At 60.6% G+C, this 217,536-nt stretch carries 164 protein-coding genes, 7 tRNA genes, 1 other RNA gene, 3 pseudogenes and 1 riboswitch (1 of these 176 cut by a window edge); of the genes and pseudogenes, 54 read left to right on the top strand and 121 right to left on the bottom strand.

From position 1 onward, the window contains the following. Window positions 1–213: 213 nt before the first annotated feature. Complete coding sequence (locus AB5287_RS06920) at window positions 214–1,248, top strand: glycosyltransferase (protein ID WP_318603269.1); 1,035 nt, start codon at window positions 214–216, stop codon at window positions 1,246–1,248. A 73-nt stretch (window positions 1,249–1,321) separates the two neighbouring features. Here the strand turns inward: AB5287_RS06920 and AB5287_RS06915 are convergent, their stop codons facing one another. Together AB5287_RS06915 and AB5287_RS06910 are read right to left on the bottom strand one after the other, a co-directional pair. Continuing rightward, complete coding sequence (locus AB5287_RS06915) at window positions 1,322–2,956, bottom strand: C69 family dipeptidase (RefSeq protein WP_013140135.1); 1,635 nt, start codon at window positions 2,954–2,956, stop codon at window positions 1,322–1,324. Between the two features lie 75 nt (window positions 2,957–3,031). Next, window positions 3,032–3,104, bottom strand: a tRNA-Lys gene (locus AB5287_RS06910). A 175-nt stretch (window positions 3,105–3,279) separates the two neighbouring features. Here AB5287_RS06910 and zwf point away from each other — a divergent pair. The 3 genes from zwf to AB5287_RS06895 all read left to right on the top strand — a co-directional run bounded on the left by zwf (window position 3,280) and on the right by AB5287_RS06895 (window position 6,934). Beyond that, on the top strand, window positions 3,280–4,818 hold the full coding sequence (gene zwf / locus AB5287_RS06905; protein WP_007056319.1) for a glucose-6-phosphate dehydrogenase: 1,539 nt from the start codon (window positions 3,280–3,282) through the stop codon (window positions 4,816–4,818). Further along, window positions 4,815–5,840 (top strand): glucose-6-phosphate dehydrogenase assembly protein OpcA, encoded by a 1,026-nt coding sequence (locus AB5287_RS06900; RefSeq protein WP_007054721.1) that lies wholly within the window; start codon window positions 4,815–4,817, stop codon window positions 5,838–5,840. Before zwf ends, AB5287_RS06900 begins: the two co-directional genes overlap by 4 nt. Before the next feature lie 251 nt (window positions 5,841–6,091). Beyond that, a complete protein-coding gene (locus AB5287_RS06895; protein ID WP_014485919.1) occupies window positions 6,092–6,934 on the top strand; it encodes a 6-phosphogluconolactonase in 843 nt (280 codons plus the stop codon). A gap of 200 nt (window positions 6,935–7,134) precedes the next feature. Here the strand turns inward: AB5287_RS06895 and gndA are convergent, their stop codons facing one another. The 3 genes from gndA to AB5287_RS06880 all read right to left on the bottom strand — a co-directional run bounded on the left by gndA (window position 7,135) and on the right by AB5287_RS06880 (window position 10,395). Next, the gene (gene gndA, locus AB5287_RS06890) at window positions 7,135–8,589 is read right to left on the bottom strand and encodes an NADP-dependent phosphogluconate dehydrogenase (protein WP_032738738.1); all 1,455 of its coding nucleotides are present in this window, start codon (window positions 8,587–8,589) and stop codon (window positions 7,135–7,137) included. Window positions 8,590–8,767: 178 nt separating this feature from the next. Beyond that, window positions 8,768–10,054, bottom strand: coding sequence for a putative ABC transporter permease (locus AB5287_RS06885; RefSeq protein ID WP_015512497.1), 1,287 nt, complete (start codon window positions 10,052–10,054; stop codon window positions 8,768–8,770). A 182-nt stretch (window positions 10,055–10,236) separates the two neighbouring features. Next, window positions 10,237–10,395, bottom strand: a complete 159-nt coding sequence (locus AB5287_RS06880; protein WP_165499848.1) for a hypothetical protein — start codon at window positions 10,393–10,395, stop codon at window positions 10,237–10,239. 403 nt (window positions 10,396–10,798) lie between these two features. On the opposite strand from AB5287_RS06880, the gene AB5287_RS06875 reads away from it, so the two are divergent. From AB5287_RS06875 to AB5287_RS06865, 3 genes are all read left to right on the top strand, one after another. Continuing rightward, window positions 10,799–13,429 (top strand): YhgE/Pip family protein, encoded by a 2,631-nt coding sequence (locus AB5287_RS06875; protein ID WP_368220972.1) that lies wholly within the window; start codon window positions 10,799–10,801, stop codon window positions 13,427–13,429. Further along, complete coding sequence (locus AB5287_RS06870) at window positions 13,426–15,588, top strand: YhgE/Pip family protein (protein WP_368220971.1); 2,163 nt, start codon at window positions 13,426–13,428, stop codon at window positions 15,586–15,588. The genes AB5287_RS06875 and AB5287_RS06870 overlap by 4 nt, the downstream gene beginning before the upstream one ends. A 114-nt stretch (window positions 15,589–15,702) precedes the next feature. Beyond that, the gene (locus AB5287_RS06865) at window positions 15,703–16,302 is read left to right on the top strand and encodes a TetR/AcrR family transcriptional regulator (protein ID WP_007051578.1); all 600 of its coding nucleotides are present in this window, start codon (window positions 15,703–15,705) and stop codon (window positions 16,300–16,302) included. Window positions 16,303–16,307: 5 nt separating this feature from the next. Here the strand turns inward: AB5287_RS06865 and AB5287_RS06860 are convergent, their stop codons facing one another. The 7 genes from AB5287_RS06860 to AB5287_RS06830 form a co-directional block, all read right to left on the bottom strand. Then, window positions 16,308–16,871, bottom strand: a complete 564-nt coding sequence (locus AB5287_RS06860; protein WP_007056748.1) for an FMN-binding protein — start codon at window positions 16,869–16,871, stop codon at window positions 16,308–16,310. 114 nt (window positions 16,872–16,985) lie between these two features. Beyond that, window positions 16,986–17,783, bottom strand: coding sequence for an ABC transporter ATP-binding protein (locus AB5287_RS06855; protein WP_007051580.1), 798 nt, complete (start codon window positions 17,781–17,783; stop codon window positions 16,986–16,988). Window positions 17,784–17,798: 15 nt separating this feature from the next. Beyond that, complete coding sequence (locus AB5287_RS06850) at window positions 17,799–19,022, bottom strand: ABC transporter permease (RefSeq protein ID WP_007056761.1); 1,224 nt, start codon at window positions 19,020–19,022, stop codon at window positions 17,799–17,801. Between the two features lie 33 nt (window positions 19,023–19,055). Beyond that, window positions 19,056–20,360: an ABC transporter permease gene (locus tag AB5287_RS06845; RefSeq protein ID WP_007051582.1), complete on the bottom strand. Its 1,305-nt coding sequence runs from the start codon at window positions 20,358–20,360 to the stop codon at window positions 19,056–19,058. Between the two features lie 21 nt (window positions 20,361–20,381). Next, window positions 20,382–21,659, bottom strand: a complete 1,278-nt coding sequence (locus tag AB5287_RS06840) for a Fe-S-containing protein (RefSeq protein ID WP_007054710.1) — start codon at window positions 21,657–21,659, stop codon at window positions 20,382–20,384. A gap of 149 nt (window positions 21,660–21,808) precedes the next feature. Beyond that, window positions 21,809–22,492 carry an iron transporter gene (locus AB5287_RS06835; protein WP_007051584.1) on the bottom strand — a complete coding sequence of 228 codons (684 nt, stop codon included), beginning with the start codon at window positions 22,490–22,492 and terminating at the stop codon, window positions 21,809–21,811. Window positions 22,493–22,665: 173 nt separating this feature from the next. Further along, window positions 22,666–24,477 (bottom strand): FTR1 family protein, encoded by a 1,812-nt coding sequence (locus tag AB5287_RS06830; protein WP_008783244.1) that lies wholly within the window; start codon window positions 24,475–24,477, stop codon window positions 22,666–22,668. A gap of 578 nt (window positions 24,478–25,055) precedes the next feature. On the opposite strand from AB5287_RS06830, the gene AB5287_RS06825 reads away from it, so the two are divergent. The 3 genes from AB5287_RS06825 (at window position 25,056) to AB5287_RS06815 (ending at window position 26,742) form a co-directional block, all read left to right on the top strand. After that, window positions 25,056–25,143 (top strand) — tRNA-Ser (locus tag AB5287_RS06825). Window positions 25,144–25,503: 360 nt separating this feature from the next. Continuing rightward, window positions 25,504–25,575: transfer RNA gene (locus tag AB5287_RS06820), tRNA-Thr, on the top strand. Between the two features lie 345 nt (window positions 25,576–25,920). Then, window positions 25,921–26,742 (top strand): YoaK family protein, encoded by an 822-nt coding sequence (locus tag AB5287_RS06815; RefSeq protein ID WP_012472036.1) that lies wholly within the window; start codon window positions 25,921–25,923, stop codon window positions 26,740–26,742. A 98-nt stretch (window positions 26,743–26,840) separates the two neighbouring features. Here AB5287_RS06815 and AB5287_RS06810 read toward each other — a convergent pair whose 3' ends face one another. The 6 genes from AB5287_RS06810 to AB5287_RS06785 form a co-directional block, all read right to left on the bottom strand. Further along, complete coding sequence (locus AB5287_RS06810) at window positions 26,841–32,741, bottom strand: endo-alpha-N-acetylgalactosaminidase family protein (protein WP_368220970.1); 5,901 nt, start codon at window positions 32,739–32,741, stop codon at window positions 26,841–26,843. 396 nt (window positions 32,742–33,137) lie between these two features. After that, the gene (locus AB5287_RS06805; RefSeq protein WP_049137576.1) at window positions 33,138–33,626 is read right to left on the bottom strand and encodes a hypothetical protein; all 489 of its coding nucleotides are present in this window, start codon (window positions 33,624–33,626) and stop codon (window positions 33,138–33,140) included. 132 nt (window positions 33,627–33,758) lie between these two features. Then, window positions 33,759–33,833, bottom strand: a tRNA-Gln gene (locus AB5287_RS06800). Between the two features lie 39 nt (window positions 33,834–33,872). After that, a tRNA-Glu gene (locus AB5287_RS06795) sits at window positions 33,873–33,945 on the bottom strand. A 601-nt stretch (window positions 33,946–34,546) separates the two neighbouring features. Continuing rightward, window positions 34,547–36,067, bottom strand: coding sequence for a glutamate--tRNA ligase (gltX, locus tag AB5287_RS06790; RefSeq protein ID WP_007051591.1), 1,521 nt, complete (start codon window positions 36,065–36,067; stop codon window positions 34,547–34,549). 62 nt (window positions 36,068–36,129) lie between these two features. Then, window positions 36,130–36,303 carry a hypothetical protein gene (locus tag AB5287_RS06785; RefSeq protein ID WP_157822848.1) on the bottom strand — a complete coding sequence of 58 codons (174 nt, stop codon included), beginning with the start codon at window positions 36,301–36,303 and terminating at the stop codon, window positions 36,130–36,132. A gap of 320 nt (window positions 36,304–36,623) precedes the next feature. Here AB5287_RS06785 and AB5287_RS06780 point away from each other — a divergent pair, with 320 nt between their 5' ends. Continuing rightward, window positions 36,624–37,805 carry a DUF805 domain-containing protein gene (locus AB5287_RS06780; RefSeq protein ID WP_007055560.1) on the top strand — a complete coding sequence of 394 codons (1,182 nt, stop codon included), beginning with the start codon at window positions 36,624–36,626 and terminating at the stop codon, window positions 37,803–37,805. 117 nt (window positions 37,806–37,922) lie between these two features. On the opposite strand, the gene AB5287_RS06775 is transcribed toward AB5287_RS06780, so the two are convergent. The 3 genes from AB5287_RS06775 to AB5287_RS06765 form a co-directional block, all read right to left on the bottom strand. Continuing rightward, window positions 37,923–38,840, bottom strand: a complete 918-nt coding sequence (locus tag AB5287_RS06775) for a D-hexose-6-phosphate mutarotase (RefSeq protein WP_007055536.1) — start codon at window positions 38,838–38,840, stop codon at window positions 37,923–37,925. A 78-nt stretch (window positions 38,841–38,918) separates the two neighbouring features. Continuing rightward, window positions 38,919–39,872 carry a hypothetical protein gene (locus tag AB5287_RS06770; RefSeq protein WP_007054699.1) on the bottom strand — a complete coding sequence of 318 codons (954 nt, stop codon included), beginning with the start codon at window positions 39,870–39,872 and terminating at the stop codon, window positions 38,919–38,921. A gap of 97 nt (window positions 39,873–39,969) precedes the next feature. Then, a complete protein-coding gene (locus AB5287_RS06765) occupies window positions 39,970–40,629 on the bottom strand; it encodes a histidine phosphatase family protein (protein ID WP_007051596.1) in 660 nt (219 codons plus the stop codon). 261 nt (window positions 40,630–40,890) lie between these two features. On the opposite strand from AB5287_RS06765, the gene AB5287_RS06760 reads away from it, so the two are divergent. Then, the gene (locus AB5287_RS06760) at window positions 40,891–42,336 is read left to right on the top strand and encodes an MFS transporter (protein ID WP_007054697.1); all 1,446 of its coding nucleotides are present in this window, start codon (window positions 40,891–40,893) and stop codon (window positions 42,334–42,336) included. Between the two features lie 47 nt (window positions 42,337–42,383). Here AB5287_RS06760 and AB5287_RS06755 read toward each other — a convergent pair whose 3' ends face one another. Continuing rightward, window positions 42,384–42,920, bottom strand: a complete 537-nt coding sequence (locus AB5287_RS06755; protein WP_007051598.1) for a GtrA family protein — start codon at window positions 42,918–42,920, stop codon at window positions 42,384–42,386. Between the two features lie 201 nt (window positions 42,921–43,121). On the opposite strand from AB5287_RS06755, the gene AB5287_RS06750 reads away from it, so the two are divergent. Next, window positions 43,122–43,469 (top strand): phenylpyruvate tautomerase MIF-related protein, encoded by a 348-nt coding sequence (locus tag AB5287_RS06750; protein ID WP_013582339.1) that lies wholly within the window; start codon window positions 43,122–43,124, stop codon window positions 43,467–43,469. A 303-nt stretch (window positions 43,470–43,772) separates the two neighbouring features. Here AB5287_RS06750 and AB5287_RS06745 read toward each other — a convergent pair whose 3' ends face one another. From AB5287_RS06745 to ffs, 8 genes are all read right to left on the bottom strand, one after another. Further along, the gene (locus AB5287_RS06745) at window positions 43,773–45,290 is read right to left on the bottom strand and encodes a formate--tetrahydrofolate ligase (protein ID WP_007051600.1); all 1,518 of its coding nucleotides are present in this window, start codon (window positions 45,288–45,290) and stop codon (window positions 43,773–43,775) included. Window positions 45,291–45,448: 158 nt separating this feature from the next. Then, window positions 45,449–47,050 (bottom strand): C69 family dipeptidase, encoded by a 1,602-nt coding sequence (locus tag AB5287_RS06740; protein WP_007051601.1) that lies wholly within the window; start codon window positions 47,048–47,050, stop codon window positions 45,449–45,451. A gap of 142 nt (window positions 47,051–47,192) precedes the next feature. After that, window positions 47,193–47,747, bottom strand: coding sequence for a YbhB/YbcL family Raf kinase inhibitor-like protein (locus AB5287_RS06735; protein WP_115784629.1), 555 nt, complete (start codon window positions 47,745–47,747; stop codon window positions 47,193–47,195). Window positions 47,748–47,863: 116 nt separating this feature from the next. After that, a complete protein-coding gene (locus AB5287_RS06730; RefSeq protein WP_007051603.1) occupies window positions 47,864–49,015 on the bottom strand; it encodes a DNA polymerase III subunit delta' in 1,152 nt (383 codons plus the stop codon). Then, window positions 49,012–49,632, bottom strand: a complete 621-nt coding sequence (gene tmk / locus AB5287_RS06725) for a dTMP kinase (RefSeq protein WP_007055528.1) — start codon at window positions 49,630–49,632, stop codon at window positions 49,012–49,014. The genes AB5287_RS06730 and tmk overlap by 4 nt, the downstream gene beginning before the upstream one ends. Window positions 49,633–49,909: 277 nt before the next feature. Further along, window positions 49,910–52,996: a type I DNA topoisomerase gene (gene topA / locus AB5287_RS06720; protein WP_058062466.1), complete on the bottom strand. Its 3,087-nt coding sequence runs from the start codon at window positions 52,994–52,996 to the stop codon at window positions 49,910–49,912. Between the two features lie 123 nt (window positions 52,997–53,119). Continuing rightward, window positions 53,120–54,271 carry a phosphatase PAP2 family protein gene (locus AB5287_RS06715; protein ID WP_007055559.1) on the bottom strand — a complete coding sequence of 384 codons (1,152 nt, stop codon included), beginning with the start codon at window positions 54,269–54,271 and terminating at the stop codon, window positions 53,120–53,122. Between the two features lie 71 nt (window positions 54,272–54,342). After that, window positions 54,343–54,437: signal recognition particle sRNA small type (gene ffs, locus AB5287_RS06710), an RNA gene on the bottom strand. A 211-nt stretch (window positions 54,438–54,648) separates the two neighbouring features. Between ffs and AB5287_RS06705 the strand changes: the two genes are divergently transcribed. After that, window positions 54,649–57,060 (top strand): transglycosylase domain-containing protein, encoded by a 2,412-nt coding sequence (locus AB5287_RS06705; protein WP_347013326.1) that lies wholly within the window; start codon window positions 54,649–54,651, stop codon window positions 57,058–57,060. A 64-nt stretch (window positions 57,061–57,124) separates the two neighbouring features. Here AB5287_RS06705 and leuA read toward each other — a convergent pair whose 3' ends face one another. After that, window positions 57,125–59,041, bottom strand: coding sequence for a 2-isopropylmalate synthase (gene leuA / locus AB5287_RS06700; protein WP_368220969.1), 1,917 nt, complete (start codon window positions 59,039–59,041; stop codon window positions 57,125–57,127). A 231-nt stretch (window positions 59,042–59,272) separates the two neighbouring features. On the opposite strand from leuA, the gene AB5287_RS06695 reads away from it, so the two are divergent. Continuing rightward, window positions 59,273–60,733 (top strand): metallophosphoesterase family protein, encoded by a 1,461-nt coding sequence (locus tag AB5287_RS06695; protein ID WP_106630838.1) that lies wholly within the window; start codon window positions 59,273–59,275, stop codon window positions 60,731–60,733. Between the two features lie 862 nt (window positions 60,734–61,595). Beyond that, window positions 61,596–62,447, top strand: a complete 852-nt coding sequence (locus AB5287_RS06690) for a FadR/GntR family transcriptional regulator (RefSeq protein ID WP_003831288.1) — start codon at window positions 61,596–61,598, stop codon at window positions 62,445–62,447. A 48-nt stretch (window positions 62,448–62,495) separates the two neighbouring features. On the opposite strand, the gene AB5287_RS06685 is transcribed toward AB5287_RS06690, so the two are convergent. From AB5287_RS06685 to AB5287_RS06620, 14 genes and pseudogenes are all read right to left on the bottom strand, one after another. Further along, entirely contained in the window at window positions 62,496–63,764 is a 1,269-nt protein-coding gene (locus AB5287_RS06685) for an ATP-binding protein (protein ID WP_025300967.1), read from the bottom strand. A 133-nt stretch (window positions 63,765–63,897) separates the two neighbouring features. After that, a complete protein-coding gene (locus AB5287_RS06680; RefSeq protein ID WP_003828032.1) occupies window positions 63,898–66,189 on the bottom strand; it encodes a sialidase family protein in 2,292 nt (763 codons plus the stop codon). A 100-nt stretch (window positions 66,190–66,289) separates the two neighbouring features. After that, window positions 66,290–66,434: pseudogene (locus tag AB5287_RS06675) on the bottom strand (N-acetylglucosamine-6-phosphate deacetylase); the annotation flags it as partial. A 132-nt stretch (window positions 66,435–66,566) separates the two neighbouring features. Next, window positions 66,567–67,379, bottom strand: coding sequence for a glucosamine-6-phosphate deaminase (nagB, locus tag AB5287_RS06670; protein WP_368220968.1), 813 nt, complete (start codon window positions 67,377–67,379; stop codon window positions 66,567–66,569). 25 nt (window positions 67,380–67,404) lie between these two features. Continuing rightward, on the bottom strand, window positions 67,405–68,367 hold the full coding sequence (locus AB5287_RS06665; RefSeq protein WP_025300966.1) for a dihydrodipicolinate synthase family protein: 963 nt from the start codon (window positions 68,365–68,367) through the stop codon (window positions 67,405–67,407). Between the two features lie 108 nt (window positions 68,368–68,475). Further along, window positions 68,476–69,300, bottom strand: coding sequence for an ABC transporter ATP-binding protein (locus tag AB5287_RS06660; RefSeq protein WP_003828028.1), 825 nt, complete (start codon window positions 69,298–69,300; stop codon window positions 68,476–68,478). Then, on the bottom strand, window positions 69,297–71,327 hold the full coding sequence (locus AB5287_RS06655) for a dipeptide/oligopeptide/nickel ABC transporter permease/ATP-binding protein (RefSeq protein WP_016462099.1): 2,031 nt from the start codon (window positions 71,325–71,327) through the stop codon (window positions 69,297–69,299). The genes AB5287_RS06660 and AB5287_RS06655 overlap by 4 nt, the downstream gene beginning before the upstream one ends. Before the next feature lies 1 nt (window position 71,328). Beyond that, the gene (locus AB5287_RS06650; RefSeq protein ID WP_014483328.1) at window positions 71,329–72,285 is read right to left on the bottom strand and encodes an ABC transporter permease; all 957 of its coding nucleotides are present in this window, start codon (window positions 72,283–72,285) and stop codon (window positions 71,329–71,331) included. Between the two features lie 110 nt (window positions 72,286–72,395). Next, window positions 72,396–73,958 (bottom strand): ABC transporter substrate-binding protein, encoded by a 1,563-nt coding sequence (locus AB5287_RS06645; protein WP_019727706.1) that lies wholly within the window; start codon window positions 73,956–73,958, stop codon window positions 72,396–72,398. A gap of 195 nt (window positions 73,959–74,153) precedes the next feature. Continuing rightward, window positions 74,154–74,972, bottom strand: coding sequence for an alpha/beta fold hydrolase (locus tag AB5287_RS06640; RefSeq protein ID WP_019727705.1), 819 nt, complete (start codon window positions 74,970–74,972; stop codon window positions 74,154–74,156). Between the two features lie 14 nt (window positions 74,973–74,986). Next, the gene (locus tag AB5287_RS06635; RefSeq protein ID WP_014483327.1) at window positions 74,987–75,655 is read right to left on the bottom strand and encodes an N-acetylmannosamine-6-phosphate 2-epimerase; all 669 of its coding nucleotides are present in this window, start codon (window positions 75,653–75,655) and stop codon (window positions 74,987–74,989) included. 29 nt (window positions 75,656–75,684) lie between these two features. Next, the gene (locus AB5287_RS06630) at window positions 75,685–76,692 is read right to left on the bottom strand and encodes an ROK family protein (protein WP_016462096.1); all 1,008 of its coding nucleotides are present in this window, start codon (window positions 76,690–76,692) and stop codon (window positions 75,685–75,687) included. Beyond that, window positions 76,689–77,597 (bottom strand): DUF4862 family protein, encoded by a 909-nt coding sequence (locus AB5287_RS06625; RefSeq protein ID WP_025300965.1) that lies wholly within the window; start codon window positions 77,595–77,597, stop codon window positions 76,689–76,691. The genes AB5287_RS06630 and AB5287_RS06625 overlap by 4 nt, the downstream gene beginning before the upstream one ends. Before the next feature lie 348 nt (window positions 77,598–77,945). Continuing rightward, on the bottom strand, window positions 77,946–78,566 hold the full coding sequence (locus tag AB5287_RS06620; RefSeq protein ID WP_003828018.1) for a DUF5701 family protein: 621 nt from the start codon (window positions 78,564–78,566) through the stop codon (window positions 77,946–77,948). A 233-nt stretch (window positions 78,567–78,799) separates the two neighbouring features. On the opposite strand from AB5287_RS06620, the gene asd reads away from it, so the two are divergent. Next, window positions 78,800–79,894 carry an aspartate-semialdehyde dehydrogenase gene (gene asd, locus AB5287_RS06615; RefSeq protein ID WP_025300964.1) on the top strand — a complete coding sequence of 365 codons (1,095 nt, stop codon included), beginning with the start codon at window positions 78,800–78,802 and terminating at the stop codon, window positions 79,892–79,894. Window positions 79,895–80,285: 391 nt separating this feature from the next. Here asd and AB5287_RS06610 read toward each other — a convergent pair whose 3' ends face one another. From AB5287_RS06610 to AB5287_RS06595, 4 genes are all read right to left on the bottom strand, one after another. Then, on the bottom strand, window positions 80,286–80,852 hold the full coding sequence (locus AB5287_RS06610; protein ID WP_025221042.1) for an ACT domain-containing protein: 567 nt from the start codon (window positions 80,850–80,852) through the stop codon (window positions 80,286–80,288). Window positions 80,853–80,919: 67 nt separating this feature from the next. Further along, a complete protein-coding gene (locus tag AB5287_RS06605) occupies window positions 80,920–81,684 on the bottom strand; it encodes an aspartate kinase (RefSeq protein ID WP_368220967.1) in 765 nt (254 codons plus the stop codon). Between the two features lie 360 nt (window positions 81,685–82,044). Then, window positions 82,045–83,328, bottom strand: coding sequence for an ATP-binding protein (locus AB5287_RS06600; protein WP_007055547.1), 1,284 nt, complete (start codon window positions 83,326–83,328; stop codon window positions 82,045–82,047). Window positions 83,329–83,523: 195 nt separating this feature from the next. Next, the gene (locus AB5287_RS06595) at window positions 83,524–83,910 is read right to left on the bottom strand and encodes a hypothetical protein (protein WP_229025404.1); all 387 of its coding nucleotides are present in this window, start codon (window positions 83,908–83,910) and stop codon (window positions 83,524–83,526) included. Between the two features lie 308 nt (window positions 83,911–84,218). Between AB5287_RS06595 and AB5287_RS06590 the strand changes: the two genes are divergently transcribed. Then, entirely contained in the window at window positions 84,219–85,352 is a 1,134-nt protein-coding gene (locus tag AB5287_RS06590) for a class C sortase (RefSeq protein ID WP_131204963.1), read from the top strand. Here the strand turns inward: AB5287_RS06590 and recR are convergent. Both recR and AB5287_RS06580 read right to left on the bottom strand, forming a co-directional pair. Then, the gene (gene recR, locus AB5287_RS06585) at window positions 85,349–85,951 is read right to left on the bottom strand and encodes a recombination mediator RecR (RefSeq protein ID WP_131276472.1); all 603 of its coding nucleotides are present in this window, start codon (window positions 85,949–85,951) and stop codon (window positions 85,349–85,351) included. The two genes, AB5287_RS06590 and recR, sit on opposite strands and share 4 nt — an antisense overlap. 25 nt (window positions 85,952–85,976) lie before the next feature. Continuing rightward, the gene (locus tag AB5287_RS06580) at window positions 85,977–88,856 is read right to left on the bottom strand and encodes a DNA polymerase III subunit gamma and tau (RefSeq protein ID WP_368220966.1); all 2,880 of its coding nucleotides are present in this window, start codon (window positions 88,854–88,856) and stop codon (window positions 85,977–85,979) included. 195 nt (window positions 88,857–89,051) lie between these two features. On the opposite strand from AB5287_RS06580, the gene AB5287_RS06575 reads away from it, so the two are divergent. Next, complete coding sequence (locus AB5287_RS06575; protein ID WP_007054684.1) at window positions 89,052–89,651, top strand: TetR/AcrR family transcriptional regulator; 600 nt, start codon at window positions 89,052–89,054, stop codon at window positions 89,649–89,651. Window positions 89,652–89,848: 197 nt separating this feature from the next. Here the strand turns inward: AB5287_RS06575 and AB5287_RS06570 are convergent, their stop codons facing one another. The 25 genes from AB5287_RS06570 to AB5287_RS06450 form a co-directional block, all read right to left on the bottom strand. After that, window positions 89,849–90,979, bottom strand: coding sequence for a diacylglycerol kinase family protein (locus AB5287_RS06570; protein ID WP_007051624.1), 1,131 nt, complete (start codon window positions 90,977–90,979; stop codon window positions 89,849–89,851). A gap of 48 nt (window positions 90,980–91,027) precedes the next feature. After that, complete coding sequence (locus tag AB5287_RS06565; RefSeq protein ID WP_013410434.1) at window positions 91,028–91,405, bottom strand: Rv3654c family TadE-like protein; 378 nt, start codon at window positions 91,403–91,405, stop codon at window positions 91,028–91,030. Between the two features lie 49 nt (window positions 91,406–91,454). Beyond that, window positions 91,455–91,832, bottom strand: coding sequence for a TadE family protein (locus AB5287_RS06560; protein WP_347013876.1), 378 nt, complete (start codon window positions 91,830–91,832; stop codon window positions 91,455–91,457). Window positions 91,833–91,837: 5 nt separating this feature from the next. Next, window positions 91,838–92,125, bottom strand: coding sequence for a DUF4244 domain-containing protein (locus AB5287_RS06555; RefSeq protein ID WP_007051627.1), 288 nt, complete (start codon window positions 92,123–92,125; stop codon window positions 91,838–91,840). 284 nt (window positions 92,126–92,409) lie between these two features. Continuing rightward, window positions 92,410–93,012 carry a Flp pilus assembly protein TadC gene (tadC, locus tag AB5287_RS06550; RefSeq protein WP_008783736.1) on the bottom strand — a complete coding sequence of 201 codons (603 nt, stop codon included), beginning with the start codon at window positions 93,010–93,012 and terminating at the stop codon, window positions 92,410–92,412. Beyond that, a complete protein-coding gene (gene tadB, locus AB5287_RS06545; protein WP_368220974.1) occupies window positions 93,009–93,665 on the bottom strand; it encodes a Flp pilus assembly protein TadB in 657 nt (218 codons plus the stop codon). Before tadB ends, tadC begins: the two co-directional genes overlap by 4 nt. Continuing rightward, window positions 93,665–94,732 (bottom strand): CpaF family protein, encoded by a 1,068-nt coding sequence (locus AB5287_RS06540; protein WP_007051629.1) that lies wholly within the window; start codon window positions 94,730–94,732, stop codon window positions 93,665–93,667. The genes tadB and AB5287_RS06540 overlap by 1 nt, the downstream gene beginning before the upstream one ends. A gap of 6 nt (window positions 94,733–94,738) precedes the next feature. Continuing rightward, window positions 94,739–95,689 (bottom strand): P-loop NTPase, encoded by a 951-nt coding sequence (locus AB5287_RS06535; RefSeq protein WP_131233232.1) that lies wholly within the window; start codon window positions 95,687–95,689, stop codon window positions 94,739–94,741. 222 nt (window positions 95,690–95,911) lie between these two features. After that, window positions 95,912–96,637, bottom strand: coding sequence for a DedA family protein (locus AB5287_RS06530; RefSeq protein WP_032735655.1), 726 nt, complete (start codon window positions 96,635–96,637; stop codon window positions 95,912–95,914). 103 nt (window positions 96,638–96,740) lie between these two features. Beyond that, a complete protein-coding gene (locus tag AB5287_RS06525) occupies window positions 96,741–97,769 on the bottom strand; it encodes a LacI family DNA-binding transcriptional regulator (protein ID WP_032735653.1) in 1,029 nt (342 codons plus the stop codon). 351 nt (window positions 97,770–98,120) lie between these two features. After that, the gene (locus AB5287_RS06520; protein WP_050491739.1) at window positions 98,121–99,446 is read right to left on the bottom strand and encodes an ABC transporter substrate-binding protein; all 1,326 of its coding nucleotides are present in this window, start codon (window positions 99,444–99,446) and stop codon (window positions 98,121–98,123) included. A gap of 111 nt (window positions 99,447–99,557) precedes the next feature. Further along, on the bottom strand, window positions 99,558–101,699 hold the full coding sequence (locus AB5287_RS06515; protein ID WP_131212262.1) for a glycoside hydrolase family 43 protein: 2,142 nt from the start codon (window positions 101,697–101,699) through the stop codon (window positions 99,558–99,560). 11 nt (window positions 101,700–101,710) lie between these two features. Continuing rightward, on the bottom strand, window positions 101,711–102,511 hold the full coding sequence (locus tag AB5287_RS06510) for a carbohydrate ABC transporter permease (protein WP_032735651.1): 801 nt from the start codon (window positions 102,509–102,511) through the stop codon (window positions 101,711–101,713). 15 nt (window positions 102,512–102,526) lie between these two features. Then, a complete protein-coding gene (locus AB5287_RS06505) occupies window positions 102,527–103,531 on the bottom strand; it encodes a carbohydrate ABC transporter permease (RefSeq protein ID WP_080713866.1) in 1,005 nt (334 codons plus the stop codon). Between the two features lie 267 nt (window positions 103,532–103,798). Continuing rightward, window positions 103,799–104,470, bottom strand: a complete 672-nt coding sequence (locus tag AB5287_RS06500; RefSeq protein WP_131212261.1) for an HAD family phosphatase — start codon at window positions 104,468–104,470, stop codon at window positions 103,799–103,801. A 112-nt stretch (window positions 104,471–104,582) separates the two neighbouring features. Then, on the bottom strand, window positions 104,583–105,353 hold the full coding sequence (locus AB5287_RS06495) for an SDR family oxidoreductase (RefSeq protein ID WP_007051633.1): 771 nt from the start codon (window positions 105,351–105,353) through the stop codon (window positions 104,583–104,585). Window positions 105,354–105,439: 86 nt separating this feature from the next. After that, complete coding sequence (locus AB5287_RS06490) at window positions 105,440–106,939, bottom strand: acyl-CoA reductase (protein WP_131237056.1); 1,500 nt, start codon at window positions 106,937–106,939, stop codon at window positions 105,440–105,442. After that, entirely contained in the window at window positions 106,926–108,047 is a 1,122-nt protein-coding gene (locus AB5287_RS06485) for a coenzyme F390 synthetase (protein ID WP_013410438.1), read from the bottom strand. Before AB5287_RS06485 ends, AB5287_RS06490 begins: the two co-directional genes overlap by 14 nt. 36 nt (window positions 108,048–108,083) lie before the next feature. Continuing rightward, window positions 108,084–109,436, bottom strand: coding sequence for a nucleobase:cation symporter-2 family protein (locus AB5287_RS06480; RefSeq protein WP_013410440.1), 1,353 nt, complete (start codon window positions 109,434–109,436; stop codon window positions 108,084–108,086). Between the two features lie 47 nt (window positions 109,437–109,483). Next, a riboswitch (TPP riboswitch) is annotated at window positions 109,484–109,580 on the bottom strand. A gap of 131 nt (window positions 109,581–109,711) precedes the next feature. Continuing rightward, window positions 109,712–110,299 (bottom strand): heat shock protein transcriptional repressor HspR, encoded by a 588-nt coding sequence (locus AB5287_RS06475; protein ID WP_007051637.1) that lies wholly within the window; start codon window positions 110,297–110,299, stop codon window positions 109,712–109,714. Between the two features lie 14 nt (window positions 110,300–110,313). Next, complete coding sequence (locus AB5287_RS06470; protein ID WP_021975221.1) at window positions 110,314–111,339, bottom strand: DnaJ C-terminal domain-containing protein; 1,026 nt, start codon at window positions 111,337–111,339, stop codon at window positions 110,314–110,316. A 231-nt stretch (window positions 111,340–111,570) separates the two neighbouring features. Beyond that, complete coding sequence (gene grpE, locus AB5287_RS06465) at window positions 111,571–112,227, bottom strand: nucleotide exchange factor GrpE (RefSeq protein WP_007055523.1); 657 nt, start codon at window positions 112,225–112,227, stop codon at window positions 111,571–111,573. Further along, complete coding sequence (gene dnaK / locus AB5287_RS06460; protein WP_007051640.1) at window positions 112,227–114,107, bottom strand: molecular chaperone DnaK; 1,881 nt, start codon at window positions 114,105–114,107, stop codon at window positions 112,227–112,229. Before dnaK ends, grpE begins: the two co-directional genes overlap by 1 nt. A 981-nt stretch (window positions 114,108–115,088) precedes the next feature. After that, window positions 115,089–117,626: a TIM-barrel domain-containing protein gene (locus AB5287_RS06455; RefSeq protein ID WP_368220961.1), complete on the bottom strand. Its 2,538-nt coding sequence runs from the start codon at window positions 117,624–117,626 to the stop codon at window positions 115,089–115,091. Window positions 117,627–117,737: 111 nt separating this feature from the next. Next, the gene (locus AB5287_RS06450; RefSeq protein ID WP_007051643.1) at window positions 117,738–118,454 is read right to left on the bottom strand and encodes a carbohydrate ABC transporter permease; all 717 of its coding nucleotides are present in this window, start codon (window positions 118,452–118,454) and stop codon (window positions 117,738–117,740) included. Between the two features lie 269 nt (window positions 118,455–118,723). Between AB5287_RS06450 and AB5287_RS06445 the strand changes: the two genes are divergently transcribed. Next, window positions 118,724–119,734 (top strand): LacI family DNA-binding transcriptional regulator, encoded by a 1,011-nt coding sequence (locus tag AB5287_RS06445; RefSeq protein WP_007051644.1) that lies wholly within the window; start codon window positions 118,724–118,726, stop codon window positions 119,732–119,734. Window positions 119,735–119,745: 11 nt separating this feature from the next. On the opposite strand, the gene AB5287_RS06440 is transcribed toward AB5287_RS06445, so the two are convergent. Next, window positions 119,746–120,402 carry a hypothetical protein gene (locus tag AB5287_RS06440; protein WP_007051645.1) on the bottom strand — a complete coding sequence of 219 codons (657 nt, stop codon included), beginning with the start codon at window positions 120,400–120,402 and terminating at the stop codon, window positions 119,746–119,748. Window positions 120,403–120,446: 44 nt separating this feature from the next. On the opposite strand from AB5287_RS06440, the gene AB5287_RS06435 reads away from it, so the two are divergent. The 4 genes from AB5287_RS06435 (at window position 120,447) to AB5287_RS06420 (ending at window position 126,544) form a co-directional block, all read left to right on the top strand. Further along, on the top strand, window positions 120,447–120,728 hold the full coding sequence (locus AB5287_RS06435) for a hypothetical protein (RefSeq protein WP_007055544.1): 282 nt from the start codon (window positions 120,447–120,449) through the stop codon (window positions 120,726–120,728). A gap of 260 nt (window positions 120,729–120,988) precedes the next feature. Next, the gene (gene malQ / locus AB5287_RS06430; RefSeq protein ID WP_368220957.1) at window positions 120,989–123,226 is read left to right on the top strand and encodes a 4-alpha-glucanotransferase; all 2,238 of its coding nucleotides are present in this window, start codon (window positions 120,989–120,991) and stop codon (window positions 123,224–123,226) included. Window positions 123,227–123,535: 309 nt separating this feature from the next. Further along, entirely contained in the window at window positions 123,536–124,570 is a 1,035-nt protein-coding gene (locus AB5287_RS06425) for a LacI family DNA-binding transcriptional regulator (RefSeq protein ID WP_007051648.1), read from the top strand. Window positions 124,571–124,729: 159 nt separating this feature from the next. Further along, window positions 124,730–126,544 (top strand): alpha-amylase family glycosyl hydrolase, encoded by a 1,815-nt coding sequence (locus AB5287_RS06420; protein ID WP_368220954.1) that lies wholly within the window; start codon window positions 124,730–124,732, stop codon window positions 126,542–126,544. Between the two features lie 181 nt (window positions 126,545–126,725). On the opposite strand, the gene ilvC (AB5287_RS06415) is transcribed toward AB5287_RS06420, so the two are convergent. The 12 genes and pseudogenes from ilvC (AB5287_RS06415) to AB5287_RS06360 all read right to left on the bottom strand — a co-directional run bounded on the left by ilvC (AB5287_RS06415) (window position 126,726) and on the right by AB5287_RS06360 (window position 142,265). Further along, window positions 126,726–127,778 (bottom strand): ketol-acid reductoisomerase, encoded by a 1,053-nt coding sequence (ilvC, locus tag AB5287_RS06415; RefSeq protein ID WP_007051650.1) that lies wholly within the window; start codon window positions 127,776–127,778, stop codon window positions 126,726–126,728. A gap of 428 nt (window positions 127,779–128,206) precedes the next feature. Then, window positions 128,207–129,259 carry a ketol-acid reductoisomerase gene (gene ilvC / locus AB5287_RS06410; protein WP_007054663.1) on the bottom strand — a complete coding sequence of 351 codons (1,053 nt, stop codon included), beginning with the start codon at window positions 129,257–129,259 and terminating at the stop codon, window positions 128,207–128,209. 196 nt (window positions 129,260–129,455) lie between these two features. Then, window positions 129,456–130,823 (bottom strand): MFS transporter, encoded by a 1,368-nt coding sequence (locus tag AB5287_RS06405; protein WP_013582327.1) that lies wholly within the window; start codon window positions 130,821–130,823, stop codon window positions 129,456–129,458. Between the two features lie 627 nt (window positions 130,824–131,450). Further along, complete coding sequence (locus AB5287_RS06400; protein ID WP_347047152.1) at window positions 131,451–132,494, bottom strand: LacI family DNA-binding transcriptional regulator; 1,044 nt, start codon at window positions 132,492–132,494, stop codon at window positions 131,451–131,453. 63 nt (window positions 132,495–132,557) lie between these two features. Further along, complete coding sequence (locus AB5287_RS06395; RefSeq protein WP_349046513.1) at window positions 132,558–134,195, bottom strand: MFS transporter; 1,638 nt, start codon at window positions 134,193–134,195, stop codon at window positions 132,558–132,560. Window positions 134,196–134,412: 217 nt separating this feature from the next. After that, entirely contained in the window at window positions 134,413–135,939 is a 1,527-nt protein-coding gene (gtfA, locus tag AB5287_RS06390) for a sucrose phosphorylase (RefSeq protein WP_368220950.1), read from the bottom strand. A 426-nt stretch (window positions 135,940–136,365) separates the two neighbouring features. After that, window positions 136,366–137,451, bottom strand: coding sequence for a LacI family DNA-binding transcriptional regulator (locus AB5287_RS06385; protein ID WP_038426243.1), 1,086 nt, complete (start codon window positions 137,449–137,451; stop codon window positions 136,366–136,368). Window positions 137,452–137,550: 99 nt separating this feature from the next. Beyond that, window positions 137,551–137,676, bottom strand: a pseudogene (locus AB5287_RS06380) (amino acid ABC transporter substrate-binding protein); the annotation flags it as partial. A 49-nt stretch (window positions 137,677–137,725) separates the two neighbouring features. Then, the gene (locus AB5287_RS06375; protein WP_008783483.1) at window positions 137,726–138,121 is read right to left on the bottom strand and encodes a CrcB family protein; all 396 of its coding nucleotides are present in this window, start codon (window positions 138,119–138,121) and stop codon (window positions 137,726–137,728) included. After that, a complete protein-coding gene (locus tag AB5287_RS06370) occupies window positions 138,121–139,185 on the bottom strand; it encodes a CrcB family protein (protein ID WP_347047161.1) in 1,065 nt (354 codons plus the stop codon). The genes AB5287_RS06375 and AB5287_RS06370 overlap by 1 nt, the downstream gene beginning before the upstream one ends. 186 nt (window positions 139,186–139,371) lie before the next feature. Beyond that, window positions 139,372–140,955 (bottom strand): ClC family H(+)/Cl(-) exchange transporter, encoded by a 1,584-nt coding sequence (locus tag AB5287_RS06365; RefSeq protein WP_007051667.1) that lies wholly within the window; start codon window positions 140,953–140,955, stop codon window positions 139,372–139,374. A 23-nt stretch (window positions 140,956–140,978) separates the two neighbouring features. Then, complete coding sequence (locus AB5287_RS06360; RefSeq protein WP_007051668.1) at window positions 140,979–142,265, bottom strand: adenylosuccinate synthase; 1,287 nt, start codon at window positions 142,263–142,265, stop codon at window positions 140,979–140,981. A gap of 215 nt (window positions 142,266–142,480) precedes the next feature. Here AB5287_RS06360 and fbaA point away from each other — a divergent pair, with 215 nt between their 5' ends. Then, window positions 142,481–143,548, top strand: coding sequence for a class II fructose-bisphosphate aldolase (gene fbaA / locus AB5287_RS06355; RefSeq protein ID WP_007051670.1), 1,068 nt, complete (start codon window positions 142,481–142,483; stop codon window positions 143,546–143,548). A 62-nt stretch (window positions 143,549–143,610) separates the two neighbouring features. On the opposite strand, the gene AB5287_RS06350 is transcribed toward fbaA, so the two are convergent. From AB5287_RS06350 to AB5287_RS06340, 3 genes are all read right to left on the bottom strand, one after another. After that, window positions 143,611–143,684, bottom strand: a tRNA-Gly gene (locus tag AB5287_RS06350). A 74-nt stretch (window positions 143,685–143,758) separates the two neighbouring features. After that, a complete protein-coding gene (gene htpX, locus AB5287_RS06345) occupies window positions 143,759–144,697 on the bottom strand; it encodes a zinc metalloprotease HtpX (RefSeq protein WP_007055925.1) in 939 nt (312 codons plus the stop codon). Between the two features lie 151 nt (window positions 144,698–144,848). Beyond that, on the bottom strand, window positions 144,849–146,300 hold the full coding sequence (locus AB5287_RS06340; RefSeq protein ID WP_007054510.1) for an FAD-dependent oxidoreductase: 1,452 nt from the start codon (window positions 146,298–146,300) through the stop codon (window positions 144,849–144,851). 203 nt (window positions 146,301–146,503) lie between these two features. On the opposite strand from AB5287_RS06340, the gene AB5287_RS06335 reads away from it, so the two are divergent. Then, window positions 146,504–147,667, top strand: coding sequence for an ATP-binding protein (locus tag AB5287_RS06335; RefSeq protein WP_368220945.1), 1,164 nt, complete (start codon window positions 146,504–146,506; stop codon window positions 147,665–147,667). Window positions 147,668–148,056: 389 nt separating this feature from the next. Here the strand turns inward: AB5287_RS06335 and AB5287_RS06330 are convergent, their stop codons facing one another. Further along, window positions 148,057–150,537, bottom strand: coding sequence for an Ig domain-containing protein (locus tag AB5287_RS06330; RefSeq protein ID WP_368220943.1), 2,481 nt, complete (start codon window positions 150,535–150,537; stop codon window positions 148,057–148,059). A gap of 89 nt (window positions 150,538–150,626) precedes the next feature. Then, window positions 150,627–153,029 (bottom strand): beta-L-arabinofuranosidase domain-containing protein, encoded by a 2,403-nt coding sequence (locus AB5287_RS06325; RefSeq protein WP_013410459.1) that lies wholly within the window; start codon window positions 153,027–153,029, stop codon window positions 150,627–150,629. Window positions 153,030–153,708: 679 nt separating this feature from the next. Between AB5287_RS06325 and AB5287_RS06320 the strand changes: the two genes are divergently transcribed. From AB5287_RS06320 to AB5287_RS06310, 3 genes are read left to right on the top strand one after another with little or no spacing between them, the layout of a single operon-like run. Then, window positions 153,709–153,999, top strand: coding sequence for a twin-arginine translocase TatA/TatE family subunit (locus AB5287_RS06320; protein ID WP_013410461.1), 291 nt, complete (start codon window positions 153,709–153,711; stop codon window positions 153,997–153,999). Further along, window positions 153,996–155,078, top strand: a complete 1,083-nt coding sequence (gene tatC / locus AB5287_RS06315) for a twin-arginine translocase subunit TatC (protein ID WP_013410462.1) — start codon at window positions 153,996–153,998, stop codon at window positions 155,076–155,078. Before AB5287_RS06320 ends, tatC begins: the two co-directional genes overlap by 4 nt. A 1-nt stretch (window position 155,079) precedes the next feature. Continuing rightward, entirely contained in the window at window positions 155,080–155,340 is a 261-nt protein-coding gene (locus AB5287_RS06310) for a twin-arginine translocase TatA/TatE family subunit (protein ID WP_013410463.1), read from the top strand. A gap of 5 nt (window positions 155,341–155,345) precedes the next feature. Here the strand turns inward: AB5287_RS06310 and AB5287_RS06305 are convergent, their stop codons facing one another. The 3 genes from AB5287_RS06305 to AB5287_RS06295 form a co-directional block, all read right to left on the bottom strand. Then, complete coding sequence (locus tag AB5287_RS06305) at window positions 155,346–156,395, bottom strand: LacI family DNA-binding transcriptional regulator (RefSeq protein WP_131211040.1); 1,050 nt, start codon at window positions 156,393–156,395, stop codon at window positions 155,346–155,348. A gap of 176 nt (window positions 156,396–156,571) precedes the next feature. Beyond that, window positions 156,572–158,692, bottom strand: coding sequence for a heavy metal translocating P-type ATPase (locus AB5287_RS06300; protein ID WP_065444198.1), 2,121 nt, complete (start codon window positions 158,690–158,692; stop codon window positions 156,572–156,574). A 411-nt stretch (window positions 158,693–159,103) separates the two neighbouring features. Beyond that, window positions 159,104–161,137 (bottom strand): trypsin-like peptidase domain-containing protein, encoded by a 2,034-nt coding sequence (locus AB5287_RS06295; protein WP_368220939.1) that lies wholly within the window; start codon window positions 161,135–161,137, stop codon window positions 159,104–159,106. Window positions 161,138–161,553: 416 nt separating this feature from the next. Here AB5287_RS06295 and tgt point away from each other — a divergent pair, with 416 nt between their 5' ends. The 4 genes from tgt to AB5287_RS06275 all read left to right on the top strand — a co-directional run bounded on the left by tgt (window position 161,554) and on the right by AB5287_RS06275 (window position 164,853). Further along, window positions 161,554–162,867 (top strand): tRNA guanosine(34) transglycosylase Tgt, encoded by a 1,314-nt coding sequence (gene tgt, locus AB5287_RS06290; RefSeq protein WP_007051676.1) that lies wholly within the window; start codon window positions 161,554–161,556, stop codon window positions 162,865–162,867. A gap of 172 nt (window positions 162,868–163,039) precedes the next feature. Next, window positions 163,040–163,125: transfer RNA gene (locus AB5287_RS06285), tRNA-Leu, on the top strand. Between the two features lie 530 nt (window positions 163,126–163,655). Further along, a complete protein-coding gene (locus tag AB5287_RS06280; protein WP_007054515.1) occupies window positions 163,656–163,892 on the top strand; it encodes a hypothetical protein in 237 nt (78 codons plus the stop codon). A 103-nt stretch (window positions 163,893–163,995) separates the two neighbouring features. Next, on the top strand, window positions 163,996–164,853 hold the full coding sequence (locus tag AB5287_RS06275; protein ID WP_012472051.1) for a hemolysin III family protein: 858 nt from the start codon (window positions 163,996–163,998) through the stop codon (window positions 164,851–164,853). A gap of 80 nt (window positions 164,854–164,933) precedes the next feature. Here the strand turns inward: AB5287_RS06275 and AB5287_RS06270 are convergent, their stop codons facing one another. Both AB5287_RS06270 and AB5287_RS06265 read right to left on the bottom strand, forming a co-directional pair. Continuing rightward, on the bottom strand, window positions 164,934–165,455 hold the full coding sequence (locus tag AB5287_RS06270; protein WP_077385899.1) for a GNAT family N-acetyltransferase: 522 nt from the start codon (window positions 165,453–165,455) through the stop codon (window positions 164,934–164,936). Between the two features lie 80 nt (window positions 165,456–165,535). Next, a complete protein-coding gene (locus tag AB5287_RS06265) occupies window positions 165,536–165,868 on the bottom strand; it encodes a putative heavy metal-binding protein (RefSeq protein ID WP_007051681.1) in 333 nt (110 codons plus the stop codon). Window positions 165,869–165,983: 115 nt separating this feature from the next. Between AB5287_RS06265 and AB5287_RS06260 the strand changes: the two genes are divergently transcribed. Continuing rightward, window positions 165,984–166,355, top strand: a complete 372-nt coding sequence (locus AB5287_RS06260; RefSeq protein ID WP_368220935.1) for a MutH/Sau3AI family endonuclease — start codon at window positions 165,984–165,986, stop codon at window positions 166,353–166,355. Beyond that, window positions 166,345–167,466, top strand: a complete 1,122-nt coding sequence (locus tag AB5287_RS06255) for a Sau3AI family type II restriction endonuclease (protein ID WP_368220933.1) — start codon at window positions 166,345–166,347, stop codon at window positions 167,464–167,466. Before AB5287_RS06260 ends, AB5287_RS06255 begins: the two co-directional genes overlap by 11 nt. Before the next feature lie 6 nt (window positions 167,467–167,472). Here the strand turns inward: AB5287_RS06255 and dcm are convergent, their stop codons facing one another. Beyond that, entirely contained in the window at window positions 167,473–168,744 is a 1,272-nt protein-coding gene (dcm, locus tag AB5287_RS06250) for a DNA (cytosine-5-)-methyltransferase (protein ID WP_011068549.1), read from the bottom strand. 275 nt (window positions 168,745–169,019) lie between these two features. On the opposite strand from dcm, the gene AB5287_RS06245 reads away from it, so the two are divergent. Next, window positions 169,020–169,916 (top strand): HNH endonuclease, encoded by an 897-nt coding sequence (locus tag AB5287_RS06245; protein ID WP_011068550.1) that lies wholly within the window; start codon window positions 169,020–169,022, stop codon window positions 169,914–169,916. Between the two features lie 171 nt (window positions 169,917–170,087). On the opposite strand, the gene AB5287_RS06240 is transcribed toward AB5287_RS06245, so the two are convergent. The 5 genes from AB5287_RS06240 to AB5287_RS06220 form a co-directional block, all read right to left on the bottom strand. Further along, window positions 170,088–170,960 (bottom strand): glycosyltransferase family A protein, encoded by an 873-nt coding sequence (locus tag AB5287_RS06240; RefSeq protein ID WP_010081531.1) that lies wholly within the window; start codon window positions 170,958–170,960, stop codon window positions 170,088–170,090. 198 nt (window positions 170,961–171,158) lie between these two features. Next, complete coding sequence (locus AB5287_RS06235) at window positions 171,159–171,758, bottom strand: pyridoxamine 5'-phosphate oxidase family protein (protein ID WP_007051691.1); 600 nt, start codon at window positions 171,756–171,758, stop codon at window positions 171,159–171,161. Next, window positions 171,755–172,729 carry a peptide-methionine (R)-S-oxide reductase MsrB gene (gene msrB / locus AB5287_RS06230; RefSeq protein ID WP_014485965.1) on the bottom strand — a complete coding sequence of 325 codons (975 nt, stop codon included), beginning with the start codon at window positions 172,727–172,729 and terminating at the stop codon, window positions 171,755–171,757. Before msrB ends, AB5287_RS06235 begins: the two co-directional genes overlap by 4 nt. 536 nt (window positions 172,730–173,265) lie before the next feature. Further along, window positions 173,266–175,839 carry a bifunctional lysylphosphatidylglycerol flippase/synthetase MprF gene (locus AB5287_RS06225; protein WP_368220929.1) on the bottom strand — a complete coding sequence of 858 codons (2,574 nt, stop codon included), beginning with the start codon at window positions 175,837–175,839 and terminating at the stop codon, window positions 173,266–173,268. After that, window positions 175,836–177,218, bottom strand: coding sequence for an esterase family protein (locus AB5287_RS06220; RefSeq protein WP_007051694.1), 1,383 nt, complete (start codon window positions 177,216–177,218; stop codon window positions 175,836–175,838). Before AB5287_RS06220 ends, AB5287_RS06225 begins: the two co-directional genes overlap by 4 nt. Window positions 177,219–177,459: 241 nt before the next feature. Here AB5287_RS06220 and AB5287_RS06215 point away from each other — a divergent pair, with 241 nt between their 5' ends. Further along, a complete protein-coding gene (locus tag AB5287_RS06215) occupies window positions 177,460–177,906 on the top strand; it encodes a hypothetical protein (protein ID WP_223616655.1) in 447 nt (148 codons plus the stop codon). A gap of 167 nt (window positions 177,907–178,073) precedes the next feature. Here AB5287_RS06215 and yddG read toward each other — a convergent pair whose 3' ends face one another. The 3 genes from yddG to AB5287_RS06200 all read right to left on the bottom strand — a co-directional run bounded on the left by yddG (window position 178,074) and on the right by AB5287_RS06200 (window position 181,111). Continuing rightward, window positions 178,074–179,030: an aromatic amino acid DMT transporter YddG gene (gene yddG / locus AB5287_RS06210; RefSeq protein ID WP_007051697.1), complete on the bottom strand. Its 957-nt coding sequence runs from the start codon at window positions 179,028–179,030 to the stop codon at window positions 178,074–178,076. A 326-nt stretch (window positions 179,031–179,356) separates the two neighbouring features. Next, window positions 179,357–179,860 (bottom strand): Hsp20/alpha crystallin family protein, encoded by a 504-nt coding sequence (locus tag AB5287_RS06205; RefSeq protein WP_234146932.1) that lies wholly within the window; start codon window positions 179,858–179,860, stop codon window positions 179,357–179,359. Between the two features lie 381 nt (window positions 179,861–180,241). Then, complete coding sequence (locus AB5287_RS06200; protein ID WP_368220926.1) at window positions 180,242–181,111, bottom strand: toxic anion resistance protein; 870 nt, start codon at window positions 181,109–181,111, stop codon at window positions 180,242–180,244. A gap of 200 nt (window positions 181,112–181,311) precedes the next feature. On the opposite strand from AB5287_RS06200, the gene AB5287_RS06195 reads away from it, so the two are divergent. After that, window positions 181,312–181,506, top strand: a complete 195-nt coding sequence (locus AB5287_RS06195) for a hypothetical protein (RefSeq protein WP_012472055.1) — start codon at window positions 181,312–181,314, stop codon at window positions 181,504–181,506. Window positions 181,507–181,667: 161 nt separating this feature from the next. Then, entirely contained in the window at window positions 181,668–182,006 is a 339-nt protein-coding gene (locus tag AB5287_RS06190) for a hypothetical protein (RefSeq protein ID WP_155115244.1), read from the top strand. A gap of 11 nt (window positions 182,007–182,017) precedes the next feature. On the opposite strand, the gene AB5287_RS06185 is transcribed toward AB5287_RS06190, so the two are convergent. The 4 genes from AB5287_RS06185 to AB5287_RS06170 all read right to left on the bottom strand — a co-directional run bounded on the left by AB5287_RS06185 (window position 182,018) and on the right by AB5287_RS06170 (window position 185,051). Then, a complete protein-coding gene (locus tag AB5287_RS06185; protein ID WP_032682819.1) occupies window positions 182,018–182,416 on the bottom strand; it encodes a hypothetical protein in 399 nt (132 codons plus the stop codon). Continuing rightward, on the bottom strand, window positions 182,417–182,737 hold the full coding sequence (locus tag AB5287_RS06180; protein ID WP_007054532.1) for a hypothetical protein: 321 nt from the start codon (window positions 182,735–182,737) through the stop codon (window positions 182,417–182,419). Further along, window positions 182,737–183,825 carry a VWA domain-containing protein gene (locus tag AB5287_RS06175; protein ID WP_007054533.1) on the bottom strand — a complete coding sequence of 363 codons (1,089 nt, stop codon included), beginning with the start codon at window positions 183,823–183,825 and terminating at the stop codon, window positions 182,737–182,739. The genes AB5287_RS06180 and AB5287_RS06175 overlap by 1 nt, the downstream gene beginning before the upstream one ends. 134 nt (window positions 183,826–183,959) lie before the next feature. After that, entirely contained in the window at window positions 183,960–185,051 is a 1,092-nt protein-coding gene (locus tag AB5287_RS06170; protein WP_011068564.1) for an alpha/beta fold hydrolase, read from the bottom strand. 118 nt (window positions 185,052–185,169) lie between these two features. Here AB5287_RS06170 and AB5287_RS06165 point away from each other — a divergent pair, with 118 nt between their 5' ends. The 8 genes from AB5287_RS06165 to pknB all read left to right on the top strand — a co-directional run bounded on the left by AB5287_RS06165 (window position 185,170) and on the right by pknB (window position 196,791). Next, window positions 185,170–187,614, top strand: coding sequence for a prolyl oligopeptidase family serine peptidase (locus tag AB5287_RS06165; protein WP_007051706.1), 2,445 nt, complete (start codon window positions 185,170–185,172; stop codon window positions 187,612–187,614). A 184-nt stretch (window positions 187,615–187,798) separates the two neighbouring features. Next, window positions 187,799–188,500, top strand: coding sequence for a DUF3662 and FHA domain-containing protein (locus tag AB5287_RS06160; protein ID WP_007051707.1), 702 nt, complete (start codon window positions 187,799–187,801; stop codon window positions 188,498–188,500). A 29-nt stretch (window positions 188,501–188,529) separates the two neighbouring features. After that, window positions 188,530–189,060, top strand: a complete 531-nt coding sequence (locus AB5287_RS06155) for an FHA domain-containing protein (protein ID WP_007055932.1) — start codon at window positions 188,530–188,532, stop codon at window positions 189,058–189,060. A gap of 4 nt (window positions 189,061–189,064) precedes the next feature. Continuing rightward, a complete protein-coding gene (locus AB5287_RS06150; RefSeq protein ID WP_065453197.1) occupies window positions 189,065–190,759 on the top strand; it encodes a protein phosphatase 2C domain-containing protein in 1,695 nt (564 codons plus the stop codon). After that, entirely contained in the window at window positions 190,756–192,315 is a 1,560-nt protein-coding gene (locus tag AB5287_RS06145) for an FtsW/RodA/SpoVE family cell cycle protein (RefSeq protein WP_007055923.1), read from the top strand. Before AB5287_RS06150 ends, AB5287_RS06145 begins: the two co-directional genes overlap by 4 nt. Then, window positions 192,312–193,775, top strand: a complete 1,464-nt coding sequence (locus AB5287_RS06140) for a penicillin-binding protein 2 (protein ID WP_117726749.1) — start codon at window positions 192,312–192,314, stop codon at window positions 193,773–193,775. Before AB5287_RS06145 ends, AB5287_RS06140 begins: the two co-directional genes overlap by 4 nt. Beyond that, on the top strand, window positions 193,772–194,722 hold the full coding sequence (locus tag AB5287_RS06135) for a serine/threonine-protein kinase (RefSeq protein WP_368220919.1): 951 nt from the start codon (window positions 193,772–193,774) through the stop codon (window positions 194,720–194,722). Before AB5287_RS06140 ends, AB5287_RS06135 begins: the two co-directional genes overlap by 4 nt. After that, a complete protein-coding gene (pknB, locus tag AB5287_RS06130) occupies window positions 194,719–196,791 on the top strand; it encodes a Stk1 family PASTA domain-containing Ser/Thr kinase (RefSeq protein WP_008783610.1) in 2,073 nt (690 codons plus the stop codon). Before AB5287_RS06135 ends, pknB begins: the two co-directional genes overlap by 4 nt. A 223-nt stretch (window positions 196,792–197,014) precedes the next feature. Here the strand turns inward: pknB and AB5287_RS06125 are convergent, their stop codons facing one another. From AB5287_RS06125 to AB5287_RS06115, 3 genes are read right to left on the bottom strand one after another with little or no spacing between them, the layout of a single operon-like run. Then, the gene (locus AB5287_RS06125) at window positions 197,015–197,659 is read right to left on the bottom strand and encodes an aminodeoxychorismate/anthranilate synthase component II (RefSeq protein WP_007055904.1); all 645 of its coding nucleotides are present in this window, start codon (window positions 197,657–197,659) and stop codon (window positions 197,015–197,017) included. 50 nt (window positions 197,660–197,709) lie between these two features. Beyond that, window positions 197,710–198,948: a class E sortase gene (locus AB5287_RS06120; RefSeq protein ID WP_012472056.1), complete on the bottom strand. Its 1,239-nt coding sequence runs from the start codon at window positions 198,946–198,948 to the stop codon at window positions 197,710–197,712. Further along, window positions 198,945–199,745 carry a DUF881 domain-containing protein gene (locus AB5287_RS06115; protein ID WP_007056838.1) on the bottom strand — a complete coding sequence of 267 codons (801 nt, stop codon included), beginning with the start codon at window positions 199,743–199,745 and terminating at the stop codon, window positions 198,945–198,947. The genes AB5287_RS06120 and AB5287_RS06115 overlap by 4 nt, the downstream gene beginning before the upstream one ends. An 83-nt stretch (window positions 199,746–199,828) precedes the next feature. Between AB5287_RS06115 and crgA the strand changes: the two genes are divergently transcribed. Further along, entirely contained in the window at window positions 199,829–200,305 is a 477-nt protein-coding gene (gene crgA / locus AB5287_RS06110) for a cell division protein CrgA (RefSeq protein WP_032742150.1), read from the top strand. Window positions 200,306–200,951: 646 nt separating this feature from the next. Here crgA and AB5287_RS06105 read toward each other — a convergent pair. Continuing rightward, window positions 200,952–201,704, bottom strand: a complete 753-nt coding sequence (locus tag AB5287_RS06105; protein WP_007051719.1) for a rhomboid family intramembrane serine protease — start codon at window positions 201,702–201,704, stop codon at window positions 200,952–200,954. Between the two features lie 197 nt (window positions 201,705–201,901). On the opposite strand from AB5287_RS06105, the gene AB5287_RS06100 reads away from it, so the two are divergent. Then, window positions 201,902–202,120 (top strand): hypothetical protein, encoded by a 219-nt coding sequence (locus tag AB5287_RS06100; RefSeq protein WP_007054546.1) that lies wholly within the window; start codon window positions 201,902–201,904, stop codon window positions 202,118–202,120. A 213-nt stretch (window positions 202,121–202,333) separates the two neighbouring features. Here AB5287_RS06100 and AB5287_RS06095 read toward each other — a convergent pair whose 3' ends face one another. Next, window positions 202,334–204,781 (bottom strand): glycogen/starch/alpha-glucan phosphorylase, encoded by a 2,448-nt coding sequence (locus AB5287_RS06095; protein WP_007051721.1) that lies wholly within the window; start codon window positions 204,779–204,781, stop codon window positions 202,334–202,336. Between the two features lie 219 nt (window positions 204,782–205,000). Here AB5287_RS06095 and AB5287_RS06090 point away from each other — a divergent pair, with 219 nt between their 5' ends. Continuing rightward, window positions 205,001–205,408 (top strand): sterol carrier family protein, encoded by a 408-nt coding sequence (locus AB5287_RS06090; protein WP_022527180.1) that lies wholly within the window; start codon window positions 205,001–205,003, stop codon window positions 205,406–205,408. A 105-nt stretch (window positions 205,409–205,513) separates the two neighbouring features. Here AB5287_RS06090 and AB5287_RS06085 read toward each other — a convergent pair whose 3' ends face one another. Continuing rightward, a complete protein-coding gene (locus AB5287_RS06085; protein ID WP_007054547.1) occupies window positions 205,514–205,903 on the bottom strand; it encodes a DUF3073 domain-containing protein in 390 nt (129 codons plus the stop codon). 133 nt (window positions 205,904–206,036) lie between these two features. Here AB5287_RS06085 and trpS point away from each other — a divergent pair, with 133 nt between their 5' ends. Continuing rightward, window positions 206,037–207,128, top strand: a complete 1,092-nt coding sequence (gene trpS, locus AB5287_RS06080; protein WP_003827911.1) for a tryptophan--tRNA ligase — start codon at window positions 206,037–206,039, stop codon at window positions 207,126–207,128. A 177-nt stretch (window positions 207,129–207,305) separates the two neighbouring features. Here trpS and AB5287_RS06075 read toward each other — a convergent pair whose 3' ends face one another. Next, the gene (locus AB5287_RS06075; RefSeq protein WP_049135237.1) at window positions 207,306–208,925 is read right to left on the bottom strand and encodes an amidohydrolase; all 1,620 of its coding nucleotides are present in this window, start codon (window positions 208,923–208,925) and stop codon (window positions 207,306–207,308) included. Between the two features lie 253 nt (window positions 208,926–209,178). Between AB5287_RS06075 and AB5287_RS06070 the strand changes: the two genes are divergently transcribed. Beyond that, window positions 209,179–210,165, top strand: a complete 987-nt coding sequence (locus tag AB5287_RS06070; protein ID WP_007058012.1) for a hypothetical protein — start codon at window positions 209,179–209,181, stop codon at window positions 210,163–210,165. A gap of 329 nt (window positions 210,166–210,494) precedes the next feature. Here the strand turns inward: AB5287_RS06070 and AB5287_RS06065 are convergent, their stop codons facing one another. Continuing rightward, on the bottom strand, window positions 210,495–212,135 hold the full coding sequence (locus AB5287_RS06065) for a sodium/proline symporter (protein WP_007054550.1): 1,641 nt from the start codon (window positions 212,133–212,135) through the stop codon (window positions 210,495–210,497). A 230-nt stretch (window positions 212,136–212,365) separates the two neighbouring features. Then, window positions 212,366–214,279, bottom strand: coding sequence for a threonine/serine exporter ThrE family protein (locus AB5287_RS06060; protein ID WP_198049982.1), 1,914 nt, complete (start codon window positions 214,277–214,279; stop codon window positions 212,366–212,368). A gap of 285 nt (window positions 214,280–214,564) precedes the next feature. Here AB5287_RS06060 and AB5287_RS06055 point away from each other — a divergent pair, with 285 nt between their 5' ends. Then, window positions 214,565–217,318 (top strand): phosphoenolpyruvate carboxylase, encoded by a 2,754-nt coding sequence (locus AB5287_RS06055; RefSeq protein ID WP_013410488.1) that lies wholly within the window; start codon window positions 214,565–214,567, stop codon window positions 217,316–217,318. Between the two features lie 90 nt (window positions 217,319–217,408). Beyond that, a pseudogene (locus AB5287_RS06050) lies at window positions 217,409–217,536 on the top strand (hypothetical protein); it runs 573 nt beyond the window's last position.

Raw genomic sequence — 217,536 nt, 5'->3', positions numbered from 1 at the left:
GATCAGGATCCTTTCATCGGACGACAGGTGCGAATATCGTTGGCCCATGAGTGCAACACCTTCTTAAGTTAGAAACTGAACACTTCCAACCCTAGACAAGGTGTTGCACTTCTATTTAGAACTCAGGCACTCTGCCGAGTCGGGAGGCGAAGTGCTACGGTTTGAACAGGAAACTGAACATAACGACTAAATATGTGAGGACGTAAGACTTTCATGGCCAGCACGGCAAAGACGCTCACCTTTGTGATCCCCGCATACAATATGGAGTCCTACCTTGACCGTTGCGTGAACTCGCTGCTTTCGGCAAGCGACATCAGCGACCTCGAGGTGCTGATTGTGGACGACGGTTCGAAAGACGGCACGCTGGAGTACGCGCGCAAGCTGGAACGCACCAATCCGGGCGCCGTGCGCGCGATTCATCAGGAGAACAAGGGCCACGGCGGCGCGGTGAACACCGGTATCGCGGCGGCGACCGGCATGTACGTCAAAGTGGTGGATGCGGATGATTGGGTCGACCCGCAGGCCATCGACACGGTTCTGGCCACGTTGCGTGCACAGCATGACACCGACGAACCGATTGACATGCTGGTGACCAATTACGTGTATGACAAGGTGGCCAAGCGTCACAAGACCGTAGTGAACTTCCGCCGTGTAATGGAGGCCGGCCGCGTGCTCGGCTGGGATGACCTGGGCAAGTTCGGTCTGGCGCAGTACATCATCATGCATGCGCTCACCTTCCGCACGCAGGTGGTGCGCGATTCCGGGCTGAAGCTGCCGGAGCATACGTTCTACGTCGATTTCTATTACTCGTACCAGCCGTTCCCGTGGGTGAAGCGCATCCAGTATCTCGACGTGCCGTTCTACCACTACTTCATCGGGCGCGAGGGTCAGAGCGTGCAGACCGACGTGATGATTAAGCGTGTGGATCAGCTGCGGCTCGTCAATCGGCTGATGACCGAGGCCACGCCCGAACGTGGTACGGTGCCGGAGGGGCTGTACCGGTACATGATTCACTTCCTGACGATCGAATCATGCGTTACCTCGGCGTTCCTGATTCTCTCGCGCGATCCGGCCAACTACGTTAAGAAAACCGAGCTGTGGGATGCGATTGACGCCTATTCTCCGGCCATCGGCAAGGATGTGCGCTCGAAGCTGATGTCCCGCGCGCTCAATCTGCCTGGTAAAACCGGCCGCTGGATCGTGCGCAACGGCTATCTCATCGCCGAACGCATCGTCGGCTTCAACTGATTCGGATTGTGGCTTTGCCCTGCTGACGCGTTATCAGCAGGGCATCCCTATTACCTCCCCAGCCGAGGTTTTGCTACTCGGCCCAACGGTCGGACATTGCGAAGCTGTTGTGCATCAGGTTGCTGGAGGTGTATAGCACGTCGTTCAGCAGCTTGGTTGTATGCTCGCGCAGGTAGTCGGCCATCTCGTCGTTGGCCGCTTCGAGCACATCCGCCACGCCCTGCACATCCTTCTCATCGCCGTGGCCGCCATCGAGCGGCCATGCATTCGTACCCGTCGATTCGGCATCGCTTCGAGCAAGCAACTGCTCATCCGTGCGCTCGATGAGCCGGTGCCCGAACGCGCGCACGCCTTCCGCATAGCCCTCGATGAACCGGTTCGTCTCATACCAATGCGCGTCGGCCACGACGGCGATCAGGCGGTTCGTCCAATACAGGTTGCCGGTGGAGACTTCGGGCGTGGTGTCGCGCAGGTAGGCAGGCGTGTCGTTGACGTTCGCGTAGAACGGCGCGGCGGCGGTGAACGGACCGGAGCCGAACGATACCCACATCACCGTGCGATTGGCCGCCGGCACATACGGGCGGACCTGAATCGCCACCATATGGCCGGTGCGGTTCACGCCGATCGGACGGTAACGGTGGCGCGATTCCGCCGTGCCGGTCGTGCCGTACGGGTCGTACGGCGTGCCTTCGAAGTGCGAGGACAGCAGGAAATCAACGTCTTCGAGGCTCACCTTGTCTTCCGGCACGCGGCACCACGGGATGTCGTCGGATTCGGGCGTGTAGCGGGCGGCCGGCGAATCCCAGTCCTCGCTGGGGTTGAGGCGGCGTTGCATGTACCAGGCACGCGGCGTGTTGTAGATATGGTCCTTCGGCGTCGCGGTGCCGAAGGCCTTGCGCGGGTTGAAGCGGGTGGGAAGGGCAACGGTTGTTCCGAATCCGGCGCTATGCACGTGACGGCCGTTGGAAGAGACCGACGTTCCCATTGTGCGGTCAAGGTGATGCGTGGCCATGAACTCGCGCAGGTCGGCGCTGCATAGGTATTCGCGCTGCTCGCCGAACGCATCGGCGAGGTCGAAGTCGTCGATGCCGAGCTGGTTGGGGATCGTGGCATAGCAGTCATCGGGCACTCGGCGGGCGATCCAATGGTGGCCGCCGATGGTCTCGACGTACCAGATCTCGTCCGCATCCGAAATAATCACGCCGTTCGATTCGTAGGTGCCGTAGGTTTCGAGCAGTTCGCCCAACCGCGCGACGCCCTCGCGCGCGGTGGTGACGTACGGCAGCACAAGGGTGATGATGTCTTCCTCACCGATACCGCCGGGCTGCTCGGCCTGATAATCGGTGCTGTCCGGCCCGCCGACAGCCGGCCGCAACTCGACCATCGGGTCCGCACCGAGCACGCGCTCGTTGACAGCGATGGTTTCGGTGGCGCTCATCGCCACGTTGTGTTCGTTGGCACCGGCTTCGGCCAGAATGCCACGATTATTCAGCACGTTCGGTGCGATGGTGTACCGGCAAGGATTGTCCGGTAGTTCGATTTCGACATGGCTCAGCACGCTGCGGTAGTGGCGCGGCTGGTCGTCGGGGGCGACGGCGACGAAGCGCTTGGGATCGTAACGGCCCGAGCCCGAATCGTCATCGCGGGCGATGATGGTGGAACCGTCGTAACTGGCATTTTTGCCGACAAGAATCGTGGTGCATGACATGGGACACCACTCTAGGAGCCAGGCTGGTCGAAACAAAAAAATCCTTGGAACCATTGCGATTCCGAGGATTTGTTGTGCCCCCTGTGGGATTCGAACCCACAACCCACGACTTAAAAGGACGCTGCTCTAACCGTTGAGCTAAAGGGGCAACTCTTCTAAAATACACACCGTTTTGGGATATTTCAACTACGGCGTTGCGTACACGTTTGCGTACGCGATTGGCCCAACGCACGGCACAGCACACGCAATGTGGCCCAAATCGCAGCCCAAATCGCATATCGCCTCTAGCGATAGATAGCCGCCGGCGACTACCCTTGTACATTATGAGTGAATCCCCCAATTGGAGCAATCCCCTGCGCGACTCGCGCGACCTCAGACTGCCCCGTATCGCCGGCCCATGCAGCCTCGTCATTTTCGGTGTCACGGGCGATCTGGCACAAAAGAAACTACTGCCGGCCGTCTACGACCTGGCGAACCGTGGCCTACTGCCGCCGAGCTTCGGTCTGACCGGCTTCGCCCGCCGCGACTGGACACAGGAACGGTTCATCGAATTCGTCAAGGCCGCCGTCCAGGCGCATTGCCGTACGCCGTTCAAGGAGTCGACTTGGCGCAATCTGGCCGCCGGCATCCGCTTCGTGCAGGGTACGTTCGACGACCCGGAGGCCTTCGAGCGTCTGAGCGCCACCGTGCAGGAGCTTGACCGCGACCGCGGCACGCAGGGTAACCATGCCTTCTACATGTCGGTGCCGCCGCGCGCATTCCCACAAGTCGCCAAGCAGTTGGCCGCCTCCGGCCTGTCGCGCTCGTCCGAGGGCGCATGGCGCCGCGTGATCATCGAGAAGCCGTTCGGTCATGATCTGGCCAGCGCCAAGGAACTCGACAGCGTGGTATCCGAAGTGTTCGACCCGAGCTCCGTGTTCCGCATCGACCACTACCTCGGCAAGGAAACCGTGCAGAACCTGCTGGCCCTGCGTTTCGCCAACGCCATGTACGAGCCGATCTGGAACGCCAACTATGTGGACCACGTGCAGATCACGATGGCCGAGGACATCGGCATCGGCGGCCGCGCCGGCTATTACGACGGCATCGGCGCCGCACGCGACGTCATCCAGAACCACCTGCTTCAGCTCATGGCTCTGACCGCCATGGAGGAGCCGGTGAGCTTCACCGCCAAGGACCTGACCGCCGAAAAGACCAAGGTGCTTTCCGCCGTGCGCCTGCCCAAGGACCTCGCCGCCAACACCGCGCGCGGCCAGTACGCCAAGGGCTGGCAGGGCTCGCACGAAGTGGTCGGCTACTTGGAGGAAAAAGGCATCGACCCCAAGAGCACCACCGAAACGTACGCCGCCATCCGCCTCGATATCGACACCCGCCGCTGGGCTGGCGTGCCGTTCTACCTGCGTTGCGGCAAGCGCCTCGGCAAGCGTGTAACCGAAATCGCCGTGGTGTTCAAGCGCGCCCCGCATCTGCCGTTCGAGCAGACCGCCGTGCGCGAACTCGGCAAGAACGCCATCGTGATTCGCGTGCAGCCCGACGAGGGCGTCACCATGCGCTTCGGAGCCAAGGTGCCGGGCGGCTCCACCATGGAGGTCCGTGACGTGAACATGGACTTCAGCTACGGCCGCTCCTTCACCGAGAACTCGCCGGAAGCCTATGAGCGACTGATTCTGGACGTGCTGCTCGGTGATCCGCCGTTGTTCCCGACCACCGAAGAGGTGAACCTCAGCTGGGAGATCCTCGATCCGATTGAACAATTCTGGTCCACGCTTGGCCAGCCGCAGGCCTACCGCGCCGGTACGTGGGGTCCGGCACAGGCCGACGAAATGCTGGCGCGCGACGGCCGCCACTGGAGGATGCCATGATCATCGATATGCCGAACACCCGCACCCGCGAGATTGCGCACAAAATCGAACAGCTGCACGAGGAGCGCGGCGAATCGGCGACCGGCCGCGTGCTGACGCTGCTCATCGCCACCGAGGACGCGGACCTAGAGCATGCGCTGGAAATCGCGAACTCGGCCAGCCGTGAGCACCCGTGCCGCGTGATTGCCGTAGTACCGGATACCAATCCTGCCGATCAGTCCGGCGAAGGCGAACCGAACGCGGCCGAAGTGGCCGCCGAGGTGAGCGCGAGTCGCGATAATCCGGCCGTCGATTTGACCGACGGCCCGAACGATCCGAACGATTCCAACCTGAACGCCCAAGTGCGATTCGGCGCGGACGCCGGTGCCGGTGAGATCATCATCTTGCGTCCGCGCGGTGGCCTTATCAACCACCCGGATACGCTGGTTATCCCGCTGCTTGTGCCGGATGCGCCTGTAGTGGCGTGGTGGCCGACCACACCGCCGTCGAACCCGGCCAAGGATCTGATGGGTGCGATGGCCCGCAGTCGCATCACCGACGCGTTGCACTCCAATAATCCGGAGGCCACGATTGAGCGTTTGCGCCGCAATTGGACACCGGAAGATATCGACTTGTCCTGGACACGACTGACCGTCTGGCGCGCAATGCTCGCCTCGATGCTCGATCAGCCGCCGCACCTGCCCATCACCGCCGCGAAGGTGACCGGCAAGGCCGACTTCCTGCCTATGGAAATGCTGTGCGCATGGCTGCGTCTGAAACTTGGCGTACCAGTCGAAACTGAGTTCGTGCCCGACGCGCAGGCCGTGACCGGCGTGTACCTGACCCGTGAGGACGGTGTGATCTCGCTGGAACGCCCGTATGAGGACCAAGCGCTGATCTCGCTGCCCGGCCAGACTCCGCAGGAAGTGTCCGTGCCGATGCGCACCATCGAGGACTGCCTGACCGAGGAACTGCGTCGCATCGATCCCGATGAGATCTACGCCGAGGTCATCAACGAAGGCTGGGATCTGATTCGTCACTGAAGTCGGTAGAACCCGTTGCCACAGCGGCGTTGGCATGAGTTCGGCAATTGTGGCCGAGCCATGCCAACGCCGCTGCTCATCGTTTCCTACCTCATGCGATGCCGCACAATGTACATTGTGTTGTCAACTGACAACACATTTCATTGCTGCAAATGGCTAGATTCCCGGCATGCCACCCGTATCATGCGTTGTCAACTGACAACACAATCCACATTGCAAAGTACGACACATACCCCATACAAGGACCATACATGGCAACTCGAAAACTCATTGTGTATCCGAATAAAGATCTGATGATTCAGGCTGGCGCGCAACGTTTTGTCTTGACGCTACTCGATTTGCTCGCCGAACGATTGCCTGATGACACGCATCGCACGCGTGTGGATGTGGCGCTGTCTGGCGGTTCGGCCGCGCAGCCGTTGGGCTCGGTGCTGAGCGATCCGCTGGCTGACGCGATTGATTGGTCGCGCGTGCATTTCTGGTGGAGCGACGAACGTTTTGTGCCGGCTTACGACACCGATCGCAATGCTTTGGAGGCCCGTCGCCTGCTGCTTGACCAGCTGGTGGCAGATGGCAAGCTGCCTGAGTCGAATATTCATGAGATGGCGGCCGATACCCGTTCAGCCGATGACATCGCCGATGTGATGGATCAGGCCGACAGCGATGATGCTTCCGTTCGCGCCGCCGCCGATGCCGCGAATGATGCGTTGCTGGACGATGTCGCGAGCGACTATGAGCGCGAGTTGGTGAATGAATTGGGGCCGGAACCGGTAATCGATCTGATGATTCTCGGCATGGGACCGGACGGTCACTATGCGTCGCTGTTCCCTGGTCATGATGAGGTCAAGGTTACCGATAGGCTCACCGTGGGTGTGAACCACTCCCCCAAGATGCCGCCGCTGCGTGTTTCATTGACCGCGCCGCTCATCGCGCGTTCACGCCATACGTGGTTCTTCGCCGCCGGTGCCGGCAAAGCCGAATCGCTGGCCCATGTCTTCGAGCAGCCCAACAACCCGGATTACCCGTCCTCCTACGCCAACGGAGTGGACGAGTTCATCTGGTTCTCCACCGAAGAAACCGTCACCGAGTTGTGAGTGAATTAAGCCCCCTCTGATGAGGGGGCTTAATTCGTCTATGGCTACGCCTCGATCTCGGACTTGCCCTCTTCGCCGCCGGCCCCTGCAATTAGGGACTCGCCTGCGGCGAGGCTCAGTGTTGGCTCGGCGGCATAGCCGCCTCGCTCCGAAGAGGGCCGGGGAGCCCACCGGGCTCCCCTAAGCCCGAGATCGCGAGGCTACGCCTCGATCTCGGACTTGCCCTCTTCGGCCCAGAGGGTGTGGAACACGCCGGGCTTGTCGACGCGACCGTAGGTGTGGGCACCGAAGAAGTCACGCTGGGACTGGGTCAGAGCGGTGGGCAGGCGCTTGGAGCGCAGACCATCGTAGTACGCCAGGGAGCTGGAGAACACCGGGGTCGGGATGCCGGCCTCCACCGCGCGAACGATCACGCGACGCCATGCATCCTGCGATTCGCCGATGATCTTCTCGAAGTACGGATCGAACAGCAGGGAAGCCGGCGGGTTATCGCCCCTGAAGGCCTCGGTGATGCGGTCGAGCAGGAACTGGGCGCGAATAATGCAGCCGCCACGCCAAATGCGGGCCACTTCGGACAGGTTGATATCCCAGCCGTATTCCTTGGCACCGTCCTGAATCTCGTTCAGGCCCTGAGCATAGGCCACGACCTTGGAAGCGAACAGAGCCTTGCGCACGTCCTCGACGAACGCGGCCTTGTCTTCTCCGGCCAGATCGATGGTCTTGTTCGGTCCAGCCAGACCTTCCTTCTGAGCGTCTTCACGCAGCTCACCGTGCGAAGACAGTGCACGAGCGAACACGGCTTCACCGATGGCAGCCACAGGAGAACCACATTCCAGACCAGTCTGCACGGTCCACGTACCAGTACCCTTCATGCCGGCATGATCCACGACCACGTCCACGAACGGCTTGCCGGTCTCGGCATCCTTGTGGTGCAGAATCTCAGCGGTGATCTCGATCAGGTAGGAGTCAAGGTCGCCCTTGTTCCATTCAGCGAACACGTCGCCAATCTCCTCGGCATCCATGCCGAGTCCACGGCGCAGAATGTCATACGCCTCACCAATCACCTGCATATCGGCATACTCGATGCCGTTGTGCACCATCTTGACAAAGTGGCCGGCACCATCGGTGCCGATGTGGGTCACGCACGGTTCGCCGTTCACCTTGGCGGCGATGGACTGAAGAATCGGGCCCAAGGTCTTCCAGGATTCCGCAGTGCCACCGGGCATCAGAGACGGGCCGTTGAGCGCGCCTTCCTCACCACCGGACACGCCGCAACCCACGAAGTGGAAGCCCTTGGCACGTACTTCCTTCTCACGCTTGATGGTGTCCTTGAAGAAGGAGTTGCCACCGTCGACGATGATGTCGCCCGGTTCGAACACCTCTTCCAGCTGCGCGATGGTCGCGTCGGTCGGAGCACCGGCCTTGACCATGATGATGGCGGTACGCGGACGCTTCAGGGACGCGGCGAATTCCTCGAGCGTTTCGGCCGGCACGAAGTTGCCTTCGGTGCCATGCTCGTTCATGAGCTTCTCGGTACGCGAGTAGTGGCGGTTGAACAACGCCACCGTGTTGCCATGGTGCGCCAGATTACGCGCCAGATTGGAGCCCATCGTGGCCAGTCCAATCACACCAATGTTTGCTGTAGCTTCGGCCATGTGCCTTGCCTTTCGTTTGATTGTCCCATCGTCATCACGCGCGTCACAAAACAGCGCATCAGCGGAGGGAATCATTCCTTCAACGCTTGAAAGTGTATCCCGCTTACCACCCACACGCGAGGGCTGTCTTAGGTTCTACGCACCTTCTGCCCGCGAAGCGTAATTACTTGCCGGCCATTCACATACGCCCGGCCTTGGAAGGGTCGATATGCATGGTCTGGAAGCGATTGGCCATGTAAGCGTCGCTGTAGCGTTCGCTGAACCACATCGCGACCGGTGAATCCTGCGGCTGGCCGGCCATGCGCCCATACCAGCAATCCAAGGCCATCAGCGTGAAGGCAATGTCGATCACCATCAGCACCGTGCATACCGCAGTCAGCGAATACCGCACTTTCCATGGAATGCGATTAATCAGAGCCAGCAGTCGCGGTAACAGCCACTTGACCCACACCACACCAATCAGTCCCCAGAAGAACATGAATTGGCCCGAAGTACGTCCGTCGATGGACAGCCAACGGCCGGTGTAATCCCACGCGGTAATACCAAACGCCGCTTCCATGAACCAGCTGGTGCAATATTCGAACGCGCCGCCGATCACCGCCGAAGCGCAGAAAATCAAGAACGGATTCGCCTTCCACAGACGATTCAGGCACACGGTTACCAATACCGCACCACAGCCGTAAATCGGCGAGAACGGGCCCCACAGCAAACCAGCGCGGTCCTGAAGTTCACCGTTATACAGCGCCATATGGTAGATCGTCTCCACAATCAGGCCACCCACCGAAGCGATGGTAAACAGCCAGAAGATATTGAAAAAGTCCAGCGCAATATAGCCCTTGCCGGACTGGTCGCGGCCTAGCATGCCGGCCGCCACAGCCGATTCATAATCATCGCGATCGTCCATACGCCTGAGCGCGCGCTGCAGACGGCGTTCCTCGCTCAGGGAGGGATCGGCGGTCACCGAAATCACGACGAGAATAATCATCTGAATCAGCGGCAGCAGCAGGTTGAAGCCAAGGCCGGTCAGGGCCAGCGACAGCATGCCGTCGGCCAACGTCAACGGCATCAGCACGTAGGTCCAGCGCGCGGCATACCGGCGATGATTGCGCAGCAGCATCACGCCGAGCACAATCAGGCATGCGGCACTGACTACCAGCACCACCGCATGAATCGCGGACAGGATGAAGGTCAGGCTCATCGCATCGACGTGCACATGACCATCCAGAATCTCGCGCACGGCATAGAGGATGGAAATCACCATAATCGGCAATGTGGCGAGTCCGTCCAGCAGCACGACCGCGCCATAGATGCGCGCCAGAATCGGTAATCGCTTGGCGTTCAGGTTCAAGCCGGCGTCGTCCAGTTCGACGGCCACCAGATCGGCCACGACTGCGGACTCGGCGTCACGGTTCTCCCGCGGCTTGCCGGGGGTAGTGGCCGTGCCATCGTCCTTGAATTCAACCATGGTTTCCTCCCCACATAGCGTCCCCTTACACTATCACCCGATTGCAGTTTTGCCGAACTTGATGGACGGCCGGTACATGTCTGTCTACATTGCCGGACACCGAGCCCGCTATCGCTTTCAGAAAGCATCCAAAAACCATCCAGAAATCTTGTCAATAAGTTCCAGAACGCCTTTCGCTCCAGTCAAGGCACTGACGGCCAGTCCGGCACCGGCAACAGCTCCGGCACAGGTTCTGACACTTCCGGCAACTCCAGCTCCGACCAGTCATCCAGCCAGAACGAGCAGTCGGCCATCGATGGCCAATCCGGCACCATCGAAAGCTGATACAACGGTTTACCCATGGGGCGGTAGCTCTCTCATGAGGCGGTAATTACCCCATGGGGCGGTTAGCCCAAAACCGCATTCCGCGGAATAAAGCCATTTTAAGCCACCGCCCCATGGGAATTTTACCGCCCCATGGGCCACTTACCGCCCGATGAAGGTTTTACCGCCCCATGGAGGGCAGCCTCACACCAACACACACAGCACACCCGGCCACACAGCACCCCAGCCACAAAAAATTAGGCACAATGCCCAGTGACGCACGATAAGCCGCTGGACAGCGGCGTTATTCCGACAAAGATATCATCAATCACCCCAATAATCTCCGGCAGCCGTATTACGCTACTACAACCGTAGCGCTACGATTAACGTATCGCTACGGAAAACGTAGCAATCAAGCAACACCAAGCTCCGGAGGTATCAGTGGGCAATATCTTCAAGGTCCTCAGACGCGACTTCCTGCGCCTGTTCAAGGTGCCGGCCGCATGGGTGATCCTGTTCGGCATGGTGTTCATCCCGCCACTGTATTCGTGGTACAACATCGTCGGCTTCTGGGACCCGTACGGCAATACCAAAGGCATCACCGTCGCCATCGCCAACAATGACGACGGCACCGACAACGCGCTCATCGGCAAGCAGAACCTCGGCGATCAAATCGTCAAGCAGATGAGAAGCAACGACCAGCTCGGCTGGACCTTCGTCACCGAAGCCGAGGCCATGGACCAAGTGGAATCCGGCAAGGCATACGCAGCCATCATCATTCCCAAAGACTTTTCCGACGATCTCGCCGGCGTGGTGACCGGCGGCAAGAGTCGGCCCACTCTGGAGTATTACGTCAACGAAAAAGCCAGCGCCATCGCCCCCAAAGTCACCGACGTCGGCGCGTCCACTGTGGACCGCACGGTCAATTCCACATTCGTCTCCACCGTATCCGAAGTACTTACCGAAGTCATCAATACGGTTGACGGCAAAGCCATCAGTACCGAAGACACCACCAAAGCCAAGGCCCTCACGGCCCTTGCCAAGGCCTCCGACGATGTGCAGCACACACGCAGCACCATCGCCAAGCTCACCACCAAACTCACCGACACCCCAGAGCAGACACGCACCGCACGTCAGGCGCTGGACGACGCGCGCACACTTGGCATCGACACTGCAGAAGGTCTGGCCGGCGTCTCCACCCTGATCGGCACTACCCAGACCAGTCTGAACGGCTTCGTCACCTCCACGTCCGAAGCGCTTGACCAAGGCTCAAGCCTGCTGAGCCAAGCCGCAGCACAGGCCAACCAAAGCGTGGGCACGGTAACCGGAACCATCAGCGCCGCCAATCAGCAGGTAGGCGGACTGATCAATACGGCGGAAGACATCAACCAAGCGAACGCCGACATCATCGACCAACTCAAAGGGCTGCCGAACGCCAATCGAGAACCGCTGCAATCCGCCATTGCCACACTGGAAAGCCGCAATAGCGAGCTTGCCGGCGCACTGGGCAACCTCGATAGCCTGAACACCACTATCGGCAATGCCTCCACAGACACCGCCGGATTGGCGCAGCATCTCAATACCGCCACCCAAACCACGGTGCGCGAGGCCAATACCGCTCGCGGCACCATCACCTCCGGCGCCATTCCTCAGCTCAACACCGGTCTCAACGCCCTCAGCTCGACCGCCAGCACTCTGTCGACCGGCATCACGTCGCAAGGCTCACTCATCGATCAGTCGAAGCATACCCTCGACCAACTCGACAAAGCAGCCTCCACCACGGTGACCGCGCTGCGCGACACCGATAAGGCGCTGGCCGGCGTACAAACCAAGCTCGATACGCTGGTCACCGACATCAAAGCCCTGAGCATCTCCAGTTCACTCAGTTCCCTGATCGGCACCGACGGCAAACTGGATGCCGCCACAATCGCCGACTTCATGCTCTCCCCCACTGTTATCAGCGAACAGGCCGTCTATCCGGTCGCCTCCTATGGTTCCGGCATGGCACCGCTGTTCACCACCCTGTCTTTGTGGGTGGGCGCGTTCGTGCTCGTGGTCATTCCCAAACTCGAAACCGATGATGAGGGCATCGACGATCTCACACCAACCCAAGGCTATCTCGGTCGCTTCCTGCTACTGGCCACGCTGGCTGCCGTCCAAGGCCTGGTCACGGCCATCGGCGATCTTGTCATCGGCATTCAATGCGCGAGCGCCCCAGTGTTTCTGCTCACCTGCGTCATCACCTCACTGGTGTATATGTCGGTGATTTTCGCCCTCTCCACCACGTTCATGCACGTGGGCAAAGGCGTATGCGTGGCGCTGGTCATTCTGCAGGTGCCGGGCGCCTCCGGCCTGTACCCGATTGAAATGATGCCCGCGTTCTTCCGCGCCATCTACCCGCTGCTGCCGTTCACCTATTCGATTGACGCGATGCGTGAAACCATCGGCGGCTTCTACGACGGCCTCTGGTTCGCCTATATCGGCAAATTGCTGGTTTTCGCGGTTCTGGCCTTTGCGATTGGCCTCGGCGCCCGGCCGAAACTGGCCAATCTCAACCGCCTGTTCGCGCGGGAAATCAAGGAAAGCGACATGATTATCGGCGAGCCGGTGCACCTGCCCGGCAGCGAATACCGTGTCACTCAGGCCATTGCAGCACTGGCCGACCGCGACGAATACCGTCATGCCATCGAACGTCGGGCCGCCAAATTCGCCTACCAGTATCCCCGGCTGCTGCTGGGTGCGCTTATTGCCGGATTCGTGGTGCCGGCCGCGCTCATTATCGTGTTTGCGCTGACCACCAGCGAGAAAATCGTAGTCATGGGCACATGGCTGGCATGGGTGCTCATCATCATGGGCTTCCTGATGGTCGTGGAATTCATGCGCGATTCCATCCGCCGCCAAACCGAGCTCGGCAACCTCTCCGACGAGTCGATCCGCGCCATGCTGTACGGGCATAAGGCCAAGCGTCGCGACACCTCCGCCGAACGCCACGAAGAAGCGGACCCGAGCGCCGCCGTTACCGCAATCATCCCCACTATTCCGCCGACCAAGGAAGGCAGGCACGCACGATGAACACCATGTGGAAACTGTTTACCGGCGACATCAAACGCCTGACCAGCAACGTGGTCTCCATCATCATCGTGATCGGCTTGGTGATGATTCCCGGCCTGTTCACCTGGTTCAACGTGGCCGCATGCTGGGACCCGTCCTCGAATATGAAGAACCTGAAATTCGCGGTGGCGAATGTGGATGAGGGGTATCGTTCCGACCTGATCCCGGTGAAAGTCACGGTCGGCGATCAGGTGGTGAACGCGCTGCGCGCCAACAGTCAGCTCGATTGGACGATCACGTCCAAAGCCGATGCCGTCGAGGGCGCACGATCCGGCAAATACTACGCGGCCATCGTAATTCCGAAGTCGTTCAGCAAAGACATGATGACCTTCTTCTCCGACGACGTGCAGCATGCCGAACTGACCTATTACCGCAACGAGAAGAAGAACGCGCTGGCACCGAATCTGCTCAACGAGGGCACGGACGAGGTTGCGGCGGAAATCAACACCACGTTCGCTAAGACCATCACTTCGGCCGGGCTGGAAATCGCGTCTTCGCTGGCCGATCAGCTGTCCAAGCCCGAGGCCAAAGAGCAACTGAATACCTTCAACGCCAACATCGCCAATTTCGCCACACAGCTTGACGATACTGCGGATCTGCTTGGCACATACAGCGCATTGACCGATACGGCCGGCGCCTTGCTCGACACCTCGAACTCACTAATCACTCAGGTTTCCTCTGCCGCCAAACAAGGCGGCAAGGATCTTGCCAGCGCCAAACAGGAAGTCACCGACGTGGCCGGAGCCCTGGGCACCACCGCTGACGCGATGAGCAGCGCACTGGACGCGAGCGCCTCCAGTTTCGGCGCGGTGTCCGATTCCATAGACAAGCTGTATTCCGACGCGAATGATGGTGCCACCACGGTCGCCGACGAATTGGACCGTCAAGCCACGGCCATTGGCAAGCAGACGGAGAAATACACTGAAATTCGCAACACGTTGGCCGGCATACTGGGCAACGACTCATCCATCATCACGGCGATTGACCGTTCAATCGCACGACAAAACAGGCTGCGGCAAGCGCTGAATACGGCGGCGACCGATATTCGCCAAGGCAATCAGGACGCGCAGGATCAGCATGCGCAGGTCAAGAATCTGGCTGATCAAGCGCAGAACAGTATTGCCAATATCAAGTCAGATTTCTCGGCCACGGTGAAACCGCAAATCGACTCCCTGTCGTCCACCGTCGCTGACGCCTCCGGCATACTGAGTTCCGGCGCCACCCAGTTGGACTCCACGCTCGGCGACCTGAAAGGGACTTCCGACGACGCCAGCGATATGCTCAGCGACGCTCGCACTACCTTGGACAAGGTGTCCGGCAAACTGCGTTCCGCCGGCGCCGAACTGGCTTCGTTCAACAGCACACTGAGCGACGCACTAAACAGTGGCGATATGGGCATGGTCAAAGAGGTGCTGGGCAATGATCCCGAAACGCTGGCCAGTACGTTGGCCGCACCGGTGCAGCTCAGGCGCAAGGCCGTATTCCCGGTGGCGAATTTCGGTTCGTCGATGGCACCGTTCTACACGCTGCTGCCGCTGTGGGTGGGCGCGCTGCTGATGGTGGTGACGCTGAAAACCACCGTGTCTCGCCGGACGCGCAAAGCATTGGGCGATCCGCGGCCGCATCGGCTCTTCCTTGGGCATTACGGGGTGTTCGCGCTGATTGCGCTGCTGCAATCCACGGTGTCGCTCGGTGGCGATTTGCTGTTCCTGCGCGTGCAGGCCGTGCATCCGCTGCTGTTTATGTTGTCTGGATGGCTGGCCTCGCTGGTGTTCTCGTTCTTCACCTATACGATGGTGGTGAGTTTCGGCAATGTGGGTAAGGCAATCGGCGTGCTTATGCTCATCGTGCAGATTTCGGGTGCGAACGCTGCCTACCCGGTGCAGATGTTGCCCGACTTCATCGCCAAAGTCAGTCCGCTCTTGCCGCTCACCCATGCGGTGACGATGATGCGTGCGGCCATCGCCGGCATCTACGACATGGATTACTGGCGGGCCGCCGGAATGCTGCTGGCATTCGTGCCGCCGCTACTGTTGCTTGGGCTGTTGCTCAGGAAGCCACTGGTGCGGTTCAACCAGTGGTATGTAGCCCAAGTCGAGAGCACTAAAGTGCTGAGCTAGTAGGTATTATCCGGGAGTTGCCTACAAACGGCATGGACTTACCACCCTCAGTCTGGCTTTGCCAGCCAGCTCTCGCCAGCGGGAGCGTACGGGAGCATATTTCGAAGAGAAGAGATGACGGAGATGACAGACACGACGGCGACACCGCGCGGTGAGCGCACGCGCGAGGCGACGGATCGCAAGCTCATGCGAGCCACGCTGCAGATTGCGGTGGACCGCGGCATCAGCGGCGTGACCATCGAGGAGGTGGCCCGGCGCTCCGGTGTGGCCAAAACCACGATTTACCGCCGATATCATAATGCCGACGAGCTGCTGCACGAGATCAGCGCGATGTATCTGGCCATCCCGGATTCCGACCCAGTGCCCAGCCCCACGCGTGAGCATTTCACGCAACTATTGCAGCGATTGGTCGATTGGGTGCGCGACAACGACATCGACGTCAAGCGCGTGGGCATTGTATTGTCCAGCGAGGCCGAGTTCTTCCAGCACATCGTCGACCAAGTGGTGACCCCGTGGCTGGAGCGTGTGGGGGCGTTCCTCAAGCAGGGAGTCGCGCAGGGCGTGTTTCGCGAGGACGTTGACGAGAAGTTGCTGTTGTCCACGATTATCGGATCTTTGGTGGCGTATGAGGCCATCGAGGGCAAAGCAATGGACGACGACACCGCCTGGGCCTCGCGCATGGCCGATCTGCTGTGGCCAGCATTGCTGAAGTAGCGGTCTTACTCCTGAATCGAAGCCTCCTGGCGGGCGACTTCGAGGGCTTTGTTGAAGGCGTCGGAGGTCCAGCTGGCGCCGGCGACCTTGTCCACTTTGAGACCCTTCAGAGGTTTGCCGTCCACCACGCCGTTAATGGCTTTGGCGAAGTCGTCCTGATGGTTCTTGGAAATCGTGGTGAACGGGTGCCCAATGATATTGACGGTCTCGACGTTGCCGTCCTTGATGGTCAGATGGACGTCGATGGAATCCTCGCCTACCGGGCCGTACTGGCCGTTGATCGAGTAGTTGCCGTCCTTGTAGTTGCCGGTGTCCTTCTTGTCGGACGTGGTGGTGGACGGGTCGTTGTGCGACGAGCTGGAATCGGAGCCGTCGGAGCTATCGGAGCCGTTCGACTGGGATTGCGACTGCTCTTCCTGCGACTTCTCGGTCTCGCCCGAGTTGCCGGCGTACGCATCGTCCATCGGCGCGGCCTTGGATTCGCCGCATCCGGCCAGCAGCGCGCCAGCCACGACCAGTCCGGCCGCCGCCAATGTCGCGGATTTCTTCAACGTACTCTTTTCGGTCATATTCACGCTCCTTAAGCCCCCCTCTGACGAGGGGGCTGTCAGCGAAGCTGACTGGGGGAGAGACCATCAGCTTGCCATGTATTCCTCACATACTGCTCGATGCCCCTGACGGCCCTACTCCTCGCCGCCGGTTTTCGCGGCCTTGGTGGGGTCAGTGAAACCAATGGCGGTCTCGCCGTTCTGCGCGCCCTCGACCTGTGCACCCGTGGAGGCGGGCTTGCCGCCGGCCGCCTCGTAGGCCTTGCGCGCATCCTCGTCATTCCACTTCTCACCGACGAGCACGCCATGGTTGAGCATGATCTCGCGCTGCGCGCAGCTGGCGACCAGCGCATCGTGGGTGACCACGATAATCGTGGTGCCCTGCTCGTGCAGCTTGCGGAACAGGTCGAGCACGATTTTCTCGTTCTTCTCGTCGAGGTTGCCGGTGGGCTCATCGGCCAGAATCAGCTTCGGGTCGTTGATCAGCGCGCGGGCCACGCACACGCGCTGCTGCTCGCCGCCGGAGAGCTGGCCGGGCAGGTGGTGGGCGCGGTCCTTCAGGCCGACCTTTTCCAGCGCCTCCATGGCCTGCTTCTCATCGACCACCGAATGGTAGTACTGGGCCACCATCACGTTTTCCACGGCGGTCAGGTGCGGCACCAGATAGAACTTCTGGAACACCAGTCCGATGAGGTTCTTGCGCACGTCGGCCAGCTGCGTGGCGTTCAGGTCCTCCAGCTTGCGGCCTTCCAGCTTCACGGAGCCCTTGGAGGGCGTGTCCATGCAGCCAATCATGTTCATCAGCGTGGTCTTGCCTGAGCCGGAGGAGCCGACGATGGCGAGCCATTCGCCTTCCGGCACGGTCAGATTGAGGTCGTCCACGGCACGCAGGTCGCCGTAGATCTTCGAGATGTGGTCGAGTTCAAGTAGCATGACGTTTCTCTTTCTTTATTCTTCGCGAAGCACGACGGCGGGGTCGATGCGGGTGGCGCGGTGGACGGGCGGGATGGAGGCGACGATGGCGACCAGCGCGCTGAACAGCACGGAAATCAGGGCCAGCCACCAGTTGAATACGATGGAGCGTTCGAACACCGCCACGCACAGCCAACTGGCGAGTCCGTAGCCGATTGCGGTGCCGATGAGGCCGCCAATCAGGCCGTAGAGCGACGATTCGATGTAGAACTCGGTGCCGATGGCACGCGAGCTAGCACCGAGGGCCTTGCGCAGGCCAATCTCGTTGCGTCGCTGCGAGACGATCGAGCTGATTGTGGTGCCGACGCCGACGAGCGTCAGCACCAGCACCACCAGCGAGACGATCCAGAACAGCGTCTGCAGCATGGTGATGATGCGGGTGTCGGAGGCGGTGATCTTGGTGACCTGCTGTGCCTTGACGTGCATGGAGGTCATGTCGTTGATGCTGGACACCAGGCCTGCGAGGTCGCTGGCGCCGGCCGAATACTCGATGACGTCCACGCCGCGCGTGATGCCGGTGAGCTTGTTGACGTCGGCGTTGGTGGCGTAGATGATCGAGTCTTCGCTGCCGCCGGTGTCCACGATGCCGGCCACGCGGAATTCGGTACCGGAGGTGTCCATGATGTCACTGGAGACACGGCCGTCTTTGGTTTGCTGGTCGATCGAGGAGTTCGACGAAGTGCCGTTGGTGCTGGCGTTATCGGATGCACGGTAGCCGATGGTGATGGCGGAGCCGATTCTCAGGCCGATGGCGTCGGCGATGTCGCGTCCGACCAGCACCTTGCCGTCGGTCGGCCACGAGCCGTCGACCACCCAGTGATGGTTGAGGTTCTTGACCTGCGCCGCATTCACGCCGGCCATCACGTACGGCGAGGCGTTGACGCGCACGTTCTCGTAGCGGTAGGTGGCGTATTTCGCGGAACCCTTGGCCTTGACCATTTCAGTGGTGTGCTGCACCATCGCCTTGTCGATGCCGGCCTTGCCGTCAGCATTGGTCGATTCGGTGGGCGTGACAATCAGGTTCGCGCCGTACGCACGCATCTCCTCGTTCATCTGCTGCGGCACGGCGAGGCAGATCATCGCCAGACAGAACAGTGTGGCTGCGCCGACCAGCGACGCCACCACAGCCATCACCGCGCGCGAACGCCGACGGAACACGGCGCTGAACAGCATTCTGAAGAACATACCGGTGTTGGTCATCGGTTCCCTCCTTCCACACCTACGTAGATAAACTCAGCGACCATGGAGCACCTCCGCGGGCTTGAGATTCAGAATCGAACGAATCGATGAGGCGGACGCCAGCAGCACGGTGACAGCCAGCAGCACGAACACCAGCACGAACACCATCGGCCGCATCGTAATGCCGGAACCGAACACCACCCGGCCTATCAGCTGGGCCACGCCGGAACCGAGCAGCGCGCCCACAATCGCGCCCAGCAGCGAGATTGCCGCCGTTTCGGCCAGCATCAGGCGGGATACTGCGGCATCGGTGGCACCGAGCGCCTTGAGCAACGCCAGCTCGCCCGACCGTTCGCCGATCGAGGCGACCATCAGGTTGGCCACGGCCACGGCTGCGGCGATCAGGCTCAGCACGGTCATCAGAATCATCACGGCCTGCGTCTTTTGCAGCACATTGCCCTGCAACGCGGCCACCTGACGCACCTGCTTGGCCACCGCGCCCGGAATCACCTCTTCGATCTGATAGGCGATCGAGCTCGGGTAGGCGGTGCAGTACCAGGTCTCCCATTCCTCCTGGCTCAGCGCGGCCGGGTTCGCGGCGGCCTTACGGGCCAGGTCGTTCTCCGGCGTGGTCAGGGCCTTGACCTCGATTTTGTCGACCGAATCGGGCAGGTCGGCGAGTACCTGGGCCGTGGAGGAGGCGATGTAGAGCGAGCCGTTGTCCTCGTCGCCGGAATCGTAGACACCGGTGAGCTTGATTTTCTGCTCGTTCTTCTTGCCTGAGGCGGTGGTTTTGTTGAGGGTGATGGTGTCGCCGGTGGTCACGCCGAGTTCGGAGGCCAGCGTCTTGCCGATCACGCCCTGGTCGGAATCGTCTTTGGGCCACTTGCCGTCCAGCTGCCACCACGAGCGCATGCCTTCCACGCCCACGACGGTAGTCTCGCCGGTGGAGATCTTGAGGTTCTTGTTGAACCACGTGCCGACGACCGGCACGTTGGTACCGTTCACCGTGGCGTGGATGTTGAGCTGCGGCGCGAAGCTGGTGATGTTGAACGACCAGAAGATCGTCTTGATCTTGGCCGCGTCCGACTCCTTCAGAAAAGCGGTCGGGTCGCTGGTGGACGTCGCGCCGCCCGACTCGGTGTTGTACAGGTCGGAAACGACCGCATCCGCCTTGGGCTGCACGGTGATGTTCGAACCGTAGGTGGACAGCTCGGCGTTGAGCTTGTCGCCCACGTCGAACACGACGCCCAGCATCGATACGGACACGGTCGCCGACAGGCATACGGTCAGCGCGATAAGCAGGCGCCGGCGCAGCTGTCGGGTGAACGAGCGAGTAATCATGCGCAGAAAGAACATGATTCTTGTCTCCTGCCTGACTCACCGGAAGTGGGCGCTCAGCGCGTCCAGATCCGTAGTTTGAATGGTGATCTTGCCGTGGCCGGTCTTGTACGGGAATGGTATCGGGTTGCAGCCACCCTTGAAGCCGATGGTCGCCAGGTTGATGGCCACCTCGCACTTCTTGCAGATGATCTTGCCGTCCTTCTCGTAGTAGCCAGCGTCGCCGCAGTTCTCGCAGGCGTCCAGGCCGATGCCGTACGCGCCACCGTTCTTTCGGATGATGATGAAGCGCATGACGGTGCCGTCCTTGGCCTTGTATTCGAAGCGGTGCAGGTGGCCGTCCTCGACCTGGCTGAAGGGGATGGTGGCCACGCCGTCCTTGAGCGAGTAGGCTTCCGGCGGCGAAAGGGTGATGGTCTGATGGGTCGCGGCAACGCCCACGGTCAGGGTTGCTGTGACGCCGATGGCTGCGATAAGGCTCCACACGGCAGCGGCGATGGCGTGGCGGCGGAATACCTTATGCCGGCGCAACGTGGCCTCGTTGGCTCCCGGCACATCATGGGTTTTCATACGGAAACCGGCCACGATGGAGGCCACGGCGGGAATCAGGAACACCAGCGCCTGCGCCATAATCATCGTGGAGTTCTGGTTGATGGACCAAGCCAGCGCCACGAACATCGTATGGTTCATCGGGAAGCCTCGCGCCTGCAGAATCTGGGCAAGACCAGTGAAGTGTTGAATCAGCAGAATCACCATCATGGCCGCGACGGCCACGGTGAACGCCCAGCGCACGGCAGTGGTGCGCATCGTGCGGAAGATGGCGGCCACAATAATGGACATGGCCACGCCAAGCAGGAAACCAAGAGCGCGCAGCAGCATGGCCGAAGTGAATGCGGTCTCCCCTGGTTCCACCCAGATGGTGAGCTGCAGAATCACGTCCGGCAGCGCGTAGAACAGGGTGAGTGCGATGTCGATGGCGGCCACGGCGTTAGCGATGTGCATGAACACCTTGTGCTGCTGCCAATTGGTGGTGATGCGGCGTGCGAACACCACCACGACGATGGTCAGGATGTCGGCAATGATCGCGCACCACAACACCGGGTAGTTGACGAACGTGCGCTGATTGATCACGGCCGAGGCGCGCAGGCCGGCGAATACGATGGCGGCGATCAGACCGACGATCAGGCCGATGAGACGCCAATGCGAGCTTATCGGCTTATCTCGCCCCTCGCCGACCGTGAGCATCACGCTCAGGCTCATCACCAGCAATGCGGGGGCCAAAGTGCCCGGCATCACTGCCACGAATTGTTCAAGCATTCGCGTCCTTTCTCTGTTCACCTTAGGCTCCCCTCTCTGAGGGGAGCTGTCCGCGAAGCGGACTGAGGGGAGTTTTAGACCGTCCTAAGAATTATCTCCCTAAAGCGGCGTAAAGCCCCCTCTGACGAGGGGGCTTTCTGCTTAGTCAATCACCACTGGCGAGGAGTGTAATCCCAGTTGTCGAAGGTGACCTCGATCGGCTCGGTCCAGAAGTGGCCCTTGACGCCGGTCTCCGGGTCAACGTGCAGCATCCAACCCTTGGAGGCCGGGGATTCGATGGAGAGCTTCAGCTGGTAGGTGCCAGCCTTGTCGAGCTTGACGTTGGCGCCGTAGTGCGGGCCATCGGAAGCGTTCATCTGCATGAAGGTACCGGAGGTGGCGGTGCCGCCCTCGACTTCCTTGCCGGTGGACTTATCGATGATGGTGTAGTTCACGGTCAGATCCGGCACGAAGTCGCCCTTGCCGTAGCCGAGCTCGGTGCCCTTCTGGTTGGCATGGATGTCGGCCTCGAGGTGGAAGGAAGCGTCAGCAGCCTTCAGGCCCATGGAAGACGGCTCCATATCGATCGGCTGGAAGTACACAGCGCCCACGGTCAGCGGGCCGGCGTCCTGATCCTGCTCTTCAGCAGTACCGGACGGGCCAACCGGAACCTCTTCGAAACCGGCGCCGGAATCGGAGGAAGAATCGGAGGAAGAGGAGTCGGAAGACTGGGAGGAGGAGTCAGCCTTAGTGTCGGATGCGGAGTTGGTGGAACCGCAGGCAGCCATGGACACGGTCATGGAACCGGCGAGCAGCAGGCCGAGCAGAGCGGCCAGTTTCTTGTTCTTCATCATTGTTATTCCTTTTCTCTATCTCTGGTGAATTAGGATTCACGCTTAGATAAATGCAATTATTCAGTTATGAGATAAGTGCGGCGTGGGCTGGAGGAATTGGCATCGATCCGAGGCCGTGCCGCAAGTCTGTCAGTTGTCTGCAGTTATGGGAGGAAACGGACGAGCTAGACGGGCTACGCCTTCACGGCCGGGACCTCGGCAGTAGCCTGCGCCTTCAGCTTGCGCTGCTTGATGAAGCCGACCACGAACAGCGCGATAACCGCAACGGCTGCGATGGCCTGCGCCACTAGGCATTCGACGTACGGGTAGAGGCCAAGCCAATCGTTCGTCGGCACACCGTTCAGGTAGAAGGCGGGCAGCAAGTCGCCCTCGATCAGCGAGTGGACGCCGCCGCCGGCGAACACCACCACCAGCACAGACATCAGAATCGAAGTGACCAGGAAGAACGGACCAATCGGAATCTTCACGGAGGTGAAGCGGAAGAGCAGGAAGATGCCGACAAGCACCACCGCGGCGGTCAGACCACCGATCCACATACCGCGAGTATCGCGGCTCATCGTGTAGATGGACTCGTAGAAGATCACGGTTTCAGCGCCTTCACGGAACACGGCGAGGAAGCTCAGCATAGCCAGCGAGACCACGGTTTTCAACGTCACGTTGTCGGCACTTGCGGCGGCTTCGGCATCAGCCACAGCAGCCTCGGTCTTCTTGCGAATGTAACGGTTCCACGCTTCCACGCTGGACTTGTTCAGCATCCAGTTACTCGTCCACAGCAGCATGCCCATGGCGATCAGTGCGCAGGTGCCTTCCATGATCTCCTGAATCGGGCCGGAGCCGCCGAAGGCGAACACGAAGATCACAGCCACCAAGCCGGCGCCGAGCAGACCGACGAGCACACCCAAGTAAATCCACTTGACGAAGCGCTTGTTATCGGACTTGACCAAGTAGGCGACGATGGCTGCAACCACCAGCAGAGCTTCAAGACCCTCACGGATAAGCACGAGGAACGCCTGGCCGGAGGAGCTGGTGACCAGCTTGGTGAAACCGTCTTCCTTATCGGCGGCACCACCGTCAAGAATGCCGGCGTCCTTGATCAGCATGGCCTTGAGGTCGTCGATCAGCTTCTTGGTGTCTTTCAGGGATGCGCCGGCGTTCATGGACTTGCGGCACATCTTGAACTGGTATTCCACCTGCGAGACGCGGTTGCCGCTGATGGCGTTCATCACGTTCTTTTCGAAGCCGAGCTTCTCGTAATACTGGTAGTACGCGTTGTTCACGAGCGTGGCGCCCTTGGCACCATCACCCTTTTCGTAAGCTTTGTATGCATTGTCGAGAATCGGGGTCATTTCGTTGGCCACGTCGGTCCATGAACGATTGCCCTTGCCCGGGTTCTTCTTTTTCTTGGCGTCGAGCTCCTTGCGCTCTTTGGCCAGCTGCGCCTGCAGCGCTTCGGCGTACGCCTTCGGCTTGGCGAGATCGGCGTTGGTGTCGAGCTGCTGGGCCGTGGCGTCAAGATCGGCGGTCAACGCATCAATCTGCTGAGCCAGTTGATCGTCGTTGCTAGGCGTGTAGGAAAGATTCTGAACGCTTTGGAATGCCTGCTGTTGGGCGAGCTGCTTGTCCGCGCCAATGGTGTCGTGCACGACCGCGGTGAAGTTGGAGGCCACGTAAATCTTGTTGTACGCGCCCATGAAATCGGAGGTGGCGCCAGCGGTGTTGCCATCCTTGTACGTCTTAAGACCGCTGTTCAGCTGCTTGTCCATCGCCTTGGAGACTTCGGCCCAGGTGGCGTAGTCAACGCTGGACGAGCTTGATGAACTGGACGAGCTGGTGCTGCTGTCGGCGAAGGCCATCGGAGCCGTGACTGCAGGAGCCACAGTGGCGATGACCATGGCGAACAGAAATACAATCGCAGCCAGAACTCGCAGCTGCCTCACGCTGGTGTGTTCAACGGACCGAAGAGCAGCCTGGGCGCGACGAACCATGCCTATCCCTCTCTCTGCGCGGCTAAGTAATCAAAAACCAACTACTCAATATAAAGAAAAACTTTTTTGAGGAACAGTCTTGATTTTTTAGGATTTAAGAGGTATTAGGCACTGTTTTTCGATCAATTATTACCGCAGATTGTCTCAATATTCGATATTGTCCCGCTCACAGATGGGAGACTTCCCGAATTATGAACTCCCCGCGACTGGCCACTCCCCATCCCTCATATTGCATGACCAACTGTTTCACCAAGGTTCATAGCCTAAAATCACTATGTTGCATCACGGCAAGAGGCTGGCAATAATTCACGCGATGGCATGCGCATGTTCATTCTGGTTTGCCTCGGGTTTGCTGACTTGCCTTGAGTCGCTTTGATTTGCACTGGTTCATCCCCCGGTGAGATCACCTGTTGCACACGCCGTACGAACGACCTGCACATCAGCGCAGGCACTCATTGGTGGTCCTTGTCCACAAAGCGACACGCCGCAGCCGGCACTGAATGTGCATTTATCCGAAAGCTGTGGTAGCTTATTCGAGTTGCCTACGGAGCTTACTTCTAGCAAGCACTGCAGTGCATGGAGGATTCGCCTAGTGGTCTATGGCGCACGCTTGGAAAGCGTGTTGGTGTAACAGCCTCACGAGTTCGAATCTCGTATCCTCCGCCATCAGGGTTTTGGCTTTTGTCAAAACCCTTTTGTTATCCGCACCCACATGCATATACGCAGCGGTCCAAATATGTGCACAATCGTGCACATTCACTGTTTTTGCAGTGGCGTGGCATGGCACATATTCCGAGACGACCGAATTCCCACAATTTTCGTGCCACAACAGCGCATAAAAACACGAAAATGCGATTACGTGGCACATCCGAATGCCACATGAGCGCAAAATAGCCAATATTGCGCTCATGTGTACAACTTAGAGCACCCGAATACTTCCTCGCACACCCGTCGATTTGCGTAATACGCGATTGCGTGTATTGTTGTGCAAGCCGTTCAACGGCCCTAAGCCGTGCGCACATTATCGCCCCGATAGCTCAGTGGTAGAGCACTTCCTTGGTAAGGAAGAGGTCGTGAGTCCAATTCTCACTCGGGGCTCTCAATCACCACTCGATGCCGTACTCGGCATACATATACATATCGTACTGGTACTCACTGCTGTAGTTCAGGTCGTTCTGATGTGCTTCATGATGGCTGTTATCTGACTGCATAATCATTCCTTTTCCTAGCCTCATCGGTATTACGACCAGATATAGCGAAATCGCGTTACCGAACTATGCGCGTTCAGCGAATCGCAGGTGAACTCATAGCGAACTGTTGCACGCACTCCGCATGCGAGCGCAGACTCATTGACATATACCGTCCGGCACACACTTCATAATGTGCAAGGCCGCGCGCCAGCTATTGAATACCGCCAAACAGCAAAGGAAAGCCTCTCCCACCATGACCTCACACCTTGCCGAAGCGGGACGCACACTGATTCCCCGCAAGGATGATCGGTACGGTCTGCTTTCCCCAGCTCTGGTTATTCTCACGTTTGTCGCCGGACTGGTGGATGCGTTAAGTTACTTGGCACTCGGTCATGTATTTGTGGCCAATGTGACCGGCAACATTGTGTTCCTTGGTTTTGCATTCGCCCACGCGCAGGGCTTCGTCTGGTGGACTTCGGCGCTCACGCTGGCCACGTTCATGATTGGTGCGTTCATCGGCGGACGCATTATTCATTACTTTGGCGCCAACCGCGCGCGCCATCTGCTGGTGTCCACGTCAATCCAGCTGGCTTTTGTGGCAGCTGCGCTCGTCGGCATTTATCTGCTCAATCAGTTTGCGCCTGAACCGTCGATGGGTGGCACTGATGCTTCAGCCATCGCCCGCACGGCACAGCCCAGTCTGAACTTCCCAACTGCTCGGCATATTGATTTGCATATTATTCTGCTGATTGTGCTGCTCGCACCGGCTATGGGCATTCAGAATTCCACTGCTCGTAAGCTTTCGGTGCCAGATTTGCCCACGACTGTGTTGACGATGACGTTAACTGGGATTATCGCTGACACTTCGGCGCATGGTCATGGGCAGTCCAAACTTGGCCGGCGCGCGATTGTAATGCTGGCTTTGGCGCTCGGTGCTTTGACTGGAGCCACGCTGCAGACGCGCGGTCATGAGGACGTTATTTTGATGGTGATGATCGTCTGTCTGATTGCGGTCATTGTGATGATGATCCCCCATGTGCATTCCGATGCCCGCTGGGTGACCGGAAAACACTGATTCATACAAAAACGGCCGGCGCTGGGCATTGCTGACCGGCACCGGCCGAGATAATAAGGAGTGCTCCTTATGTGGTCGCGAACCTTACGGTTTCATGATCACATCTGCTCGCGATTGCGGCGGTAGGCGATTGCGGCGCCGGCACCGGCCAGCAGCAATCCGGCCACAGCAATCGTGACGACATTGGCACCCGTGTTGGAGACGACATTGCCATCACCCTTGGCAGCGGTACGCTTCACCAAGCCGGCAATTGCCTTCTCGAGAGCCTCGCGAGCTGCGTCGACCTGCTTCTGCGTGGCGTTGCTGTTGTCGGAGACCTCACGGGCCTTCTTCAGCGCGGCGCGCAGAGCGTTGGCGGAGTCGTCGGTGTAGAGACCCAGGTTGATGGCGGCGGCCTTGTTGATGGTCGCGTTCAGAGCAGCCTTGTCCACCACGCCCGGTTCCGGATTCGGCTTCGGCTCGGTGGCAGCTTCCAGCTTGGAGATGGCGTCCTGAAGAGCGCTCAGTGCGGTATCCACATCCTGCTGGGTGGCGTTCTTGTTGTCGAGCACCTGCTGTGCAGCCTTCAGTGCCTCGGCGAAAGCTTCCCACGAGTTGGTCGTGTAATCGGCCTTCTCGAGCTTGCTTGCCTTGTTCACTGCAGTCTGCAGGTCGGTCTTGTTCACCTCAACCGGGCCTGGGCCAGGCTCCTCACCGGTCTTCTCGAGACCAGCGATAGCGGATTCGAGGTTCGTCAGCGCCAGAGCCACATCGTAAGCGGTGGCCTTATCGTTATCCGCCACGGCCTGTGCAGCTTCGCGGGCCTTGACCAGAGCAGTCCAGCTTTCAGCCGTGTAGTCGGATTCCTTAAGACCGTTAGCCTTGGCGATGGTGTCGTTGAGGTCGGTCTTGTCCGGAGCGACAGTCTCTTCCTCAACCTCGCGGTCCGTGGTCAAACGCAGTTCGGCAGCGGATGCGAACTTGTTGGCCTGGGAGTCGCTCTGGCCTGCGGAAGACAGGACGGTCAAGCGTACGGCGGTCACATTCTCGACGGCGTCGAAGCTGGCCTTCTGCCACATGGTGGTGGTGGAGAACTCAGCATCGGTGACGACATCCTTGGTGGTGCCATCCGCCAGAGTGAGCGTGATCTTGTAGCCCTTGATCTTGCCGTTGGCGTTCATACCTCCGGAACGCGGCAGGTAGCGCAGGCCGTTGATGGTGGTCGGTTTGTTGAGGTTGAACTGATACCATGCGGTGCCGTTGCCGACTGCGTTCTTGCTCCAGCTGGTGTGCCAGTGGGTGCTGTCGTCGCTATCCTGTGCCAGACCGGCCGGGCCTTCGCTCGGCAGGCCTGCGGTAGGCTCTTCGCTGCCCGTGGCCACGGTGTAGCCACCCAGCTCATCGGAGCCGTCAGCTGCCACGTCGTACTTGTCGCTGCTCTCGTTGCCGGGAGCGGTCTTCATGTACTCGTCGAGGGCCACGAGAATGTCGTATGCCTTGGTGAAGTCCTCAGCGGTTGCGCCATTCTTGTTGATGAGCACGCGAGCCTTGACCAAGGTGTCCTGATACTGCTGCCATGCGGCATCGGAGAGCTCAGCACGCTTGGAATCGTACTTGCCGCGGATTTCCTTGACCTTGTCCTGCGCTTCGGCCTTGGTGCGGGTCTGGGACTCGATGCGCTCGATCTTCAGGTTGTCGAGCACGAAGTCCTTGTATCCGCCGAAGTCCTGTGCATTGCCGGTGGAACCCTGCAGATCAGGTGCGGTTGCGGTCGAGTAAATACCGAACCAGGAATCGCCGTTGACGCCACCGGTCAGCTCGAACTCGGCCTTGCCGGTCTCACCCAGAGCCTTCTTCAGGTTGGTCAGCTTCACGCTGCCAGCAGAGTATTCACCCTGGCCCACAGCGATGGCGTAGATGTCATCGGAACCGGACTGGTAGTCGAAGCTCACCTTGTACTTGGCACCCGCCTCGAACTTCACGTTCTGCGGGATCGTCTGGTAGACCAGCGTGCCCTTCTGGGTCAGGCCGTTAACCTTCACAGACCAAGTGCCATCGAGCACATCGTCCATCTTCTTGACATCCCAACCGGCCTGCGTGAACGGAGCATGCAGCTCGGAGAGGTGGATGCGGTTGTCCTCAACGCCTTCGGAACCGGAGACCACGAACGGCCAGATGCCCTGGGCGTTGTTTTCGAATCCGTTGGTGAGGGACTTCAGCGTGCCGTCCTTCTCATAGGTGATGCCGGAGTACTGGTTCTCCACGATGCGCACATCGTCGAAGTAGGTGTGTGCTCCGTCGGTGCTCTTGTGAGACAGGGTTACCGTGGCATCGCCGTTCTCAGGCGCGGTGAAGAACACGTACATGTTCTGGAAGTAGCTGGAGCCATTTTCCGTATTGCTGTTCGTGTTGTGGCCGTATGCCTTGATGTAGTTCTTGGCGATGGACTTGCCGGTGGAGTTGGTGGCCAGCACCTTGCCGCCGCTGGTTACGGTGACGGATGCATCGCCGGTGGAGCGGTTGTCGACGCCAACATACAGCGCGTACTTCTGGCCAGCCTTGAGATCGGTCAGACGCTGGGAGACATCGACCTTGCCGGTCAGGCGCAGCATGGCGTTGTTGTCGCCTTCAACTTCGGCCTTGCCGGTTCCGGCGACGGTCCAGTTGTCGGTGAGGGTGTTGGAGCCGCCGTTGAAGCCGGCGTCTACCACATGCATGCCTTCGCTCCAGTTGACCTGGATCTGCTTGGCTTCGCCCTTGTACACCACGTACGGGGTTTCGGCATCAGCGGTAAGCGTCACCTTGCCGCCGGAGACGGCAACGGTCTGCTCGTTGGTCTTGCCCTGATCGGTGAGCTGGTACACCTTTACGCTGGAGAGGTTCTTCCAGCTGTCCGGCAGCGTCCAGATGGTGGTGCCGCCCTTGGTGTTCCAGTGGTAGAGCTTCTGCTCGGAATCCTTGACCAGCTTGCCGGTGAAGGAATCCCACATCCACGGCAGCAGGTAGGACTCGTCGCCAGTGGCGCTGCCATCGCCTGCGGAGACCACACCGGATGCGACCTTCACGCCGTTGAAGGTGATGGTGCGCTGGCGGTAGGCTGCGCTAGAGGTGTCGTTGGAACCACGGGAGACTACTACAACGTTGCCGTTGGAATCCTTCAGGGTAATCTGCTCGTTGCCGTTGTTCGTGTTCGGGTCGGACACGGCAGCGGCATTGCCATTGTCGGCGGTCAGCAGCGGGTTGTTGACCCAGCGGGTCACCTTGAAGTGCTGGATGAACTTAGTGGACACATCATGGGTGTACAGGTTCTTGATGTAGGCGGCATAGTCGTTGCGGCCCTGCCAGCCTTCGAAGTCCTTCATGTTGTAGCCGCCGAGCAGCGGGGCGTTGGCAGCGCCGCCGTATTGCGGGTAGTCGCCAACCCAGCTGTCCTTCTGGTGGTTGCGCAGGAAGCGCATCACTTCGGAGTTCTCGCCCTTGGAGGTGTAGCCGCCGTAGGTCAGATCAGCTGCCCAGTGCTGGAAGGTGGAGTCGTACTCGTTGCCGGAACCCCATTCGGTGGTCATACGCCAGCCGTTGTCGTTGATCATCTTGCTCATCTTGCGGGTTTCCCAAGAATCTTCCGAACCGGAAGAAGTCAGGTTGCCCCACACATCGAGGTAGATGAAGTCCATGTTGTCGCCGACTTCCTTGCTGAGGTCAGCGAAACGGCTTACACGAGAACCGGATGCCAGATCGTAGATGCCGTCGATGCCGACACCCTGATCAAGCCAGTTCCAGCCGTAGCTCAGGCCGCCTGCAGAGTTGCGGCGCACCATGTCCTCGCTGAAGGCCTTGGCTTCCGGATACATTTCGGAGGCGTTGACGTGCACACCGAAGCGAGCGCCATACTTGGAGCCCTCTTCCATCATGGTGTTCATGTCGTCGGCGCCGCCGAGACGCTGGCCGATATCGCCGTAGTCCGGGTGGCCGGAGTCGTGGCCTTCATTGCCGTAGCCCTTGAGCAGCACGGACTGGCCGAGGCCGTCGGTGTTCAAGGCCACCTTCTTGACGTTGTCAAGCGTGGTGAGGAACGGGTTCTGCGCCTGGGAGCCGAAGTTCATGGCGATACGCCATGCCACCAGTTCGGGAACTTCCTCGGACTTGTACGGGTTGTTCATGATGTCGCGGTAGGCGATTGCGCCATCCTGCCAGTTGACGGCACCGTCTTCGTTCTCGTCGCCGGCGATGGCCACGGCCATCTGCGGCAGAGCGGTTTCGGCCACGGTGTACTTCTTGCCCTTGGAATCGGTGACCGTGCGGTGGTAGTACCACGGAGCGCTGGCCAGGCCCAGGGAGGTGGCGTCACCAGTCTGCTGGGTGGTGGCGTAGACACGCGTGTTCTGGCTGCCGCCGCGCACAGGAGCCGCCACATAGGTGCCATCGTGCTCGGAATTGCTCCACAGGCCGGCACTCAGGCCAGCACCGGAGATGAAGCCGTAGGTGTAGTCGCTATCGGTGACGTTAGTATCTTCGGTCACTGCGAAGTTGGTATCGCCAGGCTTCTGCGTGTTGGAAGACATACGAGCACCAGTGAATTGGGCATTTTCCTGGCTGGAACGCACGGAAACGAGACTCTGGTTCGGGAAGGACAGCGTCTGGATGGCGTTCTCCTCCACACCGTTGCCCTCAGGAATGCCTTCGGACAGGTTGTTCTTGATCTTGGTGACGTTGAGATGCAGCTGGTTGGCCTTGACCGTGATCTGAACGGTGATCACCGCGTCAATCTTCTTGGCCTCATCCTTGACCTTCAGCGTGTAGGTGGCCTCGGTGTCGGAAACCTTCTTGAAGGTCACGTCGTCATCGCCCAGTTCGATGTTGGTGCCGTTGATTTCAACGGTGCGCACATCCTTGGACTGGCCGTACATCACCTTGCCGTCGGTCATCGTGTACTGCAGCACAGAGGGGAAGTTCTTCTTAATCTGAACTTCCATCTTCTTGGTCTTCAGCGTTTCGGAGGCGACCTGAACGGTTTTGTTCAGGGTGATGGGATCGATGGCAAGATCCGCGCCGGAGACCGTCACCTGCCGGGAGACGTCCTCATAGCCTTCCTTGGCAATCGAAAGCGTGTGTTCGCCTTCTTCAATGTCGGCGAAGGAGAAGGTGCCATCTGCACCGGTCTTCACCTTGGTCTTATCCAAACGCACTGTTGCGCCTTCAATGGCAGCGCCTTCAGCGTCCACAACCTTGCCGGAAACCGCGTGCTTGGCGGCTTCGACAACCTCCGGGAAGTCCTTGATGTACACGTCGGTGACCTGGTTCAGCCCCTTCCAGGAGCCGGCCTTGATGGCAAGCTTGTTGGAGAGGTTCGTCATTGCGGAGTAATCGACATCGAATGCCTTCTGGCCATCCACGGTCAGTGTGGCGACCTTGGCGTCGGTCCAGGAAACCTGGATGTCATGCTCATCGTTGGCGCTTGGAGCGGCGATGCGATTGCCGCCGTACCAACCGCCGTTGCCACCACCGGTATAGGTCTGCCAGAACCAGCCGCCTGAATCATAACCGATGAACAGGCCGCTGCCCGGATCGTTGTAGCCTAGGTAGAAGCCGAAACGGTTTGCCTCGCCTTCCTGAGGGGACTTGATGGTGGCGTGGAAGGATCCGGCCTTGGAGAAGTCGTAATCTGTGCCCCATACGGCTACTGCCGGCCAGTTGTTGCTGGAGCTGGGGTTCGCTGCCGCATTACCGTTAGAGGCAGTGGACTTGAGGTGCAGCCAACCGTTTGCCATCTCCAGGATTTCGCCGCCCTGAGCGATGTTGGAATCAATAGTCCAGCCTTCAACCGCATCGGCTTGTGCGGAAGGAGTCTCGGAAGCAGTTGCAGAATCAGAAGTATCGTTGATTTGCTGAATCTGACTTGCCAAAGTCTGCAAGTCAGCATCAGACAGGGGCACTGCGAACGCAGTACCTCCCCCGCTGCCCATGCAGGTTAAGGCTAACGCTGTTGCCAGCGCAGCCGATATAGTCTTCTTCTTTTTCATTAACTATATTTTCCTTAATCTCTTCTTCGAGGTGAAGCAGATGCCTTCTTCATTGAAGAATACGCATTCGCAATTACGATAAGACACTTTACAAGAAGCTATTCTTAATAGCAATCTCAGCAAATACGGAGAATCGCCACATATTTGACATTGAATTACAACGTGAGTGAAATCACAAAACCCAATAAACGACTACGTTGTTAACCTTCACATCTATATTCGCATCATCGCGACACGCGCAGGGAAAAACTGCGCAAAAAAAGTAAGACGAATTTACCTGCATTCGACGCAATCAATGCAGCAGCATTACAGCAGCAAGCCGATTGAGCAAAATAGCAAAAGCCGCCTTGCGCAACCGCAAGACGGCTTTGACGACAATGGTGAGGCTGTGCTCGCTTACTTCTTGGAAGCGTTCACGGCATCCACAGCCTTCTGCAGCGATTGAGTATAAGCCTTGTACCAATCAGCCTGCTCGTTGAGCTTCGCAGTAGCGGACTTGAAGCCGGCAGTGTCGTCAGCTACGCAGCCTTCGTATACCGGCAGTTCCACGCTCAGTTCCTTGTTGAGGGCGTCCAGCGTGGAGGCATCCTTTACATCCTTCTTGGTGAGCGCAGCAGCTTCGGAAGCATCGCCATTGACCAAGTTGTTGTAGTCATTAGTGGCGTTGCGCACATTTTCGGAAGCGGCGGCGCAAGTGGCGACTGCATTGTTGTACTGAGCATCGGAGTAGGCGCGGAAGCCGAACACACCGGCCACGACGATAATGGCCACGACCACCACGGCGATAATGGCGACGGCCGCCTTAGACATGTGCTTCTTCTGAGCGCCTTCATTGCTTGCATTGTTGGCGTTGTTTGCCGGTACAGCCTGCTGCCCAGCGGACATACTTCGATCTCCTTCGTTCTCGTACTTTCATACACACGTATGCGCTCTTATGCGCACTCATATGCAGGGAAGTCGCTTTTCAAGCGGCTACTTCCCTGAAAACAAAAAACCCTCGCATTCCGCGAGGGTCATTGGCTGGGATGCCTGGACTCGAACCAAGAATGGCTGAACCAGAATCAGCTGTGTTGCCAATTACACCACATCCCAATTTGGCTTGGCGTAGCAACTCCAAGGAGTTGTTCGTCGTACCCCCAACCGGATTTGAACCGGTGTTGGCGCCGTGAGAGGGCGTAGTCCTAGACCGCTAGACGATGGGGGCATATTCAGTTTTTCAACCGGCTGCTCGGTGAACCGCGCAACGAGTGATAAATATACGCAAGTATTCACCCTTACGCAACTTACGGCGTGTCGCGCGGAATTTCAACGATTTCAAGTGCTACGCTGCCACTACTGATGAATTTGCATGAACTCTACTGACGGATTATCAGTAAGCACTACTGATGAATTACCATCTAATGCACTGATGAAATTGCAGATGAGGCAATGATCTTTGCCTTGCACATTCATAGCCGGCAAATCAGCCTTCAAGAACCAAATGAGGCGCTTATGTTCCCTTGCGACAGCGAGCGCGTCGCGATGCTTGTAATGCAATGTCACGTCAAAGACCGCCGCCCGGTTACCTATCAACCGTTTCATGGACGCATGAAGGCGAAACCACCTACAAGGCACGTTTCGTGACCTCACTGCACAAACCAGCCATGTTCAACCTCGTACATATTCTCACTGGCATGCGGCGCAGCGGTAAGACTTTCCAGCTGTTCCAGCTCATCACTGAATACAAGAAAAGGTGGGCATCTGCACATGCAGACGCCCACCTTGAGTGTCCTTACAGCTCAGCCGAGCACGGAAGGAACCTTAGCTCACAGGTGCTCGCGCAGGCCCTTCAGGCGAGCGAGGGAAACCGGCTTGCCGACGATCTCCATGGACTCGAACAGCGGCGGGCTCACGCGACGACCAGACATGGCCACACGCACCGGACCGAAAGCGAGGCGCGGCTTGTAGCCGCCCTCCTCAACCAGAGCCTTGTTCAGGGTCTCATGCAGGTTGTCGGTCTTCCAGTCAGCCTCATCCACAGCCTCGAGTGCGGCGATGGCCTTGTCCAGCACCTCGCCGGCAGAATCCTTCAGCTGCTTCTTGGCGTCGTCAGCCGGCTCCAAGTAGCCCTCGGTGGAGAGCAGGGAGCCGACCATGCCGGCAACCTCACCCAGCAGGCGCACGCGCGGCTGAACCAGCGGAGCGGCGGCGGTCAGCACCTCACGCTCACGGTCGGTCAGGGCATCCCAGTTGTCGGCGGAAACCACACCGTCGCGGTGCAGGTACGGCACCGAGCGGCGCAGGAAGTCCTCGGGCTCAAGCATACGGATGTGCTCGGCGTTGATGGAGATGGCCTTGTCGATGTCGAAGCGGGCCGGGTTGGCCTTGACGTCGCGCACGTCGAACTTCTCGGTCATCTCGTCCATGGAGAACACGTCGCGGTCCGGTGCAATGGACCAGCCGAGCAGGGCCAGGTAGTTGAGCAGGCCCTCGCGGATGAAGCCATTGTCGCGGTGGTTGAACAGGTTGGACTCTGGGTCGCGCTTGGAGAGCTTCTTGTTGCCCTGGCCCATCACGTACGGCATGTGGCCGAACAGCGGCATCTCCTTGGCGATGCCGAGTTCCATAAGGTAACGGTAAAGCACGATCTGGCGCGGGGTGGAGCTCAGGAGGTCCTCGCCGCGCAGCACGACGTTGACTTCCATCATCGCGTCGTCGACCGGGTTGGTCAGCGTGTACAGTGGGTCGCCGTTCGGGCGCACGATCACGTAGTCCGGCACGGAGCCGGCCTTGAACTCGATGGTGCCACGAATCAGATCGTCAAAGGCGATGTCTTCATCAGGCATCTTGATACGTAGCGCAGGCTTGCGGCCCTCGGCGCGGAAGGCGGCCTTCTGTTCATCGGTCAGGTTGCGGTCGTAGCCATCGTAGCCGAACTCGGCCGGACGGCCGGCGGCAAGGTTGCGCTCCTTGATTTCCTCAGGAGTGGAGAAGGACTCGTAGGCGTAGCCGGCTTCGAGCAGCTTGGCGGCAACATCCTTGTAGATGGCGGTACGCTCGGACTGGCGGTACGGGCCGTGAGGGCCACCCACATCGATGCCCTCGTCCCAGTCGATACCCAGCCAACGCAGGGATTCGAGGATCTGGTTGTAGCTTTCTTCGGAGTCGCGCACGGCGTCGGTGTCTTCGATACGGAAGATCAGCGTGCCGCCGGTGGCGCGAGCTTCCGCCCAGTTGAACAGGGCGGTACGAATCATGCCGACATGCGGGGTTCCGGTCGGCGACGGGCAGAAGCGAACACGAACGTTCTTGGGCAGTTCGGGTTTGGTGTTTTCAGCATCAGTCATAGTCCCCTATTGTGCCGCGCGCGCCGGACGCGGAGAGCAGCGCTCCTCGCTCTTTTGCTTCGTTATTGACGTTTCGGGCCAACACCATCCCAAAACGGCCATTTTCCAACGAAATCTCTTTTGCCTGCCATTTTCTTTTCTTTTGCTTTTAAAATCAAAAGAAAAGAAAACAGCAAACGAGAATCAGCAGGCCAGGCCCACGAACAGCAGATCCTAGTCTTGAGATTCGTCTTCATGCGATTCGCGCTGCTCAACGGCGGCATCCGTGTATTCGTGGTTCATGGCATTCCCTACATCTCTGTATGTTGCTTTATGCATAGCGCCAAAAGCTTCGTCTGCTTTCCAGTTCCGCCCCGCAACTGTGCGCAATATTCATGCAACAGGTTACACAACCGATCGATAACGTTCACCCTCAACTGATATCGATTTGATAACCATCGATTCTTTCCAGTGCATTCACCACAACTTTGGACATTATTTGGCGCAATTGTTGAGTTTTCCACTCATGCAATGGAAGAATATGATGTGACACATAGGTCTTATGAAAGGGGAATCAATGTCTGATCCCAACAATGTGCCTTTGCCTCAGCAGCCTGAGGCCAACGGTACGCCCACACCTAATCCCGTACCGCAGTATGGCGCACCGGCCCCGGCGCAGCCCTCACAGCCGGCGCAGCCCGCTTACGGACAGCCGGCATACGGTCAGCCTGCTCCGACCGCGAACTCTTATGGCCAGGCCGTACCAACCTACGGTCAGCCCGCGCCCGACGCCAACACCTACGGTCAATCCGCACCGGCGTACGGCACACCGGCCCCCGATGGCAATCCTTACGGCCCGGTTCCGCCGTCTTACGGCCAATACGCCGCGCCCACTGCCACTGTGCCGCTGGATAAGCCTTACTACGGATGCTCCTTCCAAGAAGCCTTCCTGCGCTTCTGGAAGAAGTACACGGTGTTCAAGGGCCGCGCGTCCCGCAGTGAATTCTGGTGGTGGGTGCTGGCCGCTTTCGGCATCAATATAGTGCTGGACATCCTCAACACCGCCACAGATGAAAAGCTTGGCTTCCTCGCCACCATTTGGGGTCTGGTGACCCTAATCCCCACCCTGGCACTTTCCGTCCGCCGTCTGCATGACACGAACAAGCCTGGCTGGTGGGTTGCCATTTTCTATATCGCGATGGTTATCGGCCTTATCATCATGATTATCGGCGGTGGTGCGGCACTGTACGGCGGGTTCAGGAGCCTTGGCAGTTATGACTATGGTTATGGCAGCATGGCCGCCGGCGGTCTTGGCGCGGCGGTCATTGGTGCGTTGATTACGCTGGCCGGCTGCGTTGTCTATATCGTGTTCATGGCTCTTCCCAGCAAGCCGGAGGGCGCACGTTTTGACGATGGCGCGGCGGCAACCCCCATGCCTCAGGGTGCTTACGGCGCACCATACAGCACGCCTGTACCCCCGAATTTCGCCGCTCCGAACGCGCCCGCACCCGGCTTCAACCAGCCGGCCCCGGCTTACGGCCAGCCGCCCATGCCGACCCCCGACTATGGCCAGCCGGCTGCACCCGCACCTGATTACGGTCAGGTGCCGGCCCCGCAGTACGGCCAACCGGAGGCCCCGGCCCCACAGTACGGCCAGGTTCCGCCGATGCCTCAAAACGCCGGCGACGAATCCGCAACACCTTCTGAGCACACGGCTCCCGCCGGCGACAATGCCCAGAAACCCTGGCAAGGCCAGTAACCGATATCGGTGAACTTCCGTTGAAGAAGTTCCCCGCAACCAATGATGAAGCCCTACTCAACGCGAGTAGGGCTTCATCATTCTCGGCACTGTATTATCGGCACTGTATTCAGCCAACTACCCCAACGGCATCACGGCAATGGACTGCGAAAGCATATACGATTCACCCGGACTAAGGGCAACGATACGGTCTCGGCACGCCGCTGCCTCCACGGCCACAAAGCCACGCCATTCACCCGTCTTGGCATGGGCAATGGCGTTGCCGCCCTGCTCTCCGGGATTCCACACCACCGTCTGCGGCGAGCCGGTCTTGCCGATGCGAATCACACGACCCAGCACATGGTCCTGCAATTCCAGTGCAGCATCGGAATAATACACACGGTCCACCGGCTGATCGCCGAACATCACCGATGGCTGTTCTTGTAGTTTTGGCGGGAATCCGGCTTCCGTGGCATCCAGATATGTTGCACCCCGCAAACCGACCAGCCGCGCGCCGAGCACATCGCCGACATGCAGATACGAGTGCAGCGCCGCCTCATACGACATCGGCTCACCTCCCGTGTTGGTAACGGTCAGCGTCATCGTCAGCGTATCGCTGGCACACACCTCGTATGCGGCATGGAAACGCACGTTGGGTTCATCCTCGATCCATGGCACTTCGCCAGTCGTCAGTCGTTCGGAATCCAGCACATACCGCACACGGGCACCGGTAAACGCCCCTTCGTCCAGCGCCCACTGGCGCAATCGTGCGAACCCATGAATCGGTCGCTTCGCAGTCTGCCCGCCATGCACAAACCCCGGCCCGAACCAGGGGAAGCACACCGGCACTCCCCCGCCAACCGGCTGACCAGCTTCGAAATGCCATGTGCGGGGCGTCCAGATTACATCCGGCTGCCCCGCCGGGGCCCAGCGCAGCAGATGCGCCCCGTAATCGCTGATTACCGCGCTACCGCCGTCATTGGTGAGCGTGCGCAGATTGACGCCATTGCCCATAAGTGTTTCTTCTTCCGTTGCGTAAGCGATGTTCTTCACCACATAGACGATTTCCTTGGCACGGAGGAATCGCGAGCAGGGGTAAGAGAACCGATCAGGCGGGCTAAGCTGCCTTGATTCTCACAACTCCACGGTTTCTTTGCCAGGGTCATCTTTAATGTGCGCAAACTTGGCGGCCAAGGCCTCCTTGTTGCGCTTTTCGTCTTCTTCCTTGGCCTTCTTCTTGGCTTCGTCCGGGTTCCAGAGCACATCGTCGCGGTGCTTGGTCCATTCGGCACCGGCCAGCGGGGCAATGTATTCGGCGGTGGCGGTCAGGGTGTCACCGGCATTGGCACGCGTATCAATCAGATCAAGAATCTGCTGGTCGGTCAGGCAGATGCGCGGAATCGAGCACTGCTCACGTAATTCGTTGACGTACAGCAGAATCGGCAACGTTACGATGGCGGTGGCCCGGGCCTCGTCAGCAACATCAGCGGCATCAGCAACAGCCGGACCAACCAAGCCAACCGTCTCGGCATGCCCGCTCACCACGTTCAGCAGCGCATCGCATACGGCGAGCGCGGTGGCGAAACGGACGGCCACATCAGCCGGCTCGCCGGAAGCCGCCAAACGTCCGCCAGCCTCGGCATCGGCCTCAACCTGAGCCTCCACGGAGACAACCGTCTCACGGACTGCGGCCTCGACATGCGAATCCCAGTCAACACCTAAAGCTTCGGCGGCATCGAAAATCAGCTGCACATCGCCGGATTCCGAGTAACCGGCCATCGTATCGTAGGCGTCATTGGCAGCAAGCAGCGTGTCTACGATGCTTTGCGGACGGCCAGGAATCTCATCGGCCCCCTCGTAGACGAATTCGGCGTCAGGCATCGTAACATCCTGACCGGTGAGAATGCGTGCGAACGCGTGCGTGACACGCACCTGCAGGTTCTCCGCATACTTGGCGTCATTGTCCATCTGCATGGCTTCGGTCAGCGGCCACAGGCTAATTAGCGCCGAGCCGGCTTCAGCGGCCTCAGCTACCCCCGGCAATGCCGCGATCCGTGCGATTGCCTCACGATTGAGTTCAATGGTCATTCATGCTCCTCTGCGTTCACCACTTGATTGTAGTGCGTCCCATTGGCTCCCTCTGAGGGGAGCCCAGATTGTAGCTCAGCTATTCACCAGTGTGCCGTTACTTGACGTTGGCTGCTGGGTCGACATACGTGATTGACATCACACGGCCGGTTTCGTTGTCGTACGTCACCGAGGTCACGGAGGCGAGCGCCGTGTGCCGCAGGAACATCCAGTGCTCGGGGTGGCCGGTCTCCAGATAATGGCGATAACTGAAAATCGGCGATTCGTGGCTGACCACCACAATCTGTTCGCCGGGGTGTTGGGCGACCTTCTCGCGTGCGAAATCATCCATGCGCTGCGCAATGTGCTGATAGGATTCGCCCCAACTCGGCTTGTACAGGTTGGTGACCAGTTTCCAATTGCCGTTCTTCCACAGCGCGCCTTCGCCATGGCCGATACGCTTGCCGCGGAACTCGTTGCCGGCCTCAATCACTCGCTCATCGGCGGTGAGCATGAGCGGGGCTTCGCCTCGGGCCTCGCGCACGGGATTCAACGCGTCAAGAATCGCGTCGGCGGTCTCGCGCGTGCGGTCCAGGGGAGACGAATACACCGCGGAAATCGTATTGGTCTGAGGGCTATTGGCCAGATAGGCGGCGGTGGCCTGTGCCATACGCCGGCCAAGATCGGAGAGATGGAAGTCGGGCAGCCGCTCATAGAGCAGATGGTCAGGGTTGTAGACCTTGCCGTGGCGAACGAAGTGGATGGTGGTTGCGCTCATGAGCCGCCTTTCTTTTTATTCCTACGGGCATCTTGCGATGTTCGCCGAAGAACATGAGAACGTTGTCTTAATATCTCCAATCTACCGCGTGTCGCGCCCTAACCAACGATTAGAGTATCCGTGACGCAAATATGCGAATAGGGAAATCCAACGCAAACTTTGCGCGACCATGGACAACACATCATTCGATGAGGGCTTCGCCGGCAACGCCACGTCAGCGGGGAACATCCAATCGGGAGCGGAAAGGAGCGTAGTGCTGTTATGTCCAACAACCTGTCCAACTCGAACACCATTATGGCTGGCATCAAGGAAGTGGGTCACAAAGTTTTTGGTGGGTATGCGGAGTTGCTGCGCATACCTCATACCGCTCGTTATTCCATCGGTTCGGTGATTGCCTGCATGCCGTTCCCGATGGTGGGCATGACCATCACCATTTCCGTGCAGCATTACTACGGCAACTACTCGCTGGCAGGTATGCTCACCGCCATTCAGGCGATTGCACTGGCCGTGGCCACGCCGCTGCTCGGCAAGCTGACCGACAAGTTCGGCCAGCGGCAGGTTTCGATTCCAACGATTCTGGTGTGGATTGTCGCCGCCGTCGCGCTGACCACATCCATCACCAATCGTGCGCCGGAATGGGTGCTGTACTGTTTGACGCCGTTCCTGGCAGCTATTCCGCCGTGGGGCGCGATGAGCCGCGCGCGCTGGACCAAAATCCTGAAGGGCGATCAGGAGCGTACCAACCGTGCGCTCTCCCTGTGCGGCGTGCTGGACGAATGCATGTGGGTAATCGGCAATCCACTGGCTTCCACACTGGCCGTGATCTCCGGTCTGCTGGCATTCTCGTTCACCGGCATGTGCGTGGTGGTGGGCGCGCTGATGTTCTTGACCGAGCTGACCACTGAGCCACCGTCACAGACTCAGCTGGCCCGCGCTGAGGGCATTTCCCGCAAGGAATACCGTGAGCGCGAGGCGGCTCGAGCCGAAGCGTTGAAGGTGGAGACCGCAGCCGAGGAGACTCGCCGCCGTCTTGAGCGCGAAGGCGTGACCGATGAGGCCACGATTAACGCCGCCATTGAGCAGGCGGTCGCCGATGCGCGTTCCGGCAAGAAGGCGTCCATCTGGGGACCGGGTCTGATTGCGGTATGCGTCACCTGGTTCGGCTTGGGCGCGTTCCAGTCGGCTACAGGCATCTCGATCATCGCATTCGCCACCGAGTCGAATATGAAGCAGTACACGGGCTTTGTATTCGCCTGCTTCTCCATCAGCTCGTTGATGGGCGCCTTGGTGTACGGCGCGAAGAACTGGTCGATTGCCCTGTGGAAGCGCTTCTACTTCTGCCTGGCCGTGGTGAACATCGGCATCAGCACGTTCCTGTTCGCCAAGCATCTGTGGGTGATTATGATCATCTACCTGATCATCGGCGTGTGCCAGGCTCCGACGTGGATTAACGGCAACCAGCTCATGCTGCACTTGGTGCCGCCTTCCCGCCTGACCGAAGGCATGGCGTGGATGGGTGCGATGAATTCTATCGGCTCCTCCGCCGGTTCGGCGATTGCCGGCCAGTTCATCGACCGCATGGGCTCGCATGGCGGCTTCATGGTGGTGACCACTTTGGCACTGGTCTCGCTGGTGATTGCGCTGATTGGCTTCAAGCAGATCAAGGGCTCCACCGAGCAGCCGACCTTGACTGAAGTGAGTGTGTGAGACAAAAGCTAAGCCCCCTCTGACGAGGGGGCTTATACGTCAAAACGCTACTTCGGCCAGCCTTTGGGCGTGTGTTCCAGGGACCAGATGCCGAGCTTGTGGGAGAAGCTGTTCTGCCACTTGGCTTCAAGCTCCTCGGCATTCAGTCGATTTTCAGCGGACTTCAGACGGTTCATCGCATTGGTGTGCGTATCGTCGAGCAGCCACTTGCGAATCAAGAAGTTCCAGATCATTACCACGGCAGTGGCCACCAACTTGCCGATATTGGTGCGCAACAGATATTCGGCATGCTGCGATACATAGGCATCATGGTTCATGCCATAAGTGGAAATCCAGATAATCGCGTCATTCATGAACAGACCGACTACAGCGCCCGCCACGAAGATAAGAATCTCCATCCAGCGCGCCATGTCATCACGATGCTTGAATACGAATTTCATGCTCGCCAGATAGTTGAAAATCAGCGAGATGATGAAAGAGACGGTGGCAGCCAGCACGTTGTGCATGTGGAATATGCCAACCAATAGGTTGAGAATACCCCAGTCGATAACAAAGGCGATGACGCCCACAATGCCGAACTTCATCAGTTGTTCAATCAGTTTTCTCACAAGGGTATTCAACACTATTGGGCTGACTGCGGAACATATATTGGCTGGAAAGGCCAATAATCTCCCCAAATTGGCCTTGCCCCGGTCCGTTCTGCAAGCAGCTTCCTACATCCGCATGCCATGTTCAACAGCAACCGCTGAGGCTAGACTGGAAGCGAACCGAATCAAGGAGGAATTATGCCCGTTATTCACACTCATGTGTCCGTGCCCACCACCCCTGAGCAGCGCGAGGCGTTGAAGGCTGCCTATGGCAAGGCGATTACCGCCGTGCCGGGCAAGTCCGAGGGCTGGCTAATGTGCCCGTTCGAGGACAATATGCCGATTTACTTCGGTGGTAGCGATGACCAGCCCGCCGCCTATGTGGAAGTCAACGTGTTCGGCCGCTCTGTGCCGGGCTCTGCTTGGGAAAAGCTGACCGAGAGCATTATGGCCGCGCTGAACTCCACGCTCGGCATTCCCGAGGACCGCACCTACATCCGTTACACCGCCACCACCGACTGGGGCTGGAATGGTAGCAACTTCTAGTTTGCGTATTCTGGCTCCCCTCAGTCAGCTTCGCTGGCAGCTCCCCTCAAAGAGGGAAGCTCAGATGTAGAAAGCCCGCCGGCGGCGGGCTTTCTACGTTTCAAGGGGCTGATTTCCAACATTCAGAAGCTCTACTAGCGTTTCAAGGGGCTTTTAAAACAAGAAAACCGGAGTATAAACATTGCAATTTCAATGGTCATACTCCGGATTTCGCAATCGAAGAGCCCCTCGAAACGCAGATAGACCTCCGGAAAACCGAAAATCCGCCCCTCGAAAGCGAGTTACCTCACCTCATGCCTGTCATCACACGATCTTGGGCATGGGGGTGGTGAGGCTGGTGGTCAGGTTGACGTGGACCAGACCGGCACCGGCATGCACCTCAACCTTCTTCAGGGTCACGGTGCGCTCTTCTTCGGGGGCACGGTCGTTGTCGGTCATGGTCGCCGGGGACTTGACCGCCACGAACGCCAGATCGTCCAGCGAGATGCCTGCGCTCTGGCACAGTTCCATGGCCTCGGACACGGACTCGGTGAAGCCCGGCTTGTAAATCACGCGCTCGGCCGGTACGCCGTAGGCGTTCTCGGCCACCCACTTGGCGTTCTCGGTCAGGGCCATGCCCTTGTGCGAGTGCGGTTCGGCCGGCATGGAGCCGTTCTGCAACGCGTCGACGAAACCGTCAAGCTGCGGGGCCAGCGCCTCGCCGCCGTCGCGGAACAGGTTGCCGATGATCGGCGTGCGGAAGCCCAGCTCGTCGGCGGTGGCCTTCAGGGACGGAACCTGATCGTCCTCGCCTTCCCACAGGTTGATGAGCGGGAAGGTCGGAATGTCCAGGTTCTCCAGGCGCTGCACGTGGAACGGGTAGCGCCAGGCCAGCTCGGGATCGTCGCGCCAGGTGGAGGCACGGGTCACCACGATGGCGGCGGACGGCCACTGCGCGCCGTATTCGCGGCAGGCGATGTCCAGCCACTTCTGGGCGCCGGCGTCGGTGCCGTAACCGGCCTCGACGATGACCACGTCATGCAGGGCGCAGGCCATTTCCACGGAGACCAACGTCGGAATGCCGATGGACACGTTGGCGAACGGGCCACCGTGCACGTAGACCGGTGATCCGTTCACGGTTTCGGTCTTGGCCGGCTTGACCGCGTCGGCCAAAATGCCAGTGATACGCCACAGGTCCACGAATTCGCCGAAGGTCACGGCCTTGCCGTCCTTGGTGCCGGCGATCATCTTGGACACGCGCTCGGAAATCTCGTCCATCGAGCGGGAGAGCACCACAATCTGCATGAGCTCGCAGGTCGGCGTGAGCACGACCTTCTCCGGCACGTTGCCCTTGCCGTAGTCCACAGCGGTGGAGCGCAGGGAGCGGCTCGGAACCTCGGAGACACGCGGCACGAGAATCGTGTCGAGCTTGCCGTCATCGATGGCCTTCTCGGCGAAGGAGACGAGCAGGTTCTGGGCCGCCTCGATGGCGCCCATTTCGCCGCACAGACCCCAGTCGATGAGCTCGGGGTGGGTCAGGGAAGCCTTGCCGCCGCCGGAGGCACCGCCCTTGGAACCGGCTGCGGTGATGCCCATGCTCGGCTGACGCAGCACGGCGGTCGCATCAATGCCGCGCTTGTTCAGAGCGTCGATCAGGGCGATGGTCGTGGTGGTCTTGCCTTCTCCGCGCGATGCCTTGAGCGGCGTATCGGCGGTGACGAGCACCACCTTGCCGTGCTTGCGCGGGGCGTCAGGGTTCTCGGCCAGGTACTTCATGTAGCCGAATGCGTCGATCTTCTGGACCAGACCGTACTGGCTGGTGAAGTCTTCGATGGTGGTCATATAAAGCCTTTCTGTGTTTGTGTGGTGGGGCGGGGTGGTGGGGCGGCAGTCGCCGCCTCTTCGCCTAAAAACAGCCCACTGGGCTGTTTTCTTAACGGCTTAGCCCCCTCAGTCCGCTTCGCGGTCAGCTCCCCTCAGGGAGGGGAGCTCAATACGGACTAAAAGTCGGACATGTGGAAGCCGTTCTTCATTTCCATGCTGCGAGTGTACAGCACGGAGTCAAGCAGCTTTTCGGTTTCCTCCTTGAGCTGGTCGGCCATGGTCTGGTTGGCGGCGGCGAGAATCTCGCGCACCTCGGGGTTACGCAGCGCGGCGATGGTCTCGTCCGGGGTCATCGGCTGCACATCGCCATCCACGTTGTCGGCCTCAAATTCCTCTTCAGCGGCGGACTGCGCGGCTTCCTCGGCGGCCGTCAAGCCCAGACGGGCGATCTGCTCGTCGGTGGCGGCGACCAAGCGGTGGCCCATCGCACCGGTCTTCTCCTGGTAGCGCTCAACGGCGTTGGACGTGGAGCGGAAGGCGCCATCGCACAGGGCGGCGATGATGCGGTTGGCCCAGTAGAAGTTCTCGGACGTCACGCGGGTGGTGGTGTCCTCAAGGTAGGCGGGCGTGGTGTCCACGTTCGGGAAGAACGGTACCAGCGTGTTGAACGGGTTGGAGCCGTATGCCATCCACTGGATGGCGCGGGAGGCCTGCGGGCGGTACGGGCGGATCTGCATCACCGCGAGCTGGCTCTGGCGGTTGATGCCGATCGTGCGGTACATGTGGCGGGTGCGCTCATCGCCCAGCTGGCCGTACGGATCGAACGGGGTGCCCTGGTAGTGGGAGCTCAGCACGTACTTGATATCCTCGATGGTCACCTTGCGCTCAGGCTGACGGGCCCACGGGATGTCGTCGGAGGTGGGCTTGTGGTCGGCGTCCGGGCCGTCCCACACCTCGTCGTACGGGTTGAGGAAGCGCTGCATGTACCAGGCGCGCGGGGTGTTGTACACGTGGTCGGAGTCGGAGTGGGAGCCGAAGGCATCGCGCGGGTTGAACGGGGTAGTGTTCTCCACCGCGAGGTCCAAATGGTTGGTTTCGATGAATTCGGCAAGGTCTTCGGAACACATGTGTGCTTCCTGGTCACCCAGGGCGTCCTCAAGGTCGAATTCGTCGATACCGAGCTGGTTCGGCATGGTCACGTAGGCCTCGTCCGGCACTCGCTTGGCAATCCAGTGATGGCCGCCCACAGTTTCCAGCCACCAGATTTCGTTGGAGTCGGAGAAGGCGACGCCGTTCATCTCGTAGGTGCCGAATTCCTCAAGCAGCGCGCCGAGGCGCTGGACGCCCTCGCGTGCGGTCTTGACATACGGCAGCACGATGGTCAGGAAGTCCTCTTCGCCGATGCCGCCGGGCACCTCGGGCTCATCGCCCTTGGCCGGCGTGTATTCCACGAACGGGTCGGCGCCGAGCACGCGCTCGTTGGTGGTCAGGGTTTCGGTGGCGCTCATCGCCACGTTCGCCTCGTTGACGCCGGCCTCGCCCCAAATACCTTCCTTGAGGTCCGCGTTCGGCACGGCGGTGTACTGCAGCGGGTCGTCCGGCAGGGTGATGGTCAGGTGGGAGATCACCGACTTGTATTCGCGCGGCTGTTCCTCCGGCTTCACGACGATGAAGCGCTTCGGGTTGAACTCGCCGTTCGCGGAATCCTCGTTGCGGGCGATGATGGTCGAGCCGTCATAGCTCGCGTCTTTGCCTACCAGAATCGTGGTGCAGGCCATAGTGTGATGGTGTCCTTTCTTTGTTGTGGTCACGCTCCCACTGGCGGGAGCTGGACGACGAAGTCGGACTGAAGGTGGTTTTGTACTGACCCACCCCCAGTCAGTGATGCTGACAGCCCCCGCCTGCGGGGGCTCATGTGGCTCACGCCTTGCCGGTCAGGAAGATGCCGTCGGTGTCGGGCACTTCACCGCTGTTGCGCAGCGCGTGCAACAGCTCGTTGAGCCAGAAGCCCTGATTCAAGCCGGGCAACGGCTTCTTGGTGGCCCACACCTGCAGGTAGTACTCATGATCCTTGTCCGGCGGCTGCGGACCGTTGTACCGCATGATCACCGCCGGGTCAGTGCTGCGGCCCAAGAACTTGGAGGCCGAGGAGTTGCGCCCCTGCACGGTCTCGGGAATCATGGCCGGCAGCTGACGGGAGAAGTCCGGCGGGATGGCCAACGCATGCGAATCATTGAAGTCGTACATCAGCGCATCAATCGGCAGATTGGCCACGGACCAGTGAATCCACTCGAAGCCGCAGACCGGAATCGAATCCGGGTCCACGAACTCCCAGTGCAGGTAACGGGCCTCGGGGTTCACATCATCGATGTAGAACGGGAAGGAGACGACCGGCACGCCGCCGTTGAAGCACTCGGGCGCGGAGGCCTTGGCAAAATCGTCCGGAATGACGGTGAAATCGGCGGAAATCTTCATACGTCCCAGTATCGCTCATATGTGTGACGTACTGGGGGCTGTGCGTTACGGGGTCTCTCCCCCAGTCTCGCTGCGCTCGACAGCCCCCTCATCAGAGGGGGGCTAGTTGCGTCGGGTTATGGGATCAGGGCGCAGAAGAGGGACTCGAATACCAGTAGCGGGTTGCCGTTGCCGGCTAGGCGCTTGCGGGCGTGGGCCACTTCGTCCAGACGGGTCACGGCACCGGCCCGGTTCAACCGCACCGACAATTCGGTGATCGACGAGCGGTTCTCCAGGTTGATGAGGCCCACCGAATCCTCCGCATTGTTCTGCAGCACCGCCACATCTCGGTAGATGGAGGCGATGGAGTTCAGCGCACGATCCAATACGTCGCGCGTACGGCGGGTGACCAAACGCTTCACATCGTCTTTCTTGGCAATCTGGTTGAATGCGCCACGCAGTTTCGGCGGGATGCGGTCGCTCGGTGCCAGTCCGTTGATGCGGCGGAATTCCGCTTCCTGACCGGCGGTGATGCGGTTCGCGTCTGCCTCGGCCTGGGCCTTGGCATTGTCGATAAGATTGCCGGCCAACAACACTGCATCCGAGGCACGGGCCAGATTCAGCACACCGACCACAAGTTCATCGCGGTCGGACATAACCCGTTCGTCGGTGGCGTACAACTTGGCGATGCCGATATGGCCTTCGGCGAGTCGGGCCGCACGCTGCGCCACTTTTGGCTCGACATTGGTGGTGGAGGTCAGGAATCCGGCCACCGCCTGGGTGGAGGGCACGGCGAGGTTCACGATGCGTGTGCGCGAGCGGATGGTGGGCAGCACGTCCTGGGCGCTGGGCGCGCACAGTAGCCAGATGCAATGCTCGGCCGGCTCCTCAATCTCTTTCAAGAGCACGTTGGTGGTGCGCTCAAGCATGCGATCCACGTCTTCGATGATGATGATGCGCCACGGTGCGGTGGCGGGCATCTGCTCGGAGGTAGTGATGATCTCACGCACCTGATCGATACCAATAGTCACCTTGTTCGTGGTCAGCACCGTGACATCCGGATGCGTGCCGGCAAGCACCTGCTGGGTGACGCGCGTGGGCTCAGCGCTCATGCCGTGATCCGGGCTTTCCAGCGCCGCCGCAAACGCACGAGCCATGTTGGAACGGCCCGATCCGGGAGGTCCACAGATCAGCCACGACTGGGTGATCTGGCTCGGGTCGCCCTGCGCGATACGACTGAGCATGTCGATTACCGGCTTTTGGCCGACTAGTGAATCCCATACGCTCATGCGAGCTCCTTGATGTCGGATTCGATGGCAGCCCATACCGCTTCAATGCTCTGGCTCGCATCGATAACGCGGAAACGATTCGGCTCGGCGGCGGCCAAGTCCAAGAAGGCCTGGCGGGTGCGGGACTGGAAGTCATCACCGGCCGATTCCATACGGTCTTCCGCGTGTTCGAGGCGATGGTGGGACAGGGCTGGGTCCATATCCAGCAAATACGTGCGGTCGGGCAGCAGGTTGTTGGTGGCCCACATGCTTAAGGATCGAATCTCTTCTGGCGTGAGTTCGCGGCCACCGGCCTGATAGGCCAAGGAAGAGTCTAAATAGCGGTCGGTGATCACCACTTCACCGCGCTCCAATGCCGGGCGGATGGTTTCGGCAACGTGCTGGGCTCGGTCTGCAGCGAATAGCAGCGCCTCGGCGCGCGGTGCGATGTCGACGGCGCCCCCATCCACACCGTGCAACAGCAGTTGGCGAATGGCCTTGCCTAACGCAGTGCCTCCCGGCTCACGGGTAACGACCACGGTACGCCCCTGAGCCTCAAGATACGCATGCAGCCGCTCGACTTGCGTGGTCTTGCCCACGCCATCGACACCTTCAAACGAAACAAACAGACCGCTCATGCTATTGACCTTAGCGTTAGGCGCAGAGTTGCGCCCAACAGGCAGTTAAACCAGCTCTACCTCCGTTTCAAGGGGCTGATTTGGTCTTTTCTGAAGGTCTACTTCCGTTTCGAGGGGCTGTTGCCCAAGTAGACAACGTTCCAAAACGGCGGAATGACGTTGGCGCGGAGCCGTTCATACTCGTGGTTCAGCAGATGACCAGCCCCTTGAAGCGGAAGTAGATATTCTCAAAACGAGAAATCAGCCCCTTGAAACGCAAGTAGAGCAATAATTCCGCTCAGCCACGCTTGGGAATTACGGCGGGGCGCTCGTAGTCCTCGTTGGCGGTCAGCCAGTCGACGTCCTTTTTCACAGTGGCGGGGGTGGAACCGAGTTTTTCGGCGATGCGCTGGTTGGACCAGCCCTTGTTCGCCAACTTCTTGACTTCGGCACGGCGTTCGGCGCGCTTGGCCTCCTGCGCCGAAACCGCAGCCGAGGTACCGCCCTTCTTGCCCTTGCCGGCAACGGCCTTGGCGCCACCAGCACGCCCAGCACCGCGACGGCCACGGGTGGAGGGACCAGCCGCACGCTTTTCGGCGAGCAGTCGGAAGGCGTCATCAGGGGTGATGGATTCAGGCGTGTACTGACGCGGCACCGTGCGGTTGGTCTCGCCATCGGTGATGTACGCGCCGAAACGGCCGTCCTTGATGGTCACGTTCTTGCCGGTGTTCGGGTCCTTGCCCAAATCACGCAGCGGCGGCTTGGCGGCACCACGGCCACGCCCGCGGCCGTACTTGGGCTGCGAGAACAGTTCTTTGGCCTTGTCGATATCGACCGTGAAGATCTCGTCTTCCGAGGCCAGCGAGCGGGTCTCCGACTTGCCGTCGGCACCCGTCTTGGTCAGGTAGGGGCCGTAGCGACCGTTGTTGGCGGCCACCGTGCATTCGGATACCTCGCCGGTTTCGGCGTTGGTTTCCTCGTATGTGCCCACTTCGCGCGGCAGGCTCAGCAGCTTTAGCGCGTCTTCCAGCGACAGCGATTCAGGGCTCATCGTCTTGAACAACGAGGCCATCTTCGGGCGCGACGCGGCGGCGGCCGCGGCCTTCTTCGAACCCTTCTTGGCCGCAGAAGCACCAGCAGTATCGCCAGCAGCGCCAGCCGAAGCCTCAGCCGGCGGCACCAACGCCACATACGGGCCGAAACGCCCATTGCGCACCTCGACGGTACCGCCGGATACCGGATCAACGCCCAGCTCGCGCGGTCCACCGGAGTGGTTGTCGATCAAATCGCGGGCCACGGCCACCGTCAGCTCATCCGGCGCGATGGTGTCCGGCAGAGACGCGCGCTTCGGGTTGCCTTCGGCGTCCAGATGCTCCATGTCTTCCAGATACGGGCCGTAACGGCCGACGCGCACGTGCAGGCCGTCGCCGATGTCGATGGTGTTGATGGCGCGCGCGTCGATCTCGCCGAGCTGCGCGACCTGCTGTTGCAGGCCTTCGTGCGCCTCGTCGGCGTTGCGGGCGGCGCCCTCGCCGGAACCGAAGTAGAAGTGGGTGAGCCAGTCGCGGCCGGATTCCTCGCCGTGGGCGATGCGGTCAAGGCCGTTTTCCATCTCGGCGGTGAACTGGTAGTCGACCAGCTTGGGGAAGTTCGTCTCGAGCAACTTGGTCACGGAGAAGGCGAGCCAGCTGGGGATCAGCGCACGGCCACGCTCGTATACGTAACCGCGATCCATGATTGTGGAGATAATGCTCGCGTAAGTGGACGGGCGACCGATCTCCTTGGCTTCCAGCGTCTTGACCAGCGTGGCCTCGGTGTAGCGGGCCGGCGGCTGGGTTTCATGGCCGTCCGGTTCGATGTCGCTTGCCTCGACCTGCTGGCCGACGCTCATCGGCGGCAGGGAGGTGTTGGATTCGGAGGCGTCACCCCTGACGGCCTTGGCGTCCGTCTTGCCGGCGGCAGCAGCCTGGTCCGAGCCAGCCCCAGCGCCGGGAGCGGCGGCCTTGGGCTTGCGCCCCTCCCCCGTGGCCTTCATAAAGCCGGGGAATTCGATGACGGTGCCGGACGCCTGGAACACGGCCTCGCCCTCGGTGGGGCCGGCCGGCGCAGACAGGCGCACGGTGGCGGTGGAACCGGTGGCGTCAGCCATCTGGCAGGCAAGCGTGCGCTGCCAGATCAGCGTGTATAGGCGCAGCTGGTCGCCGGGAAGTTTGGAAGCCAGCTCGTCCGGGTCGTGGAAGCGCGAGCCCGCCGGGCGAATACACTCGTGGGCTTCCTGCGCGCCAGCGGTTTTGGTGGCGTACTGCTTGGGCTCGGCGGAGAGGAACTTGTCGCCGAAATGGTAGGAGACGGCGTTGCGGGCGGCGGTGATGCCCTCCTGCGACAGCGTCACCGAATCGGTTCGCATATAGGTGATGTAGCCGTTCTCGTACAGGCTTTGGGCCGCGCGCATCACGGCGCGAGCACCCATGCCGAGGCGATTGCCGGCGGTCTGCTGCAGGGTCGAGGTGGTGAACGGCGGCTGCGGGCGGCGGCGGTACGGCTTGGTTTCCATCGACATCACAGTGAAATCGGCGGTCTTCAGCGCCGAAGCCACGGCGGTGGCACCAGCCTCATCAAGCTGGCGAACGTTCGCCGCGAACCCGTCCGGGGTCAGCTGGCCGTCGGCACCGAAATCCTTGGAGCCGGCGAGTCGCTTGCCGCCGAGCGCGATCATGCGGGCGGAGAATTCGGCACGCTCCCCCAGCGCGTCAGGCGCGGACAGCGTGGCGACGATATCCCAGTACGGCGCGCGCTTGAACGCCATGCGTTCGCGCTCGCGTTCCACGATCAGGCGGGTGGCCACGGACTGCACGCGGCCGGCGGACAGGCCTGGGCCCACCTTGCGCCACAGCACCGGCGACAGCTCATAGCCGTACAGACGGTCGAGGATGCGGCGGGTCTCCTGTGCGTCGACCATATTGCCATCCACATCGCGCGTGTTGTTCAGGGAGGCGTTGATGGCGTTCTTGGTGATCTCGTGGAACACCATGCGCTTGACCGGCACCTCGGGTTTCAAGGTCTGCACCAAGTGCCACGCGATGGCCTCGCCCTCGCGATCCTCATCAGTCGCCAGATAGAGTTCATCGGCGTTCTTCAGGGCCGATTTGAGTTCGCTGACCGTACGCTTCTTGTCGCCGTCGACAATGTAATACGGCTTGAACCCGTCGTTGACGTCCACGCCGAACTTGCCGAACTTGGCCTTGTCTGCCGCGGGCACCTGGCTGGGCTGCGCGAGGTCTCGGATATGGCCGACCGACGCCATGACGGTGTACCCCTTGCCCAGGTAGTCACCGATCTTGTGGGCCTTGGTCGGAGACTCCACAATCACCAGTTTGGTAGCCATACCCACTCCTTATGTATTGCGCGAAACACACGACGTTTCTGGCGTCATAATACTCATGAATCATGTCCAACTGCCAAATTCCGCCGTTGTGCCGGGCAAATTCGGCCGTTCGCACCCCATGTTTTACCGTTTGGGCGGTGCCGGCGGAGCGCCGATCAGACCCAGCCGGCTTAAGGGCGCTGCAGTGATCTGACGCAGGGCCAGCAACAGTCCGAATGCGAGCATGGCCACACCCGCAATGCCCACAACAGCGCTGACATTCGCCCCCTGAACCGCCCAGCTGGCGCTGACATTGAGCCCCGGCACCACCTGCCAGATCACATAACCGCTGTAGGCGAGCAACAGCAGGCCCCCGGTAATCAGCACGCTGCCGACGATTTGCACGCTCACTGAGGAGACGCGGCGACCCGGCTCGTCCATGCCGGACTTGCGCGTAACTGCCAGAGCGAGCAGGGCCAATCCCGCCACCAGCAGGATGGACATCGCCACATCCGAAGGGCGATGCCATTGTCCGTATATCACGGAGACACCGACGGTCACCGCCCAAACCACGCCGATGACGCCCGCCAAAGCTCGAACCGCACGAGGCACGGTAAGCAGCAGAATCACCGCACAGGCTGCGGCCAGCATCGTGTGACCGGAAGGCGCGGAATTAGCGGCAGGCGATTCAGTGTTGATGATGAACGGACGCGGCAACAGACCCTTGATACGGGTGACGGCCAAGCAGACCACGGCGAACACGGCGATTTGCCCGGCCAACCACCAGCGGCGTCGAATCAGCGCCGTAATAATGCCGATTGCGGCAATTGTGCAGCTGACAGCGATAACCAGCCAGGATTGTGCGACGGCGTTCATCACGCCGGTGGCCCAGGACGGTACATCGTTGTGCAGGTTTTTCCAGACCAGTTCGTCGTACGATTGTCCGTTTTCGGTAAACACGCACCCCCACCACACGCCGAAGCCGATAGCGATCAGGAGCAGACCGAATACCACGCACAGTACGCGGCTGGAGATTCGCGGGCGCACGGTAAGCGGGTCAAGCCGGGCCAAGCCACGGTCGATATCAGATGCCCCATCCGCATCGTCCATGTCCAGCGGCCTGAAATCCCGTAAGGAGCCTGATGTGGATGCCGATGCATCTGAACCGGAGACCGGGCCGAGCGCAGCCAATGGGTCAACAACGTTCGACGACGAGTCAGGCTGCGCTGCGCCTGAGCCGACCAGATTGACCGCCGCATGCGGGTCGCGAATTCTAGGGGTCTGTGCGTCATTCATACGTTCGACTGTACGGCCGCGCCCCGGACAGGGGACCACGCTAGTGCCAGCTCACAGCCAAATCCGCACATAAAGAAAACCTCCACACACCCGTCAGAGGCCACTTACCCTTGCTGCATTCCTGCCCTGGGGGAGTTGGGTGACATAGCGCCGCGTGGAGGCTGGGGATAAGTCTATGGAGACGTATGGACCAGCGCAGCGACACGAAACGTGCGCGCCGGGTCGCACGGCAGACCAACCAGCGCATTCAGGCAATATTCATGCAACATCAAGAAGCGTGCCCAATTGTAAGAATTCCGGAAAAAATACCGGCATAAATGCGTGTGGTTACGCTCACGTCAAACGATTGTTCAAGGCCAACAGTTACGGTGGACACCATGGCTTCTTATACTCGTCGTGCACATTCGGGAGGCAATGGCCCCGCTCTGAGGCAACCGCGCACCGCGCAAAGCAGAGCCGGCCACTCCGCACAGGAGGGCCCCTATACGCCCCAGGAGAGCCGTTCCCGCCACGCAAGCCACAAGGCTTCCAATAGCCATCGAGCCCCGAACAGGAAGAAAAAGAACACAGGAAAAGGCAAGCACCGTGTACTGAAATGGGTGCTGGGCATCTTCTTCTCCCTGATTGGACTGGGCTTGCTGGCCGGTATCGCAGTATTCGCATACCTGTACACCACCACCGAGGTCCCGCAACCCGAAAAGTTCGCGTTGGCCGAGAAAACCACCGTGTATTACGCGGACGGCACCACCGCGATCGGCTCCTACGCGGAACAGAATCGTGAAATCATCTCTTGCGAGGGGCTGCCGGACTACATCGGCAACGCGATTGTGGCGTCCGAAAACCGTACGTTCTACACGGATAAAGGCCTTGATCTGAAGGGCATCGCCCGCGCATTCATTAATAATGTGACCAAGGGCACGCGCCAAGGTGGTTCCACCATCACCCAGCAGTATGCCGAGCGGTATTACATGGGCGAAACCACATCCTATGTGGGCAAGGCGCGCGAGGCCATCATGGCCATCAAAATCGCGCAGACCGAATCCAAGGACGAGGTGCTGTGCAATTACATGAACACCATCTATCTGGGCCGCAACTCCTACGGTATCCAGGCAGCGGCCAAGGCATACTTCAATAAGGACGCCAAGGATCTGACGCTGTCTGAGGCGGCGATGATCGCCGGCATTATTCCGTCACCGTCCACGTGGGATCCGGCCGATAACGCCGATATGGCCAAATCGCGCTTCAAGCGTGTGCTGAACATCATGCAGGAGGATGGTTACATCACTGCCAAGCAGCACACTGATGCCAAGTTCCCGCAGACCGCCGCGGTGGCGCAGCAGAACGAATACGCGGGGCCGAACGGTTATCTGCTGGATATGGTGCGCCGCGAGCTGGTGCAGTCCAAGGCCTTTACCAAAGAGGATTTGGATACTGGCGGATACAAGATCATCACCACCATCGACAAGAGCAAGCAGGATCTTATGCAGTCCATCGGCGACACCCGTCTGGACGACATGCCTGAATCCCTGCAAATCGGCGGCATAGCGCTGGACCCGAAGACCGGTGAAGTATTGTCCGTATACGCCGGTTCAGATTATCTGTCCAAGCAGCTCAACAATGCCGATCAGGCCGTATTCGAACCGGGTTCGACTATGAAGCCGTTCGCTTTGCTGGGGGCCGCGCAATCCGGCGTCAGCTTCGATACGTTGTTCAACGGCAATTCCCACCAGCACTTCACCGGCTTGGATCAAGAGGTGAACAACGCTCTGGAGAACAACTGGGGCAACATCAATCTGTATCAGGCCACCGCCAACTCGGTGAACACGGTGTTCATGAACGTCAATGAGCATCTGACGCCGAAGCGCACGGCCGCAATCGCCCATGAAGCGGGCATTCAGGGCGATATCGATGAAAACTCCATGTACAACGTGCTGGGCATCAACGCCCTGACCGTGTGGGATTTGGCGCAAGGCCATTCGACCATCGCCAACAATGGCGTGAAGAACACCTTGCACATGGTGTCCAAAGTGCTTGATTCCAACAATAGGGACATGTACAACGCGCCCAGCAACGGCACCAAGGTGTTCGATGCCAACGACTGCGCTTTGGTACAGAAGGCCATGCAGGGCACCACCACGTACGGTACGGCGGCCGGCACATCCAGCATGTTGGGCCGACCCGTCGCCGGCAAGTCCGGTACCGCCAACGACGAAATGGCTTCGTCGTTCGTGGGATACACCCCCAGCATGATGAATGTGTGGGCTATCTGGAACCCGGACGATAAGGGCAATCCGCAAGTGGTGCCAGCCTTCTCCGGATACGGCGTCTCTTCCACTGGATACCCCGCCCACCTGTTCCAGGAGTTCATGGCTCAGGCCTTGCAAGGCACCGAGGTGGAGCAGTTCCCGACCGCTAAAGACAACGGCAAGATCGGCGGCTCCGACGGCACTTGGGGCTTGAGCAAGGGACAGAGCAACGGCCTGTCCAACAACACCAACAAGCAGTCCACCGAAGACGCGCAGAAGCAGGCTGAGCAGGACGCACAGCAGAAGGCGGCCGAAGAGGAAGCCAAGAAGCAACAGCAGGCTCAGGAGTTCGCCCAGCAGTGCCTCGCCAATCCGAGCTATTCCACCGAGTGCCCGAATTATCCCGACACCACTACCGGCGGAGATGGCAACGCCGGCAACAATACCGGCGGTGACAACGGGAACAATACCGGCAACGATAATGGTAATTCGGAGGCACCGGCGGGAACACCGGCACCAACGGCGTCACCCAGTAGTAAGTAAAACACAGACAACAAGGCTCCCCCTGATGCAATCAGAGGGAGCCTTGTTTTTTCTCTGTTAGCGCTCAGCGCTTGCGCTGGGAACGGTTGATGGCGGAGATAATCGACTTCAGGGCGCTGGTGGTAATCGACGAATCGATGCCGACGCCCCACACGATCTGCGCGTCATCGGCCTCGCCGACCTGGCATTCCACGTACGAGGCGGCCATGGCGTCGGTGCCGACGGACATGGTGTGCTCCGCGTAATCCATAATCGAGGCGTCAACGCCAAAGTTGGAAATGGCGTTGAGGAAAGCGGCGATCGGACCGTTGCCGATGCCGGAGACCTCGCGCTCCACGGGCGCATCGACCCCGACGTTCACGCCGCGGTCGAGCAGACGAGCCTTGAGCACGGTGTCGGAGCCATCCTCACCGGAGCTGACGGCCACCTTGAGCAGCTTCAAGCGGCCCCACGGCACGAGCGAGGCGTCATGAGTATCGCCCACAACCACACCGGCGGCGGTCATGCCGGACTGTTCGACCGGCAGGTACTCGTCCTTGAACAGACGCCAGATGTCCTCGTCCTTGACTTCCTTCTTGGTGGTGTCGGCGAAGTTCTGCACAATCTTGTCGAATTCGATCTGCAGGCGCTTCGGCAGGTCAAGGTTGTGGTTGGTTTTGAGCAGGTATGCCATGCCGCCCTTGCCGGACTGCGAGTTGACGCGGATGATGGCCTCGTAGGTGCGACCGATGTCCTTCGGGTCGATCGGCAGGTAGGGCACGAGCCAGACGAAGCTGTCGAGATCGGCGCCAGCGCGCTCGGCGGCCACCTGACGGGCCTCGAGACCCTTCTTGATGGCGTCCTGATGCGAGCCGGAGAACGCGGTGAACACGAAGTTGCCGGCGTACGGATGGCGCTCGGAAATCTTGATCTGGTTGCAGTACTCAACCGTCTTGCGGATCTCAGGTACGTTGGACAGGTCGAGTTGCGGGTCGATGCCCTGGGTGAGCCAGTTGAGGCCCAGCGTGACCAGGTCAACGTTGCCGGTGCGCTCACCGTTGCCCAGCAGGCAGCCTTCCACGCGGTCGGCGCCGGCCAGCACGGCCAGCTCGGTGGCGGCCACGCCCATGCCTTCGTCGTTGTGCGGGTGGAGGGAGAGCACCACGGAATCACGGTCGTCGAGGTGGGTGGAGACGTACTCCACTTCGTCGGCGAACACGTTCGGCGTGGTCATTTCCACGGTGGCGGGCAGATTGATGATCATCGGATGCTCGGGAGTCGGCTTGATGACGCCGATCACGGCGTTGCACACCTCAACGGCGTACTCCGGCTCGGTTCCGGTGAAGGATTCCGGCGAGTACTCGTAGTACAGGTCGATGCCCTTGGCCTCGGATTCGAGGTCCTTGCATAGTTCGGCGGCGTCGGTGGCGAGCTTCTTGATCTCTTCCTTGTTCTTCTTGAACACCACTTCGCGCTGCAGCACGGACACGGAGTTGTAGAAGTGCACGATGGCGCGCTTGGCGCCCTTGAGCGCCTCGTAGGTGCGGCGGATGAGGTGCTCGCGGCACTGGGTGAGCACCACGATAGTCACGTCGTCCGGGATGAGCTCGCGCTCGATGAGCATGCGGATGAAGTCGAAATCAGTCTCGGATGCGGACGGGAAGCCCACCTCGATCTCCTTGAATCCCATGGAGACGAGCAGGTTCCAGAAGCGCAGCTTGCGCTCGGAATCCATCGGGTTGACGAGGGCCTGGTTGCCGTCGCGAAGGTCGACGGAGCACCAGCGCGGTGCACGCTGCAGTCGCTTGCCCGGCCACGTGCGCTCCGGGTAATCAAACGGGATCTGCTCGCTGTATGAGGCGTACTTGTTGTACGGCATACGGCTGGGCTTCTGCGGATCGCCGATGAATTGTGCCGGAGGCAGCAGCGGGTCGTTGTTCCCCCCATTGGACGCCGCGGCCACGGCCGCGAGATCAAACACGGACGATTGATCCTGACCCATTACTCCTCCTTTGCTTGGAATCGGCGCGCCCCTTCGGCCGGCGGGAATGCCGGGCAGTCGACGCGCTCCTCTATCACTGCGTTACATATCCGTAACGAACTTCCATCGTACCGTTCCAGCATCCCAACGCCGCGCCCATGCCACATAGCGGTTACGCGGCGGCGTGCCGGCGTCACAGATCCCAATCGCCATACCGGGCGGTTGGATTGCGGATGGGTTAGAGTGGGCCATATGACGACTTTGCGCTTCCGTGGGGACGGACATGGGGACGGCACCTTCCGGGTGCTGCAGATGGCGGACGTGCAGGACGGGCCGGACGTGGATCCGGACACCGTGGCGCTCATCGAGGCGGCGATCCGCGAGGCCAAACCCGATCTGGTGGTGTTCACCGGCGATCAGATCCGCGGGTACGATCCGGCGTGGATGCGCACGTTCCTGCGCCGGCGCGGGGAGCGGCCCGGCGACCACGTGCGCGAGGTGACGCGGTTCGAGGCGTGGTGGCGCCGCACGTTCGACGGGGCGCGGCTGCCCGATCCGCCCGAGTCCGAGGTGCCGGACGACGCCGTGGACGCGCTGCTCGACGACGCGCGCGCCAAGGTGCGCCGGTGCTTCGCCGGATTCCTCGGGCCGGTCGTGCACGCGGGCGTCCCGTTCGCCGCCACCTACGGCAACCACGACTTCCAGTGCGGCATCCTCGCCGGCGAACAGGACGGCATCTACCGCGAGTTCCCCGGCTGCCTCAACCCGCGCGACCCCGGGGAGCACGACGCGGACGGTGACAACCCGCTCGTCTGCGAGCCCGGCACGTTCGCACTGCCCGTCGAGGCGTCCGACGGGTCGGGCCGCGTGGCCATGAGCGTCGTGATGGTCAATTCGGGCGACTACGCCACCGAGCGACTCTCCCCCGACGACACCGTGGACGACGAGCCGTCGTCGCACCTCGCGCCCGCCGAATACGCGCGCGACCCGCGCGGGCTCGATCTGGCCGACTCGGACGGCTATGGCACGCCCACCCCGCAGGCCCTGGCGTGGCTCGGCGGCGTGCAGCGCTCTCTGGCCGAACGCAACGGCGACGGGCGGCCCGTGCCCGCGATCGCGTTCCAGCACATCCCGCCGCAGGAGTTCTACCAGTGCCTCAAGGAGGTGCCGCCCCTCACGCCCAACGCCGTCGAGGGCGCGCGCACGTTCGCCGGTCGCTGCTACGTGCTGAACCGCTCGGTATGCCGGCCGGGTTCGATCCTCGGCGAATCGATCGGATGCGCAGACGTGAACTGCGGCGAGGTGGCGGCATTGCGCGACGCGGGCGGCTACTTCGCGCTCTACTGCGGCCACGACCACAAGAACGCGTTCGTAGGTCACGTGGACGGGCTCGACCTCGGCTATGCCCCCACCTGCGGCTTCGCCTCGTACGGCCCCAAGTCGCGCCTGCGCGGCATCCGCCTGTTCGAATTCCGCGAATCCGACCCGTCCGCCTACGCCACGCGCATGCTCACCTACGGCGACCTCGTGGAGCGCTACGGCCACAATGAGGCGCGCGTCTTCATCGGCGATCACCTGGTGGTGGACGGCCCCACCCTGCGCGACCAGCTGCGCCGACCGGGCGTCTTCGCCACCCTCGCGCTGCTCGCCGGCATGGCCGTCTCCGCGGTGGGCTCCGCGGTGAAAGCCGCGACCGCCCGCAAGCGCCAGTAAGTGCCCGCACGCCTCCATATGCACCCACATGAACCCGCATGCATCCGCAAAATGGAAAAATGTGGCAGCAGCGGGTGCAAAACCCGCGCAAAACGTGACAAATCCACAGGGAAAACAAGGAAAAACGATACGAACATGGCCCTGGAACCCGCGAAAAACGTGGCAGCGTGAGGAATGTCAGTCGTGAAACGCCCGGAATTCCGGCCATTTCACGACGTGGCGGCCGGTACGCACCAGAGCCGCCATAGAAACGTGGTCGTCGGGATATATGGAATGCCTGAACCAGCGGCCGCGTGATACATTCGCTTGCGCATTTTTTGTACATCGCATGTACAAAAAATACAGATCGTGAAGTGCGACACTAGGAATCTCCCCGCAAATTCGCACGACGTCGTCTCCTTACGACGGCCGCGGCGCACAACCGACCGTGCCATCTCCATAGTGTGCAGAACTTTTTCGCCTTTGCGGACACCTATCCACGACTTCCCGAATCTGCTGCACACTCCGCAGATAGCCACAGCCATGCGAAACTCTGCATGGAAAAAGACCACCGAACGGCCCGCATGCCGCCACCATGCGTATGATACGATGGAAGTTGTCAGATGCCTGATGACTCAATGCGGAGTTATCGCAACAACAAGTCAAGGAACCTCGGAGCATGCCATACGCGTCACGGCCAACCGGACCATTCAACCATGCTCAATACCGGTAAAGTCAGCGCTATGGTAAAAAACGACCCAAACCCGGACAAGCCTTTTCGTTTCGCACTATTGTAGACAGAAAAGCCGTTTGAGAACTGCACAATCATTGATCACGACAACGGCGTCACCAACTTGAGGACGAACAAGACAAGGAGCACATCATGAGCAACCTATCCGACTCGGCCGTACTTGAACCGCCAGCTTCAACGGAAGCACCAAACGCGGAATCATTCACCCCTCAGGGAGAGTACAGCCAACGGGAACTGGCTTTGCTGGCCCGACTGTCGTTGAAGGTCACGCCCGCAGTCTCCGCTCGCAGTCGCTGTGACGAGACGATGGACGCGATCAAGTCCTACATCCTGCGCGAGCACCTGCAATCCGGCGACGTGATGCCCACTGAAACACAGCTGTGCGACACGATCGGAGCCTCCCGCTCCTCCGTGCGCGAGGCCGTGCGCAAGCTCGAAGCGCTCAACATCGTCAAAGTGGAACACGGCAAGGGCACCTTCGTGGGCTCTTTGTCCTTGGATCCGATGGTGGAAACGCTCGCATTCCGATCCATGGTGTCTGTCGGCAAGAATTTCACAGACCTGCAGGATGTCGTAGAGCTGCGCAGGTTTCTGGACTTGGGATGCGCCGGCGAAGTGGTCGTATCGCTTGCCGGCAGCGAACAACCGCGTCTCATGGAGCTTGCCGAGTCCATGACCAATACCGCCAAGGAAGGCAAGACCTTCCTCGCATTGGACATTGACTTCCATATGGGGATTCTCGACTCTCTGGACAACACAATCGTCAAGCAGATGGTCCGTTCCCTGTGGCTCGTGCACATGGCGGTTCTTCCCCAACTGGGTCTGCCGGTGTCCAGCGAGCTCGACCGTACCGCAGAGGCCCACAAGCGCATGTTGAACGCGGCCCTCGCCGGTAATGTCGAGGAATACCGGAAAGCCGTCATCGACCACTACGAGCCGATCGAGTCCATCCTAAAGCAACGCATTCAGGGAGGTACCGAGTGAAGTTGGGTAATCGTGATGCGGAGCGGGCGGAAGGCCGTCAGCCCCGCATCACTCCGCCGCAGCTATAAATGCGTCGGTATTCCATAACGCCGCCACAGGCAATGCCCAAAGATTACCCGGCCATTTCATCACGCGGCCACCCGTATACACAAGGTAGCCCCGGTAAAACCGCTGGTCGTTGGCCAACGCCGCCAGCCCTTTGAAATCCTCACGGGTTACCCGGGAGGAGGACTTGACCTCGACGCCGACAATGCGATCCCGGCTTACCATGACGAGATCGACCTCCTTGGGACCGGAGCCTGGTTCGCGCCAATAGAAGCAATCGGGATGAATGCGGGACCACTGCACAGATGGCAGAATCTGGTTGACGACGAACGACTCGAGGAGATTGCCGTAATCCACCGGGTTGACCATGGGATCGCGGCCCTTGGAAAGCATGGTTTGTACGCTCAGCGACGTATCCACCGGATGGATTTTGGCACGAGCGAAGGTCTGACGGTTAGGCGCGGTACGCAGATTCGGCAACGCGCTCACCAGAAACCGCCGCATGAAGATGCCCACATAACGGTCTACGGTACGCCGGTCGAGGGCAAGCTGCTCACCCAAAGCACTGGCATTCAGAATGCCTCCGGGCATGCACAGAAGCCTCGTGAGTATATTTTCGGCGATGGCCGCGTCAAGTTTCTCATCGGGCAGAATGGTGTCGCCGAGCACGGCACGGATGTCATCCGCCACAAGTCTTTCTCGTTCCCAATCCGCATATTCGGCATATTGCGACGAGTATTCGGGGAAGCCTCCGGCGGCCATGAGATCGTAAAGCTTCTGACGGGCGATCGGCTCGTCGAAGGAGACGTCCGGCTCTCCATCCCATAAATCGTCCACCAGGCTGGTGTCAACGCCGTGCATCTCACGTTGAGTCAGGGGGCTCATGGTGAAATGCTGCGCTCGACGGGCCAGAGGATCCTGGCCGTCCAATCCACCTCGGTTGATGAGCGCGCTGCCGGTGAGGATGAACTGCGTATGGCCGGCGGGCAGCGCATCGACGATTTCCTTCACGGCGAGCGGCAGATCGCGGATGCGCTGCGCCTCATCGATGATCACCGGTAGGTTCAAGGACTCCAGCCATCCATGCAGATCGGTTTTCGCCAGTTCGTATGCGTTGGCATCCGCAAGGGTTTCATACGAAAAGCCGACGCCGACGAGTTGGCGCTGGGCCATCATCGTCTTGCCTACGGCGCGAGCCCCTTCCAGGATCACGGCCTTGCGTCGAGCATGCAGGATGGATTCAGCCAGAGGCCGGGCAATGTAATCGGACATGCAATTATTGTACATTCGATGTACAAAAAAATGTACATCGAATGTACAAAAAAAATGTACATGCGGCGTACAAAGACGTCTTCCAGAGTTGCCAGGAAGACGCCTTTGTACGCAGGTCACGTATAGCCGAGGATCACTCCTCCGCAGCCGACTTCACTCCGAACCAGCTCAGCGGCAGATGCGTGAAGTACACTCCGGCCGTTTCCCGCTCCCAAGACAGGCCAATGGCCCCATCCGGCAGCACCGACATGCACTGGTAGACATAGTGATAGGGATTGAAGCACCGATTGCGCGCCCACGTGCGGCCGCCATCCTCACTCAGCCGCAGCACACCGCAGCCACGGTAGGGACGCATCAGGCTGGCATTGGCGAAAACGATCCGGTCGGATGCGCAGCCGGGCTCCTCGCCGGCTTTGGACGGGACCGTCACCGCATTGGGCTGGCTGAAGATGTCCGGCAGATCGGGATCGAACTCAACGGTTTCCCATGTATCACCACCATCATGGCTAACGGCCTTGCCGACCCTGCCCAGATGATGTTGATTGCGGAACAGGCACAGCACATCGCCGTTGGCCCGTTCCACGAACACCGATTCGTGCGTGGTGGCATCGTCATCGCGCACGTCCCGTTCGTCCACGACCTTGCCGTTGACTACGCGCCCCTCGTTGATGGCTTTGCCTCTGCGCCACGTCTGGCCACCATCATCGGAGATCAGCGCGCCGCCTGCGTTGAACTTGGGGCTCGTGCCGGTGCAATAGTACGGGATGAGCAGTCGCCCCCGATGTTTGCCGGCGCTCAGCTGGATGCCGTTGCCGGGCGACGTGCCCAGAAAACCCATCCATCCTTCCTTGACCATATGGTTGATGTGCCTGGGCTTGGACCATGTTTCGCCGTCATCGTCCGAATGCACTTCCACCAGATAGCTGGTACGCGCGGTCAGCAGGCTTTCATGCGGGTCGACGCCCTCCTTGAGATAGATGTTGCCCGCGGACTCACCATCGCGTGTGACATTGCCATCCTCATCCACACGGTATGACGTGGCTTCTCCGTCCAAGGACGTTACCGCACCATCAGGTTGGAGCAGGTATTCCGCCCCCTCGCCATCGTGCAGGATGAGCCGCCCCCGGGCATCCAGCCCCAAGCCCTTTTCAACGTTGGCGAAGCCTCGACCGCCCGGAAAATGGTCAATGACGACCGTCACACGGCCTGTCTCACGATCACAGACGATGCATGAGTCGATGACGCTCGCGCCATCCAGCCCATCACCGGGAAAGGCGATGACGGTTTGCAGCGGCAGCCACGTCTGTCCGCTATCCAAGGAGCGGCGGACAACGAAATGGATCTCATTGGGGGCATCGTTGGAGATGACCACACGTTGGTCGGCACCGGCAATCGTCACACCGGAGGGCGTAGTCACCAAAGACGGGATGCGGTAGCTTGCGGATCCTTCATATCCTTTGTCGAACAACGCGGTATCGGTGGTGGGCGGCACGTCGGAGATTTTGCGAATCTGCCCTTCTCCCAGAGGATACAGGAACAGACCGCCGCCGCGAACTTCGCCGCACAACCGCACACCGGCCGTGTCCTCGCCGATCGACACGTAGCTCAGCCCCTCGAGATCACCGAAGAACACCTGACCGGGCTGATGCGTTTCCATGTTGCCATCAACATAGATGTCCACCGCACCGCGGAATGCGCGGATGACCAGATCATGCCACCCGCCATCGTTCCAATCGCCGTGGGCGCGATACTCACACCACTGTCCTTTGACGAAAGCGCGGTACACAAAGCCGTCATCGTCAATGTCCACGTTCATGATCTGGCGATCGTCATCGCGCGCCGCAAGAATCGTGCCGAACTGTCCGACGCCACGTACGCGGAACTGCGCGTAGATCGTGCCGTCGGTCACGCCGTGCAGCGTCTTCACATCCTTGTCCGCCAAATAGGCCGCGGCAAACTCAATATCCGGCTGCGGCACGGGAACGCTGCCCTGAATACGCTCCGAAGTCCAAGCCTCCGAGAAGCATTCCAGCCGCTCAACGCCGATATGCGCTTCATTGGCGCAGTGGAAGACGCCAGCCTGCGCATACTTCGACGGGCAAATGTTGGTCGCGCAGGCGAAGGCCTGATAGCCATCCAGATAGATTCGCGTGCCAAAATCGCCGAAGGTGATATGAAGGTCGTGGACACCGCCGAACTGCACGCCGTAGGTGTCTTCGACGTCCAGCACAATATGGTCTTCGGGCGCTTCGACGACCAGCGACCCGCGGGAAACCGTGACCGCCAGCGCGACGCGTTCGGCGTTTCGCGCTTCCAGCAGCATGCCGTCCGTGGCGACGTGGAACGCCGCATGCAGCGTTCCCCCCTGTTCCGGAAGCAGCGCACTGTTCCATGTCTGGTGGATTTGATTGGGAATATGCGACATGGGAGTACCTTTCGTATTACGTTTCCTGTTTAACTATCCTGCATCGTTGCAAGCAATCCAGCGGGCGGACCGTCCGGTCAAACCGTCCGGCCCAGCCCGCTCAGCTCACGCGGCGGCCAGCGCACCAGACGTGCTTCACCGCCAGCGTGCCCGGGTCGGTGATCAGCAGGTCGGCGGCGCGGCCGGGGGGCGACGAGGCCCAGCGGCGCGCCGGTGACCGGGTTCGGCCGGTCGAAGTCGAACGCGCCGTCCGCCGCGCCTTCCACGGCCGCCGTCACGCGAGCGACGACCTGTTCACGAGTTTCGGTCATATTGCCTTCCTTCAGATGTAACGCCGTGGTCCCGGTCCCAACGAAGGGAACCGGGACCACGTGCGGTCAGATCGTCTGCCAGGCCGGCTTGTGCTCGAACGAGTACCGGTAGTAGTCCTTGTTGCGCAGGCGGCTGGCGGCCTCCTCGTCCACGATGATCGTGGCGTGCGGGTGCATCTGGAGCGCCGAGGCCGGGCAGAACGAGCTGATGCCGCCCTCCACGGTCTCCGCGACCGCCTCGGCCTTGCCCGCGCCGAACGCGAGCAGCACGAGGTGGCGGGCCTTCATGATCGTGCCGATGCCCTGCGTGATGCAGTGCGTGGGCACCTGGTTGATGTCGTTGTCGAAGAAGCGCGCGTTGTCGATGCGGGTCCGTTCGGTGAGCGTCTTGACGCGCGTGCCGGAGGCGAGCGACGAGCCAGGCTCGTTGAAGCCCACATGGCCGTCGATACCGATGCCGAGGATCTGCACGTCGATGCCGCCCGCGGCCTCGATCGCCGCGTCGTAGGCGGCGCCGGCGCCCGCGACCTTCTCGCCGTCCTCGAGCGAGGTGCCGTTGAGCACGTCGCCGGGCACGTGGACCTTGGCCGGGTCGAGCCCCCGGGGCTCGACGACCGTGCGGTGGATGGTCGCGTGGTAGGACTCTGGGTGGGTCAGCGGCAGGCCGATGTACTCGTCCAGCGCGAAGCCCTGCACCTGGGAGACGTCGATCGACTCCTCCTTGACGATCTCGGCAAGCGCCTGGTAGGCGGCCAGCGGGCTGGAGCCGGTGGCGAGTCCCAGCACCGCGTTCGGCTTGGCCTTGATGAGGTCCGCGACCGAGCGTCCGTACAGCTCTCCGGCCTCCTCCTGGTTCTTGACGATGATGACTTCTGCCATGGTGTTTTCCTTTCAGACCTTGACGTCAGGCCTCGGTGGAGGCGGAGACTTCCTCGGGCGTGCGGGCGAGCGTCATGCCGCACTCCTCGAGCACGGCGGCGACGCGCTTGACGTTCTCGCCCTTGAGCGGCAGGACCGGGTTGGGCATCTGGTTGGTGTCGAACACGCCGAGCAGCGCCATGGCGGTCTTGAACGCGCCCACGCCAGAGCCGAAGCCCGCGACGCCCTGCGGCACGGTGACGATGCGCATGAGCGCGGCCAGCCGGTCCTGCTCCTTCTTGACGGTGGCCCAGTCGCCGGCCTCGGTGGCCTTCCACATGCGCACGTAGCCGGTGGCCTCCACGTTGGCGAGTCCCGGCACGGAACCGTCGGCGCCGGCCATGTAGGCGCCGTCCACCACGACCTCCTGGCCGGTGAGCAGCGTGAGCGGGTGGCCGGCCTTGGCGTTGTCGTCCACGAGGAAGCGGAAGGCCACGTCGTCGTTGGAGGAGTCCTTCACGCCGGCGAGCACGCCCTCCTGGCCAAGCTTGACGAGCAGGCCGCCGGGCAGCTTGGTGTGCACGCACACAGGGATGTCGTAGGCGAACAGCGGCAGCTCGGGCACGGCCTCGTGGATGAGGCGGAAGTGGCGCTCGATCTCCGGCAGGCCGCCGAGCGCATAGAACGGGCAGGTGGCCACGATCGCGGACGCGCCGAGCTCCTTCGCCTCCTTGGCGTGCTCGATCACGCGGTTGGTCTCGGTGTCGATGCAGCCGACGAACACGGGCACGCGGCCGTCGACAATCTCCATGACGGTCTGGATGATCTCGCGGCGGCGGGCGTCGGTGCTGAACGCGACCTCGCCGGAGGAGCCGAGCGTGAACAGGCCATCGACGCCAGCGTCGATCATGCGGTTGAGCGAGCGCGCGAAGCTGACCTTGTCGACTTCGCCGTCGGCGGTGAGCGGGGTGACGACCGGGGGGATGACCCCGCGGAATTGTGTTGTCATGATGGTGGTTCCTTTACATAATCAAGTTATTCGGATAATGGTCGGCCATTGCCGTCGGCCCCGTTGAAGGAGGCCAACGGCGGAATGGCGAAACGGTGAATCGTCGGCTTACCGACATTCCTCCGCGGTCGGGTGCAGCAGCGAGGGCGCGGCGCCCAGCAGCAGCTTGGTGTACGAATCCTGCGGATTGTTCAGCACGTCGTAAGCCGCTCCGCGCTCCACAATGGTTCCGTGGTTCATCACCACGATTTCGTCGGACACATAGCGGACGGTCTGGATGTCATGGCTGATGAACACCAAGGACAAACCCAGCGACTTCTTGAGATCCGACAACAGGTTGAGGATCTGCGCGCGCACGGACACGTCCAGCGCGGAGGTCGGCTCGTCGGCGATGATCGCATCCGGATTGAGCGACAGGGCGCGGGCGATGGCGACGCGCTGACGCTGGCCGCCGGAGAGCTGGCCCGGCAATGCGTACAGAGCGGACTCCGGCAATCCCACCATCCGCAGCAATTCGTGGGCGTGCTTGTCTCGGCTCGCCTTGTCGCCGAGCTTGTGCACGACGAGCGGGTCGATGAGCTGGTCGATGACGCTCATGCGGGCATTCAGCGCGGTGGCCGGGTCCTGGAAGACCACGGACACCACGCGACCGATCTCCATGCGCTCCTTGGCGGTGCGGTGGGTCACGTCCTGGCCCTTGAACAGCACCTGGCCGGAGGTGGCCTGCTGCAGGCCGCACATCACGTTGGCCGTAGTGGACTTGCCGCAGCCGGACTCGCCAACGATGCCGATGGTCTTGCCCGGCATCAGGCGCAGATTCACCTTGTTGACTGCCTTGACCTTGTTTGGATGCAGAATTGAGCCGGCTCGGGTGGTGAAGACCACCTCGACGTCCTTGAGCTCGATGATCGGCACGTTCGGATCCTTGCTCATCGGGCACCTCCTTCCTTGCTGATGGCTGTCGGGGCGTCAGCGGCGGGCGTGACGTCCGCGTCGTCGGGCAGGGCCGCGTAGAAGTGGTACGTGCCGGGCACCTGCTTGAAGATCGGGCGGGTGTTAAGGCCCACCGTCGGATGGCTGGAGCGCGGCGCGAAGCGGTCGCCCTTCGGGAAGTCCGCCGGGGACGGCACGGTGCCGGGCACCTGGTGGAGCCTTCCGGCGCCGGCCTCGATGGAGGTGACGGCACCGAGCAGGCCGCGGGTGTACTCGTGGCGGGGGTCGGTGAGGATCTCCTTGGTGGAGCCCTGCTCGACGACCTGGCCAGCGTACATGACGGTGATGGAGTGTGCCACCTTGGCCACGAGGGCGAGGTCGTGGGAGACGAAGATCATCGCGAAGCCGAGCTTCTCGCGCAGCTCGTTGAGCAGGTCGATGACCTGCTTCTGCACGGTCACGTCGAGGGCGGTGGTGGGCTCGTCGGCGACGACCAGCTTCGGGTCGCGGGTCAGGGCCATGGCGATGAGCACGCGCTGGCGCTGGCCGCCGGACAGCTCGTGCGGGTAGGACTCCAGCGTGCGCTCCGGATCGAGGCCCACGAGCTTGAGCAGTTCCTCGGCGCTGCGGGTGCCGCCGCGGGAGGTGAGCTGCTTCATCTGCGCCTTGATGAGCATGGACGGGTTGAGCGAGGAGAGAGCGTCCTGATAGATCATGGCGATCTCGTGGCCGCGTAGGGCGTTGTGCTCCTTGGGATCCATGCCGACGAGGTTCTTGCCGTCGAACAGGATCTCGCCGCTGATCTCGGCCTTTGGGTCTAGCAGGCCCATGATGGCCAGCGAGGTGATGGACTTGCCGCAGCCGGACTCGCCCACGAGGCCCATGGTCTCGCCGGGACGCACAGAGAAGCTCACGTGGTCCACCACGTTCACGTCGCCGTGGCGCGGGAACTTGATGCACAAATCCTTGACCTCGATGACCGGCGGCTCGGTGCTCTTGGGCTCGAAGCGGTCGGTGCGCTTCATTTCGGCCTCGCGCAGCTTGGCAAGGGATTCCTCCAGGCTCTCGCGCTGGGCGGCGTAGGCGGCGACTGGATCGACGAGCAGACGATCCTCCTCACGCTTGGCTTCCTTGTCTTCGTCGGTTTCCTTGATCGGCGCGGTCGGAGCGGCCACCATGGCGTCGGTGATGCCCTCGGACAGGATGTTGAGGCACAGCACGGTGATCATGATCATCAGGCCCGGGAACAGCGCCTGCCACCAGTAGCCGAAGATCACGCCTTCCTTGGCGGAGGACAGGATGTTGCCCCACGTCGGGGTCGGCTCCGGAATGCCCAGATTAATGAAGGACAGGGACGCCTCGAACACGATCGCGTCGGCGACGCACAGTGTGGTGAACACCATAACCGGGGCGGCTATGTTGCGCATCACATGCTTGTAGAGAATCCACGGGGCGCGGGCGCCGGAGACGATGACCGCGCGCACGTAGTCCTTGCCGTACTCGCTGATGATGTTCGCGCGCACGATGCGGGCGATCTGCGGCACGTACAGGATGCCGATGGCTGCGATGATGCCGAACATGGACTGGCCGAGGATCGAGACGAACACGGCGGCGAGGGCGATGCCCGGCACGGACATGAACACGTCGATGACGCGCATGATGATTTCCGAGATCCACGTGCGGGCCACGGCCGCGATCGCGCCGATGAGCGCGCCCAGCACCAAGGCGAACAGGATGGACAGCAGGCCGATGACGAGCGAATACCGTGCGCCGTAGAACACGCGGGTCATCACGTCGCGCCCAACGTTATCGGTGCCGAACAGGTGCTCGGCGGTCGGAGACTGATAGCTCACGGTAATGGCGAGAGGATCCTCCGGCGAGATCACCGGCGCGGCGACGGCCACGACGACCAGCAGCGCGATAAACAGCAACGCGAGCCTGGATCCAATGGTCATTTTGCTGAAACGGTTGAATTTCACTCCGGGACGCGACACCGCGTCCACGACTTTGGGTTTGCCAAACAGCATGTCACACCGTCCTGATTCTCGGGTTGATAAGCACGTACAGCATGTCAACGATGATGTTGATGATCACGAACGCGAGAGCCACCACCAGCACCACACCCTGAACGAGAATCGGCTCGTTGCCGTTGATGCCTTCGAACAGCGCCGTGCCCATGCCGGGCAGGGAGAAGATGATCTCGGTGATGATGGCGCCGCCCATGAGGTAGCCGATCTTCATACCAAGCACCGTGACCGGAGTAATCAGGGCGTTGCGGAACACGTTGCGCGCAATGACGACGCGCTTGGGCACGCCGGCGCCGATGGCGGTGCGTACATAGTCCTTATCCAGTTCCTCGACCATGGAGGTTCGGATGATGCGGGTCATCTGTCCGGCGACAGGGAAGCCCAGCGAGAACGCGGGCATGGCCATGCGCGCCAGATATTCACCGGGATCCACGCTGAACGGCACGAGCTCGCCCGCACCCGGCAGCAGGGCCAGCTTAATCTGCAGCAGGTAGATCAGCAGCACGCCCAGCCAGAAGGACGGGGTAGCGATGGCGATGATGGAAATCACACGGATGACCTGATCGACCCACGTGTCACGGTAAAGGGCGGCGAGCACACCGAAAATCACCGAAAACACCACGGCGATGATCAGCGCTATGAACGTCAGCTGCAACGTGATCGGGAAAGCAGTCGCGATGCGGGAAGACACGGAATCCTTGTTCACGCCGTATACGCCGAGGTTGCCTTGGAACAGGCCGCCGAGATACGACAGGAACTGCTCGCCCCACGATCGGTCGAAGCCCATCTCGTGGCGGTATGCCGCAAGCTGCTCGGCCGTGGCGTTTTCGCCGAGAGCCGAGACCGCGGGGTCGTATTGGGAGAACGACATCAGGAAGAACACGAGGAAAACGACGCCGAATGCCACAAACGGCAGGGATATCAATCGTCTTCCCAACAAACGAAGTAAATTGCCCACTCTATATGCTCCTCAAATGGATGGTTGCGCAAAATAAGGGCGTCGCCGCGTCAGCATCGCTGCTTGCGCAGCAGCGCCCTCGGGATGTGATGGCGAATGACTTGTGTGGATCAGCCGTTCAGCTTGGAGTTCAGGAAGTACAGGCCAGTGGTTCCAATCGGGGTGTAGGAGCTGAACACGTTCTTCTTGACGGCGGTGGAAAGCTTGCGGTGGAACAGCGGGTACATCGGCAGCTCGTCGGAGAGCAGGTCGAAGCACTCGTTCCAGTAGCTCTGCTGTTCGTCGCCGGAGGACCGGGCGGCCTTGTCCATGAGTTCATGCAGCTTGTTGTATCCGTCGGAGCCGTTCCAGAACATGCGCTGCTTGGTCCAGACGGTGTCGCCGAACCACCAGTTGAGCAGCACGTCGGGATCGTTGCCGAACACGGTCGGATCGCCGGGGCCAAGCACCATAGAGAAGTCGGCGTCGTCCTTATCGGTGATGGTCGGGAACAGGGCGGAGGACTTCATGGACTGAATGTCCACGTTGAAGCCGATCGCGTCGAGGTTGTTCTTGATCTGCGGCGCCAGCTGGGTGATCCAAGTCTGATCCGTGGTGTAGAGCGTGAACTTCACGCCTTCGGACACACCAGCCTCCTTGAGCAGCTCCTTGGCCTTCTCAGGGTTGTAGGTATACACGTTGGAGGCCTTGTGATAGGCCTTGAAGCTCTCGGGCATGAAGCCGGTGACCATGTTGGCCTCGCCGGACAGCTGGTTCTTGATCATGCTCTCGGTGTCGATCGCATAGAACACGGCCTGACGCACGCGCTTGTCGTCGAACGGCTTCTGCTTGGTGTTGAACATGATGAACGCCTGATTGAAGCCATCCACCGTCTCGATGTCGGCGCCGGCGGCCTTCAGGGTGTCGAACGCCTTGGCGGGGACGTTCTCCATGATGTCGCTCTTGCCGTTCTGCATGGCGGTGACGCGGGCGGTGTCATCCACATTCACGTTCCACACCATGTGGGAGACCTGCGCGGGGAATTCGCCGTTGTAATATTCGTTCTTGTCGAACTTCACCTGCTGATCGGTGATCTCGACGTACTTCCACGGACCGGAGCCGATCGGCATCTTCTTGAGGTCCGCGTCGCTCTGACTGGCCGGAACGATGTGTACCAGCGACATGCGCTCCTTGAACAGGGTGAACGCGTACTTGAGCTTGAAGTCAATCTTGTTGTCGCCCTGCGCGGTGATCGAGTCAATGAACGAGAGCATCGGAGCGTAAACGCCGCCGGGCGCCATGACGCGCTCGAACGAGGTCTTGACGTCGTTGGCGGTCACGGCGTTACCGTCCGAGAACTTGGCGCCATCGCGGATCGTGATGACGTATTCGGTGTCGGAGATCTTCTCCGGTTCGCCGGCGGCCAAGCCGGAGACCAACGAATAGTCGGACATCTGCAGCGTGTACAGCGCCTCGGTCACATGCCAGTTGCCGGCCATCGGCAGGGCCATGGACGTGGACAGCGGATTGAAGTCACGGCTGCTGTACGCCACCTGCGCGGTGATGGTGTCCGCGACGGAGGGACCCCCCTTGGCGTTCGTCGTGCCGGTTCCTCCACCGCAGCCGCTCAAGGCGAGCGCGCCGGCCAATACCGTAGCGGCGGTCTTGGCCATTCGGGTCTTCCACGAGTACATCGGTTTCTCCTCTTCGTTGAGTGATAACTGAATCAGGATTCGATTCTCTGTCCAATCGAATCTTTCTTAATCATATGACATCTGATGTCTGATTGCAAGTTTCATCAGCCGTCTTATGAGTGCAGCTACCACGTTTTTCCTTGCAATGCAACGGTCTCAAACCGCGGTAACAACAGTGCTAAGACATCAGACAACTTATATTTCGCCGGAAACATGAGATTCACATGCGGCCCAGCGGTGCAGTATGGGCGTAACCGCCTGATTGAACGCGGCAATGTCAGTCCTGCGCAGACCGTGCTCACACCCGGGAATGAACACCGTTTCAAGGTTCGGCTTCCCCATGGCCCTGACTTCCTCCAGCCCGCGCACACCCACGAGATCTGAGGGATCGTCGGACGAGACCACCACCAAGGGCACCTCTATCGAGGACACCACCTGATGCCAGTCCTCCGCGAAGCTGACCACGCCGGTGAGCTCCAATCGCGGATCACATCGGTTCTGCCCATAGGCCCAGCCTATATGATCCTCCATCGGCCAATTCGGACGACGCGTCTGATTGTGACGGATCGCGTTGGCCGGGTCGGATGCCCAGTCGTGCAGCAACGCCGCATTGGCCGGCGCGTTGTCCACATACCGCTGTCGCTGCTCATCGTTCAGCCATGCGGGATCCTCGACCACTGCACCGAGGCAAAGATCGGGACGACGCCTGACCAGCATCGTCACAATCGCACCTCCCATGGAATGCCCGATCATGATCGCCCTGCCACCGTGGACGTGTTCAAGATATTCAACGGTCTCCTCAAACGCCTCATACGCGGATTCGAATGGATGTCGGAGTTGAGCATCGGCATATCGCGGCGACAGGCCATGCCCCAGCATATCGACCGCAACCACGCGAAAATCATGACTGAGATAGTCGATGTAGTCGGACCAGGCAATCGCCGCGTCGCACACGCCGTGCAGCAGGACGACAAGGGGACGATTCGGATCGCCCGCTGCAATGAAGCTGAGCATGCGCCCCGCCCCGCTCACAGCTTCGCCTCGAACCAGCGCGTGATGGTCGTCGGATGCGTGATCGCCGTGCCCACCACCGCGGCCCACGCGCCGGCGGCCATGACCTGATGCAGCTGGTCAGGCGTGTGGATGCGACCCTCGCACAGCACGGGCACGTCCGGGAACGCCTCGATCATCTGGCCGAGCAGCTCGAAGTCTGGACCGTCGGTCTTGGGGCGCTCGCCGGTGTAGCCGGACAGCGTGGTGGAGATGATGTCGGTGCCGGCCTCCACGGCGCGCTCGGCGTCGGCGAAGCTGCCGCAGTCGGCCATCACGATCACGCCCTCGTCGTGCAGGGCGCGCACGGTCTCGGCGTAGGTCAGCCCGTCCGGTCGCGGGCGTCCGGTCGCGTCGATCGCGATGATGTCCGCTCCGGCGGCGGCACAGCAGCGGGCATGGCGCAGGGTCGGCGTGATGTACACGCCCTCCTCGCCGTCCTTCCAGATGCCGATCACCGGCACGCTCACCTGGCCCTTGATGGCCGCGATGTCCGCGAGGCCCTGGCAGCGGATGCCCACGGCCCCGCCCTCCACGGCCGCCATGGCCATCTGCGCCATGGTCTCCGGGTGGCGCAGCGGCTCGCCCGGGTACGCCTGGCAGCTCACCACGAGGCCGCCCCTGATCTTCTCGATTGCCTGATGCATGCTGGTTCCTTCCTGTTGTTGCATCTTGTCTATCGCGCGTCGCCCGGCGCGCCGATGCGCCGGTGGACAGCCGCCGCCGCGCCGATCAGCGGCGCCGCCCCTCCGAGCTCGCCCTCGACGAGCGGCGTCGGCTTGACGAGCGCGAGCGCCGAATCGGCGAACCCGGCGCGCAGGGCGTCCCACCAGATCGGACCGGCCTTGACGACCGAGCCGGAGACCACGATCACGTCCGGGTCGATGAGGTTGCCCATGCCGCCGACGCATTCGCCGAGCGCGCGGGCGCTGTCGGTGAGCGTGCGGCGGGCCAGCTCCTCCCCCGCGGCCGTGCGGGCGGCCACCTCGGCGCCGTCCGCAGCCGGGAGGTTCTCGTCGCCGGCCTCCTCGCAGCGCCGATTGTAGAGGTCCTTCAGCCCCGTGCCGGACGCGACCGGCTCGATGTGCCCCTCGAGGGTGCCGCACGAGCATAGGAATCCGCGGCCCAGCGCGCTCGGCACGTGCCCCGCGTGGCCGGCCACGCCGTGCGCGCCGGTGAACAGGGCGCCATCCACCACGATCGCGCCGCCGATGCCGGTGCCCACGCCGATCGAGAGCACCACGCCCCTGCCGCGTCCGGCGCCGTACGTCGCCTCGCCCAGACCGTGCGCGCCCACGTCGCCGATCATGTGCACCGGCAGGTCGGTCACGGCCGCGAACGCGTCGTAGATGCGCTGGCCGCGCCAGCCGGGCAGGATGTCCGTGGCGGAGACGATCTCGCCGGTTTCGCTGTCCGGCACGCCTGCCGCCGCGATGCCGACGCCGGCGATCGCCACGCCCTCGGCCTCGGCGCGCTCAAGCTGGCGGACGGCGAAGGCGACGATGCGGTTCTTCAGGTCCTCGCCGCCGCGCGCGGCCTCGGTCGGGATTTCACAGCGGGCCGTCACCTCGGGCCTGCCGTCCGCGCCCGCGTTTGCGTTTGCGGGCAACGTCACGAATCCCGAGGCGACCTTGGTGCCGCCGATGTCGAAGGCGAGGTAGGTGGGCGCCGCCCCCGCGCTCATGCGACGACCGCCTCGTGGATGCGCGCGAGATAGTCGAGGCGCTCCTCGACCGTCGCGTCCTTGGGCACGCACACCTTGGCGCCCAGATAGTCGAGCGGGCGCTCCTGCGCCCCGGCGGCGCGCACGGCGGCCTTGATGGCGGCGGCGTCCATGAGCGAGGTCGGCTCGTCCGGGTTCATGGGCAGGTGGCCGTCGATCCAGCCGTAGCCGTACTGGGTCTCCTCCGGGCCGGCGCCGGAGAACATGAGGCCGCTCAGCACGCCGGCCTTCGCGGCGGCCTCCACGTGCGCCACGGCGGTTTCGGGCGTGCGCCCCTCCACCACCGAGCGTCCCCAGTTGACGGTGAGCCCAATGCCGGCCGACCCGCACAGCGCGATCTCGTCCTCAATCGACAGGAAGCCCTTTTCCGGCTTCTGCCCCTCGACGTACTTGTCGCAGTGCTCGATCACCAGCTTGGCACCGGACCAATCCAGCTGCGTGAGGGCCTCGAGCGAGGCGGCCATGGCGTCGCGGCTGGCGATCCTCGTGGGTGCGGAGTGGATTTCGATGAACTTGACGTCCTGGCTGGCCCTCCACTGGGCGAAGTCGGCGAGCGCCTCGCGCAGCTGCTTCATGAACGCGAGCGCGACCTTGCGCCCGTCCTCGTCCGGGCTGGCGAGGCCGAAGTTCGGGTCCTTCCACACGTGCTGCATGGTGCCGGGGATGACGGTGACGGTGTTGCCGCGCCAGTGCTTGGGCAGGTGGCCGGCCAGCCAGATGCGGTCGGCGGTGTCCGCGAGGTCGCCGGGGAAGGGCAGCTCGGTGCCCTCGATCCACGGCTGCTCGCCGAGCAGGTCGTAGTAGGTTTCCTGGGCTTCGCGCCCCTGGGGCAATGACGCGTACGCGCCGACGACGAATGATGGCATGCTGGTTTCCTCCTTGAAATGCCGGTGCCTGAGCATTTCTATTCTACTATCATCAGACGTCTGATGTCCAATCTGTTAACGCCGCGCAACGAGCGTGTTCCGTCGGCCCGCGCTTCGACCGCCACTTGGCTTTCCGAGGGCGGATTTCCGCCGCTGCGGACATCTACTCCGCCTTCCGAGGGCACCTCAACGGGCGCGCCACGGGCATCGGCCCCTCATATTGCGCCATATTCCAACGGCGGAGCGCCCCCACGCGCCGATGCGACTGCCCTCAGAAAGGCGAGTAGATGTCCGCAAAACGCCCCATCTGCCCTAGGAAGGATAGCACCGAATTTTGGCCCACCGGCCCTATCGGAACAGCGACACCCCGCGGCGGGCCATGCAGAACGCGTTGCCGAGCCACGTGTGCTTGGAATTCGGCCACACGGCGCCGAGCCTCGGCGCGTTCTGACTCATCCAGATGCTCGGCACGCGCCCGTCCGCGCTGCGCGAGCCAAGCAGGTTGAAACCGTTCTTTTCCAACAGCCATTCAGGGTGCTGGGTGGCGATGGCCAAGCCTTCTTCGAGGGTGAGCGGCAGACGTTCGTCGGAATCAATCAGCTTGCGGGCCACGTCGGGCTCGCGGTTGATGTAGCAGGTGCCGGTATGCGGATCGACCACCAGATAGAACGGGCCTTCGGGCGGCATGAATCCGTCTTGCGGCAGGAAGCTGGCGATGTCTCGCGGAGGCATGGTGGTAAAGCCGGCCATGCGGTTGATGGAGGTTCGCGCAATCAGCGATTCGGGCGAGACTAGCTCGCGCGTAGGCACCAGTAGGATGTTCGAGCCGAGATCGGAATGCTCGAGCGCGCCGATGAGCGGCTCGGCAAGCGCGCGGAATGCGGCGGCACTCATATCCGCCACGTCCGGGTAGCCGAGGGCCACGATACGGTCGAGTTGCTTTTGCGCCTCTACTGATGCAATAGACATGGCTACCAGTGTAGAACACTGCCGTCTCTTCGCTAGTCACTTTGCCAGTTGTGGAGAGGATATCGGGCTGCGCGGCGCGGGGTACGCCATGGGGTGCGCCGCCGAGCCGCCATATGGGAAGACGGCCACTGTTGTTCTGCATGTTTCGTACAATTACCGTGTGTTTGCGGTCATTGCAAGACGGTCGCTTGAACGTATCAGCCCATCGAAACCCGAAGGTCATAGAGGTCATCATGTCCGAAAAGATAAAGGTCGGCATTCTCGGCGCCACCGGTATGGTCGGCCAGCGTTTCATCACGCTGCTGGAAAACCACCCGTGGTTCGAAGTGGTCACGCTTGCCGCTTCCGCACACAGCGCCGGCAAGACGTATGAGGAGGCCGTCGGCAGCCGTTGGAAGATGGAAACGCCGATGCCCGAATACGCCAAGCACATGGTGGTTGCGGACGGCGACGACGCCGAGTCCGTGGCCGCGAACGTGGACTTCATGTTCTCCGCGGTGAACATGCCTAAGGACGAGATTCGCGCCATCGAAGAGCGTTATGCCAAGACCGAGACCCCGGTGGTATCCAACAACAGCGCCCACCGCTGGACCCCGGACGTGCCGATGGTGGTGCCGGAGATCAACCCCGAACACTTCGCGGTGATCGAGCACCAGCGCAAGCGCCTTGGCACCACACGCGGTTTCATCGCCGTCAAGCCGAACTGCTCGATTCAGGCCTACACTCCGGCGCTGGCCGCGTGGAAGGAATTCGAGCCACGCGAGGTGGTCGTCAGCACCTATCAGGCGATTTCCGGCGCGGGCAAGACCTTCCAGGATTGGCCTGAGATGGTGGGCAACATCATCCCGTTCATTTCCGGCGAGGAAGCAAAGAGCGAGAAGGAACCGCTCAAGGTGTTCGGCCATGTGGACGCCGACAAGGGCAAGATTGTGCCGTTCGACGGCGACCTCAAGATCACGTCCCAGTGTATCCGCGTGCCCGTGCTCAACGGCCACACCGCCACCGTGTTCCTGAACTTCGGCAAGAAGGCCACCAAGGAAGAGCTCATTGATCGTCTGGTGAACTACACCTCCAAGGCGTCCGAGCTCGGCCTGCCGCACGCGCCGAAGCACTTCATCCAGTACCTCACTGAGGAGGATCGCCCGCAAGTCAAGCTCGACGTGGATTACGAGGGCGGCATGGGTGTTTCCATCGGCCGTCTGCGCGAGGACTCCATCTTCGATTGGAAGTTCGTAGGTCTGGCCCACAACACCCTGCGCGGTGCCGCCGGCGGTGCCCTCGAGTGCGCCGAAATGCTCAAGGCCCTCGGCTACATCACCAAGAAGTAGTTGCAACCGTCTGTAACACGCCCGCTACCTCGACTATATGCACGTCGGGTAGCGGGCTTTGCATATTCCGCTCCATACAGCGAGATGTTTCCGGCCGGCGGCTGACTCATTTTGCCCATTCTGCCGGAAATCAACGCCAACTCGCGTTTCAAGGGGCTGATTTAACGTTCTCCGGACGTCTACTTCCGTTTCAAGGGGCTGATGGACAAGTAGACAACATGCAAAAACGGCGGAATGACGTTGCCACAATGCCGTTTATACTCGGGATCTCGCATTCGAGGAGCCCCTCGAAATGGAAGTAGACGTCCGGAAGAGGCCAAACCCGCCCCTCGAAACCGAGAAAGCCCTCCGCGAGGAGGGCTTTCATCGGATTTAATGCACGTATCGCGGCTCAGCGACCGGTTCCGCCGTACACCACGGCCTCAATCTGGTCGGCATCGAGGCCATAGGCGGTGTGCAGCGCCTTGACGGCGTCGTTCAGCTGGTCGAGCGGCACAAGCGCGGCGATACGAATCTCGGAAGTGGAAATCATCAGCACGTTAATGCCCTCATCGCTCAGGGCCTGGAAGAACTTGGCGGCCAGACCGGAGTGGGTCTTCATGCCGACGCCCACCACGGCCACCTTGCCAACGTTGGTATCCACATCGAAGGAGTGGTAGCCCAGCACGTCCTGCTTGTCGAGCAGCGTGTTCTGCACCTGCTTGACGGCGGCCTCCGGCACAGTGAAGGAGATGTCCGCAGTACCCACGGACGCACCGGCCTGCACAATCATGTCCACATTCACGCCGGCGGTGGCCAGCTCGGTAAACACCTTGGCGGCCATGCCCGGCTCGTTCGGCACGCCGCGCACGGTGGCCAGCGCCTCAGAACGGTCGTGGGCGATGCCGGAAATCACCGGAGCTTCAGGACCCAGGTCGGGGAACAGGTCGCCCATGGATTTCGCTTCTTCTTCAGTCATGTCTTGCCTTGTCTTGCTTGATATTGCTAACGATTTTGTCGGTTATTCGGGTTCGGTTCGGTCTCGCTCAGTCGATGTTCGGCAGCGTGCGCGGATCCACACCGTCAGGCACCACCAATGTGCCGGGGCGGCGGGAGAACGAGGAGCGCACGTGCAGCGGCATGTTGAAGCGCTGAGCGTATTCCACGCAGCGCAGCGCCAGCACCTTGGAGCCGCAGGACGCCATCTCCAGAATGGACTCGTAATCGATGGACGGAATGCGGCGGGCGGAAGGCACGATACGCGGGTCGGCGGTGAAGATGCCGTCCACGTCGGTGTAGATCTCGCAGATATCGGCACCGAGCGCCACGGCAAGCGCCACTGCGGAGGTATCCGAACCACCGCGGCCGAGCGTGGTGGCGTCACCCTTGGCGTTGATGCCCTGGAAGCCGGCAACGATGGCGATGTCTCCCAATGAGAGCGCGTTCTTCACGCGGTCCGGTCTCACGGCCTTGATGTGGGCCGCGCCGTAACGGGCGTCGGTGAAGAAGCCGGCCTGCTGACCGGTGAAGGAGTGGGCACGGCTGCCTTCGGCGTGAATGGCCATGGCCAGCAGGCTCATGGAAATTCGCTCGCCTGCGGTCATCAGCATGTCCATCTCGCGCTCGGGCGGGTTGGAGTCGATGCTCAGCGCCTGATCGATAAGGTCATCGGTGGTGTCGCCCATGGCGGAGACCACCACGGCCACCTTGTTACCCTTCTTTTCCGTCTCAACAACGCGCTTGGCCACACGTTTGATCGATTCGGTATCGGCGACCGACGAACCGCCGTACTTCTGCACGATGAGAGCCACTGCTGTCCTTTGTTCTTCTCTTAGGGGAGTTTGCTCGATATTCTACGCAAACGCAACGATTATAAAGGTTGCCGCGTTTACCCCGCGACCCCGCGCCGACATGTGGACACGGGCATGGCCTACGTTGTTCAGCAAATATTCAAGTTTTCACCGGCGATTCTTTGAGGCGGCCGCATCCATCCTTTGAGATTCGAGCGGTTAACTATCAATTACCGGCAAACGAAAGCAAACCGGCGAGGTTTCCGCAGAACCCCATAACTGAATACCTTCTTCTTCCTCTCTCCTTTTCAAGGCCCGGTCCCGCAGCCCGGGCCTTTTCCTTTTGTGTTGGGAACGATGCGTCAAACGCACGATACGAGTTCACGGAGCAAGCGTGGCCAACGGCACTACCAATACCCCATCGTCCCGGCGATAAGCGGCAGCCGTAGCGGTCAGCACCATCAAGAATGACGGACGGCCTTCGTGATCTTGATCAATTCTGTCAGCCAACTTTTTCAAATGGGCCGCCGCAATATCAACCTGCTTTTCTCCGAGCTTGACCTCAATGAGAGCCCATCGTCCATCATGCAGGCCAATGACCGCATCAGATTCCAATCCCGTCTTATCCCGATAATGGAACACATCTCCGCCAAGCGCATCAGCATACACACGCAGATCGCGAATACACATGGACTCAAACAGCAAGCCAAAGGTCTCGAAATCATTAAGGAGTTTCTCCGGGGTCGCGTGCAGTACCGCACAAGCTATCGACGGGTCGCTGAAGTGTCTGGTTGGGCTCGTTCTCACTGCAGTCTTAGAACGTAAACGAGGGTTCCAAGCTGGAAGATCTTCAGTCACGCAAGCTCGCGACAATGCATCTAAATAATCAGAGAGTGTACCTTCCGAAGGCGGTTCACCCTGCATATCCGCCGCGATAGTGGATTGCGACGCCTGAGAAGAAATATTGCGCGCATACGAGCGCATAATCAGACGCATCCAAGTTTTATTGCGCTTTATGCCATCCATACGATTGATGTCAGAATCAAGTAGTTCTTCGACATAATCCGCGGCCATGCGCAAGGCAACATTTACTCGAGATTCGACTACTGCTTCAGGCCAGCCACCGCGGCATAGCGCAAACGCGGTGTTTTCAATATCGAAATCGGAGAAACCCGAAACATCATGGTTGCCATCGAACAACTCTCCCAACGAAACAACGCCCGTCGATTCCTGCGATTCAAATAAGGACATGGTACGCATGGTTAATCGGGCAATTCTTCCCACTCCGGAATGAGCTGGTTCCTGTTGAGGAGTCGCCGATCCAGTTAGGATGAATCGGCCACGACCGCGCCCTCGATCAATGGCGAAACGCACCGCGTCCCACAATTGCGGGGCCATCTGCCATTCATCAATGAGTCTCGGCTCCTCACCTCGCAGGATGAGAGAAGGCTTTGTATCAGCCAAGGCCAACAGCGTAGCACTGCGATCCGGGTCCTGCATGAAGACCTGACTCGCCGACTGCCTTTCTGCCGTTGCAGTCTTGCCACACCATTTTGGACCTTTAATCTGAACGGCACCAGAAGACTGCAATGCCTGAGTCAGCAACCCATCAGCCACTCGAGGAAGGTACTCGCCACGTTGAATCTCCGAGCTCTCCCCTGCCATATGTGCCCTCCCGCAAACCGTCGAAACATCAACCTATAAATCACTCTATTGCGGAAGTTGGACCATTCTAATTGTGGAAGTTGGACCATTTTCGTTGCGGAAGTTGGACCATTCCTATTAGGGAAGTTGGACACTAGATTACGAACTAGACTTTTCCTTTTTGCAGCAACAGTGCCACCAACACGATGGGCGTCATCACCGCCTATCGCCAGACCCTTTTCCTTGACCTAAAAAGATGAGATGCCCAGACAGTGCCATCTTTTCTCTGAGCACACTAGCCAATTCGGAACGCAGCGGCGAACCCGTGATCCGCGCATCCTCTGCAACCGTGCCTTTGACGTTCGGCAATCTGGTGAATGAGCTTTTGCTCAGGCGTTCTTCGCGATTCATTTCTTTGGTCGGAAAACAGAATACGCGGGAACGCCCCTCACGCCTACGAAACCAACGGCTCGACGACGAACCGACATCCACGAAAACAGCAATAGCGCCTCTTTTTATCGGGGTAACATATTCCCTCTTTATGCATTCATACCCCCCTATTTGAAAGCTCTGCCAAATATTGCCGACGCCGCGACTTATCATGTTGCCATACTTTGCAATCCTTTGCAGTCTCTTGTATCTCAACGGCTTGTCCGAAGTAAGCCACATCACTGACAGCCGTAGCAACGTTGTTCGTATCGCATTTTTCAGACTTCTTATACCCCCCTACATTGCCCCTATATGGCCCCGTCGGCATGTTGCATGAAAGGCTTGGTGCGGAGTAACGTTTCGCAGTATGGCGCGTGCGGTGTTGCCATTTGCGACAGCACCTATGCCACGCACGACTAAGACGGACCCGGCCGTCTTGTATAAGCAAATCATGAGCAGATCAAACGGAGGAACAGGCGACTATGGCATTGCTGCATCGACGTTCGACGAGTAAGCGTGCCTCACAGAAAATGCGGGAAAACAACGCGGCCATGCCGGATGACGCATCTGCAAATGACAACGTTTCCTCAGCGCGTCCCGAGCCCGCAGCATTCGTTCCAACACCATTTGACGAAGTCATCGATATCAGCGATCTCGTGGCCGAGCGCCGACGCCTGCAGCGCAATCTGTGGGCGATGCGCATCATCACCATTGTGTTGCTGATCGCCGCAATCGCCGTGGCCTGCTTCCCGCTAGCGTTGCAATTCGAGTCCGACCGCAACTTGGCCGCCACCACCGCCACCACGGCCAAAGAAGTAGCCGGCTGGCCTTACCCGCAGGCGGAAGACAAGCTCACGGCGGCCCGCGCATACAACAAGAAGCTCGCTGAATCCAGCCAGCCTATCTTGGGTGAAGCCGTCGATCCGTTCGCCGCCGCTCAAGGAGGATCCCAAGCCAGCGGCGAGGATTCCGCCTCAAAGAAAGACAAGGAATACCAGTCACTGCTTAATACCGGCAACGGCGTGATGGGCACAATCAAGGTGCCCAAGCAGTCCATCAATCTGCCGATTTATCACGGCACTTCCGAGGAAGCACTGGCTTCTGGTGCCGGCCATTTGTACGGCACGTCGCTGCCGGTGGGAGGTAAATCCACCCATTCGGTCATTACCGGGCACCGCGGGTTGGTTGAAGCGCTGATGTTCACCCGTTTGGACGAGGTGAAAGAGGGCGACTTCTTCTACATCGAAGTCATGGGCGAAACTTTGGGCTACAAAGTGGACCGCATTTCGGTGATTTTGCCGGATGACACGTCGAAGCTCAAGATTGTGCCGGGTGAGGACCGTGCCACCTTGATGACCTGTACACCATACGGCGTGAACACGCACCGACTGCTTATCTCCGGGCACCGCGTGGCGATTCCGATGCCGGCCCCCGAGCCGAATGACGTGCTTGACGCGCGCAATATCGCCCTTGGTGTTGGTCTAGGCATACTGGCGGCAGGACTGTTCATCATCTGGTTGGCGCGACGGCACAAGGCCGCGCGCATCATCCGCCACGGCGCATTCTGGCCGTGGATGCGCCGCAAGGGCGAGAGCGCCAATGATACGCTGGCTTAGGCCTCGCGCCGACCGGCCAGTGCCCTGCCCAGCGTGATTTCGTCGGTATACTCCAAGTCGGAGCCCACCGGCAGGCCACTGGCAAGTCGGGTGACCTTGACACCTACGGGTCGCAATAGCTGGGTCAAGTAGCTGGTGGTGGCCTCGCCTTCAATATTCGGGTCGAGCGCCATAATCACTTCCTTGACCTCATCGCCTTCTAAGCGTTTGAGCAGACCGGGAATACGCAGGTCAGCAGGGCCAACGTTGGCCATTGGGTTGATTGCGCCACCGAGCACATGGTATAGGCCGTGGTATTCGCGCGTGCGCTCGATGCTCATCACATCCTTGGGCTCTTCGACCACGCAGATCACCGAACGGTCGCGTCTCGGGTCGGCGCATACCGGGCAGGGGCTGGATTCGCACACGTTGCCGCAAATATCACAGAAGCGGATCTTGGCCTTGACCTCTTCGATGGCCTCGGCCAAATCGCGCGCTTCATCTTCGGGCGCGGACAGCATGTAGAAGGCGATACGCTGCGCGCCCTTCGGCCCGATGCCGGGCAGCCGCCCGAAAGCGTCGATCAGTCGCTGTATTGCGCCGTCATAAGCAAGTGCCATGGGTATTCCTCGTTATTCGTCCTCATTATTCATCCGAGTGCTTCTTGGCAGGCTGGATGTTCTTGGGGTTCTTCGGATCATCTGCCGCGAATTGCTCGACTTTTTTGACCTCGAATAGCTTTTTCAGATCGTCGAGATTCATGGCCGTCGCCTCGCCGAGCGACTGGTCGCTCATCGAGTATTCGTCATCCTCGGCCGCGACTTGCGGTTGTGGTTTCGGCTGGGGCTGGGGCCGGCTATTCCACGGGTCGGCATTCGGGGTCGGCTGTGCGGGTTGCGGTTGATTCCACGGATCATCAGCCGGAACCGCTGATGATGAAGACTGAGCGGGTTGTGGCTGATTCCATGGGTCATCGCCGGCAGCCGGCTGCGGAACCGATTGGGGCTGGTTCCACGGGTCATTGCCCGACATATTGCCCGACACTGTCTGAGGAACCGAAGAAGCCGGAGTCTGGGACTGAGGCTGATTCCACGGGTCGTCTCCTGGCTGCGGAGCCGCCTGAGCATGGTTCCCCTGCGGCTGATTCCACGGATCATCGTGAGGAGACTGCTGATATGGCTGGTTCCACGGGTCGGCTTCGGCCGGTTGCGACGCCGGTGAGACCGCGGCCTGAGACTGCGTCTGATTCCATGGATCGTCGCTCTCGCCGGCAACTGCCGTAGCAGAAGATGCGGCGGCTGGCTGCCCAGTGGACTGTCCAGTGGGTCCAGCGGACGCAACGGACGCAGTGGGTGCAACAGGAGCAGCCGGAGCGGCCCACGGATCAACACCGTCACTGATGTCCGGAACCGCAACATGCTTCTTGTGATGCTCTTCGGGCGCAGGCGTAGCAACGGGCTCGTTAGGTGCGAACCCGTCTGCAGATTGCGGCGAAGCGTTGCTTACGGCCGGCTTGGCCCAAGGGTCATCGTCACTCCAGTTCTTCGCCGCCGTGGATGCACTGGATTGGCCGGCTCGATGGCTGTCATCCGTATCCTCGGCTCGGCCTGTTTCAGTCGGCTTCGGAGCTTTCGGCTCGCCCCCCATATGAATGCCCAGGCCCGCGCCCAAACTCGACGCGGCCAATCCAGCCTTGGCCATGGCAATCTGCTGCTTGACCTTGGCCAATTGCTCCGGGCTCATACGTTTGACGGATTCGACTCGCTCGCCATTCGCCGCGACCGCAGAAGGTGCAATAACCGCATTGGCGCCGAACTCGTTGCGCACGGCATCCATCACCACGGCCGCCGCCTTCTTACCGCTGTTATCCACGGCCAAGGCGAAAGCGTGCTGGCTCAGCGACTTGTCGAACGTCATCGACAGGCAAGGCAGACCCTTACGGTTGGGGCCGAATTTTACGGTCGGCACCTTGTCTCGTGACACATATTCACGAATGGTTTCCGGCAAAGCGGCGACGGCTGCATCCCACTTCTCGTCGATGGACCGATTATCCGATGCCGCAGGCGAGGCCACCGGTTGAGCCGGGACGGCCGGCGACGCGGCGGGAGCGCCCCACCCGGCACCGGCAGCAGCAGTTGCTACAGCAGGTTGCACAGACGGAGAGTCCGCGGGTCGGTCGCTGACCGGGCCGTTGCCTCCAACAGATTCATGGGAAGCGGTGCTCTGAGGCGCGGCTGCTTGCTGGTTGCGTGCAGCACCGGAGAATCCGCCATGTGAGGCTCCGGCAAACCCGCCCCGCGATGCGCCGGCAAAACCACTGGCACCCGTACCGGAAGCGGCTGACGCAGTCGAAGTCGAAGAAGCAGCCGCAGGCGGCATACCAGAAGAAGCTGGCGCGGGAGCGGCTGTTGCAAAGCCTGATTCACTGCCGGCCAACAATCGCGCGGCCAGCAGTTCCAAGCGCATACGCGGAGAAATGGCTCCGGTCATGGCACCCAACGTAGTGTTGATGATGTCTGCCATTGCGGTCAGTGCGCCCAGTCCCAGCGCCTTGGCTTGGCGGTGCAGATCGTCCATATCCTCGGCCTCAGCCGTGTCGGACAGCACGGATTCCGCACGGTCCCCGGCCAACGTAAGCACCAGCAGATCACGCACACGAGCCAGTAGGTCTTCGACGAATCGTCTCGGATCGAATCCGCCGACCACGACTTTCTGGATAACGCCGTACAGGGCTTCGCCGTTGTGATCGATTACCGCATCCACGGCCTCACCGATCAGTGCCTCCGGCGTGAAGCCGAGCAGGGCTACAGCGGCATCATGGGTGATAACGCCTTCGACCGAACCAACCATCAGCTGGTCAAGCACGGACAGGGTATCTCGCATGGAGCCGCCACCGGCGCGCATCGCCAGTTTCAGCACACCGGGCTCGGGCTTGATGCCTTCCTTGTCGCAGATCGTCTCCAGGTAGGGACCCATGACTTCCTGCGGCACCAGACGGAACGGATAGTGGTGGGTGCGCGAACGGATGGTGCCGATCACCTTGTCTGGTTCGGTGGTGGCGAAGATGAACATCACATGTTCAGGCGGCTCTTCAACGATTTTAAGCAGCGCATTGAAGCCCTGCTGCGTGACCATGTGGGCCTCATCGAGAATGAAAATCTTATAGCGGTCGCGCGCAGGGGCGAACCCAGCGCGTTCTCGCAATTCTCGAGCATCATCCACACCGTTGTGCGAGGCCGCATCGATTTCGACCACGTCGATGGAACCCGGACCGCCGGTGGCCAGGTCCTTGCAGCTTTCGCATTCGCCGCAGGGGTGGGAAGTCGGCCCTTTGGCACAGTTGACGCAACGGGCCAGGATACGCGCGGAGCTGGTTTTGCCGCAGCCTCGCGGCCCTGAGAACAGATAGGCATGTGTGAGCTTGCCCTCGTCCAAGGCGCGCATCAGCGGGACCGTGACTTGGTCCTGGCCGATGACCCCTTCGAAGGTGTCCGGACGATAGCGACGATACAGTGCAAGTGCCATAGCTACTAACCTACCTTTGCCCTCAGAATTAACCGATAAAAAGTCAAGATAAACCGGGCTCATAGTTGCCGAATCGGGAAAACTCTTTATATTCCAACGACATTCACCTGACAACGGTTACCGCATTTTTATTGTTATTAACCGCTTTCTTTGTATTAACATAGTGTCAATAACGGTTGTGGTCAGGAGGCACCCATGAGCGATATCCTCGACGAGAAACGCCCCACCCGCGGCGATGCCCGGCGCGACGCCATCGTGCAAGCCGCGCGCAAGGTGTGTCTGGAAAAAGGCTTCTCCAAAATCACCGTTTCCGACATCGCAAGCGAAGTCGGTATGACGCGTTCGCTGTTCTACCACTACTTCGAAGACAAGGAAGCCGTAGCTGACGCAGTACTCGATAACGTCATCGACGAAATCCTCACCACGTTGAAGCAGTGGAACCAAGCGCGCGAAACAGGCAACGTGAACAAGGCATTAGACGACATCGTGCATGTACTCCGCTCCCTGATCGCCGACGAGAGCCCCTTCTCAAACCGTATGATCCAAGACGGCAACGCCGAACTGTATATCAAGTTCATTGACCGCGCGGCGGACCGTATTGCCGACTACATTGCCCAGACCACCGTACGTGATTTCGAGCAGATGCATGGCCTGCCAATCACCAACGTCCATGAGACGTTCTTCACACTGATTGTGGGGCTTATCTCACTGATTCGCTCGCATCCGAACATCAGCGACCGAACCATCAAAGAGGTCATGGCGCAGACGCTGCATATCGAAAGCTATGTCGTCTGAGGTCTGACGGGCATTGGCTCTGGTACCGCTCTCCCGCACTCCCCTCAGTCCGCTTCGCGGCCAGCTCGTCCGCAATTGCGGACAGCCTACGGCTGACTTTCTTCTGGTTCGACTATCGTCGAACCCTCGCCTACAAACAGCCCACTGGGCTGTTTGCTTTACGGCTCAGCCTAATGAGGGGAGCCAATATAATCGGGTCACGCGAACTGGCCGGTCACGGGATCGCGACCATCTCGGGCAATGGCGTTGAGCACTTCCTGTCGGGAATCCACCTCACGGGCGGCTACGGCCGGCGGCACTAGCACGCGCAACGCGCAGTCCTCGGCCACTACCCTAAATGGCAAATGCCCGATATATTCGCCGTCCGCCATCAGCACCGGCGGCTCGTCTCCTTCCGTTGCCCGCGTGACTTCGATTTCACGGATACGTTTCCAGCCGAACACCTTTGAAGCAAGTAGCTTGCCGTTATAGGCATTCGAAATGGCCACCGCGCATTCGCCGAAGTTCGGCACGTGGTCCATCCACACCAGGTCCAACAATCCATCGGAGAAGCAGGAGTACGGCGAGACCTCAATGCCGCCACCGATATGCCTCGAATTCGCAATCGTCAGCAATGGTGTGATGATGTCTCGTTCATCCGTGGTCCCGTCCGCCAATGTGGCTTTGATGTGGTAACCATAACGCTTCATATGCGTCAGCTCCACCAGCACCGCCGCAAAGTAGCGCATGGTGCCGGTCGGCAGATGCGAATGATTCGCACGGTCGTTGATGCTCGCGTCAAGACCACAGGACAGCATGCCCGCATAGTACCGGTCAATCGGATGCTCGGCGGACTTGCTCTCCTGGTACTCGTACTCCTCGCCAGTGGAGGGATCCACGGCATAGCCGCCGTCCAAAGAGGTCACGCGTCCCATGTCCACATCGATGTGTGATCCGCGCACGATAGCACCGACGATACCTTCCACTGCGGTTTCGATACGGTTGACCGGCAGCTTCAGTCCTCGTGCGAAATCGTTGCCCGACCCCGTGGCCACGATGCCCAACGGCTTGCCACTGCAGCCCACGGCGTTCGCTCCAAGTGCGATCATGCCGTCGCCACCGACCACTACGAGATAGTCGTACTCGTGCGCGCGTTCACGCGCCTGGTTCAGGGAATCGTCGAAACTCGTGCCGGTGATGTCGATGACGTCGAAGTTATGGGCACGGCCGGCTTCCTCCAGCAGACCCAATACCTGCGCGTCCACCTTAGCGCCACGGCCTTTATCGGAAGTGGGGTTGCCCACCATGGCCACCACGCGACGGCGCTCGTTGCGTTCACTCTCGCTCATGCTCTCACCTTAGCCAAAGGCCCAGAAGCCCGCCAGAGTATCGGTGCTTTACGGTCCATTATTGTGATAATTGTCTCCTTCCGTACAACTCACCGGTCCGGCCCGAGCCATCCGCTCCACGGATGATGCCACCAGGACCATGGTTTCCACCTTGATGGTTACCAACACGTCTTCATCCCGCACGGAGCAGGAGCCCAAAACTACACCATTCGCTTCAGCCATGTTGGCGGCGAGCGCACATGGATCACCGATATCCGCATGCCACAGCGCATACGCGGCGTCAAAGGCGATAAGGTCGGCGAGGGAACGCGCTCGGTTCTGGCAGATCATGAGGTTGCCCACACTTGCCGCCACCGCGAGCGCAATGCCCACCACCATAACCAGCATGGCTCCGGCCATCGTGCCCGATCCCTCCTCATAACGCATTCCCTGCACCGCAGTTCCTTTCTGTTGCGGCCGCCCAGCCAGCCGACCGTTATTGGCTTATCGCCGTAGCGTTGCCGGTAACCCGCGTTGGAGTTACATCCAGCGGACCGGGCAATACCGAACATTCGACCGTCACACTCGTCGATTGGCCGTCGTGGGCAATGCTGACGTGGGGCTTTCCCCCGGCAACGTCCGCAGCTATGCTGCGCGAGGATGATTCGTCACCGGTAACCACAAACTCGCGTGCAGCCGCTGCCGCGGCACTTTGACAGTCCATGGAAACGATGACCACACGTCCTATTGCCAATATCAGCCCGGCGATGGCGATAATGCTGGGCAATACGATTGCGAATTCGGCGGTGGCCGATCCCGTGCATAGGTCTGGCGGCAGTCTGGCGAGCCGCCACCGGCATGTCATGGTCTTCATGGCTGTCACCCGACTTTCAGAGCCTGTTTGATGATGTTGGTCAGCAACGTCTTGATGGCATCCGACTTCAGGATGGCGACCAGCACCGCCGCAAAGCCTGTAGCCGCAACGAGTACGACTGCGTATTCCGCAGTGGCCGCGCCTTCTTCGGGCTCAGCCATGAGGGTGCGGATGCGTGCGTCCATGAGGCATAGCCGTTCTTTCGCCTTGGCGTTCAGCGTGGCCACACGAGCCTTGCTGTGCGCAAAGATGCCGGCCTGCCCGTCGACGATGACGGGGATAGGGGTATTCATTGGCGTTCCTTTCGGTAAGGAGGGGAAGCTGCGCAGTGGCTTCGCACCTTCCCCATGCGTGTGTGAGTGGTTGGCCCCCGCGCCGGGTTGACGCGGGGTGCATACCACTGTGGACTATCAACGCTTCATGCACCAGGGAAAACGGGGTATGTGGTTCTAGCTTGCCGAGTTATCCACACCCCGACGTGTCGTCCACCACCAATGTGGATAACCAAACGCAGCCAAGTGCAATACCGAGCGATACAACAAGATTCACCCTAAGCGCACTCAGTTCACGCCTATATTCACATCATGAAGGACGCAATCGCCGGAATGACTCCTACCAGCACGAATGCCGGCAGAAAACATAGCCCTGTAGGCATCAGTAGCTTTACCGACAGCTTCGCGGCATTCCGTTCGATGGCGGCACGCTCGTCACGGTCCAGCTGTTCAATGGCGGATTCGAGGCGCACGCCAGGCATATCGCCATGCGTCCATGACGATTCCAAAGCCGATTGCAGCAGGCCAAGATCTCGTTGCGTTCTGCTGGTACGTTTTCCGGATGAACTATCAGCTGGCGCACCCTCATGCTGAACAGCCATAGCGGCATGCCACGCATCAGCCCAGGGAACCCCTCTGGTCAGGGATCTCCCGACCTCGCTCATGCGAGCGCCGCAGTCGCCGCCGACGGCTTTGCCCACCATGTCAAGCGCCCGGGGAATCGAGGAGCCCTGACGCAAGGACACCTGCGACATACGCAATATGAGTATGGTCCATGACGACCCGCAATCATGCGCTACGGCCGGTTCCTCGCCCGGCAAGCGGCTGTCATGACAAGACGGAGCCTTATACAGCCAACTAGCGATCGCCGCACAGCCTGCCGCGGCGTGTACCCACACCGTACTCATAATCCGCTGCCTTTCAACAATGCCCGCATCCATGCCAAGCCGGCAGCATAACAACATCCCCCTAATACCAAGCAGACCACACCGCGTGGCGATCCAAGCAAGAACGCCAATGGTCTAGCTCCCAGAAGCTCGCCCAATGCCACAGTGACGGCCGGAAGCGCGCTCAGCAGCCCCACAGTGGCTTTAGGAACGGCACATGCTTGCGATCGCAGGTTCTGCATCAGCCTCATCTGCCGGTAAGCAGTCAATACCGCTTCCAGACATGGCACTGCTTGGCAACCGAGCTCATCGCTCAAAACCGCTGCGGCGGTGACCCCGCGTGCAGCTTCAAGTACCTGCGCTGGTGATTCGTCGGGCAGACGCCGCTGTTCGAACACCGTTATGAGCCGTTCCACAGTAACGCGCTGAGTGGCGAAGCGTCTGCTGGATTGTTCCTCGAATGCTTCAACCAATGTGCCGCCACCTCGCAATCGCGCGATGGCGGACGTAATCACCTGCGCAACGCCCACGCGAGGTGAGCCGGCATATCGAGGTTCGTTTATGGCTGCGGAATCGACCGCAAGCCCGCGGTAAGCCAGCCGATACAGCCTCCCGGACTTGTTCCCCGGCCATATCAGCACGGCGAGCGCCACCAGAACAGCACACCACATCATCACCCACCACCACTCGGCCCGGGAACGATGCCCCATCGTTCAATGAAGTGCCCCCATTCGGCGGCATACCGAGGAGGATGGCAGCCATTCCATACCGCCAGCGGTGTTCCTGCCAGTTCACCATGTGCTACACGCAGTTCGCCGATCTGCGTGATACGCCGCTGTCCGTTCACTCGCTCCAAATGCACCACCGCGTCGAAAGCGCCTGCCGCCAGCATGGCCAACGCCTGTGGACTGACTCCGGCGAGTAATCCAAGCGAAATCAGCCTGGACGGTACTCGGTTCACGCCGTCCGCATGCACAGTGGTCATGCCACCGTGATGACCAGAATTGAACGCGCGCAATAGGTCGACGATTTCCGCGCCACGGCATTCGCCCAGCACCACGCGGTCGGGGCGCATTCGCAACGTCGCTTTGACCAAGTCCGTCAGACTTATGGCTCCGACGCCCTCCACATTCGCCTCGCGCGTTACCAACGACACATGATCGCCACGCCCCAGTTCTCCCAGTTCACGAACTTCCTCTACGGTGACGATGCGCTCGTTCACATCGCATTGCGCCAGCAGCGCCTTGAGCAAGGTGGTCTTGCCCACGCCTGTTCCGCCGGTAATCAGCACTGTGGCATGTCTGCGCACCAGTCCCACGAACATCGGCAGCCAAGCAGCCGGGAATACACCTAATTGGCTCAGATGTCGCAACGATGCCATGGTCCTGTCAGGGAACCGTATGGAGATTGCGGCACCTTGTGGCACCAATGGGGCAATCACCGCATGCACGCGGATGCCGTCTGGACTGGCGGCGTCCGCTATCGGGCAGGCATCATCCAGTCTGCGCCCAAGCTGCGCGCACAGTTGGACGGCGTATTCTCGAACTACTTGCGGCGAGCGAAACGGCACACGCAATACTGTTTCTCGCATGCCGTTGCCGCGGTCCGCCCAAACGCGGCCATCACAGGTCACCGCCAGATCGGTAACCTGCGGGTCGGATGCCACATCATTCAATAGACCGAAGAACACAGTTCTGGGCACTGCGCCGGGCTCATCAGCCCGAGTGATTACGGCAGCCATACCGCATCACCGGTCCTTGCAAGAAGCTCCCGAAACCGGGCGAATGGCCTGCTCGACAAGATCGGCAAGCAAGCTCACGGCTTTGCGGCTGCCTTTGGTCACCGATCTGATGCCGAGGCCTTCCAGTACGTCTCCACACAGATTGACACTTGGTTTGACAGGCCCCAATACCGTGGCAGTCAAATAGTCCTGCGCCTCACCAATACCCACGTGGCCTCTCCCACGTGGAGCGCCACGTGGTTCCACGCCGACGATATGTGGCGCTTCACAGCCCCATGAATCCAGTCTGGACCGGTGCGACTTGGCTCTGGCCAGCCCCATCACCGACAATTCCGCGGCAATCACCTGCATGCCACTGCGCAGATCGGGTACGGTCTCAATGAGTCCACCCTGACCGGCATCTACGATGACAACGTCGTTCGTTTCCGCCAAGGCTCGAATGGCCGCTTGGACTTCCCACCAGTCAGGCTGGCGCGCGCTCCAAGGGTCATAGGGAAGTACTCGCACACCCTCCCACGTCATCAGCTCATGGTTCATCGCCTCACCCTCGATACGGCCGAGGGGCGCGTCGACTTGGCTGAATCGCAAGCCCGGCTCTCGTTCCACACCGAGCAGCAGGTCAAGGCATCCGGCCACGAAGTCAGCGTCTATGAGAGCGCAGCTGTGTTCACGTCTCGCCAATGTCCATGCAAGCATGGAAGCCAGGACACTCAACCCCACGCCTCCATGACCTGACGTCATCGTCACAATGTTATGGAAGCTGGTGTCTGTAGTTAGGGCGAGTGCCGGAGCCTCGCCCGATCTCTGCCGTTCGCATGAGGCCAACGGCCTGGGCGGCGGAGTGTAGTAGCGATGCGCTGGAATCGGCGCATCGTCCGTGGGCAGCGGAATGCCCGGAGGTGCTACCGCTGGCGAGGTAATCCTACGCGCCACGCGGGGTGTGGTGTTGCTATTCATAAGCCGATTGAAACGTGTCCGAGTTCAATGCTCAACACGAATCGACCATTGTGGTTCTAGCTTGCCGAGTTATCCACACCCCGGCATGTCGTCCACGACAAATGTGGATAACCACGCTGCTGTTTCACGCCCATCTCATGCAGAAAAGGCCCTGACCTCATACGCACAGTCAGGGCCTTCATTTTCACGACGATTCCTTATGCGGTAATCTACATTTCTTGCTTACTTATCGAGGTTCTTGATGCCGTCTTCCATAGCATCCAACTGAGCATCGGTCACCTTGGCCGGCTTCTTCTTGCCGAACTTGGCCTTGAACAGACCGATGATGGTCGGGGCGAGCGAAACCAGCAGAATCAGCACGATCACCAGTTCGAAGTGATCCTGCACGGCCGGAATGTTGCCGAAGAAGTAGCCCAGCAGCGTGAACAACGTGGACCAGCACAGGCCGCCGAGCACTGAGAACGGCGTGAAACGGCTCCAACGCATACCGGAAATACCGGAAATGAACGGCATGAACGTACGAATGAACGGGAAGAAGCGGCCCAGGAACACAGCCAGCGGGCCCCACTTTTCAATCATGCCCTCGGTTTTGGCCAGTCGCTCAGGAGTCAGCGCCTTCACCTTGCCGGATTGGATAATACGGCGGCCAAAGAAATGACCGATGAAGTAGTTGCACTGGTCGCCGATAATCGGCGCGCACCAAACCACCGGCAGCAACCAGAACAGCGGCAGCGCGGCCTTGCCGGTCGCAGCATCCGGGGCTGCGAACACGCCGGCCGCGAACAACAGCGAATCACCGGGCAGGAACGGGAAGAACACCACGCCCGTTTCGATGAATATGATGAGGAAGATGAATCCGAGGGTCGGCGCCACGCCCATGGCAATCCAACCGGCAATCGCGGCACGCGGATCCTTCAGCAGTTCGATGATGAAATTAACGAAGCCCATGTGTTTCCTATGAGTCCTAAATCTTGTATTGAGCTGCCAGCCCAATGAACCAGACAGTTATATGCAAACCGTCAAATACCCTACCAGCCGGCCAACACAACTGCTACACCTGCGGCGAGGAAGCGCGGTAACGCAACGAATACTCCACATCAATACGCCGCCTCGGCGCCCGAGCCCCCGTCTTGACCTGATCAAGAATCGACGTGATGGCAATCTCAGCAATACGCGCGCGCTGCGGATCCACAGTGGTCAGCGGGGGAATCGTGTACTTAGCCTCATCGATATCATCGAAGCCCACCACACGCACGCTTTCCGGCACTCGCACGCGCATTTCCCGCAGCTGACTGATAACACCCATCGCCAGCAAATCATTCAGCGCAAAAATGCCATCCGGTCGAATGCCCTGCGCATACATCTCACGTACCGCCTGAGCGCCCTCGGCACTGGTCCATTCGCCGCACTCGCGGATCAGGTTCAGATCAGGCGTCACTCCACGTTCCGCAAAGGCGCTGAGATACCCCTTGGTTCGCATCGAACGAGAGGACGGCACGGATTCGTCCAACGTTCCGCCCACCACGGCGACGGTGCGGCATCCGGCCTCCAGCAGATGCGTGGTAGCGGCTTGGGCACCCAATTCATTGGGCATCACCACGTGCGGCGCAGGTGCGTTGAAGATACGCTCGCCCAGCACTACCAGCGGGTAGTCGCCCTCGAGCTCGGCCACATCCTCCGCCCGCATGGCCGTGGGGCTCAAAATAAGTCCGTCGGTCATATTGCTGGCCATGGCATGTGCGCTCTCGATCTCGCGCTGGCGGTCGTTGCCGGTCGATTCGATGATGATGCGGTATCCATATTCCCGTGCCCGCGTGATCATCTCTTCGGCCAGTTCGGAAAAGTAAATCTGGTTCAAATCCGGCAGAGACAATGAGATGAGTCCTGTGCGGCCGGAACGCAAATTGCGAGCCTGCTGGTTGGTCACATAGCCCAGCTCGTCAATGGCCTGCTGGATACGTTCGCGCGTGGCCGGCTTCATATAGGGGTAATCGTTGAGGTAATTGGACACTGATGCCACGGACACGTGCGCACGTTTCGCCACATCGTGCAGCGTCGCCTTGCGCGAACTCGCAACCATAGCGCCCCCTCATATTCAGTCCATCAACCACTCGGCATGGCACCATCCACGTCGCCATACTGGTTGCCGAACGTTTCAGATGCGTGTTTCCAGCATAAACCATGTGGGATATCGCCCCGCAGGCCGTTTCGTTCAGGCGTCCGCAGAATCACCCCCAGTCGGCCTTGCCGACAGCCCCGCCAGCAGGGACGGGTCCGACACGCCGCCCACGACTCCCGCTGCAACCGTCAACAGACTCCGCCGGCGGTAATAAATCAGGGCCACTTCGGCAAACCAACAAAGAAGGCCCGCCAGGCAACGAGAATTCGTACCGGACGGGCCCGCTCGAGGAGTAGAAACTATGTGATATTCCTATCTTTCGATGGATTCGTTGACCTGCTGAATGGCCTTCAGCGCGGAGTCAACGGTGGCGTCGCCGGTGTAGACGTTCTGCATCTGCACGCCGATCTCGTCGTTGAGTTCCTGGGAGGTGAGCTTGCGCTCAAGCTTGGAAGAGGCCTGGCCCTTGGTCACCAAATCGATGCTGGCCTTGGCGGATTCCGTGGCGTCAGACGGCACTTCGACCTTCATGTCCTTGTCGACCGGAGCACCCTGCAGCGTGTTGATCCACTCCTGCTGGCCTTCGCCGGTGGTCATGAACTCGATGAACTTCATGGCGGCCTCCTTCTTCTTGGAGTCCTTGTTCACGCTCAGGCCGAAGTCCACACCAGTGGTCGGGCCGGTGGCCTTGTCTCCCACCTGCGGGAATTCCATCATGCCTAGCTCGTCCTTCTCAACGGCCGTGCCCTTGGTCTCATCGTTCGGCAGCACGGCGGAAACGTGCCAGGAGCCGGTCGGGAAGAAAGCGGACTTGCGGGCGTAGAAGTAGTTGTCGCGAGCATCCGGGTAGGTCGCAGTACCAACTGCACCATCCTGGAACAGACCATCATCGATCATCTGCTTCCAAGCCTTCATGGTCTTGACGAAGGTCTCATCGGTGAACTTGGCCTTGCCTTCGGCGGCCTTGTACACGTCACCTTCGCCGTACTGGTTGGACAGCCACACGAAGATATCGTCGAGGTGCCAGCCATCCTTGGCGCCGAGGGCCAGCGGCATCAGACCCTTGGCCTTGAGTTCCTTGTTGGCAGCCACGAGCTCATCGTAGGTGGTGGGCACCTTGATGCCCTGCTCGTCAAGCAGCGTCTTGTTGTACAGGATGTATTCGGAGCCGGAGGTGATGGTCGGCATGGCCACCATCTTGCCATCCTTGTTGGTGGTCTGCGCCACGGCGCCCTCGGCCACCTTGGAATCCCAGCCGGGCATGTACTTGTCGGCCAGCTCCTTCATATCGTCGGCGAAACGGCCATACTGTTCCACAGTGGAACCGGCCTGCACACCGAACACATCCGGGCCTTCGCCGCCGGCCATCGAGGTCTGCAGCTTCTTCTGGTAGTCGGCCATTTCAGAAGTACGCCACCAGTTGATCTTGATGTTCGGGTACTTCTTCTGGAAGGCGGCGTAAACCGACTTCCACTGGGCATCGGTAGGCTGCCAGGTCCAGAAGGTCAGCTCAACCGGGCTGTCCTTGGTACCGACTCCCTCATCGGAGCCGCCGCTGCCCGAACCGCATCCGGCAAGCAGACCTGCAGACATAGCGAGAGCGCCCACTGCGGCGATCGCCTTCTTCATGTTGAACATGATTGTTCTCCTTATTTTCCTTGTTTCTCTTATTGGTTCACTTCGTTGTGGAAGATCATCGGAATTGGATGGTGAAGCCAGCCACACCCAATATGTGCGGCTGATGTTGGCTCAATTGCCGGACGCACTCCTTTCCTCGATGCTGGATTCCAGCGATGTCCTCTCGTATCCGGTCAGGGATGCGCGATCAAGAGTGATACGGACACGGGCCGCATTGTCCGCAAACGGCACCTGCCAGGTTTTGCCACGTAGGTGCAGTCGCATCGTGCCGTTCAGAGCTTCGATACGGATGGTGAGCACGGCTCGGCCCGAACGGTCACGGCGGACGTTGTCTTCAAAGACACGCAGCCTGGCCGGCTCCGGGGTGGAAGGCAGCGACTTACCGTTGCGCATGAACTCCACGGATGATGCCGTGCCGGATAAACGGTATTCGCCAAGAGACAACAGCGCCTGCCCGCGGCTCGTCTGTTCAGCGAAATCAAGGACAAAACGGTTGCTGACCAGCGGGTATGCCAATTCGAGTGTTACTGGACACACGCCGCTGGGCCTCACGCCGCCGTCGATGACGAGTCGGCGGTCAGCATGCAATTCTCGACCGAGATCCCGCAATCCGGCACCCCACAGATTCACATGTTCAGTGGCCGCATATGCGCTGAACGCGGCCCCCGTTCGTAACGAGAACAATCCCGCCCGACCGGGCTTATCACTGATGGTGCAGGACGCGGCAAAACGGCCATCAATGCGGATCTCCAGCCTGCAGTAGCGGCGCTCAAGCCGGTACTCATGCCAGGCATGGGAATCGAAGTCATGGAGGTCGGCATTGGTCACGCGTTCGGAGGCAACGCCACCAATCACATCGACCACGCTAATTACCTGGCGGCCAGCATCCACCTCGAGTTTGGTGAGGTTGTTGGCATCCTGGTACCGCACCACGATGCCGAATCGTGCGCCCAGTGGGGTGACGGGAGCTTTGGCCCAGACGTCAATCACTTGGGTTGCGGACGATTTGCCCGACACAGCGATGAATACACTGGATTCGTCGGCAACAAGCGCGTGACCGTCCGCATCAGATTCAGTGTGGGCCGCGCCGGAAATAACCGACCATCCGGCGTTCAGGCCATCCGCAAAATCATCATGCACAGTGCCATACAGCGGGGCGCTTTGAGCGGCGGCGGTAGGTCCTGGGGTGTCGAGCCCTCCTTCGGCGTAGTACAGTGGGTCGATGCGCATTACGCGCTGTTCGGTGCCCACATACAGCTCGTCATCGGCGTTACGACCGTGGTAGACAATCCAGTCATCAACGGCATTGGGCGCTTTGACTATGGAGTTGTGGCCCGTGCCTTCAACCTTTGGGCTGCGGATAAGCAGCGGATCGAAGCGGTTCTCGTTGAGCTGTTTCGTCCAATCGAGCTGATCGATGTGGGCGTCGGCCTGCTTGTTCGGCAGCTGTGCGTACGAGTATCCGACGAAGTAGTCCTCATGCTCGTAGGCGTTGGCCGAGTAGGTGATGAACGCGCGGTCACGGTAGGCGAAGTATGTGGCGCCTTCCACGGTGTGCCAGTCGCAGCCATCGCCGAAACGGTTGCGGGCAAAGATCTCCTCGTCCATGGTGGGCACGATGAGCGGGCGCGGTTTGTTCTCACGCGAATACGGGGACGCAAGGCGATCGATCATCACGGAGGTTCCGGGCCGGTCATCGCTCAGGCCGGTGACCTGATTGTCGGCGTAAAGCAAGTACAACTGGCCGTCATCGCCATAGACCACTTGGGAGTCGATGGCAAAGGTGTTGAACAGCTCCGCTTTCTTTTCGAACGGGCCGAGCGGATCCTCGCTCACGGCCACACGCATGATTTCCGTGTGGGTGTCGGTCTCCTCGGCCGGCATATTCGAGAAGTACATGTGAAAGACGCCGTTGATGAGAATCACCGATGGGGCCCAGAAGTTTCTGCGTCCGGCTTCGGTGTAGCAGAATCCATGTGAGGTCCAATGCACCATGTCCGGTGAGGTGGAGACCAGAATGCCGTGCTCGTCAGTGGCGTAGCAGTAGTAGAGGTCGCGGTATTTGAGCACGAACGGGTCGGGCGCGGTATGGGACTTACCGTCCGCATATGGAACCGGATTCGTATAAGTGCGTTCGGCCAGCGGCTTCAAATCGCCAGATTCGGCAAGCAAGGCGGTGGGGTCAGCTGCGCCGAGCTCGTCTTCCGCAGGGCTGTAACTGGCGGATACACCGTTGCTAATGGTTGCGGTCATTTTGGGTCACCTCAGCTCTTGACGGCGCCGGCGGTGATGCCGGACTGCAGCCACTTCTGGCTAATCAGGTAGACGATGATGGACGGAATCGTCATCAGAATCAGGGCAGCGTATTCCTGGGCCACCATCTCCGGCGTCTGGCTACGGGTCTCCATGAAGTAGGTGGAGGCCAGCGTGACCGGATACTTGGATTCGTCGCGGATGAGCAGCAACGGAATCAGGTATTCGTTCCAGGAGTAGACGAAGGTCAGCACGCCGGTGGTGGCGATCATCGGCGTGGAGATAGGCATCAAGATACGAGCCCAGATGCGCAGGGAACCGCAGCCGTCCACGCGGGCGGCTTCGATGATTTCGTCTGGCACGCCGTTGAAGTAGTTGCGCCAGAGCAGCAGCATCTGCAGGGCGTTGAACGCCACCAACGGGATGATCATGCCGAGGTAGGTGTTGGTCAGGCCGAATGTCTTGATGGTGAAGAACAGCGGCATGGTCACGGAGGCAATTGGCACGGCCATACAGGCGAGCAGCAGCACGTAGATCACCTGGGAACCGGTGAACTTCATCTTGGCAAAGGCGTAGCCGGCGAGCGAGGTGATGACCACCACGATCACGGCGGTGACCACGGAGATGAAGAAGCTGTTGAACACCACGCGGAAGTAGTGCACGTCCTTATTGTTGATCACGGACAGGTAGCTGTTCCAGCCGCCCGCCTGCAGGGACTTGGTGATTGCCGTGTAAATCGGGAAAATCCAGATGACGAAGAAGAATACGAGGACGGCGTACATGATGACCGTCGCACTGGTTTTACGCTTCATGATGACGTCCTTTCGTTAGTTGTTGGCACGCTTGTTGAAGGCAAGTTGAATCAGGGAGAGCACCACGGCGATGATGAGGACCATCACGCCGATGGCCGCGGACAGGCCGCCGTTGAACTGCTGCACGCCGGCCTTGTACAGGTAGGTGTTCAGGAATTCGGTGGAACGACCAGGGCCGCCGCCTGTGGTCTGGATGACGATATCGAAGGTCTTCAGCGAGCCGACGATGCCAAGCAGGATAAGCGTGTTGGTGGTGCCGGACAGGTTCGGAATGGTGATGCGGAAGAGGGTGTTCCAGAATCCGCAGCCGTCGATCTTGGCGGCTTCGTAGATGTCATCGGAGATGGACATCAGACCGGCGTAGTAAATGATCATCGAGAAGCCCATCCATTCAAAGATGTTGATGGCACAGATCGAGTAGAGGGCGATGTGCGGATCGCCAAGCCAGCTTTGGGCCAGGAAGTCCAAGTGCAGGAAGCGCAGGGCCTCGTTGATGGCGCCGACGTTCGGATCCATGATGATGCGGAAGATGGCGGCGATGATGACCGGGGCCATGGCGATGGGCATGAAGAAGATCGCCTTGAAGAAGCTGGAACCACGCAGGCGCTCCTTGAGGATCACCGCGAGCAGCAGTCCGAGCCCGGCTTGGATGACCACGGTGACGACCATGAAGATGATGTTGTTCATCAAGGCCGTCCAGAACACGGAGCCGGGAGCGAGCAGCTTGGTGTAGTTCTTCAGGCCGATGAAGTCCATCTCACTGGAGATGCCGTCCCAGTCAGTGAAGGATGTGGCCACGGTGAAGCCGATGCAGTAGTAGATGAAGACGCCGGAGAGAATGACCAGCGGGGCGATGAACAGGTAGGGGCGCAGCTTGCTTTGCCATGAGTTCTGCGATGCGCCGCTGTGCTTGCGGGCACGAACACGTTTGCCGGCTGCCGCAGCCGCGTTGCTCACCTCTCCCCCACGGCTTTGCACTGCCCCCGCTGCGGCGGGAACGGCTTCCTGAATTGCCGTCATGATGACCTCCCTTGGTACCTCATCCTCTTTTTCTGTAACATTTCAGAAACTGGCCACAAAAAATACTCGGGCATGCTTTGCCGGAGCGGAAAACCAGTCAACCGACGCTGCTGTGCGCCGGTTTTTCTAGAACGTTTCAGGTTTTTTCGTTAGTAACAATTCTATAACGTTTCAGAAGTTTGTCAAAACAGACATCAAATGGTTGATATAAACGTTGCAAATACTTGCGACACGCCGGAATGCATTGCCGATACAATCGGCCTATTTCTACTCCCCCAAACGCTGCCGCACAAAGGCGTCCAGCGCGGCCGCATCGATGCCCTCATACGAGTCGATGGAGGCAAACTGGCCAAGGCCGGAAGTGTCGGTGCGAATCCAGCCAGTCTGCGCAATCAGTGTGGCCCCCGAGGCGGTGCCGGAGCGCAGACCGGATGAGGAATCTTCCATTACCACGCACTTGACCATGTCTTCAGGCGCGATGCCGAGTCTCTCAGCCGCGGCCAGATATGGGGCAGGGCTCGGCTTGTGCTCGTACGGATCATCGCCGCAGACGTAGCCGGCAAGCAATCCATCAGCCTGCTTCATGATGTTCTCGGCCATGCGGCGAGGCGAAGTAGTGACCAGCATGGATGGGATGTCGGCTTCCTTGAGTGAATGCAGCACGTCTTGCACACCAGGAATCCACGGCAGACGTTCGACCTCCGCCTTGAACACATAATCCTTGAGCTGCTTGTCGATTTCGGGAACGCTCAATGTGCAGCCATGCGCAATCATGACCTCTGCCACGTGTGGCACCGGAGTGCCGGAGCACTCCCAACCGAGGTCCTCGTTCCACTCGCCGCCATTGTTGTGCGCGATCTCAATCTCACCGTCATGCCAGAGCGGCTCAGAATCGATGAGAGTACCGTCCAAATCCCAGAACACGGCTTTGAGCAGCATAGTTACCTCCGTCCGCATGCCCGCACGCCAATTGGCGCCTTTACTCTTGCTGCATTCCATTGCACCAATCGGATGCGACAACCATAGCGCGTCAGCACACCGCCCCTGCGCCTCAGCGCATGGTCAGCCCACCATCGACGTGCAGACATTGTCCGGTAATGAAGCCGGCCATGTCGGACGCCAACAACGCGACCCCTCCGGCGATGTCATCGGGACGGGCAAGGCGGCCAAGAGGCGTCATGGCAATGATTCGTTCACGAACATCCTCGGTGGTGGCTGCGCTGGATGCGGTTCCGGCCGTCAAACCTGCGGCAATGGCATTAACGGTAATGCCGAAGCCGCCCAGCTCCTGGGCCAGAGAGCGGGTCATGCCGACCAAGCCGCCTTTGGCAGTGATATACGAATGGTAGGGCACGATGGGCGAATCGACCAGATTGCTGGAGATGTTGATGATACGCCCGGAGGTCTGGGCTCGCATCAGCGGCACCACATGTGAGCACATCAGATATGCACCATGCAGGCATCCCTCGATCTGTGCGCTAAACTCATCCCAATCGCCTCCAGCAAAAGTGGAACGGCGACGCGGGTCAAAGGAGAAGCGTCCGAAAGCATTATTCACTAAGATGTCCACGCCGCCGAATGAGTCGACAGCGGTACCCACTAGCTTGGAAGATTGCGATTCATCGCAAACATCCGCCTGTACAGCTATAGCCAAGCCTCCCAGCGAGTGGATGTCTTCAACGGTGCGCTGCGCGCTGGCGGCGTCATGTACGTAATTGATGACGACAGCGGCTCCGTGCGATGCCAGGCATTTCGCCACAGCCGCTCCTATGCCCTTGCCGGAACCGGTGATGATCGCTGTTCTGCCATCCAGATTCACCATTGGACGCCGTGCCATATCGCTTTGCTCTGTCATTACCCTTGCCTTTCGCCCTGCTACCAGCCTCTGCTGCCCGCAACAGCACAGGCCTATTCCATATCCATATCGAACGAATCGCTGTACGCGTCGCTGCCGCGTTCGACATCCACCGCGCGCAACAGATCGATGAGGTTGAAGCCCCCATCATGATGCCAGCCGGATTTCGCCCGATCCATCTCACCGAGCGGACAGATGCGATTCACACCGACCTCGGCCAATGTATCTGCAAGACCAAACAGTCTGGTTGAATCCACAGCGACACCGCAGCTCTGCAGCCAGCCACGGCAGGAAGTCAGTCTTCTGGCAGCGTCCAACAAATCTGGCACCGCCACCACGTTGACGGTGCGGTTCAACGGCGACATCAGCGAAGCAACATCCTCGTCGGCACCGCTACCGTCAAGTTCTCGATACAGCACCGACCATGCCGTGCTATGGCCACTGGCGAACACCGCGGCCTTCCCGCCCATCAAGGCTCTCATCTCAGCGTCGGTGCGCGCCCGCTGAATGGCCACGTTCTCGGCGTCACTCAATACGGAGCGCGGATATTTGCGCTGCTGATTCTCAAGCTCGCCACCGAGCAGCTGAGCCACTTCACGAGGGGTGAGGGCTCCATCAGTCTCCACGAACACGGTCTGCGGAGCCAGGCAGCTTTGCTGGTCATATGTGGCGATGTCAACAGCCACACGATGCACGGTATCGGCATAGGTATCAGGACGCAAAGCCTCTCGGCCAATGAACGCCAACCCGACTTTTGCTCCGTAACCTAGACAGGGCTTGGACCCGGCGACTTTGCCCGCAATCAATTTGGTAGTCTGCGAAGAACCGTAAACAATCACGGCATCGGCCGCATCGATGGCTGAATCCTCGAGCTGCTGCGAGCCGCCCTTCCATGGAACCACCGCAATGGCATCAGCGAGGTCGGAATTGACCATCGCAATGCTGCGAGCAAAGAACGCAGGCATCACCGGCTCGGAAAATGAAGATTTGCCAAGAATCGCGCCTTTGACCAGCAGGGTCATCGCCATGCTCCACACGGGAATCCCCGGCACATTGCTGGAGAACACCTGATAGGTGAGCGCTGGGCCCACATATTTAGAGTATCCCCCCGCCTTGTTCGGCCGGAATTCGTCGAGCATAGACGGCTGACCGATTTCGGAGTCAAGGAACCGGAGCAGTTCACGACGCCTGAACTGGCGCATATACCGTTTGAGCTCAATCCGCACCATGTCAGGCTCATATCCGGTGATTGCGGGAATCAGCAGTTCAGCCTGACGCCGCAGCTCAAAATCCGGATCGGCCCATAGTTGGGCCGCGTCGGCCACGATGTCGAGAATATCGTTGACACTCATCGCGGCAAGCGTGCGGTTGCGAACATCGGCAAGCTGCTTGGCAAGGGAAGTCACCTTTGGGCCATCCAGTCGCGGATAGCGCAAACGCTTCACCCCATCCGATGTGGCGACCTCATAGATTTCGTAATCCGAAACATCCGCTCCCGAGGGCAGGTGGAAGACATCAATGGCCTGACTCACGGATTCATCAACGGTTGGCACTGATGACCTCGTCTACCGCGATTGAGCACCCACGAGCCTCGGCTCCCTTCGCCCTGCCCTGCAGCAGGAATCCGTCCGGGGTCCGATGGCCGAGATCCTCGGTCAGAATACCGATGCATGAATTCCAATTGGCAAGGTCGTAATGGGCTATCACACCGGTCTCACCATCCTTGACGGGAGTCAGCGTTTCCGGATCGAGGAAGACCGTGCGCACCCAGGCGGGGTTCGCCTTGAGATAGTTGCTGGTGCCATCCGTATACCACGACAGAATATTTTGGTCATAGATCTGCGAGCTCAACTCGGTCATGCCATACATGTTGACACAGTGGTGGCGCGGCACCCCCAGTGTCTGTTCCAGCTCATCAAGCATCTGGTCTTCGGTGATGTCGCGCTTAGTGCTCTTGAAGCCGCCAGTGTCGAACAACCGGCTATCGGGGGCCAGCGCGAACGTCAGATCATGCTCATGCAGGTAATCGAGCAGATACAGATAGGACGACGAGACACCCATCAGCATCACCGGTTCACCGTCAGACACCGCACGGTTAAGGAAGGCGATGATTTCATCGAACTTGAGTCCATGCTCGTCGAAGAACACACCGCTGCCTTCGCTGCCGCAGCACTCCACGGCCTTGGTAAGGTAGCGCGACAGGGAGGAGTTCTGGTTCATGTCCCATGCCGGCGAAATCACGGCGATGCGGATACGCTCTCGATCCGGCATGATGAAATGACGGAACGGCACAATCATTGATTCATCCCACACCTCAAGATCGGGGTGGAAGTTGCGCCCACGCATCTTGCCGCCATGCGTGGTTCCGCTCGTCATGAATACGGCTTTGCACTGCTCGGTCGGTATGGTCGAAAGGTCAAGGTGCTTGAACCCGTCCACCGGCATCGGCGGAATCTCCCGCCAATCCTTGAGCGTTGCGGGGGTGACGCGTTTAGCCGCGCAGTAACGACGGTACGGCAGATCATACGTGTACTGATAGATGAACACGTCGCGCGCCAACGCACCAAACGCCTCTTCCGGGGCCTGCTCACAGCCATAGGTATGGATAAAATCCAGAATCCCGCGCTTGATACGACGCGCGTCATCCATCACATCAGTCATTGCATCGCTCCTGTCAATATCCAATATCAACCAGCATTATCGTTCATCGTACGCCGCAGCGCCAGTCCCATCCGCCGGATCGGCTGCTGGAACATCCACGGACGCCGGCGCACGATGCTTCGCCACCAAATCCGGAAGAGCGACGAAAAGCGCATTGAGAATGATGGCGCTGAATACACCGACCATGATGTTGTTGCCAAAGAACACGCTTGCGCCGCCGGTCAGGCCGGAGAGCGCCTTGGGCAGGGCGATGCCGAGCAACAGAGACATGCCGATGACCGTTTGACGGCGCTCGTCATCAGCGACCTTGCGCAGGGCGCGCAGGCCGGTCACGATTAGGCTGGCCGCAGCCGGCAGGAAAATGCCTCCGACGACTGCCGAGGGAATGACGGACAGCAACGCGCCCGCCTTTGGCACGAAGCCCAGAATCAGCAACAGCACAGCGGCGATGATCACAGGCGTGCGCGTGCGCAACTTGCCTTCGCCGGTCAGGTTGAGCAGGCCGACATTTTGCGGGTAGGCGGTGGTGGTGAATCCACCAATCAGCGAGGAAATGGCTGAACCGGCCGCCTCGCCGGCAAGACCGTAGCGCACCTGCTTGCGTTCGAGGGGCGTGCCCTGAATCTCAGAAGCCGCCTGATAGACGCCGAGAGCTTCCATGACGGCAACCATGTAGGCGATGAAGAACGGGATGAAGATCTTCCAGTCAAATGTGAACGGACCGTAGGGCAGGAAGGTCGGCAGGCCCAACCATCCCTTGGATGCCACAGGAGAGAAGTCCACCATGCCAAACGCTGCGGCGACCACGGTGCCGACGACGAGCGCGATGAGGAATGAGAACGACTTGAGCAGGCCCTTGCCGAGCAACGACAGGACAAGCACAATCGCCGTGGTCAGAATCGACACGGTCAGGATGTGCGGATCGGCGAACGTCTTGTCGCCGGGAGCCCCGCCTAGAAACTCGCTCAGCGTGAATCCAGACAGCGAGACACCGACCATAAAGATGACCACGCCCGAAATCATCGGAGAGAACAGGAACCGCATCCGCTCTATCACACCGGTCAGGCACAGCAACAGGAACACAAGCGAAGCGATGAGAATGGACGAACTCGCCGCCCCCAGCATGCCGGCCGTACCTGCCGCGATCATCAACGCGTCAAACGCAGCTGACGGCCCCTGCACCACCGGCAGGCGAACCAGCCGAGTGGCCTGAATCAAAGTGACCAGACCAGAGACGATGAAGATGGCGTTAATCATGTTCGACGACAGGGCAATAGGTAAGCCGATTGCTCCGGCCACAAACACCGGATCAAGCCAGACGTTGGAAACAAGCACATGCTGGAAACCCAGCAGTACGTTCTGGGCGGTCAGCTCCTTGCGTATTGACATACGCTTCCTCTCTCTCAACGCGCATATGGGATGCCGAGCCGAACAGAGGAGTTCAACCGTCGCATTCCCTACGCGAGTGTTAGCTCACAGGTTCGAAGGGTTCGGCACATACCGTCTCAGCCTAAAGCACCCCTTACGAATCGGTTTTCGCACGTCACCGTAACAAACCTTGACATCTCCGTCAAGAAGATTCGTGCTTTTTTTCGGCAGCTGCCCGATGTGAGATAACAAACAGTTTTACGAATGGAGAAGGAATCGAAGCAATGCGGCCAGACTCACCAACCCCACAGGACCATGGACTTGGAGTCGGCGGGAGTGTAGTTGGAGTCGCCGGTGGCGCCGGCAGCGATATCGGCGGCAGTATCGCGGCCGGGCAGTTCGCGGGTTTCGCGGCGGATGGCGTTGCGCCAGAGGCGGGCGCGGTTGGAGCGTTGTACCTCCACGATATTGCCGTCACGGCCTGCGGCGAAAACGCTCTCCTGGTCGCCGGTTTGCATGCGTTTGACTTCGCGGCGCAGTTGGCGATTCTCTTCTTCGAGGACCAAAATGCGCGCGATACCGGAAAGATTGATGCCCTCATCCTGGCTCAGGCGCTGAGCTCGGGTCAGGCGGGCAATGTCGCGCAGGCAGTAGCGGCGTGCGCCGCCATCGGTGCGCTGCGGACGAACCAAACCGAGGCGGTCGTACTGACGGAGGGTCTGGGGGTGAATGTTGGCCAACTCGGCGGTCTGGCCGACGGTGAAGATGGGCAGTTCGATGTCGAAGCCGACGTCATCGGCTCCGTCGAGATCGGCCCTGCCCATCACGAGCGCGGTTGCGCACATCGCGTACAACTGCTTCATCTGGTTGGCTAACCGCGCCATTGTTCACCTCCTGATTACAGGCTGAGATAGTCGCCGGCTTTTTCGTCGAATTCTTTGGCGGCGTGCTTGACGGCCAGACCCGGCTTGGCGGGGACCATGATCTGCACACGGCCGATCAGATCGCCCGGCTGGTTGCTGCGCTGGACGCCAAGTCCCGCGAGCTTGACTTCCGCGCCGGAGCTGGAGCCTGCCGGCACCTTGAAGGTGACGGGATTGCCATCGATATCCTTGGCCTCGACCTTGCCACCGGCCACGGCCTGGCCCACGGTGACGGGCAGGTCCATGACGATATCATGGCCGCGCATCGAGAATGTGGCATCGGGCTTGACGGTGACGTGCAGGTACAGGTCACCGGCCTTGCCGCCGTTGATGCCTGGCTTGCCCTTGCCGGCCAGCTTGATTTTCTGTCCGTCCTTGACGCCCGCAGGCACGTGGGCCTTGAACTTCTTGCCGTCCACGGACAGGGACACGGTAGCGCCCTTGACCGCCTGACGCAGGGTCAGGCTGATCTTGGAGTTGCGGTCCTCGCCGTTTTCGGGGCGCGGGGCCTCCTCATAGCCATAGCCGCCGGCATTGCCGTACGGCGATTGGCCGTAGCCGCCATACGGCTGGCCGCCCTGACCTGCAGCACCGCCGAACATCGAGAAGATGTCGTTGATGTTGTTGGGGCCGCCGCCCGAAGTGGAGAAGCGGATGCGCGAGCCATTGCCGCCGGCACCCTGGCCGAACATGGAACCAAAGATGTCGGAGAAACCGGAAGCATCGAAGCCGCCGGTGCCGGAACCGCCGGCGAAGCGGGCACCGCCCATGCCGAACTGACGAATCGCGTCGTACTTCTGGCGATCTTCCTTCTTGCTCAGCACGTCATAGGCTTCGGAGATGTCCTTGAACTTCTCCTCAGCTTCCTTGGTCTTGTTGACGTCAGGATGGTATTTGCGGGCGAGCTTGCGGTACGCCTTCTTGATGTCGTCGTCCGAAGCGTCCTTGGAGACACCAAGGACTTTGTAGAAGTCTTTGCTGAGCCATTCGTTTTCAGCCATTCATGTCTCCTTTCTAGAAAAGTCTTTATGTAATTGCACCTCCCTCTGATGAGGGAGGTGGCATCGCGCAGCGATGACGGAGGAAGAGATAGCGGAGACTATGGGCATCAAGAATGTGGCCCTCTGTCTTCCGCGGCCTGCGGCCGGCTTCTCTCCCTCAGTCAGCTTCGCTGACAGCTCCCTCATCAGAGGGAGCTAAGGCACTGTCAACTCATTGCAGCGAGCTGGATGTCAGTTTTGCGGGGAGGCTACTACTACTCGGGCGGCGCGGATTACGCGATCGCCGATGCGGTAGCCGGCCTCGACCACGGTGTCAACCGTTTCCTTTTCGGCATCCGCGTCCGGCTTGTGCAGGATCGCGTCATGCTTGGTGGGGTCGAAGTCCTCGCCCTTTTCGCCGAACTTCTCGACACCGAACTTCTCGAAGGCCTTGTCAATCTTGGTGGCGACGGCCTTGAACGAGTCGTCCATCTCGCTGTGTTCGCGAATGCGGTCGATATCGTCGAGGGCGGGCAGCAGCGCGGTCAGCACGTCGATGATGCCGTGCTGGCGGAAGCGCTCCTGCTCCTTCTGCGTGCGATTGCGGTAGTTGATGAACTCCGCACGTTCGCGTTGCAGGGCTTCGAGGTAGTCTGCGGCTTCCTTCTTGGCCTTGCCGAGCGGGGTGAGGGTGTCTGCGGAATCGGACTGGCCTTCGCCAGTCTTCTCTCCCTCAGCTGCGGCAGGAGCCGCGTCGGCTCCTTCATTGGAAGGAGCCTGGGCAGCCGAATCCTGCGCAGAGCCGGACTCGGCGGAGGCGTCAGCCCCTGAAGAGGCCTGAGCGGCAGCCTCAGCATCTGAGGGATCCGGCAGGTCGTTCAGGTAGTCGTCCTTGTTGAACTCGGACATCACTTGTTGTCCTTGTCGTCATCGTCGTCCACGACCTCGGCCTCGACGGTGTCGTCGTCGGAACCGGAGGCGGAGCCAGCGGAAGCGCCGGCACCGTCAGCACCAGCGGCAGCACCCTCGGCACCCTGCTGGGCGTAGAGGACCTGGCCGATCTTCTGGGCGGCGGTCATCAGCTCGGTCTGAGCGGTCTTGACCTTCTCGGTGTCGTCACCCTTCAGGGCTTCCTTCAGAGCGTTGACCTTGTCGGTGACTTCCTTGACGATGTCGTCGGAGAGCTTGTCCTTGTTGTCGTTGACGAGCTTCTCGGTGGAGTAGGCGAAGGCCTCGGCCTGGTTGCGGGTCTCGGCGTCTTCCTTGCGCTTCTTGTCCTCAGCCTCATGAGCCTCGGCTTCCTTGACCATGCGGTCGATCTCGTCCTTCGGCAGGCCGGAACCACCGGTGATGGTCATGGACTGCTCCTTGCCGGTGCCCTTGTCCTTAGCGGACACGTGCACGATGCCGTTGGCGTCGATGTCGAAGGTGACCTCGATCTGCGGAACGCCACGCGGAGCCGGAGCGATGCCGGTCAGCTCGAAGGTGCCCAGCGGCTTGTTGTCGCGAGCGAACTCACGCTCACCCTGGTAGACCTGAATCAGCACGGACGGCTGGTTGTCTTCAGCGGTGGAGAAGACCTCGGAACGCTTGGTCGGGATGGCGGTGTTGCGATCGATGAGCTTGGTCATGATGCCACCCTTGGTCTCGATACCGAGGGACAGCGGGGTCACGTCGATAAGCAGGACGTCCTTACGGTCGCCCTTGATGACGCCGGACTGCACGGCGGCACCGACAGCCACAACCTCATCCGGGTTCACGGACTGGTTCGCTTCCTTACCACCGGTGAGCTCCTTGACGAGTTCCTTGACGGCGGGCATACGAGTGGAACCACCGACGAGCACCACGTGGTCGATGTCGCTCACGGAGATGCCGGCGTCGTGCAGCACGTTGTTGAACGGCGTGCGGCAGCGACCCAGCAGGTCGGAGGTCATTTCCTCGAAGTGCGCACGGGTCAGAGTCTCATCCAGGTGCACCGGGGTGCCGTCAGGGGTCATGGCCAGGTACTGCATGGAGATGCTGGTGGAGGTGGAGGAGGAGAGCTCCTTCTTCGCCTGCTCAGCGGCTTCCTTCAGACGCTGCAGCGCGATCTTGTCCTTGGACAGGTCGACGCCGTACTTGTTCTTGACTTCGGAAACCAGCCAATCGATGATCTTCTGATCCCAGTCGTCACCACCGAGGTGGTTGTCGCCGTTGGTGGCCTGAACCTGAATGGTGGAGAAGCCGTCGTCATCCTTGCCAATCTCCAGCAGGGAGACATCGAAGGTGCCGCCGCCGAGGTCGAAGACCAGGATGCGCTCGTCTTCCTTGCCCTTCTCAAGGCCGTAGGCCAGAGCGGCTGCGGTCGGCTCGTTGATGATACGCAGGACGTTCAGGCCGGCGATCTTGCCGGCGTCCTTGGTGGCCTGACGCTGGGCATCGTTGAAGTATGCCGGGCAGGTGATGACGGCGTCGGTGACGGGCTCGCCGAGGTAGGCCTCAGCATCCCTCTTCAGCTTCATCAGGATCTGCGCGGAAATCTCCTGCGGGGTCCACTTCTTGCCGTCGATGTCGACGGTCCAGTCGGAGCCCATGTGGCGCTTGACGGAAGAAATAGTGCGGTCAACGTTGGTCACGGCCTGACGCTTGGCCACTTCGCCGACGAGGATCTCGCCGGACTTGGAGAAGGCCACCACAGACGGCGTGGTGCGCGCGCCTTCAGCGTTGACGATAACGGTGGGCTCGCCACCTTCAAGAGTTGCGATGCAGGAATTCGTGGTTCCCAGATCGATACCAACTGCACGTGCCATAATGTGTGCTCCTTAATTACTCGTTTGTTCTTACGTTCTTTGCCCAAGTTCCGATTGGTCGTCTCTTGGACCTTCCAAACTTGAGCCTACATCACTCAACTTCCATTTGGCAAGTTCTATTCCCAATTTCAACACAAAAAGTTGAGCATGTTTGGCTCAAGTTTTTTGTGGGAGTGACTGACGGCGATGACGGAGTGGTGCGTTTGGAGCCAAAATCCACTTATACAGAAAACTGCAAGGGGTGACTGGGGCGCGCCATCGGCCTTGTCGTCAGACTTGCCATCGGCGGCGCGCGATTGCAGCGCATGGGGTGCGTCGGCGACGTTATTGTCGCTGGGGCATCGATGCGCTGAATAACTCAGACACAGTGTTTGTCGCCGATTTTCTGCGGGAATTGTTCGGCAATATCGCTAGGTATGCCGATTCGACGCAGCGTTACGTGGTGCTGGTTTCCGCCGCTCAGGACCGCGTCACCATTGATGTGACGGACCGTCCGCGTCAAGGTGACGCGACGTTTGAGGGGGCGGCATTCCGGGCTTGCGTACTATCGGGAGCGTGTGCTGCATGCGCACGGGGATTGGGATGTGCGGGAGAAACGCGGGCAGTGGGTACTGCATGCTTCAGTGCCGGTCGATAACGCTGGCTAATCGACAACACCGGCTCATCAATAACGCCGGCTAATTGATACCGCCAATCACTCGATAACGCCAGCCAGTCAATAACGCCGGTCCCCGGCCGCGCCGGCGTGGGTCGCGAGCGAGGCCGCCATCGCGACCGCGCAGACTGCGGCGGCCACCGCGACGCCCTTGTGCTGTTTCACCTTGTGCATGAAAAGTTCCTTTCCACCGACCGCACGATGAGTGCAATCGCGAAGGCCATCCCACGCACTGCACCCGGTATGCCACGCTCTTCGGCAACCATGCCGAACTTATCGCCGCATACCGGGGCGCACCCGGATGTTGCAGAAAACTGCAACCGGGCTCAGCTGCGCAGCAAAATTTCTTCGAGCGCGCCGGCCACCGCATCGGGCATGTCGGTGATCCAGAAATCGTTGGCGTAGCGCGGACCACGGTTCATGGTGCGCAGGGCGCCGATCGCGCCGATGCCGAGCTTGTGGACCGCCTGCAGCGCGAGCTCCTTGGTGCGGTAGAGCATCTGGGCGTGCAGCAGTAGGTCCATCGCGTCCGATTCGACCGGATTGTCGGCGATGCGCAGACCGCCGGGAATCTCGATGCGCAGACTGGCAGCCGAGCTGATGCCGGTGACGGACACGGTCAGGCTCATGGTCGCCTCGTCGTACGCCACCGTCGCCTCGACCGGAGCCTCGCCGGACCATGCACGCACGCCGCTGGCCGCGTCAACCGGCGCGACGCCGCGGAACACGACCGTCCAGTCGCGCGACTCGGGTACGGCGGACGTATCGCCGGTAACCGGCGCGACGGTGAAGGCGCTGGGCGACGCATCGGCCCCGCCCCACGTGAACGCTATCGCGGTGTCGGCGCTGGGGGCGCCCCACGTGCCGCGATCCTCGCGCATGACGAACGAGCCGTCGGCACCAGGGAACACCAGCACGCGCAGGGCCTGCGGGTTGGCGATAGAGTTGATCGCTTCGCCGGATTCCGCGACGTCCTGCAACGGCACGATCGCGCCGGCCTTGGCGAACACCGGCGTGCGGTCGAGCGAGCGCCAGACCTCCAGTCGGCGGCCAGCGGCGTCGGATGAGACGTATCGGCGGCCGTCGAAGAAGTCGAACCACTCCCCCTGCGGCAGCCAGGCGTCGGCGCGGCCGCGGCAGGCGGCGGCATCGTCCGGGGAGACGATCGGCGCGACCACGAGCTCGGTGCCGAAGCGGAACTCATCCGGCACCTCGTAGGCGTCCGGCGTATCCGGGTTCTGCCAGTACATCGGCTCGACCAGCGGACGGCCGGCTTCGGCGGCACGGTAGTTCATGGTGTACAAGTACGGCATCATCGCGTGGCGCAGACGCAGCGCGTCCACCATCGCGGCGCTCACGTCACGGTTGAAGTTCCACGGCTCCTTGCCGGAGAACGGCGAGTTGGACGAATGCAGTCGGTTGATCGGGCTGAACGCGCCGAGCTGGTACCAGCGGGCCTCCAGCTCTTCGTTGCGGTAGCCGAACATGTGGCCGCCGATGTCGTGGCTCCACCAGCCATACCCGATGTTGGAAGCGGTGGCGGTGAACTGCGGCTGGAAGGCGAGCGATTCCCAGGTCACGATCGTGTCTCCGGAGAAGCCGACCGGGTAGCGGTGGGAGCCGGGGCCGGCGTACCGGGAGAAGGTGAGCGGCCAGTTGCCACCGCGCCCTGAGTCGAGGTAGTGCATGTGGTTGAGCATCCACAGCGGGTCGAGACCCTTCTGGCGGGTCACGCCGCCCTGCTGCCAGTCCAGCCACCAGAAGTCGACACCTTCGGCCTCCATGCGGTGGTGCATGTCGAAATAGGCGTCCACGAAGTCCGGGTTGGTGAGGTCGAATTCCACGTTCTCCTCGGTGGCCGGGTCGATGCCGACGCGCTTGGCGACTTCGGGGTAGGCGTCCTCGAACGCGCGCACGCCGTCGCGCGGGTGGACGTTCAGTGTGGTGCGCAGGCCGCGCCGGTGCAGGTCGGCGAGGAAGGCCGGCGGGTCGGGGAACAGTTCGCGATTCCACGAGTAGCCGGTCCAGCCGGAACCGTACTTCGGGTCCACGTCGTCCACGCGATGCCAGTCCATGTCGATCACGGAGGTGGTGAACGGGATGCCCTCGCGCTTGAAGCGGTCCATCAGGGCCAGATAGCCGTCCTGCGTGTACCGGTAGTAGCGGCTCCACCAGTTGCCCATGGCGAAGCGCGGCAGGAGCGGCGTGGGGCCGGTCAGGCGATAGAAGTCGCGTACGGCCTCGACGTAGCGGTGGCCATAGCCGAAGAAGTACAAGTCCGTTTCGGCGGTGGCGCGCGGGGATACCCAGGTGCCGAACGGGTTCGCCTTGCCGTTCACCGTGTCGGTTTCGATGATGATGTTGGCGGCGGAATCGTCGATGACGGCCCAGCCATCGCGCGAGATCACGCCGTTGTCAAGCTCGATGGCGCCGTCCGCCTCGTCCAGCGTGCGGGCGGTGCCTTTGAGGTTGCCGCGCTGGGCGTCGCCGTAATGCCAGGTGTTGAACTGGGTGTCGGCCACGCCTTTGACGACCACGCTCAGGCCTTCCTTGCTGAACGGCTGCTGGTCGTAGACGATGGTCAGGGCCGCGGTGTCGATGATGACGCGGCCGTCACGCTCGGTGACGCGGCGTTCGACTGGGCTACCGAAATCGCGGTTCAGGACGGTCTGGGTCGGGCGGTTCTCGAATACGCCGGAATCGGACCATTCGAATCGCACGAGCGAATCGGTGATGAGTCCGATGCGCCAGTGCTCGCCGGACACCACATTGTCGGCGCGCATGGCCGGCGTGGCGTCGAGGCGGAAGTCCTGCGGATCGGGCGAGGTCGGAGACGACTGCTTGAGTTGTGGTGACTGTGCCATGGTTACCCCTTCTGTACGGTTATCCACGATGATACGAGTGATGCGGCCGCGGCTCCCCGGGACTGGTGGGAGACTGCGGCGCGGTTCGGATTCGGCCGAAACCGGCCGGGTTTACTTGCCAGAGCCGGTGGCGATGCCGGCGATGAACTGCTTCTGGAACACCAGGTAGACGATGACCACCGGGATGATGGTCACGGAGGTGGCGGCGAACAGTCCGCCGTAATCGGTGCCGTACTGGCCGGAGAACATCTTGAGGCCCACCGACAACAGCTGCTTGTCGTCATCGGTGATCATGAGGAACGGCCAGAGGTAGTCCTCCCAGTTCCACAGGAAGGTGAAGATGGCGAGCGCGGCGATGGAATTGCGGCTCATCGGCAGCACCACCTGGTGGAAGATGCGCCAGTCGCTGGCGCCGTCGAGGCGGACGGCGTGCGGGCGGAGCAGGGCATCCTCGGAGTTGTGGACGTTGAACAGCACGGGGGCGTTCTTGTTGCCCTTGAGCGAGAGCGGGGTCTTGACCCAGTAGTCGCTCCAAGCCACCTGCGAGATCTTGAAGGTGACGTTCGGGTGGATCTTCTCGTACTCGTGGAGCATGGAGATCACCGGGTCAGTGCTTTCGTCGCCCCAGGACCAGTAGCCCAGTTCGATGGGCTGGCCGTCGTTGACCAAGTGGTTGGGGTCGTAGGTGATGGTGTCGCCCATGACGGCCAGGCCCTTGTCGGCCTGGGTGTCGACGACGCCTGACGAACCGCTCGAACTGCAACCGGTTGCAAGTGCCATAATGCTCACGGTTGCAGTCAGCGCGGCGAGAGATTTCTTGATCTTCATTATCTCCCTTACTTCCTCGCAAGCTCTAAGTGAACACGGTTCAGTATACGGGTGTCGAACTAGTTCGGCAACCCGGCTTTCTCAGCCATGCAAACCGTTACATTTGCAACCTGTTACATTCCAAAGCTATTGAGACCATATTGGTCTATATTTTCGGCGTGTCGCAATATCGCAACCCATTGCACTATGACTGTCGTAAAACATACTGCAATGATTTACAATGAAGAGAAGTTTGTCACACCGTCAACTTTGAAAAACCGGGAGGGGCCATGAAAGCCAGCATCGAGGACGTCGCCAGGCAAGCAGGCGTCTCCACCGCCACGGTCTCCCGCGCGTTCTCCCGCCCTGACATGGTCTCCGCCAAAACGCGCGCCAAGGTGATGGAGGCCGCCCAACAACTCGACTTCTCGGTATCCCGCATGGCCGGCATCCTCAAATCGGGCCGCTCCCACCGCGTGGCGCTGCTGGTGGGCAGCAGCAAGCTCGACTGGTTCACCTCGCGCATCATCGAAGGCCTCAACGAAGTGCTGCGATCGGCCGGCTACGATCTGGTCATCCAACCGATCGGCGACGCGGGCGCGCGCGAGGAGTTCTTCGACGAACTGCCGGTGCGCGGCAACGCGGACGCGGTCATCGTCTCGTCGTTCGCCATCACCCCGGCCGAAATCAGGCGACTCAACACCACGCGGATCCCGCTCATCGGCATCAACACGGCCTCGCAGGGGTTCACCGCCTCCGTGGGCATCGACGACAAGGCCGGCATCCGGCTGATCGTGCGCCATCTGACCACGCTCGGCCACCGCAACCTGTTGTATTTGTACGAGACGTTCGATGCCACGATGGGCTTCAGCTCGCACAACCGCGTCACCGGATTCCTGGAGGCGTGCAGCGAACTGGACGGCGTGACCGGCCAGACGATGGACATGCAGGCCGGCGACGATCCGGTCGACGCCGCCCTCACCGCGCTGCTCGCGCGCGACGACGCCCCGACTGCCCTGTGCTTCCATCAGGATTCGCTGGCGATTCCGCTGTTCTTCCGCCTGCGCCAATGCGGCATGGCGATTCCGACCGACCTGTCCGTCACCGGATTCGACAACAGCACGTTCTCGGGCGAGGTGGGGCTGACCACCGTGCGCCAGAAGCCGTACGACATGGCCGTCGCCGCCGCGCGCAAGGCCCTGGACCTTATCGAGGGGCGCACCCTGGACCAGCCGCACGAGATCTTCCCCGTGCAACTGCTGGTACGCGACTCCACCGCCGCGCCGCGGGTGCGCGGCTGAGCGGGGCCGAATCAGTCGTTATTCGGGCCGCTGTTGTCGGACTGGGCTTTGCCGTTCCTGCGAGCTATCGCCATGAACGTGACGCCGACGATGACGGGCAGGAGGATGGCGGCGAGCGTTGCGGCGCGGCGGATGGCATCGGACGTTGCCTTTCCGGACTTGGCGTCGCCTGACTTGGCGGACGCTGCGGAATCGGCGGACTTGGCGGCGGTGTCATCGCCCTTATGCGGTGTTTCGCCGGTGAACCAGGCGGGATCGGACGGATCGTATTTCCGGGTGCCGGCCCAGTTTGCGGGCGTCGCGCCGGCGTATAGGGCGACGGCCGAGCCCTTGGCCACGGTGGCGGTGAAGGTGCCGGCCACGGCGTTGCGGCAGCCGATCATGCCGCGGATGGCGGTCCAGCGTTGCGCGCAGTGCCAGGTGCCGGCGGTTTCGATGCCGTCGGTCGGACAGGTCATGTCCGGCACGGAGGTGCGGGTGGCGCCGGGAGCGCCGTCGTCGACGCCGGCGTAGTAGTAGCCGGAGAAGATGTGCGGCTGGCCGTAATCGTAGGCGAGCATGAAGGCGTTGGCGAGCAGGTAGCTGGTGCCGTCACGGGTGGTGAGCGAGGAGCCGTTGCGCTCGGTGTCCCAGTTGGTCACCCATACGGCCGCCTTATCGGAATCCACCCAGGTCGGTCCGCCGATGGCGTCCAGGCCATCCGAACGAATCGATGCAGGCCGGCTTCGACATGGACCTCTACCTCGACTGGCGCCGGGACGGCCACCCGAACGGCTACAACCTGTTGCTGCGCAATACCGACACGCCTATGGAGCACGAAGGCGATTCCAGTTATTTCAACGCCGATTCAGGTGCCTCAATCGCCTCATTCCTCACGGAATACCTGCCGGACGAGCTCTCTTCCGACGCCGACGTGCTGCTCAGTCTTGGTGAACCGGCCGTGAGCGGCGGGCAGCTGACGCTCTCCCCGCAATCGTTCGTCGTGTTTGGTTAAACCCGTTCGACCTCACCTCCGCCGGCGAGGCTGTCGGCAAAGTCGACTGGGGATAGTCAACGGGCCATCACGACAAACACCAACACCTCTAGCCTCGTCCAACTCACCGAATGTATTGCAATCGTTGTCAATATGAGTTACGGTAGAGGCAGAACAGCTCGAACATTGGTCTGTCAGGTTGCCGGAACCTCAACGCAGAGCGGCCCTCGAACAGCAATGCAAACGACTAGCAGTACCCGATTTGCAAGCAAGGAGTCATCATGACCGACGCATACGGCAACGACGCAGCAACCAGCACCGGCACCATCGCAGACACCACCAACAACGCCGCTTCCGGTGCCCCGCAGCGCGCGGAAAGCACGGAACGACTCGCCCGCCCGCTCATCAAGCTCGCCAAAGCCTGCGGACTTGCCACCTCATTCATCGACCAGCTCGGCACCTACACCGAAATCAGCGACGCGGCCTTGGTCGCCGTACTCAAGGCCCTCGACGTGGACGCATCCAGCGACGAGGCCATCGTACGCTCCATGACCCAACTTGAGGTGGAAAACAGCAAACGTTTGCTCCCCTCCACCATCGTCGCCACCACCGGCAAACCGACCGGCATCACCCTGAACTGCTCGTCGGACGCGGCCATCACCGCCTCCATCGAACTGGAGGACGGCACCGCGTTTGGCCACTTTGCCCTGCTGCCGAACCTCAATTCCGGCAAGCCGGACTTGACCATCGCACCCGACCTGCCGATGGGTTACCACACGCTGACCGTCACGGTTGACGGGCGCGAGGGCAAGGCGGCCATCATCGCCGCCCCCGCGCGCATTCCCGTGCCGGAGGCGGTCGCCGAGCACCAGCGGTGGGGCTGGATGACGCAGATGTATTCCGTGCGGTCCCGCGAATCGTGGGGCATCGGCGATTACGGCGATCTGAAGCGTCTTTTGGCAGATGCCGCCGAGAAGTCCAAGGCCGACTTCATGCTCATCAATCCGATTCACGCCGGCGCGCCGATTCCGCCGCTTGAGCCATCGCCGTATCTACCGGAATCGCGCCGATTCCTCAACGTGACGTACATCCGGCCGCAGGATATCCCCGAATATGCCACACTGCCGGCCGACGTGCGCGCGCAGGTGGATGCGCTGCATGATTCGGTGGCCGCGCGCAACGACGAATCGACCCCGATGGACATCAACGCGGCGTGGGAGGCCAAGCGCCCGGCGCTGCGCCTGATCTTCGAAGCGGGCCGCAACAACAAGCGCGAGCTCGAATTCGAGCATTTCAAGACCACCGCCGGCCCGGACCTCGATTCCTTCGCCACATGGTGCCTGTGCTTCGAGGTATGGGGCGCGCCGTGGGGCGAGAACCGTTGGTTCTTCGAGAAGACCATCGACGACCCGGCCGTGCGCCAGCTCGTCGAGGAGCACCACGACCTGTTCGAGTTCAACCGCTGGCTGCAGTGGATCGCTGCCGAGCAGGTGAACGCCGCGCAGCAGGAGGCGCTGGACCACGGCATGACGCTGGGGCTGATGCAGGACATGGCCGTGGGCGTGCACGGGCTCGGCGCGGATGCCTGGGCCAATCCGGAACGCTTCGCCTCAGGTGGCGTCACGGTCGGCTGCCCGCCGGACTTCTATAACCAGCAGGGCCAGGATTGGGGCCAGCCACCGTTCAACCCGCGCTACCTGGAGGCCACCGGCTACCAGGTGTACCGCGAGATGGTGCATTCGATGTACGAGCACGCGGGCGCGGTGCGCATCGACCATGTGCTGGGCTTGTTCCGCCTGTGGTGGATTCCGCAGGGGCTCGGTGCCCGCAACGGCGCATACGTGACGTACAACCACGAGGCGATGTTGGGAGTACTGGCCATCGAGGCCACGCGCGCCGGAGGCATGGTGGTTGGCGAGGATCTGGGCACCGTACCGGATTACGTGCGCCGCATTCTGGCCGATCACGGCGTGCTCGGCACTGACGTGGAATGGTTCAACCGCGTGGACGATTCGCCGAACGCCGGCGACCCGTACCGCGCACCCAAGGACTATCGCAAACAGGCATTGGCCTCGGTGACCACGCACGATCTGCCACCCACCGCCGGCTACCTGAACTTCGCACACGTCAAGCTGCGCGAGGAGCTGCATCTCCTGAGCGAGCCGGTGGAGGCATTCGCCGCCTCGGCGATGGCCGAGCGCACGGCCATGATGAACCGTCTGGTGGAGAACGGCTATATCTCGCAGACCGTGGCGGATGATGTGGAAGGCCATGTGCAGGAAATCGTGGAAGCGATGCACGCCATGCTCACCGATACGCCGTCGCTGCTGCTGCAGGCAGCGCTGGTGGACGGCGTGGGCGAATGCCGCTCCCAGAATCAGCCGGGCACTTCCAGAGAGTATTCGAACTGGCGCGTGCCGCTGGCGGACAGCTCAGGCCACGTGGTACATACCGACGAGGTCTTCGACCTGCCACGCGTGCAGTCCCTAGCCGCCGTGATGCGCCGAGAGAAGCGGTGATCGATTCCGCAATGGGAAATTGGTCTAAATCGGCTTCGAGGGGCTGATTTGGCCTTTCCCGGACATCCACTTCCGCTTCAAGGGGCTGGTGCCCAAGTAGACCCAGCGCGAGAACGGCGGAATGACGTTGGCACAAAGTCGTTTGCACTTGTGGTTTCACCGGCAAGGAGCCCCTTGAAACGGAAGTAGATGTCCGGGACACCCTAAATCAGCCCCTCGTAATCGAGATAGCCGAAGACGACGACTTGTTATGGGCATGTTATCGTTGTCATGACAATGATTGTTCGCGACGGCGAAGGAGCGACGGCTATGACCAAGGCAAGCATTCAAGCGGTGGCCCGCGAGGCCGGCGTTTCCGTATCCACGGTGTCCCGAACCTTCGCCAAGCCGGATCTAGTGCTTCCAGAGACTCGAGACCGAGTGATGACCGCGGCCGAAAAGCTCGACTACTCCGTCTCTCGCTCGGCCGCCGCACTGAAGTCCGGCCAGTCGTTCCGCATTGCGCTGCTGGCCAGCGAGACCATCACCACCTGGTTCAATGCAAACATCTTCGCCGGCCTTGACTCGGCGCTGCGCCCCTCCGGCTACGACACTGTGCCCTACCCCATGCGCAACGCCGCCGAGCGCCATGACTTCTTTGCGGATTTGCCCGTGCGACGCAATGCGGATGCGGTGATTGTCAGCTCCTTCGACATTGAGCCGGCTGAAGTGGAGCGACTGAAGCATATGCACGTGCCGATTGTCGGCATCAACATTCCCTCCACCGATGGGTTCGACGCAGGCGTGAGCATTGACGATTACGCCGCCACACGTTCGGCCATCGAGCACCTGATTGCACTCGGCCACCGGCATATCGCGTTCGTCGGCAGCGCCCCGACCGAAACCAACATGCGCTACAGTGCCGAGGCTCGTTTGCAGGGCGTCATTGATGCCGCTGCCGCCCATCCGGGGATCGAGCTAACGCCCCTGAGCATTCAACGCGGTCTTGGCGAAAGCAACGCGGCATTGAACGCCGTACTGAACGCCTCCCCCAGCATCACCGCCTTCTGTTTTGAGGATGATGAAATGGCCGCACCCGTGCTGTATCGCCTGCGTCAATACGGGCGGCGGGTACCTCAGGACATCTCCATCATCGGCTTCGACGATTCCACCCTGTCCGCCGCCGTGGGACTGACCACACTGCATCAGGACCCGTTCGCAATGGGCGTGGCCGCCGGGCACATGGTATTGGATGCCATTGCGGGCAAGTCAATCGAACCGGCATTCGTACGGCCGGACACTCCGCTAATACTGCGCGAAACCACCGCGCCGCCTGCCGCAACAGCAGCGTCCGCGCAGGCGTGACTACGTTACCATCGCAAAACGCCGATAAATCGACTTTTGCATGCGTAATTCACATGATATCGTTGTCATCATCAATACAACGGTTGGGTCTTCACACAGCAGTTCGAGCACAACCGGAACAACCCAACCACAACGCACCCGGAACAGGAAGGAATCGGCATGACCGCCAACAACCTCAATGACGACTGGTGGAAGCAGGCCGTCGTCTACCAGATCTACCCGCGCAGCTTCAAGGACGTCAACGGCGACGGACTCGGCGACATCGCCGGCGTCACCGAGAAGATGGACTACCTGAAGAACCTCGGCGTCGACGCGATCTGGCTCTCCCCGTTCTACCCCTCGGATCTGGCGGACGGCGGCTACGACGTGATCGACTACCGCAACGTCGACCCGCGCCTAGGCACCATGGACGACTTCGACGCGATGGCCGAGGCCGCGCACGAGGCCGGCATCAAAGTGATCGTGGACATCGTGCCCAACCACACCGCCGACAAGCACGTGTTCTTCAAGGAAGCCCTCGCCTCCGAACCTGGCTCCCCCGCACGCGATCGCTATATCTTCCGTGACGGCCGCGGCGAGCACGGCGAACTGCCGCCGAACGACTGGCAGTCCTTCTTCGGCGGCCCGGCCTGGGCGCGCGTGCCCGACGGCCAGTGGTACCTGCATCTGTTCGACAAGGCGCAGCCGGACGTCAACTGGAAGAATCCGGACATCCACGAGGAGTTCAAAAAGACCCTGCGCTTCTGGTCCGACCACGGCACCGACGGCTTCCGCATCGACGTAGCGCACGGCCTGGCCAAAGACCTTGAATCCAAGCCGCTGGAGGAGCTCGGCCGCGAATACAGCGTGGTCGGCGTGCTGAACCACGACTTCAGCCACCCGCTGTTCGACCGCCGCGAGGTGCACGACATCTACCGCGAATGGCGCAAGGTGTTCAACGAATACACTCCGCCGCGCTTCGCCGTGGCCGAGGCGTGGGTGGTGCCCGAGCACCAGCACCTGTACGCTTCGATGGACGAGCTGGGCCAGTCCTTCAACTTCGACTTCGCGCAGGCCAACTGGTATGCCGACGAGTTCCGCAAGGCCATCGCCGCCGGGCTCAAGGCGGCGGCCGAAACCGGCGGCTCCACCACCACGTGGGTCATGAACAATCACGACGTGCCGCGCAGCCCCTCCCGCTATGGTCTGCCGCAGGTCAAGGGCGCGCCGTATCACCAGCTGCCACACGACTGGCTGCTGCGCGACGGCACCACCTACCCGGAGAACCGCGAACTCGGCACCCGCCGTGCCCGTGCCGCCGCGCTGATGGAGCTCGGCCTGCCCGGTGCCGCATACATCTATCAGGGCGAGGAACTGGGCCTGTTTGAGGTGGCCGATATTCCGTGGGATCACTTGGAGGATCCGACCGCCTTCCACACCACCCGCAACACGATGGACAAGGGCCGCGACGGCTGCCGCGTGCCGCTGCCGTGGACCGCCGCCGATGAGCCGGCCTTGGCCGATTTCAGCCGTCCGGCTCCGGCCGATGACGGTACCGGCGAAAACCATGTGCCGCTGTGCGCCGCCGGCCAGTTCGGCACGGGCGCTTCCTTCGGCTTCTCCCCTGCGGTTCGCGCCGATGGCGTGACGCCGGCCGCCGACCCGCACCTGCCGCAGCCGCTGTGGTTCAAGGATTACGCGGTGGACGTGGAGCAAGCCGACCCGGACTCGATGCTCGCGCTGTATCGCGCCGCACTGGCGATTCGCCAGGAGTCGCTGACCGCCACGCGCGACACCACGGCCGAGCAGGTGGATATGGGAGCGGACGTGGTGGCGTACACCCGCGCGGCGGTTGGCGGGCGGGTGTTCACCTCAATCACCAACTTCGGCAATGCCCCGGTCGCGCTGCCCGATGGCTCCGTGGTGCTGGCGTCCGGCCCGCTGACCCCCGAAGGCCAGCTCCCCACCGACACTTCTGCGTGGGTTATCAAGTAGATCCCTTGGAATAAGCGAAAGGCCGCCGTTCCGAATGAATCGGAGCGGCGGCCTTTTGGTATGCACTGGGGACCACCCTCAGGCGCTTACGCGCCAGCGTACTGCAACACGGACAGCCTGAAGGCTGCGATTGCCGGCTCGCTGTTCGTGCGCACCTCACCCGAGGGGAGCCAAGGAAGAATCACTGAACCTGAGCGCGGGCGATCTTACCGGTGAAGGAATTGGCCTCGTCGGCATCCTTGACGCCATCCTTGTTCCAGGAGAACATGGCGCGCAGCTTCGGGCCGACGGTCTCGATGCGCTCGTTGGAGTACTTCTCCTGCAGCTCCTTGAAGTGCGGGGCGCCGGCATCCTGGTCGTCAATGAACTCCTTGGCGAAGGAGCCGTCCTGGATGCGCTGCAGGTGGTATTCCATGCGCTTGCGGCAGTCCTCGTTGATGACGGTGTTGACGTAGTCGCCGTACTGGGCGGTGTCAGAGCAGGACCAACGAGCCTTGTTCAGACCGCCCTCGTTCATCAGGTCGACGAGCATCTTGAGCTCGTGGCAGACCTCGAAGTAGGCGATTTCCGGCTGGTAGCCGGCGTCGGTCAGGACTTCGAAGCCCATCTCGACGAGCTTGTTCACGCCACCCATGAGCACGTTCTGCTCGCCGAAGAGATCGGTCTCGGTCTCTTCCTTGAAGGTGGTCTTGATGGCACCGGCGCGCAGGGCACCGAGGGCCTTGGCGTAGGCCAGGGTCAGAGCCCAGCCGTCGCCACGCGGATCCTGCTCGACGGCCACGACGACCGGCACGCCACGGCCAGCGGCGTACTCACGACGAACGATGTGGCCCGGGCCCTTCGGGGCAACCATGAACACCGGGTGATCCTCAGACGGCTTGATGTAGCCGTAGTGAATGTTGAAGCCATGAGCGAACGCAACAGCAGCACCCGGCTTGATGTTGGGCTCGATGTCGTTGGCCCAGATGGTGCGCTGGTACTGGTCGGGGGCCAGAATCATGATCACGTCGGCCTCGGCGGAAGCCTCGGCCACGGACTTGACCTCGAGGCCCTGCTCCTTGGCGAAGTCGACCGACTTGGAGGTCGGACGCAGGCCGACGACCACGTCGACACCGGAATCGCGAAGGTTCAGCGCGTGGGCGTGGCCCTGGGAGCCGTAGCCGATGATTGCGACCTTCTTGCCTTCGAGAACAGAGAGATCACCGTCGTTCTCATACCAGATCTGTGCTGCCATTATTGGCACTCCTTTTCAGTAGTGGGTTGTGGCGCCGCTGGGCGCCGGGGGTATCTACGGTGTGCAGATAAGTCCTGTTTTGCGAGGATTGTGTCCTTCAAACCGAGTTCAATCCTACCGAGAACGCCGTCGCAGCCCCGCTGGAGTCCACAACGTGAGCTAGGTCACTATTGGAGTATGGACAGCCGTGTGCAGAGAACGATTCTCGATAACAACTCTGCACCCTTTTGAACAGAATCGCACAATCCCACATATGGGGAAAGGCTGAGATATCAACGACCTTGCATATTCGGTGTTCGTTTGCCTGCAAGAAATCAGCGCATAGTTGTTATTGAGAATGATTCGCTGCGCGCAACAACACAAAACCGCCGCTCCCGTATGGGCGGGAACGGCGGTTTGCTAGCTTAAATCCCCTTCAGGGGCGACAATCACTGAACCTGGGTACGAGCAATCTTGCCGTTGAAGGACTCGGTCTCATCCTTGTCCTTGGCCTCGGCGTTATTCCAGGAGAACATGGCGCGCAGCTTCGGGCCAACGGTCTCGAGGTGCGGGTGAGAGTACTCTTCCTGCAGCTTCTTGAACTTCGGAGCGCCGGCAGCCTGGTCATCCATGAACTCCTTGGCAAAGGAGCCATCCTGAATGCGCTTGAGCTGGTACTGCATGCGCTTCTTGGTCTCCTCGGTGATGACGGTGGAGGTGTAGTCGCCGTACTGAGCGGTGTCGGAGCAGGACCAACGAGCCTTGTTCAGACCACCCTCGTTAGCGAGGTCGACGAGCATCTTCAGCTCGTGGAACACCTCGAAGTAGGCGATTTCCGGCTGGTAGCCAGCCTCGGTCAGCACGTCGAAGCCGAGGTCGCACAGGTGGTTGATGCCGCCCATGAGGACGTCCTGCTCACCGAACAGATCGGTCTCGGTCTCCTCGGTGAAGGTGGTCTTGATGGCGCCTGCACGCAGAGCGCCCAGAGCCTTGGCGTAAGCCAGGCACAGCGGCCAAGTCTTGCCGTCCGGGTCCTGCTCAACAGCAACGACGACCGGGACACCACGGCCAGCGGCGTACTCACGACGAACGATGTGGCCCGGGCCCTTCGGGGCAACCATGAACACCGGGTGATCCTCAGACGGCTTGATGTAGCCGTAGTGGATGTTGAAACCGTGGGCGAAGGCCAAGGCAGCGCCCGGCTTCAGATTCGGCTCAATGTCCTTCTTGTAGACGGCTGCCTGGTACTGGTCAGGCAGAAGAATCATCACAACGTCAGCCTCGGCAACGGCCTCGCCAACCGGCTTGACCTCAAGGCCCTGCTCCTTGGCGAACTCCACGGACTTGGAGGTAGGACGCAGGCCGACGACCACGTCGACACCGGAGTCACGCAGGTTCAGCGCGTGGGCGTGACCCTGAGAACCGTAGCCCAGGATAGCCACCTTCTTGCCATCGAACACGGACAGATCGGCGTCCTTCTCGTACCAGATAGTTGCTGCCATTTTTGGCGCTCCTTTTATTTATTTGTTTATTTATGGGGTTGATTTTTTCTTGCGTTCTGCGGGGTTTCGCTGAGCGATATTCTGTTGTGGCTTTCCTTGTGGGCTTTTCCGATATGCAGGTTTAGTCCCGTCGCATCGGAAAAGCCCTGTAGGGGTTCACTTAGTGGAATTAGGGGTTTTCACGTTGTGAACATCGTCACTTGGTAAAGTCAACGTCCTTAGTCTCCTTGCAGGTGAGCACGGAGACGAGGCAGCACACGGCCATCACGGCAAGGTAGAGGCCCACGGAGTGGACGCCCCAGTGGGAGCTCAGCCAAGTGGCGATGGTCGGCACGAAAGCCGCGCCGACGATGGCGGCCAGGTTGTAGCCGATGCCGGAGCCGGAGTAACGCACGTTGGCGTCGAACAGCTCAGGCAGGAAGGCGCCGATCGGGCCGAAGGCGATGCCCATCAGGGCAAAGCCGACGCACAGGAACACCATGTTGGCGAAGAAGTTCTTCTGGCCGACCAGACCACCGTCCAGCAGGAACGGGAAGAGTACGGCGAACACCACAAGTGCGCAGGAGGAGAAGGTCAGCACGCGACGGCGGCCGATCTTGTCCGCGTACAGGCAGGACAGCACGATGAACAGGGCGAACACGCAGATGGAGATCATGAGCATGAGCAGGTATTCCTGGTTGGTGAAGCCAAGGTTGCCGCCGCCTTCGCCCTGCTCCTTGGTGCCCCAAGCGAGGGACCAGGTGGCGAGCGTGTAGAACAGCGTGTAGGTCACGGCCACGAGGAAGGTGGCCTGCAGCACCTGACGCCAAGACTTGCGGAAGACCTCGGTCAGCGGGGACTTGACGACCTTCTTCTGCTCCTGAGCCATACGGAAGATCGGGGTCTCCTCCATGTGAACGCGAACCACGAGGCCGACGATCACCAGGATGGCGGACAGCAGGAACGGCACACGCCAGCCCCAAGCCAGCATCGCGTCCTGATTGTTGAAGGATTCGAGCACGAAGTAGGTGCCGTTGGACAGGAAGAAGCCGATCGGGGCACCGAGCTCCGGGAAGGAGCCGTACAGTGCGCGCTTGTCTTCAGGCGCGTTCTCGGTGGCGACCAGTGCCGCGCCGGACCATTCGCCGCCCAGGCCGATGCCCTGGATGAAACGCAGCAGGCAGAGGATGGCGACTGCACCAACGCCGACCTGATCGTAGGTGGGCAGGCAGCCAATCAGGAAGGTGCCGACACCCATGGTCATCAGGCTGACGACCAGCGTGGTCTTGCGGCCCATGCGATCGCCGAAGTGGCCGAAGATCAGCGAGCCCAGCGGGCGGGCGATGAAGGCGACGGCGAAGGTCAGCAAGCTCATCAGCAGTGCGACGGTGGGGTTGTCCTTCGCGGAGAAGAAGATGTGCGGGAAGTAGTTTGCCGCGGCGGTGCCGTAGGCGTAGAAGTCATAGAATTCGATGGCGGTACCGACCATCGACGCGGCGATCACGGTCTTGACCGAATCGCGTACCAAGGTAGCGGCTTTACCTGCCGCCTGCCCTAAGCCAGTCTCTTCGACTGCTGCAGTCATTGTTACTCCTGTTTTGCTCTCGTTCACTCTCATCGGCGGGCGATTATTTCGCCCCACAGGGAGGTTGTTGTTCTGTCGCTGTGTTGTTGCCGTGTACTGTCCGCTACCGTTTCCGTCTGCGGGATTCTGCCGTAAGCCTTGTGAGCGCAACAAAAAAAGCCCCGCATCATGCAGGGCCGTGCCGATTGTGTCAGCTTGATTGGCCCTGCCTTCGTTGACGGGGCTTCAAGCATCAGTGCCGAATTAGTCCGCCAGCGAAGACGGGCTAATAATTCGTGCGGATACAAACGCAGAAGCATTGAATCCAGTCATCGCGTGGCCTCCTTTCGGTATTTCCTCAGGCCGTTCGACCTGAACTGGAATGTAAACATAGGTTTGGCTGTCTTGCCAATCCAGCAAGGGTTCACATTGTGGACATTGTGACGTAGGAGTCATGTGAGATGGGTGACTGTGGGCGGCCGTGACTCGGCTCCCCTCAGTCGCCTACGCCGCCAGCTCGGCCGCAATTACAGACGGGCTACCGCCCGCAGTCTGCCTGCTCGCCTCCCGGCTCGCCTTCGCCTACAAACAGTCCACCGGACTGTTTGCTTCACAGCTCAGCCTCAGAGAGGGGAGCCAAGATAGGAGTCACCGGGTGGTTTCGCCGGGGATGAGGGCTACGGGGATGACTTCTTCGGGAGTGGGTTGGGTGTCAACGTCCGAAGCGCTATCGTTCTTGGACGGAGAGGCGGGGCCACCGTCGGCGGCGATCTGTGAGTCCATGCGGACGGCGAGCGCGGCGGCGATGGCCGGGAAGTCCTGTCGAATCGCGGTCAGGCGTTTGCCGGCGGTTTCGGCCATGAGAGTGCCGTCATAGGCGATGACTTGCAGATCAGCAGGCACCTCGATACCCCGGCGTGAGGCTTCCTGCAATGCCACGGATGCCACCACATCGGAGCCGACGATGGCGTCGACATCGGGATACCGCTCGAAAATGGCGCATGCGGTGGCTTCGTGGGCGGCGATGTCGGCCACGGCGCCGGCTTCCACGTAATCGCAGGCAATGCCGGCATCGGCCAGCATCCGCTCAACGGTGAGATGGTAGCGAATCGTGGGGAACGTGGTGGCCGCCGCGAACTGGGAGCGCGGGCCGCCGACGAGCACCACGTGGCGCGCTCCGGAATCGATGAGCTGGCGAGCAATCAGACGGCCGCCCTGTTCATGATCAGACCGGACGACCGGCACACCCTCACCGAGCGTGCGGTCGAAAGCGACAATCGGCCGATGGATGGAGGTCCAGTAGTCGGCCGGATGCTCGGTGTGGGCGGCCATGATGATGCCGTCCATCATGTGCCGCTGCAGCATATCGACGTATTCGACCTCGCCTTTGTCCGCATCGGCGGTGGAACACAATAGGGTTTTGAGGTCGCGCGCGGCGAACTCGCGCTGCAGATGCGCGGTGAGTGTGGAGAAGAACGGGTGGGCGATGGTCGGCATGATCACGCCGATGGTGTTGGTGCGGTTCCGGTAGAGGTTGCGGGCCAGCTCGTTGGGAATGTAGTTGAGCTGGCGCATCGCGGACTCGACTTTGGCACGCATATCAGCCGAGACGTAGCCGGTGTTGTTGACCACCAACGAAACGGTGCTTAAGGACACCCCTGCCGCTTTGGCTACGTCGCGCATGCCGACCATGGTTTTGCTCCCCTGCGAGTACTGGACTGGATCACTGCTGACCAGTGTACTCGAACCGGTTTATTATTCGGCAGATTTGGTGGTGAGGGTGATGATTCCGGCCAGCAGCACCATGACGATGGCGGACGGGAAGAGCAGGTAATAGCCGAAGCTGTGCTCGAAGGCGTTCACCAGTAGCGCGCCGATGATGGCGGCGAGCGCCAGACCGGCCGAGTTGGCGAGCGCATAAATGCCGAGGTCGTGGCCGGCTCGGCGCGGGTCGGGCAAAGAGTCCATCACCAGTTCAAGGCCGAGCGAATCGTAAATGCCGAAGGCGAATCCGGAGATCAGCGCAAACAGCAGCATGCCGTTTTCACGGGCAGTGCCGGTGGACCACACGCCCAGCCCCCATGCGAGCGCCAAACCAGCGGCATACAACAGGCAGGCACCGGCCACCGCACGGGCCACGGGAATGTTCTTTTCTTCAATCGATTCGGAAATCGGCCCGGCGGCCCAGGAGGCGAGCGCGGCACCGATCAATGTGGCCACAGCCATACCGGCAATGAGGAATCCGGCCGGAATGGTCAGCGGCGCGGACGTAAGTACCACGGCCTTGCCATAAACCCAGAAACGTACGAGATACCACAGAAACACACCGGTCAGCCCAACACCGGCCATCATGCACGTACGGGCGGCGAACACCCGGGAGAACTCGGGAGCGTGGGCCGGCGGGCGCAATTGGTCAAGTACCTGACTGCGGTCAAAAAGCTGGTTCGGCTGCTCAGCGCTAGAAGGCTCCTTGGGCAGAATCAATACGGTGGCAATACCGGACACTGCAAATAGCACGGCGGTGTAACTAAACGGCGCAAACGAATTGAACATCACACCAAGCGCACCCATGCACACGCCAAGCGCTTGGCCGAGCATCACACCGATGCCATGCCAGCGTTCGATGCGAGGGCGGAACTTGTCGGGCACCCGTTCGCTGATGGCGCTGGTCAACGGCACGGAAAGCATCGCATAGGCGAACTGTAGGAACACCCAGAAAATACAAAGCACAATGATGCCGATATTCTGCCCCAGAATCAGCGTGATCAGCGCGCACAGCAGACCTCCGCCAACCATCCACGGGGTACGACGGCCCAATGGCGTGCGTGTGTGGTCGGACAACACTGAAATCAGCGGCATCGCAAACATGGAGGCCACTACGCCGACAATCACCAACACGGCCAGGGGCATCGCCAATTCGGTGGCGACGGGCAACGGGCGGCCAGTGGCCGGATTGATGGCGATATGACCGGCAACAGCAGTGTCATAGCCGAACGTACGCGCAATCGCGTTGGGCATGGCAATGGTGTTCAACGCCACCCAAGGTGCGCCGACCAGAATTGAAGCAGCGAAGAAACCCCAGTTGAGTCGGGAGACCTGACCTGCGGTAGGGCGTTGGCCATTGACGGCGACCATGGGATCGCGCATGTCGAGGTAGGCGGACGACATATCCGGCGCGGGAGTGTCCACACTGGCGGCTGCAGCAGCGGCTGCCGAAGAACCGGCGGAAGCCAATCGCACAGCCTGGGCCTCAGGCTGGTCCGCAGAGGCTTCGGGCGGGCGGCGGCGATTCTTGATGGCCAGTCTGGCCACGGCGGCTTTGTCTTCGGGACTTAGGACCTTGTCCAAATCCGGGCGATCATCAATACCCGGACGCACATACGGTTCCAACATGATGCTGCTCTTTCTCTGTTCTGCTGCTCGTCTCGTCGATTCCGGCGGGATGCTTGGGCCGCGCCCGCAGGAGCATGACCTTCAACCCCGCATACGCAAAACCGCCCGGGCGCACTGGCTTCAGTGCACTGCGGGCGGTTTGCTCTCCATGAACCCAGCTTACGCCGGGCGCACTACTTGGAGCGCGCACAGCGGAGTGGCGTTTATGGGCCAACGGTTAGTCGATATCGGCAATCGGCGGGTTGGCGAGCAGATCGCGGGTTTCGTGGTCGCCGGCGGCATCGCTCCAGGCAAGGCTGGCAACCGGGGTGGTGTTGTCTGTGCCGAGGCCGCGTCCGGGCTCGAAGGTGAGGGCGGCCGTGGACGTGCCGTCGGCGGCGGTCCAGCGGAAGGTGATGGACGTGTCGCCATCGACCTCGTAGCTGGACTCGCCATCGAATGCAGGCAGTTCGTTGCGGAACTTGGCCAGGGCGTTCAGGGCCTTGACCACCGGGCGTTCGAGGTTTTCATCGATTTCGGCGGTGGAGTAGTAGTGGCGGTTGATGTCGCGGCCGTTGTTGGTGCGGCGCAGCAGTTCCATGTCGTTGCGGCCGGCGAGCGCGCCCACGTAGTAGACCTGCGGCACGCCCGGCAGGAAGAACTGCACGGCGCGGGCGGCCAAGTAGTGCTGGTCGTTGCAGCCGAGGGCCGAGTAGTACGTGGAGTTGACCTGGTAGAGGTCGAGGTTGGACGCGGCGGCACCGGTGGCGGCCTGGGATTCGCCGTGGGTGTTGGCATGGATGGTGTTGACCAGGTTGTCGACGTCCTCGTCGGGCACGAGGCCCTTGAGGGAGCGGTCGAGCTGGTCGGAGCCGATGTCGATCACGCCGATGCCATCGTGCGTATCGAGCACGGTGACGGCGTTGTTCGGGCGGATCTCGGTCCAGTGGGCCACGGGTTCGACGTGACCGGTGAACAGCGAGTGCAGAAGCAGCGGCGGCAGGGCGAAATCGTAGACGCGGTCCACCTTGGAGGCGATCTCCACCTGCTTCTTGTAATAGCTGTGAACCTCGATGAGGATTTCAAGGCCGCGCTTGACGCCCTCCTCGCGCAGACGGGAGATGAGCTTAAAGGTCTTGGGGGTCATGAAGCAGCTGGTGCCGGCTTCCTTGGCGCCGTAGCCCACGGCGTCGAGACGGATGTAGCGCACGTGGCTGGCGGCCATCTGATCGAAGATGGACATCAGGTATTCCCAGCCCTTGGCGGAATCAGTGTCGATGTCCACCTGCTGCGGGGTGAAGCTGACCCATACCAAACGGGTCTTGCCGCCGAGGTTGTAGTGGGTGAACGGCAGGCCCGGGCGCGGGCGGTAGATGCCGGCCAGTTCCTCTTCGGTGGCGCCGTTCGGGAAGACGGAGCTCATGGTCAGAAACATCGGGTAATACTCGGATTCCTCACCTTTTTCAAGCACGTCTTGGAACTGCTTGGATTCCCAGCTCATGTGGTTGACGATGGCATCGACCATGATGCCGTGGGTCTTGGAAAGTTCAGCGACGTCGTCCCAGCTGCCGAGACGCGGGTCGACTTTGGTGTGGTCGATCGGGTCGAAGCCTGCATCCGCACCATCGAACGGAGTGAAGAACGGCAGGATATGCACGCCGTCATACACGCCGTCGAAGCGGGTGCGCAGGATGTCGGTCATCGAGCTAAGAGTACCATCGCCGAGACGATCGGCGTAAGCGATGAGCTGCACTTTGTTTTTCATGGGACCTCCCTTGGTTCATGGATGCAGGTGCAATGTGTACGCAGTGCATGCGTACTTTTACATACTTATACGTATCGAACCGGTTTGATATTACCTCGAAAGGGACGTTGATGTCCAGTAATACCGCAAAATGCGCGTGTCGAACCGGTTTGATGCGGTGTTCTACACAACCCAGCCTGTCCGACCCCAATGTGTCCGTTTCTGCAAAATCGGACATCCAAACATCTCACGCATCACACATGACCGATTCTCCGGAATCGGACACACAGAACACTTTTTTCGGAACTCAGACGTCCGATTCGGCAGAATCGGACACATGTGCACAAGTCGGATGATGAGCACGACCATCGACGGGCGTCCGCCGGTTGTGGACACCGCTGAAATCGATGAGATCCACACCGGGCACACGCATGAAGACACGCAGCATCAACGCGTGGTATCGCCTGGCACCAGCGTCATGGGAATAAGCACGTTCGGCTCGAACGGCTTGGGGATGTCCCTGCGTGAAGCGTTAGCCGCGGCCACTTCCTCATTGGCAATAGCCTGCACGATATGGTCGGCCGTCGACTGTGCGCTCGCCGAGAAATCCTGCGCGACCGCGGTCAGCTTCATGCCGGCCAAATCAGTCAAATACGTACCATCGTAGGCAACGATCTGCAGCTCGTCAGGAATGGAAATTCCGCGGCTCAACGCTTCGCGCACGCAGAACGACGCGCCAATATCGGAACTGACCACGGCATCGACGCCGTCGGTCGTCACCTTGTCGAGCGCATTGCTGACCGCACGATGATAGCCGGCAAAATCCATCACTTCGCCAGCTTCAACATACTCGTATTTCACGCCTGCGGAGGTCAATTCCTGTTCCAACGTGAGGTAGTAGCGCACCGTCGGGAACGTGGTCTTTCCCAAATCGAACGGTCCTTCCTCGACTTCTCCGCGCGCAGCCAAATCGAAGAATTGATCTCGCGGACCGCCAATCATCACCACATGTTTGGTACCATTGCGGATCAGCATCTGCGCAATCAATCGCCCACCCTGCTCGTGGTCGGATCCGATCGACGAAATACCGTCTCCAAGCACACGGTCGAACGCGACGATCGGGCGATGAATCGACGTCCAATAATCGCCGGGATGCGAAGTGTGCGCACACATGACGATGCCGTCCATCATGTGCCGACGCAACATGTCGACATACTGGATTTCGCCGTCCGCCTCATCTGCGGTAGAGCACAACATAGTGCGTAATCCTTGCGCGGCGAGCGCATGCTGCAGATGTGCGGTAAACGTTGCAAAGAACGGGTGGCGGATGGTGGGCACGATGACGCCGACCAGATTCGTACGATCATGATACAGATTGCGGGCAAGCTCGTTCGGCACATAATTGAGCAGTTGCATGGCTTTGCGCACACGTTCGCGCATGTCATCAGACACGTACCCGTTGCCGTTCACCACCAGCGAGACGGTGCTCAGAGACACCCCGGCCTTCTTCGCCACATCGCGCATGCCGACCATGATCGCACCTTCCCCGTCATCACTGTTCTATCGCCGTATTCTCACGTGCTTACCACGAAATATTACATTCATTTACATTCTCTCGAACCTGTTCGACAGTCCGGCAACGAAATACAGCTTCTTAGTGTCGACTCCCGCGGAGGCGAAGGCCTTCGGCAGCGGCTTGGTCTGGTCGAATGCAATCACCAGCGTTGCATCCGGACTGGCGGCCTTGATGGCGGTTGCGCTCAGATTTCTTTCACGTTACTCAGCGACCGTCCGTGTAACGTGAAAATTACGCCGGATTGGCAAGCAGCGCAATGCCGAAACCGGCGGCCACACAAATGAGAGGCACCGCGACGGTTGCTATTCCATAGCCCAGAGCCAGCGTAAAACGACGCTGGCGAATCAATGAAACCACTTCGTTGAGCGCCGTGGAGAATGTTGAGAAACCACCGAGAAATCCGACAACGAACATCATGACCGTGTCCATATCCACCGATTGCGAATAGTAGGACATCATGGCGATGCCCGCGCATAGCGAGGCGACGCCGTTGATGACGAGCGTGGATAGCGGGAAGTTGCGGTTCGTTCTTCGATTCTCGCGGTTCCAGCCTTGTTGAATTGACACGTCGAGCACGTAACGGGCCATGGCTCCCAGACCGCCGAACAGACAGATCATCCACATCATCAGCGCACCTCCCCGGTAGTCGGGTCGGCGACAAGCGAAATCTCCGCAGTGATCGGTTTGGGCTCGAAGCTGGGTGGAAGCGGGTTGGCCGGCTGCTGGATCGGCTGCGACTGCTGAATCGGCTCGGGCAGCTGCCCCAAGTCTGGAGTATCCGGCTCGCGCAACAACGGCTGCGATGACTGTGCCAGCTGAGGAACGACCAGCGGAGGAATCTGCGGAACGTGGCCTGTCTGCATAGGCTGGATGGCAGTCGGCGGCACGGTTGGCGTTTCGACTCGCGGAACCTGTCCCGTCTGTGCAATCTGCTGCGCCGCCTGCGCGGCCTGCTGCGCCGTCTGCGCGGCTTCCATTGCGGCCTGCGCGGCAGAACGCGCCACGTCGGCCACTTTCACATGGCGTACGCCCTGCGTGTCCGATTCGGCAGAATCGGACACGGAAACAGCTGAAAACGCACCCCGAACCCGCTTTCGAGTACTCCGTGACAGCAGTGCCTGCATCAGAACCACGCCGGCGGCGGCAGTGAGCAAACCGCCTGCAAAATTTCCCGCAAGATAGCCAAGCGCACTGGCGATATGCCGCTCGTGCAGACCTTCCATCGTTTCCAGCATCACGCCGGACATCGTCGAAAGCCCGCCGAGCAAGCCGAGCCCAACGCCACGGCTGACAACCTGCCGCACCCGGCGACGCAGCCACGAAGCGGTCGCCATGAATTCGGTCAGCATCGCGAACAGGAAGCAGGCGACCATATTCGACACAAACGTGCCCACAACGAATGGCGTCCCGCTGACCGACGGCAGGAGCATATCCAACGCATGCCGACAGCCGACTCCAACAAATCCACCGACGAACACCACAACATACATCAGTCCGTCGGCGAGCGGATTGAACCGCGCCTGCATACGTTTCATCGGCGCCAGGGGAATCGTAGGCGGATCCATGGTGTTAGCGGCGGGCGCGGTTGCACCAGCATGCATCACCTCAACAGTGTCGATTGCCTGCGTGATGGGATGTGAGTCCTCACCCGCAGTCACCACGTCTCCCGGCGATTGTTCTTGCGATTCCATTGCGCTCCCCCTGTACTGGCCTTCCGCGGACAGCGTTGTTCCGCCCATAGGCCGTGCAACAACGAGCTGGGCCGCGGTTGCCGCCTTCCTAACGCATATGAGTTTACACGGAGCGCCAACGTATGCACCCTGGATGTCCGATTCCGCAGATTCGTACATCCAGAGTCCAGCCGAATTCAGCCAGGCTCAGTCAAGCCGGGCATCACACAGCCGCCGCATCGCAGGTCGCACCTCGCGCTCCTCCTCGCCACTGAACAGCACCACCAGATAGTCGCCGGCACGCAGCCGTGTATCGCCGCGCGGCACGATCTCGCTTTCGCCGCGACGCAGGCCGATGATCAGGCACCCAGACGGCCAACGCACGTCACGCACCCGCTTGCCGTCCGCAATCGCTCCCATTTCCAATGGCAGTTCCATAATGCCGCTGCCCACATGGCTTGCGATCGCCATCTGCATGCCTTGCGCGCGCACGTACCGCTCCAGCAACTCCCCATAAATCGGTTTGGTGCGCAGCAAATCGGACACCAACAGCGCGACGAAAGCGACGGCCGCGACCGGCAGCATGTGCGTCAACGTTCCAGACATCTCCACAGCCAACAGAATCGACGTGATCGGCGTTTTCACGGACGCGGCGAGCGTGCCCGTCATCACGCACACCGCAAACACCGCCACTGCGTCGGATGGCAGATCACCGAATCGATGCAACACTTCACCGCAGATGCCGCCGGCCAACGAACCGACCGCAAGAATCGGCATGAAAATACCGCCAGGCGCGCCTGAGCCGAAACTCGTGGATGTGAACAGCATCTTCGCCACGAACAGCAGACACAGCATTCCCAAGCCGACGCGCGCATGTTCGGCGGTATCAATCAGATTCGAGCCGCCGCCGAGCACATCGGGCAACCAGATGCCGACAGGCAACGCGATCGCAATCGCAATCATCGGGCGGCTCCATGCCGGCAGTTTGCCGTACAGCGTCTGGAAGCCAAGCAACGAGCGGTTCATCAGCGAACCAACCAAACCGGCCACCAATCCCAACGGAATCAGCCACACATACTCTTCCAACGACAGCTGACCGATATCACCGAAATCCAAAACCGGACGCAGACCGAAACAGTATTTTGAGACGAAATCGGCGGTCAGCGATGCGGCGGTGGCGCCCATCAGAATCGCAGGGGAAAAACTCCGATGCACCCCTTCCAAAGCGAACATCATGCCGGACAGCGGCGCGCTGAACGCGGCGGACAAGCCGGCCGCGGCACCGGCGGTGACCAGATAATGCTCCTGCATGTCCTCACGGCGGCGGCCGCGCAAACGGTGGGACACACACTGCGCGCCCGACGCACCAATCTGAATGGACGGCCCCTCACGGCCGAGCGACAGACCAAACAACGCGCCCAACAGTCCACCGACGAAACGGACTGGCAGAATCGTCTGCCAACGCATCTTCAAGCCGCATATCACCACGCCGTTGGTCTGCGGGATGCCGCTGCCACCAGCCATCGGCTCCTTGCCGACCATCCACGCGATTGCTAGCGCGGCCGCCACCGCGGCAACCGCCCACGGCGCAATCAGCCACGGGGTCTCGCGAATCCGCGCATATATCCAACGGGACGCATCCGTGCCGTATTCGATGCCGAGACGGTATACGACAACCAGCAATCCTGAAACCAGACCAATGACTATGCCGGCCGCCGCCATCTTCCACTTCAAGTGGTCGAATCGCGGAATCAGCCGGCGGATATCATGTGCCGCGTCGTTACCAGTCAAGCCGGGAAATTCGTTGCAGACGGTCAGTCGACCAGCGAATTGATCTGGATGACATGATCGCGCTGCGGACCGGTGCCGATCGCGGAGATACGGCAGCCGCTCAGCTCTTCCAAACGCTTGACGTAGGCCTGGCAGGTGGCAGGCAGCTCGTCGAAGGAGTGGCAGTTGGAGATGTCTTCATCCCAGCCGGGCATGGTCTCGTAAATCGGCTTGGCTGCGGCGAAAGCGGCCTGATCAGTCGGCATATCGTCGTGACGTTCGCCGTCCACGTCGTAAGCCACGCAGATCGGAATCTCCTTCAGGCCGGCGAGCACGTCGAGCTTGGTGAGCACGATGTCGGTCAGGCCGTTGACCTGGGAGGCGTACCGGTTGACGACTGCATCGAACCAGCCACAGCGACGCGGGCGGCCGGTGGTCACGCCGAATTCGTGGCCCTGCTGACGCAGCCATTCGCCGGACTCGTCCAGCAGTTCGGTGGGGAATGGGCCTTCGCCCACGCGAGTGACGTAGGCCTTGGAGACGCCGACTACGCGGGTGATCTTGGTGGGGCCCACGCCGGTGCCGGTGCAGGCGCCGCCGGCGGTCGGGTTGGAAGAGGTGACGAACGGGTAGGTGCCGTGGTCCACGTCAAGCATGGTGGCCTGAGCGCCTTCGAACAGTACGGTCTTGCCTTCGTCAAGCGCCTTGTTGAGAATCAGGCCGGTGTTGGCCACGTACGGCTTGAGGCGTTCGCCGAGCTTCAGCAGCTCCTCGGTGGTCTGGTCCACGTCAATCGGACGACGGTTGTAGAGCTTGACCAGCATCTGGTTCTTCTGGTGTAGGCTGGCCTCCACCTTGTCGTGCAGATGGTCGGCGTTGAACAGGTCATGCACGCGGATGCCGACACGGTTGATCTTGTCCGCGTAGGCCGGGCCGATGCCACGGCCGGTGGTGCCGATCTTGTGCTTGCCAAGGAAGCGTTCGGTCACCTTGTCGAGTGTGCGGTGGTAGGGCGCGATGATGTGTGCGGCCTCGCTCACCTTGAGGTGGGAGCAATCGATGCCGCGGGATTCCAGGCCGTCAATCTCCTCGAAGAGCACTTCCGGGTCCACGACCACGCCGTTGCCGATCACCGGGGTCAGGTTCGGGTTGATAATACCGGAAGGCAGCAGGTGCAGGGCGTACGACTCATCGCCGACCACCACGCTATGGCCCGCGTTGTTGCCGCCGTTGAAGCGCGCGACGTAATCGACCTTGGTGCCGATCAAATCGGTAGCCTTGCCTTTACCCTCGTCGCCCCACTGAGCACCAATAAGAACAATTCCAGGCATGATGCACCTCCGCATTCGCACGATTCCGCCGGAAACAGACTACCGTACACCCTCTACCCTGCGAAGTTTCGTCTCACGCAGGGCGAGGCTGGAGGTGCGACAACCCGGAATGGGTGACGAATTTCTACTCGTACGAGGCGATGCTGTGACCAATCGCACAGCGCACAGGTTGAAGAACGGAGCCTAGAGGGCATGCCTCGCGCGATAATGAAGCCATGACGATCGCAACACCGGAACGCTATGCCGAAATGCTCGAGGCCGCCCGCCGAGGCGGTTACGCCTATCCAGCCATCAACGTAACCAGCTCACAGACACTGAATGCTGCGTTGAAGGGCTTCGCAGACGCCGAGTCCGACGGCATCATCCAGATTTCCGTGGGAGGCGCGGCCTACGTCTCCGGCAGGGGGGTCAATGATCGCGTTACCGGCTCGCTGGCGCTGGCGGCTTTCGCACATGAAGTGGCTGCGAAATACCCGAACATCACCATCGCTCTGCACACCGATCACTGCGCCAAGCAGTATCTGGATGAGTGGGTGCGTCCTCTGCTCGCGCATGAGGCCGATCAGGTGGCACGAGGCCAGGAGCCTACATTCCAGTCGCATATGTGGGATGGCTCCACCGTGCCGCTCAAGGAAAATCTGGACATCGCCGAGGAACTGCTCGACAAGTCGCAGAAGGCGCACACCGTGCTCGAAATCGAAATCGGCGCGGTCGGCGGTGAGGAAGACGGTCACTCCGCCGAAATCAATGAAAAGCTGTATTCCACTCCGGAAGATGGCCTCGAAGTCGCCCGCCGACTGGGTTTGGGCGAACGTGGCCGGTACATGGCCGCTTTCACATTCGGCAATGTGCATGGTGCCTACAAGCCCGGCGTGGTCAAGCTGCGCCCGTCGCTACTCGGCGACATTCAGGCGCGTGTGGCGCGCGCGGTGGCCGAAGGCGAGTTGCCTAGCGCGGCCGGCATAGTCGATTTCCCCAACGGCAAGCCGTTTGAGCTGGTGTTCCACGGCGGCTCCGGTTCACGCCCGGAAGAAATCGCCGAAGCTGTAAGCTACGGCGTGATCAAGATGAACATCGACACCGATACCCAGTACGCCTTCACCCGTCCAATCGCCGACCACGTGTTCGAGAACTACGACAAGGTGCTGAAGATCGACGGCGAAGTGGGCGAGAAGAAGTTCTACGATCCGCGTTCTTGGGGCCGTAAGGCTGAGGATTCCATGTCCGCCCGCGTGGTCGAGGCTTGCCGGCAGCTGGGTTCCGCGGGCAAAGCGCTCAAATAGCGCGTAGTTTTGCGATCGTGCGCGACACTTTCCCGGAAATAATGAAAATCATTGAAAATCAATGGAGCGGACAACGGGAGTCGAACCCGCCTCTAAAGCTTGGGAAGCTTTCATTCTACCGATGAACTATGTCCGCATGCCTTACGGCTGCTGCACCTCACGTGACGAGCATGCTCAGCCAAACGAGGCACGAATAGTTATCCTAGCACGTCACCTGCCGACGCGCGTGGAGTAGGTGGGCGGAGCGATCGGCGTGCCGTTCATTTCGTTGGCCATCTGCATGAGACGCGCTATGCGCTCATCGGTCGGCGGGTGCGTGGAGAACAAGCGCGAGAAACCGACCGCGGAGAACGGGTTGGCGATCATCATTGCGGAGACGGACTGGGTGCCGGCGGTTTTGCGCATCGGCGCGGTCTGTGCGCCGTAGGAAATCTTGTTCAGCGCGGAAGCCAGGGCCTCGGGATCGCCGGTAAGCAGGCTGCCGTCTTCATCGGCGTCGTACTCGCGGGTGCGGGAGATGGCCATCTGGATCAAAGACGCGGCGATCGGCGCGAGAATCACGCTCAGCAATGCGCCGATCAGGCCGAGGCCACCGGAACTGTCGCGGTCGTCTCGCGAACCGCCGCCGAAATACATCAGCGAATAGCCTAGGTAGGAGATGACGGTGGCCATGGCAGAGGCGATGGCGGAAGTCAGGATGTCGTGGTTGTACACGTGCATAAGTTCGTGGCCCAGCACACCACGCAGTTCACGGGCGTTGAGAATCTGCAGGATGCCTTGGGTACAGCAGACGGCCGCGTGCCGTTCGTTGCGCCCGGTGGCGAAGGCGTTCGGGCTCATGGTGGGGGCGATGTAGATGCGAGGCATCGGCTTGCCGGCCTTGGCGCTCAGTTCACGCACAATCTGGTAGATCTCCGGGGCTTCCTGCTCGCTGACTTCCCGCGCGCCCATGGAGGCGATGGCGAGTTTGTCGGAGAACCAGTAGGTGCCGAACGTGGTAATCAGGCCGATGACGATATAGATGCTCAGGGTTTGCCGACTGCCGCCCGTGGCCCACCAAATCAGCATGATGATGGCCCACATCAGGGCAAACAGCAGCGTTGTTTTCAGGCCGTTGAAATGGCCGTGCACCCGTACTTTGGCATCCATAATGCACACACTAAAATCGCAGGCTGAATGATTGCTGGATATGCGCCACGCGCAATGTCCCATATTCGCCCGGCCCGTCCGGCCCCGAGCCCGGCCGCGTCCGCACGGGGCGCGGCCGGGTGGACGAATACCGGACGGGCGTGGGCGAACGTCAGGCCAGGGCGAGCTCACGCATCTGGTCGGGCTCGATGACCTTCTTGTGCTCGCGACCTTCCTTGGCGCCCTCGGCGCGCTCGAAGGCGTCGACCTTCTTCCAGCCGGCGAAGTCGATCGGGCGAATGCCGCGCTCGGCCAGCAGTCGATCGATGGATTCGGGGGCGCGGTCGGCTGCCACGCGGCCACCTTCAGCGGCCTTGGCCAGATCCTCGAGCATGTTGGTCACGATGGCGAGCGCATCGGACTTGGTGGAGCCAATCAGACCCACCGGTCCGCGCTTGGCCCAACCGGTGGCGTACAGGCGGTCGCGCACTTCGCCGCCGTCGGCCTCGGTGGTGATGCGGCCGTCGCCGTTGGCGTTGGCCAGGTGAGCGCCGTGCTCGTCGTAGGTGATGCCGGGGGCTTCGGCGGGCTTGTAGCCGATGGCGTGGTAGACGGCCTCGACCGGGTAGTCGGTGAACTCACCGGTGCGGTGCATCTTGCCGTCGGCACCGGTTTCGGTGCGCTCCACGCGAATGGCCTTGACCTTGCCGTCCTCGCCGAGGATCTCGGTGGGGGCGGAGTTGAAGTGCACGTAGTACTTGCGGTCGGCCGGGTTGCCTTCGAAGTCGACGTCGCCGTCATCCTCCATGTCTTCGGCCATCTCGCGGATGGCGAACAGCTCTTCGACCATCTGACGAGTGAGCTTGTCCTTGCCGGCCACCTCGATGGTCTCGTCGTCCAGATCGAAGTCGTCTTCGTTGATGATGAGCTGCACGCCGGGCAGCTTCTCCATCTCGCGCAGTTCCTGCACGCTGAACTTGGCCTGGGCCACGCCACGGCGGATGAACAGGTGGAGCACCTTGGCCTTGTTCTGGCCGATGCCCTCGTACACGTTGTCCGGAATATCGGTCTTGGCCTTGAGGTCGTCGGCGTTGCGCATGAGTTCGCGGGCCACGTCCATGGCCACGTTGCCGCCGCCGATTACGGCGACGTTCTCGGCCGTGAGCGGCCATTCTCGGGCACCGGTGGGGTAACCGTCGTACCATTCGACGAACTTGGCGGCACCGTACACACCTTCAAGGTCGGCACCGGGCAGGTTCAGCGGCTTGTCCTTGACCGCGCCGGTGGCGAACAGCACGGCGTCGTAACGGGCCAGCAGGTCGTCAAGGGTCACGTCCTTGCCGAATTCCACATCGCAGTAGAGGTGGATGTTCGGGTTGTCGAGCGTCTTCTCAAGCGCGGAGGCGATGAACTTGATGGACGGGTGGTCCGGGGCCACACCGTAACGCACCAGGCCGAACGGCACGGGCAGCTTCTCGAACAGGTCGATGCGCGCTTCGGTGCCGAGGCCAAGCTCTTCGCCCAGCTTCTTGAGCTGGCGCAGGAAGATATCGGATGAGTAGACGCCGGCCGGGCCAGCGCCGATAACAGCAATGCGGAGTTCAGTATTCACGGATTCAGTCACGCGCTCTAGCCTAACGCAAAGCCTTCCGTTGCGACAGAGGGAGAGTGGTGGGAATTCTGTGTATTAGGCCATAGTTTGTGCGTTTGGGAAACCTACGAGCACTGCTAATGTCAGATTATGGGTTTTCCTAATGTAGGATTATGGGTTTCTCTAATGTAAGATTATGGTAATCAGTAATGTCGGATTATGGGAAAGAGGCATCGATGATTCCACGCGCGCTCGGGAAACAGGCCAAACAACTTGCGCAATGGTTTCCCGTGGTCTCTATTACCGGGCCTCGGCAAAGCGGCAAATCCACGCTGGCAAAAGCCATGTTCCCTGATTATGACTACGTGAATCTGGAAAATCCTGAGACACGCAAAGCCTCCATTGACGACCCGGTGGGATTCATTCGGCAGCGTCCTTCCAAGCTCATAGTGGATGAAGCTCAATATGCTCCTGATTTGTTCTCCATGATTCAAGTGGCTTCCGACGAACGTAGCGAACAAGGACAATATGTCCTCTCTGGTTCTCAAAATTTCCTACTACTCAAGCGTATTCAACAATCACTGGCAGGCCGAGTCGGTTTGGTCAAGTTATTGCCGTTCTCATTCCAAGAAGCATGCAAGGCGAATCAGGCCCTTACTCCGGATACGTTTATGCTGCAAGGCGGTTATCCACGCATTTACGACACGAGAATGCCGCTCAATCTGTTCTTCTCGAACTACATCGACACTTATATCGAACGTGATGTTTCCGAATATCTTGATGTACGCAATTTGGCTGACTTCCGCCGATTCTTGACTCTTTGCGCACTCAGTTCCGGAGCACTCATAAACTACACCAACATCGCCAATGAACTTGGTGTAAGTCCGCGAACCGTAAAGGCATGGATGTCGATTCTGGAATCAAGTTACATCGCATTCCATCTCATGCCGTTCTACACGAACGCACGCAAACAGGTGGTCAAAACGCCGAAACTCTATTTTTATGACACTGGCTTGCTGTGCCATCTCTTGGGCATTCGGACGGTCGAAGCACTGGTTGCGCACCCCAAGTTCGGCGATATATTTGAAAACCTCATCATTGCGGAAACCATGAAACAGCATTTGAACGCCAATCAGGAGCCACAATTATTCTTCTACCGCGATGCCAGCAAGGTCGAGGTGGATTTGTTGGATTTCACCGATCCGAATCATCGCCTGATGATCGAAATCAAATCCGGGCAAACCTACCATGACCGGTTCGCCCGGCACCTTACTTTAATTGGCAATGTTCTCGGCATACCGTGTGAGCAACAGTACGTAACCAGTCGGGTTGAGCAAAGTTACGTCTCACAAGGAATCCGCGTCACTTCCGCCCTCGATTGGCTGGAAGGCCGACGGTAAAGAGCCGCCGCAGAACAATAACAATACTGCACAACCGGCGAATCCCTTGATGACACTGAAGACGTCACCTCCAACGGCTTTTTACGACCTCGATTGCATTCATTAGGTCATTTCTTCGTTCATTAGGTCGGAGGGTGCTGAAGCCATCCCCTGGAACGGCGGGGTTTCAAGGACCGCTCCGACCAAGGACCGACCTAATAAACGTCAAATCGACCTAATGAATAACTCCGATACCGGATTATGAGCAACACAGCCGCAACGAAATGCGCCGCACAGGCTTAGCCCGAACATCGATTCGGGTTCAAGCCAGTGCGGCGCAGATCAACTTCAGGTATAAGACCTGTATTCAATTATTGGGTTGTTATTAGCCTAGGGGCAATAGCCTCACGTCAGGCACGGCGCTTGCGCCAGATAACCAGACCGGCGCCAGCCGCGCCGAGCACAACTACGACCGCAGCAACGGCAGCCACCGCACTACCCGTGGGGGCAGTGGTAGTAGCGTTCTTCTGCTGCTGGTCAGGCTTCTGGTTTTGCCCAGGCTTCTGCTGACCGGGCTTCTGCGGTTCAGGCTTTTCGCCGCTATCCTTCTTGGCGAGACCATCGTGTGCGGCAGTGAGTTTGTTGAGCGCAGCGGTCACCTGCGGTGCGGTTGCGGCCGGATCCTTGACTACCTGCTTTGCGGCAGCAAGTGCATCCGCATATGCCTTCCACGAATCAGCCGTGTAGTCGTTCTGGTTGAGCTTCTCACTCTCAACAGCGGCGATCTTGTCGGCAAGAGGCTTGCGCTCCTCATCGGTGGCAGGCGGAACCGGAGCCTCGGGCTTAGTTACCGTGACTTCGACGGACGCGGACTTGTTCTCGTCAACCGTGGAGGTGGCGGTGATGGTCGCCGTACCTTCGGCAACGGCGGTCACCTTGCCATCCTTGTCCACAGTAGCGACCTTCGCGTCGGAGGACTTCCAGGCCACGGTCTTGGCCGCATCACCGGTCACCTTCACCTCGGCCGACAACTGGGCAGTATCACCAGCGACCAGCGCCAGCTTGCCATCCTTGACACCATCACCGGAGACGGCAACGGAATCCACAGACGGAGTCGGGGTCGGGGTCACGGCTTCGCCCTTGCCGAGATTGATGTTGGCGTAGTCGGACTCATTTCCGGCGGCATCCTGCGCATAGAAGTGCACGTAAGTGTCGTGGTCAGCGGAGAGCTGCACCTTCACCTTGTCCTCGTCGGTGTAGGTGCCCCACATCGTGTTCTCGTTGGACTTCGGGTTGCTGGACGGGCCGGTGGAGTACAGCACACGGGTCACGCCGGAGCCTGCGGCACCGTCATCAGCGGTGAGAGAGACGACCACATCGTTGCCGTTCTTGCTCTCCTGCTTAGCGGTGACCACCGGCACGTTGGTGTCGACCTTGATGGTCTGGGAGACCTCGCGGCTGTTGTCGTTTTCATCGGTGGCACGGGCGGAAATGGTCACGGAACCCTGCGCGGTCACGCTGATCGGGCCCTTGCCACTGGTCCACTCGCCCTTGCCGATCTTGTACTCGATCGTCTTTATCGGCACGGTGGAGACGCCGCGCTGCGCGGTGATGGTGAACTTCGGGGCAGTGGTGTACCAGCCGGAGCCGGGGGCCGCGGAGTCGAAATCGATAGCAACAATCGGCTGGGCTTTCGGGTCGGAAGGCGCGACGACGAAGAACGTGCCTTCCGCCTTGATATTGCCGACACCCTCGATAGAGCCTTCCACGAAGCCGACCTGTTCGGCTTCAGCATACTCGGCGGCCGGGATACTGTCCCAAGTCACTTTGTGACCCGACTCGACCGAGCCGTCAGCGTAGGTCAGCGCCACGGTATCCTGCAATACCGGCTTGACACCGGGAGCGGTGATGGTGGAGACGTACTCCGCGTCGGTCACCTCGGTGTTGAGCTGGTCGTAGACACCAATAGTGGCCGTCGCCTGACCGGCCGCAACTTTGATGTTGTCATAGGTACCGGCAGCAGTAGTGCCCTTGACTTCGGCGGTAGTACCAGCTGTAGCATAAGCGTCGGCCGGAACGGTTTCCCAAGTCACTGGAACCTTAATGCTGGGACCATCTTGAGGTGTCGCCCACACTTCTGCAGGCAACTTCGAGGTCGGGTCCACGCCCGGCGTGGTGCGCACGGCAACTTGCTGCACGTCTAAGAAAGCACCTGGGTCGCCCGGATCCACTGGTAGTGCAGCGCTGGTACCAAACACCTGCCACTCAGTGACGGTAATGCCCTTGTTGTCATTGGCCTTCTTGTTCACCACAAGCTTCATGGACTTGGTGGTGACCTGGTCGAAGGTGTAGGTATACGGACCATACACCGGGTTGGTGGCGTCGAGCTCGTCGTCGGCGGGGAATGTCTTGTCCACCTTCAGGTTCGGCACGGTCTCGTACTGGCCGGAATCAGCATTGAGATACTCAATCGAGACATCCTTGGGCAGCGGCACGCCACCATCACCGGTCTTGACGTTCGTCCAGTAGTAGCCCACAGACTTGGACGTGGTCACGGCGCGATTCCATATGTAAGTGGCAGTTTCGCTGGCACTGGTGTTGCCCCAAGTGCCCCAACCGCCATAGCTGGCGTTGCCGTCCAAGCTATCGTCATTGATGGCAGCAGTGCTGTTCCAGCCAGTGACATAGCTGACCTGAACGTCTGGTGCATTGTCGTTGCCTTTTTCTGCATTGAGCGCAACATTCGTTTCAGCGTCGTCCGCCAGTGCACTCGGCGCGGCCGATACGGAGAAGACACCGCCAGCCAGCAGCGTGGCCGCAGCTACGAACAGTGCGGCGAATCGTTTCGCCACACCGCCCTTCACGGCCGAAGTAGTGCTTTCGATGGTCATAATATTCTTTCTGTTAGGCGTTATGGTTTGTATCACTCATCTCCCGCCGTGTCGTGCACTACGGGAGACGGTTTGGTCGCAGGAAAACGTCAGCTCATCTTGGCGCGAGCGGAGGCAAGCAGAACCACCTGACGATCACGACTGGAAAGCAGCCCCTCGTCTTGATAGGTCTTCGTGACCTCCTGCACCTTCTTGATGAAGGCGGCACGGTCCTTGAACGGCGCGCCCGCCCAGATGTCATCCATCAGCGTGCTCTCGCTACGGTCCTGTGCAGCCGGGCGCTTCGGGTTCAGCACATCGGTGAGCTTGCCTGCGAAGCCCACATACTCGTCCTTGCGCTGGAAGTACATGTGGTACGGGGTGTTGTCGCCGTTGTAGGCGGGCTCGAACTCGTCGCCGTCAATGATGAAGTAGTTCTTCGTGCCTTCCTTCTTCTGCACGCCCAGTTTGATGGTGCCATCCAAGCCGTTGCGCTCGTAGAAGCCGCGTTGGATGAACTTGGTGGATGGGTTGAGCGCGTTGAGCACCGTGGGACCGTAGAACAGCGTCTGGATGTCCTTGCGGTCATCAGTCGACTCGGTGCGCAGCTGCAGCGGGATGGTGACGACGATCTTGTCCCCGACCTTCCAGCTGCCGGCCACGGTGGCGTATTCGCCAGCGGTGACGCCATCTATAGCCTTGCCGTTCACCTCGATCTTCGCACCTTTGCTCCACGCGGGGATGCGGATGCGGAAGGTGACGGCGCTCTTCGGCGCGGCCGTAATGGAAATCGTCGAGGTCTCCTCCTCCGGATAGTTGGTTTCCTGTGCGAGCTTCAGGCCGGTGTCGGTCCAGTCGAGTGTGGAAGCTGTGAACAGATTGACGTACAGTTCCTTGTTGTCCGTCGAGTGGAAGTAGATGGAATCCTGGTACTTCGAGTGGCTTTCCAAAGCGGTGCCGCCACAGCAAGTGCCGATGTTGCCATCACCATATTCCTTCTGCGTAGCCGGATTCACTGGGTACATGTAGCAGTTGCCCGGCGTGAGGGCCGTGCCGGAATCGAGGTCACGGGACTTACCTCCGAGAATATGGTTGAGAATCGTGCGCTCATAATAGTCCATGTAGGCAGGTTTTTGTTCGATAAAGAACAGATAGCGAGCCACCTTGAGCATGTTGTATGCCGCGCAGGATTCCGCGTTGCGCTTGCCGATATCGCCGGCCACAGTATGTGCCGGCCCCCACATCTCGCCTTCGCCAGTACCACCGTGAGCATACATACGGCCGGGCACAATCATGCCCCAGTACCCCTCAACGGCCTTGAGATAACGCGCACGAGCATCAGCATCGATATCCGCGTCGCCCATGGCCGCGTCTTTGGCGTAACCGACGAACTGTGGAATGTGCTGGTTGGCGTGCAAGTTGTTGAGGATATCGACACCAGCACCACAGTTGTCAATGAGCTTGTCAGTGTCGAAAAATGCGGAGGCCTTAAGAAATTCGCTACGGTCCTTGTCCTTGGAGACGTTGTACAAATCCACCAGCGAATCATTCATGCCGCCGTATTCACCACCGATGTAGATGTCCCACATCTTCTGCAGCTGGGTTTTGGTGCATTTGCTCAGACGCGCATAGGTCCAATGTCCGATGCCTTCAGCCAGGTCGAGCGCGTCGGCATTACCGGCAAACTCGTAAGCGGCAATCAGACCGGCAAGAATCTTGTGCTCCGTGTACCACGGTGCCCAAATCTCGCCATAGGGAGCATATTCCTCCAATGCCTTGAACTGCCACTCGCCATAGGCGGCAAGGAAGCCGGGGTGGCTGTAGCGGGCTTTGCCGTTATACTTCATCTCGCGCAGGGAATCTCGGCATTCCTTCAGGCCGGAGACGAACTCGTTGATCTTGTTGAGAATCGCTTCCTCCCCCGTTTCGGCATACGCTTGGGAGAGCATGTGCAATGCATGTCCGGCAAAGTGGCCGCGCAACAGACCATCAGCACCGTTCTTGTTCTGGCCACGCGTGTATTCGGCATCGCCCCATTGCTGTTCAACAGCCTTGTCTAGCGAGCCGCTGGGGAAGTTCTCCCAGCCACCGGAAGGCTGCGTCGTGTTGTCCTTAGGCAGCAGGTTCGCCTGCGCACGGAAGCAAACCAGCCAGCGGTCTACCGGATAGTTGCGTGCATAGTCGAGCATCCCTTCCTTGGCACGATCGAACACGCTGTTCGAGGTGATGGCGACGTTCCGCAGAGGGAACGGAGCTACCTTCCAGCCCGGCAGAGCGGGCGCGTCGGTAATGGTCTTCGCGCTTTTCGTGGTGCGCTGCGCTGCGGGAACGGCCACGCCGCCCGCGCCGTTCGCGCCCGTTGCACCTGCCGTGCCAGCGACGGATGGCGCTGCCTGCACCGTTGTCACTCCTGTACCCAATGCACTCGCCACGGCGATGGTGCCGCCGATGGCGGCCGCGCCTGCGAGCACAGCACGGCGAGAGATGCCGTTTGTTGCTTCCGTTGAACTCATCTTGCTCCTTCGTTGGACTGCCGCGCGTTCATTGCGAGGCATGACGGACGAAGACACTCTGCCGCATTCGCAACCATTCAATGCACTTAATCCATTCAATGGCCCGACGACGCAGGTAAGATGCGTCAGTGGATGGCACACACATACTCGGAATCGTCTGGTACTGCCCGTTTTACCATCACATCATTGTGGTGCGTCCCCGTCGTCATGTATGTATGGGAGAGATGACGGTAAAGCAAACAGTTACCATATGCGATTATTCGAGTTTTTGCGCGCCCTCCATGCCGCTTGTCTTCGTTGTGCGCGTTCACAATAACTCAAACAGACGATTCTCACCATGCGTCAAAGAAAGCGACTCACTCATTTTTTCTCTGGTTTTCGTAGCGCACAATACCAATGAAAATCAGTCTTTATCAGCATTTCCAGCCATGCTATTTTCGTAATTTTCCTTTTGTTTTCCTCTTGCGAAAACCAACGAACCCAAACACATATGCTCACCAATAACACAGTAAATGCATTCAAATTAACATGTTCCCGAGCAACTCTCACAAGCAGCTCAAACGCAACACCGCACTTCAACTTGAACAACACACCATTCCTCGCTATACTGATAAATTGGTGCGTTAATGAGGTATACCCTTCCCCTGTCACAACACAGAAATTGGAAGGACATACTATCATGCCTAATCTTCGCCCCACCGAGCTCATTATCATTCTACTTATCATCGTGCTGCTGTTTGGCGCGAAGAAGCTCCCTGAGCTAGCCAAAAGCATTGGCCAATCGATGAAGATTTTCCGTGCCGAGACCAAGACCGATGACCCGGCAACACAACAAACCGTCAATACAGTCAGCGACGCCCCTGCCCCAGCTCCGGCGGCAGCACCGGCTCCCGCTCCCGCCGTACCCCAAGCCGTCACGATGAACGCCACCGCCGCCCCGACTACAGCAACCGGAGCCGAACAGCGATGAGCACGGTTCCCGGAAACCCCGCGCTTCCGGCACCCCTTGCACCGGCGATGCATCCCGGCGATCGGGATACACATCTTGACCTCGACGATCTCATCGATCACTCACACGAGGCCACGCAGCAGGCCAGCGCGGGTGCGCAACACCCTACACGCCGGTGGAAGCGGGGTGTAGGGCGCAAGTCCAAAACGCGCAAGCCCCGCAACCCCGATGCGGTGATGCCTCTGGCCGATCATCTTGTCGAATTTCGCAAACGCTTTGTTCGGGCCATTGCCGGCATCATCATCATGTCGATAGTGGGATGGATGTTCAGCGATCAGGTGTTTCGTATCCTGCAACAACCGTTCCTGACGGCGGCCGGGCAGCAACAGGGACTGATGAGCATCACATTCAATGGCGTGGTCTCCGCATTCAACGTAAAGCTGGAGATTGCGTTCTTCCTTGGTCTGACGGCCTCCTGCCCGTGGTGGTCATACCAAGTGTGGGCATTCATTAATCCAGGGTTGAAGCGCAAAGAGCGCTGGACCGCGGTTACATTCATCGGAGCCTCAGTGCCGCTGTTCCTCACCGGAGCCGGACTGGCATGGTATCTGCTGCCCCAAGCGGTGGCGATCCTTACCGGCTTTGCCCCCGCAAACACCGCCACATTGCTCAGCGCCGACGTCTATTTTGATTTCATTCTGCGCATGACAGTCGCTTTCGGCCTCTCATTCCTGCTACCCGTAGTTATGGCGGCATTGACGATGATGAATGCGGTCGAAACACGAACATGGTTGAAGCAGTGGCGTCTCGCAACGGTCATAGCGTTTATCTTCGCGGCCGTGGCCACGCCAACCGGCGACCCAGGAACATTATGCGCACTCGCTTTGCCCATCATCGCAATCTATTTCGCAGCCATAGCCGTATGCGCAGTATACGAGCACATCCAGCTATGGAAAGTCATGCGCGCGGCGGGCGAAGAACCCAAACTTCTCAAACTTTTACATAAAATGCGCGCCGCGTTACCATTTCGCGCGGCGCGCAAAGCCAAGCGCACCGGCAAACAGGAAGCCCCTGCAACAATAACTGCAGAAGGAGAATAATATGTTGTTCGGCATTTCGGGCACGGAACTCATGGTGATTCTTGTCATCGCTTTAGTGCTGGTAGGCCCCGACAAGCTGCCCGACTACGCACGCAAGGTCGGACGATTTATCCATAGCATGCGCGTACGCGGCCAAGCGTTGAGCGAACAAAGCAACATCGACGTTCACGGCCTTGTACAGGATTCCGGCATCAATGATATTCGCAAAGGTCTGGATGATGCCACGCAAGATGTGAACCGGCTGCTGCCGCCTATCCGGTGACGTTATCAATCCAACGGCAACGTTGACTCGCGTTGGATTAGCTTCACCGGCACACGCTCCACACCATGGTGAGGATGCCCCGCAATCGCATCCAGTAGGCATAGGGCAGCTTGACGCCCCAGCATTTCGTTGTTGTCATCAATAGAAGTAAGCAACGGATGCGCGTACGACACATAATCCGGACTGTTGTCGTGCCCGATAACCGCTACGTCTTGCGGCACGCGACATCCGTTACGTTCCAATTCCTCGATGCAGCCACGAGCCAGCACATCGTTTTGGCATATCACTGCGTCGAATACAGCACCGTCATTGAGCAGCAGACGGGCAGCGGCGCGCCCCCATTCCGCTTCCCATGGACCGAACCGCGCTTCGCCAGCCAACTGTAATCCAGCATCATGCAAGGCCTTGAGCGCACCCCGCATCCGTTCATGTGTAACCGAGTACTCGGAGTCGCCAGCAATAATCGCAATACGAGTGCGCCCGCAGGAAAGAAGGTGGCGAACGGCCAAACACCCTGATTCCACATTGTCTTGTGCCACGGAACAATCATCGGGATCACGGGACGGGCCATAGGCGTAGACCACAGGTACCGGAGAATCCACGTAGTATGGCACCGGATCCGTACACCTGCTGATAATCAACAGTCCCGACACTCCTTGCACCAACATTCGTTCAATACCACTGTGGAACAATGCCTCATTGCCTGACGCATTGAACAGTAGCGCTGCGGCTGAGCGCGCTTGAAACGCATTCTCCGCTCCAATAAGAATGGTCGGAGAAAAGACGCCTTTCATATCAACGCCAATGATGCCAACGCGAAAATCCTGCATGCCGTGAGAATCCCTGACGCTTAACCTTGCCATCGATGCCATAGCTTCTGCGGCGCTATAACCCAACCTCCGCGCAGCATCAATCACTCGAATACGGGTTTTCTCGCTGACGTGAGGCTTTCCACGCAAGGCCTTGGACGCAGTGGACAGCGATACATTAGCCGCCGATGCCACTTCCTCCAAACGGACTGCGCCCACATTGAGCTCTTCCTCACCCTCTGACATATCGACTCCTCTGGCAAAGGCCTCAATGCCCCTAAATGATGCTGCAAACAGCCTTTAGTCTAATAGACTGCCACCTACGGCACCCGCATCCGGTAAGCACACACAAAATATTGATATCAAATTGTTATATTGCACATAATCCGGATGCGGCTCCAATCAATTCCGGTTTATCTTAATCAGTCCCGATCAATCAAAGCAGTGAGAGCCCAGAGGATGCTCACCACGTCGATGGCCTCCTGGAGGAATGCGCCGACGACGACCGGAATGAGATCGAACGCGGCGGCAATCATGCCGATGGTGGCAAGCACAAGGCCCGCGATTACGGCTTGAAGCATCACGCGCTTGGTGCGGCGTGCAATGGCGATGGCGCGCGGCACGGCGGCGATATTGTCATTCATAATGACCACCTGAGCGCTTTCGGAAGCGGCGGTGGATGTGCCGTCGGTCATGGCCACACCGATATCGGCGACGGCGAGCACCGGGGCATCGTTCACACCATCACCGACCATCATCGTGACGGTTTTGCCGGCTCCTGTAGCGGCCTTGACTGCGGCTACCTTATCCTCCGGGAACAGTTCGGCGTGAACCTCGTCAATGCCGACTTCGCTGGCAATGATATTGGCGGAAGCCCGCTTGTCACCGGTAAGCATGGCGAGCTTGGTGACGCCCAACTCATGCAGTTTGGCGAGCGCTGCCTTGGCGTTGGCGCGCGGCACATCGCGCAGCACGATGCGCGCGATCAGCTGACCATCAACAGACACATACGACGCCATTTCGTCCGGCTGAAGCAGCCCAAATCGTGTGCGCAGGTCATCCTCAGACCGACTGGGGGCGGTCCGATCGACCGCCAAGAATCCTTCCTCCCCGGCGGCCGCGAAAGACAGCCGGCCAACGCGCACCGCATGTCCGTTCACCTCGCCGGAAACGCCTTTGCCGGCATCTTCATTGATATTCTTGATGACCGGATACTCCCGTCCATGGCCGGGCCAGCTGGCCTCCGGCTCGGGGCAGAGCCGCTGACCATCCTCGAACCGCTGGCGCAATCGGGCCATCGCCTCCGTTCCGGCCTTGGCGATGCCTTTGGACAGGATGTGCACCGAGTAGCTTTCCACCACGCCGGCCATCATCAGCACATGGTCTTCGTTGAGACGGGTTGCGGCACCGGGCAGCATCTCGACGCGCACGACCTGCGGCTGCTTGACGGTGAGCGTACCGGTCTTGTCGAAGAACACCTGCGTGACGCGGCCAAGGTTTTCCAGCACGTCCTGCGCTTTGATAAGCACGCCGGCTGCGGCGAGGCGTCCGGTTCCGGCGATGTACGCCACCGGTGCGGCGATGAGCAGCGGGCAGGGCGTGGCCAGCACCAGCACCTGGGCGAATCGCGTCGGCACCCCGGACATCGCCCATGCGATGCCGGCAATCATCAGCGAGAGCACGGTAAAGGGCACAGCCAAGCGGTCGGCGGTTTTTACCACGGCCGGGCGCGACTCCTGCGCGGAGGCCACGAGCTCGAGGATGCGCTGGTACTGCGAATCGGCGGCCACCTGGGTGGCACGCATGGTCAATGCAGTCGAGCCGTTCACCGCGCCGGACATCACGCGGGCGCCGGCGAACACTTCACGCGGCACCGGCTCACCGTTGATATTGCTCAGGTCGAGCGTGGCCGTGCCGGACAGCAGCTCACCGTCAACCGGCACAGTTTCGCCCGGCAGCACCATGAGTACATCGCCCAGCTGCACCTGCTCGACCGGCACCGTGTCGAAGCGGTGCGCGGCGGCCGCAGCCGACGCCAAGCCCACACGCCGGAAGCCATCGGACGAATCGCCCTTATCGGTAGCAAACCCACACCCCACACCAGGCAGGTTGACGACGTGCGCGGTCTGCGGCGCGGCTTCCATAAGCGCGGTCAGACTGCGCTCGGCCTTGGCTTGGGCGTATTCCTCAATGGCCTCGCCGGACGTAATCATCAGCGTCACCGCCCAACTTGCCCAGTATTCGGCGACGGCCACGGTGGAGAGGATCGCGACCACGGCCAGCACATCAACCCCGACCTGCCCGTGGCGCAAATCGTCAATCATGCCGCGCACAGTGTCAATCACGATAATCAGCACCAATGCGATAACCAGCCACTGGCCGAAGCCCGGATTGCCAAGTACCGGAATCGCCATCGCATTGCCCCACGGACGCCAATCGCCCAGTAAAGCCAGCGGAATTGCGGCGATGACGACGACCGGAAGCATCGGCACAAGCTTGCAGATGTCGAGAATTTTGGTGAAGAATCTGATGAGTGCGCCCATCATTGCTCCTTACGCTCGTATACGGAGTCGATTGCGGTACGGCAAGCGTGGCCCGCGCAATCGGCGCTGCGGTCACGCCTTGTTAACCCACCGGCGGCTTTGCCTGGGGCTTCGCTTTGCTCGGCTCCCGCGCGACCTTCCGATACACGGCGTAAAGAAATGTATTCAGTTTTGTATTGAATTATGCGCTGTGTTCAGGACGTCGCCCGAACTCAGTGCTTGGCCTACCCTATCAACGAGCGTTGCGCGACATGCCGGATATCGAAACTGCGTTGGCGGCATGGGCGCGGGGCACAATCGCGCATACGAAAGGCCCGTGGCAGGAGTTTGCTCACTGTCACGGGCCTTTGCTTGTCCGACACGGTGTTCAGCGGTTACCGCTCAACACCGTGTGACGTTGTCGAGTCGGCTTTACCACAGGCCGAATGGGTCGGAGAAGCCGCCGCCGTCACCGGTGCCGCCATCGCTGTTGCCATTGCCGTTACCGTTACCGTAACCGTTCTGGCCATAGCCATTCTGGTTGTTCTGCTTATTCTGGCTGTTGCCGTTGGAATCGGAGCTGGACGAGCCGTTCACCGACGACTCCTCCTGATCGAGCGTCACGTCCACATCCATGGTCTTGCCGTCGCGCACGATGGTCAGCGTCACCTTGTCTCCCAAAGCCGCGGCACGAACGTAACCAAGCAGCGAGTAGTTGTTGTTCACCGCGTTGCCGTTGAAGGCCACGATGGTGTCGCCCTCCTTGAGGCCGGCCTTGTCGGCCGGGCCGCCGGAGACGACCGCGCTGCCAGTGGCGCTGGACTTGGTGATGGTCGCGCCGCCGCGGGTCACGCCGTCGGCTTCAACCGTGTCGGACTTGATGACCACGCCGAGGGCAACGTGCTTGACCTTGCCGTCCTTGATGATTTCGTCGGCCACACGCTTGACGAGGTTGGACGGGATGGCGAAGCCGATGCCGATGGAGCCGGCGGAGTCGGAGGAGGTGGCGGTGGAGGCGATCGAGGAGTTGATGCCGATCACCTGGCCGGCCGCGTTGAAGGTCGGGCCGCCGGAGTTGCCGGGGTTGATGGCCGCGTCGATCTGGACGGCGTTGGTGACGATCTCGTTGTTGTTATCGTCGGTCACGGTCACCGGGCGGTTCAGGGCGGAGACGATGCCGGTGGTGGCGGTGTCGTCGTAGCCGAGCGGGTTGCCGATGGCCATCACGTTCTCGCCGACGGCGAGCTTGTCGGAATCGGCGAATTTCACGGCCTTGAGGTCGCTCGGCGGGTTGTCGAGCTTGATGACCGCAAGATCGGTGGTGGTGTCGGTGCCGACGAGCGTGGCGGAATACATGTTGCCGTTGGCAAGCGTCACCTGAATCTGCTGGGCGCCGGAGATCACGTGGTTGTTGGTGATGATGTGGCCTTCGGTGTCGATGATGGCGCCGGAGCCCTTGGCGGTGCCGTTGCTCAACGCGGTCTGGATGGAGACCACGGAGCCGGAGACATCGCTGGCGACGGTCTGCCAGTCGGGGGCTTCGCCGCTCTTGGCGGTGGCGGACCCGGAGCCGGACTTATTCGAGCTGACGTTGGACAGCGAATTGCTGGTCGGCAAGGTGATCAGGCCGCTGGTGAGGGCGCCGTAACCGAGGCCCAGGCAGAGGGCCGCAGCCAGAACGGCGGCGACCACGGCGATGAGGATGTTGCTCGCCGTCTTGGACATGCCCTGCTTGGCGGGGCCGGGCTGACCGGGCTGTCCCGGCTGGGCCGGGCCTTGACCGTTCGGCGTACCGGTACCGGGAGTGCCGAAACCGAACAGACCGCCCTGCTGGGGCTGCTGGCCATTCCGGCCATTCTGACCGGACTGGCTGGCAAACGGGTTGCCGTTGTTCTGCTGCGGCTGCGTGGGCGGATTGAACGGATTGCCGTTGCCCTGCGGCTGCGGGTTATTGGTGTAGTAGGGATTGCGGTTGCCCTGCTGGCCCTGTGGGGTTTGCTGTGCAGGCTGACCGAACGGGAATTGCTGCGTGGGCTGGGCATTGCTGCCGGCCTGGCCGCCCTGCTGGCCCTGTGCCTGAGTCGGGGTCGGACCATAAGCGCCATATTCCGGGGCCGGACGATACAGCGGAGTTGTGGCCGAGGTCTGGCCTGCGGCCGGCGCTGCCGGAGAAGCCGGCGAGGAGGAGACCACCGTGCTCTCGCCCTTGGCGGAGGCGTAGTCCGGGATGGGCTCGGTGGCGGCAGTGTCGGTAGCGGCTTGCGTAGGCTGCTGATCGGCAGCGAGGGCGGCCGAGGAAACCGGGGCTTGCTGCTCGCTGGAATCGCTGGCGTTGCCGGCATCAACCGAGTCGCCACCCACAAACGGGTTCTTCGGCTCGGCGTTGCCGGTATCGGCAGTACTATTGGGGTTTTCGTTATTCCGCGGGGTCTGGTCGACGCCCTGCGGGTTAAATTCGTCAGCCATTGCTGCTCCTTTTCCTAAATTCCTATCACGTCTGTTCGGCGGCTATTCGGGCACTTGCCCATTGCCACTTCTCGTGTGCTACCTCAGTAGTAAAGGCAGTCAATCTGGAGGTTTTCTGAACGTTGATTGAAAGTCTATGCGTAATCATCGCAGAGTCTTATGGGCATCTCGGCTTCGAGGGGCTGATTTCCTGTTTCGGGAACATCTACTTGCACTTCAAGGGGCTGTTCGCGCGGTCAATTCCGAGTATCAAGGGCCCTCATTTAACGCCATTCCGCCATTTTTGCAGCCGGCCTACTTGACCGGGAGCCCCTTGAAGCGGAAGTAGACGTTCGGGAGCGGCGAAATCCGCCCCTCGAAACCGAGTTCTTCACAATTTCCGGCCCTTTTCTGGCCCTTCTGCCTAAAGTGAACATATGACGATCAGCCTTCTTGAACATCCGTTGGGCGCACAGCCCGGACAGCCCGGCGACCGCAGCGCCTTCCATTTCGAAACGATCACCCGCCTGCCATCCACGGCCAGCGGGCTTGGGCGAGACGGTGCCCGATACGGCCGCACCGGCATCATTCACACGCCCCACGGCGATATTCGCACGCCTGCCTTCGTGCCGGTGGGCACGCAAGCCGCGATGAAGGCCGTGCTGCCCGAGCAGATGAAGGATCTAGGCGCACAGTGCCTGCTGGCCAACGCCTTCCACCTGTTCGAGCGCCCGGGCGAGGACGTGCTGGACGCGGCCGGCGGCTTGGCGCGTTTCATGAACTGGGATGGGCCCACGTTCACCGATTCTGGCGGTTTCCAAGTGATGTCGCTGGGCGTCGGCTTCAAGAAGACGCTGGCAATGGACGTGACCGGCATGAAGTCGGACGACATCATCGCCAAGGGCAAGGAGCGCATGGCCTGGGTGGATGAGGACGGCGTGACGTTCAAGTCGCCTTTGAATGGTGACGCACATCGTTTCTCCGCTGAGATTTCGATGGGCATCCAGCACAAAATCGGCGCGGACATCATGTTCGCGTTCGATGAACTCACCACGCTGATGAACACCCGCTCCTACCAGGAGGATTCGGTGGAGCGCACGTTCCGCTGGGCCCGTCGCTGCGTGGACGAGCACCAGCGGCTGACGGCGGAACGCCTGGGCAGGCCGTATCAGGCGCTGTATGGCGTGGTGCAGGGCGCGAATTACGAGGATCTGCGCCGGCGCGCGGCTTCGCAGATCGCGTCGCTGGACTTCGACGGCGTGGGCATTGGCGGCGCGATCGAGAAACGCATCATCGGCGACACTTGCGCCTGGATCTGCGACGCGATGCCGGAGAGCCGGCCGCGCCATGTGCTGGGCATCGCCTCCGTGGACGATATCTTCGCGTGCGTGGAGAACGGCGGCGACACCTTCGACTGCGTGGCCCCCGCGCGCTGCGCCCGCAACGGCGCGATCTACACGCGCGCCGGCCGGTACAACATCAAGCGCGCCCAGCACAAGTTCGATTTCGGGCCGCTGGAGGAAGGGTGCGACTGCTACACTTGCCAGCATTATTCGCGCGCGTACGTCGACCACCTGCTGCGCGCCCGCGAGTTCAACGGGTTTACGTTGGCCACGATCCATAACGAGCATTTCTTCGTGAAGCTGCTGGACGACATCCGCGCCTCGATCGACGGCGGATACTTTGATGAGTTCCGCGACGAAGCGCTGGCCCACTTCTACGGCAACGGCGAGCGCCGGCCAGGGTTGTGAGTTTTTCTCCTTCGTTGCGGCTTGTGCTGTCACGAAGTGACTGAGGGGAGTGTCGCCACCGTCAAAGATCACGGCACCCGCAGAAGACCCACGAGCGATATATCCCTGCCGCCCATGCGACACGCCGAAGATTGCATGATTACCCAGCCGGGTGTAAGTTAGTCGATTGTCTGCGAGTGTGGCGGAATGGTAGACGCGCTGTCTTCAGGTGGCAGTGAGTGTATGCTCGTGGGGGTTCAACTCCCCCCACTCGCACCAGCAACTAAAGGGCTGGAACCGGAAGGTTCCAGCCCTTTTGCTTTGTCCGGGCAAGCGCCGTTTTTCAAGTTGCGATGGCCTTGAGGGGGGCTTAGGACTTGAGACTTATGGCCCAACTTTCGTGGCGGAAAATGTCCCGGTACCTGCATCAATCGTTTGACGTTCAAGCCAGGCCAGAATCCGCTGTCCCGGTTCGCGATTTCGGGCGATCTTTGCAAACCGGGACAATTTTTGTTGCCCCGGTATAAATGTCAATCGATTTATGCGAAAACCGGGACAACGTGCCAATTCCAGAATCGGCCTTATTCCGCCGATTCCGTCTGCCAGACGATATGAGTTGAGGAAACCGGAGTGTCCCGGTTCACGAAAACAAGCCGAAATCGCCGACCGGGACAGCGGATTCTGCCCCGGTCGACAGGTCAAACGATTGACATATGAACCGGGACAAATACAGATCAGAGAGAAGCCCATGAAGTAGATTTAACTTTCCTCAACTTTCCATCCGCCATAAACTAGCATTACATAACATCATGAACCGAGACGAAACCAACGAAGTATCTGGAGTCACCGACGACCAGCTCGGCCGAACGGCCGAGCCGTACGAATCCGGCAACTGGCGGGGCGGCGTCGGGAGCATCATTCGCAGCAATCCGAAATCAGGAACCGACACAAGTCGGACCCAGCAGACACGCATAATACGAGTTCACAGACTCGGCGATGTATTCCGCAACCGCACCACCGAATACCACACCACGGAAGAACTGTAAGCATTACGAAATCAACCTTGATTATTGCGCGGGCCTATACTAGGTTACGGTAGCGTAGGTTAGTGGTCGGGAGAGCGTCGCCGGCCATAGCGAGGTGATCAGTATGAGCGTTTCCATCAGCACGCCATCTGGACGAACCATGGCTTCCGCCGCAACAGTTGCGCCTTCCGCAACCGCGAGTCAAAAATCCAGCGCAAGCGCCAACCCCACCGCACTGGACCGTGCATCGGCCCGATACAGGGCCGCGCAATCGCGCTACCGCCAAGCCAAGGCCGCACTGAAGGCGATCAAGCGCCAGATCGTCCCCGTGGATGCATTCGGCAATCGCAAGCCGCGACTGCGCGGATGGCTTCACCTCGCCACCCTGCCGCTGTGCATCGCGGCGTCCATCGTACTCATCTGCATCGCGCCGGCCGGCTCGGTCAAAGCGGCCTGCGCAGTGTACGGTGCCTCGGCCATGCTGCTGTTCGGCAACAGCGCGCTGCTGCACGTCGTGCCGTGGCGCAGCGCGAAGGTGACTCGCGTACTGTGCGGCATCGATTATTCGAACATCTTCCTCATCATCGCCGGCACTAACACACCTGTGCTGTTCGCACTCAGCCCGGCGATTCGCCGGCCATATCTCACGGTGATTTGGGTGACCGCGGCGATCGGCACGATACTGCATATCGTCTGGCTGCGCACCCCGAACTGGGTGTTCACCACTGTGTATGTTGTGCTGGGATTGGCGCCGGTGACACTTATTCCGCAACTATGGACGGCTCCCGCAGTGGGCCCGGCTGCGACCATTCTTATCGCGTGCGGAGGTGCCGCGTATATCGCCGGCGCCGTGTGTTTTGCGCTGCGCAAGCCGAACCCCGTTCTCGGCTGGTTCGAGTTCCACGAGGTGTTTCACTTGGGCACGGTCATCGGGTACGCCTGCCACGTCGTGGCGATTTATCTGATTGTCTGCGCGCTGTAGTCGTCCAGCAATTCATACAGGATGCTTCGAACTCGCTGTATTGCAGCGATTTGAACACGGCGCGGGACAGACAGCGGCCCTTAATTCTCGGAGCCAAGAATCAAGTCCTTGATCAGCCAGCCGTGACGGCCGCCTTCATAGACTTCATCGGTGAGCCGGTAGCCGCACTGCTCATAGAACTTGTAGTGGTCGTTCTCCGAGTGCACGGCGGCCATGGTTCCGCCGGCTTGCGCGATGCGGCGTTCGGCGTCGGCCAGCAGCCGCGAGCCGATATGCCGGCCTTGTGCCTCGGGCAGTACCGCCAGGCGCGCGATGATGTATCGCCCGGGCTGGTCGGGATGATCGGGGTCCGCGTAGAACCGACAGGTCGCTACGGGGTGATTCTGGCTGGGCTGAATGGGCTGGCTGCGTGAGGCCAATTGCGCGGACGAGCCGGGGCGATTGGGCGCATCATTATCCGAATCGAACACCAGCAGATGTACGGACGCGGCATCCCATTCATCGAACTCCGGCCGCCAGTCGCGTTCGCGGATGAACACCTGCTCGCGTATGGCGCGGGCGGCGGCGGGGCAGCGGTCGTATGCTTCGATTCGTATGGTCATGAGCGTCAGTGTACTGCGTCACGATAACCGACAAAGCCGGCTCGATGGACAAGTCCGGGCCCAGGCTGTGCCCGATAGGCTCAGGCCGTACGCGCGATCTGCACGGCGGTGCCGGACGCGGTAACCATCAGCATACCGTTGTCGGCACCGAGCACTTCATAGTCGATGTCCACGCCGACCACGGCGTGCGCGCCCATCGCCTCCGCGCGCTGCTGCATCTCGGCGATGGCCTCGTTGCGGGCGCGCATCAGCTCCTCCTCATAGCCCTGGCTGCGGCCGCCGAACATGTTGCGCAGGCCCGCGCCAAGATCCTTGAACATGTTCACACCGGATACCACTTCGCCGAAGACGATGCCCTGGTAGTTGGTGATGGTGTATCCGTCGACGGACGGGGTGGTGGTGACGAGAATCATGGCGAGGCTCCTTTGGCTTGTCTGCGTAGATACCGCTATTCTACCGTCAGCCGCATATGCATGACTGTATGATTAGGGGCAACAAGCAATGACGCACCAACAACAGGGGGATACTATGAGCAGTTCAGAACCGGAGTTCAACGATGCACGAGAATACTCGAGCCTTGAAGAAGTGATGAACACACTGCTGACGGCAAAGGGGAAATCATTCCGCGAACTCGATCAAACGGGAAGAGCTCTAACGGGAGGGAACAAGGGTTCTCTCGGCCAAATCATCGAAGAGTCAGTCTTAAAATATGCCATCAACTCCGATGCCGCACCCGATATTCATATTGGCGATACCAGTTATGAGTTAAAAGTCACTCCACTTAAGCACATTAAAAAAGGCAAACAAACCTCAGCTAAAGAGCGCTTAGTCATCGATATCATCAATTATCTAACGCTCGCTGACGAGACCGACTTCGAATCTTCAAAAAATGTGGGATAAAGCGAAGAATATCATCCTCGTTTACTACTACGATGATCGCACCGATAAGAAAAAGGAATTGCGCATCGACTGCAAAGTGCTTGCTTCATATCTCATGAAGTATGAAGCAGATGATCTTGCTACCATCAAAAATGATTGGCATGTCATTCGAGATAAAGTCGCTTCCGGCCATGCTGATTCGCTCAGCGAATCCGATACCAATTATTTAGCCGCATGTACAAAAGGAGCCAATTCCAAACAACTTCGAGAGGCACCAGCACCGGCGGGCGCGAACACCGCAACTATATTTGCCAAACAGCGTGCATTCAGCCTGAAAACTTCATACATGACTGCAATTGCGCGGAAATTATTGAATCGAAAGAGCGAAACCGTTCGCTTGCCGATACCGCAAGAACAGAACCTTGATGAATACGTGGCAGCCAAATTCATTCCCTACACCGGCAAATCAAGCAGAGACATCGCCTCCGAGCTCCAAGTGTCAGCAGCGCCAACAGCTAAGAACTATAATTCGAGCCTCGCTTTTGCGATGTTGGGCGCCTCAAAATCATCAATTAGTAAGATTGAACAATTCTCGAAAGCTAATATCAGCCAATTTAAGTCAGTAACCATATATCCTGATGGCTTGCCTCGCGAGCATATGTCATTTAAGGCCATCACGGATGACCAATGGGAGGAATGGGCCAATCCCCAAACCACATGGGAACAGTCATTCGTACGCGACTTCTTCGAAACCAGCAAGTTCCTTATCATGGTTTCAAAATCGCCGATACCGTATCAATCCGGCCATGACAAAGCGAAGGACATTTTCAAAGGTGCATTCCTTTGGAATATGCCTGAAGACGACATTGAACAATACGTGAAACCCGTCTGGGAGACAATGCATACCTTGCTGGTTGCGCATACCCCGTTGAACTACGGGATTCGCGGTAAAAATCTCATTCCAGGATCATCTTTCAATTCAGTGTTCCACCTCCGCCCTCATGCGAGCAAAGGAAAGGATAACGGAAGCGCGAAGGACCGGTCCATCCTGCCGAATGGGGAAGTTATTACCAAGCAATGCTTCTGGCTCGATCGCCGCTATATAGCCAGAATCATTGCCAGTAACCTATGAATCATCTCACTCAGAACGTGAAACATCGGCATCTGCAGCAATTACTACACCAATACGATGGGGGATGCCTGTCACCAAGGCATTCCCCATGCAGAAGGCCCGATGTCCATCCGTCATACCGGTGTCAGTCCAGCCACGAGGAAACATCTGCAACTGATCGAGTTCATCTGGCACGAGCCGCCGCAATCTGCCATTTTGTTCAACGACATGCTTCGTCCGGCTGGCACCACGACCGCCTTCTCCAGTCAAAATGGTTCGACTCGGCTTATCCAAAGCATCAGGGAACGCCACCGGTCCTTCGGAATACGTGTATTCATATCCGTTGCGAGCGGTTCGTTGCTCCTTTTTACCACCCTTAAGGTATTCCCATGAACTCAAATTGTCTTCGATGAAAAACTCTGATGGCACTTCGCCAATCGAGACGAGCTTATCGCCCAGAACCGAATGCTTGCCGCTATACACAGGCGTCGCTCGACAGGTGAATACCTCACCATCCTGCATAACACCTGCATCCTTGAATTGGGATACTTTCACGCCTTTGCCAAATGTATGAGTCATCTCATAGGGGTCTTTCTCAATACAAAAACGCTCTACTCCGAAACGGCCATCAGCCACAATCGGGAATGCGCGGGCCTCTACCCCACTATGGAAAAGGCGGTCTTCCATATCCCATTTCGGGGCATCCAACTCTGCATAAATGTATACGCGGCGCCTACGCTGCGGCATTCCATATTCAGCGGCATTAATCACATGCCACTCAACAGAGTAACCGAGCCGATACAGACAAGATAGGATGATAGCAAAGTCACGCCCACGCTGAGAGCTTGGCGACTTCAACAAACGGTCAACATTCTCCAGCAGCACATATTTCGGGTGCCGCATTTCAAGAAGCTCGTTGATGCTCCACCAAAGCACACCTTTTTTACCTTCAATACCTGAGGCAAGGGCAAGAGGCTTCGCCACTGAATAATCCTGACACGGAAAACCGCCAACCAGCATGTCGAACTCAGGAATCGACCGCTTACCGTCCTTGACTTCTTGTAGCACAACGGCGATATCTTCATTAACGCAACTTCCCTCGCCGAATCTTTTTTCGTAGCACCGCCAAGCAAACTGCTTCGACTCTTGCCCATTGGGTTCCCACTGATTTGCCCACACGGTCTTGAAATCGCCAGCTGGCTTCATATCAAACTCGGGGTGCGCAGCATCATGGTAGCCATCCAGACCAAGGCGGAAACCCCCGACGCCAGCAAAAAGCTCGGCTATGCGTATAGTCACAAAATCCTCTTTTTCTACTAATATACTCACAAATGATCACAAAAGATCCTCTAAAATTACTTAAAAAAATCAACTTCCACACCGAATCAACACATAACGACACACTTCTTCGCAAGGTAGTTTATGACCGCCGCCTTACACCGTTGACAGATGAGTGAGTACCCCATTAATCAAGACAAGCCTTCCGTTTGCATCACAGCATGCCGAAAATTGAGCACCCCCTAAGTTGCTATATCATCAGTCCGCCAACTTTCCGAGGAGGTATCCTGGACATCATGAATATGCAGAGCGGCAATAGAACACGTGGACCGAAATGGTCTTACGACGAGACTCTTGCCACGTTCGGCTTGTACATGATGTTGAATCAGCGACAGCGGAACGACAAGAATAACCCTCATATCGCGCAACTTGCTGTTGGACTGAATCGTACCGCCAGCTCGGTCTATATGAAACTCATGAATCTTCGGGCTCACGACCCCAACGAACACGCACGAGGGGTATCAGGTTTGGCCCATAGCGGGAAACTCGAAATACAAATCTGGAAAGAATATCAGGAGCAGAGCGATAAGCTGCTCATTCTGGCTTTGAACGTCTATGTCAGTTTCATTGAGAAAGTTCCTCTACCGACTCAGGATGCGCGCAATCGTCGAACAATGCACTCGTCTCCCACTCCGCAGAAATCGTTGGTGGAAGAGACAACCAGCCTTCTCATTGATGCTCCAAGACCGCCCATCGTCGCGGGGCAACAGCAGACTACAGCTCCACTCGGATCTGAACATGAGACAACAGCATTATCGCGGGTCAATCAAAGCTACTTTCGCAATGCTTTGATCGCGAATTATCACGACACTTGCTGCCTGACTGGCATCAATATTGATCCGCTGCTAATCGCCAGCCACATCAAGCCCTGGAAGGTCTCAACCGGGTTCGAGAAAACAAATGCGGCTAACGGCTTGTTGCTTAATGCATTCCACGACAAGGCATTTGACCGCGGATACATGACCATTGACGACGATTATCGAGTACATATATCCGCTCGGGTCCCGCACAACGATATCAATGATTATTGGATGTATCAGTTTGAAGGACGCTATATTACATTGCCTTCTTCAAATCCGCCCTCACACGAGTTCATCGAATACCACCAGAAACACGTGTTCTTGACTGCCTGAAGGGTCTGCGAGCCGAACCTCTCGTGGACCGCAAGCAACCACGGCAGCGACGCCATTACGCCAAGTGCTAGCAACTTGACGCCGCCAAAAGGCTCTCAGCGGCGTTTGCCGGCCAAAAACTGGCAGGTTGACGACAGTGGGGACACCGATTTGAGCCGGCCCGGCTGACCATCAACTCCGCAAGCGTACGGCGGCGGCCATTCCGCCGTCGCCGTAGGTGGGGTGGAGCATGAAGGCTTGGCTGGCGGTGGTGTCGCCGCGCATCAACGATTCCCACATGGTTAAGCGGCTCATGGAGATGGCTTCAACGCCGAGGATGGCGTCGGCGATGTGCGCGGCGTAGAGATCGCGGTGCTTGGCGATCAGGAAGCGCATGAGATCGAGGCGCTTGGTCATGCTGGTCACGTTTGAGGAGGCCGGGGCCGTGCGGTACTCGATCAGCGGCTCGGGGGCGATGCCGATATGGGCCGCGTCTTTTGCGGGATTCTCTGTATCCCAGGCACTCCCAAAACCTCCGACATGCTCAGTACCGCCAGTAACCCCAGCACCGCAGATATCGTTTTCCACCGTCAATCCGCACTCCAACAACGACAGGAAGAAGTCCCAGTCCTCGAAGCCGCCGCGCATCGACTCGTCGTAGCCGCCGCAGCACTCCCACGCGACACGGCGAATCATGCACGTGGCCGGGCAGCAATTATGCGACACGAACGCGGCGGCATTGCCACCAGTCGGCTGGACCACTGATTCCAGGACACCGAAAGTCTGCAGCCAGCCGGATGCGGCGACCATCGTTTTGTCGGCGGACAACATCGACAACGTGCGCTCAATGAAGGCCGGCCGCAAACGGCCATCGCCATCCAACACCACTACGAACGGCGTTTCGGCGGCGGCGATGCCACGGTTGCGCGCGGCGGAAGGACCGGCGTTTGCCTGGCCGATGAGGTCGATGGCCACACCATTCGCATCCATCGCCCCGTGCCGGCAATCGTCGAGAGTGGCGTTCAGCATCTCGACGGATGCGTGGTCATCGGACCCATCGTTCACGATGATGATCCGTTCCGGACGAACCGTCTGGGGCCAATGACGACTCGACTGCCTCGTGAATCAACGGGCCCTGATTGTAGCTGGTAATTACCACTGTCACTGCTGCCATGGCGGCAAGTCTATCGGGTCCGGACGTGGGCCATCCACCGGCGCTGCGCGCTGCCTCCCGCCAGTGGGGAGGTGGCGCGCTATCCCCGGCTAACGCTGATGCATGTGCGCGGGCGCGGGCTTGGTGCGGACTTTGGTGGTGAAGTAGTCGGACTCAATCTTCCACACCGTGACGCTGCGGACCTGCGCATCAGTGAATTCCACATTCGGCATATGCGCCTGCTGCGCCATCAGCGTCTGCAAGCCGTGGCGGCATTCATCCAGATCCTCGACTAGTGACGCCGTGCCATTGCCGACGATCGACTTGAACACCTCGCCCCAATTGCACGTGGTGCGGCCCGCCACCACCTCGCAGTCGGTCTGCATGGTGAAAGCCACGGGCAGTCGGCCACCGGCGGCGGCGCGAATCGCGTCGAGCTTGCGGCCGCGCGGCGCGGAGTGGAACCAGAGCGTCAGCTTGCCAGTCGCCTCGTCGTAATCAAAGCCGAAATTCAGCGGCACGATGGTCAGGCCCTCAGCATCCGCATAGGCCACTTCGACGATGTCGCAAGCGGCGACAATCGCGGCGATCTGCTCGGGATTGGTCACCTCGCGGTCCGCGCGGCGCATCATGCGATGCTCGCCGGCGACCGTGTGCTCATCCTCACGCTTGGCGGGCTTGCGAGCGCCCGCAATATTCTCCATGCTCATGCCTGCTCATCCCCATCCACAACCGAAATCCAGTCGCCGTATCCTTCCTCGGCCATGCGCGAGCGCGGCACGAAGCGCAGGGCGGCGGAATTCATGCAGTAGCGCAGGCCGCCGCGGTCGGCCGGGCCGTCGGTGAACACGTGGCCCAAGTGAATCTGTGTGTCCGACGTGCGCACTTCGATGCGGTCGCGGCCCGGAATGCGGTGGTCCTCATGCTCGGTCAGCAAGTCACCGGCAATCGGGCGAGAGAACGCGGGCCAGCCGCAGCCGGAATCGAACTTGTCTCGCGACGAGAACAGCGGCTCGCCGCTGACGATGTCCACGTAGATGCCGGGCTCAAACTCCTCGTCATACTCGTTGACGAACGGGCGCTCGGTAGCGGCGTTCTGTGTGACCGCGAACTGCTCAAGCGTCAGATCCCAGATGCGTTCCACGTACTTCTGACGGCGTTTTACGTTCGCGATTGCGGCGATCGGCACATGGCAGTAGCCGCCGGGATTGTTCACCAGATAGTCCTGATGATGTGCCTCGGCCGGGTAGAAGTTGCGCAGCGGTTCGACCAGTACGGCCGGGCGCTGCGGCTGGCGGTCGACCAGCTGCTCCAAGGCCGCCACATACACGGCGCGCTGCGTCTCGTCCGTGTAGAACATGCCAGTGCGGTACTGCCGGCCGCGGTCTTCGCCCTGCTGGTCCACGGAGAACGGGTCAATGACCTCCAGAAACAGTAATGTCAGCGTCCGCAGGCTGACCTGTGCCGGGTTAAACTCGACTTTCACGGTTTCGGCCGCATCCGTGCCGCCCGCGCATACCTGCTCGTAGGCCGGCGATTCGACGGTGGATTGCGCGTAGCCGACCGTGGTGTCCGTGACGCCGTCGACGTTCTGGAAGTAGCGCTCCAGCCCCCAGAAGCAGCCGCCGGCGAAGTATGCGGTTTGCGTATTGCCGTCATTGTGTTCGTTACGTTCGCTCATGCGCCCCACGTTACTACGTCGAGGCGGCTCGCGATGCAGTCAACGACACCTCTGCACCGGCAAAACCGCTTTCGAGGGGCTGATTCGGCCTTCGCAGGAGGTCTACTCCCGTTTCAAGGGGCTGGTCGGCAGCTAGACCGCATGTAAAAGCCCATCCGCGTCAACGCCATTCCGCCGATTTTGGAGCGTGAATACTCGGCCATCAGCCCCTCGAAGCGGGAGTAGACCTCCCGGAGAGGCCAAATCAGCCCCTCGAAACGGAGATAGCGCCTTCTGTGCCCTTCTCGCTGGGCTTTCGCCGCTCAAAGAGGTACATTCGGGCTTCTGCAGAATGCTTTCTCCGTTCAAAGAGGCACCGAATACGGGAAACCCCGAGTACAAACGTTGTCATTGCAACGCTCATACTCGGGATTTCAGAGTTCAGGTACCTCTTTGAAGGCAGTTAGTTGTCCGCAAGAGGCCAAATGTACCTCTCTGAAAGCAGATACCCCGTCTCAGGCTCGAATCGGCTAGCCTGCGTACCCGTGTGCACACCTTCACGACCGCAGCGTACTGAGCATGCCGGCCACTTCGGCGGGCGTCACGCTGGGCACGTAGGCGCGCACCACCGCGAGCCCGATCTGCGGCAACGCCGCCGGGTCCGGGTAGCACACGTAGACCGGCGCTTCGGCGGGCTGGAACTTGCGCTTGAAGTTGAACAGCGAGTGGAAGCCGTAGGCGGGTTCCATCCAGTCGGCCACGATCTGCAGCGCGTGTTGGAGCACCTGCGTGCCTTCGCCGGCCGCCACCCCACCTTCCCGGGCATTGTCTCGCTCGGGGTTCATGCCGGCCAAGGGTGCCGCGGACAGGCTCATGAACTCCACGGCATGCTCAGGATCCGCAAGCCCCTCGTCGCGCAGGCGCTCGGCCATGCGCGCGATCAGGAACTCCATAATGCCGTTGGGACTGTCGGTGCGATGGCGCATGAAGTCCAGCGTCCAGCCGACGATGCGCCCGTCGCGCCAGGTGGGCAGCCAGCTGGTGACGCCCAGCACGCGCCCGTCCGCGTCGATGGCGTAAAGCAGCCGCACGCGCGGGTCGCGCAGTTCCTCGACACCGCCGAGCGTGAACTTCATTTCCGGCAGCGCCTTGAGCTGCGCCCACTCCTCGGAGATGTCCTCGATCTGCTCGCGCACATCGAGCGACGCTTCCAGGAACGTGGACTGCACATCGGTCACGCCGTCGCGCTTGGCCTTGTTGATGGCGGTGCGCACATCCTGCCATTTCTTGCCGGTCGTCTTCCAGCCGCGCGGGTCCACGACCATTTCGCTGCCGACCTCGATGGAGCTCCAGCCGGCCTCCAGCAACGCGTCGCGCTGTTCGCGATGCACGCTGTAGAACACCGGCGAAAGCGACCGCTCCACGCAATACTGGGTGAAGCCGGTCAGGTCGTCCATCCACTCGGAGGGCTCGCCGAACGGCCCGGTGCAGGTCAAGGCGATGCCGTTGAGCACGCGATATGCCACGGCCGATTTGCCCGTGGGCGAGAGCCAGTAGCTGTTGCCTTCCCACGTAGTCATGAAGCTCATCGATTCGCCGCCGGTTTCGACCAGCCGCTCGGCGCGTGCCTGCGCCCGCTCGTTCGATTCGCTCACGTCGCTCATCCAGCGGATCACCACGACCAGCACCACGATCCAGAACACCAGGCCGACGCCCTGATACACGATCGAGGCCATCGGGGTACGCGGCACGAACGACAACTTCATATGGCTCAGGAAGCCGATGGGCAGGAAGCGCCCCGGCAGTTCGGCCAACAGCGACGAGGCCGTGGCGCGCGGCGAGAATTCATCCGGCTGGGCGATGCCGTACATCAGGTACACGGCGGCGCACGCCAGCAGAACCAGCACGATGACGCCGACGCCGCCGATCAGTCGCCGCCAGCCGACGCGAATCGGGAAATGCTTCAACGCCGCAGTCAAGGCGACGGCAAAGAACAGCGGCGGCAAGGCGTTCGCCACGCAGGCGGTGATCGCGCCGTGCTGCAGCAGTGAGGTCATGCCGTCCGGCGCAAAGCTCAGCGGCACGATCAGGTAGTAGGCGATGGCTACTCCCGCAGTGAACAGGTTGATGGCCACGGCACACATGGCCGCGAACCGACGGCCGCGATACAGGCCCCACGCCAGCACCAGAGTCACGGCGGTGGGCAGCAGCGAGCGCAGTACCGCGCCGGGCATCGAGGCGCGCATCAGGTCGAATTGCAGGAAGCAGCCGCTGTGCGTGGCGCCGGCCAGGCAGCGCGCGAGCGTGCCGTCGTCGACGGAGACCGGACTCATGAGCAGGCCGACTGTGCTGAGCGGCCCCGCGTGATTATGCGAGGTGATGGCGATGACCGGCCCCAGCGCCAGCACCACGGCGATGGCCGCGAACATGCGCCGCGCCTCGAAGGAGGTGCTGCGCAGCCAGTGCCATCCGGTTTCGGCGTGCGCGGGCGACCCGGCCATCACGCGGCCGACCGCGTGTCCGATCAGCGCGGCGGCGAGAATGCAGTAATCGCCAGGATTGCCGCTGTAAAGCAGCGCGACCAGAATCGCCACGTAGCCGATCAGCCGAATACGCCGCCGCAACAGATGGCTGCAGAACGCGCTGGCCGCCATAAGCGCGCCGACCGGCAACACCAGCGGGCTCAGGGCGAACTGCATGCGGGAGACGAATTGGGAGTCCTGGAACAGCCATCCGGCCGCCGCACACAAGATCAGGCCCACGATCACGCCGCCGAGCGCGCAGGCGAGCGCGGTGCCGACGGTACGTGCGCGGCCAAGCCACGGCTCGGCGATTGACAGCATGACGAGCCACAGCACGGCATCAAGAATGAGCTGGATGACGCCGCGCGCCAAGAACAGCGTGCAGAAGAGTTTGCCGAAATCGAATTCGGCCATGCTGGTGTCGAGCCGCAGCGGGAACGCGAATCCGGCCATCGCGACCACCAGCCACACCACCAAGTTCAGCACCACCAGCGCCACCGTGGCAGTGATGGCCAGTCGATGACCGTCCGCCCACTGTCGCACGTCGCCGGCCAGTTCGCGCCAGCTTTCCGCCGCATGACTGTTGTGCTTACGCGATTCTTCGCTCATTGCAACACCTCCACTTGTGGGTACTCCTTCAACGATTTCGTCATCTCGCCCAAGCCGGTCCGTTCGCCGAACCAGTCGAGACCGGGCCGCCAGACCGCCTGCACCGCGTGCCAGTCGTGGCCGGTGCCGGGCACGATCAGCTCGGTGACCTCCATGCCGGCTTTGCGCGCGGCGTCGGCGATCGTGCGCATGTTGCTAATCGATTCCTTGTCCCGTTCGCCAGCACCGGTGAACAGCGCCTGCTCGGGCGTACCGGTGGCGGCGATGGCGTTGACCGGCACCTGTTCGTCGTACGCCTTGCGGTCGCCGGCGAAATACTCCTGGACCATCTTGGCGACGCTGCCATTGGTCGGCTTGAGTTCGCCGTCCACCGGCAGCATCGCGCCGTAGATGTCGGGGTGGCGCGGGACGAGCTGCGTGGTGCAGGTGCCGCCTTGCGAGAACCCGCCCATCGCCCACATGCGGGCCGATTTGGCCACGGGCAGCATCTTCTTGGCCCAGTTCACCACGTCTGTGGTGAGGTAGGTTTCGGCGTTGCCTTGCGTGGTGTCGGCGCACAGGCTGTTGTGCGTGGCCTCGCCGTTCTGGTCGGGCACGAGCACGATCGGCGCGAGCCCGTCATGTTTGGCGGCGTACGCATTCATCGTGGCGGCGATGTTGCCGGCGTCGATGAGGCGACTGGGGCTACCGGGCTGCCCGGCCAACAGCTCCATCACCGGCAAGGCCGGCGGACGGTCGGACAGCGCGGCGGGCGGCAGGTAGATCATCGCCTTGCGGGCCGTGAAGTTGGATTCGGTGTTCGGAATGTCGACGGTGAGCACCTTGCCTTGGCTGGGCATGGACGGCAGGCTGCCCTTCCGCGCCTTGCTATGCCAGTCGCTGACACTCATCGCGGCCTTGTGTACCTCGATTGAGCCGAGCGAGGCGTACGGCGTGTAGCCGACGAGGGTGCCGATGGTCTGGTATTCGCCGTAAATCGAGTCCACGCCGAGCGCGGTGGACAGCAGCACCAGCGGCACCAGCACGACGGCCAGCGCACGGCGGACCCCGCGCAGGGTCACGGCTGCGGCGATCACGAAGCCGACGCCGGCGATGCCGCCCGCGATGGTGAAGATCACCGGCCAGCCCAGCGATACGCCGAACACCATAAACACGTCGGACACCAGCCATGCAACCAGCAGTCCAGCCGCGCCGGCGAGCACGGCGGCAATCAGCGAGACAATCAGCGGGTGCAGGCGGCCGCGCTTCTTGCTCTTGCTCAATGCCAGCCCAATAATCAGTATGATTGCCGCGATCGCGGTCAGTCCGAACACGGTCCGCGGCACGATTCCGCGGACCAGAGACAATTCCATGAACGTTTTCCAAACGGAGTTCTTCATCCTTCACCCCCGCGCTCCAGGCTCCTCGCCTTGTAAGCTCACGCAACACTAGCGCGCGATTCATAGAGCGTCACCCAATTTCACAAAAATTGTCGCGAGTTCTCATGGTTTCCCCAGACTCCGTTCAGCACCTGTTCACATCCGGTCTGGCGCCCGCAGTTCAAGGCCAGTGTCGGCGCTGGATTAGCGGCGCGCAGGCTTGTCCCAGCTTCAGCCGGAAGCAGGGAATATGCTGGTGGATATGACTCACGCAAACGAACAACGTCCAGCAGCGACCGGCAATGCCGCCGATAACGTGTCTGACGCCCCTACTGGCCCCGCGACGAGCGCGGCGGCAAGGCCCACGACCGTCACGGCTGATGGCACAACAGCCACAAACGCCGCGGCCAGTTCAACAGCAAAGCCCGCAGCCAGCACCTCTTGGGCCAGGGAAACCAACCCACGTCGAGCACTGTTGACGATTATCGTCACGGTGGTGGTTGTGGTGGCCATCGTACTGGGGCTCGGATTCTTCGTGAACTGGGGATTGGCGGCCCTTTTGGTGATCATTATGATTCCGGGGGCGATTTCGCTGGCCGTTCTCGCCAAGCACCCTGAATCCACCGGCGGGCGCAGCATGTTCGGCATCTCCGATCCGAATACGCTGCTTGACCCGATTCGCCGCCCGTCCGAGCGCCGCGGCGAGTAAGTTGCTGCTGCCCATCGGGCGGTAATTTATCCATGGGGCGGTAAAAGGCCCATGGGGCGGTTTGAAGAAATTGTGAAACCGCAGAATAAAGTCATTTTGGGATACCGCCCCATGAGGGTTTTACCGCCCCATGGGATTATTACCGCCCCATGAGCAAAGCCACCCCGCTATTTGCGCGCACTGACCAAGTAATTGAGCACCGATCCGGCGGCCACCAGCAGCGCGCCACACCAAAACGGCAGCGACAGCGCCAAACCCAGCAACACCGCACTGGCCCCGGTGGACAGCACCGGCGTGGCATAGGACGCAATAGCCAGCCGCTCCATAGACCCATGCAGAATGCCATAGCCCCAGCAGGCATAACCACCGCCAATCGCCGCCGCGGCAATCAACACAAACAGCCATGCGACCAGACTCGGAGGCTCGGCCGGCCACCCCTGCCCGGACGCGAAGTGGATAATCCACAACGCCACGGCCACGCAGGGGAAGAACAATGAAGTGCCGTCCACCCCATGACTCATGGCTGGCGTGAACACCGCGTACACCGACCAAGCGAGCGCGCCCACGAACGCCAGCGCATAGGGCAAAGGGTTGGCGGCGATATGCTGCACGGCCGCATGCCAGTCGAGCCCGGAATTACCGCCGACCGCCAACACCACGCCGGCAGTGGCCACGATCGCGCCCGGCAGCACCTTGACGACCGCGTGCTTGCGATGGGATACGCCCGCCGACAGCAGCACCATCATCGTGGGCCACAGATAGTTGACCAGGCTCACTTCCACCGAGGATGCGTCGGTAGAGGCCAGACCCAGCGAGAGGGATATCGACGATTCGTAAAATACGAACAACAGGCCGCCGATAATCAGGTATTTCTTGGGGAACTCGCGAATCGGGGCCGGGCGCCGGAACATCAGCAGCAGGATGCCGCCGACCGTGTAGATCAGGGCCGAGCCAAGCGTGGCGCCGAAGTTTTCGGAGACGATGCGCACGGTGCCGGCCATGAAGCTCCACAGCAGGATTGCCATCAGGCCGATGGTCGTGGCGCGCGCGGATACGACGTGGCCGCCGGAATGGCTTGCCGCCGGTGCCGGTGTGCCGCTTGCGTTCTGTGCGCCGTTCGCCATATGTCCGCCTCTCTCGCATCGTTTCGAAGTCACTCTACCCATCGGATGTGTACAGCGGCAGAACGGCACGCGACCGGCGCGCGAACAGGGTGGGGTTCGGTGATTGAAACAGCAAAATGCCGGGTAGGGTAAATCCCTACCCGGCATTTGCATTGGCTATGTTTCCCGCCGTCTGTCAGGTTAGTCGGCGTTGAAAGCGTAGGGCAGACGGCGTGGGAAGCATGGTTTGGTTACGATTTATCTCTCCCCCACCCGCTTCGCGGGAGCCCCCTCGTCAGAGGGGGCAAAGCTACTCGAAGCGGGACTTCGGGACGAATCAAGTATCGTCAGCCCTCAATCGCGATTTGGTGCTTGGACTCGACTTGCGGCTGGGCCTGCATCTTCGGAACCTGGATGCACAGCGTGCCGTTCCGGTAGCTGGCGTGGATGTCGGACTCCTTCACGTCCTCGCCAACGTAGAAACTACGCGAGCAGGAGCCCATGTAGCGTTCGCGACGCAGCCACTTGCCCGAATCGGACGCGCAAGCGCACTTGCTGTCGGAAGCCTCGCCCTCAGCGGCCGGAGCCTTGTCCTCATGCTCGCTGCAACGCGAGGCGGACACGGTCAGATAGCCGTTGTTGAGCTCAAGGTTGATATCTTCCTTCTTAAAGCCAGGCATATCGATGTCGACGTCGTAACCCTTGTCGGTCTCGCGCACATCGGTGGTCATCATGTTGGCAGGCATTGCGGCACTCATCGTGTTGTCCGTGTTGCGCCAACCCTCAAAGAACGGATCATCGAACAGATCCGAGAACATCATGTCATTCATCAAAGCCGGAAACATTGCCATAATCGGTACTCCTTGATTAGGAGAGAATCGGCTTGGATGCCGGCCGCCAACCCGTATCGCGGGGCTAGCAGCGGTTATCGTGGCCGGTTCCGGAACCCTCCCGGGCTCTCAACCTTTAACCTTCACTTCACCCAATTCCCGAGCGCGGCAATCATTCCGGGATTATGCCCACAGAGAAATTGCGGCGGGGAATGGTTGCCGGTAAAGCCGGCCGAGCCGAGCGCCGTGACCACCCTCAGCCAGTCTTACGGCTGCCAGCTCCCGCCAGCGGGAGCATATATACGCACACCAGTAGGCGTACTCATATACCTCTGCCAACGGGAGCATGGTTGCACGTTCCCGCAAACTCCGCCAACGGGAGCATGCTGGCGCGCGAACGGCTCACATCTGCTGGGCGTTTTCGAGCAAGGCGTTTTTGAGGTCGGACTCGATTTGGCGCATCTTGACCTGGGCGGCCTCGCGGTTGGCCTTGCCTTCCTTCTGGATCTGCACGGTCTCCTTCAGGGTGGCGACGAGTTCGGCGTTGATCTTCTCCAGCGTGTCGATTTCCACCACGGAACGCTGGTTGGCCTTTTCCGCGTCCACTGCACCCTTGTGCAGGGCGGCCGCGTTACGCGCCAGCAGCTTGTTGGTCACATCGTCGGCCTTGTTCTGCAGGTCGAGAACCTTGCGCTGGTTGGACAGGCCCAGCGCGATCACCATCTGACTCTTCCACACCGGAATCGTGGTGGAGATGGTGGTGTCGATCTTGTCCACGATGGTCTGGTCCGCGTTCTGGATGATTTTGATCTGCGGCGCGGTCTGCAAGGTAACCACGCTGATGCGGTCGAGGTCGTCGAGTCGCTTGGCAAAACGGTCGAGCTTGGACTTGAAGTTCTTCAGCACTTGCGCCTGCATGGCGTCGCCACTGGCGGCGGCCTCGGCCTCCAGCGCTGGCAGCTGGTTGGCGTTGAAGTCGGCGAGCGCCTTCTTGCCGGCCAGTACGGTCATTTTCAGCTCGCGGTATTGCTGGGCGTTCTGCGTGTACATCGTGTCGTACATGGAGATGTCGGCCACGAGTTTGGCTTGCGCGGATTGGAGGGTGGTGATGAGGTGTTGCATGGCATCGTTGTTGGGCAGTTCGGATACGGCCGGGATCTGGTCGAGCGTGCCGGCCACGCCGAATCGGCTGATCGAATCGGTGCCGGCGAAGTTGGCCGCGCGGAAGCCATGGCGCTCCCACGCCAGCTTCTGCACCGCCGGTGTTTTCAACAGGTTCAGCAGTGTGCCGCCTTTTCTCGTCCAAGGCCATCAGCGTGTGGGTGCTCCACACGGTCGGCGTCGGGTAGACGATGACCACGTCGTCCTTGATCTGCTTGAACGCATCCGGCTGGTTCACGGCCAAATCAAGCAGCTGCGATTCGTAGCCCACCATCATCGGCTTGGAGCCCACGCCCAAGGTCAGGAACTGGTTGAACGAATCCTCGGAAGAGGTCTCCATCCAGCCGGATTTGGCGAAGATGGAGGCGATGGTCTTGCCGTCGCGCGCCACCGAATCGACCATGGCCGGCTGCCCGCCGTTGAGCACCGTGGCAAGAAGCGCCGCGTATTCGTTGCCTGAGTTCGACTTCACCGGATCGGTCGAGTCGATGCGGAACTGCCCGTAGCCTGCCGTGTATCCGACGTCGGCCATGTTGTGTTGGCGACCATCGCGTCCACGGCTTTGGCCATATCCATGTGGTACGCGCCAGAATCGTCCTTGGTCACAAGTCCGCCGTTCACGAGCCCGTCCGCCACGGCCTTGTGCGTGTATAGCACAATCGGTGAGTTGAAGACGATGTCGCTTTGGGGGGGCCTTGACGCCTTTCGCATTGCCGTATTCGACGGCCGCGCGCGAGGAGGGGAACAGGTAATCCATGCCTTTCCGGTCCGCATCCATCATGGCCAGCGATCCGGCCTTGCGATAGTCGATGGCAATGCCTTGCTTGGCGGCGAGCGCCTTGAACTTGGCGTCATCGAACAGGCCGATTTTCTCGCCGCCCAGGTAGCCGGTGATGCTCACCTGTTCGGTCGGTTCGGCCGGCGCTGGTTGCGATTGCCGCCACACCAGCGTGCCGCAGACCACGCCCACTACCGCAAGCAGGGCGATCAGTCCGATGATTTTTGATTTGGAGAGTTTCATTGTGCGTCCGTTTTCTGGTCCGACTGGTGAGCCGGGCCACCAGATGGAGTCTGACTGGGCGCATGCCGTCCTTCATCAGCAGCCGAGGAAGGCACAGGCGAAGGTGCGACGTCGTCGTATCCATCCATGCGGGCCAACCGTTGGATGGCGTCGGAGTCGGCCGTAATGCCCAACGTCTTGGCGCTTACCGCCCGGCTGAGTTCGCCGGCGGCGGTCTGTTCGAGCACTTGCAGCGCCTCGATGGTTTCGATTCGTACCGTGGCTATCTGATCGCGTGCGCCGGAACTTTCCACGTCCACGTAGGAGCGCAACAGTTTCTCGGTCTGCTCGCCGTACACGGTGATGTAGTGGCGCAACGTCGGGTAGGCGGAGGTGTCTCGGGTCACGTATTGCACTCAATCTTTGGTAGCGGCGATGAAGTCGTTGGCTTCGGCTTTGACGGCTGGGTCACGTACTTGCTTGGTGAGCATGGCGATCGAGTTGAGTTGAGCGTTCGCCGCGTCGATCGTATCGGCGGTCTTCTGACCGTTGGGCAAGGCGGAAACCAGCATTTTGCCGATGCGTCGCTCCGGCTCGGTGAGCGTGGAGGCGGCGATATACCCAAGTGCGGCCAGTACCACGGCCACGATCAGGCCGGGCACTCCGCCGCCGACCAGTCCGAAACCGAGCCCGGCGAGCAGCAGTCCGACAACGAATCCACAGATTACCTGGAGCATCAGTTGAAGCCCTTGACTTGGCGGAAGACGGCGGCGAGGTCGCCGGAGCGGCCGTCGAATACCTTGGCGTTGCTCAGGGTGGCGAGAGACTTCAGCTGGCTGGGATCGGCATCGCCGAACATGATGGAGAAGATCGGCAGATCACGGCCGCGCGACTTATAGGCGCTTTCGAATTCATCCTGATGATCGGAGTTGGAGCGGCCGTCGGTCATGAGCACGATGGCGGTGGTGTATTGCGAGGCTTCCGACTCGCTGGGCAGCTCGTCGAGCGCGCTCAGCAGGCCTTCATAGATATCGGTGCCGCCGCTGGCATCGGTGGCATCGGCCTCATGCAGCAGGTCGCTGGTGCTTGTGCCAGTGGCCTTGACCGGGCGGTGGGCCTCGGTTTCAAACGGGATGAGAATGTTCACGTCGCCGCTGGCGGGCTCGATGTACGACTTCTTGGCCTGGTCCGGGTCGAGCGCCGCGTTCAGGCCTTTGACCACGCCGTTCTTGCCCTCTCCAGACATCGAACCGGAGTAATCGACCACCCAAATGGTCCAGCTGGGTTTCCTGAGCGCGGTCTGGTAGACGTTGAGCGCGCTGTCGATCACCGTGGCGGAGGTCATGGAGAACGTGAGTTTGCCGTCGCTGACCGCGGCGAGGATGTCCGCGGTGGAGACGGGCTTGGTGGCGCCGGTGTCGTCAGCCCAGCCGAGTTTGACGGCCTTGGATTTGGCGATGCCGAACACGATCGGCGTGGTGGAGGTGCTGGCCGCGTCTTTGACGATGTGCTTGGTGTCTCCCATCGAAATCCACATCGAGGAGGCAGGCCAGACGGCGTCGTGATCCTGGCCGCCGGCCTTGAGCGCGTTCATAATCTCCAGCGAACCCATGTAGTGCATCGTCACGGCTACGTTGGATTGGTCGGCCGCTTTCTGGATGGCGACGGCGACTTCCTTGTTTTCGGAGCCGGAGGCAATGCTCAGGGTGGCAGTCGGTTTGCCGCCGGACGGCTGGAAGGTCTGCGTGGTGGCGGACGTGCCGTTGCCGTCCGCTGTGCCGTCATCGGAATTATTGAACGCCGTGCAACCGGTCAACGCGAGCACGCCGGCACATACCGCGGCCGCAACCGCGGCGGCGGAGAGAAGACATTATGCCCATAATTCCATGGCTCTCCCGCCATCTAAAGCGGGTCGGGCCACAAGGTGACCGCACGGTGAACAATGGGTGAAGAGCTACATCAGTACGCGGCGCAGGCAATCATGGGGTCGTCGTAGAAGCCGAGGATCTTTTCGAGGTAGGGCTTGTAAGTGCTGTTGGGCATGGAGAAGATTTCGTGGCGCGATTCGGGGAAGCGCACGATGTTCGCCTCGCCGCCGCCGTCCTTGACCAGTTGGACGAAGTGATTCTGCGGCTTATTGAGTACCCAGATGTCGCGTCCGGACTGGAAGAGCAGCACCGGCGTCTCCACTTCGGCGCAGGCGGACGGATTCAGTATGGCCCGGTTGAGCTTCAACGCTTGGCGCACCCATTCGAACGCCGCGCAGTAGGTCTGGTATTCGCTATTCTCGCAACGCAGCTTGAAGTACCAGCGTTCACGCGCTTCGGAAGCGCCCTCGTTGCCTTCCATCGAGAATTCCGGCGTGAAGCCCGACTGCCCGAACACGCGCTTCTTGCCGAAGCCGAGTCCGCACAGCGCGCCGACCAGCACACGGGCCACGCCCAGCGGCATGCCGGTGGCGGGGGCGATCATCGGGGCAGAGAGCACCGCTTTGTCGAACAGGGTGGGGTATCGCTCCAACACGGCCGCGCCGATGCCGCCGCCCATCGAATGGCAGAACAGGTTCAGCGGCATGCCGGCCGCGTACTGCTGGCCGATGGTTTCGGCGAAGCCGGCCAGATCGGCCACGTAGCGCTGCCAGTCATCAATCCACACCATGCAGCGGTTGTCCACGTCGCGCGCGGACTTGCCGTGGCCGCGATGCTCGAGTACACACACCGAGTAGCCGGCAAGCAGGAAGTACCAGACGAGCTCGTCGTACTTTTCGGCGAACTCGGTGAAGCCGTGGCTGATGACGATGGCCCCGCGGAAGGTGGCGGTGGCGCCTTGCTCGCGAATCGCGTCGAATTTGGCGGAGTCGTAGCACAGGTAGTGCAGCTGGCCCGAGCGGCCGCCGGTGTCCATAATGCCGGACAGCGGCTCGATCCCGGCCGAACGTTCGGCGGCGGACGGATCGAACCAGCCCTCCTCGCAGCATTGTTCGAGCGCGGGCAGCACCACGTCGGTCATCGTTTCGGCGTACTTGTTTTCGTCGATCATCGTCACCTGCATGGCTCCCATCTTAGGACAAGCCTCACGCCCACACCTCGCACCCACACCACGACACATTCCCGGGAATGCGTCGCAAGCCTGCGCGCCACTGACCGCACAGGCGCGTAGGTTGTGAGGTATGAGCGAAACCAATGATGTCAATGACGCAATCAAGCATTTCCCACGCCTCCGGGCGCGCACGCTGCGCTTCGGCTGCGGCGCACCGCGCTCCGCACAGACCGTGGGCGACGGCTCGCGGGCCCTGTTCCTGCGCTCCGACGGCCCCGAGGATCTGGTGACCGCACTGTGGCTGAGCTGGTTCGACGAGTCCGGCGAACACCATGAGACCAAGCTGGCCGACCCGCGCGAACTGCTGGGCGCAACCGCCGACAGCGAGGACGTGCCGGCCGAGGAGAAGGCCCGCCGCGAGCGTGCGCGCGAAGGCGGCACCGGCATCGTCGGATACTCCGCAGATGACGACGGCAATCGCATCGTGTTCACCATCAACGGCCGCCTGTTCCTGACCGACATCGATTGGAATGACGAGACCGGCGCACCCGAGCCGCACACCCGTGAACTGGCCGGCGAATGGCTCGATGAGGACCCGGCGATGTACACGCCGGTGCTGAACCCGCGCATCGCCCCGGATGGCGAACATGTGCTGTACACCACGGGCAGCTACCTGATGCTGGTCGATATCGGCGGCGAACTAGGTGACCGCATCACCGCGGTCTACGGCGTGAGCGTGGAGGATGAGGACGGCAATCCGGCCGAAAACACGTGGAAAATCGGTCTGGCCGAGTTCGTGGCCGGCGAGGAGATGGACCGATACGACGGCTTCTGGTGGGCCCCGGATTCGCAGCACGTGCTGTTCGAGTCCTTCGACACCGCCGACGAGCCGACCTGGCACATCAGCGATCCGGCTGACCCCGAGAAGCCGGACGCCGGCCGCCGTTACCCGCGCGCGCTGACCCGCAATGCCGACGTGTATCTGACCGTGATCACGCTGGCGTTCGATGAGAACGACCGGTACGCAGGCATCACCGGCAACGCCGATGTGGATTGGGATCGCGAGGCGTACGAGTATGTGGCCGCCGTGAACTGGCGTCGCGGCCACGATCCGCTGGTGCTGGTGCAGAACCGCCGTCAGACCCGCGATCAGGTGCTTGAGGTGGCAGTCGCGGCGGATGGGGCCGCGCTGGGTGCCACGCGTGTGCTTGAGGAGCACGCGAACGAGCAGTGGATCGACCTGGTTCACGGCACGCCCGCCTACACGCCGGATGGTCGTCTGGTGTGCTCGCTCAACGATATGGCCACGGACACCAACCGTCTGACAATGGACGGCCGCCCGTTCACGCCGGCTGGCTGGAACGTGCGCACGGTGCTCGCCGTGACCGACGAGGATGTGCTGGCCGTGGTGCAGCGCGCGCCCGAAATCGCGCCTGAGGTGCCGGACGCTTGGGCCGATGCGGCCGCCACCGAGTCCGTATTCGGCGACCACGACGCCCGCAGTTTCGACGTGGTGAGTATCGATTACAACGGCACGATCACGCCGGTCACGACCGATCCCGGCCAGTGGACCGCCTCGCGCGGCGAGCGCGGCATCGTGGTCTCCGGCCGCGATATGCGTTCCGCCCGCGCCCAGATGCGGCATATTCTGGGAGAACAGAGCGCCACTATCGCGTCCACGGCGGCCGAACCCGGCTTTACACCGAACGTCACGTTTACGCGACTGGGCGAGCACCAGCTGTACACGGCGATCATCGCGCCGAGCCCGGAAAGCCCGTACGCGCACGCCGAGAAGCTGCCGGTGCTGATGAAGCCGTACGGCGGGCCCGGCTTCCAGCAGGTCATCGCCTCGCAGTCCTTCTACTGGGAGGGCCAGTGGTGGGCCGACCAAGGCTTCCTGGTGGTCACGGCAGACGGCCGTGGCACCACCGGCCGCGGCCCGGCATGGGACCGCGAGATCTTCGAGGATATGAAGGACGTAACGCTGGCCGATCAGGTCGAGGCCGTCAACGCCCTGCCCGAGGCCGTCGCCCGGCTCAACGCCGATGTGGAATCACGTGCGGCACAGCCGGCTGCGGGCGATCAGGCAGACGCCGAGAACCACCCACCGGCGCTTCGCGCCACCTCCCGCCAGCGGGAGGCGATTCCCATGCCGGACCTCGACAAGGTGTGCATGATCGGCTGGTCGTACGGCGGCTTCCTGTCCGCACTGGCCGTGCTGGACGCGCCGAACGTGTTCAAGGCCGCATGCGCCGGCGCCCCGCCCACCGACTGGACGCTGTACGACACGCACTACACCGAGCGCTATCTGGGCCTCGACCCGGATGTCTACTACCGAAACGGCATCGTGCAGGACGCACCGAAACTCGAGCGCCCGCTTATGCTGATCCACGGTTTCGCCGACGACAACGTCACCATCGCCCACAGCCTGCGCCTCTCGCAAGCCCTGATGGCGGCGGGTCGCCCGCACACCTTCCTGCCGTTGACGGGCATCACCCATATGACCAATGACGAGACCGTGGCCGAAAACCTGCTCACCCTCCAGCGCGATTTCCTGCGCGACGCGCTGGCCTGACAAATCGATAACACGCGCATCCCACCCGAGGTGCTCCACCGGTAAAGCACCTCGGGTGGTGCGCCGCACCCATTTCCGCCCTGAATTTTTGGATATTTTGCACTCATCGTCACGTGAAAGACCGGTTTTTTGTCTCATATTCCCATCACCGCGTAGGATGGGTGAAGATTAGAAAGGGAGGACTATGAGCGTTCTCGACCGTTTTGAAAAAAGCGTGGAGGGTGCAGTCAACGGAGTATTCGCCAAGTTTGGCTCCAAAGACCTGCAGCCTGTCGATCTTTCCAGCGCCTTGGAGCGCGAGATTGACGCCGAGGCCATGCCCGTGGGCCGTGACCGCACGGTGGCCCCGAATGAATACCGTTTCAAGCTCAGTACTCCTGACTTCGACCGTATCGAGGCATGGGGTAGCGAGACCCTGGCCAACGAACTGGCCGATAACCTCACCGAGTACGCGAAGAGCCAGCATTACGCCTTCGTGGGCCCGGTGATCGTGATCTTCGAGGAAGACCTTGACCTGTCCAAGGGCAACTTCAACCTCACCTCCGAATCCGTGCAGGGCAATGCCGTGCCGGTCACCACCGATGCGCAGACCGAGGATAGCCCGGTGCTCGAGGTGAACGGCAACCAGTACCTGCTCACCAAAGACAAGACGGTAATCGGCCGCGGTTCCGGTTGCGATATCGTCATCGACGATCCGGGCATCTCCCGCAAGCACCTGGAAATCGACATCACGGATAACGGCGTGATCGCCCGCGACCTGGGTTCGACCAACGGCACGTACGTGGAGGGCCACCAAGTGCCCGCCGCCACGCTGCTCGACGGCAACACCATCACCATCGGCCGTACCCGCATCCTGTACTGGGCCTCCGCCCAAGCCCAGGAGTAGTCGAGCACACGCCCGAAAGTCGTCCACTTATGACCGAACTGACATTCGCCCTGCTCAAGTATGGATTCCTGATCCTGCTGTGGATATTCATCTGGCTGGCCGTACGTTCGCTGCGCAAGGACATCGAGACGTTCAGTCCGCGACCTTCGCGCGCGCGTCGTCGCCGTGAGCGTGAAGCGCATAAGGCCAAGGCCGAAACGCCGCAGGCAGCTGCGCCGCGCCCGCATCGCCAGCCCAGCGCTTCCGCGTCGTCCGCCGCCTCGGCGCAGCCTACCCTGTTGGTCATCATCGATGGTCCGCTTGCCGGCAGCTCCGTGCCGCTGGCCGAAGCCGACATCACGCTTGGCCGCGCCGCCTCGAATACCGTGGTGCTCGATGACGAATTCGTGTCTTCCCACCATGCCCGTGTCTACCGTGACACGCGCTCCGGGCAGTGGGCCATTGAAGACCTGAACTCCACCAATGGCACCGTGGTCAACCAGCAGCGCATCAGCCGCCCCACCATTCTGCCCGCTCGTATTCCTGTGCGCATCGGCGCCACCACCTTCGAACTGAGGTAGCCGCATGCCAAAATCCGCCGCTTCACAACCGCTGTTCCTGTATTCCACCACGGTGTCCGATGTGGGCACCGTGCGCGCGAACAATCAGGATTCCTCCTTCGCCGGCGAGCATCTCATCGCCATGTGCGACGGCATGGGCGGTCACGCCGGCGGCGATACGGCATCCTCCATCGCCATCCGGTCACTGGCCCACATCGAGCAGGATGACACCGGTGGCAACGTCGAGACGATCTCCCGCATGATGGAGACCTCCGTTATGGCCGCGCATGACGCCATCGTCGGCAAGGCCAAGCGCGAACGCAAGCTTGCCGGCATGGGCACCACCGTTACCGCAGTGGCATTGGTGGCCGGCTACTGGGTCATCGCCCATATCGGCGATTCGCGCGCCTACCTGCTGCGCGACGGACGCCTGAGCCGCATCACGTGCGACCACAGCTACGTGCAGCACCTCATCAACACCGGTCGTATCACCCCGTCCGAAGCCAAGAACCACCCGCAGCGCAACGTCGTGATGCGCGTGCTTGGCGACTTTGACATTGACCCGCGCCCGGATATTTCGGTTCGCCGAGCCCACCCCGCCGACCGTTGGCTGCTGTGCTCGGACGGTCTGTGCGGTGTGCTGGAAGATTCCACCATCGAAGAGACGATGACCACGCTGTCCGATCAGGGCGAATGCGCGCAGCGTCTGGTGCAGATGGCACTGCGGGCGGGCAGCACCGATAATGTCACGGCCGTTATTGCGGATGCCACGTTGGCGTTGGATGCCGATGCGTTCGATCTGCCGCACCAAACGCCGTTGGTCGGCGGTGCCGCCAGCCGTAATCTTGAGCCGATTGCCGACATCGTCAACGAGCCGGTGGCTACCGCGCCCGCACTGCGTGAGGATGATTCCCCCGCCCAGCGCGCCGCAGCATTGATTCAGCCCGCCAGCGCGCACGAGGCGGAGACCGCGCAAACCACGGCCAAACCGTCGTCCACACGCGTGGTGCAGCCGTCCACCGTCCGCGAGGAGACCGGTGAACGAGCCAATCCCGATACCGGTGAGATTCCGGTGGTGCAAAAGCCGGATGGGCGCCTGTCCGCCGACCCCAACGACCCGGATGTGGCCAAAGCCATCCGCGATGAGCAGGTCGAGCAGAAGAAGGCCACGCGCACCAAGAAGCGCCGCAATAAGCTTGCGGTGATTATTACCTGCATTCTTGCCGTGCTGGCATTGGCCGGCGCCGGCTGGGGCGCGTACACGTGGAGCCAGACGCACTACTACGTGGGAGATAGCAACGGCACCGTGGCCATTTATCGTGGCGTGCCGACCAATCTCTTTGGACTTGAGCTTTCGCACGAAGTGCAGACCACCAATATCGCCACCGCGGACCTGCCTCAGACATGGCGTGACCAGCTGAGCCAAGGCATCACAGTCGGTTCGTTGGACGAAGCGCAGTCGCATGTGGGTATTATCCGCACCGAAATGCGCAAACTGGCCAAGCAGCAGGAAGCCGACGCCGCCAAGAAGGCCGAGGCGTCCAATTCCCCGGACAGTTCCAAAGACAGCTCCCAGAGCGATTCCAAGGACAGCACCGAGGATTCGTCCAGCCAGTCCGGCTCCTCGTCAGACAAGTCCGGTTCGTCAAGCTCATCCGATTCCTCGGATAAATCCGGTATCGGAGCGGCCGACAACGCGGCCACGGGAGATTCTCAATGATCGTTACCCGTCTACGTCAGATTTCTTTGTTGCTGATTGCCATGGCAATCAGTGCGTTGGCGTTCATCCAGATGTTCCAGCGCACCGCCGGCGAATTCCCTATGCAATACGCCGGCATGCTGGCATTGGCCGTAGTGCTGTTTCTGGTGCTGTGGGGGCTGATTGTGCGCTTCCAGCCGTACGCCAGCCAGTCGATTCTGCCTTGCGTGCTACTGCTGACCGCCACCGGCGTGACCATGATCGCTCGCATTGACCAGAGCGAAGGTTGGGCGGTTGCCCAACGTCAGCTGATCTGGCTGTGCATCGCCATCGTGCTTTCCGCGCTGCTCATCATCTTCCTGAAGGACTACCGCGTGCTGCGGCGCTTCTCCTACGTGTCGATGGTGGTGGGCTTGGTGCTGCTGCTCGCCCCGATGCTGCCGTTTGTCGGTCAGGAAGTGAACGGCGCGCGCATTTGGATCAGGATTCCGGGACTGGGCCAGTTCCAGCCGGGCGAGTTCGCCAAGCTGTTCCTTGCGTTCTTCTTCGCCGCCTACCTGTTCGACCATCGCGACCAGCTGGCCGTGGGCGGTAAGAAGATGCTCGGTCTGCAGCTGCCGCGTATCAAGGATCTCGGCCCGATCATCGTGGTGTGGATCGCCTCGATGGGCGTGCTCATCATGCAGCATGATCTGGGCACCTCGCTTATGTTCTTCGCCATGTTCGTGGCCATGCTGTACACGGCCACCGGCCGTAAAAGCTGGATCATCATCGGTCTGATCGCGTTCGCCGCGGGTGCCGTGCTGGCCGCAGGCATGTTCAGCCACGTGGGTCAGCGAGTCGATGCCTGGCTGCACCCGTTCAGCAACGAGCAATACAACAAGACCCCCGGCGGCTCCTGGCAGCTGGTCACCGGCATTTTCGGCCTGGCATCAGGCGGCATGCTCGGCACCGGTCTCGGCCAAGGCCATCCTTCGCTCGTTACGTTTGCGAACTCCGATTTCATCTACGCCTCTCTGGGCGAGGAACTCGGTCTGATGGGCGTCCTGGCCATTTTGATGCTCTACCTGCTCATCATTGCCTCCGGCTTTATCACCGCCATGAAAATCAAGGATGGCTTCGGCAAGCTGCTCGCTTCCGGACTGGTGTTCACCATGGCCTTCCAGGTGTTCACCGTGGTCGGCGGCATCACGCTGGTGATTCCTCTGACCGGTCTGACCCTGCCCTATATGGCGGCCGGTGGCTCCAGTCTGATCGCCAACTATATTCTCGCGACCCTGCTCATCATCATCTCGAATTCGGCCAATGCGCCCGAGCCGGAGCTGACCTCGGATACGTTCCAGTACGAGGCTTTGGCCGTGCTGCGCAACAAGGAACTTGAGGCCCGGGCCCGCGCCACTGAGCCGATCGTTCAGCCTCGCAGCGCGTCGGCTACGGCGTCGCAGTCCGAGTCGGAATCGTTTGACGACCCCATCGTGGATACCACCACTCCGTCGTATGCCGAAGCCGATGAACCGTACACGCCTACCGGCACGATTCCCCCGCTTCCTCCCGTTAACGGAGGCACTCGCGTATGAACAAATATCTTCGTCAGCTTTTCACCGCCGTGGTAGCGCTGTTCGTGATTCTCGGCCTGTCGTCCACCATCATCATGGCGGTACGGGCCAACGCGCTGAACAACGATCCGCGCAACGCCCGTTCGCTGTACCACCAGCTCGGTGCCTACCGCGGTGCCATTCTGGCCTCGGACGGCACGGTCATGGCCAAATCCGAACCGGTCAACGACGCGTTCAAATACCTGCGCACCTATTCCAACGGTCCTCTGTATGCTCCGGTCACCGGCTTCTTCTCCATCAACCAGACCGCCGATCGCGGCCTGGAAGCCTCCCGCAGCATGCTGCTCAACGGTGAGGCCGATTCATTGATCTGGCAGCGGGCCAAGGCCATGCTCACCGGCACTACGAATCAGGGCGCGTCCATCGAAACCTCCATCGACCCCAAGCTGCAGCAGGTTGCCTACGATCAGCTCGGTACGCGCGATGGTGCGGCGGTGGCCATCGAAGTCAACACCGGCCGTATCCTCGCCATGGTGAGCACGCCCAGCTACGATCCGAACAAACTGGCGACCCATGACGCCAAAGCCGCGTCTCAGGCCTACAACGAACTCTCTGCGGGCCAAAATAGCCCGCTAATCAACCGCGCCACCTCACAGCTGTACCCGCCAGGGTCCACGTTCAAGACCATCGTCGCCTCGGCTGCGCTGGAAACCGGCGATTATCAGACGGACACGAAGATTCCTGCAGGCTCCAGCTATACCTTGCCGGGAACCGCCACACAGCTGCCGAACGACGAGGCACAGGGCGATGGCGTCAACGGACAGATCTCCCTGCAAGAGGCCGTCGCATGGTCGTCCAACACCGCTTTCGCCCAGCTTGGCGTGAAACTCGGCGCGAGCAAGGTTTCGGACATGGCCGCCAAGCTCGGGTTCGGCAGCACCATCACCATTGACGGCACCGAATCCACGGGCACCCCGATGACGGCCACCGCGTCCACATTCCCCTCTGATCCGACCGACGACAAGCTTGCGCTGGCATCCATCGGCCAAGGCGACACCACGGCCACGCCGTTGCAGATGGCGATGGTCGCGCAGGCAATCGCCAACAATGGCAAACTGATGCAGCCCACGCTGGTCGATCGTGTGCGCGCCGCCGATCTCACCGTACTTTCGCAGACCAAACCGCAAACCATGGCCAACGCGTTCAGCAAGGATTCCGCAGACAAGCTCACCACGATGATGGAGAGCGTGGTGACCGAGGCCAATCCGCAGCTGGTCGACGGCATCAAGGTGGCGGCCAAAACCGGTACCGCACAAATCGGTATCGACAACTCTGCCATCGACGGCTGGGTGATCGGTTTCGCGCCGGCGGACAATCCGCAGATCGCCGTCGCGGTGTTGGTGCATAACACAGATGTACACGGTTCGCTCGCCGCTGGCCCGATCATGCGCGCGATGATGCAGGAGGCTTTGCAGCAGTGAAACTAGTCGAAGGACAGCTTATTCACCGCCGATATCGTCTTGATTCGCGTCTTGCGCAAGGCGGTATGGGCGAGGTCTGGAAAGGCTACGATATTCAGCTCGGCCGTGAAGTGGCCATCAAGGCGCTGCGCTCGGACATGACCAACGCCGAGGCCAAGCTACGCCGTCTGCGTGCCGAAGCCCATAATTCCGCCAATCTGGCGCATCCGAATATCGCTGCGTTGTTCGAATACTACGAGCATGACGGCATCGGCTTTCTGATTATGGAATACGTCCCCTCGAAATCGTTGGCGGACCTGTTCCACAGCAAGGGCGCGATGGATCCCATCGAACTGCTGCCCATCCTGATTCAGACCGCGCGAGGCCTGTTCGTGGCCCACTCGCACGGCGTGATTCATCGTGACGTCAAGCCGGCCAACATCATGGTTTCCGACACCGGCGAAGTGAAAATCACCGATTTCGGTGTGAGCTACTCCACGGGTCAGGGCCAGATCACCCAGGACGGCATGGTGGTGGGCACCGCACAATACATCTCCCCCGAGCAGGCGCAGGGCCAGCAGGCCACGCCGCAATCGGACATCTATTCACTGGGCGTAGTGGCGTACGAGGGCCTTGCCGGGCATCGTCCGTTCACCGGCACCACTCCGGTCGATATCGCCGCAGCGCACGTGAACAATCCCGTGCCTCCGCTGCCGGACTCGGTGGACGTCCAGTTACGCGAATTTGTCATGTCAATGCTGGCCAAGGACCCGTTGGATCGCCCGAAAGACGCGCTGGTGGTGTCCCGTACGCTGGCACGCATCGAACGCCGTCTGCTGGATCAGCAGACCGAAATGGCCGACACCGCCATGGCCACGTCCGGCAATCGACTGCCGCGCCGAGTGACCAGCACGCCACGCATTGTTTTGGAGGCCCCGGCCTCAAGATTGGGAGGGAATAAGCAATGAGCACCAGTATGCCCACCGCATTGGCCGGCGGACGCTACCAGCTTGGCCAGCTCATCGGTCGTGGCGGCATGGCCGAGGTCCACGTGGCTCTTGACACCCGTCTGGGCCGTACCGTGGCCGTGAAAATCATGCGCGCCGATCTGGCCAACGACGACATCTTCCTGGCCCGTTTCCGCCGCGAAGCACACGCCGTGGCCCAGATGAACAACCCGAACATCGTGAACATCTACGATTCGGGAGAAGAACTGGTTTCTTCCGAAAGCGGCGATGCCGAGCGTCTGCCATACATCGTCATGGAATACGTCAAGGGCCAGACCCTGCGCGACATCATCAAGGTCAACGGCGCACTCAGCCAGCGCGACTGCGAACAGGTGATGTTGGGCGTGCTTAACGCGCTCGACTATTCGCATCGCATGGGCATTATCCACCGCGATATCAAGCCCGGCAACATCATGATTTCCGAGCAGGGCGTGGTCAAGGTCATGGACTTCGGCATCGCCCGCGCTCTGGACGATTCCGCAGCCACCATGACCCAGTCGCAGGGCGTGGTGGGCACCGCACAGTACCTTTCTCCCGAGCAGGCGCGCGGCGAGACCGTCGACATGCGTTCCGACCTGTATTCCGCCGGCTGCGTGCTCTACGAGATGCTCACCGGCCGCCCGCCGTTTACCGGCGATTCCGCCGTGGCCATCGCCTACCAGCATGTTTCCGAAGTCGCCACGCCGCCATCCGCCGTGGTGCCGGGGCTGCCGAAGATGTGGGATTCGATCTGCGCCAAGGCCATGGCCAAGGACCGCCAGAATCGCTATGCCACGGCCTCCGAATTCAAGACCGACATCCTGACCTACATGAACGGCGGCGTGCCGGTGGCGGCCGCGTTCAACCCGTTGACGGACCTGTCGAATATGAAGGCCCGCAAGGAAGCCGAACGTGATTTGCCCACCACGCCGGTGGAACCGCATCAGCAACCCACCCAAGCATTCAACCCGGTGACCGGTCAGTTCGAGCAGATTCCACCGGCCAATGGTGCCAACTCAGCGGCGTTGCAGTCCCGTGCGCAGCAGCGTGCGGCGGCGGCCAAGGCCAAGAAGCGCAAGAAGATCATCATCGGTTCGGTGATCGCAGCGATTGTTGCAGTGCTTGTCATTGTGGGCATCGTGTTCGCCATGAACGGCTCCGGCAACAAGTCCTCGGAAGACACCGTCACCATCCCTGAGGTGTGCAACGCTTCCACATCCAAGGACAGCATCGAGCTCAAACTCAAGGCATCGGGTTTGAAGATGACCGAAAAGCAAGACACCGACTCCACCGAGCCGGAAGGCACCTGCACCAAGATGAGCCCGGACGCCGGCTCCAAGGTGGCCAAGGGATCTGCCGTGAAGGTGTGGTTCTCCGCAGGCCCGCAGTCCACTCAGGTTCCGGATGTCAAGGAACGCAGCCAGGAAGAGGCGCGCAGCATTCTGGAAAGCGCCGGGTTCAAGGTGAACGCCGCCGTCAAAACCGAAGACAGCGCCGACATCGCCAAGGATATGGTGACGAAAACCGATCCTGCCGCCGGTCAGTCGGTTCCCAAGGGCACCACCATCACCATATATGTTTCTTCCGGCATGACCACCGTACCGAGCAATTTGGTCGGTCAGTCGAAGGACAGCGTGCTACAGCAGTATGAGGGCAAGTTCAGCTTCACTGTGGAGCAGGAGAGCTCCGATACGGTGGAGGCCGGTCTGATTACCCGTGTAAGCCCTGATTCGGGCTCTTCCATCGCACAGGGCGGGTTCATCACCATTTGGGTGTCCACGGGCAAGGAGAAGGTCGCTGTGCCGAATATCACCGCTGGCACTGACTACGTCACCGCCGAACTCATGCTCAAGGCCGTGGGCCTCAAGGCTCAGGCCAATGGTCCAACCGGCAGCACCGCTGTGGTAGTCAGCATCAATCCTGGCGCTGGCAGCCAGGTAGATGCGGGATCGACCGTCACCATTACCACGAAGGCCGGCAGCACTGGCGGCGGTACCGGTACCGGAGACGGTGGCAACGGTACTGGCAACGGGGGCGGAACCGGTGAGTGAACCGGTGAGTAGCAAGTAAGCGCCGGGCGTGTATGTGTTGCGCATATGCAACGCAAATAGCGCAACACATACACGCAACACAAAGGGGAAGGGCTTCTGCGCCCCTCCCCTTTGCTGTATAAAGAGCTATCCCAGCGCAACAATCCCGGGAAGCGTCGCAAAACCAGTACGCAAGCCTCGTTCTAGCGACACATTCCGGGGAGAGTATCGCCGCGCGGAAAAGCTACTTCGTAACTTTGGGCTGGAGGCCGGCGGACTTGGCCACGGCGTTGTCTTGGCCGCAGACCTTAAGCCAGTTGGCCAGCAGACGGTAGCCGTCCTGGGTCATCACGGATTCGGGATGGAATTGCACGGCGTACATCGGCTTGCCCTTGACACGCACGCCCTGAATAATGTGGTCGCCTTGCGTCCACGCGGTAACCACCAGCGTATCCGGCACCGAATCGGGCTCGACGGCCAACGAATGGTAGCGGGTGGCGGTCATGGGGTTGGCCACGCCCTCGAAAATCTCGTCATCGATATGTTCCACCAAGCTGGTCTTGCCATGCATGATGGTGGGCGCATGGTCCACAGTGCAGCCGTACACCTCAGCGAGCGCCTGCAAGCCCAGGCACACACCAAACATCGGCACGCCGCTGGCCGCGCACAGGCGAATCATATCCTCACTGGCACCGGATTCGGCCGGAGCACCAGGGCCGGGAGAAATCAGCACGCCATCGTAACCGTCCAGTACACCCGGCGCGGCTGGGTCGATAGCGTCGTTACGCACCACATCAACAGTGGCGCCAAGGGTTTGCAGATAGCCTACGATCGTGTAGACGAAGGAATCGTAGTTATCCACCACCAAAATATGCGCGGAATCGGTCATAGGGCTCTCCTTGAGGGACGTGTACTGCAAGCCATAGTACTAGGATGCCGTCAGCTCGCTGCCACGAAGTTCGACATCTGCTGTAGGAATGGGATATTGGCGGCGGCCCAAGGGAATCCCCACTGGAACAGCGCCGCGGCGGCTGCGAACAGCAGCAGAGCCAGCAGCAACCATCGAATCGGTGCCACGCCGGGCTGCAGACGCAACAGTCCGCCATAGATGCTGGCATCCGGACGGCGACGCTCACCCGCGCGAATCTCGCGCAGCACCGGCCAGCGCCATGCCACCGCAGCGGCAATGAACAGAACCAGCCACACTACCAGCGCGCCGAATACCACCTTGTCCAGCGAGCCAATGCGGGAAGCGATCGAGGGGGTTTCGGTGGTGGAGAACATCACTGCACCGGACGAATCAGTAGTAGCCAGCTCTTTGGGCACACCGTCGGACACTTTGGCCCAGTACGCCAACTCACCATAGCTGATCCATCGATGGGTGGGGGTGGAGTATTTCGGCTCACAGGTGGTCAGTGTGATCATGCGTTTGGTGGGATTGGCAGTGGAGTCTTCCGGATTGGGGGCGATCACATGCACGTCCGTGGGCAGCACAATCTCGTACCGGGTGTAGTGGTAGACGTACCAGTAATCCTTGGTACGAACGATGATGGGATCGCCTTCCTGCAACTTGTCCACATCGCCCAACGGCTGCCCGTAGCCGTTGCGGTGGCCGGCGACGGCGAAGTTGCCGACCTGCCCCGGCATCTGGGTGGTGTCGTAATGGCCCAGACCGTGGCGATTGAGCTGCTCGAGCGTGGTGCCTTCCACGATGTTGCGGTGCCATTGGGAGCCGAAGCGCGGAATGTAGATCTGCGCAATCAAGTCGCCATATTTCGCGTCTTTCGGCTGTACCGGCGCATCGCCCTCCTGGGCTTTGGCGATGGTGACCGTTCCCCCGTTGTTGCTGGGGTCGCTCCAGTCGACGGACTGGGTGGTTTCGTTCTGGGCTCGCTCCGCCTCGACACCGGTCCACCACATCTGCCAGACGATGTACAGGGCGCAAATCACGGCAGCGGTAATCAGCAGTTCGGCGCAGATGCCGAGTGCCTGCCAGACCGGGCTCCGCTGGGGCGAAGACGCGCCGCGTACTGCGGCACGACGGGACCTTGCCCTACTGGCGTTGGCCGGGTCTGCCGCCATTCGTGCGGCATCGTCCTCGGGGAAGGGCTGTACGTCCGACACGGACGCGAGATCAATGGGCGCCGGTACGCCGCTGTTGTGCCTGCCGTGTCTCATTGCTGAGTCTGCTCCTCATCTGTGGTCTTTGACGTATCGACCGTGGCATATTTCAACTGCTGCAGCAAGGCGGCGGTAGCGGGGAACTGAAGGTCCTCGGCATTCTCCACCTTGTAGCCAATGCCAAACGCGGTCACATATTGCTTAAGAATGGTAATGGCTTCGGAGTCGTTCAACGCTGCGCGAAGTCTTTGCGGGTCACCAATCGCGGAAATGGTGAACGGCGGCGAGTATTTCTTACCGTGCAACGACAGCACGTTGCCGGAACAGATGACCGCCGAATTGAACAGCACCCGCTGATCCATAATCATCAGCGCATCGGCACCGCCGGCCCACAAGGCATTCACCACCGATTCGACGTCCTGCTGGTGGATCACGTAATCGTTGATATTGGCGGTCGTGCCGTTGTTGTTGACTGCGTTCTCCCACAACGGAGAATCATCCAGCGTTACCGTTACGCCGCTGCCGCTGAGCGCGGGCAGCATCAGGCTGGAATCCACATTGCTGGAGTCCTTGCCTTGGTTCTGTGTGCTGTCGGTGCCATCGGTGCCATCGGCCTTGAGCGCGTCCGTAAGATTGGCGACCTGTTCGGTCAGATCGCTGACGTCCTGCTGCAGCTGGTTGACCTCGTCCACGCCTTGCTCCACCAGATCAGCCGTATCGTTGGTGACGGCAACCGTACGATTGACCCTCACGTTGGTGCTCAGCAGAAAACCGGTCAAGGCAATGACGACGAATACCGCGACACCACCCCATAGGGAGTGCCGTGCACCGTGCTTACCTACATGTCTGGCCATGAATTTCCTGTCTTCTTGCCGACTCTGGTCGCCGCTTTCGAGTGTAGCCACTATTATGACTTTTAGCCTATTGAATGGAGACTATGCTGATGGCTGACGAAGAGCTGCACGAAACCGACTCGAACAACCAGAAGGACTGGCAGAGCGAGACCTCATCCAGCACCGTTGCTGACGAGACCGCCAGCAAAGACACCGAGCAGAACGCAGAGAACGCTTCTGCCGAGGAAGGCGCGGCTTACGGCGTGAATATGGAGCAGGTGCAGGCCGTGCTCAACGCCACTGCCGATAAGGCCACGCTGACCCCGCAGATGCAGCGTATGATGAACCGCCAGGCGGAGAACACCAAGCGCGTTGAAGAAACCATTAAGGGCACCAAGTCGAACCCGCGTTGGTTCGTGCCGCTGTTCTGCGCGCTTATGATCATCGGCCTGATTTGGTGCGTGGTGTACTACCTCTCCCCGTCCGGCTCCTGGCCGATTCCAAACATCGGTGCGTGGAACCTCGGCATCGGTTTCGCCCTGATCATGATCGGATTCCTGATGACGATGGGATGGCGCTGAGTTCCGGCTCGTTGCGCTTATCTATCGGTAGATCGTTTTTCTATCGTTAGGTTGTTCTTAGTTCTTATGAGAAAGGCCGACCTCCCGTATGCGGAGGTCGGCCTTTTTCGTGCCTTAGCCTGTTCATCCACAGCTATCCACCACTTATCCACGACTTATCCACTACGTTATCCACAGCCTGTGGATGAATTACACCCATGTAGTTTTCCACCGAATGTGGAAAACCATGTGGATAAGTGGTGGATAAGCGGCGTTTCTCGGTGTATATCTCGTGCATAACTTTGGCTTGGCATACATCGCCACAGCGAGGGAACAGTTATACACCCGAGTTATCCACTGCAACAAACCCAATAATACCGCGGCATTCCTAACTTATCCACATAAGTTATCCACAGTCTTATGCACTTTTCTACACACTTGTGCACAAGTCACCATTGTGGATAACTCATTATCGTGGATAACTCGTCATTGCGCGCATCTCATTACTGTGGATATCTTCATACGGCACACACCCACTCGCCGAACGACGATATCCACATCGCTAATATCCACATCGTCGCTTTCCGCACATACATTGATGCCGGGCACTGCATGTTCCGCAATACCCGGCATCAATCGTTTTTTTTTACAGCCATATCAAGCCATATCAGTGCAGGGAGCCGAAACTCATCCACCCGTAAGGATTGGCCATATTGCACAACAGAATCAACGCAATGACCAGCACCACCATGGCCCAGCCGTACACCTGCATGCGCCATTTCAGGCTTTTACCGCGCCACGCCGGCACACCACCCACCAGCAGCCATGTGAGTATTCCACCCACTACAAAGCCGCCGACATGCGCCTGCCACGCCACGCCACCGACCACGAACGGCAAGGCGAAGTTCACCGCCATCCAGATCAACATGGAGCGGATATCGGCGCCGATACGGCGATATACCACCAGCAATGATGCAAACAGGCCAAATAAGGCTCCAGAAGCCCCATAGGCTGCCATCTGCCAGCCGATGCCTCCCGGAGCCACCGCAGCCCACACCATAAGTCCCAAGGAGCCGCCAAGGCCGGAAATCACATACAGTCCCAAGAACCGCCAGTGGCCGATCATTCGTTCCAGCACTGGGCCCACGGAATACAGAGCAATCATGTTGAACAGGATATGCAATAGCGAGTTCGGCGCATGCAGGAACATCGAGGTGATGAGCGTCCACGGCTCAGCCACCAGTCTGACCGGAGCCGCCATGCCGAGGTACATCAACCAAGCCCTCAGGCCCGGGGCAATAAATCCCAACAATACCTCCAGTAGCCACACTGCCACGCACGCAACAATCAGCGCCCAGGTCATCACCGGACCACCGCGCTCCCACTGGTATCGAATCTCCCGTTGTGTAGGAATATGCATGCAGCCCACTGTATCGAAGGTCTCGGATGCGTTCCACGCGCCGCGAAGATGCCGAGCCGGCCAAGGGCAGACGGGCGCGGATGAATCGCCCACGAATGTCATTCCACCCAATCGTCACAAACAGCGGCCTAGAATAGGGAGCAGAGTCGGTCTGAATGGGCATACCGACCAGACGATCCCTAGGGAAAGGAGCCGTCATGGAGAACAAGTCTTCTAACGGTTGGAAGTTCTTCGCGCTGCTGTTCGGCGGATTGCTCGCCGCGCTTGTTGGCCTGTACATCTACAAGCAGCAGAACCCGGATTACGATCCGTGGGAGGAGCCGTGGGAGAACAGCTCCTCGCCGGTCGACCTAGGTCTGAATAAGGCCGAGGATGAGGCCGATGACGAGGCGAAAGCCGCCCCGGCCGAAGCCTGATAGGGCGGTCTTTCAACGCAAGAAGCCCCGCAACCGATGGATGTCGGTTGCGGGGCTTCTTATGCTCCGGCGGCCGTCAGGCCAGAGGAGCAGTGTGCCAGATACGCGGAGCCGTTAAGCGGGAAGCCCGGTGGGCTTCCCGTAGGCGACGCCGAGCGGCGACAGCCGCGAGGTAGAAACCAGCACGTAGCTGGCGCGCCGCTCCGGCGGCCGTCAGGCCAGAGGAGCAGTGTGCCAGATACGTTCCAAATAGTCTTCCATGGAGCGGTCGGAGCTGAAGTAGCCGGAGTTGGCCACGTTGAGCAGGGCCTTGCGGTTCCATTCGAGCTCATCAGCGTAGAGGGCCTCGATCTCGGACTGGATGTCCATGTAGGCGGAGAAGTCGGCCAAGGTCATGAACCAGTCCTTGGTCAGCCAGTCGGCCACGAGCGGGGAGTAGGCGTTGCGGTCGCCGTTGGAGAAGGTGCCGTCGGCCACCATATCGATGGCGTGCTTCAGGCGCGGGTCGGCCTCGTAGTAGGAGGCGGGATTGTAGCCCTCGGCGTACTTCTTCTCGACCTCGTCGACGGTCATGCCGAACAGGAAGAAGTTCTCGGCGCCGACGCGCTCACGGATCTCGACGTTCGCGCCATCGAGCGTACCGACGGTCATCGCGCCGTTGAGGGCGAACTTCATGTTGCCGGTACCCGAGGCCTCCTTGCCGGCCTGCGAGATCTGCTCGTCGAGGTCGGTGGCGGGAATCAGGTGCTGGGCGAGGCGCACATTGTAGTTCCACGGGAAGTACACGGCCAGCTTGCCCTTGACGTCCGGATCGTTGTTGACCACGCGGGAGACGTTGTTGATGAGCTGGATGGTCATCTTGGCCAGGTAGTAGCCCGGGGCGGCCTTGGCACCGAAGAACACGGTGCGCGGGGTGACGTCCTCGGCCTTGACCTTGCCGGACTTGATGTCGGCGTAGGTGGAGATGACGGACAGGATCTTCAGGGACTGGCGCTTGTACTCGTGCAGGCGCTTAACCATGGTGTTGAACATGGTGTTCGGGTCGAGCTCGAAGCCGTACTCGCGCTTGGCGTAGGCGGCGAAGTCGACCTTGTTGGCCTTCTTGACGGCGGCGAACTTCTTGACGAATTCATCGTCCTTGGCCAGCGGCTCGAGGCCCTTGAGCATCTCCAGGTCGGAGAGCCACTTGTCGGTGCCGAGGCCCTCGGTGATGAGGTCGGACAGGCGCGGGTTGGCGAGCTTGACGAAGCGACGCGGAGTCACGCCGTTGGTCACGTTGGTGAACTTGTCCGGGTAGACGTCGGAGAAGTTCTTGAGGGTGACGTCCTTCAGGAGCTGGGAGTGCAGCTCGGCCACGCCGTTGACGTGGGAGCCGCCGTAGGTGGCCAAGTAGGCCATGCGCACGGCGTCGCCAGTGTAGATGGCCATGTCCTTGATGGTGTTCTTGTCGACGCCCTTGGACTTGAGCTCGTCCTCGAACTGCGCGTTGATCTTCTCGATGATCTCAAGGTGACGCGGCAGCAGCTCGCCGATCAGGCTGGCCGGCCAGACCTCAAGGGCCTCCGGCAGCAGGGTGTGGCAGGTGTAGTTGAAGGTCTTGGTGGTGATGGACCACGCGGTATCCCAGTCGTAGCCGTACTCATCGATGAGGATGCGCATGAGCTCGGGGATGCCGATCACCGGGTGGGTGTCGTTGAGCTGGAAGACGATCTTGTTCGGGAAAGTCGTCAGATCCGGCTTGTCCTGGCCCGGGTAGAAGACGCGGATGGCGTCGTGCAGGGAGGCGGAGACGAAGAAGTACTGCTGCTCAAGGCGCAGTTCCTTGCCGACCTTGGTGGAGTCTTCCGGGTAGAGAATCTTGGAGATGTTCTCGGCCTTGACCTGCGGGGTCACGGCTTCCATGTACTCGGAGCGGTTGAAGGCGAGCAGATCGAACTCGTCGTAGCTCTTGGCGCTCCACAGGCGCAGGGTGTTCACGCGGCCGGACTTGTAGCCGGGGACCAGGTAGTCCACCGGCACGGCGCGCACGGACCATGCGGGCTGCCAGGTCTTGGTGCCGTCGGCGTTCTCGACGACCTTGCCGCCGAAGGAAACCTTCTGGTCGCGGTTGTAGTCGATGTGGCCCCACGGCTCTTCGTTGGCCAGCCAGTAGTCCGGGGTTTCGACCTGCTTGCCGTCCTTGTCGAACTCCTGCTTGAAGATGCCGTACTTGTACTGGATGCCGTAGCCGAAGGCCGGCACGCCCAGCGAGGCGAGGGAGTCGATGAAGCAGGCGGCCAGACGGCCGAGGCCGCCGTTGCCGAGGCCCGGCTCGTATTCGGCGTCGACGACGTCCTGGACCTTGAAGCCGAGGGCTTCCACGGCCTTGTCGAACTGCTCGGTCAGACCGGCGTTGAGCAGCGCGTTGCGCAGCTGCTTACCCATCAGGAATTCTGCGGACAGGTAGCCGACGGCCTTGGTGTTGCCGTTCACGGTGTCGGCCTGGGTCTTGAACCAGGAGTCGGCAAGGTGGTTGCGCACGGCCTTGGATGCGGCGACATACACGTCAGCAGGGGTAGCCTGCTCGGTGGTGACGTTCTGAGTGTATTTCAGTTGTTCACGAATCTCGTCGGCGAATTGTTCCGCCGTGACAGGAGACTTCGGTGCGGTGATTTCGGTCATTCTGACTTTCCTTCCGGGATAAGTGCCCGTGTTAATTATGCCGCGCGATAGGTATCGTCGCACAAACGTAAGCATGAACTCTCCGTAACGACGATGGCGGAGCGTTCTTGCATACGTTCTCATTTAGAGCGTAGCACATGCCCCGATATTCCGCATCACACCGTATGCCATCGTTTGCATTATGGAAGATCTTCCGGCTCCGGTGCCATGATGGGATACATGGCAGTAATTCTTGAAAAAGACCTGAAACGCGGGCATGACGCGCTGGTGCAATGGCGTGCCGCGGCCCGGGAGCTGGCGGACAACACACCACATCGTCTGACCGTCTCCCCTGTCTTGCCACGCCCGGTGTGGGCGATGGCCGTGCGCTACTCGCTGTTTCTGCTGGAGCGGCGCGCACCCGGCCCTGGCGTGGAGGTGCGTGTCGCGCCGTGGGGGGCGGTCAAAATCTTGGACGGCCCGGAATCGGACCCGCATAACCTGACCCCGCCGGACGTCATCGAGCTGGACCCGGAAGTCTGGCTGCGGCTGGCCTGCGGCATCACCACATGGGCAGAGGAAAAGGACGCCGGCCACATCAGCGCGGTCGGCGAGCGCGACGACCTGAGCGACCTGCTGCCGCTGTGAGGCGCGAAGCGTAAGTAAGCCACCAGCGGCGGCACCATCAGCCATAACCACAAATCCCCTTGTGCTCAACCAAGCACAAGGGGATTATTACGAGAAGACCGGCGTTCAGCTCTTCTTGGGCTTGAGCGCGGAAGGCATGGGCATCGGAATCGGCTTGCGCGGGGCCGGCTTCGGTGCGGCAGGCGCGGAGGCCGGGAACTCGCCGCTGGTCGCCTTTGCGGCGGCTTCGGCAGCCCACTTGGCGTACTCGTCGAGGTCATCCTCCTGCGTAGCGGGAGCTGCCTCGGCGGCACCGGAAGCGTGGTCATCAGCAGCGGAATCCACATCCTTGTCCGCATACTGGTCATCGATGTCGGCGAACGGGTCAGGAGAGCCCATTCCCGGCTCCTGCTCGCTCAGCTCTTTTGCCAGCTCATCGTAGTCGGTATCGGTGGTCAGGTACTTGAGCTTTCGGGCAATTTTCTGCTGTTTTGCTTTTTGACGTCCGCGGCCCATCTGACCCCCTGCGATTACTGTGCTGTTCGATTCATCAACAATAGAGAGTACCACTAATAGTGGCTTGTTCGTTGTCGGCTCACACTTTTACCATAAAAAGCGTTTATTTAGGGCATATTCAAAGGATTTTCGCATGACCGACGAGCAGCAACTGACAGCGGCAGGCAATGAGATGAGCGCGAGCTTCCTCGCGGCCAAAAAGCGTTCGGACGAAACGCTCGCCAAGCTGGAGGCCAAGCCGTCGTCCTTCACCATGTTGACCGGCGACCGCCCGACCGGCCGGCTGCACCTCGGCCACTACTTCGGCTCGATCCGTGAGCGTGTCGCCATGCAGGAGCGCGGCGTCAACACGAACATCATCATCGCCGACTACCAGGTGATCACCGACCGCGACACCACCGAGCACATCCAAGACAACGTGCTGAACCTGGTGCTCGACTACATGGCCGCCGGCATCGATCCGAACAAGACCATGATGTTCACCCACTCCGCCGTGCCGGCCGAGAACCAGCTACTGCTGCCGTTCCTGTCCTTGGTCACCGAGGCCGAGCTGCACCGCAACCCGACCGTGAAGTCCGAGATGGAGGCGTCCGGCCACGCGCTGACCGGTCTGCTGCTCACCTACCCGGTGCATCAGGCGTGCGACATCCTCTTCTGCAAGGCCAATGTCGTGCCGATCGGCAAGGACAACCTGCCGCACGTGGAAATCACGCGCACCATCGCCCGCCGTTTCAACGAGCGTTACGCCAAGAAGAACCCGGTGTTCCCGGAGCCGGCCGCCATTCTGTCTGAGGCACCGGAGATTCCGGGTCTCGACGGCCGCAAGATGAGCAAGTCGTACGGCAACTCCATCATGCTGGGCGCCACCGCCGAGGAAACCGCCAAGCTCATCAAGAAGAGCCCGACCGATTCCGAGCGCCGCATCACCTTCGACCCGGTTGCCCGCCCGCAGGTCTCCGCCCTGCTGACCACCGCCGGCCTGGTGACCGGCCGCGACCCGAAGGACATCGCCGAGGAGATCGGTGATTCCGGCGCCGGCGCGCTCAAGGCATACGTCATCGAATCAGTCAACGAGTTCCTGGCCCCGCACCGCGAGCGCCGCGCCGAGCTGGCCAAGGACATGGATTCCATTCGTGACATCCTGCACGACGGCAACAAGCGCGCCAACGCCATCGCCGAGGAGACCCTCGACCAGGTGCGCGAGGCCATGGGCATGAAGTACTGATTTTCCCGCCGCTCGTAGCAAGACGCCGTGTCAGCCCCAACTGGGCAACTGACACGGCGTTTTTGTATTGCGGCGTCTGCTGTGTCCTATCTTCACTTCGAGGGGCGGATTTCTTGTTTTTCCGTGCAACGCGGCTATCAAGACGGACCTCTGGTCACTTCATGCCGATGGCTTGCATCAATACGTACGCTCCCCGCACAGCAATGTCATTACGACGTGTTGCGGCATAGCGCGCATGGCTTCCGGAGTATCGGCGGCGTATGGGTCGGCGTCCAACAACACCATATCGGCCGGGTCGCCGGATGCAAGGCGGTCACGGCCAGTGGCGGTCGAGGCTGCCAGCGAGGTATGCACATCGAGGCACTGCTCGGGCTGGAACGGCTCGCGGTCAGAGCTTTCGGTGCCGAGCACGGCGGCGGAAATGGCCAGCCACGGGTCCAGCGGGGCCACGGGCGCATCCGAGCCCATGCGCAGCGTGGTACCGGCGTCGTGGAGGGCCCTGAACGGATAAGGGATGCCGGCCGGGTTGGCCCAGAAACGGGTGATGACGTCGCGGTCATCCATGGCGTGCTGCGGCTGGATGCTGGCCGTGAGCCCCAGCTCGGCGAAACGCGGGATATCGACGGGTTTGAGCATCTGCGCATGCTCGATCGATCCATGTGCGTGCGTGGCGGCGACTGCGTTGAGCGCAATGGTGTTCGCTTCGTCGCCAATGGCGTGGCAGGCAATGTCGAAGCCATGCTCGGTGGCTAGGCGCATATAGTCTTCGATTTGCTGCGGCGTGTAGCTCAGCGTGCCATACGTCAGCGGCTCGATGCCCGAATACGGCGTGGAGCAGTAGGCGGAGCGGGTGTTGAGCGATCCGTCCGAGATGAGCTTCATGGCGCCCACATGGCCAAGCCCGGCGCTGCCCGGCAATTCCTTGCCGGTATGCCAACCCGCGTCAATGGCGGCTCGCAACCGCTCGGGGTATACACCGGCGTCCACGCGCAAACCGTTAATGCCGGCCGCGAAACGATTGATCCATGTATCGATGTTTTCGGCCATTTCATAATCGCGGATGCCCACCACGCCCTTGCTTGCGGCGTCCTGTTCGGCCTCGCGCAGCAGACGGTCAGTCTCTTCAGCAGCGCCCGGCGCCTTGTCGAAGGCGGTGTAGGCGTTGAACCATTCGAGTTCACCGACCAGACCGGATTCGTCCACATGTACGCCAAGCCTGCGGGCCGCGGCGGAATTCACCCATCCGCAGTGCATGTCCGCGCTGGAGAGGGCCACCGGCTGTTCGCCGGTCACGGCGTCAATTGCGGCCAGTGTGGGCTGCTCGTCGTCGGCCCACAGCGAGTGACGGAATCGCATGCCCACCACGAAGGCATCTGGGTCAAGCGTGTCGGCGGCGCGGCGCTCATCCAGATGACGGCGCAACATGTCCATCGCTTCGGCGGCGGAACGGGCATTGATGAGGTCCAGTCGGCCCAGCGTCTTAGCCCATTGCGTGAAGTGCGTGTGGCAGTCCCACAGGCCGGGAATAACCCACAGGCCGTCGGCGTCGATGGTGGTTTCGTCGGCGGGTGCGGCGGCCGACGTTGGGATTGAGACGCTGCCAGAAGCAATGGCATTCGTCGCGTATTCCAACGATGTCGTATGCGCCTTAGTCTGCATCGTGCTGTCCGAAGCCGAGACCGTTCCAGCAGGGCCGACAGACGCAACAACCCCATCGCGAAGCACCACATCCACGCGGTCCTGAGACCCCGGAACACCGGCATTGACAATACGCACCAAGCTACTCATACCGGCCATCATGCCACCTTTGCATGAACGCCATGGAGATTCGTCCAAGTTGAATCGCGCCGTCGACGGCGATTCCCGCTGGCTGCCTGCAAACCCCTACGTTCCATGTAATTGCGGGATGGCCTGCAACTGCGATGAACACCCATAGTTTATCCACCGACTTATCCACATTTATCCACCGAAAAATTGGGGCGGTAGACAGGGCCGGTAGCCGGACTCTACACTGCGAGGACAAAGCGAACATCACGAAGGGGTGATCATCATGGGTAGCTCAACGGCATTGACCGAGCTGACAATGCAGAAGTACCAACGAATGCAGACGTGCGCAGATGTTCAACGACGAAGCGCATGGCGCCCACCCTATGCCCTGACAACAGCGTTGGAGCTTTTGTCAATTGAAGTACCCCGCATATCAAGCAAACACAGAGGCCTTGCAACTACAACCATTGTTGCGGTTCCACACGCCAATGACAAACGGCACATTGTGGGGGTCAAAGTGGTTGTATGGCCTTTTCCACTAGACACGGTCATAATCGAGGGACAATTCACATGCACTTCACCAGCTTGCACATGGGCCATGTTCTCCACGTATCTCGAACTTGAAGAACTCATCGTTCTCGCTGATTCCATGATGCGACGAGATCGAAGGCTCTGCAGAACAACCATCGACGCCCTTTCTCTGTATCTCGATGAGGCCGAGGCCCAGGTGCGAGCCGACAAAGAGAATGGCACCAATTCGTATTTGTTCCGCGGGTATAACAAATGCCGTCGCGCCCTACTTTTGGCGCGCGCGGGCACAGATTCCTCCATGGAAACACGAACTCGTTTGGTTCTCTTGAAATACGGTCTGAATTGCCCGCAGGTGAATTATCCAATATTCGTAGGAAACAACACCAGACCCATATATCTCGATCTTGCATACCCTGAATTCAAGATATGTATCGAATACGAAGGCTCTCATCATGCCGGGCAATGGCTGAATGACGCGAGACGCCGCCAGATGATCGAAGATGCTGGCTGGAAGTACATTCAAGTCACCAAATTAGATATTGGCGACGAAGCGGGAGAAGAGGCCCTTGCCCGAAGAGTTGCCGAAAGGATACAGGAGGTTACGGGCAAAACGGTCCAGCTCACGATGCGGCAAACTACCCAGCAAATTAGCGATGTCCGAAAGCTACGCCGTATTCCACTGTACAAACGGCTGAAATTCGAGCCTCTGCTGCCAATTATTCCGACGACGCAGGAATAATAAGCCCGGTAGAGTCAGTCCGCACCGTCCGCACCGCGCTACGGTATTCAAAACCCATTTCAAGGGGCTGATTTGGCCTCCGCCGGAGGTCTACTTCCGTTTCAAGGGGCTGATCATCCGGTAGACCACGTGTATCAATGCCCTTACGTCAACGCCATTCCGCCGTTTTGGAGCCGCGTCTACTCAGGCATCAGCCCCTTGAAACGGAAGTAGATCTCTCCAGAACGTCAAATCAGCCCCTCGAAGTCCGTTTTGGCCTCAATGGTTCCTGCCGAACCACAAAAAAGCCACTCCTCTGCCATACGAGCCGACCGCACAGCAGGCACGTGTCATTTGCCGCTGCGGACCTCGGACTCCATGGCTTCCATGGGCTCGTCGACGAGCACGGTGCCGGACGGCAGGGTGCCGGGCAGCGGATCGTCCATGTAGTGGTCGAATTCGTAGAGCATGCGCTTGTTCGGCTTGGCGGTCAGCAACGAAACCACCACGATGAACAGCAGCGAAATGATGAACGCCGGCAGCAGCTCATAGATGGCGAATACGCCGCCCAAGGGCTTGACGAGGTTGTGCCAGATCAGCACGGCCGCCGTGCCGGACAGCATGCCGGCCACGGCGCCGGCCTTGTTGGCGCGACGCCAGTATAGCGAGCACAGCATCAACGGGCCGAATGAGGCACCAAGCCCGGCCCACGCGTAAGACACCACCTGGAAGATCGACGAGTTCTGGTCGTATGCCACCAGAATGCCGAACAGGAACATGACCACCAGCGTGACCCTGGCCACAATCATGACCTGCTTGTCGGTGGCCTTGCGGTGCAGCAGCCCGCGGAAGATGTTCTCGCCCATGGCCGAAGCGCCGATGATCAGATACGAGGAGCTGGAGCTCATCGAGGCCGCGAAAATGCCGGAGACCACCACGCCGCACATGAAGCTCGGCAGCAGGGTCTGCGCCAGCACGATGAAGATGGTTTCCGCATCGGTGGAGGTCAGCAGTTCGGTGGGCATCATCGCACGCCCCACCAAGCCGATGCACACTGCGCAACCCAGCGAAATCACGCACCAGGAGGTGGCGATGATTCGGGACTTGCGCACTTCTTCCACGCTGCGGATGGACAGGAAGCGCACCAGCACCTGCGGCATACCGAAGTAACCCAGGCCCCACGCCAGCATGGAGATGATGGTGATGATGCCGTAGTCGGAGGGCGCGCCGAACACGGCCTTGCCCGCCTCGACGAGCTGCTGGCCGGTGGCCGGGTCCAGCTTGGGCGCGGCCACCTGCGTGCCGGACAGGTAGCCGGGGATGGCACGCAGGAATTCCACGGTGTTGTCGACACCGCCCGCGCTGGCCACGGTGCCGATGAACACCACCGCGAGCGCGAAGAACATGAGCATGCCTTGAATGAAGTCGGTCATCACCACCGACAAGTAGCCGCCCACCACGGTGTAGACGAACACGACCACCGCGCCGATGATCATCATGACGTGGTAGTCGAAACCGAACAACGTGGCGAACAGCTTGCCCACGGTCACGAAGCAGCTGCCCACGTACACGCTGAAGAACACCAGGATGATCACGGCCGCGATGGTGGAGATCACGCCCTTCTTGTCATGGAAACGCTTGGCGAAGAAGTCAGGAATGGTGATGGCATCGTCGGTCACTACCGAGTAGCGGCGCAGTCGCCGGGCCACAAGCTTCCAGTTGAGATAGGTGCCGAGCGCCAGTCCGACGGCGGTCCACATCGGGTCGGCCGCACCAGTGAAGTAGGCCAGGCCCGGCAGGCCCATCAGCAGCCAGCCGCTCATGTCGGAGGCTTCGGCGCTCAGGGCCGTGAGCCACGGCCCCACGCCGCGCCCGCCCGCAAAGTATTCCTTGGAGGAGGAGTTGGAGCGTTTGGAGTAGATGAATCCGATGGACAGCATGGCCGCAAAATAGATGACCATGGCCAGCAGAATCCAGAAATCGTTGGCCAACTGCGCCCCTCCTCAATCATGACGCCAAGCGGCTACCGCCATGGCAGAACTATGTGCTGATATGCGATTGACGCCGGAGCGGCGTCATACAGACCGTCACAGCCGTGAATACGGCCGCAACGCACTTCGCCTGATGGTAGTGGATACAAGGGCTCAAGCACCTTCCACCGTTTCCATACTGAGACGCTGTTTTATCCGAGCTCCCCACCTGAGGGGAGCCAAGATGACGGTCAGATGTCGTAGCGCCAGGACTTGTCGGTCACCACGCGGGCCATCGCCAAACCGATCGGCAGACAGATAATCACCATGAACGCACGGAACGCCCAGTCCAGCGCATTCATGGTCTGGAAGCTGCCGAGGTACCACATGGCACGGTACATATACAGACCGGGCACCATGATCACGATCGACGGCACGGTCAGGCAGATGCGCGGGTAGCCGAGGTGCGGCGGTAGCCAGCCACGTCGCACGGATGAACGCCACGCCGATGCCAGAATGCCCGCCAGGAACGCGCCGATGAAGGTAGCCATCTCGGGTGCCACGTTGAAGTCCTGCAATTCCAAGCGCAGCGTGTCCGTGATCGCACCGATCAGGGCGGCGGCCAGGCACATGCGCTGCGGCGAATTGAACAGCACGGAGAAGCCCCACACGCCGACGAACGCCGCCACGAACCGCAGCAATCCGTTGACCCACGGGTCAAGCCCCAGCGGTTCAAAGCCTTCCGGGTGCAGGTGCACCATCACGGCCACGGCCCAGCCTGCCAGCGTGGCCATCAGGATGATGCACAGCACGTACGCCACGCGCTGGATGCCCGAGGGGAAGTCGATTTTCGCCATGTCGAGTCCGCCGGTGATGAGCGGGAAACCGGGGATCACGAACAGCATGGCGCCAATGTAGGCCGTATCGTGCGAGAGCGCGACTGGGTCGAAAATGCCGATGAGTCGCAGGGTGCCGGTGCAGGCGAGCGCCGCCGCGGCCACGCACACAAAGGTGACGAAGAACTGGTTCAGATGGTATGCAAACAGCCGGCGACGCATCCACTGGCCAAGGCCCGCGCCCACGAACGCACCGATCATGTCGTATGGGCCGCCGCCGAGCAGGAACACGAAGGCCGCGCAGGCCAGGGCGGAGGCCAGACCGGAGAACCACGGCTTGTACAGCGGCTTGCGGCGCTCAATCAGATCGAGTCGCTCGTGCGCCTGCCGCACGGTGATACCGCCCTTGGCCTTCTCTTCGTCGGAGCGCTCGTTGAAGTGTTCGGCGTATTCCTTGGGCACGCGATTCTTGCGCTTCGTACTGCTTGCAGCAGGGCTTTCGGCGGTTGCGCCGTTCGCCGCCGCGCCCTCAGCGCCCGCCTCGGCATTCGCCGCGTTCGCCGATTCAACCGACTCATTGGAGTCACCGGTAAACACTTCGGCATCGTCGTAGGCCTTCTCTTCGGCCGCTTTGTCTTCGACCGGAGTGACTTCCGCGCTGTCCGCCAAAAGTCGGTGGGCTTCTTCATTGTCATCATCCAAGGACTTGGCCACGGAGGTCACGAGTACCTTGGTTTTCGACGCAAGATCCAGCGCCTCGTCCACGCTGCCGTTGGCCGCCTCAGCCTCGGCCTTGGCACGTTCGCGCAGGCGCTTGGCCAGATCGGCAGAATACTGCGAAGCGTCACGTTCGTCCAAATGCTTGACCACGCCATCGGACAGTTGCGAATCGACGTGATACATCGACCCCTTGCCGAGATTCACGGAGAACCAGTCGGCGAAATGTTCCAGCAGCCAGATACGTTCGGTGTTCACGCCGGTGGTCGGCAAATCCACGACTTCGGTGATGCGGTTACGACCATCCGTGCAGGTGGCCTCGATATCCGTCAGGTTCACGTCGGCGCGTACGTGCACGCCCAGCGGGTAGGCGATGCGGTGCATCATCTCACGCACGCGGAAGGAGCCGGTGCCGGCTCCCAGGTCCAGCATGCCGACCCGTACAATCACGCTGGCTTTGGCGGCGATACCGGCGTCCACCACCGGTTTTTCCCAATCGCGTGCAATATCTTCCATGTCCAGCGGAATGGAGTGGGTGTGGAATTTACGTACAGCCGTTGCGCCTTTCGCTTCGGGCGCACTTTTTTTCTTCTGTTCGCTCACATCCTTCATTACTACTCCCTGCCTTCCCCGCCAGCAATCGTAAGGCGCTCAAATCTTCCGCGAATCGGACAGTGTCTCATATGCTGTCCGATATTCGGTCTCTATAGGTGGACAACTTGGCGCACTATATGGACTTCGTAACGTAAAAAGCGATTTCGCGGGGATACACTATTGCCCACACAACAACCACGTTGAATATGGGCTGTGGGCTCGCAACGACTGGTCTCAACAACTGCGGAGGAGCCGCAGACGACCAGTAGACCGAGCAACCTGTTATTCGGCAAAGGAGGTTATATGGCAACACCTGAAGAACAGATCACTCCCGCTGACGCCGCCATCGTCACTACCGGGACCGGCCGAAAGGGCCCGGAGGAGCATGATCTTCCCGAAAGCCTGAAGTACGACATGGATCTGTGTCTTGAGATCCTGCGTAACGTACTGGGCGAATACAACCCCGAACTGCTGTCTACGTTCGACACCGTGCGTCATTACGCGGTGGAGGCCAGCGCCGAGCATTTCGCCGAGCTGAAGGATCCGAACCCCGACCAGGATGGCCTGAAGGAGGCCGTGAACGTCATCGACAACATGACGTTGCACGACGCCCAGCTGCTGGCCCGCGCGTTCGCCACGTATTTCCATCTGGCAAACCTGTCCGAGGAGAACTACCGTGTTTCCGTGCTCCACGAGCGCGAGAACAACGTGTCCGTTGACCAGGCGGTCGACCCGATCAACGAGCTCACCGTCGCCTACCACCAGCTCATCAATGAGACTGGCCCGGCCAAGGCCAAGGAACTGCTCAACCAGCTCGAATTCCACCCCGTCTTCACGGCGCACCCCACTGAGGCCCGTCGTAAGGCCGTGGAAGGCAAGATCCGCCGCGTTTCCGAATTGCTTGAGGAGTACAAGCGCCTCGGCGGCTCGGATAAGAAGGAATGCCTGCGCCGTCTCTACAACGAGATCGACGCCCTGTTCCGCACCTCTCCGATCGCGCTGAAGAAGCCGACCCCGGTTGAGGAAGCGGACACGATTCTCGACATCTTCGACAACACGCTGTTCAACACCATCCCCAAGGTTTACCGTCGCTTCGACGACTGGGTCCTGGGCGATAAGGCCGGTCTCGTCGAGCCCGCTTGCCCCGCGTTCTTCCACCCGGGCAGCTGGATCGGCTCCGACCGCGACGGTAACCCGAACGTCACCGCCAAGGTGAGCCGCGCCGTGGCCCGCAAGTTCTCCGATCACGTGATCGCCGCCCTTGAGGAAGCCACCCGCACCGTGGGCCGCAACCTCACGATGGAAGCCGAGACCACGCCGCCGAGCGCCGAGCTCAAGAGCCTCTGGAGCCACCAGAAGGAAATGAGCGAGCGTCTGACCGACAAGGCCGCCCTGATCTCCACCAAGGAGATGCACCGCGCGGTCATGCTGGTGATGGCCGACCGTCTGCACTACACCATCGAGCGCGACGCCGACCTCATGTACCACTCCTGCGACGACTTCCTCGCCGACCTCAAGGTGGTCCAGCGTTCGCTGGCCGCCGCCGGTGCCAAGCGTTCCGCTTACGGCCCGCTGCAGGATCTGATCTGGCAGACCGAGACCTTCGGCTTCCACATGGTGGAGATGGAGTTCCGTCAGCACTCCGTGGTGCACGCCCGCGCCCTTGCGGATATCCGCGAGCACGGCCTGCACGGCGAGCGCGGCGAACTGCAGCCGATGACGCACGAGGTGCTCGACACCTTCCGCGCCCTCGGTGCCATCCAGAAGCGCAACGGCCTCAAGGCCGCCCGCCGCTACATCATCTCCTTCACCAAGAGTGCCCAGAACATCAAGGATGTCTACGAGCTCAACCGCTTGGCCTTCTCTCACCCGGAGGACGTGCCCACCATCGACGTGATCCCGCTGTTCGAGCAGCTTGAGGATCTGCAGAACTCGGTGGATGTGCTCGAGGAAATGATCAAGATCCCCGAGGTCCAGGCTCGTCTGAAGGCCACCGGCAACAAGCTCGAGGTCATGCTCGGCTACTCCGACTCCTCGAAGGACGCCGGCCCGACCTCCGCCACGCTGGCCCTGCACTCCGCTCAGGAGCGCATCGCCAAATGGGCTGAGTCGCACGACATCGATCTGACCCTGTTCCATGGCCGTGGCGGCGCCGTAGGTCGTGGCGGCGGCCCCGCCAACCGTGCGGTGCTCGCCCAGCCGGTCGGTTCCGTCAAGTGCCGCTTCAAGCTCACCGAGCAGGGCGAGGTCATCTTCGCCCGTTACGGCAACCCGGTGCTGGCCATCCGCCACGTCGAGTCCGTGGCTGCGGCGACCTTGCTGCAGTCCGCGCCGAGCGTGGAGAAGCGCAACACCGAGATGACCGAGAAGTATGCCGACATGGCCGCTCAGCTCGACGAGGCCGCGCACAACCGCTTCCTCGACCTGTTGAACACCGACGGCTTTGCCCCGTGGTTCTCGATCGTTACGCCGCTGACCGAAATCGGCCTGCTGCCGATCGGCTCCCGCCCGGCCAAGCGTGGCCTCGGCGCCAAGTCGCTCGACGACCTGCGCACGATTCCGTGGATCTTCTCCTGGGCCCAGGCCCGCATCAACCTGGCCGCCTGGTACGGTCTCGGCACCGCATGCGAGAAGTTCGGCGATCTGGAGACCATGCGTCAGGCTTACGAGGAATGGCCGCTGTTCTCCACCTTCATCGACAACATCGAGATGTCCATCGCCAAGACGGATGAGCGCATCGCCAGGATGTACCTTGCCCTCGGCGACCGCGAGGACCTCAATGAGAAGGTGCTCAACGAGATGGAGCTCACCCGCAAGTGGGTTCTGGCCATCGTGGGCGACAAGTGGCCGCTGCAGCACCGCCACGTGCTCGGCCAGGCCATCCGCATCCGCTCCCCGTACGTGGACGCGCTGTCCGTCACCCAGGTGCTCGCCCTCAGGTCGCTGCGCAAGAAGGTGGACAAGGAAGAGCTCTCGCAAAGCCAACAGGCAGGATTCATCTACCTCATCCTGTGCACCGTCTCCGGCGTCGCCGCGGGCCTGCAGAACACGGGCTGATTCCCGGCCGACCGATCGGGAAAAGCGAGCGGGGAGGTTCCGTGCCGATAAACGGCGCGGGCCTCCCCGCTCGCGTCATACGGCCCTAGACTGGCCGGCGACGGCGCACGCCGGGCGGGCGCGCAGAGAACGGACGCGCGGAACGGGCACCTCGACAGATCGGAGGGGACATGGACAAGCCAGCGGACGGGCGCGGGAGCACCGGGCCAACGGACGGC

It is taken from the genome of Bifidobacterium sp. RTP21102st3_E2_RTP21102_210122 (assembly GCF_040916945.1).
Lineage (GTDB): Bacteria > Actinomycetota > Actinomycetes > Actinomycetales > Bifidobacteriaceae > Bifidobacterium > Bifidobacterium longum.
The sequence above is the reverse complement of the archived record's forward strand: the minus strand, read 5'-3'. Positions and strand labels throughout refer to the sequence as shown.

Coding starts and splice junctions, on each gene's coding strand:
- AB5287_RS06885 (WP_015512497.1), bottom strand. CDS start 10,054: ATGGTTGAATTCAAGGACGATGGCACGGCCACTACCCCCGGCAAGCCG.
- AB5287_RS06115 (WP_007056838.1), bottom strand. CDS start 199,745: ATGGCCAGACATGTAGGTAAGCACGGTGCACGGCACTCCCTATGGGGT.
- fbaA (WP_007051670.1), top strand. CDS start 142,481: ATGACGATCGCAACACCGGAACGCTATGCCGAAATGCTCGAGGCCGCC.
- tmk (WP_007055528.1), bottom strand. CDS start 49,632: ATGAGCGGTCTGTTTGTTTCGTTTGAAGGTGTCGATGGCGTGGGCAAG.
- AB5287_RS06105 (WP_007051719.1), bottom strand. CDS start 201,704: ATGCATATTCCTACACAACGGGAGATTCGATACCAGTGGGAGCGCGGT.
- AB5287_RS06895 (WP_014485919.1), top strand. CDS start 6,092: ATGGCAACTCGAAAACTCATTGTGTATCCGAATAAAGATCTGATGATT.
- AB5287_RS06470 (WP_021975221.1), bottom strand. CDS start 111,339: ATGGCTGAAAACGAATGGCTCAGCAAAGACTTCTACAAAGTCCTTGGT.
- AB5287_RS06580 (WP_368220966.1), bottom strand. CDS start 88,856: ATGGCACTTGCACTGTATCGTCGCTATCGTCCGGACACCTTCGAAGGG.
- AB5287_RS06680 (WP_003828032.1), bottom strand. CDS start 66,189: ATGTCGCATATTCCCAATCAAATCCACCAGACATGGAACAGTGCGCTG.
- crgA (WP_032742150.1), top strand. CDS start 199,829: ATGCTGATGGCTGACGAAGAGCTGCACGAAACCGACTCGAACAACCAG.
- nagB (WP_368220968.1), bottom strand. CDS start 67,379: ATGGCAGAAGTCATCATCGTCAAGAACCAGGAGGAGGCCGGAGAGCTG.
- tgt (WP_007051676.1), top strand. CDS start 161,554: ATGACGATCAGCCTTCTTGAACATCCGTTGGGCGCACAGCCCGGACAG.
- trpS (WP_003827911.1), top strand. CDS start 206,037: ATGACCGACGAGCAGCAACTGACAGCGGCAGGCAATGAGATGAGCGCG.
- AB5287_RS06235 (WP_007051691.1), bottom strand. CDS start 171,758: ATGAGCATGGAGAATATTGCGGGCGCTCGCAAGCCCGCCAAGCGTGAG.
- AB5287_RS06270 (WP_077385899.1), bottom strand. CDS start 165,455: ATGACCATACGAATCGAAGCATACGACCGCTGCCCCGCCGCCGCCCGC.
- dnaK (WP_007051640.1), bottom strand. CDS start 114,107: ATGGCACGTGCAGTTGGTATCGATCTGGGAACCACGAATTCCTGCATC.
- topA (WP_058062466.1), bottom strand. CDS start 52,996: ATGGCTACCAAACTGGTGATTGTGGAGTCTCCGACCAAGGCCCACAAG.
- AB5287_RS06085 (WP_007054547.1), bottom strand. CDS start 205,903: ATGGGCCGCGGACGTCAAAAAGCAAAACAGCAGAAAATTGCCCGAAAG.
- AB5287_RS06920 (WP_318603269.1), top strand. CDS start 214: ATGGCCAGCACGGCAAAGACGCTCACCTTTGTGATCCCCGCATACAAT.
- AB5287_RS06245 (WP_011068550.1), top strand. CDS start 169,020: ATGAATATGCAGAGCGGCAATAGAACACGTGGACCGAAATGGTCTTAC.
- AB5287_RS06810 (WP_368220970.1), bottom strand. CDS start 32,741: ATGAAAAAGAAGAAGACTATATCGGCTGCGCTGGCAACAGCGTTAGCC.
- gltX (WP_007051591.1), bottom strand. CDS start 36,067: ATGACTGATGCTGAAAACACCAAACCCGAACTGCCCAAGAACGTTCGT.
- AB5287_RS06145 (WP_007055923.1), top strand. CDS start 190,756: ATGATCGTTACCCGTCTACGTCAGATTTCTTTGTTGCTGATTGCCATG.
- AB5287_RS06445 (WP_007051644.1), top strand. CDS start 118,724: ATGAAAGCCAGCATCGAGGACGTCGCCAGGCAAGCAGGCGTCTCCACC.
- AB5287_RS06180 (WP_007054532.1), bottom strand. CDS start 182,737: ATGCTCCAGGTAATCTGTGGATTCGTTGTCGGACTGCTGCTCGCCGGG.
- AB5287_RS06740 (WP_007051601.1), bottom strand. CDS start 47,050: ATGGCCTGCACCACGATTCTGGTAGGCAAAGACGCGAGCTATGACGGC.
- AB5287_RS06770 (WP_007054699.1), bottom strand. CDS start 39,872: ATGACCATTGAACTCAATCGTGAGGCAATCGCACGGATCGCGGCATTG.
- AB5287_RS06225 (WP_368220929.1), bottom strand. CDS start 175,839: ATGAGCGAAGAATCGCGTAAGCACAACAGTCATGCGGCGGAAAGCTGG.
- AB5287_RS06090 (WP_022527180.1), top strand. CDS start 205,001: ATGGCAGTAATTCTTGAAAAAGACCTGAAACGCGGGCATGACGCGCTG.
- AB5287_RS06265 (WP_007051681.1), bottom strand. CDS start 165,868: ATGATTCTCGTCACCACCACCCCGTCCGTCGACGGATACACCATCACC.
- AB5287_RS06320 (WP_013410461.1), top strand. CDS start 153,709: ATGCCTAATCTTCGCCCCACCGAGCTCATTATCATTCTACTTATCATC.
- leuA (WP_368220969.1), bottom strand. CDS start 59,041: ATGGGTCAGGATCAATCGTCCGTGTTTGATCTCGCGGCCGTGGCCGCG.
- pknB (WP_008783610.1), top strand. CDS start 194,719: ATGAGCACCAGTATGCCCACCGCATTGGCCGGCGGACGCTACCAGCTT.
- AB5287_RS06420 (WP_368220954.1), top strand. CDS start 124,730: ATGACCGCCAACAACCTCAATGACGACTGGTGGAAGCAGGCCGTCGTC.
- htpX (WP_007055925.1), bottom strand. CDS start 144,697: ATGGATGCCAAAGTACGGGTGCACGGCCATTTCAACGGCCTGAAAACA.
- AB5287_RS06075 (WP_049135237.1), bottom strand. CDS start 208,925: ATGGCCGGTATGAGTAGCTTGGTGCGTATTGTCAATGCCGGTGTTCCG.
- AB5287_RS06660 (WP_003828028.1), bottom strand. CDS start 69,300: ATGAGCAAGGATCCGAACGTGCCGATCATCGAGCTCAAGGACGTCGAG.
- AB5287_RS06275 (WP_012472051.1), top strand. CDS start 163,996: ATGAGCGTTTCCATCAGCACGCCATCTGGACGAACCATGGCTTCCGCC.
- AB5287_RS06590 (WP_131204963.1), top strand. CDS start 84,219: ATGGCATTGCTGCATCGACGTTCGACGAGTAAGCGTGCCTCACAGAAA.
- AB5287_RS06370 (WP_347047161.1), bottom strand. CDS start 139,185: ATGGAATCGCAAGAACAATCGCCGGGAGACGTGGTGACTGCGGGTGAG.
- AB5287_RS06300 (WP_065444198.1), bottom strand. CDS start 158,692: ATGGGCGCACTCATCAGATTCTTCACCAAAATTCTCGACATCTGCAAG.
- AB5287_RS06500 (WP_131212261.1), bottom strand. CDS start 104,470: ATGCTGCTCAAAGCCGTGTTCTGGGATTTGGACGGTACTCTCATCGAT.
- AB5287_RS06375 (WP_008783483.1), bottom strand. CDS start 138,121: ATGATGTGGATGATCTGTCTGTTCGGCGGTCTGGGAGCCATGGCCCGT.
- AB5287_RS06525 (WP_032735653.1), bottom strand. CDS start 97,769: ATGGTTGCGAGTTCGCGCAAGGCGACGCTGCACGATGTGGCGAAACGT.
- AB5287_RS06730 (WP_007051603.1), bottom strand. CDS start 49,015: ATGAGCGTATGGGATTCACTAGTCGGCCAAAAGCCGGTAATCGACATG.
- AB5287_RS06630 (WP_016462096.1), bottom strand. CDS start 76,692: ATGAGCGCGGGGGCGGCGCCCACCTACCTCGCCTTCGACATCGGCGGC.
- grpE (WP_007055523.1), bottom strand. CDS start 112,227: ATGTCCGAGTTCAACAAGGACGACTACCTGAACGACCTGCCGGATCCC.
- AB5287_RS06220 (WP_007051694.1), bottom strand. CDS start 177,218: ATGAAGAACTCCGTTTGGAAAACGTTCATGGAATTGTCTCTGGTCCGC.
- AB5287_RS06165 (WP_007051706.1), top strand. CDS start 185,170: ATGAGCGAAACCAATGATGTCAATGACGCAATCAAGCATTTCCCACGC.
- AB5287_RS06495 (WP_007051633.1), bottom strand. CDS start 105,353: ATGGTGAATCTGGATGGCAGAACAGCGATCATCACCGGTTCCGGCAAG.
- AB5287_RS06610 (WP_025221042.1), bottom strand. CDS start 80,852: ATGACTGAAGAAGAAGCGAAATCCATGGGCGACCTGTTCCCCGACCTG.
- AB5287_RS06450 (WP_007051643.1), bottom strand. CDS start 118,454: ATGAAGATCAAGAAATCTCTCGCCGCGCTGACTGCAACCGTGAGCATT.
- tadC (WP_008783736.1), bottom strand. CDS start 93,012: ATGAGTACGGTGTGGGTACACGCCGCGGCAGGCTGTGCGGCGATCGCT.
- AB5287_RS06295 (WP_368220939.1), bottom strand. CDS start 161,137: ATGGCTGACGAATTTAACCCGCAGGGCGTCGACCAGACCCCGCGGAAT.
- AB5287_RS06405 (WP_013582327.1), bottom strand. CDS start 130,823: ATGACTGCAGCAGTCGAAGAGACTGGCTTAGGGCAGGCGGCAGGTAAA.
- AB5287_RS06255 (WP_368220933.1), top strand. CDS start 166,345: ATGTGGGATAAAGCGAAGAATATCATCCTCGTTTACTACTACGATGAT.
- AB5287_RS06425 (WP_007051648.1), top strand. CDS start 123,536: ATGACCAAGGCAAGCATTCAAGCGGTGGCCCGCGAGGCCGGCGTTTCC.
- AB5287_RS06510 (WP_032735651.1), bottom strand. CDS start 102,511: ATGAAGCGTAAAACCAGTGCGACGGTCATCATGTACGCCGTCCTCGTA.
- AB5287_RS06620 (WP_003828018.1), bottom strand. CDS start 78,566: ATGTCTATTGCATCAGTAGAGGCGCAAAAGCAACTCGACCGTATCGTG.
- AB5287_RS06780 (WP_007055560.1), top strand. CDS start 36,624: ATGTCTGATCCCAACAATGTGCCTTTGCCTCAGCAGCCTGAGGCCAAC.
- AB5287_RS06435 (WP_007055544.1), top strand. CDS start 120,447: ATGCAGGCCGGCTTCGACATGGACCTCTACCTCGACTGGCGCCGGGAC.
- AB5287_RS06205 (WP_234146932.1), bottom strand. CDS start 179,860: ATGGCAATGTTTCCGGCTTTGATGAATGACATGATGTTCTCGGATCTG.
- AB5287_RS06685 (WP_025300967.1), bottom strand. CDS start 63,764: ATGTCCGATTACATTGCCCGGCCTCTGGCTGAATCCATCCTGCATGCT.
- AB5287_RS06055 (WP_013410488.1), top strand. CDS start 214,565: ATGGCAACACCTGAAGAACAGATCACTCCCGCTGACGCCGCCATCGTC.
- AB5287_RS06095 (WP_007051721.1), bottom strand. CDS start 204,781: ATGACCGAAATCACCGCACCGAAGTCTCCTGTCACGGCGGAACAATTC.
- AB5287_RS06475 (WP_007051637.1), bottom strand. CDS start 110,299: ATGGCGCGGTTAGCCAACCAGATGAAGCAGTTGTACGCGATGTGCGCA.
- AB5287_RS06260 (WP_368220935.1), top strand. CDS start 165,984: ATGAGCAGTTCAGAACCGGAGTTCAACGATGCACGAGAATACTCGAGC.
- AB5287_RS06310 (WP_013410463.1), top strand. CDS start 155,080: ATGTTGTTCGGCATTTCGGGCACGGAACTCATGGTGATTCTTGTCATC.
- AB5287_RS06760 (WP_007054697.1), top strand. CDS start 40,891: ATGTCCAACAACCTGTCCAACTCGAACACCATTATGGCTGGCATCAAG.
- AB5287_RS06850 (WP_007056761.1), bottom strand. CDS start 19,022: ATGACCAACACCGGTATGTTCTTCAGAATGCTGTTCAGCGCCGTGTTC.
- AB5287_RS06520 (WP_050491739.1), bottom strand. CDS start 99,446: ATGTTCAACATGAAGAAGGCGATCGCCGCAGTGGGCGCTCTCGCTATG.
- AB5287_RS06715 (WP_007055559.1), bottom strand. CDS start 54,271: ATGAATGACGCACAGACCCCTAGAATTCGCGACCCGCATGCGGCGGTC.
- AB5287_RS06880 (WP_165499848.1), bottom strand. CDS start 10,395: ATGGGTAAACCGTTGTATCAGCTTTCGATGGTGCCGGATTGGCCATCG.
- AB5287_RS06690 (WP_003831288.1), top strand. CDS start 61,596: ATGAGCAACCTATCCGACTCGGCCGTACTTGAACCGCCAGCTTCAACG.
- AB5287_RS06595 (WP_229025404.1), bottom strand. CDS start 83,910: ATGATAAGTCGCGGCGTCGGCAATATTTGGCAGAGCTTTCAAATAGGG.
- AB5287_RS06360 (WP_007051668.1), bottom strand. CDS start 142,265: ATGCCTGGAATTGTTCTTATTGGTGCTCAGTGGGGCGACGAGGGTAAA.
- AB5287_RS06155 (WP_007055932.1), top strand. CDS start 188,530: ATGACCGAACTGACATTCGCCCTGCTCAAGTATGGATTCCTGATCCTG.
- AB5287_RS06530 (WP_032735655.1), bottom strand. CDS start 96,637: ATGGGCTTCGTTAATTTCATCATCGAACTGCTGAAGGATCCGCGTGCC.
- AB5287_RS06855 (WP_007051580.1), bottom strand. CDS start 17,783: ATGCTACTTGAACTCGACCACATCTCGAAGATCTACGGCGACCTGCGT.
- AB5287_RS06120 (WP_012472056.1), bottom strand. CDS start 198,948: ATGAGACACGGCAGGCACAACAGCGGCGTACCGGCGCCCATTGATCTC.
- AB5287_RS06570 (WP_007051624.1), bottom strand. CDS start 90,979: ATGAGCGAGAGTGAACGCAACGAGCGCCGTCGCGTGGTGGCCATGGTG.
- AB5287_RS06865 (WP_007051578.1), top strand. CDS start 15,703: ATGACGGAGATGACAGACACGACGGCGACACCGCGCGGTGAGCGCACG.
- tadB (WP_368220974.1), bottom strand. CDS start 93,665: ATGATGTGGTGTGCTGTTCTGGTGGCGCTCGCCGTGCTGATATGGCCG.
- AB5287_RS06830 (WP_008783244.1), bottom strand. CDS start 24,477: ATGGTTCGTCGCGCCCAGGCTGCTCTTCGGTCCGTTGAACACACCAGC.
- AB5287_RS06140 (WP_117726749.1), top strand. CDS start 192,312: ATGAACAAATATCTTCGTCAGCTTTTCACCGCCGTGGTAGCGCTGTTC.
- AB5287_RS06555 (WP_007051627.1), bottom strand. CDS start 92,125: ATGAATACCCCTATCCCCGTCATCGTCGACGGGCAGGCCGGCATCTTT.
- AB5287_RS06860 (WP_007056748.1), bottom strand. CDS start 16,871: ATGACCGAAAAGAGTACGTTGAAGAAATCCGCGACATTGGCGGCGGCC.
- AB5287_RS06565 (WP_013410434.1), bottom strand. CDS start 91,405: ATGCGTTATGAGGAGGGATCGGGCACGATGGCCGGAGCCATGCTGGTT.
- ilvC (WP_007051650.1), bottom strand. CDS start 127,778: ATGGCAGCACAGATCTGGTATGAGAACGACGGTGATCTCTCTGTTCTC.
- AB5287_RS06325 (WP_013410459.1), bottom strand. CDS start 153,029: ATGAGTTCAACGGAAGCAACAAACGGCATCTCTCGCCGTGCTGTGCTC.
- AB5287_RS06640 (WP_019727705.1), bottom strand. CDS start 74,972: ATGCTCAGCTTCATTGCAGCGGGCGATCCGAATCGTCCCCTTGTCGTC.
- malQ (WP_368220957.1), top strand. CDS start 120,989: ATGACCGACGCATACGGCAACGACGCAGCAACCAGCACCGGCACCATC.
- AB5287_RS06635 (WP_014483327.1), bottom strand. CDS start 75,655: ATGCATCAGGCAATCGAGAAGATCAGGGGCGGCCTCGTGGTGAGCTGC.
- AB5287_RS06060 (WP_198049982.1), bottom strand. CDS start 214,279: ATGAAGGATGTGAGCGAACAGAAGAAAAAAAGTGCGCCCGAAGCGAAA.
- AB5287_RS06305 (WP_131211040.1), bottom strand. CDS start 156,395: ATGTCAGAGGGTGAGGAAGAGCTCAATGTGGGCGCAGTCCGTTTGGAG.
- AB5287_RS06785 (WP_157822848.1), bottom strand. CDS start 36,303: ATGAAGACGAATCTCAAGACTAGGATCTGCTGTTCGTGGGCCTGGCCT.
- gndA (WP_032738738.1), bottom strand. CDS start 8,589: ATGGCCGAAGCTACAGCAAACATTGGTGTGATTGGACTGGCCACGATG.
- AB5287_RS06705 (WP_347013326.1), top strand. CDS start 54,649: ATGGCTTCTTATACTCGTCGTGCACATTCGGGAGGCAATGGCCCCGCT.
- AB5287_RS06215 (WP_223616655.1), top strand. CDS start 177,460: ATGACTCACGCAAACGAACAACGTCCAGCAGCGACCGGCAATGCCGCC.
- AB5287_RS06835 (WP_007051584.1), bottom strand. CDS start 22,492: ATGATGAAGAACAAGAAACTGGCCGCTCTGCTCGGCCTGCTGCTCGCC.
- AB5287_RS06655 (WP_016462099.1), bottom strand. CDS start 71,327: ATGCTGTTTGGCAAACCCAAAGTCGTGGACGCGGTGTCGCGTCCCGGA.
- AB5287_RS06750 (WP_013582339.1), top strand. CDS start 43,122: ATGCCCGTTATTCACACTCATGTGTCCGTGCCCACCACCCCTGAGCAG.
- AB5287_RS06575 (WP_007054684.1), top strand. CDS start 89,052: ATGAGCGATATCCTCGACGAGAAACGCCCCACCCGCGGCGATGCCCGG.
- AB5287_RS06870 (WP_368220971.1), top strand. CDS start 13,426: ATGAACACCATGTGGAAACTGTTTACCGGCGACATCAAACGCCTGACC.
- AB5287_RS06400 (WP_347047152.1), bottom strand. CDS start 132,494: ATGGTCGGCATGCGCGACGTAGCCAAAGCGGCAGGGGTGTCCTTAAGC.
- AB5287_RS06125 (WP_007055904.1), bottom strand. CDS start 197,659: ATGACCGATTCCGCGCATATTTTGGTGGTGGATAACTACGATTCCTTC.
- recR (WP_131276472.1), bottom strand. CDS start 85,951: ATGGCACTTGCTTATGACGGCGCAATACAGCGACTGATCGACGCTTTC.
- AB5287_RS06395 (WP_349046513.1), bottom strand. CDS start 134,195: ATGTTGGAACCGTATGTGCGTCCGGGTATTGATGATCGCCCGGATTTG.
- yddG (WP_007051697.1), bottom strand. CDS start 179,030: ATGGCGAACGGCGCACAGAACGCAAGCGGCACACCGGCACCGGCGGCA.
- AB5287_RS06330 (WP_368220943.1), bottom strand. CDS start 150,537: ATGACCATCGAAAGCACTACTTCGGCCGTGAAGGGCGGTGTGGCGAAA.
- AB5287_RS06150 (WP_065453197.1), top strand. CDS start 189,065: ATGCCAAAATCCGCCGCTTCACAACCGCTGTTCCTGTATTCCACCACG.
- AB5287_RS06385 (WP_038426243.1), bottom strand. CDS start 137,451: ATGGTCGGCATGCGCGATGTGGCGAAGAAGGCCGGGGTGTCTCTGAGC.
- AB5287_RS06645 (WP_019727706.1), bottom strand. CDS start 73,958: ATGTACTCGTGGAAGACCCGAATGGCCAAGACCGCCGCTACGGTATTG.
- tatC (WP_013410462.1), top strand. CDS start 153,996: ATGAGCACGGTTCCCGGAAACCCCGCGCTTCCGGCACCCCTTGCACCG.
- AB5287_RS06485 (WP_013410438.1), bottom strand. CDS start 108,047: ATGACTGATGTGATGGATGACGCGCGTCGTATCAAGCGCGGGATTCTG.
- AB5287_RS06815 (WP_012472036.1), top strand. CDS start 25,921: ATGACCTCACACCTTGCCGAAGCGGGACGCACACTGATTCCCCGCAAG.
- AB5287_RS06840 (WP_007054710.1), bottom strand. CDS start 21,659: ATGCTTGAACAATTCGTGGCAGTGATGCCGGGCACTTTGGCCCCCGCA.
- AB5287_RS06900 (WP_007054721.1), top strand. CDS start 4,815: ATGATCATCGATATGCCGAACACCCGCACCCGCGAGATTGCGCACAAA.
- AB5287_RS06600 (WP_007055547.1), bottom strand. CDS start 83,328: ATGGCAGGGGAGAGCTCGGAGATTCAACGTGGCGAGTACCTTCCTCGA.
- ilvC (WP_007054663.1), bottom strand. CDS start 129,259: ATGGCAGCAACTATCTGGTACGAGAAGGACGCCGATCTGTCCGTGTTC.
- AB5287_RS06755 (WP_007051598.1), bottom strand. CDS start 42,920: ATGAAGTTCGGCATTGTGGGCGTCATCGCCTTTGTTATCGACTGGGGT.
- AB5287_RS06665 (WP_025300966.1), bottom strand. CDS start 68,367: ATGACAACACAATTCCGCGGGGTCATCCCCCCGGTCGTCACCCCGCTC.
- AB5287_RS06625 (WP_025300965.1), bottom strand. CDS start 77,597: ATGCCATCATTCGTCGTCGGCGCGTACGCGTCATTGCCCCAGGGGCGC.
- AB5287_RS06100 (WP_007054546.1), top strand. CDS start 201,902: ATGGAGAACAAGTCTTCTAACGGTTGGAAGTTCTTCGCGCTGCTGTTC.
- AB5287_RS06540 (WP_007051629.1), bottom strand. CDS start 94,732: ATGGCTGCCGTAATCACTCGGGCTGATGAGCCCGGCGCAGTGCCCAGA.
- AB5287_RS06695 (WP_106630838.1), top strand. CDS start 59,273: ATGACGACTTTGCGCTTCCGTGGGGACGGACATGGGGACGGCACCTTC.
- zwf (WP_007056319.1), top strand. CDS start 3,280: ATGAGTGAATCCCCCAATTGGAGCAATCCCCTGCGCGACTCGCGCGAC.
- AB5287_RS06915 (WP_013140135.1), bottom strand. CDS start 2,956: ATGTCATGCACCACGATTCTTGTCGGCAAAAATGCCAGTTACGACGGT.
- AB5287_RS06735 (WP_115784629.1), bottom strand. CDS start 47,747: ATGAAGATTTCCGCCGATTTCACCGTCATTCCGGACGATTTTGCCAAG.
- AB5287_RS06515 (WP_131212262.1), bottom strand. CDS start 101,699: ATGACCGCAACCATTAGCAACGGTGTATCCGCCAGTTACAGCCCTGCG.
- AB5287_RS06280 (WP_007054515.1), top strand. CDS start 163,656: ATGAACCGAGACGAAACCAACGAAGTATCTGGAGTCACCGACGACCAG.
- gtfA (WP_368220950.1), bottom strand. CDS start 135,939: ATGAAAAACAAAGTGCAGCTCATCGCTTACGCCGATCGTCTCGGCGAT.
- AB5287_RS06160 (WP_007051707.1), top strand. CDS start 187,799: ATGAGCGTTCTCGACCGTTTTGAAAAAAGCGTGGAGGGTGCAGTCAAC.
- AB5287_RS06805 (WP_049137576.1), bottom strand. CDS start 33,626: ATGTCCGCTGGGCAGCAGGCTGTACCGGCAAACAACGCCAACAATGCA.
- AB5287_RS06480 (WP_013410440.1), bottom strand. CDS start 109,436: ATGTCAATACGCAAGGAGCTGACCGCCCAGAACGTACTGCTGGGTTTC.
- msrB (WP_014485965.1), bottom strand. CDS start 172,729: ATGAGCGAACGTAACGAACACAATGACGGCAATACGCAAACCGCATAC.
- AB5287_RS06335 (WP_368220945.1), top strand. CDS start 146,504: ATGATTCCACGCGCGCTCGGGAAACAGGCCAAACAACTTGCGCAATGG.
- AB5287_RS06845 (WP_007051582.1), bottom strand. CDS start 20,360: ATGTTCTTTCTGCGCATGATTACTCGCTCGTTCACCCGACAGCTGCGC.
- AB5287_RS06070 (WP_007058012.1), top strand. CDS start 209,179: ATGGGTAGCTCAACGGCATTGACCGAGCTGACAATGCAGAAGTACCAA.
- AB5287_RS06170 (WP_011068564.1), bottom strand. CDS start 185,051: ATGCAGGTGACGATGATCGACGAAAACAAGTACGCCGAAACGATGACC.
- AB5287_RS06560 (WP_347013876.1), bottom strand. CDS start 91,832: ATGAAGACCATGACATGCCGGTGGCGGCTCGCCAGACTGCCGCCAGAC.
- AB5287_RS06505 (WP_080713866.1), bottom strand. CDS start 103,531: ATGACGGCAATTCAGGAAGCCGTTCCCGCCGCAGCGGGGGCAGTGCAA.
- AB5287_RS06455 (WP_368220961.1), bottom strand. CDS start 117,626: ATGGCACAGTCACCACAACTCAAGCAGTCGTCTCCGACCTCGCCCGAT.
- AB5287_RS06745 (WP_007051600.1), bottom strand. CDS start 45,290: ATGACCACCATCGAAGACTTCACCAGCCAGTACGGTCTGGTCCAGAAG.
- AB5287_RS06535 (WP_131233232.1), bottom strand. CDS start 95,689: ATGAATAGCAACACCACACCCCGCGTGGCGCGTAGGATTACCTCGCCA.
- asd (WP_025300964.1), top strand. CDS start 78,800: ATGTCCGAAAAGATAAAGGTCGGCATTCTCGGCGCCACCGGTATGGTC.
- AB5287_RS06765 (WP_007051596.1), bottom strand. CDS start 40,629: ATGAGCGCAACCACCATCCACTTCGTTCGCCACGGCAAGGTCTACAAC.